Here is a 230,686-nt window from a genome sequence, read left to right as displayed (position 1 = left end):
GATACAGTTGATGAGGGGTTTTTAATTGGGGTTGAAGGGCGTGAATAAGAGAAGTTTTTCCACTCCCGTCAAGTCCTTCGAAAACGATTAATTTCATGATTGATTTCTCCTTTAATTTTCAATTTGGGTATAAAAAAAAGACCTTCAATTTGAAGGTCTAAAAGTATGAATTAATTATTTGATTTTGCTTAATTGTTTTAAATAAGTGGTTTTTTCTAATTCGTTTTTGGCTTTGGTTAAAAGAGTTAAGTATTTTTGACTATCTTGAATCATTTTGGTAATAAAATTATTGTCTAAGTAAATTCTGACTACATGATAATCATTATCATTAAAATAAACTAAAAAGTAGGCAAATGTTGCTTGGGAACAATAAAGTTGGCATTGTACTTGGGCCCAGTAGTATTGAGGGATATGTTCGAGTTGAGGATGAGTTAAAAACTGAGTCCAAGTGGATGATATTGCTTGGTTTTCGTTCACAAAAGGACATTTTATTTCTAAAACGATTTTGTTTTGTTCGTTGTAACCATCCAAAGAAGCAGAAAAAAGATTAACCTGATCGTCAGTAAAAATAGTATCTTCAAAAATTAGATTAGTCTTGTTAATAAAAAATTGACGTGCGATTGGCTCCATTTTTTGTCCATGAAGAGTATATTGATTGGAAGTAAAAGTCGTGCCAAAGAGTTTATCATGGACTAATTGTTCCATGGAACGAAAGGGATCTAATCCCGTAATGGAGGCGATTTCGGAGGCGTTGATGTATTTTTTGCGGTGTTGGTACCACGCTCTCGTCCTTTGGTTTAAATTACTAATTTGCATTTTTATTTTTCTTCTTTCTTGAATATTTTTTTAATTAATAATATCAAATATTTACCTAAATAATAAAATAAACGGAAAAGGTAATAAATAGTTTTAATGATAAAATCAATTAAATATAATAAATGAGGGATAAATAATAAAATAATTATTAATAAACCCAAGTTTAACCATTGATTTTGATAAATAAGAAAATAACTACTTATTTTATGAAGAATATTATTTAACTTTAGTTAACCAAGTATTAAATAGATTCAACATGATAATTTGAATTCTTCGTGGTTAAATATTGATAAAATTGCACCACTATTCCTTGTTTTAGTTGGCGAATACTTAGTTTGACAGTGCAAAGATAGAATTTAATGACATAATAAATGGTTATCAATGGAATAAGTGAAAATAAGGTAATGATTAAAAAGATGAGATTACTGGGTAAAGATTGAAAGAGTTTTTTTATTAACATAGTTTTTGTTTCCTTTCCAAGGTTTTACGTTGTTAAACAAAAAAAGACCCTGATGAGGGTCTTGGTTTGTGATTAAAAATTTAATCTAATTCTTGTGGTTTTGTAGGGGGCGATGTGGTATCTAAAAATTGATAATATCTTTTAGAGCATTCGTTACCATTGATATACCAATCATCAAAAATAAAACCAGTTATATATTTATAATAATGTTGATTGCCGTTTTCATCATAAATAATTCTACTACTACGGCCGAATTTAGCACGGACTTCATCGCCCGAATAATAAAAACCGTATTTGATGTAACATTGATTTAGCCAATTTATATAATTAGTTTGATATTGTTTAGCTAATTTAATTTTGAAAGAGCTATCGTTACAAAGAAGTAAATAAATATTATTATCAGTTTCAAAAAGATGGGAAACGATTTTAACTTTAAAAGGAATATTAAATTTTTTACTACCTATAGGAGCGGATACTTCAAAACCAATTTCAACTTCTTTTATTTCCTTATCGTATTCTCCTTCTTTAATTAAAGTAAGGGAAGTATAAAGATTATTTTCGCGTTTCCAATTACGAATGGCTTGATAAGGATCTAAAGAGTCATGTAATTCAATTACTACTTTTCTTTTTTGAATATTAAAGGCAAAAAGATAAATGTTTTTGGCTCCATTTGAAAGTTTTAATAAATCATTTAAATTATGTTTATTTGAATCAATAATTCTAATCCCATCATCAAAATAAATAGCTTCAATTTTTAAACTATTCAAAGTTTCGGTGGGTAATGGCAAAACCAAACCAGTATTAGTAGTAGCATTATAACAACCTAATTTAATGATTTTTGGTTTTTTAATAATGTTATTTTCAATTAAATATTGATTAATCGCTTCTTCTTGATTTTGGTCTGCAAACATGTTAATTATTATTAATTCTTTATTTACATTTTCTTCTTGCGGTTTTTGATTGACATCCCAAAAAACAAAAGCTTCTTCGATAGCAATTTCGTATTCTAAGAGGTCTTCTAAGGTGTATTTGTAACTTTCATCAGGATATCCTTTTTTAAAAGGGTTTATTCTTGGTTTGAAATAGACGCCTAAAAGTCCTTGAGGAGGATTTTTAAAATCGTTTATTAAAATCTTATTTTGATAACTATTAAATGATGGAGTAGAAAGTAAAATTTCAATATTACAGTTAAAATATGCTAAATAGGAATTAATATTTTTTTTATTTTCTATAGAATCAGTACTTTTAAAAATGTTAATATCATATCTTTTTGTTTTTGGTTGAAATGTTAACCATTCTTGTTGAAGAGTTTCACAATCAGCTAGTTTTATATTTGATTTAGTTTGACGATGAAAATAAGAATGAGCGGAGACGGAATGAGAAGATAAATGAAAAAGAATGATAATTAAAATAATTATGGAATTTTTAAATAAAGGGTATTTTAGTTAATTTTGGCATATATTGATTACCTCCTAAAAATGTGGTTTTTGAAATAGTTTCTAAGAGACAGTTATATTTAAAATTTTAATGAAACATATTATCTAGTTTTATTTGGTTACCTTACCAGTTATATATATTTGTTAAATAAAAAAAGACCTGAAGGGTCTTTATAAATAATAAAATTTTATATAAATTATTTTTGTTTCTTATTGGGTTTTTTTGAAGAAGAACCTTTTTCTTGAGTTTTGGTTTCTTTAGCTTTTTTTTCTAATATTTTTGTTATTTCTGGGTTTGATAACATTTGAATAATTTTATTTCTGTCTTCTTCTGAATAATTTTCAAGAGTATTATGTAATTCATAAAAATTTTTTACATCTTTTTTAGATTCTTCTTTTGATGAAATTATATCTTTTCCATGATTTTTTTTAGGTGCAGCCATTATTTGATGAACATTATTAGTAATTAAGAATAATCCTAAAAAAGTAAATAAACAAATACTTATTATTTTAAATTGATTTTGTAATTTAACCATTAATTAAATCTCCTTTAATTTTTTTATCCCTCGTCTGAGGTGATGTTGTAGAGGGATTTAAGGGAGGAGATGGTTTGTTTTTGATCATCTTTTTGAGATTTATCATAATCTCGTTGTAATGAATCTCTTAGTTTTATAGCGTTAGATAGCATATTTTCATACTTTTTTTGGGCGGCTTCTAATTTGCCGATTTGGGTTGAAACTTGTGCTATTTGTTCCATTATTTCATTTCGTTCGTCTTGTAATTTAGATATTTCCGCTTGTAATTTATCAATTTCAGGATTATTATAAATTGATATTCCTTGAGTTTGTAGTTGTGATTTTTTATTTTGTAATTGTGATTTTACTTGATTGATTTCTTGTACTTTGTCATCGTGTTTTTTTTGTAAATTAGTTTGTTGAGTTTTTAATGAAGGAAATTTATCTTTAATTTCTTTAATTTCGTGATTATAATTATCACATTTTTGTTGGTATTCATCGATGTTTTTTTGATCTTGTTTTATAAATCCTAAAATTTGTTCCCAAGATTTTCTAATTTTATCAATTTCTATTTTTTCTTCTTGGGAAAGATTATTTGGTAATAAAGATTTGTCATCAGTTTCTGAAAGAACATAAGCTTTAACTTGATCGAAATGAGATTGAGTTGTTTGAAATTTAAGTTTTGGAGGTTCGGTTTCGCGCTTGGATCTTGAAGGTGTTGATTGATTAAATTCATGTTTTAATGATGGTGATTTACCTAATTCTCGTTCTTTTTTAATATCATTAGTTCCTTGGTAAAAACAAATTAATAATAACAATCCAAGAAGTGAAATAATCGCGATAGTTACTAAACATTTTTTAAAAAAATTATTATTCATAAATTTCATTTCCTTTCCGATAATAGTGATTATTATCAAATATTGAAATATGAATATATCACTATTATACAACTTTATTTTTTAAATATCCAATAAAAAGGTTATTAGGTTAAATTTAATGATTATTTATTAGTAATTGGTTGAAAAAATTTAGCATATTTTTTTTCTTTTTGTTTTTCTTCGTAGCGTTTTTGAGCGCGAGCGTAACTAGGATTTTTTTGTTTTAGTTCTTCTTTTGTGTTTACAATTTCTTCGTTTTTGGTTTTGCAAAGTTCGCGGAGATCATTTTCTTTTAGTCTTAATTTTTGTACGTTTTCTCCTGAAACTTCTTTTAGTTTGTTTGTTAAATCTTCGGTTATGGTTTCGTATTCTTTGATTACAGATTCGTCTTGTTGTTTAAATTCAGTTAATTGGTTTTTCTCTGTTTGTATTTCTTTCTTTAAATTTACAGTTTTTTGACGAGTTTCATATTCTTCTTTTTTCTTTTTATAGTCTTTGTAATCGGCATCAAGTTTGTCTGTTTCGCGGTCAATACGAGAACAAATAGAGTCATAAGTTTCTTTTGACATCATTTTAGGTGTTCCATCTTTATTCACAAATATATCTTTGGCTAAATTAATTACTCGATGAGTTTCATGGACCACTAAACCCGCTTTGGCAATAGTTCCAGCGACTTTTTTAGTAACTCCGCCTGCTACTGCTTTTAAGAAACCGCGCCCACCAAAAGCATCCATATATAATTCGGCACCTTGGAAAAGGGCGTCTCGAAGGTTACCAAAACTAAATTCGTGTTTTTTATCCCAGTCATCAAGAGCGATTTTGGATGCGTCTGCGCCTTGTCGTAAAATTTCTAATTGTTTTCTTTCTATTTCGATAGTTGCTGTTTTGACATCGATTTCATCGATGTTTTTTTGAATTTCAGCTCTACGATCCTCCTCGTTTTTGATTTTAGTGAAAAGTTGTTGTTCGCCTGATGTTAATTCATTAAAATCGCGTTGTATTGACTCTTTTAGTTTGATAGCGTTAGATAGCATATTTTCATACTTTTTTTGGGCGGCTTCTAATTTGCCGATTTGGGTTAAAACTTGTGCTATTTGTTCCATTATTTCATTTCGTTCGTCTTGTAATTTAGAGATTTTAGCTTGTAATCTAATCTTATCATCAGGAGAAGCTAATTTTTCTTCTTCTTGTTTTTGTTTAATTTCTTTTTCTTTGGCTTCTTTGTCTTGTTCTAATTGTAAAAGTTTACCTTTTAGGATAGCGATATTACCTGTATTATCTTTTAATTGTTCTTTTAGTTCTTTAATTTTTCCTTCGTTTTTACCTAAGATTTCTTTTATTTTTTCTTTTTGTTCTTGGGTTATTTCTTTGGCTTTATATAATTCTTTTAATTCATCTTCACATTTTTTTAATTCACCTTCCCATTCGGATTTAAGGCCTTTGTAGTTATTAATGGTTTCATCGTATTTGTCAATTGCTTTATCAATTTCACCAATTAATTGACCGACATATTTAGATGATGGTGGTGTTTTGAAAAAAGATAAATAAATAAAACTAAAAAGAAATAAAATAATTAAAAAATAAACTAAATAGCCTTTCCAAGTAGTGCTGTAGTTGTTATGTGTGTTGTCGTATTTTCTTTTGAAGAAAAAGAAAATACTAAAAATAGAGATGGCCGTAATGGCCCAAGTATAATAGGCTCTAAAGTTAATAAAACCTTTAAATAAATCTAGTGGTGTTAACATTATTTAGTTTCTCCTTTCTTTTGATTTTCGATTTGATCTAATGTTTCGATGTTTTGGGAAACGATCATTTGATAAGCTTGTTTTAAATCTTCTTGATTGATTTCATTTCTTTTATTTTCACCAGTTCCTCTATTTTGAGCGAAGACGGTTACCGCTGTTTTTAAAATATTTTCTAAAGTACGATTAGCTTTTAAGAATTGTTGATGATGTGGTAATCTTTCTAAAGCTTCATTAATCACTTCAAATAAGTATTTTTTAGCTTCGTCGCTATAAGGGTTTTTTCTTCTTTTGATTAAGAATTCTAAAAATTGTTGACGTTCAGCTTTGTTACCAGGTTTTACTTCGATGTTGTAAGTGAATCTTGATTTGATGGCTTCATCGATTTGGTCCTCGTGGTTGGTCGCGCCGATAATGAAAATAGGTTTTTCAGGGTTGTTTTCAAATGATGTCATTTCAGTTTTGAATTGGTTAACCACATTGGCAATTTCAGACCCTGCTTCTAAGGTACCTAAATCTGTAAAAATAGTTTCGCATTCATCTAAAAAGATAATGGCGCCATTGTTTTTGTCTACTTCGCGTCTAGCTGCTTCAAATAAATCTTTAACCATTTGCGGAGCTAAGCCTTTATATTTTTGTGAAAATAAAGAGCTACTTACTTCAAAGAATGGGAGTTTGGTTTCTTTGGCTAAGGCTCTTGCTAAAGTTGTTTTTCCTGTTCCTGGAACTCCGTATAACAAGATACCTAATGGAGGTTCCACGTCACCAATACCTTGATAGTTTTCTTGATTTTTAAGATAATCAATAAAACCTTTGACTGCTTTTAATTCTTGTTTAAACCCAATTAATTTATCAAAAGTTGGAAATTTTTGGGGATTAGTAGGTTGGAATTGATTTTTATCTTCTTCAAAGTTTGATATTGCAGAGGATTGGTTTTCTAATAAAATTTGTGATTCTTGCTTATTTTGTTATTCTATTTTTTTGGTTACATCTACATTTTGCTTTTGAAGCGCTTTTATTCCTTGTTGATGTTCTATTATTTGTTTTTCGGTTTCGATTAAAGTTTGATGATGAATCCAAACATAAGTCCCTAAAAATAAGACCATAGATGTTATGATGATTATGATTAAATTAGTTGAATTTTTATTTGATTTGTTTTTGATAGTCATCTTAGTTCCTTTCTAACAAAAAAAGACCAATTAATAATTGGTCTTTTGATGTTTTATTATGCTAAATTAGTAATTTTATTTTTGATTGTTTGACTGCCACCACTGAAAGCTTTACCTTGAGAATCAACTAATTCGTAATCAAAAATTAAGTCTAATTCAGGTTTTTTTCCATCAATAGTTTTTTTAATAATTTCTTTTTGTTCGATACCGATTTGGATTGTTATAGTTCCATTTCCTTCTTTTAAAGCCATTAAAGGACGTTGAGATTCATCATATTCATTATTATTAACTTTCATTGATAAATTAAAAAAATTTGTCGGATTTTCAAAAGTTGTTTTAGTATCATATGAAGAAGTTATTTTTAAATATAAAGGATCCATTTCTACTCCATTTGTGTTAAGTACAGCTTTATGTTCCATTTCGATTAAATGTTGATATTTGCTTGGTTTGAAGTTTGGTATAGGAAGAGGTATAAGAATTTTATTCTCGTTATTTCCTTTAGTTCGTTCAACATTAAACAAAGGGAATTTATCTAACAATGAAATTTTTTCTTTTCTTTGTCGGGCGAAGTAATTTTGTAAAGCAGTAATTGAAACGATGGTAAAAAATAAACTAATAAAAACTACTAAAATGGTAAAAATTTTATTTTTTGTTTGTTTTTTTGTTTGTGATTTCATAATTATTTTCCTCCTGGGATTATTGATTTAATTAAGTTGATAAAATTATTGATTCCTGTAGTAAACCAAGGAATTTTATTTTCATAGTAAATAACCATAAAATAGAAAGTAATTGCCATAAAATATAAAATAAACATAGTTGTGTGAGTGATTTTTTTTAATAAATTGCATTTTTTTGTTGGGACAATAGTTATATTTTCTTGTTTAGGGTTAGTCATTGTTTTTATTTTTTGGTTGTGATTTGTTTCGTTAGTATTAGATTTTGGTTTTTTCTTAATGATTTTATTCATATTTTTTTCTCCTTTTGTTTGATATTTGTTTATTCTAATTTTAAATCTTTCACTTTATCTTTAATGGTTTTAGATAATTTGAAAGTTACTACCGTTTTTGCAGGTATTTCTAGTTTTTTTCCTGTTTTGGGGTTTTTACCTACATATGCTTTTCTTGCTTTTAATTTGAATTTACCAATTTGAGGGGATAAAATTACTTCTTCGTTGGATGTGATAGCTTCAATTAGAGCGTTCTCAAATGAGTTATAAAATTCTTCTGTTTTAGTTGCAGAAGTTTTGTTGGATAAAGCGATTTTTTTAATTAATTCTTTTTTAGTCATTTTTGGGTTTCTCCTTTTTTGATTTTTTTTGAAAATTATTGTTATTTAAATTAAAATAGAGTTTCGCTTAAAATTTAATGATGTGAAACGATGGTAAAAATTTTAATTCTACTCATAATTTTTAATAATGATTTCTTGATTGATGTTTTTATTGGTGAGATTATGGGTAGTTGTTGTTTTTATTTTTTTATAGTTTTTCTAAAATTTGAACCTTTTAATGTCTTGGTCTTGAATAACAGGTTTTTCAATTTCTTTAATAATCTCTTTTTCAATAATTTTATCTTTGAAAATAGTAATCGGTTCTTGGAAATTAGAATTTGAAGGTATATTTTCTATATTAGAATTAGCAGGTGTTTTTTCTATAAATTGAATATATACGAAAATGGCGATTATCATCCCCATCAATAAACAAATGATATTATCAAAATAATTAATTTTTGTTTTCATATCGATATATTATTTTTTTAATTATTCGACCTTTGTCATTAAATTCTTCAATACAATCAATAGTTTCGCCGTCGATACAATAAAATATTTCTTTAATCATTTGACCTTTGTCATTAAATTCGGAAATATAATGAATAGTTTTGCCATTGGGGTAATATGTTATTTCTTTAATTTTTTGACCTTTGTCATTGAATTCGGAAATATAATGAATAGTTTTACCGTCGGGTTTATAATCTATTTCTTTAATTCTTTGGCCTTTGTCATTATATTCGACAATAAAATCAATAGTTTTATCGTCGGCTTTATACATTATTTTTTTAGTCATTTTACCTTATTAACTCCTTTTTTTTTAAATAATAAAAAAATTTTTTTTCTTTTATCACCTATTACTTTTGAACTGGATGGTTTTTGTTAAATGTATAAATTATTAATATATCAAAAATCATAAATTTTTTAATTTTAATTTTAAATTGCATTAATTATTTTTTAGATTTTTTTGACTAAAAATAATTAAATGATTTAAAATAAAAGACCTGAGTTAACGCTCAGGTCTTTATTAAGTTTATTTGATTATTATTGAGTTTTATGAATTTATTGTTTTAAAAAGGTAAAGTTTCTTGAGGTTTATTGTCTAAAAAGATGACATTATGTACGATTACTTTTGTATTTGTTTTCTTTTGACCTTCGTTGTTGGTGTATTTTTGGACAGATAATGTCCCTTCTAGATAAATTTTAGATCCTTTATGTAAGTATTTTTTCATGTTGTCAGCTTGGGTTCTAAAAACCACACAAGGAATATATTGTACTTTGTCTTTGTTTTGGTTAACCGCTAATTGAAAATCTATTTTAGGGACTTGTTCATTGTTAACCTTAAGATATTGTTTGTCAAGATCATGAGTGATACGACCAATTAATTGAACTTTATTTAACATATTTTATTTTTCCTTCTTTTTGATATATTTTTTATTTATTTATAGATAAAATTTTTGAAAACAAATGTATTTAAGACTATCTGATTTGTTGATGTTGGAATCGTTTATTACTGTTGTTTCAAAAATTTTATGTTGGGCTTTGATACAAAAAAAGATTACTTTGAAAGTAATCTGGTTTTTATTTTTTTATTGTTTTGAATAACTAGTTTAAAGTCATTACGGACGAGAAAGGTTAACGTTTTTTTAATTTTTTGATAGCAATGTTTTTAATATTTTCTACTTGTCTTAAGGTTAAATTTAGTATTTGGGATATTTCGTGATTAGAATAACTAGGTTGATTTCCTAAAGGAATTCCAAAATTTAATCTAATGACGTTAAAATCCTTTTTACTTAATTTGGTTTTTAGCTTCTTTAAAAAAATTTCATGATGAATTTGTTTTAACCATAATTGATGAGGGTTAAGGATTTGATAATGCCATATATGTTTTTCTTCTTGAAAAGAAGGGTTATTGGTTTTATGAATCTTTTGAGGAACGGAAGGTGAATGACTTTTTCTTATTAATTCTCTGATTTCTGATTTGATAGTTGGTGTCGCATAAGCGATAAAGTCATAACCTAAATCTACATAATTATCTAAAGCCTTGATTAATCCTAAAACCCCTTCTTGGTATAAATCATCTTTTTGAAGTACGCATGGGTAATATTTAAATTTAGAAACTAGTTTTTTTACTAAGGGCAAATGTAAATCGATTAATTGATTACGCATTTCTAAATTCTTTTTACTTTTTAAAAAATCTTTAAATAATTTTTCTCTTAACATTTAATTCCTTTCTAAAAATATTTTTAGAAAAGATAGGAAATTATTTTTTAGTCTTTGAAAAGAAAAAAAGACTAACTTAATAGTTAGCCTTAAAGAATTTTTAAAAAATAAAAAGTGTCTAAAGTTTTGGAACAGTTCACTTTTTCTAGTTGTTTGTTTTCGGTTTTAGTTGCATCAAGTCCTTGTTTGATTTTGTTTAAATCATTATTATATTTTTCTTTTAGGTTTTTATTTTCTAATTTTAAAATATCAATTTCACTTCTAAAACCTTGTTCTTTGATTTCTAGTTGTTGCATTTCGCCTTTTAAAGTTTTAATATGAGTTTCTTTATTATTTAATTCCTGTTGTAAAATATCATCAGGCTGTTGGTTATTAATTAAATCATTTATTTCTTGTTGATATTTATTTAATTCTTGTTGCTTATTTGATAATTTTTGTGTAATTTCATTCAAATTTTTTCTTTTTTGGTGCAATACAGATTGATAATTATTGAGTTTATTTGGTGGAGGGGTGGTGCTTACATTTTGATTAAACTTAAATTGCCAACGGGTTCCAACTATCAATTGATTGATATAATTACTCCAATCGCTCCTGTTTTTATCGGTGAAGTATATTCTCTTTGAAGTAAAGCAAGGTCTTATATAATAAAAAGTGGCTCCATTAATTTCTATTGGTTGACTTTTTATTGTTCGTGGAGGGCCTATTTGTATTTGTTGATTATTTCTGTCTAGTTTTTCAGTTTGGGTTATTTCAACTGCAAAAGGGACAGGAGAATAGTATATTGTTTCATCTTTAATCCTATCTTCATTAATATCCTGATTAGCTTTGAGGTCGCAAGTTGTTTGCCATTCATCATAAGTTTGAGTTAGATTACTTAATTCTTGTTGTAAAGAGGTTTGTTGATTTGAAAGGTTAACTAATTCTTGGTTAATAGTGTTTATTTGTGTTTGTTTATTTAATAATTTTTGTTGTAATTGTTTTGCGTTTTCTTTATTTTTTTCAATTTGTTCTTTTAGTTTCAAGGTTTCGTTTTCAAGTTCAGAAACGGTTTTTTTGTAATTTGTAATTTGTCTTTGGATTTCTTCCAAAGTTTTTACATGTTGTTCTCTTAGGTTTTTGGTTTCTTCTTGTTTTTTAGTTAATTGTTCTTTTAAGTTTTTTTCGTTTTCTTGTAATTGTTTGATTTCTTCTTCTTTAATTAATAAATGAGCTTGATAATTTACTTGTTTTTGTTCGATGTTATTTTTTAAATTATTAATTTCTTCATTTAATTGCTTAACTTCGTTTGCTGATAAGTCTTTTTGTTCGCTTAATTTTTGTTCTTTTTCTTCTAATTGTTGTTGTTTTTTGGTAATTTCTGCTTTTAATTGTTCTACATCTTGAATATTAGAAGCCAATTGTTTTTCTAAAATTGATATTTTTTCTTTTGATGAAACTAATTCATTATCTTTTGTTATTATTAGATCTTTTTGATTTTTAAGATTATTTTTAATTAATGCAATTTCTTCTTGTAATTTGGTTTTATCTTCTTCTTTTAAGTCTTTGTTTTTAAGATTAGTTTCTTTAGATTTAATGTTGGCTTCTAAATTTATTATTTTATCTTCAAGGGATGCTTTTTCTAATTGTTGCGCTTGAAAATTGAGGTTTAAATATTCTTTTTCTTGTTGTAAAATCTTTTGTTTTTCTTTTTCTTGTTGTAATATTTCATCTACTTGTTGTTGAATGTTGGGATTTAATAAACTTTTGGTATTTGTTTTATTGGTAATTAGGTTTTGTTTATGAATTGGTTGTTTTAAAGTTGGCTGAGGAGTTAGGGTTTCATCATTTAATTCAGTTGATTTGTTGTTTTTTTTTTTTTTTGAAGAACTTGTAATAGTTCTTCTTTTTTATTTTTGGTTTGTTTTTCGATTTCTTCTGATGATTTACCTTGTTTTTGCAATTCGGTTGCATATTCTTTTAATTCTTGTTTTAGTTTTTCTTCTTGTTCTTTTTTAATAGCATCTAGATCATAAACTTCTACTAAGGGTTTTGGTGGGGAGTCTTCTTTAGGGGTTGTTTGATTATCCCCACCAATTATTCCTGTATAAATAGCTGTTGCAATTAATATTGAGATCCCTATAAAGGGTCCTATCACTGGAATACCAAAACAAGCTAGCCCTAAAATAAGGCCAATTGTGATAATAATACCACTAAATGTTGCAGAAGCAAATTTTGATGGCAATCCTAATAACCATTTTATAAAATCTGTACCATGTTTATTTATCCAATTAACAAAACCTTTAGTTTTTGCCCAAGCTGCTTGAGCAACTGGACCAATTTTAGCAGCCGCTTCAGGGAAAAAATTAGTAATAATAAACCATAAAGCAACTATTATTAAAATAAAAGGTAATATAACAATAATAGTATTTCTAATTGATTTGAGGATTCTTTTAAACCAATGTTCTTGTTTTTCTTGAATTTTGCTATTTTTTAATTTTGGGTTGGTTAGTTTTTTATTTATCTTTTTAATAAGATTCTTTTTTATTTTTGGTTTTGAAATAATAACCTTTTGGGAGGAAGTAATTTTTGGAGTTGGTTGGTTTATAGTTTTTTTGATGATAGTTTTTGAAGGTTTAGTTATTTTATTTTTTTTAACAACATTTTTTTGAAGTTTGGATTGTTTTTTTGGTTTTTTTGATTTAATTATTTTTTTAGCCATGTATTCTCTCTCTTTCTAATTTTTATTTATTTTCATCATTTTTAGTATTAAATTTCTTGGTATAAAGGGTAATGTATTGTTTGACTGGGTTGAAGTGAAGGTAGTAGGTTTTGTACTTAAAATCATCCTTAAAGTTTTCAATACTTTCAAACTCAGTACATTGAAATCCATCTATGAAAAAGTCTTTATCTTCTTCAATTAACCATTTTGGTCCTTCGTAGTTAAGTTCTATAGTGTGGTTGGTTGGGTCAGGGAGTAATAATACTTTGAATTGTGAATCTTCGCTTTTTCGTTTGTCGTGAAAGGTGCCAAAATAATCAGTTTGTCTGTTTTTATATTTCCATTTATTGAAAGGGTTTTTGTAAAAAGGTGGGATGTCAGTTGGTTCATATTCTTGGTGTTGTCCCTTGCCTAAACCATCTAAGCCATAGAAGGTGTATTTGATTTTTACTTGGGTGTTATCTTTGGGTGGTTTTAAGTATTTTAACAAACCTTTTTTCCATTCTACATATTGATTTTCACATTCTTTTCTTCTAGCTTCTTTAGTTGTTTCAGAAACTTTAATATTTTGGAAAGTGTTTATAGCTTCATCTAAATCAGAAGCTAACATAACTTCATGATTAGGGTTTTTACGTTTGTATTTTTTGGCTTTAATATAAGCACTATCAATTATTTTTTCTTTTAAGTTTCTAGTAGAATAGCTTTTGCCTTTGCATCTATTAGCAATTTCTTTCAAATGAAGATAAGTATGATAACTAATTTGATAATCAGCTACTAAAAATTGTAAAAAGCCTTCAATTTCATCATCTTTTAATAAATCAATTTTAATTTCTTTGCTAAATCTACTTCTTAAAGCACTATCAATTTTGTCTAAATGGTTAGTTGCTCCCATTAAGACAATTTTTTTATTACTTCTTTTAAAGCCATCTAATTTAGTTAATAAATTGTTAATAATATTAATACTTGTTTTGTTAGATTGGTTATCTTCGCGATTGGCAAGTCCGCTAATTTCATCAATAAAAATAATAGTTTTATCATGATTTTCTGCTTCTTGCCATATTTTTTCTAATTCTTCGTTGCCTTCACCAACGTAAGTCTTATCAAATCTTGATGGTTCTAATTCAATATAGTGTATTCCTAATTCATTGCATAAAGCTTTAATTAAAAAAACTTTTTCCAGTGCCAGGAGGACCATATAATAAATATCCTCTAGGAATTAATTTATCAAAATTAACCATAGAAGTGTTGTCGTCTTTAAAATATTCTATTAAATCTTCTAACTCTTCTTTTTCTTGTTTCATTCCATAGACATCAGAAAACATAACTTTCTTTTTTTCACCTTGATAAGAAGTGTTATTTTGTAAAGCTTTGATTTCTTCTTGCAGTTGTTTAATTTGTTTATCAAATTGGATTAATTGACCGTCTAAAAACAAATCATAACTTTTTAAATTTTGTATTTCTTCATCATTATCTTTGTTTTGAATCATTAAATCTTTAATGATGTTTTTATTAGCGTTATTTAAAACCATTGCTTCTTTCAAACTTTGAAGTTTTTCATTAATAAATAAATTTTTACTAGTTTTGGTGATTTGAGAAGTAATAGTTTGAATTCTTTCTTGGTTATTAGTTTTTGTAGTTAATAATTGTTTTTTTTGTTCGATTAAGTCTAAAGTTTTTTTATGAATAAATTCTTTTTTATCTTTATTTTCTTGGAGTTTTTGGGTTAAAGAGTTAATTTCTTCTTGTAATTTGGTTTTATCTTCTTCTTTTAAGTCTTTGTTTTTAAGATTAGTTTCTTTTGTTTCTTTTGTTGTTGTTAAGGTTTGGACTTCTATATTGCAATCACTTATTATATCTAAATTTAATTTAATTTGTTGGTCTAAATGTTGTATTTGTTGAAGGTTTTTTCTTTGTTCTTCGATTTGAACTTCATTAGTTTTTTTTAATTCTTCGAGATATTTTGATATTTCATCTAATTCTTGTTTTTTTTGAGGTGTTAACGAATTATTTTGCGGCAAATCGTTTTGTTTGGAAGTTTGGGAAAGAAAACCGTAAATCCATAAACCCAAAACTACCAAAATACAAACACCCAAAAAAGTTAAATAAATTTTTTTTAATTTCATATTTTTTCCTTTCTTTTTTTATTATTCATGTTTTGGTTTAACTTCTTTAGTTGGTTTTTGTTCTTTATCTTCTTTATTTGGTGGTGGAGTTTTTGAATCGTTAACTTTGTTATCATTGTTTTCGGTTCCTGTTGATGGTGGAGTTTGGTTGTTGACAATATTTTCACAAATAGGATTATTATTTTTTCTAATAAAGTAATAACTAACCCCTCCTATAATTAAAATTATCATTATTAAAAGTAAAAAGAGATTGAAAAAATATCTTTTAGTTCGAATATTTTTTTTGTTAATAACTTTTTTTTGGATTTTTCTCATTTTAAATTAAATTTCCTTTCTTTTGTTTTTTTCTTCTGTTTTTTCTAAATTATCTATAATTTAGTTAATTTTTTTATCTATTTTATTAAATTTTTCTTTTAATTTCTTGTTTTAATTCATCTACTTTCTTTTAAAGAATGAATTATTATTATTTAAAATTACGATTTAACAAAGATACCCAATTATGGATGCTGTTAAAATAAGCATTATTAAATTGATATAAAATAAATTTTTGTTATTCATTTCCATCCTCCTTTTCATTAATTGGATTGTTTTTTTCTTTTGATTCGTTATTTGGATTTGTAATAATTGAAAATAAACTTTTAGTTTTATTTTCTTTTTTTGACTCATTTTTTTTATTGATTTCTGGCGATGAAATTGAATTAAAAAATATTTTTTTAATGATAAACATTAAAGAAGTTGTAAATAGAGCGCCAACGATAAATCCAATAGAGAAATTTAGATCATTCATTTTCTTCCTCCTTTTCATTAATTGGATTGGGGTTTTTTGATTTAAGTTGTTTTTTTCTTCTTTTTTTCTCTTTCCAATTAGCAACTTTGACTTTTTGTACTTCTATTTGGGATTGGAGTTTTTCTTGGGTTTCGTTGATTTTATCTATTTTTTGTAATAATTTTTGCTCTAAATATTCTTGTCTGGCATTTTGGATTTCTAAGTTTTGTAGTTTTTTGTTGGGGAAAAAGATACCTAAAATCATATTTTTGATGAAAATTAAAGTGTTTGTAATTAATTTAAAAATAGGTTTGAACCCAGAAACAATAAGAATAGTGAAAAGCGTTGTTTGGATTCCATCCATTCTTCGTTCAAGTATTTCGGTAGTGGTAAATCCTTTGGTATAATTTAGAATAAAATTGATAATTGTTGCAAATATTGGAAATAACCACATATATTTTTTACCTTTCTGAATAATTTTTAATAACTTTTATTCGTTTGTTTTTAAATGCTTTCTTTTTGTTTGGTACAGTTTTGTTGGGGTAATATAAATTAACCCATTTTCCTTTGGGTTGATTATATTTGTTGGTTTTTTTCTTGGTTTGGGAATTGCGGGATTTGAAATAAGTTCCGCGGAATGCTTCTGTCATGCCGTCGCTCATGTTTTTATCCTCCTTTCTGTAGAAAATAATAATTTTTTATTGATATATGAGATATAATAATATTAAATTGTTTCTTTAGTGGGGTTTTATGGATATGAAATTGCGAATCTTTTTTTGTTCTTCTGTTTTAGATTGATGGGGTGGTTGTGATGATAAATATTTATGAATTATGGCAAGATTTAAAAAGTTCTTTTTTGTTGTTATTTATTTTTATTTCTTTTTTGGGGATTTATTATTTGTATTTTAAAATTTATACAAAACTAATTAATATAATTTTTAATAAAAAATTTATATTAGAAAAAGGTAAAAATTGTATAGAAAAATTAAAAAACATTCAAAAAATAATTAAAGAACTTAATAAACTAGAAAATAGAAATAACTTGGTTTCATTAATCAAAAACATTAATAATTCTTTTAAATTTTCAAAAGAAAAATATTTTGTTTCTTTTGCTGAAATCAGTAAAAAAATTCAAGAACTTTTATTTGGAAACAATTTACCTTATGTTGGATTGGAAAATAAATCTAAAAAAATAATAGCATTTCGTCCAAAAAATAACTTTTCAAAAACATTAAACGGGCATTTAACTTTTATTAAAAACCAAATTAATTATTTTTATTATTTTTATTTAAATAGAAAAGAATTTAAAAGAAAAATTTTACCACACATCAAATTTATTGAATATTCATTTTTTTATATTGAAATTTTAGAAAATGGTTATATTTCCAAAATAAATTTTCATCATCAAGAAATAAAAAAAATAGAATTAAGATTATTAAAAAAACAAAATAAAGTAAAATTTATTTTTTCTTTAATTGAAATTAAATTTAAAATCTTAAAAAAGCAATTATTTTTATTTTTGAAAAAATCTATTTTTAAAAAAATTGTTTCTTTTATTATAACTTGCGCTAGTTATATATATTTTTCTAAATACATTATTTTTCAACATATAGTTTTTTTTATAATTTAATTATTAATTGATTAGATTTACAAAGAATATTTTGTGAGTTTATTTTTTCATTTAAAAAAAACGTATGAAAAACAAAATTCCAATTATTAAATAGCAAATCAGGGAAAAATTCTGCAAAATCATTTACATTTAAAATTTTAAGAGGATACCAAAAATACATCAAATAAGTGTTTAATAAATGTTTTTTAATGATTTTGTTTTGAAAATCTAATATATTTTCATCTAAAAAATCTAAAATATCTGAATATTTTTCTTGTTGTAAAAAGTTTGTTTTTGTGTTTGAGAAAAATGGATTATTTTCTTTATTAATTGTTTTTAATTTAATTTCTATTAACAAATCTTCAAATAAAAGACCTTTATATTTGGTATTTATTTTTATTGGAGAAAAACTTTTTCGACAAAAAAATTTAGAACAAACTTTAGTTCGAGAATTATAAAATTTCATCAAAATAAAAGCCAATGAAGCGTGTATTTCCAAATGTGTAAGTGGTTTTTTTGTATTTTTTGTTAAATAATGAGCCATTTCTAAAATATTAAAATTATTTTTTGACATTTTATTCATTTACTTTCTTATTCTAATTTAACTTTTTTAACTTCATCTTTAATTGATTTTGACATTTTAAAACTAACAACTGTTTTAGCAGGGATTTTTAGTTTTTTTCTTGTTTTAGGGTTTCTTCCCATGTAAGCTTTTCGGGTTTTTAAAACAAATTTACCGATTTTAGGCGATAAAACTACTTCCTCGTTTGATGTGATAGCTTTCATGAGGGTATTTTCAAATGAATTGTAAAATTCTTCAGTTTTCACAACTGAAGTTTTTAGTTGCTTTGCAACTTCTTTGATTAATTCTTTTTTATTCATTTTTCTTTTTCTCCTTGTTATTTAATTTTTTATTATTTTTTATTTTGAGTTTTAATTGGCTGCGGTTTTTGAAATAAGTACCGCGGTAAATTTCAGTCATAGCATCGTTCATATTTTAATATTCTCCTTACGTTTTTTTTAATAATTTTTGATAATAACTTCTTGCAACCCTCTTTGTGGGGTTAAAGCATGATTGGTGGTGGTTTTGATTGTTTGAATGTTAAAATCCTCAAACAATTTAATTATTTTTGCTGAATTGTAATTAGTATACAACCATTTTACATTGCGATGATTTGCCTCTTTTAAATATTTATAAAGCCTTATATGATCTTCAAATGTAAAAGGGTGTTGGTAAAAAACTTTATCTTTAATACCTTCGCGGTAATAAGGGGGATCAATGAAAATAAAATCATTGCTTTGGGCTTGGGCGATGACACTTCCAAAATCACCATTTAACAATTTTAAATTTTTAACATTAGTTTTTATTCTTTGTAATTCTAACAAATCAATAATAGGTTTTTTAATTCGCGACTTAAATCCGTATGATAAATGAATGGTTCCATCAGGACGATAACGGAAAATGCCCCGAAAAGCATATTTTAATAAAGTATAAAAAAGAGCACTTTTGAAAACTCCAAAATTACTTTTGTTAAATCTATCTATGAAAAATTTAAATGTTTTTTTTGCGTCTTTTGATCTTTATTTATATATATTGTGTCTTCAAATTTACGCACACAATTACAAAACAATTCTGATTTGGCTAACATATTTTGCCAAAGTTCCATTAAATTATTTTCGTTATCATTCAAAATTGCGGTTGGGGGTGTAATAGTTTGGAATAAAGCCCCACCACCTAAAAAAGGCTCAAAATAATTGTTATAATTTGTTGGAATTTGACATAACAATTGCGGCGTCATTTTCTTTTTGGTTCCAATCCAATTAATTTGCATTTTGAAACTCCTTTAACCAAATGTATATTAAAAAAACAATATCAGAAACAAGACTAATTGTAATGTTTGCTTTAATTCCTAAATTAAAATCAAAAAACAGAGTCATTAAATTTGTTATTATAAATCCTAAATATGTTAAAGTCAATATTATTGAAATATTTTTCGATTTTAAAATCATTTTAATTATTCTCCTTTTTTGTTTATAATATTTTTTTAGTAATTAATGTTTGAATTATTTGTTCTAAATTTCCTTGTTGTGAGTTTGTTGCATTAATTAAAAAACTGTTGCAATTTTGATGTTTGCAATTGGGATTATTGCAATATTTATGTTGATTTAAATAATTTTGGCGAACATTTTCAAAATATTTTAAGGGTTTTTGTTCGATGAGGTCTAATTTATGATTAGGTTGTGTTTGTTTTCGTTGTAAGCTTTTTGGGGGGTCAATATCTAGATAGAAAGTTAATGCTGGTTTAATTAAGAAATGACTTATGGTTTTGGAAGTTATTTCATCATCATAATCAATATAATTGCTTTGATATGCTAAAGTAGAATCATACCAACGGTCAACTAAAACAATAAAACCGCTTAGTAAAGCGGGCATTATCAACTCATCTTGGGTCTGAATCATATTGGCGAAACTAAGAAAATATTTACTTTTAGGGCTTGTTTTTATTTGATATAAAAATAAATTTCTTATTTCCTTTCCAATAGAACTACTACCTAAACCTTGGTAAACTTTTACTTTATGACCTTCTTTTACTAAAGAATTTTTTAATTTATTTATTAAAGTGGTTTTCCCACAACCATCGATTCCTTCAAAAACAATTAATTTATTAACCATTTTGAATGTTTCCTTTCAAATTTTTAATTAAATTAATTTCTGAAAATGGAACGAATTGCCTTTGGGAGAAAGTTTCAAAGAAGGCATTGGCTTTTTGAGAAAAACAATCAACAACTTTGTTAATTCCTTGGACTTTACCATTTTGAATTTTATTGTTTAGTCTTTGGGTTTCAACAGCATCGTTTGTTAATAAATAATATTCAAAACGTGTGTCTAATTTTTTTAATTGTTGGGCTTCGATGATGGCTTGTTTGTAACGTTCTCGCAAAGATGTTTTAATCCCAAAAGCGATAATGCGTTTTGTTTTGGTAAATAATACTAAATCAAATTTGATATCGGGGATGAAGAATAAATAAGCTTGAGGATATTGTTGAGTGATTCCAAGATGTCGCAAATAAATTAAAATTAGGTATTCATTTATTTTCCCACGAAGTACTTTTTGCTTTTGGGAAGTTGATTTAGTAATTTGAAAATAATGATTCAAACTTTGATGATTTAATTTCATATATTGATTAAAAGGATATTTAAAATAATTATCAGGTTTGATTTGGGATAAAATTTTTTCTGAAATTAACATTATTTTTCCTCGATTCTTTGGATTTCTTTATCAAAATTAAAATTGCATTGGCCTAATTTACCTGAACGATTTTTAGCAACAATAAATTGGGTAAAATCTTCTACAACGTTTGTAAATGGATCTTTTTCATAATAACTTTCGCGATGTAAAAACATTACCATATCAGCATCTTGTTCGATTGAACCTGAATCTCTTAAATCTGAAAGATTAGGGGTTTTAGATTCTCGCATTAAAGTTGCGCGGTTCATTTGGCTTAACGCAATAATAGGAATTTGTAGTTCCATTGCTAATTTTTTCAATTCACGAGTAATAATCCCAATTGCTTGATTTAAATTAAGAAATTGATCTTCTCTTAAAAGGTGTAGATAATCAATGAAAACTATATCAAGTCCTTGGTGAAATTTTAATTGACGGCATTTTCTTTTAACTTCTTCTATTTTGGTATTTCTGTCATCATCAATTAAAATATTCAATTCAGTTAATTTTTCTTCTGTTTGCAATAATTGTAACTTTTCTTCACGAGTTAATTGTTGTTCCATTTTTTTGATACTAATCTGGGATTCACAACTGATTAAACGTTTAATTAGTTCTTCGGATGTCATTTCTAAACTAAATATCAAAATATTATGTTTTTTAGGGATATTTTGAAAAACTTTAGCAATATTGACAGCCAAATTTAACATAAAGGCAGTTTTACCCATTCCTGTTCTTGCAGCTAAAATATTTAATTGTCCTGGTTTAAAACCTCCAATTTAAATCATCTATATTATTAAATCCTGTTTCAACTCCAACTAAGTTATTTTTATTGTGGTTTTCCAAAATGTCTTTGATTACTTTAGAAACACAACTTTTTAAATCTTTAAACTTGGGAGTGAGTTTTTTCTTAATTTTGCAGTATTTGTTTCTATTAATTCTAAAATCTCTTGGGGAGCTATTTTGCTTCTTGCAATTTGGGATAATTTAGCAATAATACCGCCAATTTCTCTTTTTAAAGATGTTTCTTTAATTAAATCAATATAGGTTTCTATATGTTGAGTAGAAGGCATCAAATCAGATAATTCATTTAAATAATCAATTCCTCCTATTTGTTTTAATAATTTTTCGTTTTCTAAAATAGCACTTATAGAAGCATAATCAATTTCTTTATTATTTTGATGTAAGTTTTTCATGGCTTTAAAAATATTTTTATGATGAGGACTGTAAAAGTCAGTTTCTGTAATTTCATTAAAAACTAAAGAAATTATTTCGGGGTTTAAAAGGACAACCCCCAACAAAGCGCGTTCTGCTTCAATCATCTTTATAACTCCTTTTTTTAATTTGGGTATAAAAAATACCCCTTCAAAAAGGGGTTTAGTTTCTATATTGATTAAAAAGTTTTAATTTTTTCAATTGTTCCATCTGAGTTGTAATAGGTTTCTTTGATTGTTTCTTCTGTTATGGGATCATATTCAGTAATGCAGTCAATTGTTTTGCCATCTTTATTAAACCAGGTTGTTTTAATAAAATTCCATGTATCAGGGTCATGTTCGTGAATACCACAAATTTTTTTACCATCAGCATTATAATAAGTGGTTGTATTTTTTTGATAATTCATATTATTTATTTCCTTTTTATTATTTTTTTTAATTTATTAATTGCTTTAGTTTTGATAAATTTCACTTGTGTTGCAGATAAATTCAACATTTTACCTATGTCTTTGTTGGAATACTCAATTTGAGGGTATTGATTTTGGATTTTTAAAGGAATCCCAAAACTTAATCTAATAATCTCGAATTCTTGTTTATTTAAATTGGATTTGATTTTTTCAATAAACAATTCGTGATTAACTTGGTTTAACCAAATTTGATGAGGGTTTAGATTGTTGATATTAATAGATTGAGGTTGTGTTTCTTCAAAAGGAATATTACTTACTTGTTTTTCTTTTCGAAAAACCTCTCTGGAAGTTGAAGTAGTTTGTAGGCCTCTAATAAGTTCTGTGATTTCATTTTTAATCATTGTTTTGGCATAAGAGAGAAAATCATAACCTAAATCTTGGTAATTATTTAAAGCTTTGATTAAACCTAAAATTCCTTCTTGGTATAAATCCTCTTTTTGAAGTGCTTTAGGGAAATATTTAAATTGTTTAACTAATTTATTTACTAATGGTAAATGCATTTCGATTAATTGATCGCGAATTGCTAAATTTTTTTTATTTTTTAAAAAATCTTTAAATAATTTTTGTCTTAACATTTTATTCCTTCCTAAAAACATTTTTTTAGAAAAGATATGAAATAATTTTAGTCTTGAAAAGAAAAAAAAGATTAACTTAATAGTTAGTCTTAAAGAATTTTTAAAAAGCAAAAAGTGTCTAAACTTTTGGAACACCTCAGCTTCTCATACTTATAGATATCATTTAGCAACCGAAGAAAGACGTAAATTACAAGAAGTAGATATTGCAGTAAAAGCAAAAGAGTTGAATGATGTTATACATAATGAAAATAAAAAACTTAAAGAAGAAAACGAAAATTTAAAAAGTGTTCCTTATGAATTCATAAGAGATAATGGAGAAAAAGAATATTATAATTTATTTACTCACAAATTAGTTAAAAAAATTGATAAAGATAATACAATTTGGGAATATGATAAAAATAATGGTCTTTTGTTGAAAAAAACTGATAAAGATAATAATGTTGAAGAGTACGGTTCACACGGTAAATTAATCAAACGTAAAACTATTGATGGTTCTATTGAAGAATTTGATGATAATGAAGAAAAATTTAAAGAAATAGATAAAAACGGTAAAGTTAAAATTTTTTAAAACTAAACTTTATCAAAATATTTCGGATTTTAAGAAATTAAATTTTACTATTAGACAATTAAAAGATATAGGATTTAGTTTGCAAGAATTAAAAGATGCAGGATATACTTTGCACCAATTTATATCTGTTGGATATACTGAGAAAGAATTAAAAGATGCAGGATATACTGCGAAAGAAATTAATAAAATAACCAAACCAAACCAAGAAATTTATTATCGAAAAGATGGTAAAACTATAAAAGTGATTGAAAAACTCAACCCCGAAGGCAAAATAATCCAAAGAATATATTACAACCCAGATGGAACTGTTAAAGAAGTTATAAATCCTAAATCATGAATAAAAAAAGAAAATTAATATTAAAAGTATTCCAATACGAGCGTAGCGAACTAGGCGTCCAGCCGAGGAATATTACAATTAATCTATTACACCCTCCTATAAAGTCCCCTTTGGGGATTTAGGGGGTTTTTTTGTATCGAGAACGAACCAACCGCCTTTGTCGTGTTAGACGATAAAGGAGTAGGTTGGAGAGTCTATTAAAGGAGAATAAGATGTTATTTAATTTATCAAAAGAACAAAAAGAAATTATTAATTCAGATGCTTCTTGCATGTATATACATGGTGGAGCTGGTTCTGGCAAAACTACTATTTTAATTGAAAAATTAAGACAAAAAGAAAAAGAAAAATCTTTAATTTTGGTAGCTACTAATGCTACTAAAAATATTATTTATGATAAATTATTTTCATCATTAAAAGAAGATTATCCTTCTTATAATGATGATGAATTAGAAAAATATTTAAAAGATAATTATGAAATTAGAACATTTCATAGTTTTGCTTATTCTTGTTATTTAAAATATAATATTTTTAATGAAACAGCACAACAAAGAAAATTTATTGATGATGAAACTAAATTAAATATTTTAAAATTGATTTTAAAAGAAAATCAAGATTTAAAAATGTATTTTAAAGAACAAAGAAAATATTCATTTAGAAAGCTTTTGCAGGAATTAAATAATTTAATACGTTTAACTTTTCAAAAAGAAAACTTTTATTCATCTATTAAAATTGATGATAAAGTTTTAAAAAAATCTTTTGAATTGTTATTAAATTTGTATTATGAAAAATTAAATTATTATAATTTAATAACTTTTGATGGTTTATTAATTGAAACTAGTGATTTTATTGAATTTGTTGAAAGAAATAATGGTTTAATTTATAATCGTCCTGTTTTTATCGATGAATTTCAAGATTTAAATTATTTTTATTATTTTATTATAAAAGAACTTTTATTTAATAAACCAAATTTTTTATATTGTTTTGGTGATTATACTCAAAATATTTATAGTTCTTTTGGTTCTAGTGAACGTATTTTGGAACTTTTTGTAAAAGATTTTAAACCTGAAAAACATTTTTTAAATGTTAATTATCGTTCCAAAGGTATTAATATTGTTAAAGCAGCTAATGAATTAATTGATAATAAGGAATATTTACAATTATCTTTTAGTGAAAAAAAATATAGAGATTTTATAAATTTTTCTTTTTTTGATAATTTTTATCAACAAATTAATTATTTGTGTGAAAAAATTAAAAATTCTTTAATTTATTCTACAACTGTTCTTTGCCGTAGTAATGCTGAATTACAAAAAATTAAAGATGAGTTTACAAAAAACCAAATTCCTTTTACTATATCTGATAATAATAGTAAAGAAAATGAAATTATTTTGTCAACGATACATGGATATAAAGGATATGAAAATGAATACGTTTATTTAATTGGTTGGCAAAACCGAAATGAATTACAAGATAAAGTTCTAGAAAAGAAAATAATTTATACTGCAATAACTCGTGCTAAACATGATATTGAAATTTTAACTTTAAATGATTCTTCTATTTTTATAGATTATTTTTATTCTTTAATAAAAAAAGAATTAATTTCTGATGATTTTACAAAAGGATTAAACGATAAAATTTTTGATTTAGATTATTTAAAAATTTGTTTACCTAATTCAAAAGATATAGAAAATTATGATGAATTATCTACTACTATTAAAATTTATAATGAAAAAGTTAATCAATTAGAAAAACAACATAAATTTAATCAAATTACTGAATCTTATTATAAGAAATGTTATTTAAAATTATGTGTTTTATTTAAGGAAATTTCTAAAAATATTTATAAAGTAAATAAAAAAGATAATGGTTATGAAACTCGTTTAAAAGGGTTTAATTATTTTATGTTTGAACCTTTGGAACGAATTAAATGTTATAAAAAACATTTAAAAGAAAAAAAAGAAGAAAGGCATTTGTCATTAAGTGATGATGATTTGAAATTGGATTATTCTTTAAAAAAACAATTAAAAGAAAATAAATTGCAAGAAATTAAACCAAAATCAAAAATTTTAAGACATTACCGAGATTCTTCACAAAATGCTAAGGATAAACTTTTATATAATTTCAAAGATTCTAAAAGAATATCTTTTATTACTTTGACAGCTCCTTATGATGATTTACAAGGTAAAACTATAAAATATACTCATGAACCTGATATTATGGGTCAAGTAAGGAAACGTTTTATTCGCTTAGTGCGAAAAAATTATTTATCAAGTTTATTTCAACAATTCTCTAAAAAAGAGTTGGTTTATTCCAAAATGCAAGATTTTCGATATTTTTGGTCTTTGGAAACTACTAAATTAGGAGTTATTCATTACCATATTATTTTTAATGTTGATGTTTTAAATTCTTTTGGCATATATTCACGTTATTTATGTACGGATAAAGATTATGCTTTGGGTTTAAAAAACCGACCTATTAAAGGAAATAAGAGTATTTTTTATGATGATTATTTAATGCATAAAATAGATGAAAAAGGTAATATTAAAATACCTCAAAATTATTACGAGAAAAATAATGTTAAAGTGCCAAAAATTACTTTGCTTTGGGTTAATGCTTATGCGTCTGTTATGAATAAAAATAATATAAGACGTTATAAACATTTAAACCCAATTAGTCAAAACGTTCAAATTTTTAGACCATCAAAAAAAAGTCTTTTATTTGAAAAAATTGAAATTAGCAAATGTAAACCTTTTTATAAAGGTACTTTTGATAAAAAAATTTATGTCAATAAAATTGTTTCATATGTTAGTAAATATGTTTCTAAAAATGATAAACTAATTGAAACAAATTCTAATAAAGGAATTGATTTTTATAGTCGCCATTTATTTGGATTTTCTCGTACATGTTCTAATTGTTCGCAAAAATCTTTCTTGGCATTATTTCCTTATGATATAATTAAAGAAATACAATTAAGTCCATTTCCAATTGTTAATTTTAATTTTTCTAATATATTTGAATGGAATATTAAACAAAGAGTCAATGGAAAAAATATTAAAATTCCACATAATTTGACTTTGTTGTGTAAATCTTATATGAATTCACAACAATTTCAAAATTCTAATTATTTTAGTTTAAATTTATCTGGTATTCAACCAAAAAATCATTTTCTTAATAAGAATTTTAAAAAATATTTTAAATTACAAAAACTTAAATTAAAACTTAAAAAAGATTATGAAAAAAAAGATATTAAAATATTAAATAAAGTTGAATGTCAATTTTGGTATAGATATCTTGAAAATAACTATATTCAAAGTTTTCAACTTTCTCCTTAATTTGATTAAATTATTTTAAATTCAATATTTTTAATTAATTTTGCTGTCTAATTATTGGACGGCTTTTGTTGTTGGAAAAAAATAAATAAAATTATTTATAAATTTTAAAAAACTTAAAAAAAACTTAAAAAAACTTTAAATTATTAAAATTATTAATGTTATAATATAAGTAATAAGAAAAAGATTTTTTTAAAAGAAACAATATTTTGAAAAAACTCAGTAATCGCCTACAAAAAACCCTTGAAAAAGAAATAGATAAATTTCAACAAGAAACCCAAAGTAATTTTCAAAAAATTAATGAAAATATAGATAAATTAGAAAAAATGATAATAAATCAAAATAAATCCAATCAAGAAAGCGAGTAAAATCATATGGCGAAACAAACAAATAAAAACAATCAAAATCAATCCAAAAACAATAAATCTAATAAAATAATTATCAAAAGAAAAAAACTCCAACTCCTAAAATAATTATCGAAACTCAAACTAACAAAGAAAACTGGTTTCTTAAAATCATTAAAACTTTCTTTAACATCCTCATCTACTTCATACCATTATTATTAATTGGTGGGGCAATTTATTGGACTCTTTTTAAATTCTTCCCTGAAGTTTTCAATCAAATCAACGCTTTTACGAGCGACGCCGCGGCTAAAACTAAAGTGTTTTACGATAAAGCTACTCAACCAATTCGTCAAGTTATCGAATATATCTATAATAAAGTAACAGGCAATGATAAAAATCCTAATCATACTCCTTCACCGCAAAATAAATTAGGTTATTATCTAGCAACTACTTTAAGCGTCATCGGGATTTGTTTAGGATTTGGGAAAATCGGTAATTGGTTAAAAAGTGGAAAGAAAAAGACTATCAAAAAAGGAACTAAAACTATCATTCAAAAAAAAGCTACTTCAAAAATAGCGAATGTCGGCGGTAAAATCCTTAAAATCGGTAGTAAAGTTTTATTTTGGGTTTCTTTAGCTTCAACTGCTTATGAACTTTACCAATTTTATCACGAAGAAACTAAAACCCCCTAATCCACCACAACAATTAACCCATAAAATGGAAAATCCCCCAACACCAATCTTACAAACATCAACTATTCAACAACAACCAAACAATGAATTACCAACTATAGTTAATCCAATTCAAGAAGAAACAACAACAGAAGAAACAGAAGAAGAAGAAAGTAAAATTGGCAACCATAACAATCCCTGATCATGATTCAGTTGAATCAACAACTGAACCTACCTTATTACAACAAGAACAACTCCAACACAAACCACCACTTGGTGAGGAATTAAAAGAAACTAACCAAACAACGGAAACACAACAACTAACTCCTGAAGAAATCATCAAAGCCAAAAACTTATTAGAAATTCAACTTCAACAAGAAAAAATTAATAGTTTAACTTTAGAAACTCAAAAAGCTAATTTAGAACATGATTTAACTCAAAAACAAGAAGAATTAGAAAATAATCAAAAACTTTCTGAACAAGAAAAACAAGAACTTCAAAAAAAATCAATCAACAAACTGACAAAATCCGTTCTAAAGAAAACGAAATTTTTACCCAAGATCAAAAGATTAATCAATTAGAAACTGACCTTCACCAAGAAAAAACGATCAACACTGAAAAAGAAAAACAAATTAATGAATTAATCAATCAAATAAACGAACAAAACCAAATAACCGAACAACTCCAAAACCAACTTCAAGAACAAAAAGCCTTAATTGAAAAGAAAAACCAAGAATTAATAACTAATCAAGTTTTATCACAACAAGAAAAACAAGCACTCCAAAACGAAATTAACCAATTAACTACTAATTTTCAACAAAAAGAAAAAGAATATCAAGCAACTATCTACTAAAAAGACCAAGAAATCACCCACTTAAACCAAATCATCCACGAACAAGCCAATGAAATTAACCGTTTAAGCGAAGAATTAGAACAACAAATCGATAAATGGGTGCGACAAGGCCTTCACATCGAAGCACTCGAAGGAACTATTAAAGCTTTAGAAAATGTCTCTGGTAAATATCTCGAAGAAAACGCCGAACTCCGTCATGAAATCAATAAACTTAAAGAACAAATAAAAGACGAAAAAGCCCATGAAGCAACTAAAGAAGAATTAAAAGAAGCAAGTGATGAATTAACCCAAACAACAACCGAATACGAAAAAATTCAAAAAACCATATACAACCAAAAAACCTGGAAAGGTTCAATTCAACCTTTAAAAGCTTGTATTAAAGAAGATGTAAGACAAAGAATTAATAGTGCAAAAGAAAAAGTTAATAATGTAACTTCTTGGTTTAAAAAATGGTTTTAATTAAAATTAAAAAGTTAAATGTGTTAAAATATTGGTATGTTATAAATTACCCGAAAGGAACTAATCATGTTTAATATTAAAAAAATCATTAAATGGGTTTTTATCATTTTAGGAGTACTTCTTTTTTTATTGATTGGTTTTATTGTTTTAACCGAAATGGAAATCATTAAATTACCGAAAGAAGAAATCCCCATTTTAAAAGAAACCAAAATGGTAATTCATGAAGAATGGTATGACAATAATAACAAATGTACGATGATTAAAGCCAAATACACTTTTGATGGCCTTAATGGAGTCGGTTATTATCAACAACAACTCGCTAACAAAGATTTTATGAATTAGGAACCATAAAAGACCGCCTTGAAACCCAAAAAGAACCATCTAACCTCGCCAACTACATCAAAGATCGTCATCATTTCGACCGTTGGAATAAAGATGGTGATACTTATAACTACACTACTTTAAACGGATTTGATTATGCTTCTTTCGATAAAAAAAATGACAGTCATTTATATTCAAATATCAACTTCGAAAAACAACAACACAAAGGCCCAGGCAACAACTCTTTAATCCTTAAATACAAAGGTCTAAACACTTCTTAGACGATGACAAAGACTACTACCTTGGACGCGCTCGCGTCGATGATTCCAACTTCGAATTAACCCATTTCCACCTCCACTTCAGCCCTTTTCGTAAAACTTTATCTCTTTACCAAGACAAACACAATAATGATAAAGTCAAAGAAGCCGAAAATAATAAAAAAACCAGTGATGACTGGTGATTAAAATTTTAACAAATTCCAATATGTTAAAAATAAAGGAATAAAAATAAAAGGAGATTTAATTAATGATTAAATTAAAAAAACAATTTAAAATAATAAGTATTTGTTTATTTGTTTTCTTGGGATTTTTTTTAATTTTTAATACTAAATGTTTGCATGCTTTTCCTGGTATAGATTTAGACGCAAGAAAAAATCAACTTGAAGAAGAAAGAAATAATTTATTTTTAGAATTAAACAATATTTTTAATAATATGAGTTTAGATTCTCCAACACGTTTAAACATGATGGTTGCAATTTCAAACATAATAGAAACAACAAACAATCAACTCTCGACGATAAATCAACAAATTATCGAACGTGATCGATACAACCAACAAAGACGAAACTACCAAAATCAACCAAATAATCACAGAAGACCTTAAAATAATTAAATTTTTTAATCACAAACCAAGACCCCTCCAGGGTCTTTTTTTATTTAACAACACACCACACCTTGGAAAGGAAACCAAAAACCATGTTCATCAAAAAAATCTTTCAATCTTTACCTAGTAATCTCATCTTTTTCATCATCACTCTACTTTTATTTATTCCAATTATCATCATTTATTATGTCATTAAATTTTATCTTTTCACCGTCAAACTAAGTATTCACCAACCAAAACAAGGAATAGTGGTTCAATTTTACCAATATTTAACCACGAAGCGACTTAATCATCATGTGGAATTTAATTAATACTTGGTTAACTAAGTTAAATGATAACCTTAATACTATCAGTCATTATTTCTTTACTTATCAAAATCAATGGTTAAATTTAGGTTTATTAACAATTATTTTATTATTTCTTCCTCATCTTTTATATTTAATTGATTTTCTTTTTAAATGTCTTTATCATATAATTAAATTTATTTATTATTTAAAAAAATATCTTTTATTATTATTAAAGAACATATTTAAGAAAGAATGAATATTATGCGCATCAAAAACTTAAATCAACGAACCAAATTATGTTACCAACACCGAAAAAAATACATCAACGCTTCTGAAATCGTTTCCATTACTGGTTTAGACCCTTTTCGTTCCATGGAACAGTTATTTCATGATAAACTCTTTGGCACCACTTTTACCGCTAATCAATATACGCTTCATGGACAAAAAATGGAACCCATCGCTCGCCAGTTTTTCATACAAAAAACCAATTTAATTTTTGAAGACACCATTTTTACTGATGATCAAGTTAACCTTTTTTCCGCCTCTTTAGATGGCTACAATGAACAACATCGAGCTGTTTTAGAAATTAAATTTCCTTTTGTGAATGAAAACCAAGAAGTTTCATCCACTTGGACTAGTTTTTTTAACTCACCCTCAGTTAGAAAATATCCCCAAATACTACTGGGCCCAAGTTCAATGTCAACTTTATTGTAGTCAAGCTAATTTAGCTTATTTTTTAGTTTATTTTAACAACCAAAGTTATCATGTAGTGCGGATTTATCAAGATAAAACATTTATCACTAAAATGATTCAAGCTAGTCAAAAATACTTAGCACTTTTAACTAAAGCCAAAGACGAATTAGAAAAAACAACTTATTTAAAACAATTAAGTAAAATTAAATAATTAATACTTTGAGACCTTCAATTTGAAGGTCTTTTTTTATGCCCAAATATAAAAATCAAAGAAGAAAAGAAATGATGAAATTAATCGTTTTCGAAGGACTTGACGGGAGTGGGGTAACTTCTCTTATTCACGCCCTTCAACCCCAATTAAAAACCCCTCATCAACTGTATCAAGGCTTAGTGAGTAGTTCACTTGGGAAGGGAATTAGAAATTTATTTTTAAATTTTCAACAAGTAGATGAATCTCACTCGTTTTTATTTAAGTCTGGCTAATATGGCTCAAATCCAAGCGGAATTATTTAAAAATCATCAATTAATTATCTTAGACCGTTGGTTACCATTTACTTATGCTTATCAATTATTTCCTTTTTCCAAGGAAAAGAAACAACTTTTCCCTTTAAAAAAGATCTTTAAGTTGAATCATGAAACTATCTTAAAAAACCTGATTTATTAATTTATTTAGATATTGACCCTCTTATCGGAAGAACCAGAAAGAAAAAACAAAAAAACCATTAAAGAGATCTCATTGAAAGACAATCATTAACTTATTTTCAAACCGTTCGTCAAGGATACAATCATTATCTCACTCATTATACTAGTGGAGTTAATAAATTAATTTTAAATGGAAGTGATTCTATCAAATCCAATGTCAAAAAAAATTATTAAACAAATAGGAGCACTATCAAATGGCGATCATAATTAAGAAAAAATGTCAAAACGGCAATAACTACTTCTATTTTTTTAATGGAAAAATCAAAACCATTCATAAAGATGGTGCCATTACCTGGAAAACAAAAAGAATTTTTAAAACTAAAAAAACCAACAAAAGACCTTAATTTAAAGGTCTTTTTTTATTTAAAGAAAGGAATATCAAATGTTAAATAACCAAGATTTTATGAATATTCAACAATTTAATAATAATATCCAAACTGTGGAAATCTTAAAATGTTTTTTTAACAAAGACACCTTTAATCTTTCTATTAACGAATATATGAAAACCAATCACCAACAATTAAACCATTATTTTAACCAAAATAACATCAACTCTCAAAATCAAAAAGTAATCCGTGGTAAAATCAATGCATATCTTATTTTACTCTATTTTCAAAACCAAGGTATTATTCATTTATATCCTCAAGCTTATTTATTCTTCATCCCCGACATTAAATTTGATTTAGTGTTATTTACGAAAAATAAGCGGATTATCGCTTTTAATTTTAAAACATGTCTGCGTGATCGCTATAAACAAGCCATGGTAGAAGGACAACAATTAAAAAAACTCGATACTCGTTTTGAATTTTATTTATTAACTAACAACGAACCAGAAACTCAGAGATTAAATCATAAAATCAATCAAGGAAAAGTCCAAGGCATTAATCAAGTAATTAACTTATTTTCCAATTCAGCCAACAATTTCTTACAAAACTTAATTACCCGTCAATTCATCGCTTTTTCTAACATTAACATCATTAAAAAAGAAAAAAAGGAGTTAATATAAAATGTTAACCAACGAACAAAAAGCGTTAAAACAATTAATAAATTATATCGAACAAGGCCAATGGGAAAAGTTAAACCTTTATTGTCAAATCATCAACCCCAAAACCCTACTTGACCCCAACAACACAAAAATATTTAAAACCTTAAAATATTTAACTTTAAACCAGACAAATACTCATCCCTTTGATAAAATCAAATCTCAAACTGAGATCATTAAAGAATTACTCGCTTATCTTCGAACTCATTTCCCCCAAGATCATTTTACGAAAGAATCATTATCTTTTTTAAGTAATGATTTGAGTAAAGAAAATAACCTTGATTTTTTAGCTAACTTAAAACATACCTATACCCAAGAAAAACTGTTCCAACAACTCTTAAAAATTATTAGTCCTTCTTTTGAAAATAAAGATCCTTATTATAAACATCTATACTACCAAGAAATCTTTGATAAATTAAGAAAATTTATGGCTTTGATTCCGCATCAATCAGATAAAACCTTATTAACTTTAAATCAAATGTCCTCTTATCATCCTGAATTTTTTGAAACTGATAACCAAGCTAAACAAAAAATCCAAGAAGAATATTACCGTCTATCAGAAACTTTCCGAGGTTTAAATCAAGCCACAAAAGGCTTTAAAAAAGGTCAAATCATCACCATTGGTGGCTATACTGGTTTAGGAAAAACCACTTTTATCTACAATCTTCTTTTAGATATCACCAAAACCAAACACCAAGAAACTCATCATCACCCTCATCTCTTAGTTTTTCTTATGAAATGACCTTAGAAGAAAATTTAAGTCGTTTATTAGCCCATCAAACTCAAATTCCCTTAGATGTTATTTTAGCTAAAAATTGGGAAGACTCAAACATCACTCAACATACCTACATGGAAAGGATGAATAACGCTAAAAAATTCTTTCCCCAGCTTAACTTATCCTTTAGTTATGATCAAGGTAAAAAAATAGATTATATCATTGATTTAGTTTATCGCCTTCATTTAGAACAAAAAGTAGAAATCATCGTTATCGACCATCTTCAAATTACTAAAACGTCCAATCATTTAGAAAATGACCTTCTAGCCATTGATGAAATTATGACCAAACTCAAACAATTAGCCATGGAATTAAACATCGTTATTATCATTTTATCTCAATTTTCCAGAGATACATACAGTAATTTTCAAGGGAAATCCCCTGAAATCACCGCTTTAAAAGGAAGTGGTGGAATTGAAACTAACTCCGATATCGTCTTAATGATGTCAGAATTCCAACCTAAACTATCTAAAGACCAAGAAAAACCCTTAAATATCTATAATCAAAATTGTAATCAATTATATTTAGCATCAAAAAACAATGAATCTCAAAAAATCATTGAATTATCGATTAAAAAGAATCGAAGCGGCGGTACGAAAAAAACTTAGTTTATCACTTTGAAATGACCACGCAAACCTTCCAAGAAATCGGTTATGTTTTGCCTTATTCATTAGAAAGTTATTAAGGAGTTTATCAATGAATTATCAAGATAAAATCAAACACATCCAAACTCATTTCCCCATGTCAGTTTTATTAAAAAAATTAAATATTTTATCCCTAAATTTTAACATCAACCACCGTTTCCCTTGTCCCTTTCATCAAGAAAAAAACCTACTTGTTGTCATTTCACTTCTACTAACAAATTTCATTGTTGGAAGTGCGGAAAAAATTACGATCTGATTGATGTTTATATAACTATCCGTCAAATTAAATCTTTTTCTAAAGCGATTCAAAGAATAGAAGGATTTATGAATTCTTTCGAATTTAAAACCTTAATCCAACAAGAAAAAGAAACAACGAAAATAACTACGAACCCTTTTCCACAGCCACATCATTCAATGAAACCAAAACCACCAGTTGACGAACAGGAAATTAATATCAAAAAGAAACAATTATTTAAAAAAATCTCACCCTTATTCAACCAAATTCGCGATTATTATCATTATTTATTAATTTCCAACCGAAACAATGAAAGCCAACCAGGATTAACTTATTTAACTCAAAAAAGAAAACTCACTTTAGAAACCATCAAAGAATTTCAACTAGGTTATGCCCCCTTATCTGATAAACCTTTATCTTTTCGGTTAGTAAATTACTGTCAAAAGAAAAATATTAAGATCGATCAATTATTAGAATATGGTTTATCAAAGAAAAAACTAATCAACAAAGAAAAAAATATTATCATGATACTTTCCATGGTTCTATTATTATACCCATTGAAAATGGTTATCATCAAACTTTTCATTTTTATCAAAACCATTTTCGCGAAGTTTCTTACTTTCAACCCTAAATATCAAGCTTTAACTAATTTCAGTCAAACCCCCACCTTTCATTTCAGTTATCGGTTTTTTGAAGCGTTAACTTTTATCAAACAAACAAAAACCATCATTATTCATGAAGGTTTTTTTGATGTCATTAGTTGTTGGGAAAACAATATTAAAAACGTGGTTGGTCTCATTTGTGTCACTCAATTACTTTCTCAATCTCAACTAGAAATTCTCAAAAAAAGAAAAGATTAAAGTGATTATCGCCTTAGATAATGATGAAACAGGACGAAAACGCAGTGAAGTGGTTAGGATTACAACTTAAAGAAACAAACATTTTATACGAAATTAGACGCATTTTACCGCCTTATGATAAAACTTGTAAAGATGTCGATGATTTGCGTCAATACGGAAAAGAAGCATATCAAAAATGTTTTTTAGCTCCATACATTACTTATGAAGAGGCCAAAAAGAAAATCATCGTCGATTTAGCGATTCATTTCTTTGGCGAAGACAAAGTTGAAGTAATTAATTAAATTATTTTTTACACCAAAATATATAACATCTACACATATAAAAACATTAATACACTCTCATAAAAGTATATATAAACTTAAATTTAACTATTTAGGGTTTTTATTTTTATAACAAAAAACCAAATTAAGGAGAAAAGAAATGAAAAACGACACTAGCCAAGAAATTAGAATCGGAGGTTGGAACGTGAAAACCACCCCTAATGATTTAACTCAAATTAAAAACTTTTTAAAAATATTAAAAGAAGATTTCATCAATCTCACTATTATCTCTCATTCCAAAAAGAAAAATACTTACCAAGAAGCTAATTACCGTCCCGAAAACCAAACTCTCTTCGTCGATCCTCAAATCTTAGAAGAAATGAAACAAACCAAAATCACCTTAATTAATGATAATTTCTCTTCTAGTAATAGGTTAAACTATTACTTTCTGATTTAACCCCTCTTAAAATCCAAAATAACCCCCTTAAACATCTATTTAATATCTTCCAAATCAATTATAAAAATGAATTCAAAAATATCATCAAAGAATTAATTGGAAAAATTGATGTCAATAAATTAGAAACTTTACAATTATATCAATTAGACCCTCAAAAGCTAGATAAATATCATAAACCAATGAAAACTAACTATAAGAAGAGGTTAAACATCATCTATTATCGAAAAGAAGATTTAAAATATCTTCAATTCTTTTTGACAAAAGATAAACAAGGTTATCGGGTGAAAAAACTACATCCTATGTATAAATATTTAATAAAAAAAGAAAACTAACAACTTTATAACACTTTACTAACAGTTTTATAACACTTTACTAACAACTTTATAACAGTTTGACTTTGAAAATAATCTATATAAACATTAACTCATTTAAGGAGTGATATTTGATATTATCGCATTATCATTTTTCATATCATTATTATATCGATATCATAAAAACCTCTTTTGAGGTAATTTTATTTTTTTTAATTTATTTCAATCATTAAATCAACTTTAATTTTTAAATTAACTATTGATTATTATATATGAAACAAAAAGATGAACGCGCTGAAGCACTTATTTTGATCAAATAAAAAATCTTTTAGAGTTATAATAGTTGATATATTTAAAATAATTTATAAAGATAATTGGTGTTAAGATGCAAAAATTAAAACAAAAAATTAAATTATTACAAAAAATGATTGAAAAGATTAAAAAAACTGATAAAAAGATTGTTTTTCATTTAGTTAAGCAATTCAATCAAAATCTTAATTTAACCACCATTTTAAAAACAATTCAAATTAAAAGAAGTACTTATTATTATTGGTTGAAAGTTAAAACTATAAACTAAAAGAAAAAGAAGAAAAATACCTGTTACAACAAAAAAAGAATTAAAGCTTTATGTTTCCATTATCAATATTTTTACGGTCATCGAAAAATCACTGATTTATACCAAAAAACCTTTAATGAATTCATCACCAAGAAAAAAGTTTATCTCATCATGAAAAAAAATGACATTAGTTGTCGTTTAAGAATCAAAAAAAATTTTACTTATCGTAATTTAAAAAATAATCTCCAAATAATTCCTAATTTAATCAATCAAGATTTTATGGCCACCAAACCTCTTCAAAAACTCTTTACTGATATTACTTATTTTAAAACGAATCAAGGTTTTCTCTATTTTTCTTGTATCATCGTCTCTTTTAACAATCAAATAATTGCTTTACATGTTTCAAACCAACAAAATAAAGATTTAGTTTTAAAAACTATTAAAAAATTACCTTCATTAAAAGAACCTTGTATCATTCATTCTGATCAAGGAACCGTTTATCAATCACAAAAAAGTCCAACAAACACTAACTAAAAAAGGTTTTTTAATCAGTATGTCAAGAAAAGCCACCCCTCGTGATAACGCCGTTATTGAAAACTTTTTCGGCCAAATGAAAACGATCTTACAACATCAAAATCCTTTTTTATTTCAAAAATCTCCTAACAAAATGAAAAAATTAATCAATCAATTTCCTCAATTTTGGAATACTAAGTGGATTTTAAGCAAATTAAATCATTCAACTCCATCTCAATATTCTCAAAATCTAAGATAAATTTTTTAGTTGAATTAATATAAAATAATATAACCTTGAAAAAGGTTACTTTAGTGCGCTTTTTTTACCTAAAAATAGTAAAATTTAAAAAAAATATCATTTTCTTTCATTTTGTTGACGAGTTTTTAACTTTTTTTACCTAACTATATAGTGAAGGGTTAAAATATTAAAAAAATATCTTTTGAAACTAAAGAATTATCAAAAAAAGTTTAGACACTTTTTAATTCAACAAAATATTTCCTTAGTTTGAAAAGATAGGAAATTATCTATTAATTTTTAGTCTTAAAGAACAATTTTAAAAATTAAATTTGTTTAAAAAAAGGAAACAGCTCAAGTTAACCAATTAGAAAAACAACATAAATTTAATCAAATTACTGAATCTTATTATAAGAAATGTTATTTAAAATTATGTGTTTTATTTAAGGAAATTTCTAAAAATATTTATAAAGTACAAAAAAAAGATAATGGTTATGAGACTCGTTTAAAAGGGTTTAATTATTCTATGTTTGAACCTTTGGAACGAATTAAATGTTATAAAAAACATTTAAAAGAAAAAAAAGAAGAAAGGTATTTTTCATTAAGTGATGATAATTTGAAATTGGATTATTCTTTAAAAAAACAATTAAAAGAAAATAAATTGCAAGAAATTAAACCAAAATCAAAAATTTTAAGGCATTATCGAGATTCTTCACAAAATGCTAAGGATAAATTTTTATATAATTTCAAAGATTCTAAAAAAATATCTTTTATTACTTTGACAGCTCTTTATGATGATTTACAAGGTAAAACTATAAAATATACTCATGAACCTGATATTATGGGGCAAGTAAGGAAACGTTTTATTCGTTTAGTGAGAAAAAATTATTTATCAAATTTATTTCAACAATTCTCTCAAAAAGATTTGGTTTATTCCAAAATGCAAGATTTTCGTTATTTTGGGTCTTTGGAAACTACTAAATTAGGAGTTATTCATTATCATATTATTTTTAATATTGATGTTTTAAATTCTTTTGGTGGATATTCTCGTTATTTGTGTACTGATAAAGATTATGCTTTGGGTTTAAAAAACCGACCTATTAAAGGAAATAAGAGTATTTTTATGATGATTATTTAATGCATAAAATAGATGAAAAAGGTAATATTAAAATACCTCAAAATTATTATGAGAAAAAGAATGTTAAAGTTTCAAAAATTACTTTGCTTTGGGCTAATGCTTATGCATCTGTTATGAATAAAAATAATATAAAACATTATAAACATTTAAATCCAATTAGTCAAAACGTTCAAATTTTTAGACCGTCAAAAACAAATCTTTTATTTGAAAAAATTGAAATTAGTAAATGTAAAGTTTTTTATAAAGGTACTTTTGATAAAAAAGATTATGTTAATAAAGTTGTTTCATATGTTAGTAAATATGTTTCTAAAAATGATAAACAAATTGAATTAAATTCTAATAAAGGAATTGATTTTTATAGTCGTCATTTGTTTGGATTTTCTCGTACATGTTTTTTTTCTTGTCCTCAAGAATCTTTTTTGGCATTATTTCCTTATGATATAATTAAAGAAATAGAATTAAGTTCATTTCCAATGGTTAATTTTAATTTTTCTAATATATTTGAATGGAATATTAAACAAATAATTAATGGAAGAAATATTAAAATTCCACATAATTTAACTTTATTGTTTAAATCTTATATGACTCCAAACCAAGTTCAAAATTCTAATTATTTTAGTTTAAATTTATCTAGTATTCAACCAAAAAATTATTTTCTTAATAAGAATTTTAAAAAATATTTTAAATTACAAAAACTTAAATTAAAACTTAAAAAAGATTATGAAAAAAAAGATATTAAAATATTAAATAAAGTTGAATGTCAATATTGGTATAGATATCTTGAAAATAATTATATTCAAAGTTTTCAACTTTCTCCTTAATTTAATTTGATTAAATTATTTTAAATTCAATATTTTTAATTAATTTTGCTGTCTAATTATTAGACGGCTTTTGTTGTTGGAAAAAAATAAATAAAATTATTTATAAATTTTAAAAACTTAAAAAAATTTTAAATTATTGAAATTATTAATGCTATAATATAAGTAATAAGAAAAAGATTTTTTTTAAAAGAAACAATATTTTAAAAAAACTCAGCAATCGCCTACAAAAAACCCTTGAAAAAGGTTACTTTAGTGCGCTTTTTTACCTAAAAATAGTAAAATTTAAAAAAAATATTATTTTGTTGACGAGTTTTTCATTTTTTTTACCTAACTAGATAGTGAAGGGTTAAAATTTAAAAAAATATCTTTTGAAACTAAAGAATTATGAAAAAAAAGTTTAGACACTTTTTAAGTTTAATGAAATTATTTGTTAGTTTGAAAAGATATGAAATTATCTATTTAATTTTAAGTCTTAAAGAGTAATTTTGAAATAAAAAGTTGTATGAAAAAAGGAAACAGCTCAAACCCCTCAACAAATGGAGAAATTTGGCAAAGATATTGTTAAAACATTGCCACATTCTATAAAAACAGAAATAGTTAAAAAAAGAATTAAAGAATATATTAAGAAAAAGATTAATCAAAAAGTAGGAAATGCTTTTGCTAAAACAGCTTTGAAAAAAGTACTAAAAAAGCAGTAGGTAGTTTTTGGGGCAAAGTATTTTTTCCTGAGGTTTTTGAAGCAGCTGAGGCAGCAGAAAGAAAATACGAATCTTATACGTATATAAATAAAAAAATTATTTTTGATATAACAAATAATTATTATAAAAAACAATTGGATTTTCAGTTCATTTTCCTTCTGAAGATGTTATAGAAGTTTATGAATTATTTTTAGATAATAACAAAAGATCTTATAGGTTAGTCCAAAAAAGTGAAATTTCTAATTCTTCGCATGTTTTAATTAATATTTTACAACCTAAACACGGGTTCGGTCCTCAATATTTAAATCTTTATTGTGGTAAAAGAATAAACTAAAATTATAAGGAGGATTGATAAATATGAAGTTCTTAGAATTCATTTTTGATAATCCTGAGTATTTTAATAAATTGTTAAAAAAATCTCATAATCATAAAAATCCAAAAAAAAATAAATTAATGCAAAAACATGTTTCTAATAAAACTGATAAAATAGTTTCTTATAAGATGGTTTTTATAAAATTTTTTATCCTTAATTTATTTTGTTTACTATCAGGATTAATTATTTATCAGTTATTAAGCCACTATCACAGTGCATTATATTCTTTTTTTACAAACCAAAATAACAAATATAAAGGAATTTATTTTATTTTTAATTGGCTTTAAATTAATCATTATTTTGATATGTTGTTTTTATAAATTAAGTCTTTATTATTGGAATTGTTTTTTGCCGATAGCTCTTCATTTGATGGTTATATTAGTGGGTTTTTGTATGCTGCTTTATTTTGCTTTTACCACTTTTATGGGAAACAATATTTGGATTTCCCCCCTTTTATTCAACATTTAATTCCTTTAGTTCCTTTAATATCTTTGTTAATTACTATTTTGATTTTAGTTTTTATTACTGTTTTATATAAAATAAATAAAATTAAAGTTTATCCTGGATTCATTAAAGTTTTAAAAATATTTTTTCTTATTAGTTTTATTGGTGAAATTATTTGTTTTTCTTTATACTGCTATCATAATTATTTTTCTAACTTCTTTTTTCTTATTATCCTTATATTTTTATCCTTAATAACTTTTATCATAGGTATTTTAAGATGGGTTTATGTTTTGCATCAATTAGATAACTTTGCTAAAAATATAAAGTGCTTGCCAAAGAATGTGAATGGATTTTAGTGAATTTTTTATGGCTTTCTAGTATGGAAGTATTTTGTAGTATATTTGCACTTTTTATATATGTTATTACTTATTTAGGTAATATAAAAAATGATAAAAGATAAAAATTTAATTATTTATATTAAATTGGAAAGAGGTATTTAATATTATTATAATTATTTTTCGTTTATTTAAGGGTAAAAAATAAATTCATTAACTACAAATAAAACATAATTCATAATTATAACCTCAAACTATTTACTTAGTTTGAGGTTTTTATATCTTACAATAATTATTAAAAAAACAAACTTATGTTTTACAATCAATTAATAGTTTAAAGAAATGTTTGAAAGAAACCCAAAAACAAGAACAAAAGGGAAAAAGATTAATTGAAATTCAAATTTTTGAATGGTCTAGATTAGTTGGCAGCATTTCTTATTTGTTTGTTCTTTTTTTATTTTATTATGGTATAAATAAATAATTAGGTTAATTATATAAAATATTTAATATTGTGTTTTCTTTCCTTTTTTAATATCTAGTTTATTAATAGATTATAGAACTTTTAATATTTTTTTAATATGTTAGTTAATTTTGTTTATAATATAAAGAACAAAAAAACCTCACTGAACTCCAAACACTTATAATTAAATATTTTTTAGATATTTTGCTATTTTTATAATTAAAAAATGTTATAATACAAATGTAAAAATCCCTTTTATTTAAAGTGTTAAAAGTTGGTTTTTTATTGGTTGGTCTTTTGACTTTAAAGTATTTTTTTACGTTTTTCTTTTTGAGTTTTGCAATAATTGAATTTCAACCCATTTAAAAAAACATCCCATTTTTGATTTTTCAAATTATTTTTTCATATTTGTTATTTATTAAAATTGTTTTATAAAAATATTAAAATCTAAAATTTTAAAGAGTTTTGAATCCTTTTTTTGACTTTTGTTATTCCTTTATTTTGATACAATAACTAAAATAATTACAAAACTTATCTTTAATTTTTTATTAAAAAGGAGTTTTGAAATGATAGAAAATTATAATTTTACCTCTAAATCTTTGCAATTTGCCAAAGGTTTTAAAGCTTTTATTGCTCGTGGTAATGTCATTAATTTAGCTGTTGCAGTTGTAATGGGACAACTTTTTGCCAAAATTGTAAGTTCTTTGGTAGCAGATATTATTATGCCTCTTTTTTCTTTGTTGTTTAATTATACTGGGGCTTTAAAAGATTTGAAATTGGAAATTAAAGCTAATACTTATCTTGGTTATGGTAATTTTTTGCAAACTATTTTAGAGTTTTTGTTGCTTTCTTTTATTATTTATACTATTTTAACTTTAATGTCATGGAAAAATCCTTTGCAAAAGGATAAAGTCGATAAGAATATGTTACTTTTACAACAAAGTCTTGATAAAGAAATTGCTTTATTAGAAGAAATTAAAGATATTTTGAAATCAAATAAGTAATTGCAAGTTAGTATTAACAATAAATATTATTTAGTTGTTATTAAAACAATTATAAGGGACTATTTTTAATAGTCTTTTTTTATTACGTTTTATTATTTTAATTATATTTTCACCCTTTTTATCCTTATTTTTTACCATTATTACTTGAAAGAAATTGCAACAAAAAAATTAACCATATAAACAAAGGAATTGTGAGTTTAGACTAATGAAAATTATTTGGAAATATTTATTCAAATACAAAATGTTGCTGTTATTAAATTTAATTGCTGTTTTGTTTGTTTGTTGTAGTGAATTGGGAATTCCTTTTATAATTGGTAAATTTATTATTGATTATAATAAAAATCAAATTGATCCTTTCGCACTTTTAGGGCTTTTAGCTTTATGTGCTTGTTGTGGTTTTATAGGAAATCTAATTCTTAATTATTGTGCTTCCAAAGTATCATCCTTGCTTTTTCAAGATTTAAGCGTCGATATTTTTAAAAAAGTACAAACTTTTTCGCCCACTGAGATGAAACAATTAGGGATTTCTTCTATCCTTAACTATACTACTTTGGATGTTTTTCAAGTAATGAATTTCATTTCTGTTTTTTTCCGTACTGCTGTTGTGTCTCCTATTATGCTTGTAGTTAGTGTTGTTGCTATTTTTTATGTAGCTTCTTTTTTGCTTTTAGGAATCCTTTTTGTTGCTCCTTTTTTAGTTTTAACCTTATTTATTATTCTTAAAAAATCTTATATTTTATCAAAACAACAACAAAAAAAATTAGATGAATTAAATGTTATTACTCGCGAAAATTTAATTGGGATTAAATCTATTCGTGCTTTTCGCCAAAGTCAATATGAAACTTCTCGTTTTTCTAAAGTAAATCATAAATATAGTTTTTTTTCTATTAAATTATTTAATTTTATGGTTTCTATTGATCCTATCTTTTATTTGTTTTTAAATTGTTCTATTTTGATTAATGTTGGAGTAGGAGTATATTATTTAACTCAAAGTCATCCTGATTTTACTACGGGAAAACTTCTTTCATGTATTGATTATCAATTTCATGTTTTATTTGCTATTTTAGATTTTTTATTACTCTTTATGATGTTTCCTAAAACTTTGGTATCTGTTAGAAGAATTGAAAATGTTTTAAATATTACCCCTAAAATTAAAAATGTTTGTAAACCTTTAAAACCGCAAATGCCTTTTCAAATTTTGTCTTTTGAAAATGTCACTTTTACTTATCCTGATGCTACACAACCCATGTTAGAAAAGATTAATTTTAGTATGAAACAAGGACAAATTGTAGCTTTTGTAGGTGCTACTGGTTCAGGAAAATCAACTCTAATAGGGCTTATTCCTCGCCTTTATGATGTGTGCGAAGGTGCTATTAAAATTAATGATATTGATATTAAAGAATATGATCTTAATTATTTGCGTAATAAAATTAGTTTTATTTCTCAAAAAAATGTTTTATTTAAAGGAACTATTAGAAGTAATTTAGCTTTTGGCAAACAAAATCCTCAAGAAAATCAAATGACAGAAGCATTGCAACTTGCTCAAGCTTATCAAATTGTACAAAATAAAAATCATAAATTTAATGAAATAGTAAGTGAATTAGGTACTAATTTTTCAGGGGGGCAAAAACAAAGGCTTTCTATGGCAAGAGGATTTCTTAAAAAACCTGATATCTATATTTTTGATGATTCTTTTTCAGCTCTTGATTATAAAACTGAATATGAAATTAGAAAAGCTTTTTTTGAAATGAAAGATCAAGCCTTAGTGTTAATTGTTGCTCAAAGACTTACTTCTGTTATTAATGCTGATAAGATTATTGTTTTAGAAGAAGGAAAAATGAAAGCTATAGGAACTCATCAAGAATTAATGAAAAATTGTCTTCTTTATCAAGAAATTGCCAAATCCCAAAATTTAGAGGTTGTTGTATGAAAAGAATTTTGAGATATTTAAAACCTTTTAAAAAACAAATTAATTTAGGGCTTTTCTTAATTTTGGTATCTTCCCTTTTTAATGTTTTTTTGTTTTATTTTGAAGGTAGATTTATTACTGATAAAATTCAAAATTATTATAAAGATAAAAATTCCTTTTCTGTTCCTTTTTTTGGCAATGATATTATGTCTTATATTATCTTTATTTTATGTATTAATTTATTTTTATATTTTGTTGTTGTTATGTGTCGTGTCTTTTTTAATAAAATGTTAATTTCATCTATTCATCAAGGGATGAGAGATTTGCGTCAAGATGTGCAAAAAAAAATTCATCGTTTACCTATTAAATACTTTGATTCTAATACTTTAGGAAATATTATGAGTCGGATGACAAATGATATTGAAGTTATTTCTAATGCCTTGCAACAATCTTTTTCTATTATGTTAGCTGCTTTTTTAATGATTGTAATGATTGTTTGTTTTATGTTTGTTTTACATCTTTTTTTAGGTATTATTGTCTTTATGATGATTCCTTTTTCCTTTTATGCTATTTATAAAGTATTTACTAAATCACAGAAAATCTTTATTCAAAGGTTTGATTCATCAGGGAATCATCATGGTTTTTTACAAGAAAAATATACTGGATATAAAGAAATTATTTTATATAATCAACAAAATACAGTTATTGAAGAGTTTAGTTATCAAAGTAAGTATTTAGAAAAGTTAGTTTTTAAATCTAATTTTTTGTCTGGTTTAACTTCACCAATTGTATGTTTATTTACTCATTTTACTTTAATTGCAGTTAGTATGATGGGATTTTTTTTGATTGAAGGACATAATATACCTCTTTTTTTAACTAAATTAGGAGTAGGAGTTATTGGAATAGGACTTTTTAGATGTTTTTTACAATTTGTTTGGCGTTTAGGAAATCCCATTATTGAAATAGGTCATATGTCAGTTTTATTACAATCTGCTAATGCTGCTTCTAGAAGGGTATTTGCTTTTTTAAATGAAATTGAAGAAGCTCCTGAAGTGCTCAAACCTCAAGTTATTGCCAATCCTCAAGGAGAAGTTGTTTTTGAAAATGTTTCTTTTGGTTATAATAAAAGAGATATGTTATTAAGGAATATTAATTTTGTTGCCAAGCCAGGACAAACCATAGCTATTGTAGGTCCTACAGGTTCAGGTAAATCTACTTTAATTAATCTTTTAATGCGTTTTTATGATATTAATGCAGGGTCTATTAAAGTTGATGGAGTTGATATTCGCGAGTTAAAGAAAGATAATTTAAGAACTATTTTTGGAATGGTATTACAAGATACTTGGTTTTTTAAAGATACTATTTGGCAAAATATTAAATATGGTAAACAAGATGCAACTGATGAAGAAGTAATACAAGCAGCCAAACAAGCTCAAGTTAATTATTTTATTAATACTAAGCCTAATGGTTATCAGATGCAAATTAATGAAGAAGCAGATAACTTATCACAAGGAGAAAAACAATTAATTACTATTGCAAGGACTATTTTAAGTAATCCTAAAATATTAATTTTGGATGAGGCTACTTCTAATGTAGATACTAGAATTGAAATTTTGTTACAACAAGCCATTCAAAAGTTAATTCAAAATAAAACTGCTTTTGTTATTGCTCATAGATTGTCTACTATTGTTAATGCTGATAAGATATTAGTGCTTCATAGAGGGGCTATTATTGAACAAGGAACACATCAAGAATTATTAAATTATAAAGGATTTTATTATAAACTATATCAAAGTCAATTTCAAAAATAAGATATAATATTAATATTAATATTAAATATAAAGACCAACTATAAAAATAGTTGGTCTTTTCCTTATTTGTAAGTTATTATTTTATTATTTAAAGATTGTTTATTGGTGTTGTTGGTTTTAGGTGATATGTTATAATAAGAATAATCAATTGCGATAATGTATAAAAAAATTATGGGAGATTATATTTGTGTTGTAAACTGGATAATTATTTGATTGATTTATTTTCAAAACTATAAATTATTATAGAGTGAATATTTTGAGATCATAACCGAATTTAAAAAGGAGTAAAAAAAATGAAACAAATTAAATCTTCATATATAATATATACTTTTGTTATAATTATTTTTATTGCCATAATTACTTTGCTTTTTATTCGTGAATATAATAAAAGAAATCAAAAAACAGGTTATCATGATGCAAATTAAATTGCTGATTTTGATCCTTTAGCTAAAATGAGTGGACAAATTCATAAAAATGATAAGGGACAAATATATAAAATAACTTACCCTAAAGGCGGCTATGTTGAATATAATCCAGAAACCAAAAAAAGAAAAAAAGTTTTAGAAACATATGAGGATTCTCGTATTCCTTCTAATTATATTGAACAACTTTTACTTTTTAATGAAGATGGTAAAATATATAAGATGATTTCAGAAGGAACTATTGATGAAATAGAACCCATAACTAACAAAAAAATAATGATTAATAAAAGGATTTTGCGAAATCGAAAAATTATTTTGAATTGCACAAACAATCTCCTTAAGCAAGAAATAATACGTATAAACAACTCTGATTACCCTGGACTAAATCAAGCCCAAAAAATAACCAATGAAAAAAATCAAATTACACATATTATTTTTCTTGATGGAGCTATTGAGGAATTCAACCCCGAAAATATAAAATGCTTATCCAAACTGTTTACCCCAAAGAAGGTATAATAATTCTTAATAGTTTATTTACAATAAAAGCAGATAAAGAATATAATCCTTCCACAAATATACCTAATTGCCAAAAAAAATATTTCATTATTATCTTTTGAAGATACAAATTTTTCCTCAAACTCCCAAGATATCACAAAATATGTTGAATCAAAATTAAAGAAACAAGAAATAACAGAAACATTTTCAAATGGCAAACCTAATAAAATAATTACTACTTATTATTATAGCGGCAACGAATGTAAAAATGAATACGATGAAAATGAAAAATTAATTTCAACAACTATGAAATTTGACCCAGATAGAATAATAAAATATTTAGACAATGAAGTAGATCAAGTTAAAATAGAAATAATTTACAAACAAAGCGAAAAAAATGATAAACCTAAAGAAACATATCCATATGAAGGAAAATGCCACTATTGCACTCAAATCCTTAAACCTGATGACAAAATTTTATTAATTAAATGAAAAAATATTATATTAAATTTGTGATGTTTTTTAGTAACTTAAAACGCTCCAATAATTCGCCCCCAGTAAAGAATGCATATTTTATCCCCAAACTATTTACTTAGTTTGGGTTTTTTGCATTCCAACGAAAAACAAAATAAAAATTATTAAAAAATAAGTTCAATATTTTTAATTATTTATTGAATTGCAATTTATTAATTTTTTTGCGTAAAAAACGTCAAAAATAATGTCATTATTGAACTTTTTTATTATTTTATTAGTATTTTTGATAAATATAGGGTTATTATAGAGTTATTTTTAAGATTTAGAGTATTAAATTGTTATTAAATTAATAAAGTTTGAGCGTCAAAACCCCACCCTTATTTTTTTTTATTTTATAATAGATATGTTTGTTATAATATTTTATAACAAGAATCTTTAAAATTTATAGATTCCGACGTTAAAAAATATATTTATGCTTTTCAAATATTTACCTTTATTTTAGGTATTTTATTTATGGGGCGTGATTTTTTTATTAAAGCTATCTTTGTAACTGTTTTATTTATTTTAGGTGTTAAGTCGTTTGATAAAGTTTGTACCAAAGACCAATTAAAATGGATAGTTACTTTCATTAATAAACAACCTTACGCCTTGAAAGTGTTTTTAAAATACTTTTTTAGTTCCTTGTATTTGGAGTTTATGTCAAAGTATAGGAATTACTTTAATTATGAAAAATAATGCTACTATTGGTGGGAATAATTTTATTCAGCTTATTTTAAAAAATAAATTAAAAATTCCTTTTATCTCTACTTTATTGTTAACAGATGGATTGATTATTTTACTTTTTTTTATCTTGGAATTTTTTCAACCCGCAGTAATAAAACTTACACCAGAAAAAATTTATTTAAAATATCTTAATTCCATTATTACTTTTTTGATGATGATCTTTTTAATTTATAAATTGTAATCTAAAATGCCAATTCCACCAAGTAAGAACAACAAATCTAAGAAAACTAACAAACCTTATAAAGCTAAAATAAAAAAAGTAAAAACACGTAATTATAATAAGAATAAAAATTTTAGGTTTAATAATATAGAGTATCAAAATACAAACATTTTAATGAAACACACACATGTTAAATCCTAAAGATATTTTTATTAGCAAATGTGAGGTATACAGCCAATAAAAGCAATACATGTTTTTTCTTTGTGTGCCTTTTTAACATTTGCCCTTATAAGCTCATATTTGTTTGTATATATTTGTAATTTGTATTTTAATCCTTGCATTTCTCATGACAGACCTTTCTTTTTGGGTTTTGTTTTTGCCCTAGCTATTGCATCTTGGATAGCAGTAGTTAGTTTTTCTTTTGTTTTTGGTGCCCTAAGCACTCATTTATTTTTATTAATTAAACATAAAGGTAGTTATTGACCAAAAGTCTATAATTTAAATTTATATTTACATTCCAAAACCTAGAACCAAAACAAAAAGAATCCCCCCCCATATTTAATATTTTTTTTGCAATTCAACATTAATTATATTCTTTATAATTGTCATCTATATTTAAGTAATGAATCCAATCAATCAGCAATCAATTTTATCATTTTAAAGATTAAATAGTTATTTAATTAATATCATTATCAAATATTTTTATCCATAATCTATATTTTTATCATGCTAATCAAATTTAATAATTAATATATTAACTAAAATTAAAATATCAAATATCAAATACTAAATATAAAATACCAAATACTAAATAACTAAGGAGTAATAAAAAGGGATTAATGAAAGTAAAAAACCAAGCAATGCTGATTACTTATGCAGATTCATTAGGAAAAAATTTAGATGATTTAAAGCTTGTTTTAAAAGAAGATATTAAAGATGTTGTAGGAGGAATCCATTTATTGCCCTTTTTTTCCTTCAACAAGCGATAGGGGGTTTTCACCAACGCAATACGACAAAGTTGATCCTCTTTTTGGAGATTGGAAAGATATTAAAGAATTAAGCGATAGTGGTTATTATTTAATGTTTGATTTTATGATTAATCATCTTTCATCTAAGTCTTTGATGTATCAAGATTTTAAAAAGAATCATAATAATTCTCAGTATAAAGATTTTTTTCTACGTTGGGAAAAGTTTTGGCAACAAGTAGGACCTAATAGACCAACCAAACAAGATGTAGATTCTATTTATAAATGTAAAGATAAAGCTCCTATTCATTTAATTGAATTTGATGATGGCACTACCTACTGAACATCTTTGGAATACTTTTGGCACCGATCAAATTGATCTTAATGTTAAAGAGCCTATTGTGAAAGAATTTATTAGAACTACTTTAACTAATATGGTAAAACAAGGTGCAAGTATTATTCGTCTTGATGCTTTTGCTTATGCTTGTAAAAAAGCTGATACTAGTTGTTTTTTTGTAGAACCTGATATATGGCAATTACTTGATGAAGTAAGAGATGTATTAAAGCCTCTGGATGTAGAATTATTACCAGAAATTCATGAAAATCATAGTATTTAAAATAAGATTAGTGAGCATGGATACTTTATTTATGATTTTGTTCTTCCTCTTGTTGTTCTTTATACTCTTTATTCTAAAAATCCTCAACGTTTAGTGGAGTGGTTGAAAAAATCTCCAATGAAACAATTTACTACCTTAGATACTCATGATGGTATTGGAGTAATTGATGCTTATGATATTTTAACTGATAAAGAAATTAAGTATACTTCTGAACAATTATATAAACAAGCTGCTAATGTTAAAAAAGTATATTCTTCATCTCTTTATAATAATTTAGATATTTATCAAATTAATTTTACTTATTATTCTGCTTTAGGAAATGATGATGATGCTTATTTATTGAGTAGAGCTTTTCAAATCTTTGCTCCAGGAATACCTCAAGTTTATTATGTTTGTCTTTTTGCTGGTGAAAATGATATTAAATTATTAGAATCTTCTAAAGAAGGAAGAAATACTAATCGTCATTATTATTCTAGAAAAGAAATAAAAGAAGAAGTTAAACGTCCTGTAGTAGCTAATTTATTTAAGTTGTTTGCTTGGAGAAATTGGGCTGTTCCATTTTTTCATACAACTTTTTATTTTAAAATGACTCTTTAAGACTAAAAATTAATAGATAATTTCCTATCTTTTCAAACTAAGGAAATATTTTGTTGAATTAAAAAGTGTCTAAACTTTTTTTGATAATTCTTTAGTTTCAAAAGATATTTTTTAATATTTTAACCCTTCACTATATAGTTAGGTAAAAAAAGTTAAAAACTCGTCAACAAAATGAAAGAAAATGATATTTTTTTTAAATTTTACTATTTTTAGGTAAAAAAAGCGCACTAAAGTAACCTTTTTCAAGGTTATATTATTTTATATTAATTCAACTAAAAATTTATCTTAGATTTTGAGAATATTGAGATGGAGTTGAATGATTTAATTTGCTTGAAATCCACTTATTATTCCAAAATTGAGGAAATTAATTGATTAATTTTTTTCATTTTGTTAGGATATTTTTGAAATAAAAAAGGATTTTGATGTTGTAAGATCGTTTTCATTTGGCCGAAAAAGTTTTCAATGATGGCGTTATCACGAGGGGTGGCTTTTCTTGACATGCTGATTAAAAAACCTTTTTTTGTTAAAGTTTGTTGAATTTGGAGCGATTGATAAACTTTCCTTGATCGGAGTGAATGATACAAGGTTCTTTTAATTTTGGCAGTTTTTGATGGTTTTTGAAACTAAATCTTTATTTTGTTGATTTGAAGTGTGAGAAGCAATTATTTGATTGTTAAAAAAAGAATCGATAATACAAGAAAAATAGAGAAAACCTTGAATATTGTAGGCGATTAAAGAACCATTAAAAAAATACCAACTTTTAAGTTGGTTTCCTTATTGTTTCTAAATACTAAAAAATATTTTTCTTATTAAATAATAAAAAAGGAGATTAAAATGGCGAGAAATTACAGACGTTCTTATTTCAGTAAAACATCTTTTAGAAGAAATAAATTAACTTTAAGCAGATTTTTTACATATTGGATTTTACCTACATTAGGCATTGTTATTCCTTTGATTGTTTATTTTGCTTCAAAAGGTTATTTATCAATAGCTAAATAATAAAAAGGAGGATAAAAAATGACTTTCAGACAACTATTAACTTTAATTGCTCTTGGTTTTATTTTTATATTTGCAGCTTATAAATTTGGTTTTATTGTTTCTGATGCAACTAAAATTACATGGATTAAATAATGAGTGTTTTTTAAAAAACACTCATTAAGAGATAATATATGAATAAATTAATTTAAAATTAAGGAGTTAATTAAAATGGATAAAAAACAAAAAATAAAAAAAGAATTTTACGAACATTGTCAATGTTGCGGAACTAATTTGGGAATGAATATAAGTGATCTTGATTTTACTTTATTTGGTGTAATAATAAATTCAATGATTTTAATTAGTTTTGGATTTTTTGTATTATTTGGTTTTTTGAGTTTATTTTCATTTTTTCAAATTAATCATGAAATTTTTATAACTCTTACTTATATTTTTGCTATTGGTGGTGTTTCATTTTTTATAATATCTGACTGTATGCCTAAATTACTTTTTGAAAAAGTAGAATATGAAAAGGTTGAAAAAGAATAAAGGAAAATTAGATGAAAAAATATAATTTATTTGATAATTTTATTTGTTTATTGATGGGCACAATTATTGGTATTTTTTTATATATTAATTTTTTTTATCACAAAAAATAAAGAAAGCGCTAAACAATTACAACAAGAATTATTAAATAAACAAACACAAATAAACACTATTAATCAAGAATTAGTTAACCTTTCAAATCAACAAACCTCTTTACAACAAGAATTAAGTGACCTAACTCAAACTTATGATGAATGGGAAACAACTTGCGAAATCAAAGCTAATCAGGATATTAATGAAGATAGGATTAAAAATGAAGCAATATACTATTCTCCTGTCCCTTTTGCAGTTGAAATAACCCCAACTGTAAAACTAGACAGAAATAATCAACAAATACCAATAGGCGTTCCACGAACAATAAAAAGTCAACCAATAGAAATTAATGGAGCTACTTTTTATTATATAAAGCCTTACTTTGCTTCAAATAAAATATGCTTCATTGATAAAAACAGGAGCGATTTTAGTAATTATATTGATAAATTGGTAGGTGGAAATCGTTGGCGATTTAAGTTTAATCAAAGTGTAAACACCACCCCACCACCAAATAAACTCAATAATTATCAATTTGTATTGCAACAAATAACAAAAAATTTGAATGAAATTACACAAAAATTATCAAATAAGTAACAAGAATTAAATAAATATTAACAAAAAATAAATGATTTAATTAATAACTAACAGCCTGATGATATTTTACAACAGGAATTAAATAATAAAGAAACTCATATTAAAACTTTGAAAAGGTTGGAAAAGAATAAAGGAAAATTAGATGAAAAAATATAATCTATTTGATAATTTTATTTGTTTATTGATGGGCACAATTATTGGTATTTTTTTATATATTAATTTTTTTATCACAAATAATAAAAAATTAGAAACAATTCAAAAAGATAATAAACCAGTTGAAATAATAAAGGAAATTGAAAAGCCAATAGAAATTATTAAATATGTTAATTTAACTAATTCTCAAAAATTAGATTTAATAAATAAATTAAAAAATAATTTTATAAGTTATAATAACCAAAATTATTTATATAAAAAAGATATTGAAAATATTTTAAATAATTTTAAATAATTTTATAGAAAGGAATAATTGATGGATATACAACAAACAATTATTAATATTGTTGAATCTAAAATATTTATTTCTTTTACTTCTTTTATCTTTGGTATTTTTATTTATTGGCTTTATTTTTATATTAAAGAATGGAAAAGTAAATATGATTTTAGTGATGAATTACGAGATATAGTAAACCATTATCTTAAAAAAGGTAAAATTCGTATTAGTGAATATGGTGCCTTAGTTAGATTAATGGCACAAATGGGCAATTACTTAGGTATATATAGAAAACATGTTGAAACAATGATTAAAGAATTTGGAGAACATGGAGGACTTAATTTTTCCGAGGGTATTTTTGATGAAAAAAATAATAATCAAGAAAATAAAGAAAATAATAATTTAGATGAAATTTTAAAAGAGAATTTAAAATTAAAAAATCAATTAAATAATATAAAAAAACCTTTAATTGCGGAATCTATTGATGATACTGAAAATGATTTTTAGTTTTAATTTTTTAAAATATTTAATTTTCTTTGAATTTAAAGATTTTTTTTATTTATTATATAATATTTTTTATAGTATTTTTTTTACTAAATCATCTTTTTTATTTGGTTTTAATGTTGGTTGGAATAATAATTTTTTAATTATTTTTAATATGATAAAAACAGTAATTGTTTTTATATGGTAACAACTAACAACTTTAATTTATCCTTTAAAATTATTTAGTACTTTGTTTAATTTTTTAATGCAAATATTAAAAATTTTTATTGATGTTTTTGATAGTATTATAGGTTATATTAAAAGTTCTATAACAAGTCTTACCGGTCAAAAATTAATGGACCCTAGTGAAAGTATTTGGGAAAAATTAAAAGAAATAGCAAAGATAATTTTTTAATGTTACTGTTGCTGGTTCTGTTATTTATTTTTTAAAAGAAGTTAATAGTTTTCTTTTAAACTCTTTCATTAAAATAGGTGATTTGTTGTTTAAAATTGTTTTAAGAATATTAGATATTATTTCAATTGTTTTAAAATTATTTTTATTTTTGTTAAAAAAGGTTATAATAATATTGAGTTCCTTTTTATCATTTTTTATTAATTTCCTATATTTATGGGTATTTGAAAATGCTAAAAAAATTCTTTAATTATTTTTGATAATAGAAAAGAGGTTTAAAAATGTCAAGTTTTAGAATTGGCAATAAATATTATAAAATAATTCCTTTTTTAATTACTACTGGAATATTACTGTTTTTTGTGTTTTGGATAGCTTCTCATACTTATAAATATCATTTAGAAACCGAAGAAAGACGTAATTACAAGAAGTAGATATTAAAGCAAAAGCAATAGAATTAAATAATAATTTATATGAAGAATTTGAAAAAATAAAAGAAGAAAACGAACATTTAAAAAGTGTTCCTTATGAGTTTATAAGAGATAATGGAGAAAAAGAATATTATAATTTATTTACTCACAAATTAGTTAAAAAAATTGATAAAGATAATACAATTTGGGAATATGATAAAAATAATGGTCTTTTGTTGAAAAAAACTGATAAAGATAATAATGTTGAAGAGTACGGTTCACACGGTAAATTAATCAAAAAAACTTTATCAGATGGCGTTTGGATGGAATATAATCCTATTAATTCAAAATTAATCAAACGTAAAACTATTGATGGTTCTATTGAAGAATTTGATGATAATGAAGAAAAGTTTAAAAAAACATTTTATCTTCAAGATGGCAAAACAATAGATGAAATAGAAGAATATAATCTCGAAATAGGTAATAAAATTAAAAAAACATTTTATCTTGAAGATGGCAAAACAATAGATGAAATAGAAGAATATAATTCTCAAGGTAAATTAATTAAAAAAACTATTTATAAATTTGATGGCAAAACAATAGATAAAATAAAAGAATATAATCCCGAAATAGGTAATAAAATTAAAAAAAACTTATAATTCAGATGGAACTGTTAAAGAAGTAAGAAATCATTAATCATGAATAAAAAAAGAAAATTAATATTAAAAGTATTCCAAGACGAGCGTAGCGAACTAGGCGGACAGCCGAGGAATATTACAATTAATATATTACACGCTCCTATAAAGTCCCCTTTGGGGATTTAGGGGGTTTTTTGTATCGAGCGCCTTACCTGTGAACTATCAGGTAAGGAGTAGCGAGAACGAACCAACCGCCTTCGCCGTGAACTATCGGTGAAGGAGTAGGTTGGAGAGTCTATTAAAGGAGAATAAGGTGTTATTTAATTTATCAAAAGAACAAAAAGATATTATTAATTCAGATGCTTCTTGCATGTATATACATGGTGGTGCTGGTTCTGGCAAAACTACTATTTTAATTGAAAAATTAAGACAAAAAGAAAAAGAAAAACCTTTAATTTTGGTAGCTACTAATGCTACTAAAAATATTATTTATGATAAATTATTTTCATCATTAAAAAAAGATTATTCTTCTTATAATGGTGATGAATTAGAAAAATATTTAAAAGAAAACTATGAAATTAGAACATTTCATAGTTTTGCTTATTCTTGTTATTTAAAATATAATATTTTTAATGAAACAGCACAACAAAGAAAATTTATTGATGATGAAACTAAATTAAATATTTTAAAACTTATTTTAAAAGAAAATCAAGATTTAAAATTGTATTTTAAAGAACAAAAAAATATTCATTTAGAAAACTTTTACAGAAATTAAATAATTTAATACGTTTAACTTTTCAAAAAGAAAATTGTTATTCATCTATTAAAATTGATGATAAAGTCTTAAAAAAATCTTTTGAATTACTATTAAATTTATATTATGAAAAATTAAACGATAATAATTTAATAACTTTTGATGGTTTATTAATTGAAACTAGTGATTATATTGAATTTGTTGAAAGAAATAATGGTTTAATTTATAATCGTTCTGTTTTTATTGATGAATTTCAAGATTTAAATTATTTTTATTATTTTATTATAAAAGAACTTTTATTTAATAAACCAAATTTTTTATATTGTTTTGGTGATTATACTCAAAATATTTATAGTTCTTTTGGTTCTAGTGAACGTATTTTGGAACTTTTTGTAAAAGATTTTAAACCTGAAAAACATTTTTTAAATGTTAATTATCGTTCCAAAGGTATTAATATTGTTAAAGCAGCTAATGAATTAATTGATAATAAGGAATATTTACAATTATCTTTTAGTGAAAAAAAATATAGAGATTTTATAAATTTTTCTTTTTTTGATAATTTTTATCAACAAATTAATTATTTGTGTGAAAAAATTAAAAATTCTTTAATTTATTCTACAACTGTTCTTTGCCGTAGTAATGCTGAATTACAAAAAATTAAAGATGAGTTTACAAAAAACCAAATTCCTTTTACTATATCTGATAATAATAGTAAAGAAAATGAAATTATTTTGTCAACGATACATGGATATAAAGGATATGAAAATGAATACGTTTATTTAATTGGTTGGCAAAATCGAAATGAATCACAAGATAAAGTTTTAGAAAAAAAATTAATTTATACTGCAATAACTCGTGCTAAACGTGATATTGAAATTTTAACTTTAAATGATTCTTCTATTTTTATAGATTATTTTTATTCCTTAATAAAAAAAGAATTAATTTCTGATGATTTTATAAAAGGATTAAATGATAAAATTTTTGATTTAGATTATTTAAAAATTTGTTTACCTAATTCAAAAGATATAGAAAATTATGATGAATTATCTACTACTATTAAAATTTATAATGAAAAAGTTAACCAATTAGAAAAACAACATAAATTTAATCAAATTACTGAATCTTATTATAAGAAATGTTATTTAAAATTATGTGTTTTATTTAAGGAAATTTCTAAAAATATTTATAAAGTAAATAAAAAAGATAATGGTTATGAAACTCGTTTAAAAGGGTTTAATTATTTTATGTTTGAACCTTTGGAACGAATTAAATATTATAAAAAACATTTAAAAGAAAAAAAAGAAGAAAGGTATTTGTCATTAAGTGATGATGATTTGAAATTGGATTATTCTTTAAAAAAGCAATTAAAAGAAAATAAATTGCAAGAAATTAAACCAAAATCAAAAATTTTAAGGCATTATCGAGATTCTTCACAAAATGCTAAGGATAAACTTTTATATAATTTCAAAGATTCTAAAAAAATATCTTTTATTACTTTGACAGCTCCTTATGATGATTTACAAGGTAAAACTATAAAATATACTCATGAACCTGATATTATGGGGCAAGTAAGGAAACGTTTTATTCGTTTAGTGAGAAAAAGTTATTTATCAAATTTATTTCAACAATTCTCTCAAAACGATTTGGTTTATTCTAAAATGCAAGATTTTCGTTATTTTTGGTCTTTAGAAACTACTAAATTAGGAGTTATTCATTATCATATTATTTTTAATATTGATGTTTTAAATTCTTTTGGTGGATATTCTCGTTATTTGTGTACTGATAAAGATTATGCTTTGGGTTTAAAAAACCGACCTATTAAAGGGACATAAGAGTATTTTTTATGATGATTATTTAATGCATAAAATAGATGAAAAAGGTAATATTAAAATACCTCAAAATTATTACGAGAAAAATAATGTTAAAGTGCCAAAAATTACTTTGCTTTGGGCTAATGCTTATGCATCTGTTATGAATAAAAATAATATAAAACATTATAAACATTTAAATCCAATTAGTCAAAACGTGCAAATTTTTAGACCATCAAAAAAAATCTTTTATTTGAAAAAATTGAAATTAGTAAATGTAAAGCTTTTTATAAAGGTACTTTTGATAAAAAAAGATTATGTCAATAAAATTGTTTCATATGTTAGTAAATATGTTTCTAAAAATGATAAACTAATTGAAACAAATTCTAATAAAGGGATTGATTTTTATAGTCGTCATTTGTTTGGATTTTCTCGTACATGTTTTACTTGTCCGCAAAAATCTTTTTTGGCATTATTTCCTTATGATATAATTAAAGAAATAGAATTAAGTCCATTTCCAATTGTTAATTTTAACTTTTCTAATAATATATTTGATTGGAATATTAAACAAAGAGTTAATGGAAGAAATATTAAAATTCCACATAATTTAACTTTGTTGTGTAAATCTTATATGAATTCAGATCAATTTCAAAATTCTAATTATTTTAGTTTAAATTTATCTGGTATTCAACCAAAAAATCATTTTCTTAATAAGAATTTTAAAAAATATTTTAAGTTACAAAAACTTAAATTAAAACCTAAAAAAAGATTATGAAAAAAAAGATATTAAAATATTAAATAAAGTTGAATGTCAATATTTGTATAGATATCTTGAAAATAATTATATTCAAAGTTTTCACCTTTCTCCTTAATTTAAAATTTGATTAAATTATTTTAAATTCAATATTTTTAATTAATTTTGCTGTCTAATTATTAGACGGCTTTTGTTGTTGGAAAAAAATAAATAAAATTATTTATAAATTTTAAAAACTTAAAAAAATTTTAAATTATTGAAATTATTAATACTATAATATAAGTAATAAGAAAAAGATTTTTTTTAAAAGAAACAATATTTTAAAAAAACTCAATAATCGCCTACAAAAAACCCTTGAGGTTTATTGTCTAAAAAGATCACGTTTTGAAGAATAACTTTAGTGTTAGTTTTAGTTTGTCCTTCATTATTCGTGTATTTTTGGATGGATAAAGTTCCTTCAAGATAAATTTTTGAACCTTTATGTAAATATTTCTTCATGTTTTCGGCTTGTTTTCGAAAAGCGACACAAGGGATGAATTGGTTTATCTCTTTAAGGTTAACCGCTAATTGAAAATCGATTTTAGGGATTTGTTCGTTATTACTGTTAATATATTGTTTTTCTAAATCATGGCTTATACGGCCGATTAATTGAACTTTATTTAACATAATTTTATTTTTCCTTCTTTTTTTATTGTTTTATCATCATCGTTATCGTCGTTGTTTTCGTAGTCATCATCGTCATTTTCATAAACAATTCCAATGTTTTCATCTTTACAATATTCTAATAAATTATTAACTTCATCATTAAGTGATTCAAGCGCATTTTTACTAATGTCATCTTTAAGTTTGTAAAAATAATGTTGAATTGATGATAAAAAGTAATTAATTTCTTCTTTTTCATCATCAGTTAAATTTTTTGAATGTTCGATTTCATCTGAAACTTCTACATTCCAAACAATTTCATTTACAGCATCTAAAAATTCACGATAACTTAAATCTTTTGCTTCATCTAATAAATATGTTATTGGTGGCAAAAATTCTAATAATATTTTTTTGTTTGTTTTCATTTTTTATCTTCTTTACTTTTTTTAATTATTTATAAATAAATTTTCATTATTAATAAATAAAACTTTTTATGTTGAGTTTTGATACAAAAAAAGATTACTTTGAAAGTAATCTGGTTTTTTTATTGTTTCGAATAACTGTTTAACGTCATTACGGACAAGCGATGGGTTTTAACGTTTTTTAATTTTTTGATAGCGATGTTTTTAATATTTTCTATTTGTTTTAAAGATAAATTAAGTTTTTCAGCTATTTCGGTGTTGGTATAACATCTTTGATAATCTTCGTTGATATTCCCTAAAGTAACACCAAAACTTAAATGGATAATTTTGAATTCGGGTTCGCTTAATTTAGCTTTCATTTTTTTAAAAAATTTTCATGCTTAACTTGTTTTAACCATAATTGATGAGGATTTAGTTTATTTATTTGATATGGTTCACAAAAATCTTCTTGAAAAGAAAGATTATCCTTTTTATGATTTTTTTTGGGATTGAAGGAGAATGGCTTTTTCTTATTATTTCTCTTATTTCTGATTTGATGGTTGGAGTAGCATAAGCGATAAAGTCATAACCTAAATCTTGGTAATGATTGAGGGCTTTGATTAATCCTAAAAACCCTTCTTGGTATAAATCCTCTTTTTGAAGGACACGCCGATAATATTTAAATTGCTTAACTAATTTATTTACTAATGGCAAATGTAAATCGATTAATTGATTTCGTATTTCTAAATTCTTTTTGTTTTTTAAAAAATCTTTAAATAATTCTTCTCTTAACATTTAATCCCTTTCTAAAAACGTTTTTAGAAAAGATAAGAAATTATTTTTTTTAGTCTTAGAAAAGAAAAAAAGACTAACTTAATAGTTAGTCTTAAAGAATTTTTAAAAAGTAAAAAGTGTCTAAAGTTTTGGAACAGTTCAAATAAATCTAATGCCTTTGATCTAGATGGTGTTATGGAATGTAGTGCTTATGCATCTAAAATTAAAATATTGCGTAAAGATAAATTAGGTAATAATGTTCCTGTTTTAGATGCTGATTTGATGAATAAAAAATTTGTTATTGTTAAAAATGATAAACAAATATTTAGTAATTAATTATAATATATAAGTTAATATATAATAAGAAAAGATCTCTATTTTATAGAGGTCTTTATTGTTTTAAGGTTGATTGGGGTAGTTTGCTAGTTCTTGTTCTTTTTGTGCAAGGAGTTCTTTGTTGTCGGAAAGGGTGGATTGGATCAAATCTTTCATATCTTTTACAAAAAGTGCGGGTTTGTCGTCTTGATTGATGAGACTTAATGTTTTGAGGTCATCAGGGTCAAAATTTGGTACCTTCCATTAAATAACGTGATAAATGGGAAACTTTGGGAGCATAACTTAATTTAAAATGTTTTATTATGTCATTGTAAAAGCCTCTTTGTTCTAAATAATTGAGGACTTGTTTGTTGTGTTTTAATTGATGGGAATAAAAATATGCTGCTTCTTGCATGATGTTGTAGAATTTTTGGTATTGAAGGGTGCTTTGTTTGGGGAGTTGGTAGCTTCTTCTTTATTTTCTGTGTAAGTTCCTTTATTGGGGGTATAGTTAGGTTTGTAAGAGGTTGGGGTTGGTATTTGTTCTTCTTGGGGCTCTTTTCTGTTTTTAAATGCTACTGCAACAACTACACAAACAACTCCAGTAGAAATAAAAATAAGTAATAAAATAGTCCATAAAGTATAATTAGGTTGTTTTTTTATTTTTATACATTTGTGTCTCCTTTGGGTTTAATAGGGCACAAAAAAAACTCCCTTACCTTTATTTTATTCTTTTGAGTAAAAAACGTGAAAAATAATGTAATTATTGATTTTTTTGTTATTTTTTTTAATGTATTATAAAGTTTAAATATTTAAATAAATGTTAAAAAAGTAAAAAAATATTAATTATTTTATTAAATAAGGTATAAAATATAGACGGATGATTATTTTTTGGTAATAATTTCAAGATCAAATCACCCTTCAAATATATATAAAATACATAAAGAAATATAAAAGGAGATTTTCAGTTAAATGAACATCAAAGAAAAAGCATTAGAAATACATGAAAAAAATAAAGGTAAAGTAGGTATTGTAAGTAAAGTAAAAGTGCAAAACTTAGATGATTTAGCATTAGCTTATACTCCAGGAGTAGCAGAGCCTTGTTTAAAAATTAAGGAAAATCCTAGTGATGTTTATCGTTATACTATGAAAGGTAATATGGTAGGTGTTGTTACAAATGGGACTGCAGTTTTAGGATTGGGTAATATTGGTCCGAAAGCTTCTTTGCCAGTGATGGAGGGAAAAGCTATTTTGTTTAAGGAATTAGCAGGGATTGATTCTTTTCCTATTTGTATTGATTCTACTGATTCTCAAGAAATAGTAAATATTGTTTCTAAAATTTCAACTGTTTTTGGAGCAATTAATTTAGAAGATATTAAGTCGCCTCAATGTATTGAAGTTGAAGATGCTCTTGAAGCTAAACTTGATATTCCTGTTTTTCATGATGATCAACATGGTACTGCTATTGTAGTTGCTGCAGGAATTCTAAATGCTTTAAAAGTAGTTAAAAAATCTATGGAAGATGTTCAAGTAGTTATTAATGGAGCAGGTTCTGCAGGGATGGCAATTTCTAAAATGTTGTTGTTATTAAAAGTTAACAATATTGTTTTAGTTGATAAAACAGGAGCTTTATATAAAGGAGCAGCCAATCTTAATGAGCCGCAAAAAAAATTAGTTGAAGTAACTAATAAATATCAAGAAAAAGGAACTTTGAAAGAAGTACTTAAAGGAAAAGATATTTTTGTTGGTGTATCTGCTCCTGGTATTGTTACAGCTGAAATGGTATCTACTATGGCAAAAGATGCAATTGTTTTTGCTCTAGCTAATCCAGTACCAGAAATTATGCCAGATGAAGCTAAAAAAGGTGGGGCTAGAATTGTTGCTACTGGGAGATCTGATTTTCCTAATCAAGTAAATAATTGTCTTGCTTTTCCAGGTGTTTTCCGTGGGGCATTAGATGCTAAAGCAACTAAAATTACCGAAGAGATGAAAAAAGCTGCTATTTATGCTCTAAAAAACATCATTAAAGAACAAGATTTAAATGAAAATAATATTTTACCAACTTCCTTTAATAAAGAAGTAGTTAAACAAATTGCTTTGGCAGTTTGTAAAGTAGCTAAAGAAACTGGAGTAGTAAGAAAATGAGTATAGAACAGGAACAAAGTTCCCCAGATAATAAAGAAAAAAATAATAATAAAGATAATAAAGACTCTAAAAAAGTTAATAGTATTTTTGCTCCTCAAAAAACTATTTTAGGGTTTAGTGTACCTCTTTTTTGTTTGATGAGTTTAGTAGTTTTTGTGCAAGTTTTTGTTTTGGGATTTGTAAGTTTTCAAACTACTAAGAAATTTAATCCTGCATTTCATCCATTAATTACCCCTTTATTAATAGCTATGCTTTTAGCTGCTGTTTTACAAAAAATAGGTGCTAAAACTCCCCTCTTAAAAGATATTGGAGGTGGTTCTATTTTATGTATTTTAGTACCTTCTATTTTGTTTACTTATCCTTTTTTTAAAGATGATTCTATCTTTTTGCAAATGCAAAAGTTTATGCAAAATATTATGAAACATTTAAATGCTGAGTCTATAACAGTAAAAGAAACTCAATATACTTATAAAGCTATTGGTTTTGCTAGTTTTTTCGTTTCTGCTTTAATTATTGGTAGTTTTTTAAGTATGGATAAAAAGTTATTAAAAAGTTCTTTTAAAAAATTTATTCCTTTAATATTAGTATCTTTGCTTACTGGTGCTTTAGTTGTAGGAACTTTGGGGGCTTTATTAAATCCTATTGGAGGGTTAGAAAATGCCTCTCAAACTTCTAAAGGGGGCTTTTTAGATGCTGTCTTTTATATTTTTGCTCCTTTAGCAAGTGGTGGCATGTCATCTGGAGTTGCTCCTTTAAAAAATGCTTATGCTGGGCAGAATCTAGATTGGCAAGAACCTTTTATGTCTCATATAACTCCTGCTTTATTAGTAGGAGGAATCTTTAGTATTTTTACTTCTGGGTTTATTAAGAAATTTTTGAAAACTACTAAATATAGTGGTTATGGTAAATTGGAAGTTAAAGAAACTCCAAAAAATCCAGATAAAAATACTTCTAAATCAGTTCCTGAAAAATTAAGTTATCCTCAAATAACTACAGGTTTAATTGCTATTTTTACTTTATATTTATTGAGTGTTTTAATAAAAGAATCCTTAATTTTATTATTACCAAATATTAAAAAATACCTACCAGAATATATTGTTTTTTTAGTGTTTGTAGTTGTTTTGATGAAATTATTTAATGTAGTATCTGATTATTATAATAGTTGTATTAATCAAGCTTCTAAATTTGTTACTACTAATTTTACATCTGCTTTTTTAGTAATTTTAGGTTCTAGTATTCCAATGGAAGATATGTTAAAACAATTAAATGTTAAATTTGTCTTTACATGTATAATGTGTGTATTATCAGTTTCTTTAGTAGCAGGGTATTTAGGCAAAAAGTTAGGTTATTATCCAGTAGAATCATCAATTACTGCAGGGCTTTGTACCAATAGTATTGGAGGTGCTGGTAATGTTGTTATTTTATCAGCTTCTGATTTGATGGGATTAATGCCTTTTGCTCAAATAGCTACTCGTATTGGTGGAGCTTTAGTAGTAGTAGTAGCTTGTATTGCTTATCCTTTGTTATATTAATTATATTTTATATATATAAATATGAAAAATATTTATCATAAGTATTTATGATTATTTAATATTATTTTAGTATTAGTTGATTTGATTGAAATTATTGCAATGCAAAATAGCTAACATATTTATATCAAAATTATAAAACATTTTTAACTATTGCGGTGCCCTTCGATTTGTTTATGCTAATAGTTGGGTTCCGTGATATTTTTAAACACAAAAAACTATAAAAAACGTTTTGCTAATTTATTTGTATTATAAACATTTAAAAATTAAGTTAAATATGTTTTCTTTATACAAAATTTATTTATAAATGTAGAACAAATTTAATTTACTTTTTAAATGTAGATAAATGTAGAGTTTTTATAATGTATCTTTTAATTGTAATAATTACTCAAAATAATAACAATTATGTTATGTATATAAAAACACTTACTAAAAACATTTATCAATAATGTTATAATAATAGTATATAAGAGATTTTGAAAATCTTATTTTTGTCCTTAAACATTTACTATTTTTATTTTTTGATATTCAAAGAAATGATTTGTCTTTTTGAACCATATTTAATTAAACAAAAATATGAGTTTTTTTACAAAATTACTACAGGAGTAATGTATGTTTCCTTTGTTGGCTAATTTAATTACTGTTTTTAGGATTGTTTTAGTGTTTGTGCTTTTGCCTTTGATGTGTGTAAGTGAAAGTGATCCTGAATTTGCTAATGTTTTGACTTTTCAAATTATCTTTATAGTGGCTGCTATTACTGATTATTTGGATGGTTATATAGCTAAAAAATATCAACAACAAACTGTTTTTGGTAAGTTTTTTGATCCTATTGCCGATAAATTATTAGTTATTATCACACTTTTTTATATTTGTCAATGTCGTTTGTCTGCTACGCAAGGAACTTTTTTATTTGCAGATACTCAAATGCCTAAAAAATTTTTTACTGCTGTTATTATGATTATAGTGATTAGAGAATTTTTAGTAACAGGAATAAGATTGGTAGCTTCTAATAAAGAAGGAGTTGTTATTAGTGCATCTTTTTGGGGCAAAGCCAAAACCGTTTTTACATTCGTTGCTATCATTTGCCTTTTTTTTGGGTTGTATACTTCTTCTACTTTTGCTTGTGATGCAAATTTAAAAAAATGGTTTGGATATCTAAGTAATATAGGTGATATTTGCCTGCTTGTTTCAGTTGTTTTAACTATTGTTTCTGGTTTTGATTATTTTTTTAAAAATTATAAAATTATTCGTAAAAATTTTGCTCCTGAGTAATTCATTTTTTTGATCTTCACTGTACCCTATTTTTTTAAAATATTTATTGTCTAGTTTTTGGGGTTCAGCGAGATCTTTATTTTGTTACTGCTGTTTTTATTATATTTTAAAATCTGTCTTTTATATATGTTTCTAAATTTTTACATTTATCTTTAATAATTATTTTCATCTTGCTCTTTTATCTTTATTATTTTACTTACAATATTTAAAAATTATATTTCATCAAAACTAAAATAAAAAACCCAAGGAAAATTATTTATGCAAAATACACAAAACAAAAACGATTTAGAAGACACTATTAAGGATATTGAAAAAAAGTTTGGTAAAGGTAGCATTATGCAATTCAACTCCAAAACTCATAAAGGAATTGAATCTATTTCTACTGGTTCTTTGTCGTTGGATATTGCCTTAGAAATTGGTGGTTATGCTAAAGGAAGAATTATTGAAATTTATGGTCCTGAAAGTTCAGGCAAAACTACTTTAACTTTGCATACCATTTCAGAGGCTCAAAAAAAGGGAGGTAATGTTGCTTTTATTGATGTAGAACATGCCTTAGACCCAAGTTATGGAAAGGCTATTGGAGTAAATCTTGATAAACTTTTAATCTCACAACCTGATTCAGGTGAAAAAGCTTTAGATATTGCTTGTAGATTAATTGCAAGTGGCAAAATTAGTCTTTTTGGTAGTTGATTCTGTAGCAGCATTAGTTCCTGAGGCAGAATTAGTAGGCGATATGGGTAATATGGCTATGGGTTTGCAAGCACGAATGATGGGGCAAGCCATGCGTAAACAGTCAGGAATCACTAATAAAACTGATACAGTTGTTATCTATATTAATCAACTTAGAGAAAAAACAGAGATGGGTTTTGGTAATCTTGAAGTAACTCCAGGTGGTAAAGCCTTAAAATTTTTTGCTTCTTTGCGTTTAGACATTAGAAGAGCAGAAACCCTTAAACAAAGGGACCAAGTTGTAGGGATTCGTTCCAAAGTAAAAGTAGTTAAATCCAAACTTTCATCTCCTCTTAAAACTACTACTATTGATATTATTTTTGGTAAAGGTATTGCTAAAATGATAGAAGTAATTGATTTAGCAACTAACCTTAATTTGATTCAAAAAAGTGGTTCTTGGTATAGTTTTAAAGATGAAAAAATTGGTCAAGGAAAAGAAAGTGTTAAAAAATATTTAACTAATAATCCTAAAATTTATAATCATTTGGTTGCTGAAATTAAAAAAAAGATATAATATTAGCAATTAATCTAAATTATTAATTGAAATTAATTGATTTTTTATTTTTATTTTAAATTATGCAAATATAAGAAAAAGCTAGCTTGTTGAAGCTAGCTTTTTTGTTATTATTAAATTATTATTTTGTTAATTTATTAGTTTTTAATCTTTTTTGTTAAGAATTAAAGTTTTGTTTTGGAAACGAATATTAGTTTTGCTTTTCATTGGATTCCAAAAACGACTTGCTACTTCAAAAATAGTTTCGTGAGTTAAGTGTTTGATATTGCCAATATTTTTGCCATAAATTTGGAAATGGTCTTTTAATAATTTTAATAATATTGGAGGATTAATATTGTCTTTTTTGCCTAAATTAATAACTACTTCTATAAAGTTGCTATTTGCTCTTTGGTAAGAGTTATTGCCGTAAGAGTTGTTAGAACCATAAGAACCAAATCTAGATTCGCCACCAAAACGCGATCTGGTAAAAGAATTGTTAGTAGTCATTTTTGGAGGAAGGATGTCAGTGTAATTTCTTTCTTTTGGTAAAAAGTTTTTCAATAATCCTTGGATAATTTGTTCAGAAGAAAAAGTTTCTAATAACTTTTGTGCTAATGGATTTGGAGTAGCGTCTTCGTTGTTTTTTTCAATGATGTTTAATAGCTTTTTTTCTAAATTTTTGGCATTTTGTAATTTGATGCTTTGAACAGAAGGAATATCTAGTAAAGTAATTTTTTCTTTTAAGTAGTATTCTAATTTTTTAAGTTGGCTTACTTTTCTTGGGCTAATTAAACTGTAAGCTAAACCTTTTTTGCCAGCTCTTCCAGTTCTTCCGATACGGTGAACATAAACTTCGTCTTCGTGTGGTAAGTCATAGTTAATTACCATTTTGATGTCAGAAATGTCAAGTCCTCTTGCAGCTACATCAGTTGCAATTAAGATTTTGATTTTGCCTTTACGGAAATTATTCATTACATATTGTCTTTGATTTTGTTTTAAATCGCCGTGAACTGCATCAGCTAAAAAGCCTTTGTCTTGAAGGTAGGCTGTAATTTCGTCAACATCTTTTTTAGTGTTTGCAAATAAGATAGCTGAATAATCTTTTTTTAAGTCTAGTAAACGTACTAATAATTTAGCTTTGTCAACTTCTTTTACTAAAAAGTAATTTTGTTCGATTGCATTAACTGCAATGTTTTTAACAGGAACTTGTAGGATTTTAGTGTCTTTTTGGTATTTGCTTGCTATTTTTTTAATAAATGGAGGTAGAGTTGCTGAGAATAAAACAGTTTGTCTTTCTTCTGGAATCTTTTTTAAGATTGTTTCTAAGGCTTCTTGGAATCCCATTTTTAACATTTCATCTGCTTCGTCAAGAGTTAGAATTTTTAGTGCTGAGAGGTCGATTTTACCTCTTTCTAGATGGTCAATTGCACGTCCAGGAGTAGCAATAATTAAATGAGGTTTAGCTTCTAGGGCTCTAAATTGTTTGGTGTAAGATTCACCACCATAAACAACAGCGATTCTTATTTCTTGATAAAATCTTAGTAATTTTTTTAATTCTTCGTATACTTGGAGAGTTAATTCTCTAGTAGGGCATAAAATTAAACTTTGAGTTTTTTGGATTTTTGGTTCAATTTTTTCGATAATGGGAATACCAAAAGCAAAAGTTTTTCCTGTTCCTGTTTGAGCTTGTCCAATTACGTCGTGTCCTTTTATAATTTCTGGAATTACTAAGGCCTGAATTGGAGTAGCATCAATAAAATTGAGTTCTTTTAAAGCTTTTTTAGTTTGCTCTAAAATAGGTAATTGTTCGAATAAAGTATTCATAAATTCCTCATCTTTCTTTTTAATTTAAAAATTAAATTATACAGATATAAATATAAAATGTTTGCTAAGTGTACAAAAACACTAAACCCTTTTTATAAGATATTTTTAAACCCTTTATGATTTCAAGTTATTGTTTGGAGTTGTTAAATAATTAATAATCTTGAAAAAAAGGAATCATTTTAAAAACTATCAACTGTGTATTTGCTGTCATTTTTACTTTCAGTAAAAAAAGTTGTAAGACTTAATATTTTTAGTTAAGACCCTAATAAAAAGTATTTTGGTATTTTGCTTTTATAACAATTATGGTTGGAGTAATAATTTTATTTGTGAAATAAAGTTAAATAATTGTTCAAAAGTAAAAAGTTACACTAATTTATAATAGTTTTTTGATTTGTAACATTTAATAATTTTTTACTGCATCTTTAATATTATACTTTATTATACTTGTAAATTAATAAAAAAACAACTATGTTGGAATTAAAAGTGTCTTTTTTGTTGCTTTTATTATGTATTTGTTGAAATATTGGAGGTAATAAATAAAAATAAGACTCTCATTTATTGAGAGTCTTATTTAGTATATTTGATTATAAAAGTTTTATTTCTTCTTTAGTGATTGTTTCTTGTTCTAATAATAAATTAGTAATTTGATCTAATAAATCTTTATTTTGTGAAATAATTTCTTTTGCTTTAGTATAATATTTTGCAATAATTTTTTTGATTTCTAAATCTATTGCTGTTTTATCGGAAAACTCAGAATCCTGGCTCACTCCTAAACTACTCATACCATATTTAGTAACCATTAACCGAGCTATTTTTGTTACTTGTCTAAAATCATCATAAACCCCATTAGAAACTTCATTAAAAATTATTTCTTCAGCTACACGTCCGCCCAAATAAGATGTCATTTGAGCTAGCATTTTTTTATCAGAAGTAAAAAAAGTTTCTTTTTCTGGCATTATTAAATTATAGCCACCAGAAGAGCCTCGAGGAATAATAGTTATTTTTTGTACCTTTTGTGCGTATTTAATTTTTAATCCAATAACGGCATGTCCTGCTTCATGATAAGCTACCATTTTTCGTTCTTCTTCGTTGTATTTGATTGATTTTTTGGCAGGACCCATTAAAACACGGTCAATTGCTTCTTCTAATTCTTCTAAAGTAATTACATTTTTTTTATTTCTTACGGCCAAAATTGAAGCCCCATTTAGAACAGCTCTAAGTTGAGCTCCTGACATGCCTGGAATATTGTAGGCGATTAAAGAACCATTTAAAAAAATACCAACTTTTAAGTTGGTTTCCTTATTGTTTCTAAATACTAAAAAATATTTTTCTTATTAAATAATAAAAAAGGAGATTAAAATGGCGAGAAATTACAGACGTTCTTATTCCAGTAAAAAATCTTTTAGAAGAAATAAATTAACATTAGGCAGATTTTTTACATATTGGATTTTACCTACATTAGGCATTGTTATTCCTTTGATTGTTTATTTTGCTTCAAAAGGTTATTTATCAATAGCTAAATAATAAAAAGGAGGATAAAAAATGACTTTAAGACAAATATTAATTTTAATTGCTCTTGGTTGTATTTTTATATTTGCAACTTATAAACTTGGTTTTATTGTTCCTGATACAACTAAAATTACATGGATTAAATAATGAGTGTTTTTTTAAAAAACACTCATTAAGAGATAATATATGAATAAATTAAGTTAAAAAAGGATTTAATTAAAATGGATAAAAAACAAAAAATAAAAAAAGAATTTTACGAACATTGTCAATGTTGCGGAACTGATTTGGGAATGAATATAAGTGATCTTGATTTTACTTTATTTGGTGTAATAATGAATTCAATGATTTTAATTAGTTTTGGAATTTTTGTATTATTTGGTTTTTTGAGTTTATTTTCATTTTTCCAAATTAATCATGAAATTTTTACAACTCTTATTTATATTTTTACTATGGGTGGTGTTTCATTTTTTATAATATCTGATTGTATGCCTAAATTACTTTTTGAAAAAGTAGATTATGAAAAGGTTGAAAAAGAATAAAGGAAAATTAGATGAAAAAATATAATCTATTTGATAATTTTATTTGTTTATTGATTGGTGCAATTATTGGTATTTTTTTATATATTAATTTTTTTATCACAAATAATGAAGAAAGCGCTAAACAATTACAACAAGAATTATTAAATAAACAAACACAAATAAACACTATTAATCAAAAATTATTTAACCTTTCAAATCAACAAACCTCTTTACAACAAGAATTAAGTGACCTAATTCAAACTTATGATGAATGGGAAACAACTTGCGAAATCAAAGCTAATCAGGATATTAATGAAGATAGGATTAAAGATGAAGCAATATACTATTCTCCCTGTCCCTTTTGCAGTTGAAATAACCCCAACTGCAAAACTAGACAGAAATAATCAACAAACACCAATAGGCAATCCACGAACAATAGAAAGTCAACCAATAGAAATTAATGGAGCCACTTTTTATTATATAAGACCTTGTTTTGCTTCAGATAGAATATACTTCATCGATAAAAACAGGAGCGATTGGAATAATTATATCAAGAAATTGATATCTGAAAATCGTTGGCAATTTAAGTTTAATCAAAATGTAAGCACCACCTCACCACCAAATAAACTCAATAATTATCAATCTGTATTGCAACAAATAACAAACAATTTAAATGAAATTACACAAAAATTATCAAATAAGCAACAAGAATTAAATAAATATCAACAAGAAATAAATGATGTAGAAAAAAATTAAAAATGTAATAATTTTATAGAAAGGAATAATTGATGGATATACAACAAACAATTATTAATATTGTTGAATCTAAAATATTTATTTCTTTTACTTCTTCTATCTTTGGTATTTTTATTTATTGGCTTTATTTTTATATTAAAGAATGGAAAAGTAAATATGATTTTAGTGATGAATTGCATTGTGTAGTAAATAAATATATTAAAAATGGACGAATTACTGTTAGAGAGTTTGGAGCTTTAATTAGGATAATATCTCAAATGAGTAATTATTTGGGTATATATAGAAAACATGTTGAAACAATGATTAAAGAATTTGGAGAACATGGAGGACTTAATTTTTCTGAGGGTATTTTTGATGAAAAAGATAATAATCAAGAAAATAAAGAAAATAATAATTTAGATGAAATTTTAAAAGAGAATTTAAAATTAAAAAATCAATTAAATAATATAAAAAAACCTTTAATTGCTGAATCTATTGATGATACTGAAAATGATTTTTAGTTTTAATTTTTTAAAATATTTAATTTCTTTTGATTTTAAAGATTTTTTTTATTTATTATATAGTATTTTTTATAGTATTTTTTTTACTAAATCATCTTTTTTATTTGGTTTTAATGTTGGTTGGAATAATAATTTTTTAATTATTTTTAATATGATAAAAAAAGCAATTGTTTTTATATGGGAACAATTAACAACTTTAATTTATCCTTTAAAATTATTTAGTTCATTGTTTGATTTTTTAATGCAAATATTAAAAATTTTTATTGATGTTTTTGGTAGTATTATAGGTTATATTAAAAGTTCTATAACAAGTCTTACCGGTCAAAAATTAATGGACCCTAGTGAAAGTATGTGGGAAAAATTAAAAGAAATAGCAAAGATAATTTTTAATGTTACTGTTGCTGGTTCTGTTATTTATTTTTTAAAAGAAGTTAATAGTTTTCTTTTAAACTCTTTCATTAAAATAGGTGATTTGTTGTTTAAAATTGTTTTAAGAATATTAGATATTATTTCAATTGTTTTAAATTTATTTTTATTTTTGTTTAAAAAGGTTATAATAATATTGAGTTTCTTTTTAACATTTTTTATTAATTTCCTATATTTATGGGTATTTGAAAATGCCAAAAAAATTCTTTAATTATTTTTGATAATAGAAAAGAGGTTTAAAAATGTCAAGTTTTAGAATAGGCAATAAACATTATAAAATAATTCCTTTTTTAATTACTACTGGAACATTACTGTTTTTTGTGTTTTGGATAGGTGGGCTTGCTTATAAATATCATTTAGAAACCGAAGAAAGACGTAAATTACAAGAAGTAGATATTGCAGCAAAAGCAAAAGAGTTGAATGATGTTATACATAATGAAAATAAAAAACTTAAAGAAGAAAACGAACATTTAAAAAGTGCTCCTTATGAATTCATAAGAGATAATGGAGAAAAAGAATATTATAATTTATTTACTCACAAATTAGTTAAAAAAATTGATAAAAATAATACAATTTGGGAATATGATAAAAATAATGGTTTTTTGTTGAAAAAAACTGATAAAGATAATAATGTTGAAGATTATGATTCACAAGGTAAATTAATCAAAAAAATCTTATTAAATGGTGTTTGTATGGAATATAATCCTAATAATTCAAAATTAATCAAACGTAAAAATATTGATGGTTCTATTGAAGAATTTGATGATAATGAAGAAAAATTTAAAGAAATAGATAAAAACGGTAAAGTTAAAATTTTTAAAACTAAACTTTATCAAAATATTTCGGATTTTAAGAAATTAAATTTTACTATTAGACAATTAAAAGATATAGGATTTAGTTTGCAAGAATTAAAAGATGCAGGATATACTTTGGAACAATTTATATCTGCTGGATATACTGCGAAAGAATTAAGAGCTGCTGGATATACTGCGAAAGAATTAAGAGCTGCTGGATATACTGCGAAAGAATTAAGAGCTGCTGGATTTCGTTTGCAAGAATTAAGACTTTCTGGATTTAGCCATCAAGAATTATTAGATGCTGGATATTAAATTAAGTATAAAAGTATTCAAAGACGAGCAGAGCGAATTAGGCGGCCAGCCGAAAAACATTACAATTAATCTATTACACCCCTCCTATAAAGTCCCCTTTGGGGATTTAGGGGTTTTTTTGTATCGAGCGCCTTTGTCGTGTTAGACGATAAAGGAGTAGCGAGAACGAACCAACCGCCTTTGTCGTGTCAGACGATAAAGGAGTAGGTTGGAGAGTCTATTAAAGGAGGATAAGATGTTATTTAATTTATCAAAAGAACAAAAAGATATTATTAATTCAGATGCTTCTTGCATGTATATACATGGTGGAGCTGGTTCTGGCAAAACTACTATTTTAATTGAAAAATTAAGACAAAAAGAAAAAGAAAAACCTTTAATTTTGGTAGCTACTAATGCTACTAAAAACATTATTTATGATAAATTATTTTCATCATTAAAAGAAGATTATCCTTCTTATAATGATGATGAATTAGAAAAATATTTAAAAGATAATTATGAAATTAGAACATTTCATAGTTTTGCTTATTCTTGTTATTTAAAATATAATATTTTTAATGAAACAGCACAACAAAGAAAATTTATTGATGATGAAATTAAATTAAATATTTTAAAACTGATTTTAAAAGAAAATCAAGATTTAAAAATATATTTTAAAGAACAAAGAAAATATTCATTTAGAAAGCTTTTGCAGGAATTAAATAATTTAATACGTTTGACTTTTCAAAAAGAAAACTGTTATTCATCTATTAAAATTGATGATAAAGTTTTAAAAAAATCTTTTGAATTGTTATTAAATTTTTATTATGAAAAATTAAATTATTATAATTTAATAACTTTTGATGGTTTATTAATTGAAACTAGTGATTTTATTGAATTTGTTGAAAGAAATAATGGTTTAATTTATAATCGTCCTGTTTTTATTGATGAATTTCAAGATTTAAATTATTTTTATTATTTTATTATAAAAGAACTTTTATTTAATAAACCAAATTCTTTATATTGTTTTGGTGATTATACTCAAAATATTTATAGTTCTTTTGGTTCTAGTGAACGTATTTTGGAACTTTTTGTAAAAGATTTTAAACCTGAAAAACATTTTTTTTAAATGTTAATTATCGTTCCAAAGGTATTAATATTGTTAAAGCAGCTAATGAATTAATTGATAATAAGGAATATTTACAATTATCTTTTAGTGAAAAAAAAATATAGAGATTTTATAAATTTTTCTTTTTTTGATAATTTTTATCAACAAATTAATTATTTGTGTGAAAAAATTAAAAATTCTTTAATTTATTCTACAACTGTTCTTTGCCGTAGTAATGCTGAATTACAAAAAATTAAAGATGAGTTTACAAAAAACCAAATTCCTTTTACTATATCTGATAATAATAGTAAAGAAAATGAAATCATTTTGTCAACGATACATGGATATAAAGGATATGAAAATGAATACGTTTATTTAATTGTTTGGCAAAATCGAAATGAATCACAAGATAAAGTTTTAGAAAAAAAATTAATTTATACTGCAATAACTCGTGCTAAACGTGATATTGAAATTTTAACTTTAAATGATTCTTCTATTTTTATAGATTATTTTTATTCCTTAATAAAAAAAGAATTAATTTCTGATGATTTTATAAAAGGATTAAATGATAAAATTTTTGATTTAGATTATTTAAAAATTTGTTTACCTAATTCAAAAGATATAGAAAATTATGATGAATTATCTACTACTATTAAAATTTATAATGAAAAAGTTACCCAATTAGAAAAACAACATAAATTTAATCAAATTACTGAATCTTATTATAAGAAATGTTATTTAAAATTATGTGTTTTATTTAAGGAAATTTCTAAAAATATTTATAAAGTAAAAAAAAAGGATAATGGTTATGAAACTCGTTTAAAAGGGTTTAATTATTTTATGTTTGAACCTTTGGAACGAATTAAATATTATAAAAAACATTTAAAAGAAAAAAAAGAAGAAAGGTATTTGTCATTAAGTGATGATGATTTGAAATTGGATTATTCTTTAAAAAAACAATTAAAAGAAAATAAATTGCAAGAAATTAAACCAAAATCAAAAATTTTAAGGCATTATCGAGATTCTTCACAGAATGCTAAGGATAAACTTTTATATAATTTCAAAGATTCTAAAAAAATATCTTTTATTACTTTGACAGCTCCTTATGATGATTTACAAGGTAAAACTATAAAATATACTCATGAACCTGATATTATGGGGCAAGTAAGGAAACGTTTTATTCGTTTAGTGAGAAAAAGTTATTTATCAAATTTATTTCAACAATTCTCTCAAAACGATTTGGTTTATTCTAAAATGCAAGATTTTCGTTATTTTTGGTCTTTAGAAACTACTAAATTAGGAGTTATTCATTATCATATTATTTTTAATATTGATGTTTTAAATTCTTTTGGTGGATATTCTCGTTATTTGTGTACTGATAAAGAATTATGCTTTGGGTTTAAAAAACCGACCTATTAAAGGAAATAAGAGTATTTTTATGATGATTATTTAATGCATAAAATAGATGAAAAAGGTAATATTAAAATACCTCAAAATTATTACGAGAAAAATAATGTTAAAGTGCCAAAAATTACTTTGCTTTGGGCTAATGCTTATGCATCTGTTATGAATAAAAATAATATAAAACATTATAAACATTTAAATCCAATTAGTCAAAACGTGCAAATTTTTAGACCATCAAAAAAAAATCTTTTATTTGAAAAAATTGAAATTAGTAAATGTAAAGCTTTTTATAAAGGTACTTTTGATAAAAAAGATTATGTCAATAAAATTGTTTCATATGTTAGTAAATATGTTTCTAAAAATGATAAACTAATTGAAACAAATTCTAATAAAGGAATTGATTTTTATAGTCGTCATTTGTTTGGATTTTCTCGTACATGTTTTACTTGTCCGCAAAAATCTTTTTTGGCATTATTTCCTTATGATATAATTAAAGAAATAGAATTAAGTCCATTTCCAGTGGTTAATTTTAATTTTTCTAATATATTTGAATGGAATATTAAACAAAGAGTTAATGGAAAAAATATTAAAATTCCACATAATTTGACTTTGTTGTGTAAATCTTATATGAATTCACAACAATTTCAAAATTCTAATTATTTTAGTTTAAATTTATCTGGTATTCAACCAAAAAATCATTTTCTTAATAAGAATTTTAAAAAATATTTTAAGTTACAAAAACTTAAATTAAAACTTAAAAAAGATTATGAAAAAAAAGATATTAAAATATTAAATAAAGTTGAATGTCAATATTGGTATAGATATCTTGAAAATAATTATATTCAAAGTTTTCAAATTTCATCTTAATTTAATTTGATTAAATTATTTTAAATTCAATATTTTTAGTTAATTTTGCTGTCTAATTATTAGACGGCTTTTGTTGTTGGAAAAAAATAAATAAAATTATTTATAAATTTTAAAAAACTTAAAAAACTTTAAATTATTAAAATTATTAATGTTATAATATAAGTAATAAGAAAAAGATTTTTTTTAAAAGAAACAATATTTTTAAAAAATCAGTAATCGCCTACAAAAAACCCTTGAGTTTTTTTAGCAATAGAAGTAAAATCAATGTTAACATCAATTTTTTTATTTCTGGCATGAACTTGTAAAATTGCTTTTCTTGCTTTTACATCAAGAAGACCTACAATAAATTGTCTGTCAAATCTTCCTGGATGAAGTAAGGCAGAATCTAGCATATCAGCTCTATTAGTTGCAGCCACCACAATAATACCTTGTGATTTAGTAAACCCATCCATCTCAGTTAATAATTGGTTGAGAGTTTGATCTTTTTCTTGCTCTCCTCTAGAATCATTACTCCTTTTGCCTCCTAAAACATCTATTTCATCAATAAATAAAACACAAGGAGCATTATATTTAGCTTCTTTAAATAATTCTCTTACGCGAGAAGCCCCAACTCCTACATATCTTTCTACAAATTCAGAACCAGATACTGCATAAAATGGTACTCCTGCTTCTCCTGCAAGAGCTTTTGCAAGTAAGGTTTTGCCAGTACCAGGAGCACCCGATAATAATGCTCCTTTAGGAATACAAACTCCCATAACAGCATATTTTTGGGGGTTGTTTTAAAAAAACAATCAATTCTTTCATTTCTTCTTTTTCTTCTTCATTTCCTGCAACATCTTTAAAACTAAATAAAGATTTTGTGAAGAAGAAATTTTAGGCTTAGATTTTAATTTTCCAGAATTTCTACGTAGTCCATGAATAATATAAAATATAAAAATCATAGAATGTAGATATACTATAGGACCAAATAAAACCCTTAATAAATTAGTTTTTTGTAGTATTCAAAAGGGATTTTAATTTTGTTTTCTTCTAAAAAATCTTTCTTTTTGTTAAAAAAACGGTCATCTGTAATTAAATAATAAGTGTCATTTTGTTTTATAATTTCTATTTTATAAATAGGTTCTGAATGAATAAAATCATTTTCTTTTTTGATAAAATTAATTTTATTAATTTCATTGTTTTTTATTTTTTTTGTATTTTTATCTGTTATTTTTTCTAAAATAATTAAATTTGCTTTTGATAATGCATTGGATTGTGGATTTACAGAAAAGCTTATATTTGAATCTAAAGCAGTTTGAAGATTTTTTTTATCTTCTTGCGATATATCGCTATTTTCAATGATTTGCAATAAATTTTCTTTTTCAGAAAAATTAATTTGTTTTTTGGCTTTAAGTTTGGTTAATGCTTCTTGCACCATTTTATAGCTTTTTAAATTTTGTATTTCTTCATCAATGTATTCATATATAGTATTATGACTTATTTTAGTTCCTGAACTTTTAAAAACAACATCACTTAAAAAAACAGGAGCAATTGATAATAAAAGAAATATAAACCAAATGCTACAAAACATAATTACTATAAGTAATGTTTTTTTAGTATTAAATTTTTTCAAAATGTTCATATTATTATTTATCCTGGATTATGTTTTTTGATTTGGTCTATAGCATTTAAAAGTTTGAAATAAGATGGAAAAAAATTAGTTTCTAATTCATTAGAAGGGTTTTGATAATTTTTTATTTTTTTAAAATTCATTAACATATTTTCTAAAGTGTTTATAGATTCTTGTTCATTACAATTGTCTATATGGAATCCATTATTAAAAACCATTATATGTTTCTTTAAAAGTTGCAAATATATCTAAAATATTATTTGAAGGTAAAGCTTCAAGAACTATATAATAAGGATTAAAAATTGATTCTAAATTATTTAATTTTCCTTTGATTAAATTTATAAATTGCTCTTTGCTCATTGCATTTTGTGTTTGATTTGGGTTGATTGGCTCAGGAATTAATATAATTTCTTTTTTATTATTTTGTAAAAAACTATTTATTTTATCTAATAAAGGTTGGAATTTTAATTTTATTGTGTTTTTATGGAATGCGAATTTAGCTTCTCTTTTGATAGGCAAATTTGAGCAAACATCTTTGAATTCATTACAATCTTTAATTGCGTTAATACTTTTATAAAGGTTTGACAAGAAAACATTATAATGTAAACTTTGATTTGTTAACAATGAGTCAAATAATTCTTTAATGTTTTGTGCTCCTTTTTTAACTTCATCATTATTATCTTGTTCTTCTTCTATTATTTTTTGGGGTGGTGTATTGTTAATTCTAAATGTTTCAAATTAATTAAATAAATCATTAATTAATTTTATTTGTTCTTCTTTGTGGAACAAGTTTGCACAATCAATGTTATTGGTATAAATTGTTTCCCAAGTGGAAGGTATTTCAGCTTTTAAGTCTTCTGTAATTTGTTTATTTTTTATAAAATCCAGGATTAAAAAAAATGAGGATTTGATTTTAGGGTTTCTGTTATTTCAAAAGGATTTGATGCATCCGTTAAAGAAAGTGATAAACTTTCAAATAAATCTTTAAGTTTATTAATTAAATTAATTTCTACTTGATTTGGGTAATTTGATTCTTCGGATTGTATTCTTTGATTTGTGTTTTGTGTTTTTGCTTCTTTTATTTAGGGATCGTTTTCAGAAATAAAAATATTAATTTTAGAAATAATATTTTTTATTTTTTGATGTGGGTTGCTAAGTTCTTTATATTTTGTTGTTTGGGGTGTTTTTTTGGTTTTGGGTTTCATTTTTATTTAAGTCTTTATTTAAATGTTTGTATGTAAAATAAAAAGCAAAACCAGTTAATAAAGATAATATTAAAATAAATAATATAATTTTAATTTGTTGTTTAGAAAAATTCATATAGTATAAAATAACCTTTCATATTTTTTTTGATTCATAAATTTATTTTTTTAAAATATATTGAAATTTATTCTTATATGACATATTTATTTTCAGGGTCTACAATATTATTTGTTAAATTATAGATAATAAAAGTTCGGATATCATATTTTTTATCCTCTTTAGGGATATTTAATTTTTTCATAAAATTAATAAAATCATTTTGGTTGTATTTAAAATTTAAATAAGGAACTTTGTCTTCGTAGCATTTTAAACCTATATCAAAAATGGGCATATTATTATTTTGTGCCCTAGTAAGTCTATCTTTGGCTCCTGTTATAAATTCTTTTGTTCTTTCGGTTTACCATTGGTGCCCTTCTTGCTTTTGTTTTATTTTTTCTTGAGCTTTGATTGCATTTTCTTGGGATTGTAATGTTTTTTCTTGAGCTTGGGAAGTAAATTGAAGTTCATCTTTAAATGTTTCACAAATTAATCTTAACCAATCAAAATTAATTTCTAAATTTTTAGTTATAAAGCGTATATAAGGTGTTTTAGAAGATATATTGCTATTTTTCAATATTTTTTTATATCAATATTATTGATTGTGTTTATAAAAGAATATTTTTCATTATAGTAATTATCATTATTGTTACAATTTGTATTTAATAATTCATCAGTGGCATCTGGTTTGCTAGTTTGTATTAATGAATAGTCAGCTTTAGAAATTTGACAACCATATTTTTCTTTAGGTTTTGTATTTTCTTATTCTAAATTATATAAATTCTTCAGTCCAAATGATATAATATGATGGCAAAATTTTACTTAATGTTTCAAAATATTTTTTTCAAAGAAATTTATTTTCCCATTAATATCTTTTTGAGTGGGATTCATTCCTTCAAAAAACAATACTCTCTTATGATATTGTTTTATAAATCTGGATAAATTAAATAAGGGGCAACAGTTATTTTATTAATATTATATTTTTTTAATTGGGATGGATTTTGTTTCGGCATTTCGGAATTTATAATTTGTTCTTTTATATTTGGAGGTTTTTCAAAAAAAGAATTAAATGCAATTTCATTTTTATTTTCTAATTTTTGATTTTCTTCTTTGATTTTTATTTTGTGTTTTGCGTCCAAATATGTCCAAATAATTATTAAAATAGATAAAACAGTAATTATGGATATTGTAATAGTAATATTTTTTTTATTTAGGGTTTTCATTTTTTAGTTACCTTTCATTATAAATTTATCTCCTTACCTTTATTTTACTCTTTTTTTTGCGTAAAAATTGCTCAAAAACAGTTAAAAAAGTGAAAAAAAATATACTTTTTGCCATATTAAAGGAGGTGATTTCAATTATATAATAAAAAAAAGACTCTCATTTATTGAGAGTCTTATTGATTTGGATTAATTTTTAATATTGTATATTTCTTTTAAAGCATTTTGGTAAGGTTGGATGTCTATTTGACTAAATTTATTTTTAGTTTGTAAATTGTGAAATAAATTGTTATGCCTTGTAATTGCTAAAGTTTGATCATTTTCTAATTGTTTGTTTTGTTGAATTAATTGTTGTAATGTATCACCAATGCGATTCGTTTTATCTTCTATTTTTCGTTTTTCTTGTTTGTTTGCTGCTTCGTATTGTCTTTCTAAAACTTTTATATCTTTATTTATTTTTTTGCTGCTCAATGATATGTCATCCATTTTGCTATTTATTTTTAAAATATTTTCGTATGATTCTTTTTCGTCTTTAGACATGAAAGACATTTGTTGTTGTTGGTATTGTTTGCGTAGTTCTTTTTCTTTTGCTTTTATAGGTAGAATTTTTGGTAGTTCTTTAAGTTCATTATTGGTAATATATTTTAGTCTTTTGTTAAAATTTTCTTGTGAGACTTCTATTTTATTATTTATTTCAGTTTTATTGTTATTTTGTGATGAGGTTTTTAATAACATCGCATCAGAATTGAATAATTGAGGTGTTACAAAGAAATAAAAAGTTGTAATTCCAATTAAAATTAAAAAGATAGTTGTAATAAGGATATATTTTTTGTTGCGGGTCATTTAGTTTGCTTTCTATTTTAAAAAGTGTTATTGTGTTTATCTTTGGTTCTTAATTTTATTTTATCATTTTTTTATTATTTTAATAATTTATTATTTTAAAAGTTTTTTTATATTATAAAGTTTTTCGGGTTGTAAAAAGATGAGTTAATGTTTTAAAATATGGGGTTGTCAGTAATTAAATAAATGTCTGATAATTGTAAATTGAGTATAAAATTTAGTTCTTTGGTGTATATTTCTAACATTTTTTCTTGAAATTGTTGAGTATAATGGATTTTATCTATTGTGTGTTTTTGGTTTTTTTGGATATTTAAATAACTATTATAAATAGAGCCTAATCCTTGTTTTTCAAAAAGTGGAGTTGTAGGATGATTACTATATTTGCTTTTACAATCTTTCCAAGTTTTAGTTAATAAATCATGGAGTATTTCATTTTTTATTAAGTCATAATTGTTTCTTGTTGTCTTTATTAAAATATTAGAATTTATTTGAGGATGATATTTTAGTTCTTTTTCTTTGGATAGTTGTAAATTGAGTGTTTTTGGTTCTTCTTGGTTTATTTCTAATGTTATTTCTTGTTGTATATGTGGATATAGAATTAAACCTAATAACAATATACTTATAATTACTAAGAATAATAAAACTTTAATATTTATTTTCAAATTATTTATTTTCAAATTATTTATTTTCTTTTTTTCTTTTATATATTGAAGGGACAAGTGCTTTCCCCACATTTATATTATAACTATTATTATGTAAAAAGTCATTATATAAACAAAAAAGACTATCATTTAAGATAATCTTAATATTGTTTAAGTAATTTTTTGTTAGTTTGGGATGGGGGATTGTGTTTAAATTCATTGTTATACCTCCCTTCTTTTATATTTTAAGTATATTGGCTGGTTGGGGGGTGGGTTTTATGCCTAAAATATGTTGGGAGGATAAAATATTTTGGGTATGTTTTAGTTTTTGAGTAGTTCGTTTATTTTGGATAGTTTGTTTTGGTAGTCGGAAAGCGATTTTGGAGACGGTCTATTATTCTATTAAATTGTGTTTCAAACATTTCAACTTATTTAATTTGCCCATCTAATATACCAATTTCGCGTTCTAAACTTTCAATTTCAATTTTGGATTCGGCAAGTTGTAATTCAATTGCCATTTTTTGTTCAGGGTTTAGGTTTGTTTTGCTTTTTTGTGTTTGTTAGTTTGTTAGTTTGGTTTTATGTTTGTTTAAACGTGTTGTTTTTTTTCATCTCTTTGTTGTTGTGGTTTTATTTGGGTGATTTTTTTCTTTTTCAGTTTGATAATTTTTAATTGAATCTTGGGTGGTTTTAATACTTGCTTCAATAGTGGTTTAAAGTTAAGGACCATTTCTAAATCATAAAGTTCCCCTTCGTATTCTTATTTCTTTTCGTTTTTTGTTTGTGGGTTTGATGTGGGTGTAAATGTTTGAGAAGGTCAGTAAGGATTTTGGTTGTTTTGACTTCCTGTATAAATTCCTTCGTTATTACTGTAATCAGGTTTGTAAGATTGTGTGGGTTTGGGGGATGTTGGTGTGTCATCAGGTTTAGTGTTTTGATTAAATAAAACTAAAACTTACCCCATTTAAGGATGCTTTTTTTCTTTTTTATATTATTATTAATTATTTATAATCACATTAAAATTAATACAAAATACATAATTATTAATATAAAATTAATAAAAATATAACAAAATGAAAATATAGGGTTGACATTCAACAAAAAAAGTAATACAATATTATTGGCAATCGTTAATGTGAGTGCCAAGAGGTGATGAATATGCTTTCAGATAGAAAAAAATTAATCTTAAAGGCTGTAGTGGAAAACTATTCACAAAAAGGACAACCCGTAGGTTCTAAACTGCTTACCCATTTGCCTTATCTTAAATTTGCAAGTGCTACTATTCGTTATGATATGGTGCAATTAGAAAAAGAAGGTTTTTTACAAAAAAATCATACTTCTAGTGGTAGAGTGCCTTCTTTTAAGGGCTATACTTACTATCTAAACCATTTATTAACACGTGATCATGATGTTGCTTGTATGTTTGAAAGCATTGACAAAGTGATTCAAAAAAAGCGTTTTTGTAAAGGACAAGTAATTAAAGAAGCTCTTAATTTGTTAAATAATTTAACTAATTATACTGCTATGGCAATTGGTTCTGATATTTTTAATAATAGTAAAATTACTAAAATTGATTTTATTCCTTTAAATAGTACTCAAGCTGTTATTTTGATTATTACTGATAAAGGAAATGTACAACATCAAAATATTTCTTTGGATCAAACAAAAGAAATTAGCATTTATGACCTTAAAGATGTAGTGCAAGTAGTAAATGATTTGTTGACAGATAAGTTTTTATCAGAAGCAGCCAATATTATTCAAAGTGATTTTTTTAAACAAACTATTGCTAAATATATTTGTTTTCAAGAACAATTAATTGCTTTGTTTATGGAAGCTTTTAGTAGTTTTGCCTCAGAGAATCTTTATTTTTCGGGGGTTTCTAAAATGCTTGAAAAACCTGAATTAAGTAATCCTGAAATTATTAAAAAATTTATGGGTCTTTTAGAGTGTAAAGAATTATTAAAAATTATGTTAAATCAAGATAGTTTGTCTTTTAAATTTTCTGATGGCTTGCAACTTACCCCTTTAAAAGATTGTATGATTCTTTCTATTCCTTTTGATGTAAATCCTAATGAGAAAGGAAGAATTGCAGTTGTAGGACCTTCGTGGATGAAATATCCTAAAGTTATTCCTATTTTGGAATATTTGGCAGTTCATTTATCTAAATTAAACGATCAAGAATAACAAATAAAAAAATAAATAATACAATAAATAATTGTAAGATAAAATATAAGTAATAATTGCAATTACAACAAATAACAAATAACAAATAACAAATAACAAATAACAAATAACAAATAACAAATAATAATTAATAATTAATAATTAATAATTAATAATTAACAATTAATAATTAATAAGTAATAAGTAATAATAAAATAATTTATTAAAAAAATAACTAAACAGGCTGCCAAAATACTTGTAAGTAACTTAATAAAAACATAATTATATCAAGAAAAGAGGTTTCAAAATGTTTTTAGAAAAAGACCAAGATAACTTAGATAATTTAGAAACACAAGCAAAAGAATTGCATAAAGATTGTAAAGAATGCAAAAATTGTCAAAAAGAAGAAACTAAAACAACAAATAAAGACAACCAAAAGGAAGATGAAACTGTTAAAAATCAATCAAATCAATCAAATCAATCAAATCAATCAAATCAATCAAATCAATTAAATCAAACTAAACAAACAAATAACAAACAACAAAAACATCAATCAAAAGAAAACAGTCATCTGCAAATTACTAAATTACAAACTCAAATTAAAGAATTACAACAACAACTTACCCAACAAAAAAAAGCCTTTGATGAAGAGTTGTTAAAAAATCAAGCAGAATTGATTAACTTTAAGAAAAGAGCCCAAACTCAAAAAGCAAATGAATTAAAATATGCATCAAGTAATTTTATTACTAATTTATTAATGCCCTTGGAACAATTAGAAAAAGTCATTGATATGCCTACACAAAATGAATTTTTGCAAAAATATTTATTAGGATTTAAGTTGTTACAACAACAAATAAAAAAAGTGTTGCAAGATGAAGGAGTAGAAGAAATTGAGGCCCTTAATAAGCCTTTTGATCCTGCTTTGCACCACGCTTTAGAAACAGTGTGCGACCCTAAAAAACCTGATAAAACTAATTTAGCAGTTTTACAAAAAGGTTATTTATATAAAAAAAGAATTTTAAGACCAACATTGGTTAAAGTAAATGAATGGAGTGATAAAAATGACAAAAACGAATAAAGTTATAGGTATTGATTTAGGAACAACTAACTCTTGTGTTGCTGTAATGGAAGGTGGCGAGGCAAAAGTTATTCCTAATGCTGAAGGTGGAAGAACAACTCCGTCTGTAGTTTCTTTTAAAGGTGATGAAATTATGGTAGGAGAAATTGCCAAACGTCAAGTAATTACTAATCCTAATACTATTAGTTCTATCAAAAGACACATGGGAGAAGCTAATTATACTGTTAATGTGGGTGGTAAAAAATACACTCCGCAAGAAATTAGTGCAATGATTTTGGCAAATTTGAAAAAAACTGCTGAAGATTATTTAGGAGCTCAAGTAAGTGAGGCAGTAATTACTGTTCCTGCTTATTTTAATGACGCTCAAAGACAAGCTACCAAAGATGCAGGTAAAATTGCAGGCTTAAATGTTAAACGTATTATTAATGAACCAACTGCAGCTGCTCTTTCTTATGGCGTTGACAAAGGTGATAAAGAACAGACCATTTTAGTGTTTGACTTAGGAGGAGGAACTTTTGATGTTTCTATTCTAACTTTGGTTGATGGTACTTTTGAAGTGCTTTCTACTTCTGGAGACAATGCTTTGGGAGGCGATGATTTTGACTTACGTATAGTAGATTTCTTAGTGCAAGAATTCAAAAAAGAAAATAGTGTTGATCTTTCCAAAGATAAAATGGCAATGCAAAGATTAAAAGATGCTGCTGAAAAAGCTAAAAAAGAATTAAGTGGTGTTACTTCTTCACAAATTTCTTTGCCTTTTTTAACAATGAGCGAAGCAGGTCCACTTCATCTAGAATACAATATGACTCGTGCTAAATTCAATGAACTTACTAAAGATTTAATTGATCGTTGTTTGGCCCCTGTAAAACGTGCTTTAAGTGATGCCAAATTAGATATTGAAAAAATTGATCAAGTGCTTTTAGTGGGTGGTTCTACTCGTATTCCTGCAGTACAAGATTTAGTTAAAAATGAATTGAAAAAAACTCCTAATAAGAGTATTAATCCTGATGAAGTAGTTGCTATTGGAGCTGCTATTCAAGGAGGAATTCTATCAGGAGACGTTAAAGATATTTTACTGTTAGACGTAACTCCGCTTTCTTTAGGAATTGAGACTTTGGGTAATGTCTTTACTAAATTAATTGAAAGAAACACTACCATTCCAACTTCCAAAAAACAAGTCTTTTCAACTGCCGCAGACAATCAACCAGCAGTAGATATTCATGTTTTACAAGGAGAACGCCCTTTAGCAGCTGATAATAAAACTTTGGGGAGATTCCAATTAACAGATATTCCACCAGCACCGCGCGGAATTCCTCAAATTGAAGTTACTTTTGACCTTGATGCAAACGGAATTGTATCAGTTAAAGCCAAAGATTTAGGTACTAACAAAGAACAAAAAATTACTATTTCAGGAAGTGGTGCCCTTAAAGAAGAAGAAATTCAAAGAATGATTAGAGAAGCTGAAGAAAATGCTGAGGTAGATCGTGTGAAAAAAGAAAGTATTGATGCGCGTAATGAAGCAGAAAATATGATTTTCCACACTAAAAAATCTTTAGAAGATCTAAAAGCTGACGTTACACTAGAAGAAAAAGACAAAGTTGAGACTCAAATAAAAGAATTAGAAGAAGCTCTAAAAGGAGACGATACTGCTTTAATTAAAGAAAAAACTGCAAGTCTTACTAAAGAATCTCAAGGAATTGCAATGAAAGCTTACCAAAAAGCTCAAGAAAAACAAACACAAGAAAAAGGTACGCAAGAAAACACTACTGCTAAAAATGAAAAACCTCAAGACGAAGTAGTAGACGCTGATTTTGAAGAACAAAAATAATCAATAATAAAAACAAAACTAAACAAAAACAACCATAAAAACAACCAAAAAATATACAAATACAAAAACAACCACAAAAAACAAACTATAAAGAATAATGAAATCAAAGGAAAAGCCCCCTTAGTTTTATTATTAGGAGAAGTTAGTTACAATGACAAAAAAAGATTATTATCATATTTTGGGTCTAGATAAAGACGCAAGTCCTGAGGACATCAAAAAAGCTTATCGTAGTCTTGCTAAAAAATATCATCCTGATATTTCCAAAGAAGCTAACGCCGAGAGCAAATTTAAAGAAGTTCAAGAAGCTTATAGTGTTTTAGGAGATGCTTCTAAAAAAAGTAATTATGATCGTTTTGGTGATGCTTCTGATAACGGTTTTTCTGGCTTTGGTGGCGGTGGTTTTGATGGTTTTGATTCCTTTGGGGATTCTTTTTTTAGTTCCTTTGGAGATATTTTTGGTAATCAACAAACTAAAAAACCTTCTTATGATAAAAAAGTAGAAATGACTATAAGTTTTATGGATGCTGTTTTAGGAGCTAACAAAACTATTGAAATTACTGTAGAAGCTGATTGTAGAGTTTGTCATGGTAAAGGAGCAGTTTCCAATCAAGATGTTATTACTTGTAAAAGTTGTGGCGGGACTGGACAAATTATTACTGAGCAAAGAACTTTTTTAGGCAATATTCGTTCTCGTCAAGTTTGTCCTAATTGTAGTGGTAAAGGACAAGAAATTAAAAATAAATGTTATGCTTGTCACGGACAAAAACGTCAAAAAGTTAAGCAATCAGCTACCTTTAATATTCCTGCAGGGATTCAAGAAGGAATGTCTTTGCAAGTTCCTGGGAAAGGAAATTTTATTCCTTTAAGTAATAATCAAAAAGCAGGAGATCTATATATTACTTTTAAAGTGCGTCCTCATGAATCTTTTGTAAGACGTGAATATGATATTATTTTAGAAATCTTTATTACTTTTCCAGAAGCTGTTTTAGGAACTAATATTTTGATTCCTACTATTTATGGTGAAGTAGCTTTAAAAATTCCTGCAGGGATTCAATCAGGCAATAAATTAAGAATGAAAAATAAAGGAGTTGCCCATCTTAATTCTTCTTATCGTAAAGGTGATCAGTATGTTGTTGTTCATATTAAAACTCCTAACCAATTAAGTTTAGAAGAAAAAAGATTATATCAAAAATTATTAGATTTGCAATATCGTAGTTAATATAAGTAATAATATAAGTAAATAGATATTAATACAAAAATAATACAATATTAATAGTAAATAATAAAATAATAAGGAGACCAACTTAAAAGTTGGTTTTTTTGTTATGTAGCAATTTAATGTTTAAGTTTTTAGAGTTTTACATAGTTAATTTTAATTGTATTATGATGAATAATAAAATTAACTACTCATTAAATATTTGAGTTATAATAAAGGCATAAAGTCTTTTATTATATTTAAGTTAGAGGCTTTAGAACTTTAACAAATTTAATTTGATAATTCAATTTAATAAAGAGGTGAAATAACATGTTTTTATTAGATAATCTTAAAGAAAAAATTAAAGATAATAAAAAATTAAGTTCGGTTGCAGTTTATCGTAGAACAAACCATAAAAGAGTTATTCAAAAAACTTTATTATGGATTAGTTTAATGCTTTTATTTTTGGCACTTTCTTATGCAGTTTTATGGCATGAATTAGTTTTTGCCCAAATTTAGGTGAAATAAAAAAACAATTATTTTTAAATATTTGTATCTGCCTGCTATTATAAGTATTATTGCTTTTGTATTTGCTTGTTTTTCTTCAAGTATAGCAAGATTAACAGCTCCTGTTTGTCTTATTGCTTTGGGGATATTTTTAGGGATGTTTATGGGTTATTTATATGTTCGTTTGAATATATCACATACATTCGATTTGACTGATAAATTACTAATACATAAAAATTTATGCCTAACTATATTGCTTTCGTTTATTTTTATTTTGATGAGTAATTTTGCAATTACTATTTTACTTTATTATAAAAAGTTTAAAAAACAAAATAATCAACAATTAATTAATAAATTTGCTTTTGTAGTTTTTAATTTCTTTGTAATTACTATGTTTTATGTTGTTTTATTTTATGGGGTTGCTTTCCTTTGGTTGGCATCAGTTTCGCAATTAAGTCAACTTTCATCCTTATTTGACCCTTATTTTATGTTAGTGCTCCTATTTGTAAGTCTATTTATTTCATGGGCGTCTGTTTATATTGCAGGAGCTTTAGTTGTCTTTGATTATATTATCAAAAAACAAGTAGATAAAAAATATGAAGCATCTATGGCTTTTGCTTTATGTCTGTTAGTTTTTTGGCCTCTTATTAAAGTTTTATGGAACTTTTGTAAAAAGGAGGATTAATAATTAATATTATTTATAAATTTAGAACAGGAATTAATTTTTAATTTCTGTTTTTTTTATGAAGTATTTATTATTTATAATGTTGTAATTATTATTTATAATGTTTTAATTAGTCAATTTTGGAATTTGAAATAAAATTTGTTAATTGGGGTTATAATAAAATTCTTTTTATTGTTTGTTTTGGTTTTTTTAATTTATCCTTAAATATTTTATGATAACAAAATCCCCAAACCCTAAAAAACTCAATCAAAAAGCAAGTATTTTAGTTATAATAATTGGGTATAAGTTTTTTATTTTGATACCTTAATTACTTTCAAAAAGGAGAGTTTATAAATGTTTAAATGGTTGAAAAGTAAATTTTTTAAAAATAAAAATAATGATAAATATCAACTAGGTCTTAAAAAAACCAAAGCTAGTTTTCTAGATTTTCAAACTCTTTTGAAACAATCTAACAATATCGAAAAAACCCTATTACAAGCATTAGAAAGTTTGTTAATTCAAGCTGATTTTGGTACTAAAACCACTCTTTTTTTGATGCAAGCTATCAAAGATGAAATTAATCAATTTCAAATTAAAAATCCTCAAAAGCTTCCTTCTGTTGTTGTTTCTAAAATGTTTGATTTGTATCAAAATATGAAAGGTATGAAAGGCATATTAGAAATTCCGCAAGAACAAGAAAAAGAACAAGAAAAACAAAATCAAGATTCCAATCCAACAAATCCCAAAGACAGTTTTCAATCTCAAAATAACTTGCCTCAAATGTATTTGTTTACAGGAGTTAACGGAGTAGGAAAAACAACTACTATTGGAAAAATGGCTGAAGCACTGAAACAAGAAGGTAAAAAAGTATTATTAATTGCTGCTGATACTTTTCGTGCAGGTGCAGTAGAACAACTCCAAATTTGGGCAAAAAGAGTAGGTGTTGAAGTTTTTTGCAAGCCTTTGCCAGCTCATCCTGCAAGTGTTATTTTTGAAGGCATCCAACTTGCTAAAAGTCAAAATTATGATATTATTTTGTGTGATACTGCTGGAAGATTACAAAACAAAACTAATTTAATGCAAGAATTAGCCAAAATTAATCGTGTTATTTGCAAACATTTGCCCGCCTCCAATTTACAAACTTTTTTAGTTTTGGATGCTACTACAGGGCAAAATGCTATTAATCAAGTTGATTTGTTCAATCAAGCAACTCCACTTTCAGGAGCCATTTTAACCAAGCTTGACGGCACTTCCAAAGGAGGGATTGTTTTTGCAATTAAATATTTATACAATTTGACCACTAAATATATTGGTGTAGGCGAAAAATCCCAAGATTTAATTACTTTTGATGTTAAAAATTATCTTTTTAATTTATTTGAAGGTTTTTTTACTTCTGAAGATATTTTATAATTGCTAATTATAAAGAAAAAATAACAAATAACAAATAACGAAAAACAAACACAAAAAAACATAAAAATTTATTATATCAAAAATAACGAATTCAAAAATATTTAAAAAAACATTGCCCCAACAAAAAATTAAACCCCACAAAAACAAATTTCACAACATCAAAAAGGAGATAAAAATATGAGTATATTAGGTGAAGGCTTACAAAAAGTTATTAACAAAATTAGAGGAAAAAAAATCCTAGAACAACAAGACATTCAAAACATTATGCAAGATATTAAAGTTTCTTTGGTAGAAGCTGATGTTCATTTAAAAGTTATTGATAAGTTTAATGAAATTATTGAAAAAAAGACTTTGAAACAAGAAGTTTTAAAAGGACTGAATCCCAAAGAACATATTATTAAAATCGTAAACGAAACCCTAATTCAAATTTTGGGTTCTACTCGTGCAGATCTTACTTTTAAGCCTAATTGTAATTTGGATACTTTAATGTTAATTGGGTTGCAAGGAAGCGGTAAAACGACTACTGTAGGAAAATTAGCTCTTTGGTTGCGTAAAAAAAATAGTAAAAAAGTTTTGCTTGTAGCTTGTGATATTTATCGTCCAGGAGCAGTAGAACAATTAAAAGTTATTGGTAAACAAATCAATATTGATGTTTTTTCTAAACCTGACACTGCTGTTTTAGATATTGTAGATGCAGGATTAAAACATGCTTTGCAAGAAGGATATGATGCAGTAATTATTGATACTGCGGGGCGCCTTGATATTGATGAGACAATGATGCAAGAATTGCAACAAATTAAAGCCAAAGCCAATCCTTCAGAAATTTTGTTAGTTGTGGATTGTCTTTCAGGACAACAATCTGCTAATACTGCTCAGTCGTTTCATAATCAAGTAGGAGCAACTGGAGTTATTTTGACCAAAATGGATGCAGATACTAAAGGAGGAGCTGCTTTATCAGTAAGAGCAATGACAGTTCTGCCTTTAAAATTTGTTTCTTCTTCAGAGACAATTGACAGTTTAGAGCCCTTTAATCCTGATAGAATGGCATCTCGTCTTTTAGGAATGGGAGATATTTTAACTTTAATTGAGACAGTTACCGATAAAATTGATCCTCATCAAAGTAAACAAATGATGGAAAAATTATTTGATGATAGTTATAATTATTATGATTTTCAAAAACAATTAAAAACATTAAAAAAAATGGGTTCTTTCAGCAAATTGTTAAGTTTTATTCCTGGATTAGTTGGTAAGATGAAACAACTTTCTGCCAGTTTAGGTGATGATGGATTTAATAAATTTGAAGTTTTAATTCAAAGTATGACTAAACAAGAAAAGAAAAATCCTCAATTAATTGCTTTGAGCAGTAGACGTAGACAAAGAATTGCCAAAGGTTCTGGTAATCAATTAAGTGATGTTAACAAGCTAATTACCCTTTTAGAACAACAAAAAAAATTAGCTAAGCAAATGCAACATTTTGATGATCAAGATCTTGATAAATTACAAAATGATCCGATGGCTTTTTTTCGTGATATGGATAATAAATAATTAAAATTATAAAATCTTTTTATTAAGTATTTTTGTACCCTTTAATATTTTTATAAAATCAACTTTAATTTATCATTAATTAAAACAAAATGAATAATTATTTGTGTGTTATATTAAATAATAAATAAATTACATTTTTTATTAAAAATTGCTGCATTTTTATAAAATCCAAAAGGAATACAAATATGAACCTATTAACTATAAAAGTAAAGAAAACTTTTTTAAAATTTTTATTGGCACTTTATTATTTATTTTAACAACCACTTTAACAATTTATTTTTCATATAACTTATATCATGAATACAAACAACAAAAATTTAAAGAATATCAAAAACAAATGGAACAATATGATGCCAATAAACCTCCTACTAAATTTAGCGCATATCCTTTAGTGTCCCAACGTTGTAAAGAAACAAATGATGATATATTAAACAATATAAGTTTTGCAAACATAATTGGCATGGAAACTGAAAAAGAAACTTGTAGTCGCATTTTAGCAATTGTATCTCATCCTGAATGGTTCCAAAACGCAGGAAAAATCAATAAACCCAAAAGACTCATACTACACGGAGTCCCAGGAACAGGTAAAACATTATTAGCAAGAGCATTTATGTCACAAGCAAGACAAACCTCCCCTTCCACTGATGCAGGCTGTTTTGAATTTACCCCCTACGACTTTATCACCAAAACCCGCGAATAAGGAATCGAAATTATAAGAGCGATGTTTGATTTCATTAGAGCTGAATGGCATCTAAACAAAAATAATGGTATGGGAGTAATTTTCATCGATGAATGCGACCAAGTATGGGAAAAATGGAACTTATCAACCAAGAAGACCAAAAAATGAAAGACATCTTAAACGCCTTCAAAGCCGAAATTACTTCATTAAGAAACCACTGCCCCCACAACCCTGATGCTTTTATTTTCGTAATTGTAGCCACTAATCACTTAGATCAAATAGACGATGCCATCAAATCACGCCTCAACTACCACATAGAAGTTAAACCCTTAGATACAAATGGTAGAAAAAAATTCTTAGAATTCTTAATTGAAAAAAAACACCAATCACCTCAACTGCAAAAGAATATTTATTAACAACAATTAATGATGCATTGGAAAAATTAACTGATAAATCCAAAACAGGACAACGCACTATGGAATATCTTTTAGATGATGCAATTATCAATGCTCACTACGAAACCCAAGGGCAAAGTGACATTAGAATTGAAGACTTAAAAAAATCTTTTAAAGTTATTTATGGATTTGTTTTGCCTTAAAGACTTCATTAAAAAACTCATTATAATTAAAATTATAAAATCTTTTTATAAACGCAATAAAATAAAAACCCAAACAAAACCTTGTATTCTAAGAAAGTTTTTCCAAACTTTCTTTTTTTAATATTATATTAATTATTTTCTTATAAATAACACAATCATTATTAACTTATAATCCAATTTTGGCTATTAGCTAAACGATAAAATAAATAGGAGAAACAATGAAACATTTAGTTTTAGTTGATGGTAATTCGCTTTTATTTCGAGCATATCACGCAACTGCAAGCAAATATAAACCCCTTTTGCAAAATAAAAAAGGGATCTACACTAATGCTCTTTTGTCTTTTATTAGAATGTTTGAAAAAATTTTAGAAGAAACGAAAGGCTATATTTTAGTAGCTTTTGATACTCATAAACCTACCAAAAGACACCAATTATACGATGCTTACAAACAAGGAAGACCAGAAACACCTTCTGCATTGATTAGTCAAATTCCTTTGATTAAACAATATTTAGACCTAATCGGCGTTAAATATCATGTCCAAGACGAATACGAAGCCGATGATATTATAGGCACTTTAGCTAAAGAAGCAAGCAATCAAAATAAGACAGTATCTATTTATTCAAGTGATCGGGATTTATTGCAATTAGTAGATGAAAAAATTACTGTTTGTTTGCTTAAAAAAGGATTGCGTGAAATTAAATGCTATACACCTCCTACTTTGTTTGAAGAATACGGTCTTAAAGAATATCAAATGATTGATTATAAAAGTTTAATTGGTGATCCTTCTGATAACATTAAAGGAGTATTGGGAATAGGACCTAAAACTGCTCAAAAGTTATTACAAGAATACGATTCCCTAGATAATTTGATGCAAAATTTAGACAACATTAAACCTATTTTAAAAACCAAAATCCAAAATTCCCAAGCTGATTTAGAACTTAGCAAAATAATTACCGCAATTGACCTTAAAGTTCCCTTGCCCTTTGATTGTATGCAAACAGAAATACAAATACGTTTGGCGCAAAACCTTAAAAATTTTTATGAAGAAATGGATTTTAGACGCTTAGCTATTACCAAATATGCAAGAATTGAAAAAGAACCAAATACCACAAATACAAATGCAAATTATAATAATAAGGAAGCATCCCCCAAATCCAAAGAAGTGCAAGAAGTAGAAAAAGATAGCAATTTAGAAAATGATAATAATTTAAACCAAACAAATCAAAACAGACCTATCAACAACAACACCACTAACAATAATGACAATAACGCTCCAAAAGTTCAAGAACAAGGCGCCAACCCACCTCAAAACAATTTTCATTTTCAAATTATCAAAGACCAAAACTCTCTAAATGCTTTTTTGGCTCAAATCCAACCACACCAAATTTGGGCTTGTTTTTTTGAGTTAGAAAAAGAAAATGACTCAAATACTTTTTTGCAAGGAATTGGTTTTTCCAATGAAAATAAACATTTTTTTATAGATGCTAATTTGGCTTTTGATAATAATAACTTTTGCAATTATCTAAAAGATGCTAATTTTTATAAAATTGTTTTTCACAATCAAGCAACACAACTTTTTTTAAAAACAAAACATCAAGAACTCAACGGAGTTATCTTTGATTTAGTTTGTGCTTCTTATCTTTTATTTCCTTTGAAAAATCTTGAATTTAGTAATATTATAGCCAAAATAGATATTTTGAATAACACAAATTATGTAAGCCAATTATCTCAAAACATTTTTATTTTAGAGCAAAAAGTAGCTTTTAAAGCTTTTTTATTACACGCCATCAAAAATAGCTTTTTGCATCATTTAAAAGCTCAAAACCAATTATTTTTGTTTCAAGAAATAGAACTTCCCTTATCAAATATTTTAGCCCAATTAGAATATGAAACTAATTTAGTACAACAAAAACAAATAATAGAAGCACAGCCAATAGAAAAAAATACGGATGAAAAAATAGAGACACAACAAGAAAAAATACCAAAAACAAATCAAGGGCAAGAACAAGAACAAGCACAAGCACAAGAAACTCACATCAACCAATTAAAATCATTCAAAGATGTTTTTGGGTATCAAAATAGTTGTTTTTTAAATATAATAAACAATAAAAAATCTTATAATTATTTAATTAATGATAATTTTTTTTGCTTTTCGTTAAAAATTTTAGCTACTTTAGGAAATATTCAAAAAATTAAAAATTACTTTAAAATTGAAAACAATCATCTTTTAAATTATGAACAAACCTTACAATTTTTTGTAAATGCGCCCAAATCAGAAATCAAAAAGGACTCTCAAAAACTTTCTGAAACAACGAATTTTGATGTGGATGCGTGGATAAAAGCAATTATCCCTGAATTAAATATTTCTTCGAATTGTGCCCAAGATTTTATCCATCAATATTTAAGTTTGGATGATGAAATTATAAATTATTATCAAAGTTTATTACAACAAATCAAAGAAAAAAAATATGCATTAACTTTATTGAAAAGAAAAGTTTTTTTTGGTAATCAAAAATTAACTCCGAATTTTGATTTAGAAACATTATATGTTTTTTTACAAGAAAATATTTTAGATATGAAAAAAATTGTCATATTGCAATTATTGCGCCATTTAGAACGAAACAATGAAACTGCTAAAATTACTTATTTTGCTTTAAATGATTATTTGCAACAAAACATAGATTTAATTTCTAAACATTTGAATTATTTTTTTATTTTAGATAATGGTAATATTTAATTGGACAAATCTTATTATTTATAATTTATTTATAATTTATTTATAATTTATTTATAATTTATTTATAAAATAGAAATGTTAAATATCCAAATCAATAAAAAAGCAAAATAAAAAAGCAAAATAAAAAAGCAAAATAAAAAAGCAAAATAAAAAAGCAAAATAAAAAAGCAAAATAAAAAAGCAAAATAAAAAACATAAGAACAATTGCAATCCAAAAACAAAGATAAAAAAGGAGCAAATGCATGCCAGAATTACCTGAAGTCCAAATTATTGTAGATTTTTTACAAACACAGTTAATAGGAAAAAAAATTGTTGCAACTAAGGTATTTTATGAGCCTGCTGTTAAAAATACCAAAGAATTTCAAAAAATTGAACAAACTACCATTTTGGATATTCAAAGAAAAGGTAAATTTTTATTATTTTTTTTAACTCAAGAATTAGTTTTAATAGGGCATTTGAGAATGGAAGGAAAATTATTTATCAAACCTTGCGATGAGCCTAAACACAAATACGAACATTTTGCAATTATTTTGGAGGATAAAAGTTCTTTAAGATATTATGATTTTAGGAAATTTGGTAGATTTGAAGTTAAGAATCAGAACATTTTTTTAACCCAAACTACCTTGCATCAACTAGCCTTAGATCCTTTTGAAATCAATCCAGTTGTTTTGTATCAAAAAATATTAAAGACCAAAAGCGCTTTGAAAAAAGTTTTATTAAATCAAAAAATAATTTCTGGATTAGGCAATATTTATGTTAATGAAGTTTTGTTTTTAGTAAAATTGCATCCTGAAACTAAAGCTTGCGAACTGTCTTTGGAACAAGTGCAAGAAATTGTAACAATTTCCCAAAAAGTACTTACCAAAGCCATTAAACTGGGCGGAACTACTGTAAGTACTTTTGAATCTCAGCCAGGCATTATAGGCTATTTTCAAAACAAATTACAAGTGCATGGCAAAGTTAATAAGCCTTGTATTAACTGTCAAACTAAAATTATCAAAATCAAAGTTGGCGGCAGAGGCACTTATCTTTGTCCTGTTTGTCAAAATCATAATCCTAATAAAGAATTATAATTGATTTATTTTCAACTATAAAATAGATCAATATTTTTAAAAAAGAGGTTTTTATGCTTAGTCATCTAAATTTATTTCAAATCAAAAATTCAGTTTTTTTGTCGCTTGAAGACCATCAAAGCCTAAGTTTGCTTTATCAACCACTAATAGGCACTCATGCGCTTGGTATTTATCATATTTTAGCAACTCTAAAACCTAATATTTTTTATCAACATCAATTTTTATTTGATTTGAGTGCGGTTTCAAAAAATGATTTTTTAGAAGCACAAGAAAAATTAGAAGCTCTTAATTTACTCCAAACTTTTTGCAATTCCGAAACCCAAGAAAGAATTTATTGGCTTAATTTGCCGTGCAGATCTCAAGAGTTTTTTAAAGACCCTCTTTTTAGTAATTTTTTATTAAGTGAAGTGGGGGAGGCTACTTTTTTGAGTTTGCAAAATCATTTTAGTAAAGAAGCTTCCACTAAAAAAAATAATTGGGACGCTTTTCAAGACATTAGTAAAAAATTTGATGATTTGTTTCAAGTGCAAAAAATGGATTTACCAACTGATTTTACTTGTCCCAATAACCAAACAAATTCTTCTCCAAGACAGTTTTTAAATAACGCTTTTGATTATAAATTATTTTTGCAAAAATTGCCCCAACGTTTCAAAAAACCATCTTTAACTTGCAATCAAACAAGTGATTTTATTCAAAAATTAAGCTTAGTTTATAATTTAGATGAAGCTACACTTTCGGAAATATATCAAAAAACTTTTCCAAAGCCCAGCGAAATCGAACTATCCAAATTAAGCCTAGGTGTAAAAAGATATTATCAGATACATACTCAAAATCAAAATTTGGTTTTTGCGAAAAAAACGCAAGATAATGAACAAGATACGATTGCTTTGCTCAAACGTAAAGATTCTACTCAAAGAATTATTATAAATCATTGTCCTAAAAATATGCAAGCCACTGCGGCTGATACTGTTTTTCAATTTATGGAAAGAAACAATTTAGAACCGGGGCTAGTCAATGTGCTTTTAACTTATATTTTGGAACGAAAAGGCTTTGTGCCCTCAGTGGTTTATTTGGAAAAAATCTTAAAATCTTGGGAGCAAAAAGGGATTTTTGATACTGAAACAGCATATGATTTTTATATGGAACAAGAAAAAAACCAATCCCAAACCAAGTTTAGATCTAATTTAAAAAAACCACAAATTTCTCCTAAATGGTTAGAAGATTTTAAAAAGAAAAAACAGTCATAATTTTTTGGATGATTTATTATTACAAGGAATCAATTCAATTTGATAACATTTTACAAAAGCAAAAGAGGTGAAAAATTAATTTATGGAATTTTCAGATATAAAAATAAAAATTAGGAAAATGATTGCACAGTGCGAAGAAACCAAAAATTTAGATATCTCTGATGATGAACTGCCAGTTATTTATCATTTTTTGCTCACCAAAGATCAAGAAAATGAATATGGGAATCGCCAAGAAATAAAAACTAATCCTTTAAGAGTTGTTTGGGTTCCTACTGTTAAATCTCAAGCTCTTTATTTTAAGGAACATTGGCAATCGCAAAATGCATTGTTTGATAGTAGCATTAATTTTGATGCTCATTTAGTGAGGCAATTTGTAGTGGATAATGATTCTAAGCAAAAAGCATTAAAAGAGATGAAACAAATTATTAAACATTTTGAAAAATCTACCAAAGGTTTTTATTTGTCGGGTTCTTTTAATACTGGAAAAACTATTTTTTTGAAAAAAATAGCTTATGAATTAATTCAAAAACAAATTTCTGTTATTTTTCTTTTTATGCCTGATATAACTAGAAAATTTAGAAATTTTTTGTATAATAATACTTTAGAAACAAGGTTGCAACAATTAAAAAATGTTAAGTGTTTGATTTTGGATGACCTAGGTTCAGAAAATATGACACCTTGGTTTCGTGATGAAATTTTGCTTCCTTTGTTGTATGATAGAGCTGAAAAAAAGTTGCCCCTTTTTATTAGTAGTAATTTGCCCTTTAATGAACTGCACAATTATTTATTGCATTTGCATGGAGCTGAAAATGCTAATAGTGAAGTTAAGGTATACAAAATTATTGAAAAAATTCGTACCCTTACTCACTTTTATGATTTTTCCGAAAAACAAGATTCCTAATAAGACAGTTTTAACTTGGTCAAGGATTAAAAATATTCTTTTTGGGAAAAACGTAATAACACAAGCAAATAATTTATAATTTATTTTGGTGGAGATGATGGGAGTCGAACCCATGTACAAAATCACTTTAATTTATATATTCTACATATTTAGTTTATTTTGTAAGTTCGCAATTTATGAAAAAACAAACAAAATCCATAAATTACTAGTCTTTTTGATATTTGCTAAAAGAGCAAAGACAAACCCAATTAGCAAAACTTACCTTATTGCCTTCCTTAAATCGTAAGTTAATTTAAGTGCGGGTTTTGCTTATTTATTTAAGCAAAAGCTAATTGTGAAGAAAAACTGTTTGCAAAATTCATTTGATAAACTGGAGTTTGTCCAGCAAAATCTTGTGTATTTGTTACAGTTTGTTTGTTATTTCCGGTTATTATAACCTCGACGTTTTTACTTGCGTAACCAAGATATGCTATATAAATTTCGTTGACCTTGGCAAATCCAAAACATCCCCATATTTTTATTTTAACTCAAAAAACCTTTTTTAAATCAAGTTATTTTTAGATTTGTTATTTGTGTTTTTGGAATGGATCATATTTTTGATTAATTTATTCTTTGTGCCCATTCAAAAATTATAACCAATAAATTTAAAATTTTGTAAAAGCGCCAAAGATAAAATTATCTAAATTTAAACTAAACTAAAATCAAAATTACACAAGCAAACAAAAAGCTCAATATATATAACAAAAAAGGGATTTGCATCCCTTCCTTTGTTCGATTATTAATGAAATTATTCGTTAACTACAACAACATCTACAGCTTGAGCTCCGAGGTCGCCTTCTTTAACAGTGAATTCAACCTTGTCGTTTTCATTAAGTGTTTTTCTTCCAAAGACTTCAGTTTGAATAGAACTGTAATGTACGAAAATATCTTTCCCATCAGCTGAAACGATAAATCCGTAGCCTTTGTCTTTAGAAAACCATCTACATGTTCCCTGTTGTTTTTTGTCTTGCATTATTAATAATACTCCTTCTTTTAAATTATTTCGGTTTCATAACCTATTATCTATTATAACTCATTTATTTTTAGAGTCAAACATTTTTACACACTTTTTTTTATTTTTTTTACTTTTTTGACGTTTTTTGGTAAAATTTTCATTTTTTTCGTTAAAAATTTGCATTTTGATATTTTTTTTGATATAATAAAATATGTTAAGCCCTTATAGTTTAACGGCAGAACGTAGCAATGGTAATGCTGAAATACAAGTTCAATTCTTGTTAAGGGCACCAAAACAAAAATTAAGATGATGTGGGCGTCGTATAGTGGTTATTATACGTGCTTGCCAAGCATGAGACGGGGGTTCGATTCCCCTCGCCCGCTCCATACATTATATAATTTAGATGTATTATATTTTTTTATTAAAAAACTTTATTATTTAGCTTTTTTTGCCCTAATAACAGCGTTTAATTGTTAAATTAATATAATGTATTATAGATATCATAAAAGCAATCTTTAATTAAAGCTTGCTATTATTCCAAAAAGAAGGAAATTGATTGATAATTTTTTGGATTTTAGCTTGGGGTTTTTGGAATAAAAAAGGATGTTGGTTGGATAAAATACTTTTCATCTGGCCAAAAAGATTTTCAATGACAGCGTTATCACGTGGGGTTGCTTTACGAGACATGCTAATTAAAAACCCTTTTTTTAGTTAAAATTTTTTGTACTTTTATAGATTGATAAACTTTACCTTGGTCAGAATGAATAATACAAGGGTTTTTAAAGGAGGAATTTTTTTGATTGTATTTAAAATTAATTCTTTATCTTGTCGGTTTGAAGTGTGGAAGGCAATAATTTGATTATTAAAAGCATCAATAATACACGAAAAATAAATAAATCCTTGGGGAGTGGGGAAATAAGTAACATCGGTAAATAGTTTTTGCATGGGTTGGTAGGTAGTAAAGTCTTGATTAATTAAATTTGGGATTACTTTGAGGTTAGATTTTAAATTTTTATAATAATATTTATTTTTTTTAGGCCTTAACTTACAACAAATATTATTTTCTTTCATGATAAGATAAACTTTTTTCTTAGTAATAAATTCGTTAAAAATTTCTTGGTATAAATCAGTAATTTTACGATGACCGTAAAAATATTCATGTTGCAAACATAAAGTTTGAATACGTTGTTGTTGCAAAAAATATTTTGTTTCTTTTAATTTTAACTTTTTTTCAATTTTTAGCCAATAATAATAAGTAATGCGATTAATACGAATTGTTTTTAAAAATAGTAGTTAAATTGAAGTCTTTGACAAATTGTTTAACCAGTTTAAAAACTATTTTTTTATTAATGGTTTGAATGTGAGAAATCATATTTTGTAATAATCTTATTTTTTTTTAATTTTTGCATTATTAACACCAATTATCTTAATATTTTTTATTAATTCCAAAAATAATTATAACTAAAAAATAATAAAAAACTGAATTTTAAAATATATTTATTAAATTACTATATAATATGATTAGTATTCAAAGACGAGCGTAGCGAACTAGGCGTCCAGCCGAAGTATATTAAATTAACCCTTAACCCTCCTCCTATAAAGTCCCCTTTGGGGATTTAGGGGGTGGTTTTTTTATACTCAAAATTCATTAGTTTTTAGGTGGGGGTATTTGCCCGTTAAATTGTTAAATTTGACGGGCACATTTTTAGATAATAAACATTATAAATTATGATATATTATAATAAATTTATATATGCTAATTAAATATAAAAACCTATCAAGAGTTTTTATATTTAATTAGTATCATTAATATTATTTTATTTAATATTAAATAAAATAATATTAATGATATATGTTTCTAATAAGATTAAACCCGAATTAAGTATTAATTATTATAACCCAATTCAAAACAGCCTTGGAGGGCTTTTTGAATTGGTGTTTAGGTTTACCCACGGGTTTACATTAACTCAACATGCAAGTTATTTAGATCCTTATAATTATAATGGAACTGAATCTTATCCTTTTTATTTATCGAAAAAAGAAATTACAGCTTATCATGAAGCAGGTCATACAGTAATGGCCTTACTTTTTCCTCAATATTTTGAAATGTATAAGGTAACAATTAAACCTTCTGCAGAAGGTTTAGGTTATTCAGAGTTTTATTATAAAAAATATGATTGGGAATTAGCTACTTTATTTTTTTTAGGGGGAACAGCTGCAGAACGTTTTTTATCAGATCATGGAAAAATGCCTTATCATTTAGTAGCGATAGGTTCTAAAGGGGATTTTAATAAAGTAGATCGCCTTTTGGAACAAAATTATAAAATAGATGAATTTCATATTTATTATAAATATACAAAAGATCTTATTGATAAATATTTTGATTTATTGTAAATGATAGCCCAAGAGTTATTAATAAAAGAAACTTTATATTTAGATGATTTAAATCAAATTGTAAATAAATATTTGTTAAAAAAATAAATAGATATATAATATATTATAGATATCATAAAAGCAAGCTTTAATTAAAACTTGCTTTTTGTTTTATTGTGGGAATAATTTCAGTATAAAATATAAATATAATAAAATATCTTTGCAATTGTTTTTTATTAAAATTATGTATAATATAGGCAAGTTATGTAATTTTAGATAACAATAATAAAATGATATTAAATATTTTAAATACATAAGAAAGTTGATTTTAAAATGAAACAAATAAACAAACATTTTATCTATATTACTGTAATTATTGTATCTTTTATTATTGTTTTTATATTTCTTAATAACATGAAATCTAATAAGAAAACCCCCTTAATAAAAAGGGGGTTTTTAATATAATATTATAATATAATGATTTTAATTAAAATAAATAAATTAATGGTGCGGATAGTGAGATTTGAACTCACACAAGATATTTCTTACATGCCCCTCAAGCATGCACGTCTACCGTTCCGTCATATCCGCTTAAAAATGATCTTATAGATCACTTTTGTTATTCTAATGAAACAATGTAAGGAATGTTGTTATTTTGGCTTTCTAAGGTTTCTAATTCAATGTGGTCGTAATTAGTTTCTAAGAAAGTTTCTAGTTTTTCTAATTCTTTTTCATCAGTACATGAAGGATTATAAAAAACAGTTAAAAAGGTTTGATGAGGTTTAATCATTTTTTGGAGTAATGTTTTTAATGCTTGATATTTATCTTTATTAGTAGCTATTATTTTTTCTTCCCAAACAGATAAATATTCTTTTTCTAAAAGAGTTTGATTGGATATGTTTTTAGCATCTTTTTTATCAGCATAGATAATTTTTCCTGTTTGGATGTTTTTGATAGTTTCTTCCATGATAGTTTTGTTTTGTACTAAATCCAATGATTTATCAAAAGCTAAAAGAGCACTGTATCCTTGAGCGATGTTTTTAGTTTGTAAAAGGACAATTTCTTGATTGGTTCCTTGTAATTGTTTTAGTTGGGTTGTAAGCTTTTCTAAAAGAGATGTGTCATTAGGTAGGATAATGATGTTTTGGGAAGTATTTGTTTGGAGAAGTTTTTCAAAAGTAGTAGGGTTAAAAGTAGATTGTTTTATAATGTGATTTACTTTAAGGTCAGCAAAGACTTTTTGGCTTTTGGTATCATTTACAAATGCAATAAAAAAATATTTTTGATCTTTATTTGAGTTAGGTAAGTTTGAAGGTGACTTTGGGTCTGGGGTAGGTTCTTGTTGTAGGGTAAATGTGTCGTGTTTTTGATCTAAAATTGATTGATGTTGTTCTTTCATGTTGTCAATTTTGCTTACCTTTAATGTGCCATAAGTTAAGAGTTTTTCTAAAACTTGTCCTGGTTTGTTGGTATGGATATGTATTTTTAGAATTTCTTGGTCTTTAACTAAAACTAAAGAATCTCCTATTTGTAATAAAGCTTGTTTAAGTTGTTTCATATCAAGGTTTTTTTCTTGGGATGTTTTGATTTGAAAAATGTATTCAGTGCAATAAGTATATTTAATATTAACTTGTCCCAACGTTTGTATTTTATCAGGATTTGTGTGTGTTTGGGTATTTTGGTTTACTTGAAGTAGTTTTTGGTCTTGTAAAAATAATAACATTCCTTTAAGGATTTCAACAAAGCCAGCCCCTCCACTATCAACTACTCCTGCTTGTTTTAAGACTTCTAATAATTCAGTTGTTTGGGAAAGAGTTTTTTGGGCGTTTTGTAAGAAATTGGATAAAACATCTTCAATAGTACTAAATTGGGATTTAGCTTTGAGAGTTTGTTTAACAGCTTCACGAAAAACAGTTAAAATAGTGCCTTCTTGAGGTTCTATAATAGCTTGGTAAGCTTTTTGGTAACCTCCTTCAAGTGAATGTATAAAATCATTAATATTGATAGTTTCTTTATTGAGTTTTTGGTAAGTTTGTGCCATTCCTGCAAAAAATTGGGATAAAATAACTCCTGAATTGCCTTTGGCACCCATTAATAATGCTTTTGATAAAACTTGGGATACTTCTACTATGGAACGAGTTTCTAAATTGCTCATTTCTTTAACGCCTGACATCATAGTAATTTTCATATTAGTTCCTGTATCTCTATCTGGTACGGGAAAAACATTTAAATTATCAATGGTTTGGTAGTTGTTTTGTAAATTGATAGCTCCGTTAGTAATCATGTTTTTAAATAATTGTCCGTCAATAAATTGAATAACTTTATCTTTGTTCATCTTGGTTGCCTTTCTTCGAAAAAATTTCTTTAATATAATTAGATAATAATAAGGAATGGAATATTTTTTTCGTATTGGTATGATTAGGAAAGATTTTTTATTTAAGGTAAATAAAAACCTATTTTAATTATAACATATTTTAATTTTTCTCTTATAAAACAAAGAAGTTAAGGGAGCCAAAATTTAGTTTTTATGACTTATAAGTAAAATTATGAGATTATTGATAGAATTATTTAGTTTGTTATTTGTTTTATTTAAATTTGTTTTATTTTTTTTGAAAGAGATATAATAGAGATAATCAAATAATTATTAATTGTTAAAAAAGTTTTGTTTGTGATAATCAATTCATTAAAATAAAAACTAATTCATTTATAAAGTTTTAGGCAAGTTATAAAAATAGTGATTTATAAATTTGATATAACAATATAATTGTTTGATTTATTGACAACCAACTAACTTTTAAAAATAACAAAATAAAACGAAAGTGAGAAATTATCTTATGGATAATCAAGAAAAAGATCTCAATTTAAATTTTTTGAATAAATCATTTAAAATCGAAACTGCGCTATTACTTTAATTGCTTTTTCTTTAGTTGCAATAGTTTTAATTTTAGCTTTTAGACCTCAATTTCAACCACAACCAACAACAACTCCACCTACCATAACAACAAACTCCATCTTTATCTGAAAAATCACCTTCAACTCCCAAATGGAGTGTTATAGATGCATTCCATGCGTCAGTTCAATTTGAATTAAACAATTTTAATCCTAACAAAAAATATATGGATGATTTATTTGGAATGAAAGAAGAAAAATTGGCAGCTCAAAAAGTACTAGATTTTGTTACAAATGCCAAAATGTTTGAAGGCAAAGGTAAAATAGATCCTCCCAAAGGAATTTTATTATATGGAGTTCCTGGCACTGGAAAAACTTTTTTGCTAATTGTTTTATGAAAGATACTCATTTTTAACTTGTTGCTAAATGTACTGGTGCTGATTTTGCTCAAAAATATGTAGGAGAAAGTGTAAAGGCAGTACATTCTTTATTTGATAGTGCAAGAAAAATTGCTGATGAACGCGGTGGTGCTATCATTTTTGTTGATGAATGTGAAGAGGTTTTTGTTGATCTTACACAAATACGTGAGCATCATAAAGGACAAAGTGAAGCTGTTACGGCTTTCAAAGAAGAATTAACTAGCAAAAAAATAACCCAACTAAGCCCATATTTTTAATTGCAGCTACAAATTATTTAGATAAAATGGATGATGCCATTAAATCAAGATTTACTTACAAAATTGGAGTTAAACCCTCAAATATTGTAGGCGATTAAAGACCCATTAAAAAAAATGCCAACTTTTAAGTTGGTTTCCTTATTGTTTCTAAATACTAAAAAATATTTTTCTTATTAAATAATAAAAAAGGAGATTAAAATGGCGAGCAATTACAGACGTTCTTATTTCAGTAAAAAATCTTTTAGAAGAAATAAATTAACTTTAGGCAGTTTTTTTACATATTGTATTTTACCTACATTAGGCATTGTTATTCCTTTGATTGTTTATTTTGCTTCAAAAGGTTATTTATCAATAGCTAAATAATAAAAAGGAGGATAAAAAATGACTTTAAGACAAATATTAATTTTAATTGCTCTTGGTTGTATTTTTATATTTGCAGCTTATAAACTTGGTTTATTGTTCCTGATGCAACTAAAATTACATGGATTAAATAATGAGTGTTTTTTTAAAAAAACACTCATTAAGAGATAATATATGAATAAATTAATTTAAAATTAAGGATTTTTTTAAAATGGATAAAAAACAAAAAATAAAAAAAGAATTTTACGAACATTGTCAATGTTGCGGAACTGATTTGGGAATAAATATAAATGATGTTTATTTGAATTTATTTGGTGTAATAATGGCTTTAATGATTTTAATTAGTTTTGGAATTTTTGTATTATTTGGTTTTTTGAGTTTATTTTCATTTTTTCAAATTAATCATGAAATTTTTACAACTCTCATTTATATTTTTGTTATTGGTAATTTTTCATTTTGTTTAATAGCTCACTTTATGCCTAAATTACTTTTTGAAAAATTAGATTATGAAAAGGTTGAAAAAGAATAAAGGAAAATTAGATGAAAAAATATAATCTATTTGATAATTTTATTTGTTTATTGATGGGCGCAATTATTGGTATTTTTTTATATATTAATTTTTTTATCAAAAATAATAAAGAATTAGAAACAATTCAAAAAGATAATAAAATAGTTGAAATAATAAAGAAATTAAAAAGGGAATAATTTTATAGAAAGGAATAATTGATGGATATACAACAAACAATTATTAATATTGTTGAATCTAAAGTATTTATTTCTTTTACTTCTTTTATCTTTGGTATTTTTATTTATTGGATTTATTTTTATATTAAAGAATTGAAAAGTAAATATAATTTTAGTGATGAATTGCATTTTGTAGTAAATAAATATATTAAAAATGGACAAATTACTGTTAGAGAGTTTGGAGCTTTAATTAGGATAATATCTCAAATGAGTAATTATTTGGGTATATATAAAGAACATGTTCATAGAATGATTAAAGAATTTGGAGAAAATGGTGGTCTTATTTTTTCTGAAGGACTTTTTGATGAAATAAAAAAAGATGATGATAATGAAAAAAAGAAACAAATACTAATGATTTAGATAAATTATTAAAAGAAAATTTGGAATTAAAAAAGGAATTAATCAATCAAAAAAGAAATTTGATTGTAGAATCTATTGATAATGATGAAGATGATTTTTAGTTTTAATTTTTTAAAATATTTAATTTCCTTTGATTTTAAATATTTTTTTTATTTATTATATAGTATTTTTTATAGTATTTTTTTTACTAAATCATCTTTTTTGTTTGGTTTTACTGTTGGTTGGGATAATAATTTTTTAATTTTTTTAATATTATAAAGACAGTAATTGTTTTTATATGGGAAAAATTAATATTTTTAATTTATCCTTTGAAATTATTTAGTTCTTTTTTTAATTTTTTAATGCAAATATTAAAAATTTTTATTGATGTTTTTGGTAGTATTATAGGTTATATAAAAAGTTCTATCTCTTTTCTTACCGGTCAAAAATTAATGGACCCTAGTGAAAGTATGTGGGAAAAATTAAAAGAAATAGCAAAGATGATTTTTACTTTTACTGTTGGTGGCGTTGTTATCTATTTTTTTAAAGAAATTCAAAGTTTTCTTTTAAATTCTTTTATTAAAATAGGTGATTTGTTATTTAAAATTGTTTTAAGGATATTAGATATTATTTTAATTGTTTTAAAATTCTTTTTATTTTTGTTTAAAAAGGTTATAATAATATTGAGTTTCGTTTTATTATTTTTTATTAATTTCCTATATTTATGGGTATTTGAAAATGCTAAAAAAATTCTTTAATTATTTTTGATAATAAAAAAGAGGTTTAAAAATGTCAAGTTTTAGAATAGTCAATAAACATTATAAAATAATTCCTTTTTTAATTACTATTGGAACATTACTGTTTTTTGTGTTTTGGATAGGTGGGCTTGCTTATAAATATCATTTAGAAACCGAAGAAAGAAGAATATTATTAAAAACTGATATTGAACAAAAAGCAAGGGAATTAAATGAACAATTACATCAAGAAAATCAAAAACTAAAAGAAACAGTTAAAGCTTTAGTAGAAGAAGAAATAGTTTATCGTCCAGATGGTAAAACTATTTTCTCTATTAATGAATACACCCCCGAAGGCAAAATAATCAAATTAACTTATTATCTAGAAGATGGTAAAACATTCAACTACATCATCGAGTTCGACCCCCAAACATGGAAGAGAAACAAGTGTACCTTCTACAATTCTGACGGTACAATCATCTCCATCATCGAGTTCGACCCCCAAGCAGGGAATGAAATCAAGTGTACCGAATACAATTCTGACGGTACAATTAAAGAAGTAAGAAATCTTTAATGATGAATAAGAAAAGAAAATTAATATTTAAAAGTATTCAAAGACGAGCAGAGCGAACTAGGCGGCCAGCCGAAGTACATCTAAATTAATCTATTACACACTCTCCTATAAAGTCCCCTTTGGGGATTTAGGGGTTTTTAATATTATAAAGGAGAATAAGATGTTATTTAATTTATCAAAAGAACAAAAAGATATTATTAATTCAGATGCTTCTTGCATGTATATACATGGGTGGAGCTGGTTCTGGCAAAACTACCATTTTAATTGAAAAATTAAAAGATTTAGGAAAAGAAAAACCTTTAATTTTGGTAGCTACTAATGCTACTAAAAATGTTATTTATGATAAATTATTTTCATCATTAAAAGAAGATTATCATTCTTATAATGATGATGAATTAGAAAAATATTTAAAAGAAAACTATGAAATTAGAACATTTCATAGTTTTGCTTATTCTTGTTATTTAAAATATAATATTTTTAATGAAACAGCACAACAAAGAAAATTTATTGATGATGAAACTAAATTAAATATTTTAAAAGAAAATCAAGATTTAAAATTGTATTTTAAAGAACAAAGAAAATATTCATTTAGAAAGCTTTTACAGGAATTAAATAATTTAATACGTTTAACTTTTCAAAAAGAAAATTGTTATTCATCTATTAAAATTGATGATAAAGTCTTAAAAAAATCTTTTGAATTACTATTAAATTTATATTATGAAAAATTAAGCGATAATAATTTAATAACTTTTGATGGTTTATTAATTAAAACTAGTGATTATATTGAATTTGTTGAAAGAAATAATGGTTTAATTTATAATCGTCCTGTTTTTATTGATGAATTTCAAGATTTAAATTATTTTTATTATTTTATTATAAGAAAACTTTTATTTAATAAACCAAATTCTTTATATTTTTTTGGTGATTATACTCAAAATATTTATAGTTCTTTTGGTTCTAGTGAACGTATTTTGGAACTTTTTGTAAAAGATTTTAAACCTGAAAAACATTTTTTAAATGTTAATTATCGTTCCAAAGGTATTAATATTGTTAAAGCAGCTAATGAATTAATTGATAATAAGGAATATTTACAATTATCTTTTAGTGAAAAAAAATATAGAGATTTTATAAATTTTTCTTTTTTTGATAATTTTTATCAACAAATTAATTATTTGTGTGAAAAAATTAAAAAATCTTTAATTTATTCTACAGCTGTTCTTTGCCGTAGTAATGGTTAATTACAAAAACTTAAAGATGAGTTTTACAAAAACCAAATTCCTTTTTACTACATCTTATAATAATAGTAAAGAAAATGAAATTGTTTTGTCAACTATACATGGATATAAAGGATATGAAAAAGAATCCGTTTATTTAATTGGTTGGCAAAATCGAAAGGAATCACAAGATGAAGTTTTAGAAAAAAAATAATTTATACTGCAATAACACCTGCTAAACGTGATATTGAAATTTTAACTTTGAATGATTCTTCTATTTTTATAGATTATTTTTATTCCTTAATAAAAAAAGAATTAATTTCTGATGATTTTACAAAAGGATTAAATGATAAAATTTTTGATTTAGATTATTTAAAAATTTGTTTACCTAATTCAAAAGATATAGAAAATTATGATGAATTATCTACTACTATTAAAATTTATAATGAAAAAGTTAACCAATTAGAAAAACAACATAAATTTAATCAAATTACTGAATCTTATTATAGGAAATGTTATTTAAAATTATGTGTTTTATTTAAGGAAATTTCTAAAAATATTTATAAAGTAAATAAAAAGATAATGGTTATGAAACTCGTTTAAAAGGGTTTAATTATTTTATGTTTGAACCTTTGGAACGAATTAAATGTTATAAAAAACATTTAAAAGAAAAAAAAGAAGAAAGGTATTTGTCATTAAGTGATGATGATTTGGAATTTGATTATTCTTTAAAAAAACAATTAAAAGAAAATAAATTGCAATAAATTAAACCAAAATCAAAAATTTTAAGGCATTATCGAGATTCTTCACAAAATGCTAAGGATAAACTTTTATATAATTTTAAAGATTCTAAAAGAATATCTTTTATTACTTTGACAGCTCTTTGTGATGATTTACAAGGTAAAACTATAAAATATACTCATGAACCTCATATTATGGGGCAAGTAAGGGAACGTTTTATTCGTTTAGTGAGAAAAAATTATTTATCAAGTTTATTTCAACAATTCTCTAAAAAAGAGTTGGTTTATTCTAAAATGCAAGATTTTCGATATTTTTGGTCTTTGGAAACTACTAAATTAGGAGTTATTCATTACCATATTATTTTTAATATTGATGTTTTAAATTCTTTTGGCGTATACTCACGTTATTTGTGTACTGATAAAGATTATGCTTTTTTGTGTTTGAAAAACCGACCTATTAAAGGGAATAAGAGTATTTTTTATGATGATTATTTAATGCATAAAATAGATGAAAAAGGTAATATTAAAATACCTCAAAATTATTACGAGAAAAATAATGTTAAAGTGCCAAAAATTACTTTGCTTTGGGCTAATGCTTATGCATATGTTATGAATAAAAATAATATAAAATATTATAAACATTTAAATCCCATTAGTCAAAATATACAAATTTTTAGACCATCAAAAAAAATCTTTTATTTGAAAAAATTGAAATTAGTAAATGTAAAGCTTTTTATAAAGGTACTTTTGATAAAAAAGATTATGTCAATAAAATTGTTTCATATGTTAGTAAATATTTTTCTAAAAATGATAAACTAATTGAAACAAATTCTAATAAAGGAATTGATTTTTATAGTCGTCATTTGTTTGGATTTTCTCGTACATGTTTACTTGTCCGCAAAAATCTTTTTTGGCATTATTTCCTTATGATATAATTAAAGAAATAGAATTAAGTCCATTTCCAATTGTTAATTTTAACTTTTCTAATATATTTGATTGGAATATTAAACAAAGAGTTAATGGAAGAAATATTAAAATTCCACATAATTTAACTTTGTTGTGTAAATCTTATATGAATTCAGATCAATTTCAAAATTCTAATTATTTTAGTTTAAATTTATCTGGTATTCAACCAAAAAATCATTTTCTTAATAAGAATTTTAAAAAATATTTTAAGTTACAAAAACTTAAATTAAAACTTAAAAAAGATTATGAAAAAAAAGATATAGATATTAAAATATTGAAAAAAATTGAATGTCAATATTGGTATAGATATCTTGAAAATAATTATATTCAAAGTTTAATTTGATTTTCAATATTTTTAATTAATTTTGCTGTCCTAATTATTGGACGGCTTTTTTTGTTGTAAAAAAAACAAATAAAATTATCAAATAAAATATAAAAACTTTAAAAACTTTAAAAACTTTAAAAACTTTAAAAACTTTAAATTATTGAAATTAGTAATGTTATAATATAGGTAATAAGAAAAAGATTTTTTTTAAAAGAAACAATATTTTGAAAAAAACTCAGTAATCGCCTACAAAAAACCCTTGAAAAAGAACCACGCAAAGACTTTATGAAATTCTTAGTTAAAAATATCTGTAAAAACCCAATTTCTGATGATGCACTAAATTATCTCACCCAAAATTTTAATGATGCAATTGAAAATGACATTATGAAGCGTTCTAATCGTACCATCGAAACACTTGTTAATGATGCTTGTATTAATATGTGTAGAAACAAACACACACAAATTGAAGTTCAAGGCTTAAAATAAGTTTGTTTATCAGTTTTAGGTTTTATCCCACAATAAAATAATATATATAATAATTTATAAAGCATTACAACAAAGAAATATTAATAAAAATTAAGTATATTTTTATCTATTTTGCGATATAATAATTTTACATAGTATTTAATACTATTACAATTATAAAAAACAAAATAAGAGATAATTGTATAATTAAAATAAATAATAGCAATTTTTTCAAGTTGGAATTATTTATAATTGCCATATTAGAAAAGAGTTTTTTTACAAAGTGAATAATTTAGAACAACCCAAGCATTTTTTGTTGGCTAAGGTGTGCTTGTTGTTATTGGCATTATGGATTTTTATTGTATTATTAGGAAATATAATTACAGTTTGGGCAAATAATCCATTAAAAGAAAATTTAGCTACTGGAGTTATAGAAAAAAGAAAATATTTAGAAGAAAGCACGCAAGATAATAAATTAGTTGATTGGCAAAATCCTGATACTTATGATGCAATTTATGATACCAACGGAAATCAAATAGCACAAAGACATTACAAATTAGAAAGTACGCAAGATAATAAAGTAGTTGATTGGACGCATTATAATGTTTGGGATGCTACTTATGATAAAAATGGTAGACAAACATCTAAAAGATATTTTTTAGCTCAAAGCGCCGAAAATAATAAATTAGTTGATTGGCAAAATCCTGATACTTGGGATGCTACTTATGATAAAAATGGTAGACAAACATCTAAAAGATATTTTTTAGCTCAAAGCACCGAAAATAATAAATTAGTTAATTGCAAACATCATGATACTTGGGATAAAACCTATGATAAAAATGGTAATCAATTATTAGAAAGGCATTATTTGCAAGGAAGTACTGAAAAAGATAAATTAGTGGATTTTAAAAATGATGATACTTGGGATGCTACTTATGATGCAAACCAAAAGCAAACTTCTAAAAGACATTATTTAGAAACAAGTACCGAAAATAATAAAGTAGTTGATTGGCAACATTATGATACTTGGGATGCTACTTATGATAAAAATGGTAGACAAACATCCCAAATACATTATTTAGAAACAAGTACCGAAAATAATAAAGTAGTTGATTGGCAACATCGTTATACTTGGGGCAAAAGTAGTAATGTAGAACCAACATTGCCTCTTACAAATGTTTTAGTGGATAAAAATACTCAAAAAAATAAAGTTTATTTGCCCCACACCAATAATAAAGTAGCTTATGTGGGTGATTTACAATCTCAAACTTATGACACACACATTTACAATATAAAAATATTTGCCTATATATTATTTATTTTGTTGTTGGCTGTTTTTATTATTGCAATTTATCTTTATATAAAAAAAATTGAAAAAAATAATTAATTGAATACCAAATTAGTTTTAATTGTTTCATTTATAAAGGAAAAACCAACTTAAAAGTTGGTTTTTTGAATATTAATTGATTAATATTTGGGGTTAGAACAAATTATATTAAAGTTTTTATTTTTTGGGGCAATTGGTCTAAACGTAATTTATTTTTGAATTTATGATGGAAATATATGATAAAAATAGCTAAAAAAATGAAAAAACTTAAGATAAATAGCCAATAATCTTTTTGGCTGGGAAAAGCAATAATGTCGTTCCAATAAGTATTGATGGTTTTTTGGGTGGTTTGGTCGTATTTGTAAACTTCATCGTTAACTTTGAATTCTATTTGGGGAATTCCTGGAGAAGTTTCTAATCCAACATAAGGAGAATTATATTTAGTAAAAGCTAAATTGTTTTTGTAATTTTCTTTTTGTCTTAAAAAATTGATGAACTTATAAGCTAGGGTTTTTTTGCTTCCTTTAGGCATTACCAAAGCATCAACCCAAACGTTGGTTCCTTCTGTAGGTGAAAAATAATCTAGATTATTATTTTGTTCTTTTAAAAAATTAGCATCTCCTGAATAAGCAATAACTATATCATAGTATTCGTTATTTTTATTTTTCATGCGGTCCATTAATTGGTCGTTTATAAAAGTTAAGTTAGGTTTTTGTTCTTTTAGTTCTAAGAGCCATTTTTTGGCTTCATTTAATTCATCTGGGGAAGGGTTTGCAATTTTTCCTTCAGTAGCTTTTAGACCTACCATTAAACCGTCGCGAGCGTTATTGCATAAAGCTACTTTTAAATTGGTGTCTTTTAAATATTTAAAACCTTTATTTTGATCTTTGAGTTCATTAATTTGATCTTGAGTTATTTTGTTTTTATTATAAAGAATAACTACTTTGCCCCAAAAATAAGGAACGGCGTAATTGTTAAATTCAGAAGGGAGTTTGTCTTGGAGGTCTTTGTTTAATTCATAATAATGTTTATCATCTTTTATTAATTCACCATCATCTATTGTTTCTAACATTTTGCTTTGTCTTAATTGATCAATTGCATATTCACTTAAAATAGCTAGATCATATTGGTTTTTACTTTTAATTTTGGTAACTGCAAGTTCGTTAGAAGAAAAAAGAACTTGTTTAACTTTGATGTGAGTTTCTTTTTCAAACTTTTCAATAATGCTAGGTTCTAAGTATTCGCCCCAATTAAATAATGTTAATGTTTGTTCTTCTTGGTGTTGGGGAAGTATATTTTTGTTTTTAAGATTAAGAATAATAAGAATAACAAAAGTTGTTGTTAAAATGAAAAGCAATGTTGTTGCTACAGTTTTAATTGTCTTTTTCATTTGGTATTAAATTCGTTTTCATTGGTGTTTGTCTTTGTGCTTGTTTTTGTGTTAGTGGTTGTGGTTTTGTTTGTAGTTATTGTTGTAGCTCCATTTGTACTTTCATTTTCATTGTTATTTGCCTCTGCTTCTATTTTGGCATTTTTCCTTTGGTTTTGTTTTTGGTTGTTGTATTTGATGAAATTAAGGATAATTTTAGAACTAGCAATAATAATTAAAATAGTAGATAAAGCATTTACAGTTGGGTTAATAGTTCCTTTGAGGCTGTAGATATAAGCAGAAATATTTTGGCATTCAGAACCACCTACAAAATAAGAAATCATAAAGTCATCAAAAGAAAGACTAAAAGCAAGAGTGGCTCCTAAAAGCATAGCTCCTTTAAGTTGAGGTAGTATTACTTTGGTTAAAGCTTTGAGTGGGGTTGCTCCTAAATCATAGGCTGCTTCTAAAGAATGAGGGTCAAGATTTATTACTTTAGGATAGACAGTAATAACTACAAAAGGAGTGCAAAAAGATATGTGGGCTAAAAGCATTTTCCAAAAACCAGATTCCAAACCCATAAAACCAAAGACAACAAATAATGCTAAAGCAGTAATAATTTCAGGAATAACAATAGAAAAATTACTTACATTAAGAACAATGTTGCGCCATTTTTTGTTAAGACTTTGAGCAAGACTAATGGCTGCAAAAGTACCTAAAAAAGTAGAAATTAAAGTAGTTAGGCAAGCAATGTATAAAGTTATTTTGATAGCAGTTTTAACTGTTTGGTCAGTCCAAAGTTTAGAATACCATTGAAAACTAAAACCTTGCCAATTAACTAAAGATGCAATTCTGCCTTCGCTTTTGTTAAAAGAAAAAATAATTAAAGATAAAATAGGAATATAAATAAAGCTTAACACTAAAATGATATATAAGGTGTTAGTAATGGTTTTTTTGGGTTTTTTTGGGATTTTGTTAGAAGCAGTTTGGGGGGATTTTGCCCCAGATAATTTAATTGACATCTTTGCTTTCTCCTAAACTTAATTTTTTAAACATTTGAAAAATCAAAAACATTGTTAAAGAAAGATGAATAGCAATTGCACAAGCTTGTTTGATTTCGCCACTTAATAAAGCTTTGTTTTCGATTAATTCAGCAATAGTAATTTGGGTAGTTGCTCCGAGATAACGTGGAGCTACAATATTAGTTGCTGTTTGTAAAAAGACAAGACAAATGCCTGCAAGTACTCCTGAAAGTGATAAGGGCCAAATAATTTTTTGCAATATTTGCCATTCGTTTGCTCCTAGATCTTTGGATGCTTGAATAAGTTGGGGATTTATTTTGATAATTGCAGTGTAGATAGGCAAAAACATAAATGGTAAAAATAAATAAATAAGCCCTACAATCATAGCAAAATTAGTTTCTAAAAGATTGATATTAAAAGTTTTTTGTAATAAATGAAATATTTGGACTAATGCTTGGATTTTGATAATCATATTAATCCACATAGTGCCATTGATGAGAATAACAAGAAAGTTTTGCCATTTCATTTTGAGGCGAGAAATCATATAGGCTAGAGGATAGACAATGATAAAGACACAAAAAGTAACAATAATAGAAATTGCAATTGATCTAGCAAGGACGTATAAAAATGATTGATTGGATAAAAATTCTTGATGGTGTTGTAAAGTAAAACGGGTTGAAAAAAATGCGTTTTGTTGGTTAGTATCTTGAAAAGAATCAAATAAAATAAAACCCATAGGTAAAATAATTAATCCTAATAAAATAATATAATAAGGCGAAATTAATAGTCTGTATAGTTTTTGATTGTCCTTGCAAGTATAGGTTTTTTTCATTACCAAATCTCCATTACATGAATATCTTCAGGATTAAAAGTAATATCTACTTGTTTGTTTAATTCAACATGGTCAGTAGTATGAATAGTGTAGGTTCTTTGGGCAGTTTTAACATCAATTTCCCAGTGAACGCCTTTAAAAATAATTGATTGTACTATACCTGTAATTAAGCCTTTTCCTTGGGAGACAATATCAATGTCTTCGGGACGAATAACAATATCTACATTTTCTTCTTTGCGAAAACCCTTATCTACACAATTAAAAGTTTGATTGTCAAAATGAACTAAAAAATCATCTTTCATCACTCCTTTAATTAAGTTGGATTCTCCTACAAATTGAGCTACAAAACGATTAGCAGGTTCGTTGTAAATATCTTCAGGACTTCCTATTTGTTGAATTTCGCCATGATTCATGACAACTACTTTATCGCTCATAGTAAATGCTTCTTCTTGGTCGTGAGTGACAAATAAAAAAGTAATTCCTGAGTTTTTTTGGATTTCTTTAAGTTCGTATTGCATTTCTTGTTTTAATTTTAAATCTAGATTAGATAAAGGCTCATCAAGTAATAAAACTTGGGGTTTGTTAATTAAAGCTCTTGCAATTGCTACTCGTTGTTGTTGTCCGCCTGATAATTGTTCAATGGTTCTTTTTTCAAGTCCTTGTAAACCCATAATTTTAAGGTATTTTAATACTTCTTTTTGGATTTGTTCTTCTTGCTCTTTCTTGTTTATTTTTTTGCATTTAAGAGCAGTTTGTTTTGCTTCAAAATCTTTGGTTAAAGTTTCAATTTGATTGTTAAAGTTATGTTTAATTTGGGTAGTTTTTTCTTGTGTTAAATCTTTGGTTAATTCTTGATGAAAAGTTTTTGATAAATTGGCTTTGTTAGTTTGATAATGAGTTTTATTAAGAGCTAAATTAGCTTTAATCTTGGAGTTAAAATCTTTTAAACGTAAGCCAAAAGCTACATTTTCAAAGACATTTAAATGAGGGAATAAAGCGTATTTTTGAAAAACAGTATTAATTGGCCTTTTGTGAGCAGCTACATTTAAAATGCTTTTTTCTTGAAATAAAACCTCTCCGCTACTAGGGTTTTCAAAACCGCCTAAAATACGTAAAATAGTAGTTTTTCCACAACCTGAAGGACCTAATAAAGTGACAAATTCATTTTGTTTAATTTCTAAATTTATGCCTCTTAAAATTAATTGATTGTCAAATACTTTGGTTAAATCTTTTAAAATAATTAATGTTTTCATGGTTTGATACCTATCTTTTTTGGAGAAATAAAGTTTATAATTTATAAGTTTAAGTTGTAAATTGTTGTTTAATTAGCAATTATCAAATTTAAAAAAATAGTCGATAAACTAAATGTAATAAGTTAGTCAATAAAATAATTATAAAGCAAAATAATCAATTTATAACAAAATAAAAAAGGAGTAATTAAAATTACAACAATAAACAATCAAAAAGGACCAAAATCTCTTAATATTTCAAATTTATTTATTGCTAATTTTAGCTTATCATAAAATTAATAAATTGCAATCATAAAAAGTGCTTTTTTGCTGATATTGTTATAATATCTATAAATTTTGTTAAAATAAATGTGTTAAGAAAATTATAGTAAAATGATTTTTTGCAAATATTGATTCAAATAATTAAAAATTGTTGGATAAATGCTTATAAAGATTCTTATTATGTTTATTTTTTGGTATTTGTCAATTTGTTTATTTTCATTAAAATTTTATGTTGGAATTTTTTTATCATTTCAAATTAATTTACTAAAAAAATGCACTAAAAAAATAAACCCAATTAAACTAACTAATTAATATATAAAAATATAAAGGAAGGTATATTATGAAATGGGAACCGCAAAGATTTGAATATCCTGAACCAGATAATCAACCGCAAAATCCGCCAAATTATCCAATTCCGCCCAAAAAACCTCAAAATTATTTTGCAATTGCTACTAATGTAAGTACTATTATTGTAAATATTATGGTGATTTTCTTTCTGTTTGTTTTAATTAAAGGATCTGAAAATTTTTCTAAGACTATGGGAAAAGACACCCAAGAAGATACTATTTGGGCACAAGAAAAAGAATACAGACCCAAAGGCAATCTTAATATTGATAGCTTTTTTGGATATGATGAAGCCAAAGATGAGTTAAGAGAATATATTTCAGCAGTAAATGATGATGCAAATGAAATGAACCCTTTGCCTCGTAAAGATTTACCAAGAGGAGTTTTATTGTACGGTCCTCCAGGAACAGGAAAAACTTATTTAGCTAAATGTTTAGTGGGTTCTGTTAAAGGTAAAGCTCCTTTTTTTGTTACTACTGGCTCTGATTTTGTCGAAAAATATATAGGAGTTGGAGCAGCTCGTGTAAGAGGATTGTTTAAAGTAGCTCAAGAAACTGCCAAACAACGTGGACAGAGTTATTATTTTATTTTTATTGATGAAATTGATGCTATTGGAGCTGAAAGAAGCAAAGAAAAAAGCGCTCAAGAACATTCAGGTACTCTTAATGCTTTGTTAACTCAACTTGATGGAGTAGATTCAGATGAAAAAACTCCGCAAGCTATTGTTATTGGAGCAACTAATCGTAAAGATTTTTTAGATGATGCCTTAATTAGAGAAGGGCGTTTAGGGAAGCACATTTATTTAGGCACTCCAGATTTAAAAACAACCCAAGCCTTACTTATAGCTTTTATGAAACGCGAAAACATTGAAAAAACAAATTATCCTTCAGATGATGAATTAAAACAAGTGGCAAAAACTTTGCACGGATCTAAATTTACTCCTGCAGATATTAATTCTTTAGTGAAAGAAGCTAAAAAGATAGCCTCCAAAGATACTAATTCCCCAAACAAAATTAAACCTTTGCATATCTATGATGCTATGGATTTAATTTTAATGGGTCCTGAATTAAAACAAAGTATTTCTAAAGCAGATAAAAAAAGAGTTATTAATCATGAATTAGGACATGCCATAGTAGCTCATGCTCTAGGGTTTGATGTGCATCGTGTAACTGCTAAACCAAGAGGGCAAGCAGGAGGATATACTATCTTTTTTTCTGCTAGTAATGAAGGCGAACAAGCCGATCAACTTTTAACTAAACAAGATTTATTAAAACAAATGATTACTGCTTTGGCAAGACGTGCAGCTGAAGAAGTATTTGAAACTAGTGTTAGTGTTGGTTGTTGTTATGATTTGAAAAAGATGCGTACTATTGCTACTAAAATGGTAAAAGAGTTTGGAATGTCATTAGGTTCGGAAAGTATGGATTTTAGTTTGGATAATGATGCTCAAGCTAAAGAAATTAATGCAATTATTCAAGCTAGTTATAATGCAGCTAAAGAAATTATTGAAAAATATAAAGAAGATCCAAATGATAAAGATAACAAAACTCCTAATTTACAATGGAAACATTTAAGTGAAAAACTTGCTACACAAAATTTAGGAAAAGATGCTTTTGTTGCTGAAGAAAGTAAATATTTTTATACAACAACAATTTCAATTGATGAAGTTCAAGAAACACAATCAAATAAGAAAAAAGAATACAAAATAAAATTAGAAGATAAAAAATTTACTCAAAGACCTGAAGAAACTTCAACTCCACAACCAACTTCCCCTAGTGATAATAATCAATAATTACATTACAAAAAACAAATCTTTTATATACTTTTTTACAATTTAATACCCTAATAAACCCGTCTTAATTGATGGGTTTTTTATTTTGTTTACTTTATATTTTTTATTTTTTTATATCCCTTAAAACTGCATAATTAATTAATATTTGCAAAAAGACAAAAATTATTGTATAATATCTAGTAATAAATACTTTGATGATTTGTAGAAATAACAATAATCATTTATTTTAAAAACAATTTCAAAAATATTTATCTTTTTTGATACATTTATCATAATTATGACAATAAAACCGCCAAACAATCGCTTATATGATATTAAAAAGCTTTAGGGAGCAATAAATTGCGTAAAAACATTAAATTCAAAATCTTTTTATCAATGATTAATTATCGATTATACGGTCTTATAAATTAATTATTAGATAATTATATAAATTCATTTGTTTAGTAAGTAATTATTTATAATTATGATACTTTTTTAATAAAGCCCAAAAGCCATTTATCAATTGGCTATTTTTATAACATTTATTTATAATATCAATTTATTTTATTTAATTTTTTTATTTTAATGTTGATTTTCATTATTTGCATTTTTTTACTTATTTTGGGAAAGCTAAATATTTATTCATTTATTATTTCATTTCACAATCTTTTTTATATTTACAACTGTTTTATTTTTAATTTATTAGATTTTTAATTATTTTTTATATTTTTTCCTAACTTACTTTTTTGTTTATTTTTCCAATTTTTCATTTTGCCTATTTTAGTTTTATTTTAAAAACTATTTAACAAAACCATTTATTTGTTGTCGTTGTTATGCTATTTTTTTTATCTATAAATAAATACCAACCCAAAAACACAAGAAAAAAAGAAAGCCAACATAGCAATATAGCAAAAAGAAAATTATTAATAGTTATTTAAAATGATTGTATATTTAAAAATATAAAGATATTTTCAAAACATAAAAAAACATATAAAACCGTATAAAAGGAGATAATTAACTTGACTTATGATTAGCGATATTAGTTATATTTGTTTTTAATAAGGTAAAATCTTTTTTGTCGAAAGTAAGGCAATATTTAATTAAAAATAAGGTATTTTGGTATTTTAATTATTTTTTGGTAGCTGTTTGTATTTTTTTTGTTATTGTGGTTGCATATTAAAGTTTTTGCTAAGAAACATTCCAATCCTAATGCTCTTAAAGGAGGTATTTTTGTAGGAATGGGTCCTGTTTGTGTGCAATCTGATGAAGGATGCTTCGGGTTCAGATAGTCATCTTACTTTAGAAGATGAACATTTAACTGGATTTGAAGTTTTGTTATTGAAAGAAATTGCCAAACAACAAGGTAAAGAATTAGAATTAACAATTAATACTTTTGCAGGATTATTAGGCGATATTGAAACAGGTAAAGCCGATATAACTGCTTCATGTCTTGCTATTACTGAGGATAGAAAAGCCAAAGTGGATTTTAGTATTGCATATAATGTTCCTATGAATGGATTTGTAGTAAGAAGGGACAATAAAGATTTTGAATCTAATCTTTTTGCACACAATGCAAGAGTCAAAGATAAAGATTTATTTGCTCACTTAGACAATTTATATGAAAATGCCAAAAAGGAAGGCAAAGAAAAATCATTTACTTTTATAGCTGTTACTGCTAGTGCTACTGATACAGTTTTTAGGTAAAGGTTATATTAAAAAATTATTAAACAATAGAGATATTATCAAAAAAGAAACTTCTTCAGATGATATTGGACCTAATTTAGAATTTATTAGAAATAATAAAGCAGATATTTTTGTAGTTGATGATGTAATAGCATATTATAATACTGAAGGAGACAAAGATTTAAAGTATTTTATTCTTGATTCAACTGATCCTCAATTGCAATCAGGTCCTAATGGTGTAGGAGTTGTTGTTAAAAAAGGTGATACCAAAAGACAAAAAGAAGTTAATGATGCTTTGAGGAAAATATTTAATTTAGAATATGTAAAAGACAAAGATGGAAAAGATACAGATGTTATTTAAGATCTTAAATATATTCTTACAAGATTGCATGAATTAAAGAAAGAGAAAAGAACAAAGGACCAAGAAATTAGATACAAAGATTCAAAAGGCAAAAATACAAGAAAACCAGAAGAAGAAAAAGAATTTAGTACTTTATTTAAAGTTTTAGATAAATTTATTCTTGTAAATCTACAAAAAATTTATGAAGCCCAAGAAAGATTTGATGCATTAAAAGAGATTAAATTAGAATTTGATACTTTGGAAAAATGTTTAGACGGCAAAAGACAAGAAATAAAAGAAGAACACGACCAATTAAAAAATAAAAAGGCATATAATTCTAAAACTCAAAAAAACAATCAAAACTTAAACCAAAGAACCCAAGAAGAAGAACAAAAATTTAGAGTTTTAAAAAAAATGTGCCTTTGCTTTTGAAGATGATACAGAAAAAGAAAAAATCATAGCCGCACACATTTCATTAAAAAATCAATTTGAAGAAATAAAATTAGAATTTGATACTTTGGAACAATGTTTAGACAAAGACCAAACCAAATTACAAAATGTTAAAGATAGATACACAAAATTACAAGAAAAAAACACAAGAACCCAAGAAGAAGAAAAAGAATTTAATAATTTAGAAACAACTACAAGAAGTAGCAAAGAACAAGACAATACAAAAGAAACAAGCGAAATAATTCGTTTAGAAAAAAACTTAATAGCATTAGAGACAAATTAAAAGAATTTGAAGATAGAGTTTATAATGCCACTTATAAAATGAGAAATATTAAAAATTTAGGTTTGTGGCAAAAAATGTGTTATAATTTCCCATCTTATAAAAAAGGGTTATATAATACCTTATTAATTAGTATTGATTGCTTATTAATAGGTTTTTTATTAACTTTATTTTTAGTAGGCACAAAGACTAAAGTAACAAATACAAGAACTAATAACACTTTTGTAAAAGCGTGTTATAAAATGATTTCTAAATGTGTTGATACTTATATTTGGTTATTAAAAGGAGTGCCAATTGCAGCTCAAGCAATGTTAGTATGGTTTTCTACTAGTTTGTGGTGGCCTAGTAAAGGCCTTATGCTTGATTTATTTCCTGATGGATTTCCCCAAATTAACCAAATACATGCTGCATTATTTGTAATTACTCTTAATGCTGGTGCAAGTCTTACTATGATTTTAATGCAAAATATTAAATTTGTTGATAAAGGACAAATTGAGGCTGCTTTTTCTTTGGGAATGACTCAAAGACAAACTTTTTACAATATTATTTTTCCGCAAGCATTAAAAAAATCAGTTCCTTTTGTCATAACTCAATTTATTACCAATATTAAAGATTGTACCTTTTTGCTTTTATTGGGCTTGTTGAAATGGGCTGGATTGCTAACCGAAATATGGGAATTACTGCTGATGTCATAACTCCTTTTGTCCTTCTTTCCATAATTTATTTGGTTTTAATTCAGTGTAATAATACTTTGGCTAAATATTTAGAAAAAAAATTAAACCCTTCTTTTAGACCTGCGATTAGTGTTTAAATTTTTAAATGATGATAAAATAATTATAAATTAAATATAATATTTAATAATATTAAAATTACAAGTTGCAAAACAACTATTCTTATCATTACAAAATTGAGATTTTTGTCAATTTTCAAAAAATAGACTCGCTTTTTATTGGGTCTTCATTATTTGAGTCAAAATTGTAACAAATAAACAAATAGTAATTACGCACTTTATTGAGGTTTTTACTACATAAATAATTTCTTTTGTCAACTTTAAGGCAAAAATGCGTTTTTAAAAATTATTTTTTTAGTATAATATAGGTATATTAGATAATATTTAGTATTTTGATTGGGTGTTTAAATTTTTAAATCAAAAATAATGATTCAAATCAAAAGCAATAATTCAGCTTATTTTAAAAACCAAATTAATACTAACAATAATATTAAAATTAACTTGTAAAAAAGTTATAATCTAGATTTTAATATCAATTCTAAATCTAAAACTGAATATTTGCAAAAAATTTATTTTTTACAACCCGCCTCAAAATCAATTTCTTTGGCAAAAAAATATAAGCCAAGTTTAAAAATTATAAATAATTCAAAAAACTGTTTTACCCCAAAGTCAATTATTTTTTCAATTATTTATGATTTTGAAAATTATTAAAAATATTTATCAATAAAAAATTGCTTTTGGAGATTTTCATATCCAATAAAAAATGCAATATTTGAAAAAACCAAAGAAAACTGAAAAAATATTTTTTGTTAATGATTTAAAATTATTATCAAATTGCCCAAAACCATCAATAATCCACCTAATATTTTTTATTATATTTCTTTTCTTTTTCCTTTCTGGATAATATTTTTAATTATTCAAAATTTGATTTTGACTCTTATAAAATACTTTTAACCTAATAAATAACATTTTTGCTACAATAAGATACAAGCAAGTTTCCTAAAAGTTTTCGCGCATTTGTTGCAAGTCTTTTATTGCATTTAATTTATTGAATTGCAATTGCTGTTTGATTTTTATTTTGGGCATTTTGCAATTAAGTCTTTTATTGATAAATTAAATAAATGCGGCATTATCGTATCCCAATCCCGCTTTTGCAAAAACATCTAAATTGACAAAACGAAAAAATATTTACTAAATAATTCAACAATGCCAACAACAACCAAGAACCAAACCTAAATATATTTTTCAATGCTCAATTCCGGATTTGCAATCCCAATTCAATCCCAATTTTTATTTTTTTAATTTTCAAAACATTTCAAGAAATTATTTTCATCTTTAATTATGAATAATTTCCAAATTACAAACTGGAGGTTCCAAGTGAATGACATTAAATTTTTTGCTTTAGGAGGGCTGGGCGAAAGTGGAAAAAATTTTTACGTCTTGCAAATTAACGAATCTTATTTTTTACTTGATGCTGGACTAAAATATCCCAATACCGCTCTTTATGGCATCGATTCTATGATTGCTGATTATTACAAATTACAAGATATCAAAGACAAGATTAAAGGCGTTTTTTTATCATCAGCTTTTGAAACCAATTTGGGTGCCTTGCCTTACTTGATGAAAGATTTTGATATCCCTGTTTATGCTTCTTATTTTACGATGCAAGTTCTAAAAGCACATTTTCAAAGTCATAAAATTAATTACCGCAATTTTAATCTACAAATCGTTAAAAGCGATGAAAGACTTATTTTTGATGATGTGGCAGTGGCTTTTTTTGCTACATCGCAATTGATTCCTGAAACATTGGGAATGGTTTTTCAAACTAAACGAGGTAGCATCGTTTACTCTGGCGACCTTAAATTATTGCATTCTAAAAATAAATTTTTTCAAACTAATTTTACAAGATTAGCTCAATTAGCACAACCCAAAGTACTTGCCTTTTTGCCTTCTTGTCGTGGGGCTTTTAGCACATCTGCGCATAATAATGATGCATCGAGTTTTGAGCACAAATTGAATAACTATTTTAGCAATCATTTGCTTAAATTCGAAGGTATTATTGTTATTCCTTCTTTGATGCCTGATTTGTTAAAAATTCAATCCATAGTGGATTTGGCATGTAGACTTAATTTTAAAATAACTTTTTTAGGTAGAAAAAGTGAAAAAATTATTGATATTGCTTTGAAAAAAGGTTTTTTAAAAGTGCCTTCCTTCAATTTAGTGGAATTAAAAACACTAGAAGACTCCAAAAAACATCCAAAATTAGTTGTCTTTGTGCTAGGTAAACATTTTGAATCTTTGTTTCATTTGCAAAAAATGTGTCAAAAAACAGACACTTTAATTCATTTAACGCCCCAAGATTTAGTGTTGTTAATGTCCAAAGAAATGGCAGGAATTGCCAAAATGCAATCTCAAACCCTAGATCTTTTGTCACGCCACAATATTCAAGCCCATGTTTTGGTAAAAGACCTAGACGCTTGTTCCAATGATTATGAAAAAACCCTCAAATTGATGCTTAATTTTGTAAAACCTCAATACATTATTCCTGTTATGGGTGAATATCGTCATCAATATCAAGTGCAAAAAATTGCCCAAAGTTTAGGATTCAAACTCAACCAAACTTTCTTGTTAGAAAATGGCAGCATTTGGCATTGTGACCCACAAAAAGATGCCTTTGTCGAATCTAATACTGGCGTTCTTACAGAAATTTTAATTGATGGTACTCCCGTTATTGGTGGGCAAGATTTTATTATGAAAGACCGTGAACTTTTAGCAGCGGATGGAGTTGTAATTGTTGTTGCCAATGTTAATGCTAAACACAAAAAAATAGTAGGTGCTCCACAATTAGTAAGTAAAGGCTTTTTGGCAGATTCTGAAACTAGTCATATTTTTCCTAAGTTAAAAGCTATTTTTGATGAAAAAAGTGAAATTTTTTTGAAAAAAAAGTATCTTAAATGGAATGATTTCAAAAAAAATATTAGAGAATCATTAGTTAAATTTTTATTCAAAGAAACTAAAAAAAGACCTATTGTTATTCCTATTTTCATTAGTGTTAAAAGTGAATAAAACGAATAATAAATACAAATAAATACGATACAAAATAATAAGAAAGTTGTCAAAAAACAATAATTCAATATAAAAAAGTTAATTTATTGTTGTTTTGCCTTCCTTTTGTGTTTTGCTCTTTTGTTTTTCCAATTTGACCAATCTGACAATTTATTTTTGTATTTTTCATTTTTGCACTACTTCACCCCAAATAAACCCTAATTACAACCAACTAACATCTATTTTTAATACTAATTTCTTTTGATATTTTAATTATATTTCAAATATTTTTCATTACCAAAAAAAACCTTTATATGACAAATAATTGGCATCCCTAAAGCAAATTAAAGGAGAATGATGTGAAAATAAAAGTTGCAACCACTTCTACTAGTTGTCTCGATTATTACTCGCATTCTTGTGATATTGACATTTTTAGAATCAAAATTTTAATCGACGATCAAGAATATATTGATGGTAAAACCATGAAATACGATCAATTTTATCAAATGTTTAAAAACAACCCTGATTTTATGCCTAAAACTTCGCAAGTATCGATTGGCGAAATGGTAGTTTATTTTGAAAAGTTAGCTTTACAAGGTTATCAAAAAGTTTTTGTAACTACGCTATCTTCTGCTTTAAGCGGCACTTATAATGCTATTATTCAAGCAGGAAAAATGGTATCAGATAAAATTGAGGTACACTGTTATGACACTAAAACTGTCTGTTTTTGTGAAGGTTTTTTTGCCCTAGAAGCTTATCGTTTATTTGCAGAAGGCAAATCCCTAGAACAAGTTGTTAAGCATTTAGATTTCATTAAAGAAAATAATACCATTTTTTTTATGACCAAAAAGCTTACACAATTAATTAAAAATGGACGTTTAGTGGGAGTAAAAAGTTTTTTGGGGCGCCTTTTGAGAATAAATCCCATTTTGCAAGTTCAACAAGATGGCAAAATTGCCTTAATTAAAAAGACTTTAAGTTCCCACAAAGCACTTTTAGCCATAACTTCTAAAATCAAAGAATATACTCAAAATCATGATTATCAAATCCATTTAATTTTTACAGGGCACCCTGAATTAAAAAACGAGTTTCAACAAGTTTTAGAAACCCAATTAGGCTTAAAAAATTTAGTACAAATCCCTTTAACTCCTGTTGTTGGGTGTCATGTAGGAGACAGCGCTATTGGAGTAGGAATTATTAGAAACCCTAAATTTCAAAAATAGTACCATTTTCCATTATTATAGTTTTTGCAAAATTGAAAAATAGTATAAATATTAATTCTTGCTCCTTAATTCTTGCAAAATGTATTTTTTGGGTTCCTGTACGACTGTATTTCTACACCAAAATATGGCAATAATACATATTTTGCAAATATTTGTCATAAAACAATTTTATTATTTGACTTTTTGGCTAAATGTTGGTATAATAATTATTGGTTAAATTTAAAAAAACTTTTGAATAACTTATTTTATTTTGATGCCACTTTAAGAGATTATTTTTATTTGTGCTTTATGATTTATTCCAAGGTATAAATAAAAAATATTAGGCCCGTTGGAGAAACGGTTAACTCACATGCCTTTCACGCATGCATTCACGGGTTCAAATCCCGTACGGGTCACCAATTTGATAAAAAAGCACCCATAGCTCAATTGGATAGAGCATCTGACTACGGATCAGAAGGCTAGGGGTTCAAATCCTCTTGGGTGTGCCATTAAAACATCATAAATGCAATTAACGGGAAGTAGCTTAGCTTGGTATAGCGCCTGGTTTGGGACCAGGAGGTCGCGGGTTCAAATCCTGCCTTCCCGACCATTCCTTAATTAACTATCTATGCGGGCGTCGTATAATGGCCATTACCTTAGCCTTCCAAGCTAAAGACGTGGGTTCGATTCCCATCGCCCGCTCCATTTATTATTCCCCATAATAAATATAAAATAAAACTATAAACTAAAAAGTTAAACCGCTTATTGATGAGATAAGCGGTTTAACTTTTATTATATATTAACACAACAAAAAAAGCTGCAACAAATTGTTACAACTTTTCTTTCAAACTATTAAATTATTTTTTTAGTCTTAAAAAAATCATACATGCGGTCTTCATCAATATGAGGGCTTACAAAATTAGCAATATTTTTTAAATCTTCTATTTTGGTATTTCCCATAGTAATTGCCACATCAGCTAATTTAAGCATTTCAAAGTCGTTGGGACCGTCTCCCATACAAATTAATTGATGATCGGGATAAAGAGCCTTAATTTGCTTAATTCCGTATGATTTGTCTATTTTTTGATACATTATATCAACAAAACCACTATCCCAAAAGTAAGCTTTTAATTGGGGCATATCTTTTAAAAATTGTTGTATCTTTTCTTTATCGTTTTCTTTTTCATGTAATAATACCATTTGATAAACTTTTTGTTGCTCAAAAAAAGCATCATTTAGAACTAGTTTTTGTTCCCCTTTAAAACTGCTAATATTGTTGAGTGTTTGGTCGTTTTGTAAATCTATGGCAAAAATTTGGTCCAAGGTAAAAAGAGTTAAAGCAACTCCATTTGTAGCAGCTGCTTTTTTTACTTGCATAACATCTTTTTGGTCAAAACAAACCTCATTAAGGACTTTTTCTTCTTGCGTCTTTTGTGCTTGCATTGTAAGAGCGCCGTTGCACAAAACTAAATATTTAAATAAAGGTCTTAATTCTTTTAAAACTCCTAATCTAGCATAACTTCTGCCTGTAGCAATTCCTAAAACTACATTAGGACCTTGTGAAAGCTCTTTGATTAACGCTTTTGTCTGAGGCAAAATAGCTTTATTTTTATTACTTCTTAAAGTGCCGTCAATATCAAAAAAAATTAGTTTTTTCATAAACTTTATTACCTATTTTCTTTATGAATATAATTTATAATGTCTTTTTTGCTAAAAATATCAATTTTATACAATAATTAATTACAATTATTGCTTATATTATACTATAATATAGGTAGTAATAATCGTTAAAATAGGAAACCTTAACAGTTTTTTATTGATTTTAATGAGATTTAAAGGAGAATAATTTTTATGAATAATTTAGACCCAAAGATTAATAACTATAATTCCGATGTTTCTTTCTTTGCTTTGGGAGGGCTTGGCGAAGTTGGGAAAAACATGTATGTTTTTGAAATTCACAAGCAAATTTTTATTGTAGATTCAGGGATTTTGTTTTCAGATGATTTTTTGTTAGGAGTCAATTACGTCATTCCCGATTATGATTATTTATTGAAAAACGAATCGCGTATTGTAGGGCTTTTTGTTACTCACGGACATGAAGATCATATTGGAGGCATTCCTTATTTGCTTAAAAAAGTGCGTATTCCTAAAATTTTTGTCTCAGGGATTGCATATTATTTGTTAGAACATAAATTAGCAGAGCATAAAGAAATTGGCGCCCTGCCCAAAATAGAAAAATACAGCCATGATACCAAATACGAATTTGGCCATCAAGTAAATGTGTCTTTCATCAGACTTAACCACTCTATTCCTGACACTTTTGGGATCGTTTTTAACACCAAATACGGCAATATTTTTTATACTGGGGATTTTAAAATTGATTATACTCCAGTAGGTCCAGAAGCGCAATATGATAAATTAATCAAAATTAAACAAGAAGGCGTTTTGTGCCTGCTTTCTGATTCTACTAATGCCGAGCAATCTGGGTTGGTCCAATCCGAAAGTACTATTGGGGCTTCCATTAATGAACTTTTTGTAAATATTGCAGACCGCATCATTATTGTTACTTTTGCTTCTAATTTTTACCGCATCAAACAAATTGTAGAAGCTGCTATTCAGACTAAAAGAAAAGTTGCAGTGTTTGGGCGCAGTATGGAAAAAGCTTTGGAAATTGGCAAAAAACATGGCTATCTTAACATTCCTGAAGGCACCCTTGTCACAAGTAATAACATTCACAAATATCGCGATATTATCTTGCTTTGCACCGGCTCACAAGGAGAGCCCTTAGCAGCTTTAAGCAGAATTGCTAACAACACTCACAGACAAATTAAGTTAAGTCCCAAAGATACTATCATTTTTTCTTCTTCTCCCATTCCTGGCAACCAAGAAAACATTAATAAAATTTTTGATTTACTTTTCAAAAAAAATGTCAACGTCATCACTCACGGACCTTTAATTAACACTCACGTATCAGGACACGGTAACCCAAATGACCTGAAATTGATGCTTTCGCTTACCAAGCCTAAATATTTTATTCCAGTTCACGGCGAACATCGCATGTTAATTGCACACAAAAATTTAGCTCTAGAATGTGGTATTCCAGAAAGTAATATTTTTATTTTGGAAAACGGACAAATGGTAAACTTAGCTCCTGAAAAAGCTGCCATTACCCAAAAAATGAATGTAGGCAACGTCTTTATCGATGCTTCTGGAATAGACGATGTGGGCAATGCCATCCTAAAAGAACGTCGTAGTCTGAGTGAAAAAGGCTTATTTTCTGTTGTTATGAGTATTGATTTAAAAAGAAAAAAAGTCCTTAATTTACCAACAATTGTTTCTCGTGGCTTTATTTATATGAAAGATAATCAAGAAATGATTAAACAAATTTCTTATGATATTAAAAATAGTATTGAAACTGCTATTAAACAAGATGAAGTGCAAAAAGAGACTTTAAACAAAATTATCGTTGATTATCTTGCCTCTAAAATATACGGAATTACTTTGAGAAATCCAATTATTATTCCTATTATTTTGACAGTTTAAAAGCAGTTTATAGCATTTTTTCATTATTTTTTTATTTCCATTATTTTAAAAAACCATTTTCAAAACCATTTGATTTTTTACAATGATATCTTTTTTTGCAAATAGTGCACCAAATTCATTTTATTATTTATCGAATTATTTTTTATTCCAAATTTATTTCGATTTTTATATTAACATCGTTTTTAATATTAAAATTTTTTATTGAACCACAATAAATAACTTTTTTAAAAAATAAAACGGTCTTTTTTTTAAATATTTTGGGATCATTTTAATAACTTTTTACCCTTTTTATTCTTTTTTCTTTTCTTGCATTGATTTTCTTTTTCTTGCCTTGCTTTTCCTTTTGTTTTTCCTTTTAGGATATGCATATGTTGCATTAAAAAACATTTTGCCTTTGGATTAAAAATATTTTTCAAAATTAAACCATTATTTAACTAAAAATAAAAAACCTTCTACATTTTATAACTCAAATTAATTATAATTTAAAATTTTTAATAGCACTATTACATTTTAAAAATAAAATATAATATTTTTAATATATGAATATCGCATTTTTGCACGCCAAAATTCATTCATTAATTTATTTTATCAAAGGAGAATTACATAAATAATTATGGTAATTGTTTATACGAGTTTTAGTTGTGTTTCTTGTAAAAAAGTTAAAAAATGGTTAAAAGCTCATGGGGTAAGATACGAAGAGCGTAATTTGTTAAATTATAAAATGCAACCACAAGATCTGGATTTAATTTTAAAAAATTGTGATTATGGGTTTGATGATATTATTTCGCGACGTTCCAAAATTTTTAAAGAAAAACAAATAGATTTGGAAACTATCAACACCGATAACATCAAAAAAATTATTATTGAAAATCCTGAAATTTTAAAAAGACCTATCATTATTAAAGATCAAAAAATTTAAATTGGGTATAATGAAGAAGAAATTCGTATTTTTATTCCCAAAAAAACTGCGTTATTACTTGATGGAAAATAATGTTAATTTTTATAAAGATAAAGAAAATAATCAATATGAAACAGTATTGCAAAACTTTTTTAAAAACCATAAATAATGAAGAGCAATATTTTTGTTGCAAAAAGTCTCTTATCATTTGCAAAGTGTCTTTTATCATAAACAAACTCAAGTTAAAAAACAATATTTGCCCTTCCCATTTATAAATTGGCTATTTATAAAAGATGTAATTAAAAAAATAAACTAAGTTGCAAGTTGCAAGACTTTCAAAAAGCAATTTTAATCAAAAATAATTTTCAATTCAAAGTTAGAATGTTTTTCAAATATTCTAATTTTTTTTATATAAATTGCAAATATTAGCTTGTTATTTTATCTTTTTTCAGTTTATTGTGATATATAATAAAAGAAGTGATGACAAATTTTGGTCTTTTTTTGCAAAACCAAAGACAACAAAAACTGCCAAAATGCAAGAAATATTAAGGAGGTATTAAGTGATGTCAAATTATAGTTTCAAATTGAACAACAATCAAGTAGCAACAATTAAAAAATTCTACTACAAACAATTAAAATTATCGCCTAATAAAACGGTTGCTTTTGTTATAGATGAATCTTTGGCTAAAATAACAGTTTATAATAACGGAACTTTGTTAGTGCAAGGAAAAAATACCTTATCTATCGTTGCTTTTATTAAAAAAATATTGCAAATGAAAACAGTTAGCGATAATAGCGAAATAAAAGAAGTTAGCCATTCATTAGTCAAACAAGTCCCAACGTTAAAAACTAAAAGCAATGCAGGGACAAATTCATTTTTGCCACTTTATAACAAAAAAACTTATTATCTTCCATCCATTGGTTCTGATGAAGTAGGTACAGGAGATGTTTTTGGTCCTGTTATTGTTTGTTGTGTTTACTTGACTGCTAAAAATATTGTTTTTTTGCAAAAATTAGGAACTATTGCCGAATCCAAAAAAATCTCAGATGAAAAAATAATGCAGCTAGCTCCTTTAATTATGAAAGAAGTTATTTATTCTTTTAAAATAATGATGCCTTTAGAATACAATCAAACAATCAAACAATGTAATCTCAACAAAATTAAAGCTTTAATGCATAACGAAGCAATTAAGCAAACCGTTTTAAAAGCTTCTCCAAATGTTCCTGTCATTTTGGATCAGTTTTGTTTTCCTAAAAATTATTTTAATTATTTGCAAGACCAAAAAGCCCAAAATGAGATTTATACAAAGATTATTTTTGAAACTAAGGCTGATAGTTCTTATTTTAGTGTTGTTGTGGCTTCTGTTATTGCTAGATATCTTTTTTTAACACAAATAGCAAAACTTTCTAAGCAAATTAATTCCAAATTGCAATTAGGAGCAGGCAAATTGGTAGATTTGCAAATTGATTTGATAGTAAAACAACACGGATTAGAGATTTTGCCTCAAATTGCTAAGTGTAATTTTAAAAATATTGTGCGCAAAATGGAATAAATTTATAATATTGGTGCTTAATTGCAAGTTTATTTATCCAAAAACACATTTTAAGGAGTTTTTATGTCAACTATTTTTACTAAAATTATCAAAAAACAAGTTCCTGGTTATCTACTTTATGAGGATAATTTAGTAGTTGCTTTTTTAGATATTACCCAAGCGACCAAAGGACACACTTTGGTGGTGCCTAAACAAGAATATCGTGATATTTTGATGATGCCCGAAGATGTTTTTGCCCACTTGTTTAAAGTAGTACATCAAATAAGCAAAGTATTAATGGATGTTTTTCAAGCTCAGGGAATCAATTTATTAAATAATAATGGCAAAGTAGCAGGGCAGACTGTTTTTCATTATCATGTGCATTTGATTCCTCGTTTTGATGAAAAAGAAATTAATTTGGTTTTTAAAAATAATGCTTCTTTGATGTTTCCTCAAGATTATGAAAAAGTTCAAAAAGCTATTTTAGCGCATTTGAATAAATAAAAAATATATTGTTAAGGAAACATAAAATAAATATATTGCTGTCTTGCTTTTTTTGATGATAAAACCTTTACAAAATATTTATATGGGTTTTTATGGGTCTTTTCTAACTGTTTCATTTATTTAGGCAACTTAATATTTTAATATAACATTTAAGACCAGCTTAATCGTTGGTCTTTTTTGTTTATAAAATGGCACAATTATTAACTTATAATAAAAAACCAAACTATTAAAATAGTTTGGTTTAATCATAGATATGTAATTGGAAGCAAAAATTAGCTTTTGCGAGTTACTTTTAAGAAATGATAAAAAAATTTGTCAAATAAATGATATTCTTCTAAAATTTGAAAATCGTTTTTTAATAGCCATTCTTGAAGATAATCTTGATTGCTTTGTGATCCTAATATAAAATGTTTGCTTTTATTAGGACTTTTTTCAAGTATTTTAGTAATAGCATAAGTTCCCATACCACAAATTAGGGCAAGATCAAAATCTTGGCAAATGTTTTGGAATCCGTCACTTAAACAAAAAGTAACTGGATAGTAAGCAAGGTTTTTTTGGGCTTGAAATAAAGGTTTTAATCTTATATCTGCTGCAATTGCTTGTTTGATATAGCCTTGTTGAAAAGCCTTTTTGAGTACTAAACCATGATCTGTTCCGATGTCTACAACAGTGTCATAATTTTTAGTAAGAGACGCAATAAAAGGGATTCGTTTCATTTTATTTGTGGTTGTGGTACAAACTTTTTAATTTGCTTTGTTTAGCTGGAGTTCTGAGTCGTCTTAGAGCTTTGGATTCAATTTGGCGGATTCTTTCTCTAGTAACTCCAAATAAAGTGCCTACTTCTTCTAAAGTATGGGTTTTGCCATCTAAAAGACCATAGCGCATTTTTAATACTTTTTCCTCGCGGTCAGTTAAGGTATTTTCTAGGACTTCATCTAAAAGCTTTTGAGTTACTTCTTTCATCATGTATTCGTGGGGGGATAAAATGTTGGGATCTGAGATAAAATCCCCCAAAGAAGTTTCGTCTTCTTCGTTTTCTCTTGCGGGAGCTTCCAAAGAGATGGGTTTTTTTTCAATATATTGGATGCTGCGAATTTTTTCAGCAGAAATATTCATTTTGTCGGCTAACTCTTCAACTGTAGGTTTTTTCTTAAGTTTTTGAGTTAATTTGCGAGTGCAAAGTGCCATTTTATTAATAGTTTCTACGATGTGGACAGGAATTCGGATAGTTCTTGCTTGATCGGCAATCGCTCTTGTGATGGCTTGTCTAATCCACCAAGTGGCATAGGTAGAAAATTTAAATCCTTTTTGATAATCGAATTTATCTACTGCACGCATTAAGCCCATGTTGCCTTCTTGGATTAAATCAAGAAACAAAATGCCTCTTCCAATATATCGTTTGGCAATGGAAACTACTAATCTATAATTGGATTCTACCAAAATATCTTTGGCGCGCCTTGCTTGTTCGATTTGGTCATGTGCTTCTTGGAGTTGTTCTTCGGATAATTCAATTTCTTTGGTTTTGTGCTTGGCAAGCTTTTGTTTGGCTTGTTTTCCTAAAAAAACTAAAATGGATTTTTTTTGTTCTTCTGCTAGCGAAAGCAAAGGGATTTGACCAATTTCTTTTAAATACATGCGAACTGAGTCATCCATTTTAATATCAGAATGGTTTTTAGAAATTTCTTCTTTATAAATTTTTTCATCTTCGTCTTCTTCTAATTCTATGAGTTTTTCATCTGATATTAAGTCCTCTTCAGAAATGTCAAAATCTTGGATGTCTTCTTCTGAGTCTTGTGTGTTGTCTTCATCTTTGTTGTCATCTGTGTTTTCTAAGTTTTCGTTTGTTAATTCGGAATCAAGGTCAGTAAAATCATCATTGGTGGTGTTTGTTTGGGGGTGCGTATCATTTTGATTGGGGTTTTCATTTAGGGATGGAGCTGCTTGTGTTTCGCAAGAAATAATTTGAATCCCTTTTTCTTTTAGGTTTTGTGCTATTTGTTGATATGGTATTTTTATGTTTTTATTTTGCAAAAAAGACATAATTAATTGAGATGTTAGTTTTTGTTCTCTTCCAGCTTGCTCATTTAAAGTTTTGATTATGTTATCGAATTCCATTTATTAACTCCCTTTTTTCTTTTTTTAATTAAAATTTGGCTATGAACTTGTTTTGATTTTGGTTTTTTGGATGATTTGTTTTTTAACAAAATATATCATTTACTAATTCGCTTAATTGTTGTTGTAATTGTCTTCTTTCTTTTTTGAGCTTGTCTTTCTTTTTTTGTAATTTGTTTTTTTCAGTGTTATCTATTGGAAGTAATTTATCATTTAACTCATTTATTTTTTGTTGTTTTTGTTCTATTTTGTCGCGGATTTCTAATTCTTTTATATAATTGTTAAATATTTTGCCTTCTTTATCTTGTAAAAGAGGGCGCTTTTCCATTTTAAAAAAATGATGTTTTTCGATAGATGTCAATAAATCATCAATATTTTCTTTAAATGCGGTGTTTTTGATTTCTTCCCAAGGAATACAAGTTTGTTTAGGATTTTTCTTGTAATAATTTTTAATATAGTTTAGCAGACAACTGCATTGCAAGTCATCAAAACCGGGGGTTTTTTTGATGGTGGCAAATGTTTTGGGGTTTTGGGTTTTGAAAAAAGCAGCATTTAAAAGCAATTCTATGATGATTTCTATTTTAATGTCAAATTTGGTTACATTTAATTGTTGTTTGGTTTGAGCAATGTAAGGAGGTTTTGGGGCTTTGTTAATGGAGACTTGAGAATTAAGGTTAACTGTTAGTTGATATGTTTTTTGTAAGTATTCTTGATAAAGCATTTTGATTTCAAAGCTTGAGGATTGGAATAGTTCTTGTAATTCTTTTTTGGTTTGGGCTTGGTTGTAAGAATCCATTTGTTGGCAAATCAAATCCACTTTCAAAGCTAAAAAATCCTTTAAATTATCAGTTAGAAGGTGTTGGTATTTTTCGGGTCCTTCAGTTTTGATGTATTCATCGGGGTCTAGATTATTGGGAAAATCTACTATTTGGACTTTGAAGTGGTTTTTTTGGAGAAAGGTTCCAATTTCTAAAGTAGCGGTTTTTCCTGCTTTGTCGCCGTCATAGGCAATAATTATTTTGTTGGTGAGTTTTTTTAATAGTTTGGCATGATCCAAAGTAAGGTTGGTTCCCATGGTAGCAACTACGTTTTTGAATTGGGCTTTGAAAGATGCCATAACATCAAAAAAACCTTCATGCAAAATGACTTTTTGTTTTTTTCTGATTTCAGCTTGGGTTTCGTAGTATTGATACAAAGTTTCGCCTTTTTTGAAAATTATTGTTTCGGGACTGTTGAGATATTTAGGCATTTGAGCATCTAGACTGCGGCTGGAAAAAGCAACAATTTGGCCTGATTTGTTAGTAATGGGAAAAATGAGTCGGTTTTTGAAAAAATCATAAAAGTTGCCGGTTTTGTCGTCTTGATTGATGAGACTTAATTTTTTGAGGTCATCAGGGTCAAATTTGGCACCTTCCATTAAATAACGTGATAAATGGGAAGCTTTGGGAGCATAACCTAATTTAAAATGTTTTATTATGTCATTGTCAAAGCCTCTTTTTTCTAAATAATTGAGGACTTGTTTGTTGTGTTTTAATTGATGGGAATAAAAATCTGCTGCTTCTTGCATGATGTTGTAGAATTTTTGGTATTGATGGGTGCTTTGTTGGGGTAGGGAAGTAGCAATGCCCAATCGGGTTGCCAGTTCAAAAATGGCTTGATTTAAAGGGATGTTTTTGATGCTTTTGTAAAAAAAAACAGGATTGCCGCCTTTTTTACAAGACATACAAACTCCTATATTTCTTTCAGGAGACACAAAAAAAGAAGGCGTTTTTTCATCGTGAAAAGGGCACAACCCCATGTAATTTTTGCCTGATTTTTTTAATTGTACAAATTCTTGAACTAAATCAAGGATAGGCATTTTTTCATTGATTTGATAAATTAATTGTTTGTTATCTTGCATTTTGATCCGTTATTTTAAAATAATTTTTTCTTGGATGTATTGTTTGGCTTCTGCTAGTAAAAAGGTTTGTTGTTGGGCGGTGTCACGCTTTCTTAAAGTCACTGTGTTGTGGGTAAGGGTTTGGTCGTCTACAGTGAGACAAAAAGGAGTACCAATCATATCTTGTCTGCGGTATCTTTTGCCAATACTTTGGGTCTCATCGTAACAAACATCAAAATGTTTGGCTAAATACTGGTGGATTTTTTGGGCTTTGGCGCTGTGTGTTTTTTTGATTAATGGCAAAACAGCTACTTTGTAAGGTGCTAAAAAAGGGTGAAAAGTAAGGATTTGCCTTGTTTCGTTGGAGGTGCTTTCTTCGTGGTAATTGTTAATTAGAAAAGCAAAAAATAGTCTTTCTATTCCTAAAGAAGGTTCGATAACGTAGGGTAAAATTTTTTGTTTGGTAGTTTCGTCAAAATAAGTAAGATCTTTTTTGGAGTGTTGTTGGTGGGTTTTCAAGTCGAAGTTTGTTCTGGAAGCAATCCCCCAAAGTTCATCAAAACCCCAAGGAAATTTGAATAAAATATCGCAAGTTTGTTGTGAATAATGGCTGAGGTTTTCTTTTTTGTGGTCTTTAAATGTTAAATTTTGCGGGTTCATCCCCAAAGTAATTAAAAAATCATACATTAAGTTTTTCCAGTGGTTAAACCAATGGGCTTCGGTGCCTGGTTGGCAAAAAAATTCTAGTTCCATTTGTTCAAATTCACAAGTACGGAAAATAAAGTTGCCAGGTGTCACTTCGTTGCGGAATACTTTTCCAATTTGGCAGACTCCAAAGGGAAGTTTTTTTCTGGTAGTTTTTAAAATGTTTTTAAATTGGATAAAAATTCCTTGTGCTGTTTCAGGTCTTAAATATAGAGGTTTGGAGTTTTCCAAAATGACTCCTTGATGGGTTTTAAAAAGCATGTTAAAAGGTCTGATGGGTGTCCAGTTGGAAGTTCCTAAGACTTGGTTTTTGACTAAATAGTCATACATTTGTTCGTAGGACCAACCGCTAATATCTAACTGTGGATTGTGGCTTTCGATGAGTTTATCAGCACGAAATCTCTTGTTGGTGTCTTGATTTTCGGTAAGGGGATCCGAAAAAGAATCCAGATGACCTGAGGCTTTCCATACGGTAGAATTAAGTAAAATGGATCCATCTAACAAAACATTATTGGGTTGTTCTTGGACAAATTTTTGCAACCAAGCTTTTTTAATGTTGTTTTTTAATAAACTGCCTAAAGGACCATAATCCCAACTATTGGCAAGTCCTCCATAAATTTCACTGCCTGCAAATACAAATCCTGTTTGTTTGGCTAATGAAATAACTTTGTCTAAATGTTGCATCCCAAAGCTCCTTTTTGTTGTTGGTGTTGATGTTTTGATTTCTGCGTTTTTTTTTTTTTTGATTTTGTTTTTTTGAGTTTTTTCAATTATAATTATTTAATATCCAAAGCGACTTAATAAATCTTTTTGGTTGCGCCAATTAGGATACACCTTGACCCATAAATTAATGTGAGTTTTGATTTGCAAATGGCAATTGAGGTCTTGGCGAACATGTGTTCCTATTTGTTTGAGTTTGGAGCCTGCCTTGCCAATTAAGATTTGTTTTTGAGAGCTTCTTTCTACCAAAATCAAGCCCCAAATTTCTAATAAATGGTCTTTTTGTTCCATTTTTTCAATTATTACAGCTGAGGCGTGAGGGATTTCTTCGTGGACATAATAAAGGACTTTTTCGCGGATTATTTCTGCTATCCAAAGTTCTTTTTTTTGATCAGTAATCATGTCTTGCGGATAGTAAGCGACCCCTGGTTTGATATTTTGATAGATATTTTCTTTTAAAAAAGTGGTGTTTTTGGCTTTGATAGCAGAAAGTGGGATTACTGTTTGAAAAGAAAAATGGTTTAAATAGCTTAAAATAATAGCATTAATTTGGCTTTTGCTCTTTAGACGGTCAATTTTGTTGATGACTAAAAAAACTGGTTTTTTGGTTTGGAAAATCATTTTTAACAAAGTTTCTTCTTTGGGATGATAAAAGGAATCTGTTAAAAAGAGAATTAAATCAACGTCTTTGATGCTTTGAAAAGCGATGTTGTTCATTTTTTGGTTCAATAAATGTTTATATTGGTTAATTCCTGGGGTGTCTACAAAAATATATTGGGCGTTAGGTTCGTGGCAAATGCCAATAATTTTGTGACGTGTTGTTTGGGGTTTGGCGCTTGTGATGGCAACTTTTTGTTGGGTTAATGCGTTTAGAAGAGTTGATTTGCCGACGTTTGGGCGTCCCAAAATAGCAATAAAACCAGATTTAAAATCCATGTAAGTCCTCAATTTCTTAGTTATTTTTTTGTTTTTCTTTTTCCTTGTTGGTGTTTGTGCGGGTGTTTTTATTTTGGTTTGTTTCTTTTTGTTTGGTTTTTATGGGATTTGGGGCTGCTGCTGTTGTTTTATGTTGTTTTGTCTAAATTTAGACCTACGTTTTGTAAAATTTTTTCTTGTAAAGCAAGCATTATTTGAAACTCTTCTTCGGTGCGGTGTTGATAACCCTTAAGATGCAAAAAACCATGCACTGCTAAAAAAGCAATTTCGCGTTCTAAACTGTGTTTGGCTGTTTGTGCTTGGACTTGGGCTTTGGAAAAAGAAATAAAAACATCGCCTAAAGAATTGTCTTCTAAGCCTGCAAAAAAAGTTAAATCATTAGGAAAAGACAAAACATCTGTGGGATAATTTTTTTGGCGATAAAAGGAATTAAGTTCTTGAATTTTTTCGTTGGTAACAAAAATGAGATGCATTAATTTTTTTTCTTTGATGGGTAAAAACATTTTAATTAATAAAGATTTAAAAGGTGTGATGCAAAAAGAAGTTTGATTGTGGATTTTAATGATCATTTAGCATTTCCTATTTGGGGTTTGGGTGGTGGTTGTAGTTTTGGTTGCAATTGAGTTGTTTTTTTGGTAATTTTTAATAATGAGATTATTTTTTGATGATTTGAGCGAACATTTGAACGAATAAAATAAAAAGACATTTGCAAAAAAAACTTAAGCAAATATAAGAAAATATAAAATAAAAAAAAGCAACTTATTTCAAGTAGCTTTTAATTGATTAAAACATTAACGCTTTTTACTACGCATATTTTTTTGGCGATTTTTCTTTTGTACGCTTGGTTTAATATAATGTTCTTTGCGACGCGCTTCTGCTAGGACACCAGATTTAGAAACTTCTCTTTTAAAACGACGTAGCGTTTCTTCGATAGTTTCTCCTTTACGAAAAACAGTTTTTGGCATGAATATCTCCTTTCCGTAATCTCAAATTAAAAATTAGCAATACTACTTATATTGTATCTCTTTTTTTGTTGTTTGTCAATAAGAAAAAGCGAAAAAATAATTAAATATTTTTGTAAGTGGTTTTGTCTTTTGTTTATGGTCGTTTTTTATGGTGAAATTTGTCATAAATACGGTTAAATGAAATGCAATAGTAATAATGTATTTTTATTTTTATATAAATGAGTAATTTTAAATTTGAAGTTGTTTTTGTAATTGTTTAGTTTTTAAGTATAATTGAAAAAAATGACTGCACTGTTCAAGCATGTTTGTGATAAAATTCGGGTCTTCTTTGACTTCGATATTTTTGTTGGTTTGGTCGTTTTGATAGACTAAAAAGTAAGCTTTAATTGATTGAGAACAATAAATTTGGGCTTGGAGTTGGGCATAATAGATAGTAGGGATTTTTCCTTCATTTAAAAAGGATTGCCAAGTATAAGAGGCAAAAGAAATGGGGCATTTGATTTCTAAGAGGCTTTGGGACTGGGCGTCCCACCCATCCAAAGAAGCAGACATGAAATCTTTGACAAAGACTTTGGGTTCGAATTGCATTTTTTGTGTTTGGTTGAAAAAATTTCTTGCTTGGGGTTCCAAAATTCGTCCGCGTTTCATTGCTTCGTTGTCTTCGATTGGAGTGCCAAAAACTTTTCTTTTTAATAATTGCTCTTTGGTTTCAAATGGATTTAAGCCCATGATAGCTGCTACTTCGGAAGCATTAATGTATTTTTTGCGATGATTGTGCCAAGCTAAGGTATTTTGTTCTAATTGCATATGGCATCAACTATTGTTGGCACCAAAAGGAAAGTCCAAAAAAAGCCATGGTTAAAACAGTAAGAAAGCAGTTTAAGAAGAATTGTTCGCCTTTGATTTTGCGTCCTTGTTTTTGTTCGGAAAAAGAATTTCCCAAAGAAAAGCTGTCGTTGCTATCTGCTAAAAATAAAGTACTTAAAACGATAAAAGTACAAATAGTTACAAAAAAAACGGTATAATTCATAAAAATCTCCTTTGATTTTGGTAATTTGATTTTGTTTTTTTTTGTTTTTAAATTTCTAATCGATTTAATAAAATAATGATTGATGATTCGTTTTTTGATAAATGTTTAAAATTTAATTACTCTTTTATTTTAGCAAGAAAAGCAGTTGTATTTTCAAATATTTTTATATTTTGGGAATTTATAAAGCGTACTTGGATTAAATCTTGCATGATGGCTTCCACTACGCCCAAGCCGAGAGTTTTGTGTTTGACTTTGTCTCCTTTTTGAAAAAAGCCATTTTCATTAGTGCAAGATACTTGGTTTGATTGGTTTGGTTGAAATAAATGTGGGGAAAAATAATTTGGTCTTGGGGTTTCTTTTGAAAAAAAGCCCATTTCTTGTAAAAAGCGTGAAGGTTGACTGTCTATTTGTTTGCCATATGAAACTCTTTGATAAGCCCCAGTTAAAAATAACTTTTCTTCGGCTCTTGTAATTGCTACATAAGCTAGACGTCTTGATTCTTCTAAATCGCTTTTTTCTTTTTGGTTGCAATCAAAAAAAATATCTTCAAAAGCAGCTATAAAAACCACTCTAAATTCTAAACCTTTGACTTTGTGAATAGTAGAAAGTTTAACGCGATCGTTTTTGCTTGGGGTTTTGGGGTCTTGTTCGGTTTGTTCGTTAATTTCGCTATACAAAGATATTTGATCTAAAAGTTGGGTTACTTTTTCAAAAATGTTTCCTTCCAAATTTTTTTCTGCTTGCATAAAAACTGATTTTAATTCTTCGATGTAATGTAAAGCAGGCTCAGAATCTTTTATTGATTGCATTTTGTAAGTTTCATCGTTTTTGTGACAATACTTAATTTTTTCATCAATATGAGTAATTATATCACTAAGACAGTCAAAAGAATCATTAATTAGTTCTTGGCGTAAAGCTGTAATTAATTTTTGAAATGCGTTTAGTTTAGCTTTGGTATTTGGTTGAATTGGAGTTTGGTCTAGGTAGTTAAGGGCGTCAAAAAGAGCTAAGTTTTTTTCTTGGGCAATTTGTTCTAGATGTGCAAGTGAAGTTGTTCCAATTCCTCTTTTAGGGGTGTTAATGATGCGTTTGAAATCAAAATCTTGTGAGGGATTTGTAATAACATTGAGATAAGCTAAAAAATCTTTGACTACTTTGCTTTGGTAAAAGGAAATACCTCCAAAAACTTGATAAGGAATGCTGTTTGCTAAGAATTTTTCTTCCAAAGGGCGTCCCAAAATGTTATTACGATATAAAATAGTAAAATCTTGATAGCTGCAAATACCTTGTAAAACAAGGTTTTGGATGGTTTTTGTGATGTAGTCTGTCTCTTCTTTATAATCTGAAAAAAACTTGTAAATAACAGGTTCGCCTCTGCTTTTAGTGCTTTTGAGATTTTTTTTAAAAGGATGGTCTTCGTTGTGTTTAATCAAAAGGTTGGCTTTGTCTAGGATGTTTTTAGAAGAACGGTAATTTTGTTCCAAAAAAGCTACTTGAGGACTAAATTTATTTAAGAACAATTGGCTGTTTTCAAATCTGGCTCCTCGAAAAGAATAAATGTTTTGGTCAGGGTCTCCTACTACAAAAATATTTTGGTGGTTTTGGGCTAAAAGAGTCAAAATTTGGTATTGAAAAAAATCAGTATCTTGGAATTCATCAACTAATACATATTGGAATTTTTGTTGATAAAAAGCCCTTACATCGGCATTTTCTTGGAGCAGTTGGTGCGTATATAAAATAAGGTCATCAAAATCAACTAAATTATTGTTTTGCAAAAAAATTTGATATTTAGCTTTGATTGGCATTTCGAATTCGTATCTGTTTTCACGTTGAAAATTGTGTTCTTTTTGGGTTGCGTGTTGCAAAGTGTCTTTGTTTTGTGGTTCGTGTTTTCTTTTGATAGCAGAAATGTTTTTTCTTAATTCGCTAATTTTTATTCTTTTGGGGTCGATATTCATTTCTTTTAAAATGTCTTTGATGATTTTTGTGCAGTCGTTGTCATCTAAAATTTTAAAATTGGTGCGATATGAAAATGGTAAAAAGGGGATAAATTTTCTCAAAATTTGGTTTCCCAAAGAGTGAAAAGTGCAAATAGTAATGCCTTTGTTTTTTTTTTGACCAATCATTTTGGCAAGTTTTTCTTGCATTTGTTTGGCAGCTTTGTTGGTGAAAGTAAGGGCTAAAATTTGGTTGCTTGGTAAGTTTTTTTGTTCGATTAAATAAGCAATTTTAGCAGTTAAAGTGGTGGTTTTACCAGTGCCTGCTCCTGCTGCTAGATAAAAAGATTTAGCATTGCTTGTGACTGCTGCAAGTTGGGGTTTATTTAATTTTTCTAAAAAATTGGTTTTATTGGAAAACATTTTTATACCTTTTATTTCGTTGTTTATCCTTTTTGTTTTGTGGTTTTTTTCTGGGAGTGTTTTTTGTTTGGGTGATTTGATGGGATTTATTAGTTTTTATTTTTTTAGTAGAACAAATTTATTTTTGAGGATTTGATTTTAAGCTTACTACTTCATTGAAATTAAGTTCTTGCGTTTTTCCATTTGTGTCTTTTGTGATTTTGTCTGCTGCAAAATAACCTTGTCTTAGAAATTGCAAATGGTTTTTGCAACAACAGCTTTTTTGTAAACTTGATTCTACAAAACCTTTTTTGATATGCCAGGATTTATCGTTGAAATTGCCATTTGTGCAAAGTAGTGGAGCAAAAAAATTAAAAGTGGCTTTGCAAGCAGTCTTTGCTTCTACAAAATGAATAGTTCCGTTTGGTTTTCTATCTTTAAAGCCGCTGCCGCTTTTGGTTTGGGGGTCGTATGTTGCAAGAATTTCTGTTATTTCTCCTTTGTTGTTTTTGACAACATCGTAAGCTTTAACAAAATAAGCATGAAATAATCTTACTTCTTCGCCCAAAGTTAATCTTTTATAATTTTTATCTGGTTTTTGGAGTGCAAAATCGTCTTTTTCAATGTAGAGATGTCGGGAAAAATAAATTTCTCTTTCTTGGGTTTGTTCTTTTCCTTTTGTTTGTTCTTGATTTTGTTCTGGGGTTTTTCCTTGGGTTTGAGATGTGTTGCAACATTTACAAGTATGAAAATTATTAGTCCAAGGAGCTTTGAGAGTTTCTATTTGGTTTTCAGGAAAGTTAGTAATAGTAAGTTTGAGGGGGTTTATAACTGCCATGCAAGGCAAGGATTTTCCTTTAAGGTCATCTCTTACAAAAGATTCTAACATTTCTTGTTTAACTTGTGAATTTACTTTGGATAAGCCTGTTTCAAGGACAAAATTTTTGATAGCTTCAGGAGTGTAGCCTTTTTTGCGGATGCCTGATAAAGTTGGCATTCTAGGGTCATCCCAACCTGTTACTAAGTTTTTTCCTACCAAATTATTAAGATGTCTTTTGCTCATCAAAGTTTGGGTAAGATTAAGTCTTCCAAATTCAATTTGGCGTGGAGTATGTTTGGCTTTTGTTTCTTTGATTATCCAATCATATAAAGGTCTGTGGTCTTCGAATTCCAAAGAACACAAAGAATGTGTGATGTTTTCAAAGGAATCTTCCAATGGATGAGCGTAATCATAGGTAGGGAAAATATGCCAATGTTTTTGTTTTAAAGTAAAAGCAGAAAGAATACGGTACAAAATAGGGTCTCTCAAATTAAGGTTAGGGCTTTGCATATCAATTTTGGCACGCAAAACTTTGCTACCTTCTACAAATTTTCCTTTTTTCATTTGTTCAAATAGCAAGATATTTTCTTCAATACTACGATTGCGATAAGGAGAATTGGTACCTTTTTGGGTTAAATTACCGCGACTTTGGGCAATTTGTTCATCGGTTTGGTCATCAACATAGGCTTTTCCTTGTTTGATTAAAAAAAGTGCCATTTGATACATTTGAGGGAAATAATCTGAGGCAAAAGTGATTTTGTAAGGAGTGTATCCCAGCCATTTGATGTCATTGAGGATGGCATTAACATAAATTTGTTTTTCTTTGGAAGGGTTGGTGTCATCATAACGTAAAAGGGTTTTGCCTTCAAAAAAATGTGCTAATTCAAAATTAATAATGATGGCTCTGGCGTGTCCTAAATGTAAAAAACCATTGGGTTCGGGCGGGAAACGTGTAATGATTTGGCTGCATTTTCCGCTTTGGAGGTCTTTTTGAATGATGGTTTTGATGAAATTTGATTGTTTTTGCATTTTATAAGTCCTTTTTCTTTTTATTTGGTTTATTTGGGGTTTGGGCTTTTTGGGTGGTTTTGTTTGTGAAAAAAATTTGTTTGGGAATCTTAGTTTTGGTCTCCAATTTTTATTAGTTAATTTATGTATTTTATTTATGATTAGAAATATAATTTAGGATTTTGAAAAAATAGACTTCTAAATATCGCTGTCAATATCATATCCTTCATATATTTTAATCAAAACACTCTATTATATTATACTAGCATTTTGAAAATATTTTTCATTTTAACAGTTGGAAGTTGGTGAAAGTGGGTTAGGGTTTATATTAAATTTAGATTTGCATTAAGCATATATCAATTTACAAAAAAAAGACATTCATTTAATGAATGTCTTTTGTATTTTAAAAAAATGGAGAATAAAAGCAAGAAAAAGCAAGGAATAAATTATATAATTATAATAAATAATAATATTCTTGTTTTTCTTTTTGAAGTTGGCGTATTTCTATGGAAATATTTTCAATATCATTTAATAATTTAGATAAATTATTGAAAAAAACATTTATTTGTTTTTGTTCTTTTAAAGCGGGTAATTTAAAAGTTAGTTGATAAAAAACATTTTTATCAATTTCGGATATTACCCCTTGTTTTCCAATAACCTTTAATTTTTTATGAACTTGAGAATTTTTTAAAAAATTCAATATAAAATTAGCATCAAACCCCTCTTTAACTTCAAAAACTGAATAAATATTAGAAATCAATACGGGTTTATTATAAATATTATAAGCAATTGATTTATTTTTTAAGAAATCTCTGTTGTTCATAACAATATTGTTGGGATATGCTATTCTATAATTTTTAATGTTTTTTTTAAATTGTTTGTTATTATCTCTTAAAATCAAACCTTTTTTACAATCTAGACTACAAATATCATAAGGTAAGTTATCTTTATTTGTTTTTGTTATTTCTTGTATTATATCTTTAATTGCTATTTCTTTTCTTTCTTTAGAATTTTCGAAAAATAATTCAATCTCTTTTTCTATTTGTTGTATTTTTTGAGATAAATTATTTTTTTTAGTTTCTAATGATTCTATTTCTCTTTTGAAAATCGCAATATTTTTTATATTTACCTCTTTGTTTTCTTGTAAATGATTTGAACAATATAAGTTTGTGGTTAAAACATAATTATTTTTTCTAATTTGCTCTATATTTGCTCTATATTTGCTCTATATTTGCTATTGACATTTTGTCATTTTTTTTTATTTTGTGACACCATTTCCATTATATCTTTAATTTTTTTTGCCTAATTGTCTTAGAGAAATACCACTTTTAATTCTTTCATGCATTTCTGATTCATCAATAAAACGCATTTGATGTTTTTGATTTTCTACACATTTTTGTATAATTAAAATATAAGTAATGGTTGTTTCAGATACATAAGGGAAAATATTTAGGGGTAAATGTATAATTGTATCAATATATTGATTTTCTACTAAAAATTTTCTAAATTCTATTACTCCGGGTGCAGAAGCACATAAAACTCCAGATGGTAAAATAACACCTAAAGTGCCATCTTCTTCTAAGAGATGTAACATATGCATTAGAAAAGCTAGTTCTCCTCTTTTTTTAGGAATTGATTTGCCTTTTAAATAAAATCTGTCGCAATTTTCTTTATTTTTTTTCTTTATTATTGGTATACCATGGAGTGCCAAAAGGAGGATTAGCGATGATAATGTTGTATTTTTGTTCTAAATGGCTTTGATGTGGGAATAATAAAGTATCCCCATTTTCAATCTTTAAATTATAATAAGGTATATCATTTTTGTATTTTTGACCGCTAAAATCTTTATTATTATTTATATGATTTATAATTTTTAAAAGTAAAGATCTGCTACCACAACAAGGATCATATATTTTTGTAATATTTTTATTTTTTGTTTTATGACAAATGATTTGTGATAAAAGTTCAGAAACAGAGGGTGGTGTAAAAAATTCTCCAGATTTTTGTTTTTTAGTAATGTTATCGCTAACAAATGTTTCAATTAAATACATATAAATTTCACCCATTGCATCTTCACAAAATTCATTACCTGAAAAATATATTGTCGATGCCTGTAATAAGGGTTTTTAATTTTGTATTTTTTTCTTCCTCGTTGCCTAATTTGGATTTTTCGGTTAAATCAAAATTTTCAAATAATCCTTTAAAACAATGTGACTCAATAGATTTTAAAGCTTTATCTATTGCAACAAAACTAAAATTATCTTGATTAATAGAATTATTTAAATTAGCCCATAAATACTGAGGTTCAATGTGAAATCCACAAAAACCTTTTATATTGTTTTTAAATCTTGATTGTTCATTCGAATCCCATTTATCCCATGCTTGTTTATATTTCTCCAAGGATCCCAATATTGTAGTTTTACAAATATCTTTTTCAAATTTTATAGATAAATAACGGAAACTTAAAAGAGGTAAAATATAATCTTTAAAAATAGTTGTATCCACAGAATTTCTTAAAGTGTTATTAATCAAATTCCATAATTTTTGTTTACAAATTTGAACATTTTGATTTTTGTCATTTTTCATATTATAATTTTCCTTAATTTTGTCATTTTTGGATATCGTTATAATTATTGCACCAATCTTTAATGAAATTATAAATTTCATCTCTTAATTTAAATGTATAAAGATAAGACAAAACTTCGCTCTTTTTCCCTTTATTTTTTATCCATATATTCTTTTATTTGGTTTTCATTTTTGCTGATATGTTCTCTTAGAATAAAATCTTTAAAACCCAGATCATTTTTTTATAATCAAAATAAGCATTAATTAATTTTTCCAAATCTTTACTATTTTCAAAACAAAATTCTTTGCTTTTTAAATCTATTTCTCTTTTGCTTTTTTGTTCTTTAATTAAATCTTTAACAAAATTCTTCCACAAATTAGATAAAATATTTCTTATAGCCCCCCCTTGTTGAGCATTTTATGTTATTGTAGAAAAAATTTTATCATCTTCAATTTTATTTAAAAAAAATTCTTGCTGTTCTTTAGTCTGAGGTGTTCCAAAAGTTTAGACACTTTTTTGTTTTTTAAAAATTCTTTAAGGCTAACTATTAAGTTAGTCTTTTTTTCTTTTCAAGACTAAAATAATTTCATATCTTTTCTAAAAACGTTTTTAGGAAGGAATAAAATGTTAAGAGAAGAATTATTTAAAGATTTTTTAAAAAATAAAAAGAATTTAGCAATTCGCGATCAATTAATCGAAATGCATTTACCATTAGTAAAAAAAATAGTTAAAAAATTTAAATATTTCCCTAAAGCACTTCAAAGAGAGGATTTATACCAAGAAGGGGTTTTAGGATTAATCAAAGCTTTAAATAATTACCAAGATTTAGGTTATGATTTTATTGTCTATGCTACCCCGACAATTAAAGGTGAAATCACAGAACTTATTAGAGGCCTACAAACTACTTCAACTTCCAGAGAGGTTTTTCGAAAAGAAAAACAAGTAAGTAATATTCCTTTTGAAGAAACACAACCTCAAACTATTAATATCAACATTCTAAACCCCCATCAAATTTGGTTAAAGCAAGTTAATCATGAATTGTTTATTCAAAAAATTAAATCCATTTTAAATACCCAAGAATTCGAGATTATTAGATTAAATTTTGGGATTCCTTTAAAAAACCAAAACCAATACCCTCAAATTGAGTATTCCAACAAAGACATAGGTAAAATGTTGAATTTATCTTCAAGGCAAGTAGAAATTACCAAAACCAAAGCAATTAATAAATTAAAAAAATAATAAAAAGGAAATAAATAATATGAATTATCAAAAAAATACAACCACTTATTATAATGCTGATGGTAAAAAAATTTGTGGTATTCACGAACATGACCCTGATACATGGAATTTTATTAAAACAACATGGTTTAATAAAGATGGCAAAACAATTGACTGCATTACTGAATATGATCCCATAACAGAAGAAACAATCAAGGAGACCTATTACAATTCTGACGGAACAATTGAAAAAATTAAAACTTTTTAATCAATATAGAAACTAAACCCCTTTTTAAGGGGTATTTTTTATACCCAAATTAAAAAAAGGAGTTAGAAAGATGATTGAAGCCGAACGCGCTTTGTTGGGGGTTGTCCTTTTAAACCCCGAAACAATTTCTTTAGTTTTTAATGAAATTACAGAAACTGACTTTTACAGTCCTCATCATAAAAATATTTTTAAAGCCATGAAAATATTACATCAAAATAATAAAGAAATTGATTATGCTTCTATAAGTGCTATTTTAGAAAATGAAAAATTATTAAAACAAATAGGAGGAATTAATTATTTAAATGAATTATCTGATTTGATGCCTTCTCCACATCACTTAGAAACATACATTGATTTAATTAAAGAAACATCTTTAAAAAGAGAAATTGGCGGTATTGTTGCTAAATTATCCCAAATTGCAAGAAGCAAAATAACTCCCCAAGAGATTTTAGAATTAATAGAAACAAATACTGCAAAATTAAGAAAAAAACTCACTCCCAAGTTTAAAGATTTAAAAAGTTGTGTTTCTAAAGTAATCAAAGACATTTTGGAAAACCACAATAAAAATAATTTAGTTGGAGTTAAAACAGGATTTAATAATATAGATGATTTAATTGGAGGTTTTAAACCAGGACAATTAAATATTTTAGCCGCAAGAACTGGAATGGGTAAAACTGCCTTTATGTTAAATTTGGCTGTCAATATTGCTAAAGTTTTTCAAAATATCCCTAAAAAACATAATATTTTGATATTTAGTTTAGAAATGACATCTGAAGAACTAATTAAACGTTTAATCAGTTGTGAATCTCAGATTAGTATCAAAAAAATGGAACAGCAACAATTAACTCGCGAAGAAAAGTTGCAATTATTGCAAACAGAAGAAAAATTAACTGAATTGAATATTTTAATTGATGATGACAGAAATACCAAAATAGAAGAAGTTAAAAGAAAATGCCGTCAATTAAAATTTCACCAAGGACTTGATATAGTTTTCATTGATTATCTACACCTTTTAAGAGATGACCAATTTCTGAATTTAAATCAAGCAATTGGGATTATTACTCGTGAATTGAAAAAATTAGCAATGGAATTACAAATTCCTATTATTGCGTTAAGCCAAATGAACCGCGCAACTTTAATGAGAGAATCTAAAACCCCTAATCTTTCAGATTTAAGAGATTCAGGTTCAATCGAACAAGATGCCGATATGGTTATGTTTTTGCATCGCGAAAGTTATTATGAAAAAGATCAATTTACAAATGTTGTAGAAGATTTTACCCAATTTATTGTTGCTAAAAATAGGGCAGGTAAATTAGGCCAATGTTACTTTAATTTTGATAAAGAAATCCAAAGAATTGAGGAAAAATAATGTTAATTTCAGATAAAATTTTATCCCAACTCAAACCTGATAATTACTTTAAATATCCTTTTAATCAATATATGCAATTTAATCATCAAAGTTTGAATCATTATTTTCAAATTACCAAATCAACTTCCCAAAAGCAAAAAGTACTGCGTGGTAAAATCAATGAATATCTAATTTTAATTTATTTTCGGCATTATGGAATCACCAAACAATATCCTCAAACATATTTATTTTTTATTCCTGATATCAAATTTGATTTAGTATTGTTTACCCAAAACAAACGAATTGTTGCTTTTAATTTTAAAACTTGTCTCCGTGAACGTTATAAACAAGCCATCATTGAAGCCCAACAATTAAAAAAATTAGACACACGTTTTGAATATTACTTATTAACTAATAATGCTATCGAATCCCAAAGGCTCAACAATAAAATTAAAAACGGCAAAGTCCAAGGAATTGATAAAGTAATTGATTGTTTTTCTCAAAAAGCTAATATCTTTGTAAATACCTTATTCCAAAGACAATTTATTTCTTTTAAAGATATTAATTTAATCAAAAATACGAAAGGAAATATTAAGAATGGTTAATAAATTAATTGTTTTTGAAGGAATCGATGGTTGTGGGAAAACCACTTTAATAAATAAATTAAAAAAATCTTTAATTAATAAAGGACATAAAGTCAAAGTTTTTCAAGGTTTAGGAAGTAGTTCTATTGGAAAGGAAATAAGAAATTTATTTTTATATCAAATAAAAACAAGCCCTAAAAGTAAATATTTTCTTAGTTTCGCCAATATGATTCAGACCCAAGATGAGTTGATAATGCCCGCTTTACTAAGTGGTTTTATTGTTATAGTTGACCGTTGGTATGATTCTACTTTAGCATATCAAAGCAATGCTAATTATATTGATTATGAAGATGAAATAACTTCCAAAATCATAAGTCGTTTCTTAATTAAACCAGCATTAACTTTCTATCTAGATATTGACCCCAAAACAGCTTACAACGAAAACAAACACAACCTAATCATAAATTAGACATCATCGAACAAAAACCCTTAAAATATTTTGAAAATGTTCGCCAAAATTATTTAAATCAACATAAATATTGCAATAATCCCAATTGCAAACATCAAAATTGCAACAGTTTTTTAATTAATGCAACAAACTCACAACAAGGAAATTTAGAACAAATAATTCAAACATTAATTACTAAAAAAATATTATAAACAAATAAGGAGAATAATTAAAATGATTTTAAAATCGAAAAATATTTCAATAATATTGACTTTAACATATTTAGGATTTATAATAACAAATTTAATGACTCTGTTTTTTGATTTTAATTTAGGAATTAAAGCAAACATTACAATTAGTCTTGTTTCTGATATTGTTTTTTTAATATACATTTGGTTAAAGGAGTTTCAAAATGCAAATTAATTGGATTGGAACCAAAAAGAAAATGATGCCGCAATTGTTATGTCAAATTCCAACAAATTATAATAATTATTTTGAGCCTTTTTTAGGTGGTGGGGCTTTATTCCAAACTATTACACCCCCAACCGCAATTTTGAATGATAACGACAATAATTTAATGGAACTTTGGCAAAATATGTTAGCCAAACCAGAATTGTTTTGTAATTGTGTGCGTAAATTTGAAGACACAATATATACAAATAAAGATCAAAAGACGCAAAAAAAAACATTTAAACTTTTCGTAGATAGATTTAACAAAAGTAATTTTGGAGTTTTCAAAAGTGCTCTTTTTTATACTTTATTAAAATATGCTTTTCGGGGCATTTTCCGTTATCGTCCTGATGGAACCATTCATTTATCATACGGATTTAAGTCGCGAATTAAAAAACCTATTATTGATTTTTTAGAATTACAAAGAATAAAAACTAATGTTAAAAATTTAAAATTGTTAAATGGTGATTTTGGAAGTGTCATCACCCAAGCCCAAAGCAATGATTTTATTTTCATTGATCCCCCTTATTACCGCGAAGGTATTAAAGATAAAGATTTTTACCAACACCCTTTTACATTTGAAGATCATATAAGGCTTTATAAATATTTAAAAGAGGCAAATCATCGCAATGTAAAATGGTTGTATACTAATTACAATTCAGCAAAAATAATTAAATTGTTTGAGGATTTTAACATTCAAACAATTAAAACCACTACCAGTCATGCTTTAACCTCACAAAGAGGGTTGCAAGAAGTTATTATCAAAAATTATTAAAAAAAATCGTAAGGAGAATATTAAAATGTGAGCGATGCTATGACTGAAATTTACCGCGGTACTTATTTCAAAAACCGCAGCCAATTAAAACTCAAAATAAAAAATAATAAAAAATTAAATAACAAGGAGAAAAAGAAAAATGAATAAAAAAGAATTAATCAAAGAAGTTGCAAAGCAACTAAAAACTTCAGTTGTGAAAACTGAAGAATTTTACAATTCATTTGAAAATGCCCTCATGAAAGCTATCACATCAAATGAAGAAGTGGTTTTATCCTCTAAAATTGGCAAATTCATCTTAAAAACTAGAAAAGCCCACACAACCCCCGAAACTAAATTCATCATCAATAAACAAACAGGCAAAAAAACAGGAAAAAGAACTGGTAAAAACTTAAAAATACCCGCAAAAACGGTTGTTAGTTTTAAAATGTCAAAATCACTTAAAGATAAAGTCAAAACCCTTAAATTAAAATAAAAAGGAGATAAAAACATGAGTGATGGAATGACAGAAGCATGCAATGAAATTTATTTTAAATCCCAAAACAAACTAAACAAAAAAATAATCAACAAATACCGACATCCAAAAGGAAAATGGGTTAATTTATATTATCCCAACAAAATTGTACCAAACAAAAAGAAAACATTTAAAAACAAACGAATCAAAGTTATTAAAAATTATTCAGAAAGGTAAAAAAATATGTGGTTATTTCCAATATTTGCAACAATTATCAATTTTATTCTAAATTATACCAAAGGATTTAGCACTACCGAAATACTTGAACGAAGAATGGATGGAATCCAAACAACGCTTTTCACTATTCTTATTGTTTCTGGGTTCAAACCTATTTTTAAATTAATTACAAACACTTTAATTTTCATCAAAAATATGATTTTAGGTATCTTTTTCCCCAACAAAAAACTACAAAATTTAGAAATTAAAAGTGCCAGACAAGAATACCTAGAACAACAATTATTACAAAAAATAGATAAAATCAATGCAAATCAAGAAAAACTCCAATCCCAAATAGAAGTACAAAAAGTCAAAGTTGCTAATTGGAAAGAGAAAAAAAGAAGAAAAAAACAACTTAAATCAAAAAACACCAATCCAATTAATGAAAAGGAGGAAGAAAATGAATGATCTAAATTTCTCTATTGGATTTATCGTTGGCGCTCTATTTACAACTTCTTTAATGTTTATCATTAAAAAAATATTTTTTAATTCAATTTCATCGCCAGAAATCAATAAAAAAAATGAGCCAAAAAAAGAAAATAAAACTAAAAGTTTATTTTCAATTATTACAAATCCAAATAACGAATCAAAAGAAAAAAACAATCCAATTAATGAAAAGGAGGATGGAAATGAATAACAAAAATTTATTTTATATCAATTTAATAATACTTATTTTAACAGCATCCATAATTGGGTATCTTTTTCATAAACACTATCCTCATTTATATTATTACAAAAACCCATAAAAGCAAAAGAAAGGAAATTTAATTTAAAATGAGAAAAATCCAAAAAAAAGTTATTAACAAAAAAAATATTCGAACTAAAAGATATTTTTTCAATCTCTTTTTACTTTTAATAATGATAATTTTAATTATAGGAGGAGTTAGTTATTACTTTATTAGAAAAAATAATAATCCTATTTGTGAAAATATTGTCAACAACCAAACCCCACCATTAACAGGAACCGAAAACAATGATAACAAAGTTAACGATTCAAAAACTCCACCACCAAATAAAGAAGATAAAGAAGAAGAAGAAACATATAATTCTATTATAAAACAAATAGAAGCTGAAGAAGATAAATTAGATGCAGAAGACTTCAAAGAATTCCAAGAAGAAATAATCAAACATGAAGAAGAAATAATCAAACAACAAAAAGAAATCGCAGAATTCAAAGCAGCAATTACCAAAAAACTAGAACAAAAGTTAAAACTAAAAGAACAAGAACCAACTAAAGAAGTTAAACCAAAACATGAATAATAAAAAAAGAAAGGAAAAAATATGAAATTAAAAAAAATTTATTTAACTTTTTTGGGTGTTTGTATTTTAGCGGTTTTGGGTTTATGGATTTACGGTTTTCTTTCCCAAACTTCCAAACAAAACGATTTGCCGCAAAATAATTCGTTAACACCTCAAAAAAAACAAGAATTAGATGAAATATCAAAATATCTCGAAGAATTAAAAAAAACTAATGAAGCACAAATCAAAGAACAAAGAAAAAACCTTCAACAAATACAACATTTAGACCAACAAATTAAATTAAATTTAGATATAATAAGTGATTGCAATATAGAAGTCCAAACCTTAACAACAACAAAAGAAACAAAAGAAACTAATCTTAAAAACAAAGACTTAAAAGAAGAAGATAAAACCAAATTACAAGAAGAAATTAACTCTTTAACCCAAAAACTCCAAGAAAATAAAGATAAAAAAGAATCTATTAATAAAAAAACTTTAGACTTAATCGAACAAAAAAAACAATTATTAACTACAAAAAATAACAACCAAGAAAAAATTAAAACTATTACTTCTCAAATCACCAAAACTAGTAAAAATTTATTTATTAATGAAAAACTTCAGATTTTGGAAGAAGCAATGGTTTTGAATAGCGCTAATAAAAACATCATTAAAGATTTAATGATTCAAAACAAAGATAATGTTGAAGAATTCCAAAATTTAAAAAGTTATGATTTGTTTTTAGACGGTCAATTAATCCAATTTGATAAACAAATCAAACAACTGCAAGAAGAAATCAAAGCTTTACAAAATAACACTTCTTATCAAGGTGAAAAAAAGAAAGTTATGTTTTCTGATGTTTATGGAATGAAACAAGAAAAAGAAGAGTTAGAAGATTTAATAGAATATTTTAAAGACGACAATACTTCTATGGTTAATTTTGACAAATTAATTCCTAGAGGATATTTATTATATGGTCCTCCTGGCACTGGAAAAAGTTTTTTAATTAAAGCTTTATGCAATGAATTAGGAATACACTATATTGAATTAGAACCATCAAGATTTGATAAGACTTACGTTGGTGAAGGCAACGAAGAATTAGAAAAAATATGGCAAGAAGCAGAAAATCATGATAAAACTATTATATTTATTGATGAAATTAGTGGACTTGCCAATCGCGCAGATAACCAATCTAACAAAACAAGTATTAATATTATTAATAATTTATTAACTAAATTAGATGGCTTTAAAAGAAGTAATAAAAAAATTGTCTTAATGGGAGCAACTAACCATTTAGACAAAATTGATAGTGCTTTAAGAAGTAGATTTAGCAAAGAAATTAAAATTGATTTATTAAAAGATGATGAAATTGAAGGCTTTTTACAATTTTTAGTAGCTGATTATCAAATTAGTTATCATACTTATCTTCATTTGAAAGAAATTGCTAATAGATGCAAAGGCAAAAGCTATTCTACTAGAAACTTAAAAGAAAAAATAATTGATAGTGCTTATATTAAAGCCAAAAAATACAAACGTAAAAATCCTAATCATGAAGTTATGTTAGCTTCTGATTTAGATGAAGCTATAAACACTTTTCAAAATATTAAAGTTTCTGAAACAACTAAAGAAGCTAGAAGAAAAGAATGTGAAGATCAATATGTAGAATGGAAAAAAGGTTTGTTAAAATACTTAAAACCACCCAAAAGTAACATTCAAATTAATATAAAATACACCTTCTATGGGTTAGATGGTTTAGGCAAGGGACAACACCAAGAATATGAACCAACTGACATCCCACCTTTTTACAAAAATCCTTTCAATAAATGGAAATATAAAAACTCCCAAATTGATCATTTTGGCGCTTTTTGGAACGAACATAAACGCGGAGATTCACAATTCAAGGTATCATTAAGACCATCCCCAACCAACCACACTATAGAACTTAACTACGAAGGACCAAAATGGTTACTTGAAGAAGATAAAGATTTTTACATAGATGAATTTGAATGTCGTGAATTTGAAAGTATTGAAAACTTTAAGGATGGTTTTAAGTACAAAAACTACTATCTTCACTTCAATCCAGTCAAACAATACATTACCCTTTATACCAAGAAATTTAATACTAAAAATGATGAAAATAAATAAAAATTAGAAAGAGAGAGAATAACATGGCTAAAAAAATAATTAAATCAAAAAAACCAAAAAAACAATCAAAACTTCAAAAAAATGTTGTTAAAAAAAATAAAATAACTAAACCTTCAAAAACTATCATCAAAAAAATTATCAACCAACCAACTCCAAAAATTACTTCCCCCCAAAAGGTTATTATTACAAAACCAAAAAAAACAGTTAAAAAAACAACCACCAAACCAACTATAATTAAAAAAACTTCAACAAGAATTACTAAAACAACCCCAAAAACTACAAAACCAATTCCCAAAACCACCCCACCACAACCTACAAAAATAATTGTAGAAACTCAACAAAAACATGATAATTGGTTTAAAAGAATCCTCAAATCAATTAGAAATACTATTTTTGTTATATTACCACTTATTTTAATAATAGTTGCTTTATGGTTTATTATTGCTAATTTCTTCCCTGAAGCGGCTGCTAAAATAGACCCAGTTATTAAAGGCGCTTGGGAAAATGCTAAAAATTTAGCTAATTGGCTAAATGAAAAAGGAACAAATTTTTTAAAATGGTTAGGATGCTTACCAAAAGTTGCTAGTTTGATATTTAGTGGTATTATTATCACAATTGGCCTTATTTTAGGGCTAGCTTGTTTTGGTATTCCAGTGATAGGACCCTTTATAGGGAGCACAATATTAATTGCAACAGCTATTTATACAGGAATAATTGTTGGGGATAATCAAACAACCCCTAAAGAAGACTCCCCGCCAAAACCCTTAGTAGAAGTTTATGATCTAGATGCTATTAAAAAAGAAGAAGAAGCGAAACTAAAACAAGAATTAAAAGAATACGCAACCGAATTGCAAAAACAAGGTAAATCATCAGAAGAAAATGAAAAACAAACCAACAATAAAAAAGAAGAACTATTACAAGATCTTCAAAAAAAAAAAAAAATAAATCAACCGAATTAAATGATGAAACCCTAACTCCTCAGCCAACTTTAAAACAACCAATTCATAAACAAAACCTAATTACCAATAAAACAAATACCAAAAGTTTATTAAATCCCAACATTCAACAACAAGTAGATGAAATATTACAACAAGAAAAAGAAAAACAAAAGATTTTACAACAAGAAAAAGAATATTTAAACCTCAATTTTCAAGCGCAACAATTAGAAAAAGCATCCCTTGAAGATAAAATAATAAATTTAGAAGCCAACATTAAATCTAAAGAAACAACATTACAAGAAACTAAAGATTTATCTGATGAAGAAAAAGCTAAATTACAAGAAGAAATTGCATCAATTAAAAATAATCTTAAAAATCAAAAAGATCTAATAATAAAAAAAGATAATGAATTAGTTGCATCAAAAGAAAAAATATCAATTTTAGAAAAACAATTGGCTTCTAATATTCAAGATGTAGAACAATTAAAAGCAGAAATTACCAAAAAACAACAACAATTAGAAGAAAAAGAACAAAAATTAAGCGAACAAAAAGACTTATCAGCAAACGAAGTTAAGCAATTAAATGAAGAAATTAATAATTTAAAAAATAACATCGAACAAAAACAAGTAAATTATCAAGCTCATTTATTAATTAAAGAAGAAGAAATCAAACAATTACAAGAAAACGAAAAAAACTTAAAAGAACAATTAACTAAAAAACAAGAAGAAATCAAAAACCTAAGAGAACAACATGTGAAAACTTTGGAAGAAATCCAAAGACAAATTACAAATTACAAAAAAACCGTTTCTGAACTTGAAAACGAAACCTTGAAACTAAAAGAACAAATTGAAAAAAATAAAGAAAACGCTAAACAATTACAACAAGAATTATTAAATAAACAAACAAAAATAAACACTATTAATCAAGAATTAGTTAACCTTTCAAATCAACAAACCTCTTTACAACAAGAATTAAGCAACCTAACTCAAACTTATGATGAATGGCAAACAACTTGCGAAATCAAAGCTAATCAGGATATTAATGAAGATAGGATTAAAGATGAAGCAATATACTATTCCCCTGTCCCTTTTGAAGTTGAATTAACCGAAAGAGATAAACAACAAGAACAAATAGGCCCTCCACGAACAATAAAAAGTCAACCAATAGAAATTAATGGAGCCACTTTTTATTATATAAGACCTTGCTTTACTTCAAAGAGAATATACTTCACCGATAAAAACAGGAACGATTGGGATAATTATAGAAATAAATTGGTAGCTGGAACCCGTTGGCGATTTAAGTTTAATCAAAATGTAAGTACCACCCCACCACCAAATAAACTCAATAATTATAAATTGTTATTGCTCCAAAAAAAGAAAAATTTGAATGAAATTGAGGAAAAATTAGAACATAAGAAATACGAATTAAATATTTATCAACAAGAAATAAATGATTTAATTAATAACCAACAGCCTGATGATACTTTGCAACAGGAATTAAATAATAAAGAAACTCATATTAAAACTTTAAAAGGCGAAATGCAACAACTAGAAATCAAAGAACAAGGTTTTAGAAGTGAAATTGATACTTTAAAATTAGAAAATAAAAACCTAAAAGAAAAATATACTAATGATTTAAATAAAATCAAACAAAAACTTGATGCAACTAAAACCGAAAACAAACAACTAGAAAAAGAAATGCAAGAGATACAAGATGAATTAGTTAAAAACGGCAACGCTGATAAAACATTAGTTAAACAACTAAACGAAAAACAATCTAAAATCAAAGAGCTAAATGGTAAAATTAATAACTTAGAAACCAATGAGGAACAATTACAAACAATCATCAAACAAAAAGATGAAGAAATAAATAAACTACAACAAACTATCCAACTTCAAGCCCAAGAAATTCAAAGATTAACAATTGAATTGGAACGTCAAATAGATCTTTTCGCCGAACGAGGTAAAAAGATTTTACAATTAGAAGGAACAATTAAAGCCTTAGAAGATGCCAATAGTGGCTTAAGTGGAACTAATAAAGAATTACAACACCAAATTGATAAGTTAAAAAACGAATTAGAAACCGAAAAATTAGCACATAAAGATACCAAAATAACATTGGGAAACCAAATAACTGACTTAAATTCCCAAGTATCTGATTTAAAAGGAAATAAAAAACAATTAGACGATTCCTCAGAAACTTGGGGAACAACTGTAGATAGCACAATAACAGCAGCAAACATCGGAGGAGCTACATACTCAGGAGCTAAATCAGGAGCTATAATTGGAAGTGCACTTTTACCTGGTTTCGGAACGGCTGCAGGTGGTTTTATTGGAGGCATAATTGGTGGCGGAACTGCTATAGCTACTAAGTGGGACACAGTTAAAAGGTGGTGGCCTTGGTAAATGTTAACAATAAAGCTATCTAATTTAGTATTTGTGATAAAATAAGTTTGTTAGTTTTTGTATTATTTAGTAATTAGTAAAAAATTAAAAAAAAGGAAATTAATTATGTATATTATAGGAATAATAGTTATTTTGAGTTTAATTGGGGGGGCATTTGTGGTGGCTCCTTTATGGATATATTTTATCTCAAAAAATGTCAATAATAAATTAAATAACTTAGAAAATATAAAAAAACAAATTGAAATTAATCAAGAAAAATTAAATCAAAAAATAACTGAATTATCAAATAATAAAGTTTTATCACCACAAGATAAAACTTTATTACAAATTGAAATAAATTCAATCCAAACTGAATTAAACCAACAACAAACAGATTTATCTCAAATTCAGTTTTCACTCGGCAAATTAAAAATAAAAAACTTTAAAAAAACAAATCCTAAAAAAATTATAATTATATATTATGGCATTATGCTAAGTATATTTACTATTTTTGGTGGTTTTATATTTTTAGACAATAAATACGACATAACAAACTCCAAACCTAAAATTTATCCCATCCCTGATAAAACAACTGAAGTAAAAGAAGAATATTTTTACGGTCATCAAATTCATGAACGATACCCAATTGACAAAAAATACCTCATACCTTCAAATGAAAAACCATATTTAGGTTCTGATGGGAAAACATGGTATTTATATAAAAATTCAGCTGAAACTCTTAAAGGTACACCAATGATTAATATAAAATACGTCTTCTATGGCTTAAATGGTTTAGGCAAGGGACAACACCCAGAATATGAACCAACTGACATCCCACCTTTTTACAAAAATCCTTTCAATAAATGGAAATATAAAAACTCCCAAATTGATCATTTTGGCGCTTTTTGGAACGAACATAAACGCGGAGATTCACAATTCAAGGTATCATTAAGACCATCCCCAACCAAACACACTATAGAACTTAACTACGAAGGACCAAAATGGTTACTTGAAGAAGATAAAGATTTTTACATAGATGAATTTGAATGTCGTGAATTTGAAAGTATTGAAAACTTTAAGGATGGTTTTAAGTACAAAAACTACTATCTTCACTTCAATCCAGTCAAACAATACATTACCCTTTATACCAAGAAATTTAATACTAAAAATGATGAAAATAAATAAAAATTAAGACCAACTATAAAGTTGGTCTTTTTCATTAATTTGAATGAAATGTGATATCTTCTTAAATAAACAATCTAAATTTTAATTTTAAAATACCACCCCTAAATCAGGAATGCTCTTAAACGCATTATTTTGCCTCTCTCGCTGCGTTTAAATCAATCCTAGGGTTATTATAACCCTAGGATTGATTTAGACCCCCTTTAAATTCAATTTAGCCTCTAAGTGACCTTCAAAAACCCTTGTAAATACGTACTTTTATTTTTTACAATTTTGGCATAAATTAAAACGGATCATTTTTTAAAACTAATTTAGACCCCCCTCAAATGAGGGGTCATTTTTTTATTTTTAAGGGAGATTTTTTTGATCGTTTTTTGACAACTTTTTTTCATTTTTTCGGCCTAACTATATAGTGTAGGGATAAAATATTTAAAAAAATATATTAAAATATATAATATAAAGAATAAGAAAGGAAATAAATATGAAAACATCAAACATTCCCAACAAAAACCAAATTAACGTTTTTGATGTTGCTCTTTACATTGTTAAAAATAATCCTCATCCAACTACTAAAATGAAACTAAATAAAATGATTTATTACGCTCACGCAAAATATTTAGTACAAACAAAAAAACCTCTTGTAAAAGAACAAATCCAAGCTTGGATTTATGGTCCTGTTTTTCCTGAATTGTGCGCACAAGTGAAAGAATTTACTTATAAACCGTTAAATCCCGATTCTTTATCAATGGGAGATGAAACTAAAATAAATGCCACTCAAAAACAAATCCTTGATGATATTATTTCATTATACGGCAATAAAGAAGCCAGTTTTTTAACTCAACAAACTCACGAAGAAGACCCATGGAAAAACATATATTATATCAATTCCGATTGGTCTAAAAACATTATTAAAAACAAAGATATTTTAGAATATTTTTCTAAAAATACTAAACACATTTGTTAATATGGAACAAACAGTTAATATTTTTTTTCGTTATCGATTCGATCAAAATTTAACAGATATTTCAAGTTTTAAAACAATAAAAGGTTTTAAACAATTTTTAGAAAAAGTTATCTCTCCTTTAAATAAATATATTGAGTATACATGGTATCAAATCAAAAAAACACATAATAAAGGTCCTAGATATCATGTAGTCCAACCTAGCACCCTTTCTCGAAAAGGGTTTGCTCGTGTTGTTAATCTTTCTGAAGATGAACTTATTTTCCAAATATCTCTTAATTTGCAAGAACGTGTTTATGGTATAACTGTTGGTGAATATTTTGTTATTATCGCCTATGATCCAAACCATAAAGGAAATACAAAGAAAAAATAATTAACCAACCCAAACTCGATCAAATGATAAATAATATTAAAAAAATAGAAAAGCAATTAAGAAACATAAAAAAATATGTTAAAATATATAATATAAAGAGGGTTCAAATACTTTAGAACAAACAACTCATTTAATCACTATCGTTAGCATCCACAAGAAGAAGTTTCAAACATCTTAATGAAGGTGATTATAATGGAAAAAATAATTACAAAAAAGATACCCCCTAAATCAGGAATGCTCTTAAACGCCCCCTGATTTTGGATTTCTCCCTTTTGGGACCCTCAGATAACCCAGTAAAAGCCTCACTTTCAATTTGAGCATTTTGAGGTTAATTTAAAACGGATCGTTTTTTTAAAACTAATTTAGACCCCCCCTCATTTGAGGGGGTATTTTTTTATTTTTTTTCACTTTTTTTTATTTTTTATCTCTTATGTCATCATTTCGCTAATGTTTATGGTCGGGCTTTTGTCATTTAACCTTATTAGAAACATATATCATTAATATTATTTTATTTAATATTAAATAAAATAATATTAATGATACTAATTAAATATAAAAACCCTTAATAGGTTTTTATATTTAATTAGTATATATAAATTTATTATAATATATCACAATTTATAATGTTTAGATAAAGTATATTGTCTAACCAGGTGCCCGTCAAATTTTTAAATTTGACGGACATATTAAAAACCCCTAAATCCCCAGAGGGGACTTTATAGGAGGAGGGTAAGAGTTAATTTGGTTGTACTTCGGCTGGACGCCTAGTTCGCTACGCTCGTCTTTGAATACTAATCATATTATATAATAATTTAATTAATACAATATTTACAAATAAATATTATAAAATTTAAAATATAGAAGGATGCTAAATATGATATAATTGATATATATATTATAACTTATTATTATACAAATAAAAAAATAAAGGAGTTGAGATTATGAAAAACAAAAACCAAATCAATGTTTTTGATGTGGCAAATTATATTATTGAAAACAATCCACATAAAACCACTCATATGAAATTACACAAAATGATTTATTATGCTTATGCTAAATATTTAGTAAAATGTGGTTCACTTGATAGTTTTAAAGATTCTTTTAGAGCTTGGGTGTATGGTCCAGTTTTACCTGAATTATATAAAGAATTTAAAGAATTTACTTATTTACCTATTAATAAGCTATCCCCAAAAGGAAACATTAAAAAAATAAATACTTCGGTTGATTGGAAAAATGTTATTGATAGTATTATTGAATTGTATGGTAGTGCAACTGGCAATGAATTATCAGATTTAACTCATCAAGAATTACCATGGCAGCTGGGTTATAATAGCGGTGGTAGTTGGGATGAAAATGTTATTTCAGATGAAATTATTTATAAATATTTTAAAAACAATTTAAATAGGATTCAAAAATAAAATGGTTGATAGGTTTGGCGGCAAAAAATTTATTTATTCTTTTGATAAAGAATTGACTATATTATCTTATTTTAAGAAAATGAAAATTAAAAACTTATTTGAAGAGGTTTTATTTCCTCTAAATTATCACATTTCACACAAGAATTTTTCTGATGTTTTTAATAATAAAAATTATTTTCATAAAGTGAAAAGTGAAAATTTAAAAAATCATTTTAGTGATATTTTATCTAAAGCAAACGATAATGATGTTTATCAATTAGGACTCGGTAAACAAAAGCGTCTACTTGGAATTATTATCAATTATGTTTTTCATATTATTGGATTAGACTCAGAACATATAATTTAAACAATTTCTATTTTTATATTTTTCAACATATAAATTAACTCCTTTCTCTTGGTGCTTTGACACTTTCCAAAAGAATTATTCAACATCTTAATGAAGGTGATTATAATTGAAAAAATAATTACAAAAAAGATACCCCCTAAATCCCAAATGCCTCTTAAACGCATTATTTTGCCCCTCTCGCTTTGATTTAAATACAATTAGGGTAATAACCCTAGTCTTAATTTATACCCCCTTTAAATTCAATTTGTTGATAAAGTAGTCCTCAAAACCCTAGGAAAACACTTACTTTTAATTTTTACAATTTTGACATAAATTAAAACGAATCATTTTTTAACCTAATTTAGACCCCCTCATTTGAGGGGGTATTTTTTTATTTTTGAGGAAGATTTTTTTGATCGTTTTTTGACAACTTTTTTTCATTTTTTTGTCTCTTCCAGGAAAAATCGCTAGTGTTTATGGTGGCGATATTGCCTTTAACCCTGTTATTATATAGCATAACCGACCTAAAATTAAAAACTCCGCATTATTGTGTAAAAAAATTTAACCCATGTCGTTTTATAGGAGAGTTTTTCGTTTTTTCGGCCTATATATATAATGGTATGTTTCTAATAAGGTTAAACCCGTAGGAAAACCTAACACCAATTCAAAAAGCCCTCCAAGGCTGTTTTGAATTGGGTTGTGATAAATAATACTTAATTCGGGTTTAACCTTATTAGAAACATATATCATTAATATTATTTTATTTAATATTAAATAAAATAATATTAATGATACTAATTAAATATAAAAACCTATTAAGGGTTTTTATATTTAATTAGTATATATAAATTTATTATAATATATCACAATTTATAATGTTTAGATAAAGTATATTGTCTAACCATGTGCCCGTCAAATTTAATAATTTGACGGCCAAATTAAAAAACCCCTAAATCCCCAAAGGGGACTTTATAGGAGGGTGTAATAGATTAATTGTAATATTCCTCGGCTGGCCGCCTAGTTCGCTACGCTCGTCTTTGAATACTAATCATATTATATAATAATTTAATAAATATATTTTAAAATTAATTTTTAATGCATTTTTGAGTTATAATTGTTTTTGTAATTAAAAAAAATATTAAGATAATTGGTGTTAATGATGCAAAAATTAAAGAAGAAAATAAAATTATTACAAAATATGATTTTCCATATTCAAACCATTAATAAAAAAATTGTTTTTAAACTGGTTAAACAATTTGTCAAAGATCTCAATTTAACTACCATTTTAAAAACAATTCAAATTAAAAGAAGTACTTATTATTATTGGTTAAAAATTAAAGAAAAAATTAAATTAAAACAAGAAAAATATCTTTTGCAACAACAACGTATTCAAACTTTATGTTTGCAACATGAATATTTTTACGGTCATCGCAAAATTACTGATTTATACCAAGAAATTTTTAACGAATTTATTACTAAGAAAAAAGTTTATCTTATTATGAAAGAAAATAATATTTGTTGTAAGTTAAGACCTAAGAAAAATAAATATTATTATCATAAAAATTTAAAATCTAACCTCAAAGTAGTCCCAAATTTAATTAATCAAAACTTTAATACCTCCCAGCCCATGAAAAAACTATTTACCGATATTACTTATTTTCCCACTCCCCAAGGATTTATTTATTTTTCGTGTATCATCGACTCTTTTAACAATCAAATAATTGCTTCTCACACTTCAAATCAACAAAATAAAGAATTAATTTTAAATACAATCAAAAAAATTCCCACTTTAAAAACCCCTTGTATCATTCATTCTGATCAAGGAACCGTTTATCAATCACAAAAAGTCCAACAAACACTAACTAAAAAAGGTTTTTTAATCAGTATGTCAAGAAAAGCCAACCCTCGTGATAACGCCGTTATTGAAAACTTTTTCGGCCAGATGAAAAGTATTTTATTCAACCAACATCCCTTTTTATTCCAAAAAACCTCAACTAAAATCAAAAAAATTATCAATCAATTCCCTTCTTTTTGGAATAATAAATGGATTTTAACTAAATTAAACAATTTATCTCCTTTGAAATACTTTCAAACTTTTAGATAAATATTTAATTACAGATATTATAAACTTATAACCTTTGAAAAAAGGTTGTTTTGTCATGCATTTTTTCTACCCAAAACAATAAATTCCGCATTATTGTGTAAAAAAATGAAACCCATGTCGTTTTATAGGTGAGTTTTTCGTTTTTTCGGCCTATATATATAATGTAGGGATAAAATATTTAAAAAAATATCTTTTGAAACTAGCAAATTATGAAAAAACATTAGACACTTTTTAAGTGTAATGAAATTACTTTGTTAGTTTGAAAAGATATGGAATTATGCCTTTAATATTGGTTCTTAAAGGGTTTTTTTAAAACCAAAAGTTGTATGAAAAAATGGAACAGCCCAGTCACATCATTATTATTTTCGTCCAAAATATTTTTTATTTCTTTATTAAAATTTTTGTTTTGTTGTGATGAAGTGCTTTTATGTATTTTTTGTTCAGTTTTTTCAAATGATGATATTAATTTGTTTATATAAACTAAATTAATAAATGCGTTACCAACGTGTTTTATTTCATCTTTTGGATTCGACGTGTTTTGTGGTGCTCCTGATTTAATTTTATCTCTTTTGTTTTTATAATCTAAGAACTCTTCCTTGTCTATTTCCTTTTTAAAATATTTTTCTTCAAACTCTGTTTTTATCCTAATAATATTTCTTATTTTAGAATATTTATCAAAAATATCTATGATTTTTTTCTTTTTCTGTATAACCCATAATATTTTTTTCAATATATTTTACATTAGGAACTAATTTTCTTATTTGTTTTAAGTAATCTTTATATTCTAGTTTTAATTCTTCATAACTTTTTTTCTTTTTGATTGTGTGTTCTGGATCCAATAAACCCATTGCTTCATTAAATAATAAAGCTTGGTCGTTTTCCTTTTTCTTAGTTTGAAAACAATAAATATTACCGTATTTTTTGCTTTTATCATGTTTTCTAATTGTTCTAGAAAATGCTTGGATTAAATTATGGTATTTCAACTCTTTGTCTAAGTATAAGGTATTTAATAGAGGAGAATCAAAACCAGTTAAAAACATGTTGACTACCAAAAGTAAATCTATTTTTTTGATTTTTATTATCAGTTTTCATTTTTTCTAATATTTGTTCATGATATCTTTTTTCATTAACAAAAGGTGTTTTATCATCTACAAATTGATTTTTTGTTTTTTTTGCTAAAATTTTTATAAAAATCACTTTTTATTGATTTAAAAGCCTCCCTTTTATCGTCATTTTTTTCATTTTCAGAGTTAAAATGTTCAGAACAAATAGCTGCTATTTTTAAATCATGTTCATTTTCCTTGTTTTTAAATATGTTATAATATTCTATTAAATCATCAATATTAGAAACAGCAAATAAGGCATTATATTTTTTATTTTGTGTTAAATCATGATAAGAATTTAGAATCTTTTTTACTACTTCTTCTTTACAAGTTGAATTATTTTTTGCTTTTCTATAATATTCCACATTATAATTAATAACAAATTTATCTTTTGGAACATTGGAAAAACGATATTCATGTATACATTTATTAAAAAGTTCTTTTGTTGTTTTAGCATTTTTACTAAGTTTATTTTTTTCGCAAATAGGCGTCCCTGTAAACCCCAAAAAATAAGATCCATAAAAATATTTAATCATATTTTCATGCATTTCTCCTTGTTGCGATCTATGGCATTCATCTATGATAAAAAACATTTTTTCATTTTTATATTTTTTTAAAAAATCTTCATTTTTATATTTGTTTATTAATGAATGTATTTTTTTTAAAGTCGTTACAATTATTTTTCCACTAGCATTGTTTTTATTTTGCATTATTTCTTTAAGATTTTCTACCTTTAATATTTCTTGAGTTGAATCTTTTTCAAAACTATTAAATTCTTGAAGAGTTTGTAAATCTAGTTCTATGCGGCCAACTATAAAAAAACAATAATATTTTTTTGAGTTTCATTAATGGATATAAATTTTTTCAAATAACGACAAAGTAAAAAAGCAGTTAAAGTTTTACCTGAACCTCTGGTATGCCAAATATGACTATTTTTTTTAATGTTATTTGTAACATTTAAAGGGTTTTCTTGGGTTATTTCTTTTTTTTGTGAATTCAACAATTTTTTTTATAGCGTGAAATTGATGAGGTTTAGCAACCATTAATTTTTGATTTTTTTCATGATGAACCAAAAAGAAAAATAGAAACAATGCTAAATGGCAACGTTGTAAAAATTCTGGAATAAATTCCATGATTTCATTTCTTTTATTATTGTTTTCATCACTCCATTCAAAACGGAATTTATTTAATTCCTTGCTTTTTCCTGCGTCTTGATTTGAAAAATATTGAGTATCGGTTCCATTTGAAATTATAAAAAGTTCTATACATTTCAATAAACCTTGTTGTTTTAATTTAGGGGAATAGTCTTCTACTTGTTTAAAAGCTTTGTCAAGCCCTTTATCCAAACTTCTTTTTTTTAATTCTATTAATACCATCGGTATGCCATTAATTAATATTACTATATCATGCTCAGCTGATTTTGACTCGTTTTTATATGAATTTTGAGCAGGGAACGTTTTGTGCTACTTGAAAAATATTTTTACACCAATTTTCTTTATTAAAAAAATTAAAATAAAAATAGTCTTTTTTGTCTTTTTTTGGAATTTTTATTTCTTTTCTTAAATATTTATAAATTTCGATAACATCCATTTTTTCATTGGTAAGCAATTCACTATTAATTGTAGAAAACCAGTATTCATTCAGCTCCTCCTTCCCCTTCTCTTGAAAAGAACATACCTACTGTTATATTCTATAAATTGTCTTTTAAAATTATCCTCTAATTTTTCTTGTGTTTTGATGCTAACTTCTGCATAACCCATTTTTTTAATTTGTTAATAATGCTTTTTCTTAATATCACCTCTTCCTTTTTATTTTTTTATTTTTTATTATTTAAACACATATTTGTTAATTCTCCACTCTCATTAACTATTTTAGAAAATATTTAAAATGAAAAAAAATAATTAGATAATTTGTCTTTTGTATATTAGGTCGTTGATTTATATTTAATATTTAAACGTCGCTTGATAAACGTTATTAACTATATTTTATCAAAAAAACAACAATATAATTCGTTATTTTAACCACTTTTTATGTCTTTTTGGCTTTTATTTTTTCTTTATGGGTGGGAATTAATTTTATTTTAAAACGATTATAAATTATTATTTTGATATTTTTTGGGTTATAATAAAGTCATAAGCAATTTAGTTTATTTTAGATTATTATTTATTATGTTAATTATTTTATTTATAGACAAATAGCTTTTATAATTTTAATCAGTTATCGAGTATATTGTTTTTAGCAAAACCAAAGAAATAGAAAAAATATATACTCAAAATGGTGAAAAATATTTTGTTCAAAACAATGGCGATATAGAAAATAAAAATGGCGACAAAGTATTTTTCAGAAAATGCGAGACAATAGAAAAAATAAACCGCAAAAATGGGCAAATAGAATTTTATAAAAAGAATGGCAAAATGAATAAAAAAGAATTGAAAGATGGAACTCTTATTTATTATGACGCAAAGGGAAAAAATACAAAAATAATAAATGTAAAGTTAATTCAATCTAATCGTATTCTAACCATAGAATAGATCAATATTTTTAATTACAATAAACAAATAATTCATTTGCAAATTTGCAAAATAAACTTCTATTTTCATCTAATAATATGTTATAATATTTAGGAGATTTTTTTGTATATAAAAAATTATTTATGTTCTAATTTATCTAGATATATTGTTGTGGTTTGGGCATAATTTAATCAAAGGAGTTTTTAGTGTCTTATTTAGTTTTATACAGAAAATACAGACCACAAACTTTTGCAGATGTTGTCGGTCAAGAAATTATTATCCAAACTTTAAAAAATGCCATCAGATACCAAAAAATTAATCATTGTTATCTTTTTAGCGGCAACAAAGGTACTGGAAAAACTACTTTAGCCAAAATTTTTGCCAAAGCCATTAATTGCTTGTTGCCCAATCAAGGAGATGTGTGTTGTTCTTGTCATTATTGCCAAAACTTTACCAAAGCAAACACAGACATCACAGAAATTGATGGCGCTTCTTATAATGGGGTTGACGAAATCAGAGAATTACAGGATAAAGCCCAATACAAAGCTCACACAGGCAAATACAAAGTCTATATTATTGACGAAGTTCACGTCCTTACGCCAAACGCTTTTAACGCTTTGTTAAAAATTTTAGAAGAACCGCCCGAACATGTAGTTTTCATCTTGATTACTACCGAAATTTATAAAATCCCTGACACCATTTTTTCGCGCGCCCAAAGTTTTGCCTTTGAAAATTTGAACCTCAAAAACATCACTGCACAATTAACCAAAATTGCTGCTTTGGAAAATATGTTTATCACTGAAGATGCCATCAAAAGCATTGCTTGCCATTCGGAAGGTGGAATGCGAAACGCCCTTAGTTTGTTAGATCAGGTAAGCGCTTATCAAAATAATTTGATTACTTCAGAAGATGTTGCAAATATTAAAGGTACGGTGTCTGCCAGAATTATCAAAAAATTGTTCCAAAATCTACTAAAAAAAGAAGCGATCAAAGCATTGCAACTTTTGCACAAAGCAATTGATTCAGGCAAAAACATCGACCTTTTAATTTTAGATTTAATTGATGCTATCAAAGATTATTTAATTTGGAATGCCAAAAATAAAAAAGATTCCAAAACATCGCCACTTTACCAAGACCAAAAAATATTATTGCTTGAAGAAACAAACCACATTGATCATTTTTTAAGAATCTTAATTAAATTACAACAAGACCTCAAAAAAAGCGATCAAAAAAAATCTTTGGTAGAAATTGCCTTTTTGCAAATATGCTCTCTACATTCTTTTCAATTTCAAGCCAATTTACAAGAAAACCAACAATTTGTAACAAATAAAACAAATATTTACAATAATGAGAAAGCATCACTTGCATTAGATGAAACAAATGCCAAAGAAAATTATGAACCAACAAAGCTTACCCAAAACAATACAGAAAAAATCAAACCAACTAAACTTGCGTCAATAGCAAACGAAAAACCACCAAAAACAGAATATCTGCATCCAGTCCAAGATTTACAGTCTCAAAATAATTTTTCACAAAAAAAACCTAACAATTCTACTACCTCCGAATTGACTCAACAAAATAACTTGCCTTCCCAAAACTCACAAGAAACCAAATCCCCAACAAAAAAAAACCCTTATTTTTCCAATTCTTCTCTTTGTGATTTGATATCATTTGCAATTAATATTTTATCTAATCAAGACGAGCCAACCAAAAACACAATAACAAATTTTTGGACAAATTTACAAAATCGCTATTCTACTCACAGTTATTATAAAAATGTAGCCGAAATTTTGGATAGAGGAAAAATAGTTGCTTTGAGTCAATCCCAACAAATGATTTTAGTTTATGAAGATGAAGATGCCTTTGAACTTGTTTTACAAAAAAACATCAAACAAAAAGCTTTAGAAATTTTGAATAACGACACTTTTGCAATTACAGACTACATTGCTTTTTTAAAACAAGATTGGCAAGCCTTAGAAACTTTTTACAACAAAAACCATCCTCATCCAAACCAGGCATCAATTGCAAAATTCACAGCTACTTGCAATTTTGATCTTGACTTATATCAAAACAAAGCGACCCAACCAACCAAGCCTGCTATTATCCAACTAGCTTATGATTTTTTTGGTAAAGATATAGTAGAAATAATTAACTAGGAGCAAAAAATTATGAAAACACAATCTAATATGTTTGAAAAATTAAAAAAAATGCAAGAAGCAATTGAAAACGCCCAACAACAATTAGAATTACAAGAATTTATTGGCAAAGCAGGGGATGTAGAAATTGTTTTACAAGGCACCAAACAAGTCGTAGATGTTATTATTTCTCAAATTCACAGCAAAGCAATTCTCCAAGAAAGCGTTTTGTTGGCTTTTAATGTTGCTTTAAAAAAGTTAGAAAGAAAATCCAAAGAACTCATGCAAAAAGCATCTGGATATTTGATAGAATTCTAAAATTTTTACCCCCCCATATTTTGCATTTCTTTATTTTATTTAGCCCTTTTCCTTTCCTTTCTTTTCTTTTCTTTTTATTTTATCACTTATCATTATTTCCCAAATCCCAAACATTATTACATTAAAAGGAGGTATTTTATGAAAAAAACCAAAACTCTAAAATCACTTTTGGAAACTGCTTATGACATTATGAAAAAACATCACAATCCTGTTCCAGTCTATGATTTATTAAAACAAACATTGCAAAAACACCAAATCCCAAATAACAACCCCAATGTAGCTAATCAGCTTTATTTAGACATCGCTTTGAGCGGAAAATTTGTTTTTTGCGAAGACAATCAATTAATTATTAAAGAAAATAATAAACTTTTTTGGGATAAAGATTTTTTTGAAAAAACTCAAATTTCAAACGACGAACCTCTAGACGAAGATACCGATTTACAAGAATTAGATTTTGAGGATTTCCTTTCTGACAAAGACACTGCCCAAACTGACCCTCTTCAGAAGAACAAAACAAAGACGATGACAAAATTGAAGATGATATTGTTTTAGAAGAGAAAGATGATTATGAAGATCCATTAGAAGAAGAATACGAACATCTTTATGAAAAATAATTACTACTTTACAATTTGCATTTACAAACAACCAATCAATAATTATCAAGTTTTTTAAGTTCATTAATATCCTTTATTCTTGATGTATAAGGGATTTTTCCTTTTTTATTCCCCCCAACTCTAAACAACCAAAAATGGTTTAAGAAAAAACATTAGTAAAACGAGGTTAAATAATATGTTTTTAGGTTTTTACAATTATACAACTTATTTAACTTACCTAAATTTAATGAGTGGTTTTTGTGGCATTGGCTTTGGTGCTTGCGGCAAATACACTTCTGCTTTAATCTGCCTATTAATATCAGGCGTTTGTGATATGTTTGATGGTGTGGTAAGCCGAACCAAAAAAAATCGCAGTCATACAGAAAAAAGCTATGGCATTCAAATTGATTCTTTAGCCGATATAATAAGCTTTGGCGTCCTTCCTATTTTTATTAACTATTCTTTGAGTTTCAAAGGTGAAACTTCAACCCTAAAAGAAGAATTTTGGCTATTTGCACTTGTTTGGCTAGTTTGGGGCTTTTATCTTTTGGCAGCCTTAATTAGACTTGCTTATTATAATGTTTTAGCTGAAACCCAAAAATACGACTCTCAAAGCCCTTCTTATTTTACAGGTTTGCCCGTAACTGCAGCTGCTATTTTATTTCCTTTTTTATTTTTAGCTAAGTTTATTTGCAAAACTTGGGATTTCAAAAGTTTAGGTTTTATCGAACAAAGACCTACTTTTTTTTGGTTTCATTTTGCCTGCATGTTACTTTTAACTTTTTTATTTCTTTGTAAAAAAATCCATTTCCCCAAACCAAAAGCCAAAACTACAATAACAATTATTTTATTATTAGCACTAAATTTTATCCTATTTATGTTGCTTAAAATCTTATTAAAATATTTGTTACCAATGGCAATTACAAAGTGAGCGATTTACAATATGAAAATAGTTAATTTAGAAGGAAAAATTATTTGTCAAGACCCAACAAGTCGCCTGCAAAAATTTTTATACACAAACTTAGAAAAAAACTTTTGGAAAAGATGCCTTCTCAAAATTTTGATCACTAAACCTATTTCTTGGTTAGTTAATCTGTATTTTTATTCTCCTTGGTCACGCCAATACGCTTTGAAAATCATCGAACAACACCAAATTGATTTAAGCTTATTTGAAAAACAAAAATTTAGTTCTTATAATGATTTTTTTACAAGAAAATACAAAGAACTTGCTATTTCTCAAGACAACTTTGCTTTTATCAGTCCTTGTGAATCCAAATTAAGCATTTATCCTATCACCAAAAAAGCACTCTATTGCATCAAAGAAACCAATTACAGTTTAGTTGATTTGTTGCAAAATCCCACATTAGCTCAAGAATACGAGGAAGGCTATTTGCTTATTTTCCGCTTAGAACCCCATGATTATCACCGTTATCTTTTTGTAGACGAAGGTTTTTTTCAAATGTTTCCTTGCAAAATCAAAGGAAAATTACATACAGTAAATCCCATTGCCTTTGAAAGTTTTGATGTGTTTAAAACAAACACTCGCGAATATAGTATCTTACAAACCAAAAATTTTGGTAAAATAGTTCAAATAGAAGTAGGAGCCACATTGGTAGGAAAAATCCAAAATCATCCTTTACACACGTTTTCAAAAGGTCAAGAAAAAGGCTATTTTGATACAGGAGGTTCAACTATTATTATCTTAGTTAAAAAAAATATAGTTTCATTTGATCCTCGTATTTTAGAACACACCCAAAAAAGATATGAAACCCAAATCCCTATTTTAACTGTTATTGGTAAAAAAATAACTCCTACAAAGCCCCATCTAATCACTTATAAATCCTTCTCTGAACCCATTACACCCCAACCAAAATCAAATCAAAACTCCAATTGCACCACACAAGCCAATCATAAAGAAAGAGAAGTACAAAAACTTGAATAATAAAGATTTAAAAACCAAATTTATTTTTATTACTGGAGGAGTCGTTTCAAGCCTAGGAAAAGGCATCACTGCTGCTTCTATTGGACAAATTTTAAAAAATAGAGGTCTTAAAGTAAGTATTCAAAAACTAGATCCTTATATTAATATTGATCCTGGAACAATGAGCCCTTATCAACACGGTGAGGTCTTTGTCACTGATGATGGCGCTGAAACTGATCTTGATTTGGGTCATTATGAAAGATTTTTAGATGAAAACATGAGCAAAAAGTCAAATGTCACTGCAGGGCAAATTTATCAAAGTGTGATCAATAAAGAACGCGAAGGCAAATACTTAGGTAAAACCGTTCAAGTTATTCCACACATCACTGAAGAAATCAAACAAAAACTAATTGATGCTGCTCTTTTTCACAAATCAGATGTTGTTATTGTAGAAATTGGAGGCACCGTAGGAGACATTGAATCATCGCCTTTTTTAGAAGCCATCAGACAAGTGCGCTTTGATTTTGGTTATCACAATGTTTTGTATCTTCATACCACTTTAGTTCCTTATTTAAAAAAAGCTCAAGAAATCAAAACAAAACCTACCCAACACAGCGTTAAAGAATTACGTGCTTTAGGAATACAACCTCAAATTTTGGTCTTACGTAGTGAAGTTCCTATCAACCAAGAAACCAAAAATAAAATCGCTGCTTTATGTGACATCAATCCACAAGCTATTTTTGAAGCCTTAGATGTTGATATTTTATATCAAATGATTCTTAACTTTCATCATCAAGGAATCGATGATTTTATTTTGCAACATTTAAAACTTACTAATTTTTCAAACGCCGATTTGCAAGCCTGGCAACAACTAATTACACGCATCCAAAATTTAGAAAAAAAAGTAGTCATTGCTCTAGTGGGTAAATACATTGTTTTACATGATGCTTATTTATCAATCATAGAAGCTCTTAACCATGCTTCTTATCAATATAATTGTAAACTGGAAATTAAATGGATAGATGCTGAAAAAGTAACGCCAGACAATGTTTCTTCTTTGCTTGAAGACTATGATGGTATTTTAGTTCCTTATGGTTTTGGCAATCGCGCTATTGAAGGCAAAATTTTAGCCATTAATTATGCAAGAACTAACAATATTCCTTTCTTTGGGATTTGTCTAGGTATGCAGTTAGCAGTTATTGAATATGCCCGCAATGTGCTACATTTACAAGGCGCCAATTCTTTGGAAGTTGACGAAAAGACGCCGCATCCTGTAATTACTAAAAAAATAGTTTACAGCAATTTAGGAGGGACCCTGCGATTAGGTTCTTATCCTTGCCATCTTAAAGCGAACACCAAAAGTAAAGCTATTTATAATCAAGAAATAATTTATGAAAGACATCGTCATCGTTTTGAGATGAATCCTCATTATGTTGCTTTATTTGAAAAAAATAATGATTTTGTTGTTTCTGGAATAAATCAAGAACAAAAGCTTTGTGAAATTGTTGAGTTAAGAAGCCATCCTTGGTTTATTGCAGTACAATTTCATCCTGAGTTTTTGTCAAGACCATTAAAACCACATCCTTTATTTAAAGGGTTTGTTGAAGCGTCTTTATTAAATCAAAAAAATAAATAATTTATAAATGAAAAAAACTACCTTTTTAAGGTAGTTTTTTTCATATGTATAATAAAAAACACCCTTAATAAGGGTGTTTTTTATTTGGTTAAATTATTAACTTTTTCTTGGAGGTTTTTGGCATTATCGTTTTTAAATAATTTTTTTATATTTGAAAAAATTGTATCATCTGCTTTATTATCGTTTTTTTTAAATAATCTATAAGCAACGTCTTTTGCTTCAACAATTTTTTCGTATAGGTCTTTTACTACTTCGTATTCATTGCTAGTTAATTCTTTATAATATTCAATTACGTTTTTATTTACTGCTTCTAAATTAGTTTTAATGCTGGCAAGTTTGGAATTAACATTGCCTTTATTTTCTTCTTTTGTTAACTTTTCAACTGAATTATACAAATTTTGAGCTGCTTGTTTTGCCCAAACTTTTTTAGGAGAAAGCCAGTTAACAGGATTAAAAGAAATATAAAAACCTAACCCTACATAAAGAGTAACAGTAATAAAAATAATGCCAGTAATCATTTTTCCTCGTTTAGTTTCTAAAAATTTCATCTTTTTAATTCCTTTTTACTAGTTATTTTTCATAAATAAAATAATTAAAATACTAAAAAAATAATTACATAAGTAATTATAACACATAAAAAGAGTAAGCTTGACTTTTTGTTTGCCCAAACTGAGTGTTATTTTATTTTTTTAAAAAGTTTTGCTAAGGCTTTGTCTGCTTTTTCATCGGGTATAACTGTCAAAAATTTCTTTTTGCCAAGCAAAGTGTTGATGTAAAAAATAGAGGTTTTTTTAACACAAAGAGCTTCTTCAATTGTGTTTTTAATTTCTTCATGGCTAAATTCTTGGTCTTGATACCAATTTCTAACTAAGTCTAATTCGTTAGATGTAAGAGTTTGTCCTTTGTTGTGTTCTAAATATTCAATAGTTTGTTGGATTAAGGTAAGTTGGTTTTGGCGTTTGGATTCGCGAATTTGGTCTTGATAGATTTTTTCTAGCTTGGCAAAAGTGGGGTGTAGTGAAAAAACTTCAATAATTTTATGGTTTTTAGTTTCTTGGGAAAGGTCAAAAAAATCCTTTGACATTAATTGTTCTAAAATATGTTCTACTTCTTTTTTAGTGATTCCTGCTTTTTTGGCTAAGGTGTTGGACGAAAAGACGCGTTTTTTGGAAAAATCTAGTAAGAATAGCAAAATAGTTAGTTCAGGGTAGGTTAATCCTAATTTTTGGTATTCTTGAATTAACATTTTTTCTACTTGTAAAAAACCATCTTCGTAAAGTTTTTGAAACATAACCATATTATTATTGAAGCTCCTTTTCTTTGCCGCCTTTGTCGTTGAGTAGGTCTTTGGGCTTGGCAACTTTGGATAATGCTTGTTGGGCTGCTTTTTGCTCAGCGGCTTTTTTAGTGCTGCCTTCACCTGTTCCTAAAAGATTTTTTTCTAAATAAACTTCTGCTACAAATTTTTTAGAATGAGCAGGTCCTTGCTCTTGGACTATTTTATATTGGATAGCTTTTTTTTCTGACTGAACTATTTCTTGTAATTGAGTTTTAAAATCAATAATATAGATAGTTTTGGCTAAGTGAGGTAAGACAATATTATGAAAAACTTTTTTGGCTGTCAAATATCCTAAATCAAGATAAATAGCACCAAATAAGGCTTCAAAAGTATCTGCCATAATACTTTTAGCATTAAAATCTTTGTTTTTTTCGCCTTTGCCTAAAAGAAGATAATTTTGCAATTCAATGTTTTGAGCGTAGATGGTAAGTGACCTTTCACACACCGCTTGAGCTCTTTTTTTAGTCATAATGCCTTCGTCTTCTTTGGATTGGGAATAAAGATAGTCAGCCATAAGTAAGCCTACGATGGCATCTCCTAAAAATTCAAGTCTTTCGTTGTCTTCTTGGGGTGGGTTTTGTTCGTTAGAATAAGAGCTGTGGGTAAGAGCTTGTTTGTAAAGGGCAAGGTTTTGGGGAGTGATATTGAGGGTTTGAAAAAGAGTTTGGATGTTTTTCATAGGGATTGGCTTTCTTTGGTGGTTTCAGAATTTTTGGGCGTTTCAGAGGTTTTGGGAGCTGTGTTTGTTGTTGATGCTTGTTTACTTTGGGTTTCTTTGTTTTTTGCACTTTCTAAGGAATGAGCAATTTTTTGATTTACTTGGGCTTTAATTAGTTTTTGAGCTTGTAAAATAGCTTGGCAAAAAGCGTAAGCTTGGGAAGAGCCGTGAGCTTTAATGACAATTTTGTTAAGTCCTAAAAGCATAGCTCCTCCAATTTGGCGTGGGTCTAGTTGGTTTTTTAATTGTTGTAGTGGTTTTTGAAATAAAGTTTTAGTGGCCATTTTTTTGATAAGATTTTTAGTAAGGATAGTTTTTAAGTGGTTCATTAAATTAAGCATTGTGCCTTCATAAGTTTTTAAGGCGATGTTGGCAGTAAATCCATCACTTAATAAAATGTCTGCTGAAGTAGTAAGAAGGTTTTGAGGTTCTTCGTTACCGCCAAAATTAAGATTGGAGTCTTGGGATAAAAGTTGGTAAGTTTCAAGTTCCAAAGCTCTTCCTTTGTTAGGCTCTGTTCCGATGTTAAGTAGTTTTATTTGGGGATTTGGAATTTCTAAAATTTCTTTGGCAATAATGGTGGCATAATTTGCAAAAGTGTGCAAATGCTGGGGTTTTAGTTCGGTGTTAGCGCCTGCATCTAACAAAATTCTTGTGCGATTATCAAAGGAATTAAACATAGGGGCAATGGCAATTCTTTGCATTAAAGGCATTTTTTTAAGAATAAGATGACTTGCTAAGACCAAAATTTGGGTAGCGCCTGCCGAAACTACTCCTTGAACCTCATCTTGTTTGGCTGCTTCAAGCGCTAAAAATAAAGAAGCGTTGGGAGTGGCTTTTAATTGGTCTCTTATATTTTTGTCGGCTGATCTTAAAAAATAAGGGGTGTGTTTGATAGTAATTTGGTTGTTGCCAAAAAAAGGAGTTTTTTCAATAAGTGGAGTTATTAATTTTTGATTGCCATATAAAACGACGTGAAGTTCTTTATTTTTATTTAAGGCAAGCAAGGTTCCTTTGACAATTTCTAATGGGGCAAAATCGCCTCCCATGGCATCTATTGCTATTTTAATCATAAAAAAGCTCCTTTCTGTTGTGCATTGTTTTTGTAATTTGATTTTGTTTTTGTTTTTTAGATTAAATCTATTTGTTCTAAATAAAACGTTTGAGGGTTTTTAAGTTTGGGGTTCATTAAAAAGTATTTTATTTTTACCAAATCGTAATATAGAGGCAAAAAATAAAAATAGGGCTAAATCATAATTTGATTGTTTCTTTTGTGAAGTGTTGAAAAATTATAATCCATCATAATAAATTACTTTGATAATAATTATCTTCTAGCCTTTTTGAGTTAAAATTTCAAAGCATTTGCAATTAAAAGAAATTTCAGAAAAAGCATTATCAAAATAATTTTCAAGTTGCAATTAATAAGTCTTGGCAAAAATGTGGCAAAAATAAAAAAAATAAAGAGGCAAATAATGATATCAAAAGATTGGTTGACAAATAATTATAGAAACAAAAAGATAATTTAGAACAAATTAATGATAAATTTATTACAAATATTTTTTTATCAAAATAAAATTTATAATAATTTGCTATAATAGTAAATGAAATGTTAAATAAAAAAAACTACATTAAACAGTTCAATATTATTTTATCATATTAGGAGATAATTTCATTATTTTAAGTTTTTAAATAATGAATTAAACTTGAAAAGTAACGATTTTATCAACAAAAAATTGTAAAAGGAAGTGTTAGAAAATGGAATGCATGCAACAAGCAATCGTTAAAAATTTTTATTTAGAAGTAAAAGTTAGATATTTAAAACAAAATGGTAGTTCAAAAAGACAATGGTTTGCTACTAATGTTTGTGTAGGAACTGATAATTGTAAACAAAAATATGATGAAGTTCTTATGAATTTTACTCATATTGACGCTGATAATCCTGAGTTTTTTTTGCAACCCGGACAAGTTATTAAAGTGTTAGAAGGAAAAGTTAAGCAAAGTAAATGTGGTACTGTTTCTGAAGTTTGGTTAGATGTAGATAGTTTTCGCCAAACTGATGAAGAAGAAAAAAGCAAAATCAACTTCGTATAAGCGGAGTTGATTTTTTTATTATATAAGGGATGTTTTTGGGTGTGATTTTGAATTATTCTATATTTCAAATATTTTTTTGATATGCCAAAAAGATTAAAAAGAATTTTTATTTAAAAACAACTTAGCTACATTATTGCTTGTTTGAGTAGCAACACATTGCAAAGAAATATTTCTTAATTGAGCAATTTTTTGGGCAATTAATTTGATATGATAAGGCTCATTGGTTTCATTTTGAAACGGATAAGGAGTTAAATAAGGACAATCAGTTTCTAATAAAATTTTATCTAGGGGAATAGTTTTTGCAATTTCGTGGGCAACTTGGGCATGAGGATAAGTAACAACTCCTCCAATTCCAATGTAAAAACCTAGTTCCAAAGCTTTTTTGGCTTCTTCTAAACTAAAAACTAAACAATGAAAAACTCCTCTAACTTGATTGCGATAAGGTAGTAAAAGTTGATAAATTTCTTCAAAAGATTTGCGTGCATGAATAATAATAGGTAAGTTATATTGGATAGCAATTTTAACTTGGGCTTGAAAAAACTTTTTTTGGACAGCTAAATTATCTTGTCTGTGATGAAGATCAAGGCCAATTTCTCCTATAGCAACTGTTTGCGGATGATTGAGGTATTTGATGATGCTTTCGGGAGTTTCTTGGGAAAAATCAGAACAAGGATGAATCCCAAAAGCTACCATTACTTCTTTATATTTATTAGCGATTTCATATGCTTTTTGGTTAGTGTTTTCATCCATGCCTATAACAATCATTTTTTTGACGTCATTATTCCAAGCTTTTTGAAAAACATCATCTAATTTATTTTTATATGTTTTAAGATTGAGATGAGCGTGAGTGTCTATTAACATTTTAATGTATTCCTTTTTTTGATTTTAAGGGGTTGGAAAATGGTTATTTTGTTGTTATTTATAAGTTTTAAAAAATGGTAAATATAAAAAGATTAAAGAAGTGATTTTAGATTTGTCAATTTCATAGGGTAAATTATTTTGCAAGGTTAAAAGTAATAATAATTTATAATTAGATATATAAGAAAGCAAAAAAAAATTTATTTAATAAATGTTGGGCTTTTAATCTTTATTTTTCTTATTCTTTTTTTGGTTTTCATAATAAAAAATACTAATAGCAAATAAATTATGTTTTTTGAGATTTTTGATAAAATCTTATTCAAAATAAGCAAAACCTAACCATTTAAAAAATTTAACATATAAAAACCATAAAACACTATATGAATATAAAGTAAAATAGATATAAAAACAAATAAAATAAGTTAAAGAAATATAAAATAAGTTAAAGAAATATAAAATCAAAATTTTGCCAATGTTTCTTTTTTTAATTCCACACTAAAAAATAGTGCTAAAATCATTAGTATAACAGCTAAAACAAAAAAAGCAACAAACTATTTTAGTTTTTTCTCTTTAGAATTAAAACCTATATTGCCATCATACATACATGCTTTAAAATCTGGCCTAATAGATTCACCAAAATCAATATTTTGAAGTGTTTCCCCTTGTTAGGGTCTTTATTAAACAAATTCTTTACCTTGGGATCATTTAAATCCAATATAAAAAGGAATGCCAGAAAGAGTCAAAAATGGCAACAAATAAATAAAAGGTAAACTTAATGCCCAATATTTATCTGGGATTGTAAATATTTTGGCTTTTTCGAGAAAACCTATGGTAAAATCTGCAAATAATAAGATAAAAAATAAAACTTTTCTAATGGTATATTTAGTAATCATTTATCATCTCCTTTTATTCAAAAATATTTGAGGATTTAATATTTAATGTTGTGCTTTATCTTTATTTTTATTTTGCTTTTTTATTTCGCTTCGTTTTCTTTTTCTTTTTTGGGTTTTCATAATTGTATCACCCATTTAAGGAAAAAGAACCTATTAAAGGTTCTTTTTTGTTAAAAGATCAAATAATAATTATGCATGAATTGGTTTGTCAACGGCTCCTAAAAGAGCTTCAAAAGTAAGTTCTGATAAGGTAGGATGAGGATGAATTGCTTGAGATAGTTCGTAAGCAGTTCCTTCAAGTTCCATTCCTACAGCCATTTCACTAATTAATTCAGTAGCATTGTAAGCATAAATATGCATTCCTAAAATTTCTAAATGTTTTTTGCAAACAATTAATTTAGCAAAACCTTCTTTTTCGCCATCAGCTAAAGATTTGCCAACAGCTCCCAGAGATATTTTAGAAACTTTATAATCCATTTGTTTTTCTTTGGCTTCTTGTTCGGTCATGCCAATAGAAGCAATTTCAGGAAAACCATAAATACAAGCAGGAACACGGTCATAATTAATGGGATGTGCTTTTTGTTCTAAAGCGTGAGTCACAGCTACAATACCTTCATGACTTGCCACGTGAGCTAACATGTGTTTGCCGTTTACATCACCAATAGCATATACTCCAGGAATTGAAGTTTGACAAAAATTATCAGTTTGGACGCTATTGCGGTTGAGGGCTAAATTTAATTTTTCTAAGCCTGCAAGATTGGCTTTGGTGCCTACAGCCATTAAAATAACATCCGAAGTAATTGTTTTGGCATTGCCTTTTTGAGTGTAGGTAGTTTGATTGTCATTAATTTTAGTTACTTCTACTTGAGTCAAAATTTGGATACCGTCTGCTTGAAGTTTTTTAGTGTATGCAACAACAACGTCCCTATCCATACCATTTAGAATAGTGTCTTGTCTTTCTAAAATAGTCACTTCGCTACTAAAAGAATTAAAAATAGTTGCAAATTCTACTCCAATAACACCGCCTCCTACAATAGTAACTTTGGAAGGATAGCTTTCTAGTTGTAGTAATTCTTTACTAGTTTTAAGAATGCCTTTTTGATAACCTTCTTGGGCACCTGGAATAGGTGGAACAAAAGCGGTACTGCCTGTTGCAATAATTAATTTTTGGGTGTGCAATAATTTAGTGTCTACTTGGACTTCACAAGGAGAAAGAACACTTGCAAAACCATGGTAAAAATCAATTTTATTTTTTTTCAGGAGAAAAGATATACCTGTAGTAAGTTGAGCAACAATTTTATTTTTGCGTGATAAAATGGAGGACCAATCAAAAGAAACGCCGTTTTGTACTTTAATTCCAAAATCAGCACAACGTTTGATATCTTTATACATTTTGGCACTTTTTAAATAAGCTTTGGTAGGGATACAGCCATAATTAAGACAAATACCACCTAATTTATGTTTTTCTACTAAAGCAACTTTAGCACCCATTTGAGCAGCTTTAATGGCAGCAACGTATCCACCAGGGCCTCCACCAATCACTAAAACATCATAATTTTTCATAATTTGCCCTTGGTCTTTCTGTTAGGATAAAAGCAATAAAGTAGGAGTATTTAGCAATTCTTTAACGCGTTTTAAAAATCTACCGCCATCAGCACCATCAATAATACGGTGGTCAATTGCTAAGGAAAGAGGAAGCATGTCTGCAATTACAATTTGACTGTTTTCAACTACAGGTTTTTTGGTGATTTTTCCTACTCCTAAAATAGCTAATTCAGGGTAATTGATAACTGGAGTGCCGTAAGTAATATCGATAGAACCAAAATTAGTGATAGTAAAAGTTCCGTTTTGAAGCTGATTTAATTCTACTTTTCTTTCGGTAGTGGCTTTGGCTACTTGTTGTAATTGTTGTGCCATTTCTAAAAGGGTTAATTTGTTAGCATCTTTGATGTTAGGAACGATTAGACCGTCTTTGGTATCAACTGCTACTCCTAAATTAATGAATTTTTTGTAAGTCACTTCTTCTTTAACGTCATCATAACTAGCGTTAAATACTGGGAATTCTTGTAAGGCAATCGCTACTGCTTTCATGATAAAAGCCATAAAAGTTAATTTGATTCCTTGCGATTGTGCTTGATCTTTGGCTTGTTTGCGTAGTGTTACTAAAGCAGTAATGTTTACTTCGTCCATTAGAGTAGTTTCTGGGATTTTGCCTTTGGAAAGAACCATTTTTTGGGCGATGGCTTTTCTGAGGCGAGAAATTTTTACTACTTCTGTTTCTTGGCTAGATGTGGCAAAAGTTGGGGTGGGGGTTGGTTGTTCTTGGACAAAAGGGGTTGTTGGTTGTGGTGTTTGTGTTTGTGGTTGAGTTTGTAAAGGGTTAGTTGCGTTTTGTACATCTACTTTTAAGATTTTTCCATTTACACCTGTTCCTTTAATGGTTGAAAGGTCAAGTCCTAGTTCTTTGGCTAGACTTTTTACTAATGGAGTAGCAAGTACTTTTTGAGGTGGTAAAGAGGTTTTTGCGGATGTTTGTGCTTGTTGGGTGTCGTTTTTTTCTGTAGCAGCAGTTTCATTAGGGTTTTGAGAAGAAAACTTTTTAACATCTGCATCAGTGTCACCTGGTTCTTGGATTAAAACGATAGTATCTCCTACGCAAATAATTTCACCTTCATTAAGGTCTCTTTTTAAGATTTTTCCTGCTACAGGAGAAGTTAGTTCAACGTCTAATTTGTCAGTTTCAACTTTAACTAAAACATCACCTTCTTTTACTTGGTCGCCCACTTTAAAAAACCATCTTGTAATTGTACCTTCATGAATGCCTTCGCCGACATCAGCAAATTTAAATTCAAACATATTTTTATCTCCTTGATTATAATGCAGTTTAGTTTGGTTGGGGTTTGTTGTTTGGTTTTTAAGTTTTTAATTTTTATTTTGGTATGTGTTTTGGTTGGTGGTTATGGTTGTGATTGTGGTTTTTAGTTTTATTTAGAGATTTTAAGTTTTTAATTTGATTTGGAAGTAGTTTTAATGTGTTGTTTTTCGGGACAAAAGAAAAGGGTTGGTTTGCCTTTATATTTTTATATCCTTATATCTTTTTGTTATCTTATTCGCAAACCACTTTTTTAATAGCATCAGCTATTTTTTCAGGGCTTAAAAACTGATAATGTTCTGCTTTGGCTAAAGGCATTGTGATATCATTTCCAGTAACTCTGGCAGGAGCTGCATCTAGGTATAAGAAAGCTTGTTCGTTAACTAAAGCCATTAATTCTCCTGCAGGTCCGTAAGTTTTACATGCTTCATGAACTACTAAAAAGCGTCCAGTTTTTTTAACAGATGTAATTACAGTTTCTCTGTCAATAGGATTAATAGTTCTTAAATCAATTAGTTCTACGGAAACATTAGGATCAAGTTGTTTAAGGGCTAATAGTGTTTCTGGTACCATTGCTCCCCAAGCTACAACTGTAATGTCTGTGCCTTCTTGAACGACTTTGGCTTTACCGATTTGGACTTCGTAATCTGTTTCGGGCACTTCTTGACGTAAACCACGATAAATTCTTTTAGGTTCCATGTAGACTACTGGATCAGGGTCGTTAATAGCAGCCATTAATAAACCTTTAGCGTCGTAAGGATTAGATGGAATAACTACTTTAAGACCAGGAACAGAGCCTAAAATTACTTCTAATGATTCGGAGTGATGTTCTAAGGATTTTACCCCTCCACCAACTGGGACTCTTACTACCATAGGTACTGTGTAATTACCACGACTACGGTTGCGCAAACGGGCTGCGTGGGCAAATAGGTCTTCTAGTCCTACAAAAATAAAACCATCAAATTGGATTTCTGCAACTGGTCGCATGCCGTTAATGGCAAGTCCGATAGCACTTCCGATAATAGAAGATTCAGCAATAGGGGCATTAAAAACGCGAGTTTCTCCGTGTTTGTCTTGTAGGCCTTTAGTTACGCGGAAAACGCCGCCTAATTTTCCTACATCTTGTCCAAAAAGAACTACTCGAGGATCTTTTGCTAACTTGCTATCTAAAGTTTGATTAATTGCATCTAGTAATGTCATTGAAGCCATTATTATTTACCTTCCTTTGTTTTGAAAAAAGCTTTGCATTCTTCGTATTGTTCTTCTAATTGAGGAGTCATTTTTTCATAAGTGTATGCAAAAATATCTTTAATATCGATGTTGTTGCCTGTTTGTTCTACTTTTTGGTGCGCTAAAACAACTTCTTCTTGGGCTTCTTTTTCAAATTGTTCTACTTGTTTTTGAGTTAGATAACCTTTATTCATCAAGTATTTTTGAAAACGTACAATTGGGTCTTTTTTGCGCCACTCTAATTCTTCTTCTTTGCTACGGTAAACAGAAGCATTATCATTAGTGGAGTGTGCTTCTAGACGATAAGAAACATTTTCAATTAAAGTAGGTCCGTTTCCTTTGCGCGCTTCGTTAAAGGCTTCTTGGGCTGCTACATAAACAGCTAAAATGTCGTTGCCGTCTACTTGCATGCCAGGAATTCCACAAGCATAACATTTTTGAGCTAAAGTTTTAGCTTTGGATACTTTGTTACGAGGATTAGAAATAGAATACTGGTTATTTTGAATAAATACTACTAATGGTACTCCAAAAACAGCAGCATAGTTAAGACCTGCATTAAACTCTTCGTGTGCAGTTCCTCCGTCTCCAATAGTTGCAATAGTTACTTCTTTTTTATTTTGCATTTTGCTTGCTAAGGCAAGACCTGCTCCTAAATTAACACTAGAGCCAATAATAATGTTAGCTGGTAAAATACGCAACTTAGGGTCTAGTTGAGAACCTTTTTCATTGCCATACCAGTAAAGATAAAATTGTTCTAAAGAAACTCCACGGTAAAGAAAAATTCCTGCATCACGATAATAAGGTGATACCCAATCTTGGGGTTCTAAGGCAGCAGCGACACCTACTTGAGATGCTTCTTGCCCTGAGTTAAGTAAATAGTTTCCCATACGTCCCTGGCGTTGATATTTTAAGGCTGCTAAATCAGCTTGTCTACCTAAAACCATTGTTTTATACATTTTTAATAAAACATCTTTAGATAATTTTGGTTCTAATTCAGGTTGAACAAGGTTGCCATTTTCGTCAAGTATTTGGAATTGTTTGCCTTTTAGGGGGTCGTACACATTCGTTAACATTGTAATACTCCTTATTTTATTTATATTAGTTTGTTTTTGATTAAATGTATTATATCTTTATTTTGTTACTAAATATAATTAATTTAGTGTTATTTGATAATATACATCTACACTTAAATTGTACTTGAAATTAAGACAAATGATGAAACAAAATAATGAAAATTGCAAGTTTAAGAGATAAAAAAAATACCATATATTATAATATATGGTATTTCAATTAATATTTATTTATTGTTGATAATGTCAACTGGTTTTTTGTTAGACCATTTATAAATAATGAAAGATATAAATAGTAGAGTCATTAAAAAGACATAACTAAATGATAATAAATTAAATAAAAGGACTCTTACAAAAGGATTGAAAGCTAAATATGGTGATGTAAACCATAATAAAATGCCTTTATTTTTCGAATTTACTAAAGAATTAAAGAAAACCATAATCTCATTTTCACTTTCAAAATTGGGCAACGGTTTCATATCGAAAGATGAAAATAATATAGATGCATCTTTAAACCAAAGTAAAATACTTAATAATAATACAAAAGTTAAAACCATTTGAAATAAAGCAAAAAAGAATGCTTCAACTAAAAAGATTTTACCAACATTAACACCATTAGAACCCAAAGCTCTTAGAATACCCATTTTTTTATTTTGAAGTTTGGCACTCATAGAAAAATAAAGCATAATCATAGCACCTGGAATAGATAAAATCCAAACCCAGAACATAGGGCTACTTATAATTTGAATAGTTTTAACAGCTATTTGCGCAACACCAACAAACAAATATAATTCTCCATATCCTTTATATCCTTCAAATAATTCATACATTTGATATATTTTATCACAGATTCCGAACCATTTATAACTCAAAAATGTAAAAGCAAAAAACATAAAAATAAAAGTTGCAATAGCAGTTACTAAAACAGCCAATGCCAAGAAAAACTTTTTGTTTTTAAAACTCTTTAAAGCAGCCTTAGCAACAAACGAAAAAGGCAAACAACTAGGAAAAGATACAAAATCAGTATCTTGTTGTAATACTTTAGTCTCATCAGTTTTATCAAAGTTTTCTAAAGCAGGATTTTTAGTTAAGTTAGTTAAGTTTGCAATCATTTCAGTTGTAAGAACTTGACCTTCTTTAAATACTTGTTTTTTGTCTTTGCTTTTTTTAGTAGTGTCTTTTTTTCTTGTCATATCTGATATGACTTTACCATCTTTACATTCTAAAATACGATCAGCATATTTATAAGCATTTTCGCTATCATGAGATACAATAACTACTAATTTTTCTTTACTTAAATTTTGAAGTAAATCAAAAACTTGGGTGCCTGTTTCTGAATCTAGATTTCCTGTAGGCTCATCAGCAAAGACCATTTTAGGATTTTTCACCAAAGCACGAACAATAGCAACACGTTGTTTTTGTCCTCCTGAAAGTTCATTAACTCTTCTATTTAGGAATGAAACATCCAATCCTACTTGATTCATTAAATCATTAATTAAGGCAACATCTGTTTTTTTATTTTGTAATTGTAATGTTAAGACAATATTTTCAAATACATTCATATCTTCTATTAAGTTGAATTCTTGGAAAATAAAACCAATCATTCCATTACGATAATTATCTAAATATTTTTGATTAAAAGTTGTAATAGGAACTTTGCATACTTCAACTACGCCGCCGTTTGCAACATCAATGCCTGTTAAAACATTTAATAAAGTAGATTTACCAGAACCTGATTTACCTAAGATAAAAACCATACCTTTATCAGGTAATTTTAAAGAAACGTCTTGTAAGGCCATCGTCATATTACCGCGTTTAGTAACGTAATTTTTGCTTAAATGGTTGACATTAAACATTTTTAAAGACTCCTTTAGTTGTTTTGTTGTTTTATTGATTAAAAAAAATTATAATTATACAAATGTAAAAAGGCAAAAAGATAAAAAGGGTAAAAAACTAATTTAACTACCCTATTATTTTACTTATTTTACCACAATTATTATATTTGCATATACACTTAAAAAGCAATATTTTTTTATCTATTTTTATCTAATTTCAATATGAAAGTGTTTAATCAAATTAGAAGTAATTTTTTCCATACAATGTTCTACATCTTGTTTTTCTAAGTTTTTATCTAAGTTATTGAAAAAAATTCTAAGGGCAAGAGAATGTTTTTCTTTGGTTGTAGGTATTTGATAAACATCAAATAATTCACATTTGATTAAATCAAAAGGGGTAGTTTGTTTAATGGTTTGTTCGATTTGATAAAAGGAATATTTGGTATCTACTAAAAAGGCTAAATCACGAATAACAGTAGGAAATTTAGGAATTGGTTGGAAGGTAAACGTTTTTGTAGTGTTAAGAATTTCATCCATTAAAAAAAGTTCACAAAGAAAACTTTCTTTTAAGTGGTATTTGGTATTAAGTTGGGGATGTGTTTTTCCGATAACTCCTATTATTTGATTGTTAAATAACAAATTGGCTTGCATTCCTGGATGAAAATTACTATGTTGTTGTGTTTTTTGATAAGTAAGGGTAATGCCTAGAAAAGCACTAATTTTTTCAAGGATGCCTTTGGTAACAAAAAAAGAACTTGAAACATCTTGTTTGTGCCACAAGGAATTTAAGAAATGACCACTCAAAGCAAAAGCAAGACTTAATGTTTCTTGGTTGGGAAAATAAGTTTTTCCAATTTCAAAAAAAGCATTATCAAAAGTTTGTCGTTTGTGCTGATAGCTTAAAACTTCTACTAAACTACTTAGCAAACTTTGTCTTAAAATCATTTTGTCTTGTGACAAAGGATTCATTATTTTGATAAAGGGTTTTTGAGGAGTAAAAGCTTCAAACATCTCAGAGCTAATTAAACTGTAAGTAATAGTTTCATAAAATCCTAAATTAACTAAGAGTTTACGCAATTCTCTAATATTTTTTTGTTTTAAGGTTAATTTTCCTTGAGTAGGGATTTGAATTGTTTGGGGAGGTAATTTATGGCAACCATAAAGTCTAGTTAAATCAGAAATGACATCTTCTTTAATTTTGACATCATAACGACGTAAAGGAGCTTGGAGGTTTAATTGTTCGTTTTTGTTCTGTGGTCCTAAATGTTTGGATGTATGTATCTGATAATCTAGGTTTAATAACCAATTTTTGATTTGAGTAGGGCACAAAGAAACGCCAATTTTTCTTGTAACAAAATCAAGATTCAAAGAAATAGTAGGATTGGTACGGTTTTTTTGTTTTGTAATTATAGGTTGGTAAGTAATTTTGGCATCTGCTAAAGTGACTAAAAGTTGGCATGCTTTTTGAAAAGCTAAAGGAATAAGGCTTTGGTCAATGCCTCTTTCAAAACGTAGGGAACTTTCAGTTTTGGTTTTGAGTTTTTGACAAGTTTGGGCAATAGTTTGGGGCGAAAAATAAGCAGCTTCAAGAATAATTTTAGTAGTTGTAGGTTTAATGCTACTTTCTAAAAGTCCTACAATACCAGCTAGAGCAATGGCTTTTTTGCCATCTGTAATAACTAAATCATTTTCATCTAAAACAAAATCATTTTGGTTAAGAGTTGTAATATTTTCTTGTGGTAAGGCTTTTCTAACTTTGATTTGTTTGATGTTTTCAGAATCAAAAGCGTGTAGGGGAATACCGTATTCGATTAAAATTAAATTAGTGATGTCAACAACATTGTTGATTGGGTTTATGCCTGATTGTAAGAGGGTGTTTCGCAACCATAAAGGAGAAGGTTTGATTTTGATGTTTTCCAGGATGCAAGCGTTGTATTCATAACAACTGTCGTTTTCAATTTGGACTTTTAAAGGAGATTGAGGCAAGTTTGCAAAAAAATCGGGGTTTAATTGGGGGAGCGTTTTTCGGGTTGTTTGGTCTTCGTTGTTTTTTGTTTTGTAGTTGGTTGCTTTTGTTTCTTGATTGTTATTGGAACTTTGAGAAGACAAAACTGCTTTGAGATCTTTGGCAAAACCTAGGTGAGATAAAAGGTCGCCACGATTTGGTGTAAGCCCTAATTCTAAGATAAAACAATCAAGTCCTAAAGGAATTAAAGCATTACTTCCCAAAGCAATTTGGTCGTTGGGGTCATCAAAAAGATAAATTCCTTCTTGTTCTTGGGGAGTTAAAAATTTGGTACTAATTCCCAATTCTTCCAAAGCACAAAGCATTCCTTCTGAAAAAACTCCATAAATTTTTTTGTTTTTAAGGGTGGCGTTGATGCCTTCCAAAAAAGAACCTTCTGAAGCTACAATAACTTTTTTGCCATTTTGTAAATTAGAAGCTCCACAAACAATTTTGACTACTTTTGTGCCAGTGTTAACTTCTACTAAATTTAATTTTTGGGAACCTTGCATTTTTTGAAAGTTAAGAATTTGCCCCACCACTAAATTAGTGTTTTTGGATAGGGGGGAAAAATTTTGCACTTCGGTAATATAATTGTTAGTTAAGGCAGAAATATTTTGGGAAAGGGGTTGCGAAAAATGGTTTTTTAAAATATTTTCAATAATTTTCATTGTTGGCAGTGTTCCTTGCAAATTGTTTTAAAAAGCGAATATCATTAGTATAAAAATGTCTAATATTGTCAATTTGATATTTAATCATAGCAATTCTTTCAATGCCTATTCCAAAGGCAAAACCTTGATATTTTTCAGGGTCATAATTAGCGTTTTTAAGAACTTGGGGATGCACTAAACCAGCTCCTAAAATTTCTAAATATTCTTTGGTGCCATCTTTTTTGGTAATTACTAAATCAACTTCAATGCTAGGTTCGGTAAAGGGAAAATAAGACGTTCTTAAATGAATTTCTTGGGAAGTGCCAAATAATTCTTTGGTAATGAGTAAAAGAGTTTCTTTGAGATGGGAAAAATTAATGTTTTTGTCAATGACAAGTCCTTCGAGTTGCATAAATTGATGGCTATGAGTGGCGTCATCATCGTCTTTGCGGTAAACTTTTCCAGGAGAAATAATTTTGAGGGGTCCTACTTGGCGAGCTTTCATTTCTTTGACTTGGACGTTGGAAGTGTGGGTGCGCAAAAGTTTTTGGGGGTCGATATAAAAAGAGTCTTGCATTGCTCTTGCGGGGTGGCCTTTGCCCATGTTGAGCATTTCAAAATTATAAAAATCAGTTTCAATTTCGTTGCCTTCTTTAATTTCATAGCCTAAAGATAAAAATAAATCTTCAATTTGTCCAATGATTTGATTAAGGGGGTGGGTGCTTCCTTGGAAAAATTTCAATCCTGGTAAAGTAGGATCAATTTCTTCTTGGAGCAATTTGGCGTTTAGTTGGTTTCTTTGTAAAATTTCTTTTTCTTTTTGTAAAGTGAAAATAATTTCTTGTTTTAAAACGTTAATTAATTTGCCTGCAACTACTTTTTGGGCATGAGGAAGGCTTTTTAGCTCTTGGGTAAGTTCAAACAAGATGCCCTTTTTGCCTAAAAATTCTTTGTCTAAGGTCATTAATTGGTCTAAATTGTGTTTGTTTTTTTGTAAACTGGTGTGAAATTGTGCGGTTAGATTTTTGATTTTGGTTTGCATAAAAATGATAACACTTTCTTTATTTTGGAAATGAAAAATATTGGGGTTGGGGTTAAAATTAAAAACTACATTTGAATTATCGAAATAATGTTTCCTTTAGTAAGTAACGATAGCCACATTCCTAAGGTAGCTCCTAATAAAACTCCTAAAGAAACGCCAAAAGATCCTTTTTTTAATCCTAAAACAGTACCTCCTAAAAACATTCCTGCTACCATTGCTGTTAAATGTAGTTGGGTGGTTTTTTGATAAATATCTGTTTGAGTAGGGTTACTTAAATAAATTGCTAATACAACAATGACAATAGAGTTAAAAATAATGCAATTGCTTAATAGTTTGCTACTTAAAAAAGGTTTTTTGGGTGTGTTGGTTTGGGGCAAATTGTTTTTTTTAATTAAGACTTTTCTTGGTTTTTGGTTCATATAAATATCCTTTCTGGGATAAAGTTGTAAAAATTTGGAGTTGCAAAATGGGTGTTAGAAATGTTTGCAAAAAATATAATTTGTGATTTGTGATTTTGGATTAGTTTTTTTATTTTATTGTTTGTTTTTATTATTTGGTTCGCGCAAAACAATTAAAAGCAAAAAATAAAGTTAAGTTAAGTTAGGGATTGTTGAATAAAATTTATTTGTCCTTATAAGCTTCATTATGCACTCCTAATGCAGCGCGTCCCGAAGGGTCGTTTATTTGTTTAAAAGCTTTGTCCCATTCGATAGCTTTTGCAGTACAACAAGCAATTGAAGGACCACCAGGAACAAGACTTATTGCACTTGGCAAAGGAAATAAGGTTTCAAAAATTTCGCGATACATGTAGCCTTCTTTGTTTGTAGGAGTATTGTAAGGGAAACGAACATAAGCATTTTTTAATTGTGTATCTGTGATTTTGGTTTGGACAAGTTGTTTTAAAGTATCAATCCAACTGTAGCCTACTCCATCAGAAAATTGTTCTTTTTGGCGCCATACAATCTTTTTGGGTAAATAAGATTCAAATGTTTGTCGTAGAATATGTTTTTCTATTTTGCCATTTGTGCCACACATTTTATCTTTGGGATTAAGTCTCATAGTAACATCTAAAAAGTTTTTGTCTAAGAAAGACACTCGCGCCTCTACTCCCCAAGCACTCATTGCTTTGTTTGCTCGTGCACAATCATATAAATGTAATGAAGCTAATTTACGGACTGTTTCTTTTTGTGGAATTCTTGAGCATTAGGGGTTTTATGAAAATATAGATAACCTCCAAAAATCTCATCAGCGCCTTCACCAGAAAGAACCATTTTGATGCCCATAGCTTTAATTTTGCGAGCCATTAAATAAATAGGAATTGATGCACGAATAGTTGTAATATCATACGTTTCAATGTGATAAATAACATCTTTTAAAGCATCTATGACTTCTTGAATAGTAAAATTAATTTCATGATGGACTGTTCCTAAATGACTGGCTACTTCTTTGGCAGCTTTGAGATCAGGAGCGCCTTTAAGACCTACAGCAAAAGAATGAAGTGAAGGGAACCAAGCCTCTTTTTTACTTGATTCTTCTATGCGGTGTTTGGCAAATTTTTTAGTGATTCCAGAAATAATAGAAGAGTCAAGACCACCAGATAAAAGTACGCCATAAGGAACATCAGACATTAAATGTTTTTTTACTGATGCTTCAAGAAAATTGCGTAATTGGGTTGTGTTGGTTTTGTTGTTGTAAACATTTTGATAATCCATCCAATTTCGTTTATAATATTTCACCATTTTGCCAGATTCACTAGATAAATAATTTCCTGGAGGAAAAATAGAAAGGGTTTGGCAAATGGGAATTAAGGCTTTCATTTCAGAAGCTATATAAAAATTTTGGTTAAGGTCATATCCCATATAAAGTGGAATTATTCCCATATGATCACGTCCTATAAGATAGGTGTTTTTTGTAAGATCATATAAAATAAATGCAAACATTCCTTGTAATTCATCTAAAAAATTAACACCTTTTTCTTGATATAGTGCTAGAATAACTTCACAATCTGATTCTGTTTGAAATTCGTATTTATCTTTGTATTGTTGGCGTAAATCTAGGTGGTTATAAATTTCTCCATTTACTGCAAGTACTAAGGTTTTGGTTTTATTATAAAGTGGTTGAGCTCCAGCATTAACATCTACAATTGATAGTCTTTCGTGTGCTAAAATGGTTTTTTGAGAGGCAAAAATTCCTGACCAATCAGGTCCTCGATGACGCATCAAACTGGAAAGTTTAAGAGCTTGGTCACGCAACATTTGTGGATCGGTTTTAATATTTAGTATTCCAAAAATTGAACACATTTTATTCTCCTTTTAAACGCATTGAAAACACATTTTATTTTTTCTTCGATAAACAACTTCATAACAAATTATAATCTTTAAAAAAATCATATAAAGCGTTTTTTCGATGTGAGGAGCAGTTAAATTGGCAACTTTGTGAAGAGTTTCATAATGAGTATTTGCCATGACGATTCCTATATCTGCAAATTGAAGCATTTCAAAATCGCTGCAACCATCTCCCATGCAAATTAATTGGCAGTCTTTGTTGTCTTTCATAATTGCTTGGATAACATAAGCTTTATTAACTTGTTTGGCACTTAAACTTACAACACCATTTTTCCAATAATAAACGTGGATTTGTTCAAAATCTTTTAAAAAATCAACAACAAGGGAGGTATTGGGATGAAATAAATTAATTTTATAAATAGGTTTTTCTAAATGAAGATTGCTTTTGATGGGATTTTTTTGCAACATTACATTATCAAACAAACTTTTAGAATCAGGATCTGTTGTTTGGGTTATGCCCTTTTCTTCTAAACTGACATTGATAACTATGATTCCTTTTTTTTTGGGCTTGGCAATTTAGTTTAATTACAAGTTCTTTGGGGATGCAAGTTTGTTGGACGATATTTGTGGCTTTCCAAGTAATAGCTCCATTTAGAACAACAAAATACTTAAATAAAGAAGTAAGTTCTTTTAAAACGCTTAAACCTTTGTAGCTTCTTACTGTAGCAATTCCTAAAATATTATTGGGGTTTTGCGCTAGGGTTTGTAAAAGTTTTGTGGTTTGTGAAGGAATTTCTTTGGTTTTGCCGTTGTATAAAGTTTGGTCAATATCAAAAAAGAATAGTTTTTTCATATTTGTTCCTTTATTCCTTGATATATTATAATCAAAAGATAACTAATTAATGCAAAAATGATGAAAAAAATAAATGACATAAAATATTATACAAATCAAATATTTTTATTTTGTCATAAATAAACTTTTAAACTTTGGTATAAATAAAAGCATTTCCAAAAATCACTTTTTTGATAATAAATTTTTTGGGCTGATATGCATTTGTTTTTTGATATTCAAAAGGATTGTCAAAAAAGATTTTAGCTAAACGATGAAAAATAATTTCTGCTCCCTTTTTTGCCAACTTCAGGATGTAAAGGGTTTTTGGAATAATCACAAATTTTTAAATGCAAAAGAAAAATGTTCTAATAAATTACAATACACCAAATTAATGCCTTTTTGGTATTCAAAAGGGTGGTGTTTGACGTATTTGGGATTTGATAATCCTCTTGCTTGATATTCTTTTATGTGGTGTATTTCTAAGCCTTCAGCTGTTTTTTTGATATTTGTGTTAGTTTGAGTAAAACTTGCATCCATAAAATAAGAGCCACTTACTAAACCGTATTTTGTTTTAAAAAAAGTTACTGATTGATCGTATGTTAAAAGCATCATAATTTCAATATCAGTTATTTTTTTTGTCTTGTTGTAATTTATCAAAAATGGTGTGAATGTCTTGTAAATGTTTTAATATATTGTTGCATTTACGATTGGAGTTCCAAAGAAATTTCATCAAAAAGAAATTATTTATTTTTTTAATTCACAATAAATGGCATGATAAAAATAAAATGTTTGCATCCATAAACTGATTTTTTCTGATAAAAAGACAATATTTTTTTTGATGTTGACTTTTTGTTTAAAATGTATTGCGCAAAAAATGATTACTAATATTGTTACAATTAATAATTTATCCATTTTTATCCTCTTTTATTTATTTTTATTGATTGTGTAATTGTTTAAAAAACAGATTTAATCAAATTAAAAACAAAAAAATGAAAAGCAAAGCAAAGCAAAAAAATATGAAAAAGGCAAAAGGAGCAAAATATAGAAATATAATAATTTTAAATAATTTAATAATGTTTTTGTATTTACAATAATTTTGAATAATAAAATAATATTTAAGATTTATTTTTTTGATTAATTAATAAATTATGAAGTCCAAAGCCTAATGTTTTTTTTTGTTTAATGACAAGTTCTTTTAAAGTTAATTCGGGGTGTATTTTAGGTTCGTAATCCGAATATGGATAATATTTAACTTCTTTTAAATCTTTGTTTTGTTCTAAAGTATTGCGGTTTAGCCCCATTTTATCAAGGGTGCCTGCAAAAATTAAATTAGTTAATAAAGGTTCGGTGAGGAAAGGAAACAATTGTTGTTTAAAGGTTTTAAAAGAATAATAAAGGGGCATTTTGGCAGTTTTAGTTAATTTTTGGTGTTCTTTAATTAATTTTTTTTGTTCTTTCATTAATTCTTGGCAAAAAGCAACATTTATTCCTTTAATAATAGTTAGAGGCAAAAATAATTTATTGTCTTTGAAATAATATTTATCTTGGCTACTAAATATATGGGGTGCTTCTATAATGATACCTTTTTGGATAACTTCTTTGAGCAAAATTTCTGTCTGGGTTGCATCTCCAATAGCATCATTTAATAAAGTAATTACAAAAGCAATAAAATGATTAGCTTTCAAATAAGCCATACGATAACTAATTAAAGAATAAGCGACACTGTGACTTTTGTTAAAACCGTAATTGGCAAATTTTAAAATATAATCATAAAGTTTGTTAGCTATTGTAAGGTTGCGTCCTTGTTCTTTGCTTTGGGCAATGAAGTTGTTTTTTTCTTGCAATAATAAATCTTTTTCCTTTTTGCTAATAGCTCTTCTAAAAAGGTCTGCTTGGGCAAGACTGTATTTGGCAAAGACAGCTACAATTTGCATAATTTGTTCTTGATAAAGAATAATGCCATAAGTGGGTTGGAGGATAAAATCAATTAAGGGGCTAAAAAAAGTGGTAGTTTTTTGATGGCGGTTTTTTAAAAACATATTAAAAGAATCGATGGGTCCTGGTCTATTTAAGGCAAGTAAGGCAATTAGGTCTTCGAACTTTTGGGGCATCATTTTTTGTAAAAAGATTTTGGCGTTATAAGATTCTAATTGAAAAATCCCTATTGTTTTTCCTTGTTGCAACAGCTCGAAAGTTTTTGTGTCGTTTAAAGGGATTTTAAAAAGACCAAAATGGGGATTAGTTTTTTGAATGACTAAAACCATTTTATTCATCAAAGTAAGACTTCTTAATCCTAAAAAATCTATTTTGAGAAGTCCGATTGATTCAAGGAAAGAAGCTTCCCATTGGGTTTGTTGTAAGTTATTATGAGTGCCTTTTTGTAAGGGAATAATTTGATCAAGGGGCATTTGGCTTAAAATAATTCCTGCTGGATGGGTTCCTGTAAACCGTGGTATTCCTTCGATATAAGATGCCATTGTAAGTAAGTTTTTCATTTGCAAATCCAAAGTTTCTTTTTGATAAGTGTTTTTTTTATCCAAATATGCCAAAACGCGTTTAGTTTGGAATTCCTTTACTGTGGGCATAAATTTAACTAATTCATTGATAATGGCTTTTTGGCTTACAAATCTACCAAAAGTAATAATACTTGCTACGTGTTTGGTGCCGTACTTTTGACAAACATATTGAATAATTAAATCTCTTGTATTGTCTGGAAAATCAAGGTCAATATCTGGCATAGTTTTTCTTTGAGGATTTAAAAAACGCTCAAAAATAAGGTCATATTTTAAAGGGTCAATCTCTGTAATTTGTAAACAAAAACACACCAAAGAACCCGAAGAAGAGCCTCTACCAGGACCTACTAAAATACCTTGTTTTTTGGCGTATCTTACAACATCACCTACAATTAAAAAATAATTGTCATATTCCATATCAGCTATAATTTGTAATTCTTGATCTAGCCTTTGTTGGTATTTGGTATATTTAGAGTTTTTAAAATCGATGTATTGGCGCAAACCTTCATAAGAAATTTGTTTTAAGTGCTCTTTGGCAGTTATTTTTTGGGGTTGTAAAAAATCAACAAAGGAAGGCAACAACATTTTTTGTGGTAAATAATTTTGATATTTAATAGAAAAGATTAATTTTTTTAAATAAGCAAACATTGCTTTATGTGTTTGGGCGTTGTAGGCGCTATCAAAATTATCTTTGGTTAAAAAAGATAAATCAGTTTGGTCGTCGTTTTTTTTATTTTCCATTTGTGAAAGTATTTGATAGGTTGGTTGGGCTTGGAAAGTATCATAGCAAGTTTTGTTAATTGGTACATAAGGAATTTGGAAGTGGTTTGCAAAATCAATGATATTTTCAGAAAGTAATTCCAAAAAGGAGTTTTGATAAGAAATACCTAATACAAGTTCGTCAAATATTTTTTGTAATTGAGTAGCTATTTGAAAAAATTTATCTTTTTGGTCGCGAAAAAACATATCATCAAAAAAGGGATTTTCTCCAGGAATCAAAGCAAACAAATCTTTACCTAAATGAGCAATTTGATTTAAGGTAATTTGGGGTGTTTCTTCATTTTTAATAATAGTTGAAATTTGAATTAAATTTTTGATTCCTTGGTCGTTTTTGGCATAAATTAAAAGTGTTGCTAGTTGATTGTTGTGCAAAAAATTTATTTTTAGTCCTAAAATAGGTTTGATTTGATAGTTATGGCATAATTTTAAAAAAGTTGGCATGCCATATAAATTATCATCGCTCAAAGCAACAAAATCATAATCATTTTCTTTGGCTTTTTGTACCAAAGTTTCTAAAGAATTAAGACTTTGTAATAAGCTATAAAAACTTTGCAAATAAAAAACGCCTCTCATAATTGCACTTCCTTGCTGGCTGAAAAATAAAAGTATTGTTGTTTTGGATGTTTGTTTGTTTGGATGTTTGTTTGGATTTTCTAATTTTATTTATTTTTTGTGATTTACAAAAACTTTATTCGTCTTCCCAATTTTGGCTTTGCCAATTTTGCAAATTTGGCGAACCATCCCAGTTTTTCTGTCTAGTTCTTGATGACGACGAATTTATTATTGCATCTCTTTGTTTTGGTTCTGCTTGCGAACTATCTTTTAACCAAAAAAAGGTATAAATTTTTAATACCTAATCGAGAATTTTTTAAATCTTCGATGCTATGAGTGTTATTGCCATAGCCGTATTTGGATAAATCAATGTCTTTTTGATAGACATATATTAATTTCTTTGGGGCATTTTTAAGGAAAAAAGGTTTTTTTAAATTTTGCAAAGAACACAAATAATAACAAAAAGAAGGGTAGTTAATGCAAACAGGAAAAGAATCGGGGAATTTTTCTTTGATATAATTTTGGACTTGTTCGGCTGAATCTAGATAAATATCGTGAACTTTGGGTTTTGGGAATGTTGCATTATGATTTGATTTTGGTATTTTGGCAAAAGTAAAGTTAGTTAAAAAATAAACTCCACAAATTAAAATTAAGGAAAAAAATGTAAAAATTGCTCCTAAAATAATTATAATTGTCTTTTGTTTAATTTTTTTGCTCCCTTCGGTTGTTTTTGCAACACAAAATATTTAATTATCATTAACCCATTTTATATAAAATATTTTTTACCCTTTTTTATTTTCGGATTTTTGGGCTTTGGTGATTTGGAGATTTTTTCTTTTGGGAATAATTTATTTTTGGCTTGTTGGTTTTGCTTGCTTTATTTGTTATCGTTATTTGTTAGGACTTTATTTGATGTTTTGTTTTGACTAAATTTATTTTGATTTTTACAATGTGGAAATAAAATAACATCACGAATATTTGCAGTATCGGTTAAAAGCATAACCAAACGATCAAGTCCCATTCCAAGACCACCAGTTGGAGGCATGCCATAATTAAGGGCGTTTAGGAAATCATAGTCCATGTCATTGGCTTCGTCGTTGCCTAATTGTTTTTGTTGTAATTGATTTAAAAAACGTTTTTCTTGTTCGATAGGGTCGTTAAGTTCGCTAAAAGCATTGGCAAATTCCTTACCTAAAATAAAAAGTTCAAAACGGTCAGTAAAGCGAGGATCAGCTTCGTTTTGTTTTGCCAAAGGACTTATTTCCAGTGGATGTCCGTAGACAAAAGTAGGCTGAATGAGAGTGTTTTCTACGTATTTTCCAAAAAAAGCCTCAATGATATGTCCTTGACTAAAATGGTGCATAACTTCAATTTGGTGTTTTTTTGCCAAAGAAAGGCATTGTTCCAAGGTAAAATTATCTGTAAAATCAATTCCTGTTTTTTCCTTGATTGATGTAACCATACTTACTTTTGCAAAATGGGAAAAATCAATTTCTTGGTTTTGGTAAGTAAATTGCAACTTGCCAAAAAATTTTTGGGCCAATTCTTGCAAGCATTGCTTTGTTAAGTCCATAATATCTTGCATATCAGCATAAGCCAAGTAAGCCTCAATAGTGCTAAATTCGGGATTATGTGTGGCATCAATTCCTTCATTTCTGAAAAGACGTCCGATTTCATAGACTTTATTCATTCCACCAACAATTAATTTTTTAAGGGGTAATTCGGTAGCAATTCTCAAGTAAAAATCACAATTAAGAGCGTTGTGATGAGTGATAAAAGGTTTGGCAGAAGCGCCTCCCAAAGTTGGTTGTAAAATAGGAGTTTCTACTTCTAAAAAGCCCTGATTATCAAAAAAATTTCTAATGTATTTCATAATCAAACTGCGAGTTAAAAATACTTGTCTTGTTTTTTCGTTTACGATTAGATCAATATAGCGATTTTTTCTCATCTCTTCGCGGTTTTGCAAGCCATGAAATTTGTCAGGTAAAGGTTTTAGGGCTTTGGTAAGATGAATAAATTCCAAGGCTTTAATGGTTAATTCTTGCGTTTTGGTTTTAAATAAAAAACCTTTGATGCCTATGATATCTCCTAAATCACAATTTTGATAAATCTGAAAAGCATCTTTGCCCACTAAATCCAGTTTTATATATGCTTGCATTCGGAAATTAAAATCTTGTAAATGCAAAAAACCTGCTTTGCCTTGTCCTCTTTTTAAAACGATTCTGCCAGCTACACAAACATTGATTTGTGACTGTTCGAGAGCTAGACTATCTGCTTTTTGGTATTGCAAAAGAATTTGTTCGATGGAATGAGAAGGGACAAATTTTTTTCCAAAAGGATCGATTTTTATTTTTTTTAATTCATTCATTTTTTGATGTCTAATAATTTCTTGTTCGCTTAATTTTGTTGCCATTTATATGCTCCTTGCATCATTTAATTTTTTTAAACATTTAACCTTTATTATACCAAAAAAACTTCGGTTTTGGTGATGTTTTTGGAGGGGTTGGGGATTTTTTTGTGGGGAAATGCAATTTTTTTTTATTTTGTGGTTTGAAAAAGCAAAAAAAGTTAATTAGTTTGGATAAAATAAAAAAAGACACTCATAAAGAATGCCTTTGGGTTGGTAATTGAATTTTACAAAATTAAAATTGCTTTTTGTTTTTGATTGATGAATTAAAATTTGAAATCAAAATAGTTTTAAAAGAGATGATTTGCAAAAAAAGATAATTTTTAAAAGGATGTTTTTAACAAAATAAGTAAATATTAAAAATTATTTATATCGTGGTTTTGGTGGTGTTTTTTTATTAGTTCCAACCAAATAACCGATAAGAAATCAAAGAATACCGCCTAATAAAAAAGTAACTATTAAAGGCAATACAATGCTTTTGCTATTCATTCCGCAACTATATACCCATTTTTAAAAAAGGACAATAAAGAAAACTGCTAAAGCTACTAAAAATACAATTAATCCTGTCATCATTCCTGATGAAGCATCAAACATTCCTTCGTTATACATTTTAAACCTCCATTTGTTTTTTTTAAGATAAAATATTTTACTAAAAAAACAACAGCAAAAAGTGCTTTTTGTGAAAAAATTGATTTTTTTTGAACTTTTTTTATGCAAAAATGGAACAAAATGAATAAATTTAAATAGTTATATGATAAATTTGTAAAGTGATATATAAGTTTATTAAGATTATGAAAATATTTATAATGAGATTCCAAATTTAGTTTATGTTATTCCTTAATTTGGATATTTTGTCAAAATGTGTTAAAATAGGATTAGTGCAAATTGTTGTAAATCGCATTTTAATTATTTTGCCATAAGTCACAAAGCAATCAAGTCCTTAATTTTCCTTGTGTTTTTGCTTTATGTTTCTTTTGTTTCTTTTGACCTTGGCATGTCGTAAAACTGTTTTATTTGTAAAAGTTTTAGTATAGTAAGTTTTATTATAGTAAAAAAAACAAAGGAAAAGAACAAAATATGAAAAACATGAAAACTAAAAAAAATAAAAATAATAATAACAGCATAATGGAGCACATCCAAAATAATTACAAACAAAACATAATCAAAATATCAATATAGAAGATATTAAAGATGAAAATATTACCTTTATTAAAATAGATAAAATCTTAAAAGATGGTTTTTTTTGATATTAAATATGAAATGGAATTTGCTAAAAGTGATTATGAAAAAATTACAATTGCAGATGAAATGAAAATAGAAACTACATCATCTTAAAATATTAAGTTGTCTAAATAAATGAAACAGTTTAAAAAATTATGTTATAATTTACTATATAATAAATTTTTATTATATGTTTCGATTACTAAATAAAATTTTATATAAAATCAAAAAGAGGTAGCGGTGTAAAAGAGTATTATGTGAAGAAGGCATTCTGTGAAGCATAAGAAAGGTAACCATCGCCGAATAATAATTATGGCAATAATTTATTATGAGATTATAGAAAATATCTATAATATTCTTGCTGTTTTAACAGTAAAGGCGCTTTAATCAAGTCTCTCTCAAACCTTCTTTTAAGAAGGTTTTTTGTTTTATAGGAAGGAAAATCATTTGCTAACGTTATCTTTTTCAAGAATTAAGAATTATTTTAAAGCTAAATATCTTTTTTTAACAATTTTAACTATTATTTTATCTTTTTTATTATATGATGATTTTTATCCTCAAAATACTAAAAACAAAGATGAAAATACTTTAGTTGTAGGAATGGAATGCAATTATAAACCTTATAATTATCTTTCTAATAATAAAGATAAAAAAGACTTGCATCCTTTAACAATAAATGGTAAAGAAAGTGATATTTTAGTTGCTGGATATGATGTTTTAGTAGCTAAAGAATTAATTGATTATTTAAATGCAAAGTATGATAAAAAAATTAAATTAGTAATTAAAAAAATAGATTTTGATAGTTTAATTCCTGCTTGTCAAAATGGAGATATTGATTTAATTATTGCAGGGATGAGTAAAACAAAAGAAAGACAAGACCAAATTGATTTTACTGATAATTCTTATTATGATGAAGATCAATTTTATGTTATTGTTATAAATAAAAATAATCCTAATAAGGGTGAATTTATAGTTAATGACAAAATTCAATTACCTGGAAAAATGTTATATCAACGAGGAACTTTTTACGAACAAATAGCAAAAACATTAAAAGGAAATGAAGTAGAAGGAATTGACAATTTTGATGTTCAAGCTCAAAAAGTTCAAACAGATTCCAAATATTTTTATTTAGCTGATGCAACTGTTGCCCAAAAACATTTACAAACTCATAATAATTTAGATAAAATAGAAATGAAAAAAGAAATAATTTTAGATAATAAAATAAAACAAGCTCAAATCATCGAAAAAGATAAAGAAACAGCTTTATATAAAGAAATAAAACAAGCCGCTGGAATACTTGCTATTGGATTTCAAAAACAAAAAGACATTAACAAAGAATTTATTAACAACAAACAAATTACCAAAGAAGACATTGAAGATTTTTTAACAAAAGAACTTACCTCAGATAAAAGAAAAGAATTCATGTATAAACAAACCTCAGAAAAAGATACATTAAATATATGGTCTATTTTTAAAAATAACTTTTCTCTTTATAAAAGAGGGATTTTAACAACTCTTAAATTTGGGATTTATGGCACTTTTGGAGGATTTGTCTTATCTTTATTGTTAGTTCTTTTCCAAGTGTTAAATATTACCAAAAAGAAAAGTCATTTTTTAATTTATTATTTGCATCAAATAGGATGTAGAATTATTAATTTTTATATATGGATTATTAAAAGCACTCCTATGTTAGTGCAAGCTTTTGTGAGTTATTTTTTCTTAAAAGAGTTTGCTTTTTTCCAAAATGCTACTTGGTATACTCCAATGTTTGCTGCTTATATGGTAATTATTTTAAATACTATGGGCTATATTTCAGAAATTATTACTAAAAATATTTCCTTTTTGGATAAAGGACAAATTGAGGCTTCCTTGTCTTTGGGAATGACACATACTCAAACAATGCGCTATATTGTTTTGCCCCAAGCTATTAAAAGATCACAAACTCCTATTTTAAATGAGTTTATTATTAATTTAAAAGATTGTGTTGTTTTTAGTATGTTAGGTGGAATTATTGATATTGCTTGTGCTTCTAATGCTTTGTATAGTAGTGTTGCAAGTCCTAAACCTTATTATATTTCTTCTATTATTTATTTGATTATTGTAGGAACTGTTATTTTCTTTTTGAAAAAAATGGAAAAAGTAAGACAAGTTTAAACTATATAATATAAGATATTTAGTTATAATTTATTTGTTATTATTAAAAGGCTAACTTTCAAAAAGTTAGCCTTCATTATTGATTGAAATTTAAGATATGATAAATGATTATTTAAATAATTGTTTTTGATATAATTTCATAAATTTATTAATAATTGTTTTGTTTAATAAATATCTAATGATAACAGCCCAAACAACAGATATTATTATTAAAGATAAATAATAAAAAAATCAGATATATTTGTAAACCATTTTATATTTTTAGGTATAAATACAAAAAGCCAAAGTAAAATGATATAAAATATAGAATTATAGCTTCTCCAATTATTTCCAATTTATCAAAATTGAATAATAAAGTCTTTTTTTAAAATTTGATTAATATCTTTTGGCAAAACACCTATTATTTGTATTTTTTTTATTTCTTCTTTTTTTAAAGGATAATAGCGTTTATGTTCAAACATTTCTACAACTACATATATCCTAAAAGACAATAAACCTATAACAAAATAGCAAGCCACAAACAAACATTTAAAAAGTAATTCTTGCCTTAACATAAGTAATCCAAATAAAAACAATGTAATAAATAGAAAAAAATACAGAAATAAAATGTGTTCCATATCCTCTTATATAATTATATATTGTGCCTTCTAATAAAGGTTCATCATAAACATTAAATATTTCCCAAGATAAGTTATTTATTGATGTATTATGATTTTATTCTTTTTGTATTGATAGTTAGTTGCTATTTGCTATTTGTTTATTTACCTAATAATAAATTGTTAAAAGAAAAAATATTATTAGAAGAACAATTAGAATCAAAACAAAATATAAAAAATGATTCATTAAATGCAAAATAATAAAACATCTTTTATAATTACAACCTCAAACTATTTACTTAGTTTGGGGTTTTTATATCCAAATAACTAACTATAAATAAAAAAACATCTTCCAAATTAACTAAAATTAAAAGAAAATCACTAAAATACTTGACTATTTCATCTTTTTTTTATAAAATATTAGTGATGGTAAAACAGATGTAGCTAAAATAATTAAACTAATCCCTTGCCTTTTAGAGGCTTTTCTAAGTAATTCTTTGCTGTTTAAGAAAGAAAAGAAAGCAGGCGATTATTAATTATTTGGTTACACAAACTTACCTTAAAAAAGGAGAGTTTACAAATGTCACGTTATACAGGTTCACTTTGGAAAGTTTCAAGACGCCTTAATTATTCGGTTTCAGAAACTGGAAAAGAATTACGCAAAAGAGCTTATGGTCCAGGACAACACGGTCAAAAAAAAGTTAAATTAAGTGATTATGGGCTTCAATTGCAAGAAAAACAAAAATTACGTTTTACTTACGGCGTATCAGAAAAGCAATTTCGCAAAACTTTTGATAATGCAAGCAAAATAAAAGGGATTCATGGTGAAATGTTTTTAGTACTATTAGAATCTCGTCTTGATAATGTAGTTTATCGTTTAGGATTTGCCAAAACAAGAGCTCAAGCAAGACAATTAGCTAATCACGGTCATATTTTAGTAGATGGAAAAAAAGTAGATATTGCTTCTTATCGTTTAAAACCAGGGCAAACAGTTACTTTAAGAGAAAAATCTAAAAATCTAAATATTGTCCAAGAAGCTGTAAATAGTAAGTTTGTTCGCGCAGATTATGTTTCTTTAGATAAAGAATTAGTGGGTAAATATGTAAGATACCCTCAAAGAAACGAATTTTTACCAGATATTAACGAACAATTAATAGTTGAATATTATAATAGATAACTTAAACGCCCTTTAATAGGGTGTTTTTTTGTGTATTTGGAATATATAAAATAGTAGTTAATTAGTTGTCATTGTATAATAAAAAACAACCAAAAATAATTTATTTATTAATAATCCATAATTAAGATAACTAATTATATAAAATAATAATTATAAAACAAATATAATAGTATATATAAACTAACACCCCCCAAAAAAACTACCAAAAAAACTTATTGTCTATAATAAACATAGCTTTTTATATTATAATATTTTTGTAAACTAATATCATTTATTTAACATTTTACCCTAATTATCAATTATTAAAGTTTCAGTTTTTAATTGTTTTTGATTAACTTTTAACTTTTAAAAATCTCAAAAAAGGAATTGATTAATATGAAAAAAGTAAATTTAAAACGCCAAGAAACAATTGATTTTTTAAAAACTATGAGTCAAAAATCCCAAGAACAAACTCTACAAACCCTTAATTCTTCTTTGCAAGGATTAGATCAAAATCAAGTAATGTTGCATCAAAGTTTGTATGGTAAAAATATTTTATCCCAAGAAATCAAAACCATTTTTACTAAACAATTACTCCAAATTGCAATTACTCCTTTTAATATTGTTTTATTAATTTTAACTCTTATTTCTTTGGTTAATGATGTTCTTACTCCCAGTCCAGAAAATAGAAGTTATGCTACTATTATAACTACTATTTTAATGTTTTTGGGTTCTGTCATTGTCCAATTTAGTCAAGAAAGTAAACATTTAAAAATTACTTCTCAATTAAAAACTTTGGTACAAAATACAACTGCAGTTAAACGAAATAATTCTAAATTGGAAATCGCTTTAGAAGAAGTAGTAAGAGGAGATATTGTTATTCTTTCGGCAGGAGATATTATTCCAGCTGATATTAAATTATTAGAAACTAAAGATTTTTTTGTAAAAACTACTACTTTTACTGGTGAATCAGAACCAGTAGAAAAAATGGCGTGTGCTTTTTTACAAAGTGAAACTATTTTAGACGATCCTAAATTAGTTTTAGCAGGTTCAACTGTTATTTCTGGTTATGCTACAGGTATTGTTTTAGTCACAGGAAAAGATACTTATTTAGGTAATATCAGCCAGGAAATTACTAAAAAAAAATCCCTTTCACACTTAGATCAAAGCATTAATACCATTGCTAAATTACTTATGATATGTATTTGTTTAATGGCGCCTTTAGTATTTTTATTCAACTTTAAAAAACCTCAAAATACTTTATTACAATCATTTCTTTTTGCTCTTACTATTGCCTTTGGACTTACTCCTAAAATGCTTCCCTTAATTGTTGCTACTTCTTTTTCTAAAGGAATTGTTGCTTTATCCAAGCGCAAAGTAATTGTTAAAAACCTAAATGCTATTTCTAGTTTTGGAGCAATGAATATTTTATTTACTGACAAAACAGGAACCCTTACCGAAGACCAAATCTTTTTGGAAAATTTCTTAGACCTTAATGGCAACGAAGATGTCCGTGTTTTGCGTCATGCCTATCTGAATAGTTTTTTTCAAACAGGGCTTAAAAGTTTAATTGATAAAGCCATTATTACCAAAACAAATAATGCCCAAACTCTACATCCTTCTTTACAAGGAATCACCGAGCAATTTACCAAAATTGATGAAATTCCTTTTGATTTTAAAAGAAGAAAAATGAGTGTAGTAATACAAGATGTTTCTCAAAAACAACAAATGATTACTAAAGGAGCAATTGAAGAAATACTTGCTATTTGTGATCATGTAGAACTTGAAGGCAAAGTTGTTCCTTTAAGTGAACAAAGCAAACAAATAGTCCTGCAACAAACCATAACTTATAATCAAAAAGGTTATCGCGTAGTTGGAGTAGCCCAAAAACTTATCTCAAATCCCAAACAACAACCCTGTTTTACTCCTGGACAAATTGAAGAAAAATCAATGGTTCTAATCGGATTTCTTACTTTTTTAGACCCTATTAAAGAAAGTTCAACCCAAACTATTGCCTCTTTGCAACAAAAAGGTATTGTTGTTAAAATCCTTACAGGAGACAACGATATTCTTACCAAAGCTATTGCCCAAAAATTAAATATTCAAACAACTTATTGTCTTCAAGGAAGTATCATCGATAATTTAAGTGATGATGCTCTTTACGAAGCTTCTCAAAAAACTAATCTTTTTACTAAATTATCCCCCGAACAAAAAGCCAGAATTGTATCTGTTTTTAAACAAAAAGGCAATATCGTTGCTTTTATGGGTGACGGAATTAACGATGCTTCTTCTATGAAACAAGCTAATTTAGGTATTTGTGTTGATAGTGGTGCTGAAATTACTAAAGAAATTGCAGATATTATTTTGTTAGAAAAACAACTTATCGTTTTAGAACAAGGAGTTGTAGAAGGAAGAAAAACCTATACTAACGCCCTTAAATACATTAAATTTACTCTATCTTCTAATTTTGCCAATTCCCTCAGTATTTTGCTTGCTAGTTTATGTCTTAATTTTCAACCTATGATAGTTTTACAAGTTTTATTTTTAGACCTTATCTATGATTTGATTTGTTTTTCTATTCCTTTTGATAATGTTGATGATATTTATTTACAAAAACCACGCAAATGGGATTTTGCAAGTATTAAAAGTTTTATGTTATGGTTTGGTTTTTTTTCTTTCTTATTGGATGTGGCTTTTTTAATTGGAATGAAATTTATTTTAAAAAACTTATCCCAAAGTCCACAATTATTTCAAACTAGTTGGTTTATTTTTTCAATGTGGTCACAAACATTAACCCTTTTCTTACTGCGAACTGACAAAATTATTGCTAAAAACAATCAAAAAAACCTTCCTTCTTTTCTTATTATGGCATGTTGTTGTTTAGGTTTGGTAATTACTACTTTCCTTCCTTTAATGCCTATTGTAAGTCAAGCCCTTAATTTAGATAAATCAATTTTTGAAAAACCTACAATTTTTTCCTTTTTGTTATTTTTAGTAGTTATTTATTCATTAGTTATGATATGGGCTAAAAAAATCTTTATTCAAAAACACAAACAATTATTATAAATTGTATTAACTAATTTCGTTATTTTATCCTTTTATTATTTTATTATTTCAAAATTTATTATTTCAAAATTTATTATTTCAAAATAAAATGGTTTGCTTTGGTTTTTGCTTGCTAAAAATTAATTATAAATTGATTGTTTTGCTTTCTAATATCGCCCTTTTTTTCGCCTCCCAAATTTTTCAATTTATCAATCATAATCATTTTTGAAAGGAATTTATATGTTTGGCACTTCTCCTTTATGGACAGTTTTTTTGTTTTTGTGTATCTTTATTGTTTTTCATTTTTTCTTACGCAAATATCAAGTTTTAAATATGGTATTTTTATTTTTGCTGTTATTTTCCCTTGTTTATTGTTTGAAAAGCTACCATGATACTTTTGTTGAACCTTTTTTTAAAAGATATCTTAGTTTAGATATTTCTAAAAACATTTATGATTGTTTATTAAATTTTATTCTAACTAGTATCATCATCATCAAAGTTCCTTATTTAAGAGTTACTTTTAATAATTGGTCTAAGCATTGGAACATCAAACGACAAAACTTTTTTATGGGTGGAGATAATACCCAAAAAGAAATTATTAAAGCTACTTTAGAACTTGCTTCTCGTAAAATAGGAGCCTTAATTACGATTGAAAAAAATAATACTTTGGAACAATACGCCCAAAAAGCTATCTTAATTGATGGTAATGTTTCTAAAGAATTGTTATTAAACATCTTTGCTCTCAACACGCCTTTACACGATGGAGCAGTTATTATTAGAGGAGATAAAATTTTGTGCGCTAGTGCCTATTTTACCTTGTCTTCATCAGCTGATTCCTTAGACAAAAAAACTGGTTCGCGTCACCGTGCAGCTTTAGGAATTAGCGAAACTACAGATAGTATGACAATTGTGGTCTCTGAGGAAACAGGAAATATTTCTATTGCTTTAGAAGGGATGATGTTTCAAACTAACGAACAAGAAAAACTTAAAGAATATTTAGCTATTTTTATGAATTAATTAAAATAAAAATTCTTCAAAATACAAAATAAATAAAATACAACCCCATTTTATAAAATAAAAAAATCCCAACTAACCTCAACCCCCAAACCAAATATACCAATCAAAGACGAAAAGGAAACAAATAAATGAATAAACGAAAATTAGGCATTGTAGTTGATTCTACTTGCGGAAATACTTATGGCAAAAACTTTTTTGAAGATATTTCAGTAGTGCCTTTAACATTAATTGTTGGAGAAACTAGCTATATGGATGGTGCCATTGACAATACCACTTTACTAAATTTTATTGAAAACAAACAAAAAGTAACTACCAGCCAACCCAATCCAGAGCTTTTTATTAAAGCTTTCAAGGAACAATTTGACTTAGGATATAAACACGTTATTTGTTTAACTTTATCCAGTAAACTAAGTGGTACTCATAATAGTGCTCTTTTAGCTAAAAAAATGCTTAACAATCCTAATATTACTGTTATTGATACTCAAAATATTGGTCCTGGAGTTTATTTTTTCTTACAAAGAATCAATGATTGGCTTACTCAAAACCCTGATGTTTGCCCTCAAACAATCACTGATAAAATCAATGAAGAAAAACTAAAAGGCTTTTTGTTATGCACTGTTAATAATTTAAAAATATTAGCTTATAATGGACGTATCTCCAAATTTAGATTTTTAATTGGCAATCTTTTGAAAATACATCCTATTTTAAAATTTCAAAAAGGAGTGTTATCAATTGAAAAAAAAGTAAGAAACTTAAAAAACTGTTTTAATTATTGTCTTAAAAAAATATTAGAACACAAAACTGCAAATAATAAACTTGATATTCAAGTTATTTATGTAGATGATGACAAAGATGCCAAAGAACTTTTAGCACAAATCACAAAATTAGCTAACCCCCAAATTAAAGCTACTCTTTATGGTGCTATTTCTCCTGTAGTAGCAGCTCATATTGGCTATAAAGGATTTGGATTTTATCTTAACGAAATTACAGATTAACTTATAATGGGATGCATTATTTTTTTAATCCCTGATTTTGTTTAAAGTTTTAGAACAGTCAAAACTTTTTATCCCAAAAACTTTTAAAACCCACCTTTAAAAAACACTTAAACAATCTTTTTGATTATCTTTTTGGCTATTTTAAGATAGAATAAAATTGTAGCTATATTTTAGTTACATTATATTTTTATATCCTTGATTTTAGAAAGAACCAAATAAGTGTCTATATTTTACCAAAGAAAAAAACTTTTTTTTAAAATACTTTTGGTTTTAGTATTAATTTTTTTTATTACAACCATCGCTTATGCTATAGAAGATTGGCATAAATTAAAAAAGGATAGTAATTTTGGATTAAAAATTGCTGCTCCTGCAGAATTGTCAGTTTCCAAACCCGCAGATCTTCACGACACCAATAAAAAATTTTTAGTTCCTACAGAACATAGTTTTTTAATGACAACAGAACAAACAGATAGAGTTATTTTTGAACAAGAAGCTACTCTAAAAACTCAAAATGACAAATTAACTTTTATAAACGGCAAAAATACCAAACTAGATATTAATTATTTTTTTGAAAACCTTGATTTAAACGAACAATTAAAAGATTTTTTTAATGTTCAGATTTTATGGAAATACAAAGAACAACCTCAACAAAGTTTTGTTTCTTATGACAATAAAAATAAACCAGTTATTATTGATCAAAACGGTAATTTAAAAAAAATTATTGTTCAATTTACCATTTATGCTTCTAAAGTTTTTCCTTCTGAATTCCAAACTAAAGAAAAAAAATTACAGATAAAATATAACATACAAAAACCATAATATTGTTTTGCTATTTTTATTATTTGTGATTTGCAAGTAACAACTATTTTTAATTTTAAGCTCCTTTAAAATTTTAAATTATATAAATTGCTTATTTATTTCAATACTTAATTTTCAAATAAGCGAAGACCGTATCAGCACGGTCTTTTCTTTTTTTCTTTGACATTTATTTTAGAAAAAGATTAATTTGTTATAAAAATATCTATTTTAATAACCCCCCTAGCCTTATTATTTTTTTCTAAAATCAATTGATGAAAAAACATTTTTTGTGTCTTTTGGCAACCCTCTTTAATAATAAACATCTTTGGGCAAAATAACTTTATTCCAATTCTTAAAATTATAAAACATAGATATAAAGGTAACCAATTTTATGATGGGACTTAACAATCAAACAATTAATTTCTATTCCAAACACCCTAAAATATGGAAACTGGCTCACAACCGCCAAATTGAAATTTCTCATAAAGCCTTAATTATGGCAATTATTAATGTTACTCCTGATTCTTTTTCAGATGGGACCCAACATTTTACTACTCAAAAAGCAGTTAATCATGCTCTTCTTTGTCTCAAAGAAGGTACTGATATCATTGATATTGGAGGCGAATCCACTCGTCCAGGAGCAATCCCAATTACTCCTTTAGAAGAACAAAAACGCATTTTGCCTGTTATTAAAGAATTATCGCGTCATCCTAAAGCCATTATTTCTGTTGATACTTATCATTTTCAAACCGCTAAATTAGCCATTAAAGCAGGAGCTCATATTATCAATGATGTTTGTGGTTTGCAACAAAATCCTCAAATGGCACAAACAATTGCCTCATTAAATGCAGGTGTTTGTATTATGCATACAGGCAGAAATCGCAAAAAACTTTCTAATGCCTTGCAAGACCAATTTTATTTTTTAAATCATTCCTTAGAAATTGCCAAACAAGCCCAAATTGCAACAGAGGCAATAGTAATTGACCCTGGGTTTGGTTTTGAAAAAAACATTGATGAAAACTTTGATATTATAAAAGAATTTGAGCAATTAACTAAAATGGAACTACCCATATTGGTAGGTCTTTCGCGTAAAAGATTTCTTAAAGCAATAATTCCAACTGAAAGCCTTTTGCAAGTAGAATCATTAGATGCCATTACTGCTAATGCTAATTTTTTGTTAAGAACTAAAGGAGCTTCGATTTTTCGAGTGCATAATGTCAAAATGAATAAAAATAGTTTGCTTTTAGCAGATACTTTAATGAAAAAAATATAAATATTGTTATCCTAAATATATTTTAAAATTATCCCTTTTAAAATAATGAAAAACATTAATTTTTGCAACATAAAAAACGCAAATAAAACACATTTTAAAAAAAAAGAATTTATGACTTGTCAAACTTATCAAATATTTTTCTAAAAACAAATATTTTGCAAACATTTTTCTATTTTTTATAACTATACCCAAGTAAAGAACGTATAAAACAATGAAACTTAATAACAATGTAGCAGCCATAGGACTTGGTAGTAATCTGGGAGCTAAAAAGAATAATTTACAAACTGCTTTAAAAATGATTAATTTCCATCCTCAATGCGAAGTTTTGAAAGTTTCTCCTTTGTATGAAACTCTTCCTTGGGGAAAAACAGACCAACCTTTATTTTTAAACGCTGCTGCTCTTATCAAAACTTTCCTACCTCCCTTACTTTTTTTAGATTTTTTATTATCTGTAGAAATGAAACTCAAAAGAAAACGACTGGGATTATGGGGACCGCGTACTATTGATTTAGATATTTTGTTTTTGGGTAATCATACTTGCAAAACTCCTAAATTAACTATTCCTCATCCCTATATGTTAGAAAGAATTTTTGTCCTTGCTCCCTTAGCAGATATTTTGCCTAACCAAATAATACAAACCAAAACTATTTTAGAATGGAAAAACCAATTAGATCAAAATGCAGTTAAAATAATTGAAAATAATCAATGGTATCAACCTTCTTTTTAAAAAACCTAACTGTTTCATTTTTAGATAACTTAATTATTTTAAACTATATTTATTAATGTAAAAATAAAATTGTAAAAAGGAAATTATATGAATATTTTATCAATCGAAACTAGTTGTGATGAAACGAGTTGTGCAGTTACTCAAAATGGTAAAAAAGTACTTTCTAATGTAGTTTTTTCCCAAATTAAAGATCATCAAATTTTTGGTGGAGTAGTCCCTGAAATAGCTTCTAGAAAACATATTCAATTTATGACTTTGGTATTACAACAAGCCCTTAAAGAATCGAACCTTACCCCCCAAGAAATTGATTTAGTAGCAGTTACCCAAGGACCTGGTTTGGCAGGTTCGTTGCTAGTTGGTATTAACGCTGCTAATGTTTTTGCCTACACTTATCAAAAGCCTCTTTTGGGAGTAAATCATTTATTAGGGCATATCTATTCTGCTCAAATTGAACATGAAATTAATTTTCCTGCCTTAGTACTTTTAGTTTCTGGAGGACACACCGATCTTTTTTATCTTACGGACCACCTCCAAATCAAACCTCTTGGCACTACTCTTGATGATGCGGTAGGAGAAGTTTATGATAAAATTGCTAAAAACCTCAATCTGCCTTATCCTGGAGGACCTTTGATTGATCAATTAGCCCAACAAGGAAAAGACACTTATCATTTGGTGCGCCCTTATTTAAAAAAAGATAATCTGAATTTTAGTTTTTCAGGACTCAAAAGCACTTTGGTAAATTTAGTGATGAAACAAAACCTAAAAGATATCAACATTCCTGATTTGTGCGCTTCTTTTCAAGCTAGTGTTATTGATGTTTTATATGAAAAAACTAAAAGAGCTTTAAACCAATATCGCACTAAACAATTAATTGTTACTGGTGGAGTTGCTTCTAATTCTGGTTTAAGACAAAAGTTTATGACATCTTTTGCTAACTTGGAAGTTATTTTTCCTAGTTTGCAATATTGTACTGATCAAGCTGCTATGATAGGTATTGCAGCGTATTATCAGAACCAAATTACTAAAGCTTCTAAAAAATATGATCTTACAGCAAATCCTAATTTGTTTTTTTGATTTTTGATAATACCCCCTTTTTTTATATAATATATAACAAAAAAAGAGTCCCAAAATGACTCTTTTATTTTTTATTTGGTTGTTGTTCTTTTTGGTTTACTTTTTGCTTTGGATTTTGTTGGAATTTGATTTTTTTCATCTAAAGCATAAACTTCTTTTTGGTTGAGGGTGTCTTTTTCTAATAAAGCTTTGGTTATTTTTTCAACTAATGTTTTATTAGTTATTAAAAGTTCTTTGGATGTTTTATAACATTCATCAACTATTTTTTTTAACTTCTTGGTCTACTTGATAACGAGTTTGTTCTGAACAATGTTCAAAATTAATATATCCTAAAGGACTCATTCCAGAATAAGCAACCATCCCAAAAGCAATGCGAGTAACTGATTTTAGATCTGAATAAACTCCATTTGTTCTAGATTTACAAAAAAATTCTTCGGCTGCTGCTCCCCCTAGAATATTGTAGGCGATTAAAGAACCATTTAAAAAAATACCAACTTTTAAGTTGGTTTCCTTATTTTTTCTAAATACTAAAAAATATTTTTCTTATTAAATAATAAAAAAGGAGATTAAAATGGCGAGAAATTACAGACGTTCTTATTCCAGTAAAAAATCTTTTAGAAGAAATAAATTAACATTAGGCAGTTTTTTTACATATTGGATTTTACCTACATTAGGCATTGTTATTCCTTTGATTGTTTATTTTGCTTCAAAAGGTTATTTATCAATAGCTAAATAATAAAAAGGAGAATAAAAAATGACTTTTAGACAAATATTAACTTTAATTGCTCTTGGTTGTATTTTTATATTTGCAGCTTATAAACTTGGTTTTATTGTTCCTGATGCAACTAAAATTACATGGATTAAATAAATGAGTGTTTTTTTAAAAAACACTCATTAAGGATAATATATGAATATATTAATAAATTAATTTAAAATTAAGGAGTTAATTAAAATGGATAAAAAACAAAAAATAAAAAAAGAATTTTACGAACATTGTCAATGTTGCGGAACTAATTTGGGAATGAATATAAGTGATCTTGATTTTACTTTATTTGGTGTAATAATAAATTCAATGATTTTAATTAGTTTTGGAATTTTTTTATTATTTGGTTTTTTGAGTTTATTTTCATTTTTTCAAATTAATCATGAAATTTTTATAACTCTTACTTATATTTTTGCTATTGGTGGTGTTTCATTTTTTATAATATCTGACTGTATGCCTAAATTACTTTTTCAAAAAGTAGAATATGAAAAGGTTGAAAAGAATAAAGGAAAATTAGATGAAAAAATATAATTTATTTGATAATTTTATTTGTTTATTGATGGGTTCAATTATTGGTATATTTTTATATATTAATTTTTTTATCAAAAATAATAAAGAAAACGCTAAACAATTACAACCAGAATTATTAAATAAACAAACACAAATAAACATTATTAATCAAGAATTAGTTAACCTTTCAAATCAACAAACTTCTTTACAACAAGAATTAAGTGACCTAACTCAAACTTATGATGAATGGCAAACAATTTGCGAAATCAAAGCTAATCAGGATATTAATGAAGATAGGATTAAAAATGAAGCAATATACTATTCTCCTGTCCCTTTTGCAGTTAAAATAACCCCAACTGTAAAACTAGACAAAAATAATCAACAAATACCAATAGGCGCTCCACGAACAATAAAAAGTCAACCAATAGAAATTAATGGAGCTACTTTTTATTATATAAAGCCTTACTTTGCTTCAAATAAAATATGCTTCATTGATAAAAACAGTAGCGATTTTAGTAATTATATTGATAAATTGGTAGGTGGGAATCGTTGGCGATTTAAGTTTAATCAAAGTGTAAACACCACCCCACCACCAAATAAACTCAATAATTATCAATTTGTATTGCAACAAAAAACAAATAATTTGAATGAAATTACACAAAAATTATCAAATAAGCAACAAGAATTAAATAAATATTAGCAAGAAATAAATGATTAATTAATAAACAACCGCCTGATGATATTTTACAACAGGAATTAAATAATAAAGAAACTCATTTTAAAACTTTGAAAAGGTTGAAAAAGAATAAAGGAAAATTAGATGAAAAAATATAATTTATTTGATAATTTTATTTGTTTATTGATGGGTTCAATTATTGGTATATTTTTATATATTAATTTTTTTATCAAAAATAATAAAGAAAAAGAATTAGAAACAATTCAAAAAGATAATAAACCAGTTGAAATAATAAAGGAAATTGAAAAGCCAATAGAAATTATTAAATATGTTAATTTAACTGATTCTCAAAAATTAGATTTAATAAATAAATTAAAAAATAAATTTATAAATTATAATAACCAAAATTATTTATATAAAAAAGATATTGAAAATATTTTAAATAATTTTATAGAAAGGAATAATTGATGAATATACAACAAACAATTATTAATATTGTTGAATCTAAAATATTTATTTCTTTTACTTCTTTTATCTTTGGCATTTTTATTTATTGGCTTTATTTTTATATTAAAGAATGGAAAAGTAAATATGATTTTAGTGATGAATTACGAGATGTAGTAAACCATTATCTTAAAAAAGGTAAAATTCGTATTGGTGAAATATGGTGCCTTAGTTAGATTAATGGCACAAATGGGAAATTACTTAGGTATATATAGAAAACATGTTGAAACAATGATTAAAGAATTTGGAGAACATGGAGGACTTAATTTTTCTGAGGGTATTTTTGATGAAAAAAATAATAATCAAGAAAATAAAGAAAATAATAATTTAGATGAAATTTTAAAAGAGAATTTAAAATTAAAAAATCAATTAAATAATATAAAAAATCCTTTAATTGCTGAATCTATTGATGATACTGAAAATGATTTTTAGTTTTGATTTTTTTAAATATTTAATTTTCTTTGATTTTAAAGATTTTTTTTATTTATTATATAGTATTTTTTATAGTATTTTTTTTACTAAATCATCTTTTTTATTTGATTTTAATGTTGGTTGGAATAATAATTTTTTAATTATTTTTAATATGATAAAAACAGTAATTGTTTTTATATGGGAAAAATTAATATTTTTAATTTATCCTTTAAAATTATTTAGTTCTTTGTTTAATTTTTTAATGCAAATATTAAAAATTTTTATTGATGTTTTTGATATTATTATAGGTTATATAAAAAGTTCTATAACAAGTCTTACTGGTCAAAAATTAATGGACCCTAGTGAAAGTATGTGGGAAAAATTAAAAGAAATAGCAAAGATAATTTTTAATGTTACTGTTGCTGGTTCTGTTATTTATTTTTTAAAAGAAGTTAATAGTTTTCTTTTAAACTCTTTCATTAAAATAGGTGATTTGTTGTTTAAAATTGTTTTAAGAATATTAGATATTATTTCAATTGTTTTAAAATTCTTTTTATTTTTGTTTAAAAAGGTTATAATAATATTGAGTTTCGTTTTATCATTTTTTATTAATTTCCTATATTTATGGGTATTTAAAAATACTAAAAAAAATCTTTAATTATTTTTGATAATAGAAAAGAGGTTTAAAAATGTCAAGTTTTAGAATAGGCAATAAACATTATAAAATAATTCCTTTTTTAATTACTACTGGAATATTACTGTTTTTTTGTGTTTTGGATAGCTTCTCATACTTATAAATATCATTTAGCAACTGAAGAAAGACGTAAATTACAAGAAGTAGATATTGAAGCAAAAGCAATAGAATTAAATAATAATTTATATGAAGAATTTAAAAAAATAAAAGAAGAAAACGAACATTTAAAAAGTGTTCCTTATGAGTTTATAAGAGATAATGGAGAAAAAGAATATTATAATTTATTTACTCACAAATTAGTTAAAAAAATTGATAAAGATAATACAATTTGGGAATATAATAAAAATAATGGTCTTTTGTTGAAAAAAACTTATAAAAATAATAATGTTGAAAATTATAATTCTCAAGGTAAATTAATTAAAAAAACTATTTATAAATTGGATGGCAAAACAATAGATGAAATAGAAGATTATAATTCTCAAGGTAAAATAGTCCAAAAAAAACATTTTACACCCCCGAAGGTGATATAATCAAACAAATATTCTTTAACTCAGACGGAACTCTTAAAGAAGTTATAGATTTTTAATCATGAATAAAAAAAGATAAATTATATTAATTCGGTTCCGCGGAACGTCAATTTAAAACATTCTATTAGATTTAAAAGATATTTTAAACGCATTATTTTTTTGCCTCTCTCGCTTTGATTTAATTACAATTAGGGTAATTACCCTATGATTGATTTAGAATCTTTTATTTTAAGTATAAAAGTATTCAAAGACGAGCGTAGCGAACTAGGCGGCCAGCCGAAGTACAACCAAATTAATCTATTACCCCCCCCCTATAAAGTCCCCTTTGGGGATTTAGGGGTTTTTTTGTATCGAGCGCCTTTGTCGTGTTAGACGATAAAGGAGTAGCGAGAACGAACCAACCGCCTTTGTCGTGTTAGACGATAAAGGAGTAGGTTGGAGAGTACATTAAAGGAGAATAAGATGTTATTTAATTTATCAAAAGAACAAAAAGATATTATTAATTCAGATGCTTCTTGCATGTATATACATGGTGGTGCTGGTTCTGGCAAAACTACTATTTTAATTGAAAAATTAAGACAAAAAGAAAAAGAAAAACCTTTAATTTTGGTAGCTACTAATGCTACTAAAAACATTATTTTTGATAAATTATTTTCATCATTAAAAGAAGATTATCCTTCTTATAATGATGATGAATTAGAAAAATATTTAAAAGATAATTATGAAATTAGAACATTTCATAGTTTTGCTTATTCTTGTTATTTAAAATATAATATTTTTAATGAAACAGCACAACAAAGAAAATTTATTGATGATGAAACTAAATTAAATATTTTAAAACTGATTTTAAAAGAAAATCAAGATTTAAAAATGTATTTTAAAGAACAAAGAAAATATTCATTTAGAAAGCTTTTGCAGGAATTAAATAATTTAATACGTTTAACTTTTCAAAAAGAAAACTGTTATTCATCTATTAAAATTGATGATAAAGTTTTAAAAAAATCTTTTGAATTGTTATTAAATTTGTATTATGAAAAATTAAATTATTATAATTTAATAACTTTTGATGGTTTATTAATTGAAACTAGTGATTTTATTGAATTTGTTGAAAGAAATAATGGTTTAATTTATAATCGTCCTGTTTTATTGATGAATTTCAAGATTTAAATTATTTTTATTATTTTATTATAAAAGAACTTTTATTTAATAAACCAAATTCTTTATATTGTTTTGGTGATTATACTCAAAATATTTATAGTTCTTTTGGTTCTAGTGAACGTATTTTGGAACTTTTTGTAAAAGATTTTAAACCTGAAAAACATTTTTTAAATGTTAATTATCGTTCCAAAGGTATTAATATTGTTAAAGCAGCTAATGAATTAATTGATAATAAGGAATATTTACAATTATCTTTTAGTGAAAAAAAATATAGAGATTTTATAAATTTTTCTTTTTTTGATAATTTTTATCAACAAATTAATTATTTGTGTGAAAAAATTAAAAATTCTTTAATTTATTCTACAACTGTTCTTTGCCGTAGTAATGCTGAATTACAAAAAATTAAAGATGAGTTTACAAAAAACCAAATTCCTTTTACTATATCTGATAATAATAATAGTAAAGAAAATGAAATCATTTTGTCAACGATACATGGATATAAAGGATATGAAAATGAATACGTTTATTTAATTGTTTGGCAAAATCGAAATGAATCACAAGATAAAGTTTTAGAAAAAAAATTAATTTATACTGCAATAACTCGTGCTAAACGTGATATTGAAATTTTAACTTTAAATGATTCTTCTATTTTTATAGATTATTTTTATTCCTTAATAAAAAAAGAATTAATTTCTGATAATTTTATAAAAGGATTAAATGATAAAATTTTTGATTTAGATTATTTAAAAATTTGTTTACCTAATTTAAAAGATATAGAAATTTATGATGAATTATCTACTACTATTAAAATTTATAATGAAAAAGTTACCGAATTAGAAAAACAACATAAATTTAATCAAATTAATGAATCTTATTATAAGAAATGTTATTTAAAATTATGTGTTTTATTTAAGGAAATTTCTAAAAATATTTATAAAGTAAAAAAAAAGGATAATGGTTATGAAACTCGTTTAAAAGGGTTTAATTATTTTATGTTTGAACCTTTTGAACGAATTAAATATTATAAAAAACATTTAAAAGAAAAAAAAGAAGAAAGGTATTTGTCATTAAGTGATGATGATTTGAAATTGGATTATTCTTTAAAAAAACAATTAAAAGAAAATAAATTGCAAGAAATTAAACCAAAATCAAAAATTTTAAGGCATTATCGAGATTCTTCACAAAATGCTAAGGATAAACTGTTATATAATTTTAAAGATTCTAAAAGAATATCTTTTATTACTTTGACAGCTCCTTATGATGATTTACAAGGTAAAACTATAAAATATACTCATGAACCTGATATTATGGGGCAAGTAAGGAAACGTTTTATTCGTTTAGTGAGAAAAAGTTATTTATCAAATTTATTTCAACAATTCTCTCAAAACGATTTGGTTTATTCTAAAATGCAAGATTTTCGATATTTTTGGTCTTTAGAAACTACTAAATTAGGAGTTATTCATTATCATATTATTTTTAATATTGATGTTTTAAATTCTTTTGGTGGATATTCTCGTTATTTGTGTACTGATAAAGATTATGCTTTGGGTTTAAAAAACCGACCTATTAAAGGAAATAAGAGTATTTTTTATGATGATTATTTAATGCATAAAATAGATGAAAAAGGTAATATTAAAATACCTCAAAATTATTACGAGAAAAATAATGTTAAAGTGCCAAAAATTACTTTGCTTTGGGCTAATGCTTATGCATCTGTTATGAATAAAAATAATATAAAACATTATAAACATTTAAATCCAATTAGTCAAAACGTGCAAATTTTTAGACCATCAAAAAAAATCTTTTATTTGAAAAAATTGAAATTAGTAAATGTAAAGCTTTTTATAAAGGTACTTTTGATAAAAAAGATTATGTCAATAAAATTGTTTCATATGTTAGTAAATATGTTTCTAAAAATGATAAACTAATTGAAACAAATTCTAATAAAGGAATTGATTTTTATAGTCGTCATTTGTTTGGATTTTCTCGTACATGTTTTACTTGTCCGCAAAAATCTTTTTTTGCATTATTTCCTTATGATATAATTAAAGAAATAGAATTAAGTCCATTTCCAGTGGTTAATTTTAATTTTTCTAATATATTTGAATGGAATATTAAACAAAGAGTTAATGGAAAAAATATTAAAATTCAACATAATTTGACTTTGTTGTGTAAATCTTATATGAATTCACAACAATTTCAAAATTCTAATTATTTTAGTTTAAATTTATCTGGTATTCAACCAAAAAATCATTTTCTTAATAAGAATTTTAAAAAATATTTTAAGTTACAAAAACTTAAATTAAAACTTAAAAAAGATTATGAAAAAAAAGATATTAAAATATTAAATAAAGTTGAATGTCAATATTGGTATAGATATCTTGAAAATAATTATATTCAAAGTTTTCAAATTTCATCTTAATTTAATTTGATTAAATTATTTTAAATTCAATATTTTTAGTTAATTTTGCTGTCTAATTATTAGACGGCTTTTGTTGTTGGAAAAAAATAAATAAAATTATTTATAAATTTTAAAAAACTTAAAAAAACTTTAAATTATTAAAATTATTAATGCTATAATATAAGTAATAAGAAAAAGATTTTTTTTTAAAAGAAACAATATTTTTAAAAAACTCAGTAATCGCCTACAAAAAACCCTTGAGAGCAAACTATAACATATTTTAATTTATCTTCGGTTTGACTAAAATATTCTTTATCAGAAGTGTGCCACACATAACCTAGAGCTCCTCCTCTTGGAGTAATTATAATGGTTCTTACTTTGGATTCTGAATGAGGGTGTTTCATTACAATAACGGCATGCCCTGCTTCGTGATAAGCTGTCATGATTTTTTCTTTTTCTTCAGTTTTGCGTGATTTTTTTGGCAGGACCTATACTCACTTTGTCAATGGATTCTTATAAATCTTTCATATTAATTTCTAATTGTTTATTTTTAGTAGCTAAGATGGTAGCTTCATTTACAATAGCTGCAAGTTCTGCGCACTTATATTGTTGCGATGTAATTCTAATGACAAATTGCTTTGATAAATACAAGGGTGTTTTTCAATGCAAGAATTAGCACCTAATAAAATTGTATGAACTTCATCATTATTATATAATTTAAAAAATAAATCTCTTATTTCTTCTATACTAAAATCAGATATTTTTTTTTTGATATAATTTATAAAACATAATATAACACTCTTTTCTTTAATTTAATCTTCATCTAAATTTATGTTTAAATCTTTTTTAATAAAATCTTTGGCTTCTCGTTCACTTAAAGCTTTTAATTGAAATTTATTTAATAAAGTATTTGGTTTTTTATAAGGTTTATTATATTCCATTTTTACTGGATTCCAAACTTTAAAAGTAATATATTTAGAATCTAAATTAATGTGTAATTTACAACGACGTTTTAATTGAATAATGCTTTCATCTTTTTTAAAAATATCTTCAAAGAAATCATCAATGCTTTTAACAGTAGTAATAATAATTAATTTACATTCTAAAACTTTATTTTTATAACGACTCTTAACTGATGATGCAGTATTATTATCTAACATTTTTAATAAATCTGATAAACCTAAACAATTAGAACGTAGGTCATCTAAAATAATACATTCTTCACCACGATAATCATCTAAAATATCATTACTACCAGATGAAATATAAGTTTGATAATTTTTGTCTTTGGCTATTTTTTTGGCAAGAGTAGTTTTACCTGAACCACTTTTACCAGTGATAAAAACACATTCCATGTCTCTTTCAATTCCTTTCAAAGTATTAGATCTATACTTAAATGCTTTTTCTATTGCAGCAGAATAGATATTATTTTCTATAATATTAATTTCTTTTGTAATATTATATTCTTTAATATCTCCTGATGCAATTCTAGATAAAATTTCTTTTAAGCGAGCATCCATTTTATATTTTCTGTTAAAAATATCTTGTTGAGACTCACTTTTCCAATCAAAATTACTAACTACTTCTTTTTCATCATATTGATGTTTGTCAGACCT

General features: G+C 26.5%; 236 protein-coding genes, 7 tRNA genes, 1 other RNA gene, 22 pseudogenes and 1 riboswitch (2 of these 267 running past the window's edge). Of the genes and pseudogenes, 161 read left to right on the top strand and 105 right to left on the bottom strand.

Annotated features, from left to right (window positions below; all coding sequences use genetic code 11):
• From tmk (HGD80_RS02755) to HGD80_RS02650, 21 genes and pseudogenes are all read right to left on the bottom strand, one after another.
• Window positions 1–97 carry the 5' end (the start) of a dTMP kinase gene (gene tmk / locus HGD80_RS02755; RefSeq protein ID WP_219474331.1) on the bottom strand. The gene continues 542 nt to the left of window position 1, outside the view, so only the first 97 of its 639 coding nucleotides appear in the window; the start codon lies at window positions 95–97; its stop codon lies off the left edge, out of view.
• Between the two features lie 77 nt (window positions 98–174).
• On the bottom strand, window positions 175–816 hold the full coding sequence (locus tag HGD80_RS02750; RefSeq protein ID WP_121463828.1) for a YqaJ viral recombinase family protein: 642 nt from the start codon (window positions 814–816) through the stop codon (window positions 175–177).
• Between the two features lie 540 nt (window positions 817–1,356).
• Window positions 1,357–2,187, bottom strand: a complete 831-nt coding sequence (locus HGD80_RS05605; protein WP_318839862.1) for a hypothetical protein — start codon at window positions 2,185–2,187, stop codon at window positions 1,357–1,359.
• 722 nt (window positions 2,188–2,909) lie between these two features.
• Complete coding sequence (locus HGD80_RS02740; protein ID WP_121463825.1) at window positions 2,910–3,248, bottom strand: SVM family protein; 339 nt, start codon at window positions 3,246–3,248, stop codon at window positions 2,910–2,912.
• 23 nt (window positions 3,249–3,271) lie between these two features.
• Window positions 3,272–4,105, bottom strand: coding sequence for a hypothetical protein (locus tag HGD80_RS02735; protein ID WP_121463824.1), 834 nt, complete (start codon window positions 4,103–4,105; stop codon window positions 3,272–3,274).
• 122 nt (window positions 4,106–4,227) lie between these two features.
• Window positions 4,228–5,850 (bottom strand): DNA double-strand break repair protein Rad50, encoded by a 1,623-nt coding sequence (locus HGD80_RS02730; RefSeq protein WP_219474329.1) that lies wholly within the window; start codon window positions 5,848–5,850, stop codon window positions 4,228–4,230.
• Window positions 5,850–7,016: pseudogene (locus tag HGD80_RS02725) on the bottom strand (AAA family ATPase). The gene HGD80_RS02730 and the pseudogene HGD80_RS02725 overlap by 1 nt, the downstream one beginning before the upstream one ends.
• Before the next feature lie 56 nt (window positions 7,017–7,072).
• Window positions 7,073–7,693, bottom strand: coding sequence for a hypothetical protein (locus HGD80_RS02720; RefSeq protein ID WP_219474326.1), 621 nt, complete (start codon window positions 7,691–7,693; stop codon window positions 7,073–7,075).
• A gap of 2 nt (window positions 7,694–7,695) precedes the next feature.
• Window positions 7,696–7,983: a hypothetical protein gene (locus tag HGD80_RS02715; RefSeq protein ID WP_121463925.1), complete on the bottom strand. Its 288-nt coding sequence runs from the start codon at window positions 7,981–7,983 to the stop codon at window positions 7,696–7,698.
• 29 nt (window positions 7,984–8,012) lie between these two features.
• Window positions 8,013–8,303 carry an HU family DNA-binding protein gene (locus HGD80_RS02710; protein ID WP_121463924.1) on the bottom strand — a complete coding sequence of 97 codons (291 nt, stop codon included), beginning with the start codon at window positions 8,301–8,303 and terminating at the stop codon, window positions 8,013–8,015.
• A 198-nt stretch (window positions 8,304–8,501) separates the two neighbouring features.
• Entirely contained in the window at window positions 8,502–8,750 is a 249-nt protein-coding gene (locus HGD80_RS02700) for a hypothetical protein (protein WP_201736622.1), read from the bottom strand.
• Window positions 8,734–9,060, bottom strand: a complete 327-nt coding sequence (locus tag HGD80_RS02695) for a DUF2963 domain-containing protein (RefSeq protein ID WP_219474323.1) — start codon at window positions 9,058–9,060, stop codon at window positions 8,734–8,736. The genes HGD80_RS02700 and HGD80_RS02695 overlap by 17 nt, the downstream gene beginning before the upstream one ends.
• A gap of 289 nt (window positions 9,061–9,349) precedes the next feature.
• On the bottom strand, window positions 9,350–9,682 hold the full coding sequence (locus HGD80_RS02690; protein ID WP_121463817.1) for a single-stranded DNA-binding protein: 333 nt from the start codon (window positions 9,680–9,682) through the stop codon (window positions 9,350–9,352).
• A gap of 232 nt (window positions 9,683–9,914) precedes the next feature.
• Entirely contained in the window at window positions 9,915–10,502 is a 588-nt protein-coding gene (locus HGD80_RS02685) for a sigma-70 family RNA polymerase sigma factor (protein WP_219474320.1), read from the bottom strand.
• A gap of 140 nt (window positions 10,503–10,642) precedes the next feature.
• Window positions 10,643–12,268 (bottom strand): annotated as a pseudogene (locus tag HGD80_RS02680) (hypothetical protein); the annotation flags it as partial.
• Window positions 12,269–12,327: 59 nt separating this feature from the next.
• A complete protein-coding gene (locus tag HGD80_RS02675; RefSeq protein WP_219474316.1) occupies window positions 12,328–13,200 on the bottom strand; it encodes a hypothetical protein in 873 nt (290 codons plus the stop codon).
• 22 nt (window positions 13,201–13,222) lie between these two features.
• Window positions 13,223–15,323, bottom strand: a pseudogene (locus tag HGD80_RS05715) (AAA family ATPase).
• Between the two features lie 21 nt (window positions 15,324–15,344).
• Window positions 15,345–15,638: a hypothetical protein gene (locus HGD80_RS02665; protein WP_219474314.1), complete on the bottom strand. Its 294-nt coding sequence runs from the start codon at window positions 15,636–15,638 to the stop codon at window positions 15,345–15,347.
• A gap of 235 nt (window positions 15,639–15,873) precedes the next feature.
• Complete coding sequence (locus tag HGD80_RS02660; protein ID WP_219474312.1) at window positions 15,874–16,110, bottom strand: hypothetical protein; 237 nt, start codon at window positions 16,108–16,110, stop codon at window positions 15,874–15,876.
• The gene (locus tag HGD80_RS02655; protein ID WP_219474309.1) at window positions 16,103–16,543 is read right to left on the bottom strand and encodes a hypothetical protein; all 441 of its coding nucleotides are present in this window, start codon (window positions 16,541–16,543) and stop codon (window positions 16,103–16,105) included. Before HGD80_RS02655 ends, HGD80_RS02660 begins: the two co-directional genes overlap by 8 nt.
• Window positions 16,544–16,550: 7 nt before the next feature.
• Window positions 16,551–16,751 (bottom strand): hypothetical protein, encoded by a 201-nt coding sequence (locus HGD80_RS02650; RefSeq protein ID WP_219474307.1) that lies wholly within the window; start codon window positions 16,749–16,751, stop codon window positions 16,551–16,553.
• Window positions 16,752–16,900: 149 nt separating this feature from the next.
• Here HGD80_RS02650 and HGD80_RS02645 point away from each other — a divergent pair, with 149 nt between their 5' ends.
• Window positions 16,901–17,719, top strand: coding sequence for a hypothetical protein (locus HGD80_RS02645; protein WP_219474305.1), 819 nt, complete (start codon window positions 16,901–16,903; stop codon window positions 17,717–17,719).
• On the opposite strand, the gene HGD80_RS02640 is transcribed toward HGD80_RS02645, so the two are convergent.
• The 10 genes from HGD80_RS02640 to HGD80_RS02605 form a co-directional block, all read right to left on the bottom strand.
• The gene (locus tag HGD80_RS02640) at window positions 17,709–18,281 is read right to left on the bottom strand and encodes a hypothetical protein (RefSeq protein WP_219474302.1); all 573 of its coding nucleotides are present in this window, start codon (window positions 18,279–18,281) and stop codon (window positions 17,709–17,711) included. The two genes, HGD80_RS02645 and HGD80_RS02640, sit on opposite strands and share 11 nt — an antisense overlap.
• An 8-nt stretch (window positions 18,282–18,289) precedes the next feature.
• Entirely contained in the window at window positions 18,290–18,580 is a 291-nt protein-coding gene (locus HGD80_RS02635; RefSeq protein ID WP_219474300.1) for an HU family DNA-binding protein, read from the bottom strand.
• Window positions 18,581–18,718: 138 nt separating this feature from the next.
• Window positions 18,719–19,243 carry a DNA adenine methylase gene (locus HGD80_RS05440; protein WP_318839886.1) on the bottom strand — a complete coding sequence of 175 codons (525 nt, stop codon included), beginning with the start codon at window positions 19,241–19,243 and terminating at the stop codon, window positions 18,719–18,721.
• Complete coding sequence (locus HGD80_RS05435; protein ID WP_264081071.1) at window positions 19,240–19,530, bottom strand: DNA adenine methylase; 291 nt, start codon at window positions 19,528–19,530, stop codon at window positions 19,240–19,242. The genes HGD80_RS05440 and HGD80_RS05435 overlap by 4 nt, the downstream gene beginning before the upstream one ends.
• 200 nt (window positions 19,531–19,730) lie before the next feature.
• The gene (gene tmk / locus HGD80_RS02625) at window positions 19,731–20,372 is read right to left on the bottom strand and encodes a dTMP kinase (RefSeq protein ID WP_219474298.1); all 642 of its coding nucleotides are present in this window, start codon (window positions 20,370–20,372) and stop codon (window positions 19,731–19,733) included.
• Window positions 20,365–20,949, bottom strand: coding sequence for a hypothetical protein (locus tag HGD80_RS02620; RefSeq protein WP_219474295.1), 585 nt, complete (start codon window positions 20,947–20,949; stop codon window positions 20,365–20,367). Before HGD80_RS02620 ends, tmk (HGD80_RS02625) begins: the two co-directional genes overlap by 8 nt.
• Entirely contained in the window at window positions 20,949–21,650 is a 702-nt protein-coding gene (locus tag HGD80_RS04970; protein WP_264081070.1) for a DnaB-like helicase C-terminal domain-containing protein, read from the bottom strand. Before HGD80_RS04970 ends, HGD80_RS02620 begins: the two co-directional genes overlap by 1 nt.
• Window positions 21,651–21,800: 150 nt before the next feature.
• Entirely contained in the window at window positions 21,801–22,244 is a 444-nt protein-coding gene (locus HGD80_RS04965) for a DnaB-like helicase N-terminal domain-containing protein (RefSeq protein ID WP_225904287.1), read from the bottom strand.
• Window positions 22,245–22,315: 71 nt separating this feature from the next.
• Window positions 22,316–22,543 (bottom strand): DUF2963 domain-containing protein, encoded by a 228-nt coding sequence (locus HGD80_RS02610; RefSeq protein ID WP_219474294.1) that lies wholly within the window; start codon window positions 22,541–22,543, stop codon window positions 22,316–22,318.
• A 5-nt stretch (window positions 22,544–22,548) separates the two neighbouring features.
• A complete protein-coding gene (locus HGD80_RS02605) occupies window positions 22,549–23,178 on the bottom strand; it encodes a sigma-70 family RNA polymerase sigma factor (RefSeq protein ID WP_219474291.1) in 630 nt (209 codons plus the stop codon).
• A 223-nt stretch (window positions 23,179–23,401) separates the two neighbouring features.
• Here HGD80_RS02605 and HGD80_RS04960 point away from each other — a divergent pair, with 223 nt between their 5' ends.
• From HGD80_RS04960 to gtfA, 31 genes and pseudogenes are all read left to right on the top strand, one after another.
• On the top strand, window positions 23,402–23,746 hold the full coding sequence (locus HGD80_RS04960; RefSeq protein ID WP_225904286.1) for a DUF2963 domain-containing protein: 345 nt from the start codon (window positions 23,402–23,404) through the stop codon (window positions 23,744–23,746).
• Between the two features lie 79 nt (window positions 23,747–23,825).
• Complete coding sequence (locus tag HGD80_RS04955) at window positions 23,826–24,083, top strand: DUF2963 domain-containing protein (RefSeq protein WP_225904285.1); 258 nt, start codon at window positions 23,826–23,828, stop codon at window positions 24,081–24,083.
• Window positions 24,084–24,295: 212 nt separating this feature from the next.
• Window positions 24,296–27,412 carry a UvrD-helicase domain-containing protein gene (locus HGD80_RS02595; protein WP_219474290.1) on the top strand — a complete coding sequence of 1,039 codons (3,117 nt, stop codon included), beginning with the start codon at window positions 24,296–24,298 and terminating at the stop codon, window positions 27,410–27,412.
• Between the two features lie 206 nt (window positions 27,413–27,618).
• On the top strand, window positions 27,619–27,777 hold the full coding sequence (locus HGD80_RS02590) for a hypothetical protein (RefSeq protein WP_219475649.1): 159 nt from the start codon (window positions 27,619–27,621) through the stop codon (window positions 27,775–27,777).
• Window positions 27,778–27,783: 6 nt separating this feature from the next.
• Window positions 27,784–28,626, top strand: a pseudogene (locus HGD80_RS02585) (hypothetical protein).
• On the top strand, window positions 28,604–29,005 hold the full coding sequence (locus HGD80_RS02580) for a hypothetical protein (protein WP_225904284.1): 402 nt from the start codon (window positions 28,604–28,606) through the stop codon (window positions 29,003–29,005). Before HGD80_RS02585 ends, HGD80_RS02580 begins: the two are co-directional and overlap by 23 nt.
• A 371-nt stretch (window positions 29,006–29,376) precedes the next feature.
• Window positions 29,377–29,736: a chromosome partitioning protein ParA gene (locus HGD80_RS02575; protein ID WP_219474287.1), complete on the top strand. Its 360-nt coding sequence runs from the start codon at window positions 29,377–29,379 to the stop codon at window positions 29,734–29,736.
• A gap of 66 nt (window positions 29,737–29,802) precedes the next feature.
• Window positions 29,803–30,517 (top strand): annotated as a pseudogene (locus HGD80_RS04950) (effector).
• 65 nt (window positions 30,518–30,582) lie between these two features.
• On the top strand, window positions 30,583–30,939 hold the full coding sequence (locus HGD80_RS02565) for an SVM family protein (RefSeq protein WP_219474283.1): 357 nt from the start codon (window positions 30,583–30,585) through the stop codon (window positions 30,937–30,939).
• Window positions 30,940–31,233: 294 nt separating this feature from the next.
• On the top strand, window positions 31,234–31,482 hold the full coding sequence (locus HGD80_RS02560) for a hypothetical protein (protein ID WP_219474280.1): 249 nt from the start codon (window positions 31,234–31,236) through the stop codon (window positions 31,480–31,482).
• A pseudogene (locus HGD80_RS02555) lies at window positions 31,479–32,130 on the top strand (YqaJ viral recombinase family protein). The gene HGD80_RS02560 and the pseudogene HGD80_RS02555 overlap by 4 nt, the downstream one beginning before the upstream one ends.
• Before the next feature lie 38 nt (window positions 32,131–32,168).
• The gene (locus tag HGD80_RS04945) at window positions 32,169–32,402 is read left to right on the top strand and encodes a hypothetical protein (RefSeq protein WP_225904283.1); all 234 of its coding nucleotides are present in this window, start codon (window positions 32,169–32,171) and stop codon (window positions 32,400–32,402) included.
• A gap of 1 nt (window position 32,403) precedes the next feature.
• Complete coding sequence (locus HGD80_RS04940; RefSeq protein WP_225904282.1) at window positions 32,404–32,583, top strand: hypothetical protein; 180 nt, start codon at window positions 32,404–32,406, stop codon at window positions 32,581–32,583.
• Window positions 32,584–32,815: 232 nt separating this feature from the next.
• A complete protein-coding gene (locus HGD80_RS02545) occupies window positions 32,816–32,965 on the top strand; it encodes a hypothetical protein (RefSeq protein WP_219474278.1) in 150 nt (49 codons plus the stop codon).
• A gap of 38 nt (window positions 32,966–33,003) precedes the next feature.
• A complete protein-coding gene (locus HGD80_RS02540) occupies window positions 33,004–33,627 on the top strand; it encodes a hypothetical protein (RefSeq protein WP_219474276.1) in 624 nt (207 codons plus the stop codon).
• Window position 33,628: 1 nt separating this feature from the next.
• Window positions 33,629–35,123 (top strand): annotated as a pseudogene (locus HGD80_RS04935) (replicative DNA helicase).
• An 11-nt stretch (window positions 35,124–35,134) separates the two neighbouring features.
• A pseudogene (locus HGD80_RS02525) lies at window positions 35,135–36,458 on the top strand (toprim domain-containing protein).
• 139 nt (window positions 36,459–36,597) lie between these two features.
• A pseudogene (locus tag HGD80_RS02520) lies at window positions 36,598–37,226 on the top strand (phase variable surface lipoprotein).
• A 364-nt stretch (window positions 37,227–37,590) separates the two neighbouring features.
• Window positions 37,591–38,533: pseudogene (locus HGD80_RS02515) on the top strand (IS3 family transposase).
• 502 nt (window positions 38,534–39,035) lie between these two features.
• The gene (locus HGD80_RS02510; protein ID WP_219474272.1) at window positions 39,036–39,647 is read left to right on the top strand and encodes a hypothetical protein; all 612 of its coding nucleotides are present in this window, start codon (window positions 39,036–39,038) and stop codon (window positions 39,645–39,647) included.
• Window positions 39,647–40,468: a hypothetical protein gene (locus tag HGD80_RS04930; RefSeq protein ID WP_225904281.1), complete on the top strand. Its 822-nt coding sequence runs from the start codon at window positions 39,647–39,649 to the stop codon at window positions 40,466–40,468. The genes HGD80_RS02510 and HGD80_RS04930 overlap by 1 nt, the downstream gene beginning before the upstream one ends.
• Before the next feature lie 536 nt (window positions 40,469–41,004).
• Entirely contained in the window at window positions 41,005–41,166 is a 162-nt protein-coding gene (locus HGD80_RS02500; RefSeq protein WP_219474269.1) for a hypothetical protein, read from the top strand.
• Between the two features lie 2,178 nt (window positions 41,167–43,344).
• Window positions 43,345–43,782 (top strand): large conductance mechanosensitive channel protein MscL, encoded by a 438-nt coding sequence (gene mscL, locus HGD80_RS02495; protein ID WP_219474268.1) that lies wholly within the window; start codon window positions 43,345–43,347, stop codon window positions 43,780–43,782.
• Window positions 43,783–43,987: 205 nt separating this feature from the next.
• Entirely contained in the window at window positions 43,988–45,712 is a 1,725-nt protein-coding gene (locus tag HGD80_RS02490; protein ID WP_219474265.1) for an ABC transporter ATP-binding protein, read from the top strand.
• The gene (locus HGD80_RS02485; RefSeq protein WP_225904280.1) at window positions 45,709–47,502 is read left to right on the top strand and encodes an ABC transporter ATP-binding protein; all 1,794 of its coding nucleotides are present in this window, start codon (window positions 45,709–45,711) and stop codon (window positions 47,500–47,502) included. Before HGD80_RS02490 ends, HGD80_RS02485 begins: the two co-directional genes overlap by 4 nt.
• A gap of 293 nt (window positions 47,503–47,795) precedes the next feature.
• Entirely contained in the window at window positions 47,796–47,927 is a 132-nt protein-coding gene (locus tag HGD80_RS05430) for a hypothetical protein (protein WP_264081069.1), read from the top strand.
• A 27-nt stretch (window positions 47,928–47,954) separates the two neighbouring features.
• Window positions 47,955–48,440 carry a hypothetical protein gene (locus HGD80_RS02480; RefSeq protein WP_219474261.1) on the top strand — a complete coding sequence of 162 codons (486 nt, stop codon included), beginning with the start codon at window positions 47,955–47,957 and terminating at the stop codon, window positions 48,438–48,440.
• A gap of 285 nt (window positions 48,441–48,725) precedes the next feature.
• Window positions 48,726–48,911, top strand: coding sequence for a hypothetical protein (locus tag HGD80_RS02475; protein ID WP_219474259.1), 186 nt, complete (start codon window positions 48,726–48,728; stop codon window positions 48,909–48,911).
• Between the two features lie 706 nt (window positions 48,912–49,617).
• Entirely contained in the window at window positions 49,618–49,857 is a 240-nt protein-coding gene (locus HGD80_RS02470; protein WP_219474258.1) for a hypothetical protein, read from the top strand.
• Between the two features lie 300 nt (window positions 49,858–50,157).
• Entirely contained in the window at window positions 50,158–50,319 is a 162-nt protein-coding gene (locus HGD80_RS02465; RefSeq protein ID WP_219474256.1) for a hypothetical protein, read from the top strand.
• 356 nt (window positions 50,320–50,675) lie between these two features.
• Window positions 50,676–51,964, top strand: a pseudogene (gene gtfA / locus HGD80_RS05710) (sucrose phosphorylase); the annotation flags it as partial.
• A gap of 331 nt (window positions 51,965–52,295) precedes the next feature.
• Here the strand turns inward: gtfA and HGD80_RS04910 are convergent.
• Window positions 52,296–52,732, bottom strand: a pseudogene (locus HGD80_RS04910) (transposase); the annotation flags it as partial.
• A 117-nt stretch (window positions 52,733–52,849) separates the two neighbouring features.
• Here HGD80_RS04910 and HGD80_RS02445 point away from each other — a divergent pair.
• The 12 genes and pseudogenes from HGD80_RS02445 (at window position 52,850) to HGD80_RS04885 (ending at window position 59,930) form a co-directional block, all read left to right on the top strand.
• Window positions 52,850–53,014 (top strand): hypothetical protein, encoded by a 165-nt coding sequence (locus tag HGD80_RS02445; RefSeq protein ID WP_219474253.1) that lies wholly within the window; start codon window positions 52,850–52,852, stop codon window positions 53,012–53,014.
• Between the two features lie 207 nt (window positions 53,015–53,221).
• A complete protein-coding gene (locus HGD80_RS02440) occupies window positions 53,222–53,539 on the top strand; it encodes a hypothetical protein (RefSeq protein ID WP_219474251.1) in 318 nt (105 codons plus the stop codon).
• A gap of 66 nt (window positions 53,540–53,605) precedes the next feature.
• Entirely contained in the window at window positions 53,606–54,223 is a 618-nt protein-coding gene (locus HGD80_RS02435; protein ID WP_219474249.1) for a hypothetical protein, read from the top strand.
• Window positions 54,224–54,365: 142 nt separating this feature from the next.
• Window positions 54,366–54,671, top strand: coding sequence for a hypothetical protein (locus HGD80_RS02430; RefSeq protein WP_219475648.1), 306 nt, complete (start codon window positions 54,366–54,368; stop codon window positions 54,669–54,671).
• 21 nt (window positions 54,672–54,692) lie between these two features.
• Window positions 54,693–55,160: a hypothetical protein gene (locus HGD80_RS02425; RefSeq protein WP_225904277.1), complete on the top strand. Its 468-nt coding sequence runs from the start codon at window positions 54,693–54,695 to the stop codon at window positions 55,158–55,160.
• A gap of 241 nt (window positions 55,161–55,401) precedes the next feature.
• A complete protein-coding gene (locus HGD80_RS04905) occupies window positions 55,402–55,551 on the top strand; it encodes a hypothetical protein (RefSeq protein WP_225904276.1) in 150 nt (49 codons plus the stop codon).
• Window positions 55,552–55,829: 278 nt separating this feature from the next.
• Window positions 55,830–55,979, top strand: coding sequence for a hypothetical protein (locus HGD80_RS04900; RefSeq protein WP_225904275.1), 150 nt, complete (start codon window positions 55,830–55,832; stop codon window positions 55,977–55,979).
• A gap of 212 nt (window positions 55,980–56,191) precedes the next feature.
• Complete coding sequence (locus tag HGD80_RS04895; protein ID WP_225904274.1) at window positions 56,192–56,614, top strand: DUF2963 domain-containing protein; 423 nt, start codon at window positions 56,192–56,194, stop codon at window positions 56,612–56,614.
• A 292-nt stretch (window positions 56,615–56,906) separates the two neighbouring features.
• Window positions 56,907–57,368: a UvrD-helicase domain-containing protein gene (locus HGD80_RS02410; protein WP_219474246.1), complete on the top strand. Its 462-nt coding sequence runs from the start codon at window positions 56,907–56,909 to the stop codon at window positions 57,366–57,368.
• An 8-nt stretch (window positions 57,369–57,376) separates the two neighbouring features.
• Window positions 57,377–57,694: pseudogene (locus HGD80_RS05425) on the top strand (UvrD-helicase domain-containing protein); the annotation flags it as partial.
• 33 nt (window positions 57,695–57,727) lie between these two features.
• Window positions 57,728–59,179, top strand: coding sequence for a 3'-5' exonuclease (locus tag HGD80_RS04890; RefSeq protein ID WP_264081068.1), 1,452 nt, complete (start codon window positions 57,728–57,730; stop codon window positions 59,177–59,179).
• A gap of 25 nt (window positions 59,180–59,204) precedes the next feature.
• Window positions 59,205–59,930, top strand: a complete 726-nt coding sequence (locus HGD80_RS04885; RefSeq protein ID WP_225904273.1) for a hypothetical protein — start codon at window positions 59,205–59,207, stop codon at window positions 59,928–59,930.
• Between the two features lie 309 nt (window positions 59,931–60,239).
• On the opposite strand, the gene HGD80_RS02395 is transcribed toward HGD80_RS04885, so the two are convergent.
• From HGD80_RS02395 to HGD80_RS02385, 3 genes and pseudogenes are all read right to left on the bottom strand, one after another.
• Window positions 60,240–60,575, bottom strand: coding sequence for a single-stranded DNA-binding protein (locus HGD80_RS02395; RefSeq protein WP_219474243.1), 336 nt, complete (start codon window positions 60,573–60,575; stop codon window positions 60,240–60,242).
• Window positions 60,569–60,976, bottom strand: a complete 408-nt coding sequence (locus HGD80_RS02390) for a hypothetical protein (RefSeq protein WP_219474241.1) — start codon at window positions 60,974–60,976, stop codon at window positions 60,569–60,571. The genes HGD80_RS02395 and HGD80_RS02390 overlap by 7 nt, the downstream gene beginning before the upstream one ends.
• Window positions 60,977–61,095: 119 nt before the next feature.
• Window positions 61,096–61,747: pseudogene (locus HGD80_RS02385) on the bottom strand (sigma-70 family RNA polymerase sigma factor).
• 174 nt (window positions 61,748–61,921) lie between these two features.
• Between HGD80_RS02385 and HGD80_RS02380 the strand changes: the two are divergent.
• Window positions 61,922–62,062 (top strand): hypothetical protein, encoded by a 141-nt coding sequence (locus HGD80_RS02380; protein WP_219474239.1) that lies wholly within the window; start codon window positions 61,922–61,924, stop codon window positions 62,060–62,062.
• A 223-nt stretch (window positions 62,063–62,285) separates the two neighbouring features.
• Here the strand turns inward: HGD80_RS02380 and HGD80_RS02375 are convergent, their stop codons facing one another.
• Window positions 62,286–62,456 (bottom strand): hypothetical protein, encoded by a 171-nt coding sequence (locus HGD80_RS02375; RefSeq protein WP_225904272.1) that lies wholly within the window; start codon window positions 62,454–62,456, stop codon window positions 62,286–62,288.
• A 557-nt stretch (window positions 62,457–63,013) separates the two neighbouring features.
• Between HGD80_RS02375 and HGD80_RS02370 the strand changes: the two genes are divergently transcribed.
• From HGD80_RS02370 to recA, 4 genes and pseudogenes are all read left to right on the top strand, one after another.
• Complete coding sequence (locus HGD80_RS02370; RefSeq protein ID WP_219474236.1) at window positions 63,014–64,186, top strand: NAD(P)-dependent malic enzyme; 1,173 nt, start codon at window positions 63,014–63,016, stop codon at window positions 64,184–64,186.
• Entirely contained in the window at window positions 64,183–65,718 is a 1,536-nt protein-coding gene (locus tag HGD80_RS02365; RefSeq protein ID WP_219474234.1) for a 2-hydroxycarboxylate transporter family protein, read from the top strand. The genes HGD80_RS02370 and HGD80_RS02365 overlap by 4 nt, the downstream gene beginning before the upstream one ends.
• 609 nt (window positions 65,719–66,327) lie before the next feature.
• A complete protein-coding gene (gene pgsA / locus HGD80_RS02360; protein WP_219474232.1) occupies window positions 66,328–66,987 on the top strand; it encodes a CDP-diacylglycerol--glycerol-3-phosphate 3-phosphatidyltransferase in 660 nt (219 codons plus the stop codon).
• Window positions 66,988–67,245: 258 nt separating this feature from the next.
• A pseudogene (gene recA, locus HGD80_RS05705) lies at window positions 67,246–68,230 on the top strand (recombinase RecA).
• Between the two features lie 144 nt (window positions 68,231–68,374).
• Here recA and HGD80_RS02350 read toward each other — a convergent pair.
• Both HGD80_RS02350 and HGD80_RS02345 read right to left on the bottom strand, forming a co-directional pair.
• Complete coding sequence (locus HGD80_RS02350) at window positions 68,375–70,033, bottom strand: DEAD/DEAH box helicase (RefSeq protein WP_219474229.1); 1,659 nt, start codon at window positions 70,031–70,033, stop codon at window positions 68,375–68,377.
• 584 nt (window positions 70,034–70,617) lie between these two features.
• Window positions 70,618–71,268, bottom strand: coding sequence for a hypothetical protein (locus HGD80_RS02345; RefSeq protein ID WP_225904271.1), 651 nt, complete (start codon window positions 71,266–71,268; stop codon window positions 70,618–70,620).
• A 124-nt stretch (window positions 71,269–71,392) separates the two neighbouring features.
• On the opposite strand from HGD80_RS02345, the gene HGD80_RS02340 reads away from it, so the two are divergent.
• The 10 genes from HGD80_RS02340 (at window position 71,393) to HGD80_RS04875 (ending at window position 78,206) form a co-directional block, all read left to right on the top strand.
• On the top strand, window positions 71,393–71,557 hold the full coding sequence (locus HGD80_RS02340; protein WP_219474227.1) for a hypothetical protein: 165 nt from the start codon (window positions 71,393–71,395) through the stop codon (window positions 71,555–71,557).
• A gap of 206 nt (window positions 71,558–71,763) precedes the next feature.
• Entirely contained in the window at window positions 71,764–72,081 is a 318-nt protein-coding gene (locus HGD80_RS02335; protein WP_219474225.1) for a hypothetical protein, read from the top strand.
• An 11-nt stretch (window positions 72,082–72,092) separates the two neighbouring features.
• Complete coding sequence (locus tag HGD80_RS02330; RefSeq protein WP_219475645.1) at window positions 72,093–72,431, top strand: hypothetical protein; 339 nt, start codon at window positions 72,093–72,095, stop codon at window positions 72,429–72,431.
• Window positions 72,391–72,816: a hypothetical protein gene (locus HGD80_RS02325; RefSeq protein WP_219474223.1), complete on the top strand. Its 426-nt coding sequence runs from the start codon at window positions 72,391–72,393 to the stop codon at window positions 72,814–72,816. The genes HGD80_RS02330 and HGD80_RS02325 overlap by 41 nt, the downstream gene beginning before the upstream one ends.
• Window positions 72,817–72,848: 32 nt before the next feature.
• A complete protein-coding gene (locus HGD80_RS02320) occupies window positions 72,849–73,316 on the top strand; it encodes a hypothetical protein (protein WP_225904434.1) in 468 nt (155 codons plus the stop codon).
• A complete protein-coding gene (locus HGD80_RS02315; RefSeq protein WP_225904433.1) occupies window positions 73,294–73,953 on the top strand; it encodes a hypothetical protein in 660 nt (219 codons plus the stop codon). The genes HGD80_RS02320 and HGD80_RS02315 overlap by 23 nt, the downstream gene beginning before the upstream one ends.
• Before the next feature lie 31 nt (window positions 73,954–73,984).
• Complete coding sequence (locus HGD80_RS02310) at window positions 73,985–74,851, top strand: DUF2963 domain-containing protein (protein ID WP_219475553.1); 867 nt, start codon at window positions 73,985–73,987, stop codon at window positions 74,849–74,851.
• A gap of 235 nt (window positions 74,852–75,086) precedes the next feature.
• Window positions 75,087–75,956 (top strand): UvrD-helicase domain-containing protein, encoded by an 870-nt coding sequence (locus HGD80_RS02305; protein WP_219475551.1) that lies wholly within the window; start codon window positions 75,087–75,089, stop codon window positions 75,954–75,956.
• Window positions 75,957–76,043: 87 nt separating this feature from the next.
• Complete coding sequence (locus tag HGD80_RS04880) at window positions 76,044–77,354, top strand: 3'-5' exonuclease (protein ID WP_225904432.1); 1,311 nt, start codon at window positions 76,044–76,046, stop codon at window positions 77,352–77,354.
• 33 nt (window positions 77,355–77,387) lie between these two features.
• Complete coding sequence (locus HGD80_RS04875) at window positions 77,388–78,206, top strand: hypothetical protein (protein ID WP_225904431.1); 819 nt, start codon at window positions 77,388–77,390, stop codon at window positions 78,204–78,206.
• A gap of 227 nt (window positions 78,207–78,433) precedes the next feature.
• Here HGD80_RS04875 and HGD80_RS02295 read toward each other — a convergent pair.
• From HGD80_RS02295 to HGD80_RS02250, 10 genes and pseudogenes are all read right to left on the bottom strand, one after another.
• A pseudogene (locus HGD80_RS02295) lies at window positions 78,434–79,064 on the bottom strand (AAA family ATPase); the annotation flags it as partial.
• A gap of 118 nt (window positions 79,065–79,182) precedes the next feature.
• On the bottom strand, window positions 79,183–79,776 hold the full coding sequence (locus tag HGD80_RS02290; RefSeq protein ID WP_219475548.1) for a hypothetical protein: 594 nt from the start codon (window positions 79,774–79,776) through the stop codon (window positions 79,183–79,185).
• A 59-nt stretch (window positions 79,777–79,835) separates the two neighbouring features.
• Window positions 79,836–80,033 carry a hypothetical protein gene (locus tag HGD80_RS02285; RefSeq protein WP_219475546.1) on the bottom strand — a complete coding sequence of 66 codons (198 nt, stop codon included), beginning with the start codon at window positions 80,031–80,033 and terminating at the stop codon, window positions 79,836–79,838.
• Window positions 80,023–80,439 carry a hypothetical protein gene (locus tag HGD80_RS02280; protein ID WP_219475544.1) on the bottom strand — a complete coding sequence of 139 codons (417 nt, stop codon included), beginning with the start codon at window positions 80,437–80,439 and terminating at the stop codon, window positions 80,023–80,025. The genes HGD80_RS02285 and HGD80_RS02280 overlap by 11 nt, the downstream gene beginning before the upstream one ends.
• Before the next feature lie 537 nt (window positions 80,440–80,976).
• Window positions 80,977–81,135 carry a hypothetical protein gene (locus HGD80_RS02275; RefSeq protein ID WP_219475542.1) on the bottom strand — a complete coding sequence of 53 codons (159 nt, stop codon included), beginning with the start codon at window positions 81,133–81,135 and terminating at the stop codon, window positions 80,977–80,979.
• A gap of 73 nt (window positions 81,136–81,208) precedes the next feature.
• The gene (locus HGD80_RS02270) at window positions 81,209–81,409 is read right to left on the bottom strand and encodes a hypothetical protein (RefSeq protein WP_219475540.1); all 201 of its coding nucleotides are present in this window, start codon (window positions 81,407–81,409) and stop codon (window positions 81,209–81,211) included.
• Window positions 81,410–81,475: 66 nt separating this feature from the next.
• A complete protein-coding gene (locus HGD80_RS02265; protein ID WP_219475538.1) occupies window positions 81,476–81,691 on the bottom strand; it encodes a hypothetical protein in 216 nt (71 codons plus the stop codon).
• 349 nt (window positions 81,692–82,040) lie between these two features.
• The gene (locus HGD80_RS02260) at window positions 82,041–82,337 is read right to left on the bottom strand and encodes a hypothetical protein (RefSeq protein WP_219475535.1); all 297 of its coding nucleotides are present in this window, start codon (window positions 82,335–82,337) and stop codon (window positions 82,041–82,043) included.
• A 186-nt stretch (window positions 82,338–82,523) separates the two neighbouring features.
• Window positions 82,524–83,177, bottom strand: coding sequence for a hypothetical protein (locus HGD80_RS02255; RefSeq protein ID WP_219475533.1), 654 nt, complete (start codon window positions 83,175–83,177; stop codon window positions 82,524–82,526).
• Between the two features lie 152 nt (window positions 83,178–83,329).
• Entirely contained in the window at window positions 83,330–83,836 is a 507-nt protein-coding gene (locus HGD80_RS02250) for a hypothetical protein (protein ID WP_219475531.1), read from the bottom strand.
• Window positions 83,837–84,964: 1,128 nt separating this feature from the next.
• Here HGD80_RS02250 and hrcA point away from each other — a divergent pair.
• From hrcA to HGD80_RS02175, 16 genes are all read left to right on the top strand, one after another.
• A complete protein-coding gene (gene hrcA, locus HGD80_RS02245) occupies window positions 84,965–85,999 on the top strand; it encodes a heat-inducible transcriptional repressor HrcA (protein ID WP_219475529.1) in 1,035 nt (344 codons plus the stop codon).
• A gap of 286 nt (window positions 86,000–86,285) precedes the next feature.
• The gene (locus HGD80_RS02240; RefSeq protein WP_219475527.1) at window positions 86,286–87,056 is read left to right on the top strand and encodes a nucleotide exchange factor GrpE; all 771 of its coding nucleotides are present in this window, start codon (window positions 86,286–86,288) and stop codon (window positions 87,054–87,056) included.
• The gene (gene dnaK, locus HGD80_RS02235; RefSeq protein WP_219475524.1) at window positions 87,040–88,884 is read left to right on the top strand and encodes a molecular chaperone DnaK; all 1,845 of its coding nucleotides are present in this window, start codon (window positions 87,040–87,042) and stop codon (window positions 88,882–88,884) included. Before HGD80_RS02240 ends, dnaK begins: the two co-directional genes overlap by 17 nt.
• A 151-nt stretch (window positions 88,885–89,035) precedes the next feature.
• The gene (gene dnaJ, locus HGD80_RS02230) at window positions 89,036–90,103 is read left to right on the top strand and encodes a molecular chaperone DnaJ (RefSeq protein WP_219475521.1); all 1,068 of its coding nucleotides are present in this window, start codon (window positions 89,036–89,038) and stop codon (window positions 90,101–90,103) included.
• 306 nt (window positions 90,104–90,409) lie between these two features.
• Window positions 90,410–90,598, top strand: coding sequence for a hypothetical protein (locus tag HGD80_RS02225; protein WP_219475519.1), 189 nt, complete (start codon window positions 90,410–90,412; stop codon window positions 90,596–90,598).
• Window positions 90,599–90,629: 31 nt separating this feature from the next.
• Complete coding sequence (locus tag HGD80_RS02220; RefSeq protein WP_219475517.1) at window positions 90,630–91,271, top strand: hypothetical protein; 642 nt, start codon at window positions 90,630–90,632, stop codon at window positions 91,269–91,271.
• A gap of 333 nt (window positions 91,272–91,604) precedes the next feature.
• Window positions 91,605–92,660: a signal recognition particle-docking protein FtsY gene (ftsY, locus tag HGD80_RS02215; RefSeq protein ID WP_219475515.1), complete on the top strand. Its 1,056-nt coding sequence runs from the start codon at window positions 91,605–91,607 to the stop codon at window positions 92,658–92,660.
• 177 nt (window positions 92,661–92,837) lie between these two features.
• Window positions 92,838–94,205, top strand: coding sequence for a signal recognition particle protein (ffh, locus tag HGD80_RS02210; RefSeq protein WP_219475513.1), 1,368 nt, complete (start codon window positions 92,838–92,840; stop codon window positions 94,203–94,205).
• Between the two features lie 148 nt (window positions 94,206–94,353).
• Entirely contained in the window at window positions 94,354–94,905 is a 552-nt protein-coding gene (locus HGD80_RS02205; RefSeq protein WP_219475510.1) for an AAA family ATPase, read from the top strand.
• 21 nt (window positions 94,906–94,926) lie between these two features.
• Window positions 94,927–95,052: a hypothetical protein gene (locus HGD80_RS05410; protein WP_264081101.1), complete on the top strand. Its 126-nt coding sequence runs from the start codon at window positions 94,927–94,929 to the stop codon at window positions 95,050–95,052.
• A complete protein-coding gene (locus tag HGD80_RS02200; protein ID WP_219475507.1) occupies window positions 95,019–95,300 on the top strand; it encodes an AAA family ATPase in 282 nt (93 codons plus the stop codon). Before HGD80_RS05410 ends, HGD80_RS02200 begins: the two co-directional genes overlap by 34 nt.
• Before the next feature lie 17 nt (window positions 95,301–95,317).
• Entirely contained in the window at window positions 95,318–95,482 is a 165-nt protein-coding gene (locus HGD80_RS02195) for a hypothetical protein (protein WP_219475505.1), read from the top strand.
• Between the two features lie 218 nt (window positions 95,483–95,700).
• On the top strand, window positions 95,701–98,220 hold the full coding sequence (locus HGD80_RS04870) for a 5'-3' exonuclease H3TH domain-containing protein (protein WP_225904430.1): 2,520 nt from the start codon (window positions 95,701–95,703) through the stop codon (window positions 98,218–98,220).
• A gap of 242 nt (window positions 98,221–98,462) precedes the next feature.
• The gene (gene mutM / locus HGD80_RS02185) at window positions 98,463–99,293 is read left to right on the top strand and encodes a DNA-formamidopyrimidine glycosylase (RefSeq protein ID WP_219475502.1); all 831 of its coding nucleotides are present in this window, start codon (window positions 98,463–98,465) and stop codon (window positions 99,291–99,293) included.
• A 53-nt stretch (window positions 99,294–99,346) separates the two neighbouring features.
• The gene (locus tag HGD80_RS02180) at window positions 99,347–100,540 is read left to right on the top strand and encodes a DnaD domain protein (RefSeq protein ID WP_219475500.1); all 1,194 of its coding nucleotides are present in this window, start codon (window positions 99,347–99,349) and stop codon (window positions 100,538–100,540) included.
• An 82-nt stretch (window positions 100,541–100,622) separates the two neighbouring features.
• Window positions 100,623–101,441: an ATP-binding protein gene (locus HGD80_RS02175; RefSeq protein ID WP_219475497.1), complete on the top strand. Its 819-nt coding sequence runs from the start codon at window positions 100,623–100,625 to the stop codon at window positions 101,439–101,441.
• An 86-nt stretch (window positions 101,442–101,527) separates the two neighbouring features.
• Here HGD80_RS02175 and ssrA read toward each other — a convergent pair.
• Window positions 101,528–101,952: a transfer-messenger RNA gene (gene ssrA, locus HGD80_RS02170) on the bottom strand.
• A 276-nt stretch (window positions 101,953–102,228) separates the two neighbouring features.
• Entirely contained in the window at window positions 102,229–102,453 is a 225-nt protein-coding gene (locus HGD80_RS02165) for a cold-shock protein (protein ID WP_069028065.1), read from the bottom strand.
• A 200-nt stretch (window positions 102,454–102,653) separates the two neighbouring features.
• On the opposite strand from HGD80_RS02165, the gene HGD80_RS02160 reads away from it, so the two are divergent.
• Window positions 102,654–102,727 (top strand) — tRNA-Thr (locus tag HGD80_RS02160).
• Between the two features lie 19 nt (window positions 102,728–102,746).
• Window positions 102,747–102,821: transfer RNA gene (locus HGD80_RS02155), tRNA-Gly, on the top strand.
• Window positions 102,822–102,954: 133 nt separating this feature from the next.
• Here HGD80_RS02155 and HGD80_RS02150 read toward each other — a convergent pair.
• A pseudogene (locus HGD80_RS02150) lies at window positions 102,955–103,844 on the bottom strand (IS3 family transposase).
• A 436-nt stretch (window positions 103,845–104,280) separates the two neighbouring features.
• On the opposite strand from HGD80_RS02150, the gene HGD80_RS02145 reads away from it, so the two are divergent.
• Entirely contained in the window at window positions 104,281–104,829 is a 549-nt protein-coding gene (locus HGD80_RS02145; RefSeq protein ID WP_219475495.1) for a hypothetical protein, read from the top strand.
• A 484-nt stretch (window positions 104,830–105,313) separates the two neighbouring features.
• Here HGD80_RS02145 and HGD80_RS02140 read toward each other — a convergent pair.
• Both HGD80_RS02140 and HGD80_RS02135 read right to left on the bottom strand, forming a co-directional pair.
• Window positions 105,314–105,399, bottom strand: a tRNA-Leu gene (locus HGD80_RS02140).
• 28 nt (window positions 105,400–105,427) lie between these two features.
• On the bottom strand, window positions 105,428–107,143 hold the full coding sequence (locus tag HGD80_RS02135; RefSeq protein WP_219475493.1) for a DAK2 domain-containing protein: 1,716 nt from the start codon (window positions 107,141–107,143) through the stop codon (window positions 105,428–105,430).
• 781 nt (window positions 107,144–107,924) lie between these two features.
• Between HGD80_RS02135 and HGD80_RS02130 the strand changes: the two genes are divergently transcribed.
• The 17 genes and pseudogenes from HGD80_RS02130 to HGD80_RS02075 all read left to right on the top strand — a co-directional run bounded on the left by HGD80_RS02130 (window position 107,925) and on the right by HGD80_RS02075 (window position 116,221).
• A complete protein-coding gene (locus HGD80_RS02130) occupies window positions 107,925–108,095 on the top strand; it encodes a hypothetical protein (RefSeq protein WP_219475490.1) in 171 nt (56 codons plus the stop codon).
• Window positions 108,096–108,184: 89 nt separating this feature from the next.
• Window positions 108,185–108,373: pseudogene (locus HGD80_RS05700) on the top strand (ATP-dependent Zn protease); the annotation flags it as partial.
• 198 nt (window positions 108,374–108,571) lie between these two features.
• A complete protein-coding gene (locus HGD80_RS02120) occupies window positions 108,572–108,736 on the top strand; it encodes a hypothetical protein (protein ID WP_219475488.1) in 165 nt (54 codons plus the stop codon).
• Window positions 108,737–108,754: 18 nt separating this feature from the next.
• Window positions 108,755–108,904 carry a hypothetical protein gene (locus tag HGD80_RS02115; protein ID WP_219475486.1) on the top strand — a complete coding sequence of 50 codons (150 nt, stop codon included), beginning with the start codon at window positions 108,755–108,757 and terminating at the stop codon, window positions 108,902–108,904.
• 40 nt (window positions 108,905–108,944) lie between these two features.
• Window positions 108,945–109,262, top strand: a complete 318-nt coding sequence (locus HGD80_RS02110; protein ID WP_219475484.1) for a hypothetical protein — start codon at window positions 108,945–108,947, stop codon at window positions 109,260–109,262.
• 11 nt (window positions 109,263–109,273) lie between these two features.
• Window positions 109,274–109,438, top strand: a complete 165-nt coding sequence (locus HGD80_RS02105) for a hypothetical protein (RefSeq protein WP_219475482.1) — start codon at window positions 109,274–109,276, stop codon at window positions 109,436–109,438.
• Between the two features lie 21 nt (window positions 109,439–109,459).
• Complete coding sequence (locus HGD80_RS02100; RefSeq protein ID WP_225904429.1) at window positions 109,460–109,837, top strand: hypothetical protein; 378 nt, start codon at window positions 109,460–109,462, stop codon at window positions 109,835–109,837.
• A gap of 341 nt (window positions 109,838–110,178) precedes the next feature.
• Window positions 110,179–110,574, top strand: a complete 396-nt coding sequence (locus tag HGD80_RS04865; RefSeq protein ID WP_225904428.1) for a hypothetical protein — start codon at window positions 110,179–110,181, stop codon at window positions 110,572–110,574.
• 31 nt (window positions 110,575–110,605) lie between these two features.
• Complete coding sequence (locus HGD80_RS02090) at window positions 110,606–111,124, top strand: DUF2963 domain-containing protein (protein WP_219475479.1); 519 nt, start codon at window positions 110,606–110,608, stop codon at window positions 111,122–111,124.
• 227 nt (window positions 111,125–111,351) lie between these two features.
• The gene (locus HGD80_RS04860; protein WP_264081100.1) at window positions 111,352–112,362 is read left to right on the top strand and encodes a UvrD-helicase domain-containing protein; all 1,011 of its coding nucleotides are present in this window, start codon (window positions 111,352–111,354) and stop codon (window positions 112,360–112,362) included.
• A gap of 16 nt (window positions 112,363–112,378) precedes the next feature.
• Window positions 112,379–112,552 carry a hypothetical protein gene (locus HGD80_RS04855; protein ID WP_225904426.1) on the top strand — a complete coding sequence of 58 codons (174 nt, stop codon included), beginning with the start codon at window positions 112,379–112,381 and terminating at the stop codon, window positions 112,550–112,552.
• A gap of 47 nt (window positions 112,553–112,599) precedes the next feature.
• Window positions 112,600–112,941, top strand: coding sequence for a hypothetical protein (locus HGD80_RS04850; protein WP_225904425.1), 342 nt, complete (start codon window positions 112,600–112,602; stop codon window positions 112,939–112,941).
• Window positions 112,942–112,958: 17 nt separating this feature from the next.
• On the top strand, window positions 112,959–113,102 hold the full coding sequence (locus HGD80_RS04845) for a hypothetical protein (RefSeq protein ID WP_225904424.1): 144 nt from the start codon (window positions 112,959–112,961) through the stop codon (window positions 113,100–113,102).
• Window positions 113,103–113,210: 108 nt separating this feature from the next.
• On the top strand, window positions 113,211–113,897 hold the full coding sequence (locus HGD80_RS04840; RefSeq protein ID WP_225904423.1) for a hypothetical protein: 687 nt from the start codon (window positions 113,211–113,213) through the stop codon (window positions 113,895–113,897).
• Between the two features lie 64 nt (window positions 113,898–113,961).
• Window positions 113,962–114,387 carry a hypothetical protein gene (locus tag HGD80_RS04835; protein ID WP_225904422.1) on the top strand — a complete coding sequence of 142 codons (426 nt, stop codon included), beginning with the start codon at window positions 113,962–113,964 and terminating at the stop codon, window positions 114,385–114,387.
• A 267-nt stretch (window positions 114,388–114,654) separates the two neighbouring features.
• The gene (locus tag HGD80_RS02080) at window positions 114,655–114,855 is read left to right on the top strand and encodes a hypothetical protein (RefSeq protein WP_219475478.1); all 201 of its coding nucleotides are present in this window, start codon (window positions 114,655–114,657) and stop codon (window positions 114,853–114,855) included.
• A gap of 313 nt (window positions 114,856–115,168) precedes the next feature.
• On the top strand, window positions 115,169–116,221 hold the full coding sequence (locus HGD80_RS02075; RefSeq protein WP_219475476.1) for a hypothetical protein: 1,053 nt from the start codon (window positions 115,169–115,171) through the stop codon (window positions 116,219–116,221).
• Between the two features lie 103 nt (window positions 116,222–116,324).
• Here the strand turns inward: HGD80_RS02075 and HGD80_RS02070 are convergent, their stop codons facing one another.
• The 4 genes from HGD80_RS02070 to HGD80_RS02055 are packed head-to-tail and all read right to left on the bottom strand — an operon-like array spanning window position 116,325 to window position 120,637.
• The gene (locus HGD80_RS02070; protein ID WP_219475474.1) at window positions 116,325–117,551 is read right to left on the bottom strand and encodes an ABC transporter substrate-binding protein; all 1,227 of its coding nucleotides are present in this window, start codon (window positions 117,549–117,551) and stop codon (window positions 116,325–116,327) included.
• Window positions 117,548–118,552: an ABC transporter permease gene (locus tag HGD80_RS02065; RefSeq protein WP_219475473.1), complete on the bottom strand. Its 1,005-nt coding sequence runs from the start codon at window positions 118,550–118,552 to the stop codon at window positions 117,548–117,550. The genes HGD80_RS02070 and HGD80_RS02065 overlap by 4 nt, the downstream gene beginning before the upstream one ends.
• A complete protein-coding gene (locus HGD80_RS02060) occupies window positions 118,542–119,390 on the bottom strand; it encodes an ABC transporter permease (RefSeq protein ID WP_219475471.1) in 849 nt (282 codons plus the stop codon). Before HGD80_RS02060 ends, HGD80_RS02065 begins: the two co-directional genes overlap by 11 nt.
• On the bottom strand, window positions 119,384–120,637 hold the full coding sequence (locus tag HGD80_RS02055; protein WP_219475469.1) for an ABC transporter ATP-binding protein: 1,254 nt from the start codon (window positions 120,635–120,637) through the stop codon (window positions 119,384–119,386). Before HGD80_RS02055 ends, HGD80_RS02060 begins: the two co-directional genes overlap by 7 nt.
• Window positions 120,638–121,235: 598 nt before the next feature.
• On the opposite strand from HGD80_RS02055, the gene HGD80_RS02050 reads away from it, so the two are divergent.
• The 13 genes from HGD80_RS02050 to HGD80_RS01995 all read left to right on the top strand — a co-directional run bounded on the left by HGD80_RS02050 (window position 121,236) and on the right by HGD80_RS01995 (window position 131,446).
• Entirely contained in the window at window positions 121,236–123,032 is a 1,797-nt protein-coding gene (locus HGD80_RS02050) for an AAA family ATPase (RefSeq protein WP_219475467.1), read from the top strand.
• A gap of 1,136 nt (window positions 123,033–124,168) precedes the next feature.
• Window positions 124,169–124,300, top strand: coding sequence for a hypothetical protein (locus tag HGD80_RS05405; RefSeq protein ID WP_264081099.1), 132 nt, complete (start codon window positions 124,169–124,171; stop codon window positions 124,298–124,300).
• Window positions 124,275–124,715: a substrate-binding periplasmic protein gene (locus HGD80_RS05400; RefSeq protein WP_219475466.1), complete on the top strand. Its 441-nt coding sequence runs from the start codon at window positions 124,275–124,277 to the stop codon at window positions 124,713–124,715. Before HGD80_RS05405 ends, HGD80_RS05400 begins: the two co-directional genes overlap by 26 nt.
• Window positions 124,690–125,055 carry a transporter substrate-binding domain-containing protein gene (locus tag HGD80_RS05395; protein ID WP_219475464.1) on the top strand — a complete coding sequence of 122 codons (366 nt, stop codon included), beginning with the start codon at window positions 124,690–124,692 and terminating at the stop codon, window positions 125,053–125,055. The genes HGD80_RS05400 and HGD80_RS05395 overlap by 26 nt, the downstream gene beginning before the upstream one ends.
• Window positions 125,056–125,079: 24 nt before the next feature.
• A complete protein-coding gene (locus tag HGD80_RS02035; RefSeq protein ID WP_219475462.1) occupies window positions 125,080–125,466 on the top strand; it encodes a hypothetical protein in 387 nt (128 codons plus the stop codon).
• Window positions 125,467–125,551: 85 nt separating this feature from the next.
• Window positions 125,552–125,767, top strand: a complete 216-nt coding sequence (locus HGD80_RS02030; RefSeq protein WP_219475459.1) for a hypothetical protein — start codon at window positions 125,552–125,554, stop codon at window positions 125,765–125,767.
• A 38-nt stretch (window positions 125,768–125,805) separates the two neighbouring features.
• Window positions 125,806–126,459, top strand: a complete 654-nt coding sequence (locus HGD80_RS02025; protein ID WP_219475457.1) for an ABC transporter permease subunit — start codon at window positions 125,806–125,808, stop codon at window positions 126,457–126,459.
• 1,376 nt (window positions 126,460–127,835) lie between these two features.
• On the top strand, window positions 127,836–129,560 hold the full coding sequence (locus tag HGD80_RS02020; RefSeq protein WP_219475454.1) for a ribonuclease J: 1,725 nt from the start codon (window positions 127,836–127,838) through the stop codon (window positions 129,558–129,560).
• A gap of 338 nt (window positions 129,561–129,898) precedes the next feature.
• Window positions 129,899–130,762 carry a DegV family protein gene (locus tag HGD80_RS02015; RefSeq protein WP_219475452.1) on the top strand — a complete coding sequence of 288 codons (864 nt, stop codon included), beginning with the start codon at window positions 129,899–129,901 and terminating at the stop codon, window positions 130,760–130,762.
• Window positions 130,763–131,084: 322 nt separating this feature from the next.
• Window positions 131,085–131,160 (top strand) — tRNA-Glu (locus HGD80_RS02010).
• A gap of 13 nt (window positions 131,161–131,173) precedes the next feature.
• Window positions 131,174–131,250 (top strand) — tRNA-Arg (locus HGD80_RS02005).
• 24 nt (window positions 131,251–131,274) lie between these two features.
• Window positions 131,275–131,351: transfer RNA gene (locus tag HGD80_RS02000), tRNA-Pro, on the top strand.
• 20 nt (window positions 131,352–131,371) lie between these two features.
• Window positions 131,372–131,446, top strand: a tRNA-Gly gene (locus tag HGD80_RS01995).
• Between the two features lie 147 nt (window positions 131,447–131,593).
• Here HGD80_RS01995 and HGD80_RS01990 read toward each other — a convergent pair.
• Entirely contained in the window at window positions 131,594–132,400 is an 807-nt protein-coding gene (locus tag HGD80_RS01990; protein ID WP_219475449.1) for an HAD-IIB family hydrolase, read from the bottom strand.
• 192 nt (window positions 132,401–132,592) lie between these two features.
• Here HGD80_RS01990 and HGD80_RS01985 point away from each other — a divergent pair, with 192 nt between their 5' ends.
• The 5 genes from HGD80_RS01985 to HGD80_RS01970 all read left to right on the top strand — a co-directional run bounded on the left by HGD80_RS01985 (window position 132,593) and on the right by HGD80_RS01970 (window position 137,218).
• On the top strand, window positions 132,593–134,284 hold the full coding sequence (locus HGD80_RS01985) for a ribonuclease J (RefSeq protein ID WP_219475446.1): 1,692 nt from the start codon (window positions 132,593–132,595) through the stop codon (window positions 134,282–134,284).
• A gap of 613 nt (window positions 134,285–134,897) precedes the next feature.
• On the top strand, window positions 134,898–135,203 hold the full coding sequence (locus tag HGD80_RS01980) for a Spx/MgsR family RNA polymerase-binding regulatory protein (RefSeq protein WP_225904421.1): 306 nt from the start codon (window positions 134,898–134,900) through the stop codon (window positions 135,201–135,203).
• A 10-nt stretch (window positions 135,204–135,213) separates the two neighbouring features.
• Window positions 135,214–135,351, top strand: coding sequence for a hypothetical protein (locus HGD80_RS04825; RefSeq protein ID WP_225904420.1), 138 nt, complete (start codon window positions 135,214–135,216; stop codon window positions 135,349–135,351).
• A 394-nt stretch (window positions 135,352–135,745) separates the two neighbouring features.
• The gene (gene rnhC / locus HGD80_RS01975) at window positions 135,746–136,735 is read left to right on the top strand and encodes a ribonuclease HIII (protein ID WP_225904419.1); all 990 of its coding nucleotides are present in this window, start codon (window positions 135,746–135,748) and stop codon (window positions 136,733–136,735) included.
• A gap of 63 nt (window positions 136,736–136,798) precedes the next feature.
• Window positions 136,799–137,218 carry an HIT family protein gene (locus HGD80_RS01970; protein ID WP_034171969.1) on the top strand — a complete coding sequence of 140 codons (420 nt, stop codon included), beginning with the start codon at window positions 136,799–136,801 and terminating at the stop codon, window positions 137,216–137,218.
• Window positions 137,219–137,490: 272 nt separating this feature from the next.
• Here HGD80_RS01970 and HGD80_RS01965 read toward each other — a convergent pair whose 3' ends face one another.
• The 16 genes from HGD80_RS01965 to HGD80_RS01890 form a co-directional block, all read right to left on the bottom strand.
• A complete protein-coding gene (locus tag HGD80_RS01965) occupies window positions 137,491–137,934 on the bottom strand; it encodes a class I SAM-dependent methyltransferase (RefSeq protein ID WP_219475441.1) in 444 nt (147 codons plus the stop codon).
• Between the two features lies 1 nt (window position 137,935).
• Window positions 137,936–139,333, bottom strand: coding sequence for an RNA polymerase sigma factor RpoD (rpoD, locus tag HGD80_RS01960; protein ID WP_219475438.1), 1,398 nt, complete (start codon window positions 139,331–139,333; stop codon window positions 137,936–137,938).
• Window positions 139,334–139,415: 82 nt separating this feature from the next.
• On the bottom strand, window positions 139,416–141,230 hold the full coding sequence (dnaG, locus tag HGD80_RS01955) for a DNA primase (RefSeq protein WP_219475436.1): 1,815 nt from the start codon (window positions 141,228–141,230) through the stop codon (window positions 139,416–139,418).
• 9 nt (window positions 141,231–141,239) lie between these two features.
• Window positions 141,240–142,598 carry a glycine--tRNA ligase gene (locus tag HGD80_RS01950; protein WP_219475433.1) on the bottom strand — a complete coding sequence of 453 codons (1,359 nt, stop codon included), beginning with the start codon at window positions 142,596–142,598 and terminating at the stop codon, window positions 141,240–141,242.
• A 96-nt stretch (window positions 142,599–142,694) separates the two neighbouring features.
• On the bottom strand, window positions 142,695–143,570 hold the full coding sequence (era, locus tag HGD80_RS01945) for a GTPase Era (RefSeq protein ID WP_225904418.1): 876 nt from the start codon (window positions 143,568–143,570) through the stop codon (window positions 142,695–142,697).
• A 128-nt stretch (window positions 143,571–143,698) separates the two neighbouring features.
• Window positions 143,699–144,139 carry an rRNA maturation RNase YbeY gene (gene ybeY / locus HGD80_RS01940; protein WP_011160973.1) on the bottom strand — a complete coding sequence of 147 codons (441 nt, stop codon included), beginning with the start codon at window positions 144,137–144,139 and terminating at the stop codon, window positions 143,699–143,701.
• A gap of 222 nt (window positions 144,140–144,361) precedes the next feature.
• A complete protein-coding gene (gene rpsU / locus HGD80_RS01935; RefSeq protein ID WP_011160972.1) occupies window positions 144,362–144,535 on the bottom strand; it encodes a 30S ribosomal protein S21 in 174 nt (57 codons plus the stop codon).
• Between the two features lie 228 nt (window positions 144,536–144,763).
• Window positions 144,764–145,342, bottom strand: a complete 579-nt coding sequence (locus HGD80_RS01930; protein ID WP_219475428.1) for a YqaJ viral recombinase family protein — start codon at window positions 145,340–145,342, stop codon at window positions 144,764–144,766.
• Window positions 145,343–145,352: 10 nt separating this feature from the next.
• Entirely contained in the window at window positions 145,353–145,565 is a 213-nt protein-coding gene (locus HGD80_RS01925; RefSeq protein ID WP_042068387.1) for a hypothetical protein, read from the bottom strand.
• Between the two features lie 116 nt (window positions 145,566–145,681).
• Complete coding sequence (locus HGD80_RS01920; RefSeq protein WP_219475425.1) at window positions 145,682–147,925, bottom strand: ATP-dependent helicase; 2,244 nt, start codon at window positions 147,923–147,925, stop codon at window positions 145,682–145,684.
• Between the two features lie 118 nt (window positions 147,926–148,043).
• Complete coding sequence (gene glnS / locus HGD80_RS01915) at window positions 148,044–149,753, bottom strand: glutamine--tRNA ligase (protein WP_219475422.1); 1,710 nt, start codon at window positions 149,751–149,753, stop codon at window positions 148,044–148,046.
• A 433-nt stretch (window positions 149,754–150,186) separates the two neighbouring features.
• The gene (locus HGD80_RS01910; protein ID WP_219475419.1) at window positions 150,187–150,633 is read right to left on the bottom strand and encodes a restriction endonuclease subunit S; all 447 of its coding nucleotides are present in this window, start codon (window positions 150,631–150,633) and stop codon (window positions 150,187–150,189) included.
• Window positions 150,634–151,020: 387 nt separating this feature from the next.
• Complete coding sequence (locus HGD80_RS05390) at window positions 151,021–151,443, bottom strand: HsdM family class I SAM-dependent methyltransferase (protein WP_219475417.1); 423 nt, start codon at window positions 151,441–151,443, stop codon at window positions 151,021–151,023.
• Window positions 151,403–151,798 carry an N-6 DNA methylase gene (locus HGD80_RS05385; protein WP_219475415.1) on the bottom strand — a complete coding sequence of 132 codons (396 nt, stop codon included), beginning with the start codon at window positions 151,796–151,798 and terminating at the stop codon, window positions 151,403–151,405. The genes HGD80_RS05390 and HGD80_RS05385 overlap by 41 nt, the downstream gene beginning before the upstream one ends.
• A gap of 19 nt (window positions 151,799–151,817) precedes the next feature.
• The gene (locus HGD80_RS01895; RefSeq protein ID WP_219475412.1) at window positions 151,818–152,318 is read right to left on the bottom strand and encodes a type I restriction-modification system subunit M N-terminal domain-containing protein; all 501 of its coding nucleotides are present in this window, start codon (window positions 152,316–152,318) and stop codon (window positions 151,818–151,820) included.
• Between the two features lie 187 nt (window positions 152,319–152,505).
• Entirely contained in the window at window positions 152,506–152,673 is a 168-nt protein-coding gene (locus HGD80_RS01890; protein ID WP_219475409.1) for a hypothetical protein, read from the bottom strand.
• A 249-nt stretch (window positions 152,674–152,922) separates the two neighbouring features.
• Between HGD80_RS01890 and HGD80_RS01885 the strand changes: the two genes are divergently transcribed.
• The 20 genes and pseudogenes from HGD80_RS01885 to HGD80_RS01790 all read left to right on the top strand — a co-directional run bounded on the left by HGD80_RS01885 (window position 152,923) and on the right by HGD80_RS01790 (window position 171,182).
• The gene (locus HGD80_RS01885; protein WP_219475407.1) at window positions 152,923–153,537 is read left to right on the top strand and encodes a sigma-70 family RNA polymerase sigma factor; all 615 of its coding nucleotides are present in this window, start codon (window positions 152,923–152,925) and stop codon (window positions 153,535–153,537) included.
• A 19-nt stretch (window positions 153,538–153,556) separates the two neighbouring features.
• Complete coding sequence (locus HGD80_RS01880) at window positions 153,557–153,784, top strand: DUF2963 domain-containing protein (protein ID WP_219474294.1); 228 nt, start codon at window positions 153,557–153,559, stop codon at window positions 153,782–153,784.
• A gap of 70 nt (window positions 153,785–153,854) precedes the next feature.
• The gene (gene dnaB, locus HGD80_RS01875; RefSeq protein WP_219475185.1) at window positions 153,855–155,153 is read left to right on the top strand and encodes a replicative DNA helicase; all 1,299 of its coding nucleotides are present in this window, start codon (window positions 153,855–153,857) and stop codon (window positions 155,151–155,153) included.
• On the top strand, window positions 155,153–155,737 hold the full coding sequence (locus HGD80_RS01870) for a hypothetical protein (protein ID WP_225904394.1): 585 nt from the start codon (window positions 155,153–155,155) through the stop codon (window positions 155,735–155,737). The genes dnaB and HGD80_RS01870 overlap by 1 nt, the downstream gene beginning before the upstream one ends.
• A pseudogene (gene tmk / locus HGD80_RS01865) lies at window positions 155,730–156,376 on the top strand (dTMP kinase). The gene HGD80_RS01870 and the pseudogene tmk (HGD80_RS01865) overlap by 8 nt, the downstream one beginning before the upstream one ends.
• A 200-nt stretch (window positions 156,377–156,576) precedes the next feature.
• On the top strand, window positions 156,577–157,389 hold the full coding sequence (locus tag HGD80_RS01860) for a DNA adenine methylase (RefSeq protein ID WP_219475161.1): 813 nt from the start codon (window positions 156,577–156,579) through the stop codon (window positions 157,387–157,389).
• A 139-nt stretch (window positions 157,390–157,528) separates the two neighbouring features.
• Window positions 157,529–157,861: an HU family DNA-binding protein gene (locus HGD80_RS01855; RefSeq protein ID WP_219475164.1), complete on the top strand. Its 333-nt coding sequence runs from the start codon at window positions 157,529–157,531 to the stop codon at window positions 157,859–157,861.
• A gap of 15 nt (window positions 157,862–157,876) precedes the next feature.
• Window positions 157,877–158,077 carry a hypothetical protein gene (locus tag HGD80_RS01850; RefSeq protein ID WP_219475256.1) on the top strand — a complete coding sequence of 67 codons (201 nt, stop codon included), beginning with the start codon at window positions 157,877–157,879 and terminating at the stop codon, window positions 158,075–158,077.
• 6 nt (window positions 158,078–158,083) lie between these two features.
• Complete coding sequence (locus tag HGD80_RS01845) at window positions 158,084–158,524, top strand: hypothetical protein (RefSeq protein WP_219475188.1); 441 nt, start codon at window positions 158,084–158,086, stop codon at window positions 158,522–158,524.
• Complete coding sequence (locus HGD80_RS01840; RefSeq protein ID WP_219475190.1) at window positions 158,517–158,753, top strand: hypothetical protein; 237 nt, start codon at window positions 158,517–158,519, stop codon at window positions 158,751–158,753. The genes HGD80_RS01845 and HGD80_RS01840 overlap by 8 nt, the downstream gene beginning before the upstream one ends.
• A 137-nt stretch (window positions 158,754–158,890) precedes the next feature.
• Window positions 158,891–159,376 (top strand): MCP four helix bundle domain-containing protein, encoded by a 486-nt coding sequence (locus HGD80_RS01835; RefSeq protein ID WP_219475404.1) that lies wholly within the window; start codon window positions 158,891–158,893, stop codon window positions 159,374–159,376.
• A 21-nt stretch (window positions 159,377–159,397) separates the two neighbouring features.
• Window positions 159,398–161,497 (top strand): AAA family ATPase, encoded by a 2,100-nt coding sequence (locus HGD80_RS01830; RefSeq protein ID WP_219475402.1) that lies wholly within the window; start codon window positions 159,398–159,400, stop codon window positions 161,495–161,497.
• A gap of 23 nt (window positions 161,498–161,520) precedes the next feature.
• Window positions 161,521–162,456, top strand: a complete 936-nt coding sequence (locus tag HGD80_RS01825; protein WP_219475401.1) for a trichohyalin-plectin-homology domain domain-containing protein — start codon at window positions 161,521–161,523, stop codon at window positions 162,454–162,456.
• Window positions 162,457–162,875: 419 nt separating this feature from the next.
• A pseudogene (locus HGD80_RS01820) lies at window positions 162,876–164,840 on the top strand (hypothetical protein); the annotation flags it as partial.
• Between the two features lie 105 nt (window positions 164,841–164,945).
• Window positions 164,946–166,004 carry a hypothetical protein gene (locus HGD80_RS01815; RefSeq protein ID WP_219475399.1) on the top strand — a complete coding sequence of 353 codons (1,059 nt, stop codon included), beginning with the start codon at window positions 164,946–164,948 and terminating at the stop codon, window positions 166,002–166,004.
• A gap of 478 nt (window positions 166,005–166,482) precedes the next feature.
• Window positions 166,483–166,965, top strand: coding sequence for a Panacea domain-containing protein (locus HGD80_RS01810; RefSeq protein ID WP_219475245.1), 483 nt, complete (start codon window positions 166,483–166,485; stop codon window positions 166,963–166,965).
• Window position 166,966: 1 nt separating this feature from the next.
• Complete coding sequence (locus HGD80_RS04815; protein ID WP_225904400.1) at window positions 166,967–167,335, top strand: hypothetical protein; 369 nt, start codon at window positions 166,967–166,969, stop codon at window positions 167,333–167,335.
• Between the two features lie 941 nt (window positions 167,336–168,276).
• Entirely contained in the window at window positions 168,277–168,753 is a 477-nt protein-coding gene (locus HGD80_RS01800) for a Panacea domain-containing protein (protein WP_219475203.1), read from the top strand.
• A 1-nt stretch (window position 168,754) separates the two neighbouring features.
• Window positions 168,755–169,099: a hypothetical protein gene (locus HGD80_RS01795; protein WP_219475397.1), complete on the top strand. Its 345-nt coding sequence runs from the start codon at window positions 168,755–168,757 to the stop codon at window positions 169,097–169,099.
• A gap of 1,138 nt (window positions 169,100–170,237) precedes the next feature.
• Complete coding sequence (locus tag HGD80_RS01790) at window positions 170,238–171,182, top strand: IS3 family transposase (RefSeq protein WP_219475606.1); 945 nt, start codon at window positions 170,238–170,240, stop codon at window positions 171,180–171,182.
• Between the two features lie 283 nt (window positions 171,183–171,465).
• On the opposite strand, the gene HGD80_RS01785 is transcribed toward HGD80_RS01790, so the two are convergent.
• The 5 genes from HGD80_RS01785 to HGD80_RS01765 form a co-directional block, all read right to left on the bottom strand.
• The gene (locus HGD80_RS01785; protein ID WP_219475396.1) at window positions 171,466–171,912 is read right to left on the bottom strand and encodes a type I restriction endonuclease subunit R, EcoR124 family; all 447 of its coding nucleotides are present in this window, start codon (window positions 171,910–171,912) and stop codon (window positions 171,466–171,468) included.
• Complete coding sequence (locus HGD80_RS01780) at window positions 171,857–172,234, bottom strand: type I restriction enzyme subunit R domain-containing protein (RefSeq protein WP_219475394.1); 378 nt, start codon at window positions 172,232–172,234, stop codon at window positions 171,857–171,859. The genes HGD80_RS01785 and HGD80_RS01780 overlap by 56 nt, the downstream gene beginning before the upstream one ends.
• Window positions 172,235–172,326: 92 nt before the next feature.
• Window positions 172,327–173,088 carry a DEAD/DEAH box helicase family protein gene (locus HGD80_RS01775; protein WP_264081108.1) on the bottom strand — a complete coding sequence of 254 codons (762 nt, stop codon included), beginning with the start codon at window positions 173,086–173,088 and terminating at the stop codon, window positions 172,327–172,329.
• Between the two features lie 8 nt (window positions 173,089–173,096).
• A complete protein-coding gene (locus tag HGD80_RS05695; RefSeq protein ID WP_219475392.1) occupies window positions 173,097–173,285 on the bottom strand; it encodes a DEAD/DEAH box helicase family protein in 189 nt (62 codons plus the stop codon).
• Window positions 173,230–173,676: a type I restriction endonuclease gene (locus HGD80_RS01765; protein ID WP_323802005.1), complete on the bottom strand. Its 447-nt coding sequence runs from the start codon at window positions 173,674–173,676 to the stop codon at window positions 173,230–173,232. Before HGD80_RS01765 ends, HGD80_RS05695 begins: the two co-directional genes overlap by 56 nt.
• Window positions 173,677–175,001: 1,325 nt before the next feature.
• On the opposite strand from HGD80_RS01765, the gene dnaX reads away from it, so the two are divergent.
• The 6 genes from dnaX (at window position 175,002) to HGD80_RS01735 (ending at window position 181,398) form a co-directional block, all read left to right on the top strand.
• On the top strand, window positions 175,002–176,951 hold the full coding sequence (gene dnaX, locus HGD80_RS01760; protein WP_219475391.1) for a DNA polymerase III subunit gamma/tau: 1,950 nt from the start codon (window positions 175,002–175,004) through the stop codon (window positions 176,949–176,951).
• A gap of 12 nt (window positions 176,952–176,963) precedes the next feature.
• Entirely contained in the window at window positions 176,964–177,248 is a 285-nt protein-coding gene (locus HGD80_RS01755; protein ID WP_219475389.1) for a YbaB/EbfC family nucleoid-associated protein, read from the top strand.
• A gap of 138 nt (window positions 177,249–177,386) precedes the next feature.
• A complete protein-coding gene (gene rpoE, locus HGD80_RS01750; protein WP_225904416.1) occupies window positions 177,387–177,800 on the top strand; it encodes a DNA-directed RNA polymerase subunit delta in 414 nt (137 codons plus the stop codon).
• Window positions 177,801–178,037: 237 nt separating this feature from the next.
• Complete coding sequence (locus HGD80_RS01745; protein ID WP_219475387.1) at window positions 178,038–178,772, top strand: CDP-alcohol phosphatidyltransferase family protein; 735 nt, start codon at window positions 178,038–178,040, stop codon at window positions 178,770–178,772.
• Window positions 178,773–178,784: 12 nt separating this feature from the next.
• Window positions 178,785–179,783: a phosphatidylserine decarboxylase gene (locus tag HGD80_RS01740; protein ID WP_219475386.1), complete on the top strand. Its 999-nt coding sequence runs from the start codon at window positions 178,785–178,787 to the stop codon at window positions 179,781–179,783.
• On the top strand, window positions 179,776–181,398 hold the full coding sequence (locus HGD80_RS01735; RefSeq protein ID WP_219475384.1) for a CTP synthase: 1,623 nt from the start codon (window positions 179,776–179,778) through the stop codon (window positions 181,396–181,398). Before HGD80_RS01740 ends, HGD80_RS01735 begins: the two co-directional genes overlap by 8 nt.
• Before the next feature lie 80 nt (window positions 181,399–181,478).
• On the opposite strand, the gene HGD80_RS01730 is transcribed toward HGD80_RS01735, so the two are convergent.
• The 4 genes from HGD80_RS01730 to plsX all read right to left on the bottom strand — a co-directional run bounded on the left by HGD80_RS01730 (window position 181,479) and on the right by plsX (window position 184,528).
• Window positions 181,479–181,946 (bottom strand): hypothetical protein, encoded by a 468-nt coding sequence (locus tag HGD80_RS01730; protein ID WP_219475381.1) that lies wholly within the window; start codon window positions 181,944–181,946, stop codon window positions 181,479–181,481.
• A 128-nt stretch (window positions 181,947–182,074) separates the two neighbouring features.
• Window positions 182,075–182,695: a DnaD domain protein gene (locus tag HGD80_RS01725; protein ID WP_219475376.1), complete on the bottom strand. Its 621-nt coding sequence runs from the start codon at window positions 182,693–182,695 to the stop codon at window positions 182,075–182,077.
• Between the two features lie 4 nt (window positions 182,696–182,699).
• Window positions 182,700–183,416 (bottom strand): ribonuclease III, encoded by a 717-nt coding sequence (gene rnc, locus HGD80_RS01720; protein WP_219475372.1) that lies wholly within the window; start codon window positions 183,414–183,416, stop codon window positions 182,700–182,702.
• On the bottom strand, window positions 183,413–184,528 hold the full coding sequence (gene plsX / locus HGD80_RS01715; protein ID WP_219475369.1) for a phosphate acyltransferase PlsX: 1,116 nt from the start codon (window positions 184,526–184,528) through the stop codon (window positions 183,413–183,415). Before plsX ends, rnc begins: the two co-directional genes overlap by 4 nt.
• Before the next feature lie 691 nt (window positions 184,529–185,219).
• Here plsX and HGD80_RS01710 point away from each other — a divergent pair.
• Window positions 185,220–185,546, top strand: coding sequence for a hypothetical protein (locus tag HGD80_RS01710; protein WP_041624979.1), 327 nt, complete (start codon window positions 185,220–185,222; stop codon window positions 185,544–185,546).
• A gap of 93 nt (window positions 185,547–185,639) precedes the next feature.
• Here HGD80_RS01710 and HGD80_RS01705 read toward each other — a convergent pair whose 3' ends face one another.
• The 17 genes and pseudogenes from HGD80_RS01705 to lysS form a co-directional block, all read right to left on the bottom strand.
• Window positions 185,640–186,407, bottom strand: a complete 768-nt coding sequence (locus HGD80_RS01705) for a TatD family hydrolase (RefSeq protein ID WP_219475367.1) — start codon at window positions 186,405–186,407, stop codon at window positions 185,640–185,642.
• Window positions 186,408–187,105: 698 nt separating this feature from the next.
• Window positions 187,106–187,297: a hypothetical protein gene (locus HGD80_RS01700; protein WP_219475365.1), complete on the bottom strand. Its 192-nt coding sequence runs from the start codon at window positions 187,295–187,297 to the stop codon at window positions 187,106–187,108.
• 189 nt (window positions 187,298–187,486) lie between these two features.
• A complete protein-coding gene (gene lpdA, locus HGD80_RS01695) occupies window positions 187,487–188,860 on the bottom strand; it encodes a dihydrolipoyl dehydrogenase (protein ID WP_219475363.1) in 1,374 nt (457 codons plus the stop codon).
• 21 nt (window positions 188,861–188,881) lie between these two features.
• Window positions 188,882–190,153: a dihydrolipoamide acetyltransferase family protein gene (locus HGD80_RS01690; protein ID WP_219475360.1), complete on the bottom strand. Its 1,272-nt coding sequence runs from the start codon at window positions 190,151–190,153 to the stop codon at window positions 188,882–188,884.
• A gap of 250 nt (window positions 190,154–190,403) precedes the next feature.
• Entirely contained in the window at window positions 190,404–191,378 is a 975-nt protein-coding gene (locus HGD80_RS01685) for an alpha-ketoacid dehydrogenase subunit beta (protein ID WP_219475358.1), read from the bottom strand.
• Between the two features lie 2 nt (window positions 191,379–191,380).
• Entirely contained in the window at window positions 191,381–192,472 is a 1,092-nt protein-coding gene (pdhA, locus tag HGD80_RS01680; RefSeq protein ID WP_219475356.1) for a pyruvate dehydrogenase (acetyl-transferring) E1 component subunit alpha, read from the bottom strand.
• Window positions 192,473–192,696: 224 nt separating this feature from the next.
• Complete coding sequence (locus tag HGD80_RS01675; RefSeq protein WP_219475354.1) at window positions 192,697–194,325, bottom strand: ABC transporter ATP-binding protein; 1,629 nt, start codon at window positions 194,323–194,325, stop codon at window positions 192,697–192,699.
• Window positions 194,326–194,511: 186 nt separating this feature from the next.
• On the bottom strand, window positions 194,512–196,980 hold the full coding sequence (gene pheT, locus HGD80_RS01670; protein ID WP_219475351.1) for a phenylalanine--tRNA ligase subunit beta: 2,469 nt from the start codon (window positions 196,978–196,980) through the stop codon (window positions 194,512–194,514).
• Window positions 196,967–198,001, bottom strand: coding sequence for a phenylalanine--tRNA ligase subunit alpha (pheS, locus tag HGD80_RS01665; protein ID WP_219475348.1), 1,035 nt, complete (start codon window positions 197,999–198,001; stop codon window positions 196,967–196,969). The genes pheT and pheS overlap by 14 nt, the downstream gene beginning before the upstream one ends.
• A gap of 65 nt (window positions 198,002–198,066) precedes the next feature.
• Window positions 198,067–198,420: a hypothetical protein gene (locus tag HGD80_RS01660; RefSeq protein WP_219475345.1), complete on the bottom strand. Its 354-nt coding sequence runs from the start codon at window positions 198,418–198,420 to the stop codon at window positions 198,067–198,069.
• Between the two features lie 202 nt (window positions 198,421–198,622).
• Window positions 198,623–200,301 (bottom strand): annotated as a pseudogene (asnB, locus tag HGD80_RS01655) (asparagine synthase B).
• Between the two features lie 12 nt (window positions 200,302–200,313).
• A complete protein-coding gene (locus tag HGD80_RS05380) occupies window positions 200,314–200,769 on the bottom strand; it encodes an HAD family hydrolase (protein ID WP_219475343.1) in 456 nt (151 codons plus the stop codon).
• 10 nt (window positions 200,770–200,779) lie between these two features.
• Entirely contained in the window at window positions 200,780–201,139 is a 360-nt protein-coding gene (locus HGD80_RS05375) for an HAD family hydrolase (RefSeq protein ID WP_219475340.1), read from the bottom strand.
• A gap of 127 nt (window positions 201,140–201,266) precedes the next feature.
• On the bottom strand, window positions 201,267–201,422 hold the full coding sequence (locus tag HGD80_RS01640; RefSeq protein WP_219475337.1) for a hypothetical protein: 156 nt from the start codon (window positions 201,420–201,422) through the stop codon (window positions 201,267–201,269).
• A 29-nt stretch (window positions 201,423–201,451) separates the two neighbouring features.
• Entirely contained in the window at window positions 201,452–201,730 is a 279-nt protein-coding gene (locus HGD80_RS01635) for a hypothetical protein (RefSeq protein ID WP_219475335.1), read from the bottom strand.
• Window positions 201,731–202,233: 503 nt separating this feature from the next.
• Window positions 202,234–204,984: a DNA polymerase III subunit alpha gene (gene dnaE / locus HGD80_RS01630; RefSeq protein WP_219475333.1), complete on the bottom strand. Its 2,751-nt coding sequence runs from the start codon at window positions 204,982–204,984 to the stop codon at window positions 202,234–202,236.
• 856 nt (window positions 204,985–205,840) lie between these two features.
• Entirely contained in the window at window positions 205,841–207,376 is a 1,536-nt protein-coding gene (gene lysS, locus HGD80_RS01625; protein WP_219475330.1) for a lysine--tRNA ligase, read from the bottom strand.
• 1,436 nt (window positions 207,377–208,812) lie between these two features.
• Window positions 208,813–208,983: riboswitch (Lysine riboswitch) on the top strand.
• A 55-nt stretch (window positions 208,984–209,038) separates the two neighbouring features.
• Between lysS and HGD80_RS01620 the strand changes: the two genes are divergently transcribed.
• Window positions 209,039–210,745: an ABC transporter permease subunit gene (locus tag HGD80_RS01620; protein ID WP_225904413.1), complete on the top strand. Its 1,707-nt coding sequence runs from the start codon at window positions 209,039–209,041 to the stop codon at window positions 210,743–210,745.
• Window positions 210,746–211,083: 338 nt separating this feature from the next.
• Here the strand turns inward: HGD80_RS01620 and HGD80_RS01615 are convergent, their stop codons facing one another.
• A complete protein-coding gene (locus HGD80_RS01615; protein WP_219475325.1) occupies window positions 211,084–211,299 on the bottom strand; it encodes a hypothetical protein in 216 nt (71 codons plus the stop codon).
• Window positions 211,300–211,921: 622 nt separating this feature from the next.
• On the opposite strand from HGD80_RS01615, the gene rpsD reads away from it, so the two are divergent.
• From rpsD to tsaD, 8 genes are all read left to right on the top strand, one after another.
• Window positions 211,922–212,518, top strand: a complete 597-nt coding sequence (rpsD, locus tag HGD80_RS01610; RefSeq protein WP_219475323.1) for a 30S ribosomal protein S4 — start codon at window positions 211,922–211,924, stop codon at window positions 212,516–212,518.
• Between the two features lie 375 nt (window positions 212,519–212,893).
• Window positions 212,894–215,563, top strand: a complete 2,670-nt coding sequence (gene mgtA / locus HGD80_RS01605; RefSeq protein WP_225904412.1) for a magnesium-translocating P-type ATPase — start codon at window positions 212,894–212,896, stop codon at window positions 215,561–215,563.
• A 204-nt stretch (window positions 215,564–215,767) separates the two neighbouring features.
• Entirely contained in the window at window positions 215,768–216,559 is a 792-nt protein-coding gene (locus HGD80_RS01600) for a diadenylate cyclase (RefSeq protein ID WP_219475319.1), read from the top strand.
• 128 nt (window positions 216,560–216,687) lie between these two features.
• Complete coding sequence (locus tag HGD80_RS01595) at window positions 216,688–217,554, top strand: DegV family protein (RefSeq protein ID WP_219475318.1); 867 nt, start codon at window positions 216,688–216,690, stop codon at window positions 217,552–217,554.
• Between the two features lie 219 nt (window positions 217,555–217,773).
• Window positions 217,774–218,373 carry a hypothetical protein gene (locus tag HGD80_RS01590; RefSeq protein WP_219475316.1) on the top strand — a complete coding sequence of 200 codons (600 nt, stop codon included), beginning with the start codon at window positions 217,774–217,776 and terminating at the stop codon, window positions 218,371–218,373.
• 370 nt (window positions 218,374–218,743) lie between these two features.
• Complete coding sequence (folP, locus tag HGD80_RS01585; RefSeq protein ID WP_219475314.1) at window positions 218,744–219,625, top strand: dihydropteroate synthase; 882 nt, start codon at window positions 218,744–218,746, stop codon at window positions 219,623–219,625.
• Window positions 219,626–219,836: 211 nt separating this feature from the next.
• Entirely contained in the window at window positions 219,837–220,352 is a 516-nt protein-coding gene (gene folK, locus HGD80_RS01580) for a 2-amino-4-hydroxy-6-hydroxymethyldihydropteridine diphosphokinase (RefSeq protein WP_219475310.1), read from the top strand.
• Window positions 220,353–220,439: 87 nt separating this feature from the next.
• Window positions 220,440–221,426 carry a tRNA (adenosine(37)-N6)-threonylcarbamoyltransferase complex transferase subunit TsaD gene (tsaD, locus tag HGD80_RS01575; protein ID WP_219475304.1) on the top strand — a complete coding sequence of 329 codons (987 nt, stop codon included), beginning with the start codon at window positions 220,440–220,442 and terminating at the stop codon, window positions 221,424–221,426.
• 255 nt (window positions 221,427–221,681) lie between these two features.
• Here tsaD and HGD80_RS04800 read toward each other — a convergent pair whose 3' ends face one another.
• Window positions 221,682–221,882: a hypothetical protein gene (locus HGD80_RS04800; RefSeq protein ID WP_225904441.1), complete on the bottom strand. Its 201-nt coding sequence runs from the start codon at window positions 221,880–221,882 to the stop codon at window positions 221,682–221,684.
• A 115-nt stretch (window positions 221,883–221,997) separates the two neighbouring features.
• On the opposite strand from HGD80_RS04800, the gene HGD80_RS01565 reads away from it, so the two are divergent.
• From HGD80_RS01565 to HGD80_RS04785, 12 genes and pseudogenes are all read left to right on the top strand, one after another.
• On the top strand, window positions 221,998–222,162 hold the full coding sequence (locus HGD80_RS01565; protein ID WP_219475303.1) for a hypothetical protein: 165 nt from the start codon (window positions 221,998–222,000) through the stop codon (window positions 222,160–222,162).
• Window positions 222,163–222,378: 216 nt separating this feature from the next.
• Window positions 222,379–222,720, top strand: a complete 342-nt coding sequence (locus HGD80_RS01560; RefSeq protein WP_219475301.1) for a hypothetical protein — start codon at window positions 222,379–222,381, stop codon at window positions 222,718–222,720.
• Window positions 222,707–223,399, top strand: a complete 693-nt coding sequence (locus tag HGD80_RS01555) for a hypothetical protein (protein ID WP_219475661.1) — start codon at window positions 222,707–222,709, stop codon at window positions 223,397–223,399. Before HGD80_RS01560 ends, HGD80_RS01555 begins: the two co-directional genes overlap by 14 nt.
• 120 nt (window positions 223,400–223,519) lie before the next feature.
• Entirely contained in the window at window positions 223,520–223,843 is a 324-nt protein-coding gene (locus HGD80_RS01550; protein WP_219475658.1) for a hypothetical protein, read from the top strand.
• Complete coding sequence (locus HGD80_RS04795; protein WP_225904410.1) at window positions 223,843–224,055, top strand: hypothetical protein; 213 nt, start codon at window positions 223,843–223,845, stop codon at window positions 224,053–224,055. The genes HGD80_RS01550 and HGD80_RS04795 overlap by 1 nt, the downstream gene beginning before the upstream one ends.
• A complete protein-coding gene (locus tag HGD80_RS04790) occupies window positions 224,033–224,311 on the top strand; it encodes a hypothetical protein (RefSeq protein WP_225904409.1) in 279 nt (92 codons plus the stop codon). The genes HGD80_RS04795 and HGD80_RS04790 overlap by 23 nt, the downstream gene beginning before the upstream one ends.
• On the top strand, window positions 224,289–224,948 hold the full coding sequence (locus HGD80_RS01540) for a hypothetical protein (RefSeq protein ID WP_225904408.1): 660 nt from the start codon (window positions 224,289–224,291) through the stop codon (window positions 224,946–224,948). Before HGD80_RS04790 ends, HGD80_RS01540 begins: the two co-directional genes overlap by 23 nt.
• Before the next feature lie 110 nt (window positions 224,949–225,058).
• The gene (locus tag HGD80_RS01535) at window positions 225,059–225,514 is read left to right on the top strand and encodes a DUF2963 domain-containing protein (RefSeq protein ID WP_225904407.1); all 456 of its coding nucleotides are present in this window, start codon (window positions 225,059–225,061) and stop codon (window positions 225,512–225,514) included.
• Between the two features lie 459 nt (window positions 225,515–225,973).
• Window positions 225,974–226,678, top strand: coding sequence for a UvrD-helicase domain-containing protein (locus HGD80_RS01530; protein ID WP_219475297.1), 705 nt, complete (start codon window positions 225,974–225,976; stop codon window positions 226,676–226,678).
• A pseudogene (locus HGD80_RS05680) lies at window positions 226,657–226,761 on the top strand (UvrD-helicase domain-containing protein); the annotation flags it as partial. The gene HGD80_RS01530 and the pseudogene HGD80_RS05680, both read left to right, overlap by 22 nt.
• A 33-nt stretch (window positions 226,762–226,794) precedes the next feature.
• Entirely contained in the window at window positions 226,795–228,597 is a 1,803-nt protein-coding gene (locus HGD80_RS01525) for a 3'-5' exonuclease (RefSeq protein ID WP_225904406.1), read from the top strand.
• Window positions 228,598–228,641: 44 nt separating this feature from the next.
• Window positions 228,642–229,091: a hypothetical protein gene (locus HGD80_RS04785; protein WP_225904405.1), complete on the top strand. Its 450-nt coding sequence runs from the start codon at window positions 228,642–228,644 to the stop codon at window positions 229,089–229,091.
• A gap of 212 nt (window positions 229,092–229,303) precedes the next feature.
• Here HGD80_RS04785 and HGD80_RS01520 read toward each other — a convergent pair whose 3' ends face one another.
• The 3 genes from HGD80_RS01520 to HGD80_RS01515 form a co-directional block, all read right to left on the bottom strand.
• A complete protein-coding gene (locus HGD80_RS01520) occupies window positions 229,304–229,513 on the bottom strand; it encodes a hypothetical protein (protein WP_264081098.1) in 210 nt (69 codons plus the stop codon).
• Between the two features lie 70 nt (window positions 229,514–229,583).
• Complete coding sequence (locus HGD80_RS04780; RefSeq protein WP_225904404.1) at window positions 229,584–229,721, bottom strand: hypothetical protein; 138 nt, start codon at window positions 229,719–229,721, stop codon at window positions 229,584–229,586.
• A 161-nt stretch (window positions 229,722–229,882) separates the two neighbouring features.
• On the bottom strand, window positions 229,883–230,686 hold the 3' portion of the coding sequence (locus HGD80_RS01515; RefSeq protein WP_219475296.1) for a Rep family protein. 327 nt of this gene lie beyond the right edge of the window; the window shows 804 of its 1,131 coding nt (coding positions 328–1,131); its start codon lies off the right edge, out of view; its stop codon occupies window positions 229,883–229,885.

It is taken from the genome of Paulownia witches'-broom phytoplasma (assembly GCF_019396865.1).
Lineage (GTDB): Bacteria > Bacillota_I > Bacilli_A > Acholeplasmatales > Acholeplasmataceae > Phytoplasma > Phytoplasma asteris.
Note: the sequence above shows the minus strand (reverse complement) of the source record. Positions and strands in the feature narration are given on the sequence as shown.

What these genes read in the sequence shown, in the direction of transcription:
- HGD80_RS02750 (WP_121463828.1), bottom strand. Translation starts at nt 816, where the DNA reads ATGCAAATTAGTAATTTAAACCAAAGGACGAGAGCGTGGTACCAACAC.
- HGD80_RS05605 (WP_318839862.1), bottom strand. Translation starts at nt 2,187, where the DNA reads ATGTTTGCAGACCAAAATCAAGAAGAAGCGATTAATCAATATTTAATT.
- HGD80_RS02740 (WP_121463825.1), bottom strand. Translation starts at nt 3,248, where the DNA reads ATGGTTAAATTACAAAATCAATTTAAAATAATAAGTATTTGTTTATTT.
- HGD80_RS02735 (WP_121463824.1), bottom strand. Translation starts at nt 4,105, where the DNA reads ATGAATAATAATTTTTTTAAAAAATGTTTAGTAACTATCGCGATTATT.
- HGD80_RS02730 (WP_219474329.1), bottom strand. Translation starts at nt 5,850, where the DNA reads ATGTTAACACCACTAGATTTATTTAAAGGTTTTATTAACTTTAGAGCC.
- HGD80_RS02720 (WP_219474326.1), bottom strand. Translation starts at nt 7,693, where the DNA reads ATGAAATCACAAACAAAAAAACAAACAAAAAATAAAATTTTTACCATT.
- HGD80_RS02715 (WP_121463925.1), bottom strand. Translation starts at nt 7,983, where the DNA reads ATGAATAAAATCATTAAGAAAAAACCAAAATCTAATACTAACGAAACA.
- HGD80_RS02710 (WP_121463924.1), bottom strand. Translation starts at nt 8,303, where the DNA reads ATGACTAAAAAAGAATTAATTAAAAAAATCGCTTTATCCAACAAAACT.
- HGD80_RS02700 (WP_201736622.1), bottom strand. Translation starts at nt 8,750, where the DNA reads ATGAAAACAAAAATTAATTATTTTGATAATATCATTTGTTTATTGATG.
- HGD80_RS02695 (WP_219474323.1), bottom strand. Translation starts at nt 9,060, where the DNA reads ATGTATAAAGCCGACGATAAAACTATTGATTTTATTGTCGAATATAAT.
- HGD80_RS02690 (WP_121463817.1), bottom strand. Translation starts at nt 9,682, where the DNA reads ATGTTAAATAAAGTTCAATTAATTGGTCGTATCACTCATGATCTTGAC.
- HGD80_RS02685 (WP_219474320.1), bottom strand. Translation starts at nt 10,502, where the DNA reads ATGTTAAGAGAAAAATTATTTAAAGATTTTTTAAAAAGTAAAAAGAAT.
- HGD80_RS02675 (WP_219474316.1), bottom strand. Translation starts at nt 13,200, where the DNA reads ATGGCTAAAAAAATAATTAAATCAAAAAAACCAAAAAAACAATCCAAA.
- HGD80_RS02665 (WP_219474314.1), bottom strand. Translation starts at nt 15,638, where the DNA reads ATGAGAAAAATCCAAAAAAAAGTTATTAACAAAAAAAATATTCGAACT.
- HGD80_RS02660 (WP_219474312.1), bottom strand. Translation starts at nt 16,110, where the DNA reads ATGAATGATCTAAATTTCTCTATTGGATTTATCGTTGGCGCTCTATTT.
- HGD80_RS02655 (WP_219474309.1), bottom strand. Translation starts at nt 16,543, where the DNA reads ATGTGGTTATTTCCAATATTTGCAACAATTATCAATTTTATTCTAAAT.
- HGD80_RS02650 (WP_219474307.1), bottom strand. Translation starts at nt 16,751, where the DNA reads ATGAGCGACGGCATGACAGAAGCATTCCGCGGAACTTATTTCAAATCC.
- HGD80_RS02645 (WP_219474305.1), top strand. Translation starts at nt 16,901, where the DNA reads ATGATAAATATTTATGAATTATGGCAAGATTTAAAAAGTTCTTTTTTG.
- HGD80_RS02640 (WP_219474302.1), bottom strand. Translation starts at nt 18,281, where the DNA reads ATGAATAAAATGTCAAAAAATAATTTTAATATTTTAGAAATGGCTCAT.
- HGD80_RS02635 (WP_219474300.1), bottom strand. Translation starts at nt 18,580, where the DNA reads ATGAATAAAAAAGAATTAATCAAAGAAGTTGCAAAGCAACTAAAAACT.
- HGD80_RS05435 (WP_264081071.1), bottom strand. Translation starts at nt 19,530, where the DNA reads ATGCAAATTAATTGGATTGGAACCAAAAAGAAAATGACGCCGCAATTG.
- tmk (WP_219474298.1), bottom strand. Translation starts at nt 20,372, where the DNA reads ATGGTTAATAAATTAATTGTTTTTGAAGGAATCGATGGTTGTGGGAAA.
- HGD80_RS02620 (WP_219474295.1), bottom strand. Translation starts at nt 20,949, where the DNA reads ATGTTAATTTCAGAAAAAATTTTATCCCAAATCAAACCTGATAATTAT.
- HGD80_RS04970 (WP_264081070.1), bottom strand. Translation starts at nt 21,650, where the DNA reads ATGGGTAAAACTGCCTTTATGTTAAATTTGGCTGTCAATATTGCTAAA.
- HGD80_RS04965 (WP_225904287.1), bottom strand. Translation starts at nt 22,244, where the DNA reads ATGATTGAAGCAGAACGCGCTTTGTTGGGGGTTGTCCTTTTAAACCCC.
- HGD80_RS02610 (WP_219474294.1), bottom strand. Translation starts at nt 22,543, where the DNA reads ATGAATTATCAAAAAAATACAACCACTTATTATAATGCTGATGGTAAA.
- HGD80_RS02605 (WP_219474291.1), bottom strand. Translation starts at nt 23,178, where the DNA reads ATGTTAAGACAAAAATTATTTAAAGATTTTTTAAAAAATAAAAAAAAT.
- HGD80_RS02595 (WP_219474290.1), top strand. Translation starts at nt 24,296, where the DNA reads ATGTTATTTAATTTATCAAAAGAACAAAAAGAAATTATTAATTCAGAT.
- HGD80_RS02565 (WP_219474283.1), top strand. Translation starts at nt 30,583, where the DNA reads ATGATTAAATTAAAAAAACAATTTAAAATAATAAGTATTTGTTTATTT.
- HGD80_RS02560 (WP_219474280.1), top strand. Translation starts at nt 31,234, where the DNA reads ATGTGGAATTTAATTAATACTTGGTTAACTAAGTTAAATGATAACCTT.
- HGD80_RS04945 (WP_225904283.1), top strand. Translation starts at nt 32,169, where the DNA reads ATGCCCAAATATAAAAATCAAAGAAGAAAAGAAATGATGAAATTAATC.
- HGD80_RS04940 (WP_225904282.1), top strand. Translation starts at nt 32,404, where the DNA reads ATGGCTCAAATCCAAGCGGAATTATTTAAAAATCATCAATTAATTATC.
- HGD80_RS02545 (WP_219474278.1), top strand. Translation starts at nt 32,816, where the DNA reads ATGGCGATCATAATTAAGAAAAAATGTCAAAACGGCAATAACTACTTC.
- HGD80_RS02540 (WP_219474276.1), top strand. Translation starts at nt 33,004, where the DNA reads ATGTTAAATAACCAAGATTTTATGAATATTCAACAATTTAATAATAAT.
- HGD80_RS02510 (WP_219474272.1), top strand. Translation starts at nt 39,036, where the DNA reads ATGTTTGAACCTTTGGAACGAATTAAATGTTATAAAAAACATTTAAAA.
- HGD80_RS04930 (WP_225904281.1), top strand. Translation starts at nt 39,647, where the DNA reads ATGCATAAAATAGATGAAAAAGGTAATATTAAAATACCTCAAAATTAT.
- HGD80_RS02500 (WP_219474269.1), top strand. Translation starts at nt 41,005, where the DNA reads ATGGAGAAATTTGGCAAAGATATTGTTAAAACATTGCCACATTCTATA.
- mscL (WP_219474268.1), top strand. Translation starts at nt 43,345, where the DNA reads ATGATAGAAAATTATAATTTTACCTCTAAATCTTTGCAATTTGCCAAA.
- HGD80_RS02490 (WP_219474265.1), top strand. Translation starts at nt 43,988, where the DNA reads ATGAAAATTATTTGGAAATATTTATTCAAATACAAAATGTTGCTGTTA.
- HGD80_RS02485 (WP_225904280.1), top strand. Translation starts at nt 45,709, where the DNA reads ATGAAAAGAATTTTGAGATATTTAAAACCTTTTAAAAAACAAATTAAT.
- HGD80_RS05430 (WP_264081069.1), top strand. Translation starts at nt 47,796, where the DNA reads ATGAAACAAATTAAATCTTCATATATAATATATACTTTTGTTATAATT.
- HGD80_RS02480 (WP_219474261.1), top strand. Translation starts at nt 47,955, where the DNA reads ATGAGTGGACAAATTCATAAAAATGATAAGGGACAAATATATAAAATA.
- HGD80_RS02475 (WP_219474259.1), top strand. Translation starts at nt 48,726, where the DNA reads ATGAAATTTGACCCAGATAGAATAATAAAATATTTAGACAATGAAGTA.
- HGD80_RS02470 (WP_219474258.1), top strand. Translation starts at nt 49,618, where the DNA reads ATGAAAAATAATGCTACTATTGGTGGGAATAATTTTATTCAGCTTATT.
- HGD80_RS02445 (WP_219474253.1), top strand. Translation starts at nt 52,850, where the DNA reads ATGGCGAGAAATTACAGACGTTCTTATTTCAGTAAAACATCTTTTAGA.
- HGD80_RS02440 (WP_219474251.1), top strand. Translation starts at nt 53,222, where the DNA reads ATGGATAAAAAACAAAAAATAAAAAAAGAATTTTACGAACATTGTCAA.
- HGD80_RS02430 (WP_219475648.1), top strand. Translation starts at nt 54,366, where the DNA reads ATGAAAAAATATAATCTATTTGATAATTTTATTTGTTTATTGATGGGC.
- HGD80_RS02425 (WP_225904277.1), top strand. Translation starts at nt 54,693, where the DNA reads ATGGATATACAACAAACAATTATTAATATTGTTGAATCTAAAATATTT.
- HGD80_RS04905 (WP_225904276.1), top strand. Translation starts at nt 55,402, where the DNA reads ATGCAAATATTAAAAATTTTTATTGATGTTTTTGATAGTATTATAGGT.
- HGD80_RS04900 (WP_225904275.1), top strand. Translation starts at nt 55,830, where the DNA reads ATGTCAAGTTTTAGAATTGGCAATAAATATTATAAAATAATTCCTTTT.
- HGD80_RS04885 (WP_225904273.1), top strand. Translation starts at nt 59,205, where the DNA reads ATGCATAAAATAGATGAAAAAGGTAATATTAAAATACCTCAAAATTAT.
- HGD80_RS02395 (WP_219474243.1), bottom strand. Translation starts at nt 60,575, where the DNA reads ATGTTAAATAAAGTTCAATTAATCGGCCGTATAAGCCATGATTTAGAA.
- HGD80_RS02390 (WP_219474241.1), bottom strand. Translation starts at nt 60,976, where the DNA reads ATGAAAACAAACAAAAAAATATTATTAGAATTTTTGCCACCAATAACA.
- HGD80_RS02380 (WP_219474239.1), top strand. Translation starts at nt 61,922, where the DNA reads ATGGAATGTAGTGCTTATGCATCTAAAATTAAAATATTGCGTAAAGAT.
- HGD80_RS02375 (WP_225904272.1), bottom strand. Translation starts at nt 62,456, where the DNA reads ATGCAAGAAGCAGCATATTTTTATTCCCATCAATTAAAACACAACAAA.
- HGD80_RS02370 (WP_219474236.1), top strand. Translation starts at nt 63,014, where the DNA reads ATGAACATCAAAGAAAAAGCATTAGAAATACATGAAAAAAATAAAGGT.
- HGD80_RS02365 (WP_219474234.1), top strand. Translation starts at nt 64,183, where the DNA reads ATGAGTATAGAACAGGAACAAAGTTCCCCAGATAATAAAGAAAAAAAT.
- pgsA (WP_219474232.1), top strand. Translation starts at nt 66,328, where the DNA reads ATGTTTCCTTTGTTGGCTAATTTAATTACTGTTTTTAGGATTGTTTTA.
- HGD80_RS02350 (WP_219474229.1), bottom strand. Translation starts at nt 70,033, where the DNA reads ATGAATACTTTATTCGAACAATTACCTATTTTAGAGCAAACTAAAAAA.
- HGD80_RS02345 (WP_225904271.1), bottom strand. Translation starts at nt 71,268, where the DNA reads ATGTCAGGAGCTCAACTTAGAGCTGTTCTAAATGGGGCTTCAATTTTG.
- HGD80_RS02340 (WP_219474227.1), top strand. Translation starts at nt 71,393, where the DNA reads ATGGCGAGAAATTACAGACGTTCTTATTCCAGTAAAAAATCTTTTAGA.
- HGD80_RS02335 (WP_219474225.1), top strand. Translation starts at nt 71,764, where the DNA reads ATGGATAAAAAACAAAAAATAAAAAAAGAATTTTACGAACATTGTCAA.
- HGD80_RS02330 (WP_219475645.1), top strand. Translation starts at nt 72,093, where the DNA reads ATGAAAAAATATAATCTATTTGATAATTTTATTTGTTTATTGATTGGT.
- HGD80_RS02325 (WP_219474223.1), top strand. Translation starts at nt 72,391, where the DNA reads ATGAAGCAATATACTATTCTCCCTGTCCCTTTTGCAGTTGAAATAACC.
- HGD80_RS02320 (WP_225904434.1), top strand. Translation starts at nt 72,849, where the DNA reads ATGGATATACAACAAACAATTATTAATATTGTTGAATCTAAAATATTT.
- HGD80_RS02315 (WP_225904433.1), top strand. Translation starts at nt 73,294, where the DNA reads ATGATACTGAAAATGATTTTTAGTTTTAATTTTTTAAAATATTTAATT.
- HGD80_RS02310 (WP_219475553.1), top strand. Translation starts at nt 73,985, where the DNA reads ATGTCAAGTTTTAGAATAGGCAATAAACATTATAAAATAATTCCTTTT.
- HGD80_RS02305 (WP_219475551.1), top strand. Translation starts at nt 75,087, where the DNA reads ATGTTATTTAATTTATCAAAAGAACAAAAAGATATTATTAATTCAGAT.
- HGD80_RS04875 (WP_225904431.1), top strand. Translation starts at nt 77,388, where the DNA reads ATGCATAAAATAGATGAAAAAGGTAATATTAAAATACCTCAAAATTAT.
- HGD80_RS02290 (WP_219475548.1), bottom strand. Translation starts at nt 79,776, where the DNA reads ATGTTTTGTAGCATTTGGTTTATATTTCTTTTATTATCAATTGCTCCT.
- HGD80_RS02285 (WP_219475546.1), bottom strand. Translation starts at nt 80,033, where the DNA reads ATGGTTTTTAATAATGGATTCCATATAGACAATTGTAATGAACAAGAA.
- HGD80_RS02275 (WP_219475542.1), bottom strand. Translation starts at nt 81,135, where the DNA reads ATGAATTTTTCTAAACAACAAATTAAAATTATATTATTTATTTTAATA.
- HGD80_RS02270 (WP_219475540.1), bottom strand. Translation starts at nt 81,409, where the DNA reads ATGCCCATTTTTGATATAGGTTTAAAATGCTACGAAGACAAAGTTCCT.
- HGD80_RS02260 (WP_219475535.1), bottom strand. Translation starts at nt 82,337, where the DNA reads ATGAAAACCCTAAATAAAAAAAATATTACTATTACAATATCCATAATT.
- HGD80_RS02255 (WP_219475533.1), bottom strand. Translation starts at nt 83,177, where the DNA reads ATGACCCGCAACAAAAAATATATCCTTATTACAACTATCTTTTTAATT.
- HGD80_RS02240 (WP_219475527.1), top strand. Translation starts at nt 86,286, where the DNA reads ATGTTTTTAGAAAAAGACCAAGATAACTTAGATAATTTAGAAACACAA.
- dnaK (WP_219475524.1), top strand. Translation starts at nt 87,040, where the DNA reads ATGACAAAAACGAATAAAGTTATAGGTATTGATTTAGGAACAACTAAC.
- dnaJ (WP_219475521.1), top strand. Translation starts at nt 89,036, where the DNA reads ATGACAAAAAAAGATTATTATCATATTTTGGGTCTAGATAAAGACGCA.
- HGD80_RS02225 (WP_219475519.1), top strand. Translation starts at nt 90,410, where the DNA reads ATGTTTTTATTAGATAATCTTAAAGAAAAAATTAAAGATAATAAAAAA.
- ftsY (WP_219475515.1), top strand. Translation starts at nt 91,605, where the DNA reads ATGTTTAAATGGTTGAAAAGTAAATTTTTTAAAAATAAAAATAATGAT.
- ffh (WP_219475513.1), top strand. Translation starts at nt 92,838, where the DNA reads ATGAGTATATTAGGTGAAGGCTTACAAAAAGTTATTAACAAAATTAGA.
- HGD80_RS05410 (WP_264081101.1), top strand. Translation starts at nt 94,927, where the DNA reads ATGTTTGATTTCATTAGAGCTGAATGGCATCTAAACAAAAATAATGGT.
- HGD80_RS02200 (WP_219475507.1), top strand. Translation starts at nt 95,019, where the DNA reads ATGGAACTTATCAACCAAGAAGACCAAAAAATGAAAGACATCTTAAAC.
- HGD80_RS04870 (WP_225904430.1), top strand. Translation starts at nt 95,701, where the DNA reads ATGAAACATTTAGTTTTAGTTGATGGTAATTCGCTTTTATTTCGAGCA.
- mutM (WP_219475502.1), top strand. Translation starts at nt 98,463, where the DNA reads ATGCCAGAATTACCTGAAGTCCAAATTATTGTAGATTTTTTACAAACA.
- HGD80_RS02180 (WP_219475500.1), top strand. Translation starts at nt 99,347, where the DNA reads ATGCTTAGTCATCTAAATTTATTTCAAATCAAAAATTCAGTTTTTTTG.
- HGD80_RS02175 (WP_219475497.1), top strand. Translation starts at nt 100,623, where the DNA reads ATGGAATTTTCAGATATAAAAATAAAAATTAGGAAAATGATTGCACAG.
- HGD80_RS02165 (WP_069028065.1), bottom strand. Translation starts at nt 102,453, where the DNA reads ATGCAAGACAAAAAACAACAGGGAACATGTAGATGGTTTTCTAAAGAC.
- HGD80_RS02145 (WP_219475495.1), top strand. Translation starts at nt 104,281, where the DNA reads ATGATATATGTTTCTAATAAGATTAAACCCGAATTAAGTATTAATTAT.
- HGD80_RS02135 (WP_219475493.1), bottom strand. Translation starts at nt 107,143, where the DNA reads ATGAACAAAGATAAAGTTATTCAATTTATTGACGGACAATTATTTAAA.
- HGD80_RS02130 (WP_219475490.1), top strand. Translation starts at nt 107,925, where the DNA reads ATGGATGATTTATTTGGAATGAAAGAAGAAAAATTGGCAGCTCAAAAA.
- HGD80_RS02120 (WP_219475488.1), top strand. Translation starts at nt 108,572, where the DNA reads ATGGCGAGCAATTACAGACGTTCTTATTTCAGTAAAAAATCTTTTAGA.
- HGD80_RS02115 (WP_219475486.1), top strand. Translation starts at nt 108,755, where the DNA reads ATGACTTTAAGACAAATATTAATTTTAATTGCTCTTGGTTGTATTTTT.
- HGD80_RS02110 (WP_219475484.1), top strand. Translation starts at nt 108,945, where the DNA reads ATGGATAAAAAACAAAAAATAAAAAAAGAATTTTACGAACATTGTCAA.
- HGD80_RS02105 (WP_219475482.1), top strand. Translation starts at nt 109,274, where the DNA reads ATGAAAAAATATAATCTATTTGATAATTTTATTTGTTTATTGATGGGC.
- HGD80_RS02100 (WP_225904429.1), top strand. Translation starts at nt 109,460, where the DNA reads ATGGATATACAACAAACAATTATTAATATTGTTGAATCTAAAGTATTT.
- HGD80_RS04865 (WP_225904428.1), top strand. Translation starts at nt 110,179, where the DNA reads ATGCAAATATTAAAAATTTTTATTGATGTTTTTGGTAGTATTATAGGT.
- HGD80_RS02090 (WP_219475479.1), top strand. Translation starts at nt 110,606, where the DNA reads ATGTCAAGTTTTAGAATAGTCAATAAACATTATAAAATAATTCCTTTT.
- HGD80_RS04860 (WP_264081100.1), top strand. Translation starts at nt 111,352, where the DNA reads ATGGGTGGAGCTGGTTCTGGCAAAACTACCATTTTAATTGAAAAATTA.
- HGD80_RS04855 (WP_225904426.1), top strand. Translation starts at nt 112,379, where the DNA reads ATGAGTTTTACAAAAACCAAATTCCTTTTTACTACATCTTATAATAAT.
- HGD80_RS04845 (WP_225904424.1), top strand. Translation starts at nt 112,959, where the DNA reads ATGTTTGAACCTTTGGAACGAATTAAATGTTATAAAAAACATTTAAAA.
- HGD80_RS04835 (WP_225904422.1), top strand. Translation starts at nt 113,962, where the DNA reads ATGTTTACTTGTCCGCAAAAATCTTTTTTGGCATTATTTCCTTATGAT.
- HGD80_RS02080 (WP_219475478.1), top strand. Translation starts at nt 114,655, where the DNA reads ATGAAATTCTTAGTTAAAAATATCTGTAAAAACCCAATTTCTGATGAT.
- HGD80_RS02070 (WP_219475474.1), bottom strand. Translation starts at nt 117,551, where the DNA reads ATGAAAAAGACAATTAAAACTGTAGCAACAACATTGCTTTTCATTTTA.
- HGD80_RS02065 (WP_219475473.1), bottom strand. Translation starts at nt 118,552, where the DNA reads ATGTCAATTAAATTATCTGGGGCAAAATCCCCCCAAACTGCTTCTAAC.
- HGD80_RS02055 (WP_219475469.1), bottom strand. Translation starts at nt 120,637, where the DNA reads ATGAAAACATTAATTATTTTAAAAGATTTAACCAAAGTATTTGACAAT.
- HGD80_RS02050 (WP_219475467.1), top strand. Translation starts at nt 121,236, where the DNA reads ATGAAATGGGAACCGCAAAGATTTGAATATCCTGAACCAGATAATCAA.
- HGD80_RS05400 (WP_219475466.1), top strand. Translation starts at nt 124,275, where the DNA reads ATGAAGGATGCTTCGGGTTCAGATAGTCATCTTACTTTAGAAGATGAA.
- HGD80_RS02025 (WP_219475457.1), top strand. Translation starts at nt 125,806, where the DNA reads ATGAGAAATATTAAAAATTTAGGTTTGTGGCAAAAAATGTGTTATAAT.
- HGD80_RS02020 (WP_219475454.1), top strand. Translation starts at nt 127,836, where the DNA reads ATGAATAATTTCCAAATTACAAACTGGAGGTTCCAAGTGAATGACATT.
- HGD80_RS01990 (WP_219475449.1), bottom strand. Translation starts at nt 132,400, where the DNA reads ATGAAAAAACTAATTTTTTTTGATATTGACGGCACTTTAAGAAGTAAT.
- HGD80_RS01985 (WP_219475446.1), top strand. Translation starts at nt 132,593, where the DNA reads ATGAATAATTTAGACCCAAAGATTAATAACTATAATTCCGATGTTTCT.
- HGD80_RS01980 (WP_225904421.1), top strand. Translation starts at nt 134,898, where the DNA reads ATGGTAATTGTTTATACGAGTTTTAGTTGTGTTTCTTGTAAAAAAGTT.
- HGD80_RS04825 (WP_225904420.1), top strand. Translation starts at nt 135,214, where the DNA reads ATGAAGAAGAAATTCGTATTTTTATTCCCAAAAAAACTGCGTTATTAC.
- rnhC (WP_225904419.1), top strand. Translation starts at nt 135,746, where the DNA reads ATGTCAAATTATAGTTTCAAATTGAACAACAATCAAGTAGCAACAATT.
- HGD80_RS01970 (WP_034171969.1), top strand. Translation starts at nt 136,799, where the DNA reads ATGTCAACTATTTTTACTAAAATTATCAAAAAACAAGTTCCTGGTTAT.
- HGD80_RS01965 (WP_219475441.1), bottom strand. Translation starts at nt 137,934, where the DNA reads ATGAAACGAATCCCTTTTATTGCGTCTCTTACTAAAAATTATGACACT.
- rpoD (WP_219475438.1), bottom strand. Translation starts at nt 139,333, where the DNA reads ATGGAATTCGATAACATAATCAAAACTTTAAATGAGCAAGCTGGAAGA.
- dnaG (WP_219475436.1), bottom strand. Translation starts at nt 141,230, where the DNA reads ATGCAAGATAACAAACAATTAATTTATCAAATCAATGAAAAAATGCCT.
- HGD80_RS01950 (WP_219475433.1), bottom strand. Translation starts at nt 142,598, where the DNA reads ATGCAACATTTAGACAAAGTTATTTCATTAGCCAAACAAACAGGATTT.
- era (WP_225904418.1), bottom strand. Translation starts at nt 143,570, where the DNA reads ATGGATTTTAAATCTGGTTTTATTGCTATTTTGGGACGCCCAAACGTC.
- ybeY (WP_011160973.1), bottom strand. Translation starts at nt 144,139, where the DNA reads ATGATCATTAAAATCCACAATCAAACTTCTTTTTGCATCACACCTTTT.
- rpsU (WP_011160972.1), bottom strand. Translation starts at nt 144,535, where the DNA reads ATGCCAAAAACTGTTTTTCGTAAAGGAGAAACTATCGAAGAAACGCTA.
- HGD80_RS01930 (WP_219475428.1), bottom strand. Translation starts at nt 145,342, where the DNA reads ATGCAATTAGAACAAAATACCTTAGCTTGGCACAATCATCGCAAAAAA.
- HGD80_RS01925 (WP_042068387.1), bottom strand. Translation starts at nt 145,565, where the DNA reads ATGAATTATACCGTTTTTTTTGTAACTATTTGTACTTTTATCGTTTTA.
- HGD80_RS01920 (WP_219475425.1), bottom strand. Translation starts at nt 147,925, where the DNA reads ATGTTTTCCAATAAAACCAATTTTTTAGAAAAATTAAATAAACCCCAA.
- glnS (WP_219475422.1), bottom strand. Translation starts at nt 149,753, where the DNA reads ATGCAAAAACAATCAAATTTCATCAAAACCATCATTCAAAAAGACCTC.
- HGD80_RS05385 (WP_219475415.1), bottom strand. Translation starts at nt 151,798, where the DNA reads ATGGGTGAAATTTATATGTATTTAATTGAAACATTTGTTAGCGATAAC.
- HGD80_RS01895 (WP_219475412.1), bottom strand. Translation starts at nt 152,318, where the DNA reads ATGAAAAATGACAAAAATCAAAATGTTCAAATTTGTAAACAAAAATTA.
- HGD80_RS01885 (WP_219475407.1), top strand. Translation starts at nt 152,923, where the DNA reads ATGTTAAGAGAAGAATTATTTAAAGATTTTTTAAAAAATAAAAAGAAT.
- HGD80_RS01880 (WP_219474294.1), top strand. Translation starts at nt 153,557, where the DNA reads ATGAATTATCAAAAAAATACAACCACTTATTATAATGCTGATGGTAAA.
- dnaB (WP_219475185.1), top strand. Translation starts at nt 153,855, where the DNA reads ATGATTGAAGCCGAACGCGCTTTGTTGGGGGTTGTCCTTTTAAACCCC.
- HGD80_RS01870 (WP_225904394.1), top strand. Translation starts at nt 155,153, where the DNA reads ATGTTAATTTCAGATAAAATTTTATCCCAACTCAAACCTGATAATTAC.
- HGD80_RS01860 (WP_219475161.1), top strand. Translation starts at nt 156,577, where the DNA reads ATGCAAATTAATTGGATTGGAACCAAAAAGAAAATGATGCCGCAATTG.
- HGD80_RS01855 (WP_219475164.1), top strand. Translation starts at nt 157,529, where the DNA reads ATGAATAAAAAAGAATTAATCAAAGAAGTTGCAAAGCAACTAAAAACT.
- HGD80_RS01850 (WP_219475256.1), top strand. Translation starts at nt 157,877, where the DNA reads ATGAGTGATGGAATGACAGAAGCATGCAATGAAATTTATTTTAAATCC.
- HGD80_RS01845 (WP_219475188.1), top strand. Translation starts at nt 158,084, where the DNA reads ATGTGGTTATTTCCAATATTTGCAACAATTATCAATTTTATTCTAAAT.
- HGD80_RS01840 (WP_219475190.1), top strand. Translation starts at nt 158,517, where the DNA reads ATGAATGATCTAAATTTCTCTATTGGATTTATCGTTGGCGCTCTATTT.
- HGD80_RS01835 (WP_219475404.1), top strand. Translation starts at nt 158,891, where the DNA reads ATGAGAAAAATCCAAAAAAAAGTTATTAACAAAAAAAATATTCGAACT.
- HGD80_RS01830 (WP_219475402.1), top strand. Translation starts at nt 159,398, where the DNA reads ATGAAATTAAAAAAAATTTATTTAACTTTTTTGGGTGTTTGTATTTTA.
- HGD80_RS01825 (WP_219475401.1), top strand. Translation starts at nt 161,521, where the DNA reads ATGGCTAAAAAAATAATTAAATCAAAAAAACCAAAAAAACAATCAAAA.
- HGD80_RS01815 (WP_219475399.1), top strand. Translation starts at nt 164,946, where the DNA reads ATGTATATTATAGGAATAATAGTTATTTTGAGTTTAATTGGGGGGGCA.
- HGD80_RS01810 (WP_219475245.1), top strand. Translation starts at nt 166,483, where the DNA reads ATGAAAACATCAAACATTCCCAACAAAAACCAAATTAACGTTTTTGAT.
- HGD80_RS04815 (WP_225904400.1), top strand. Translation starts at nt 166,967, where the DNA reads ATGGAACAAACAGTTAATATTTTTTTTCGTTATCGATTCGATCAAAAT.
- HGD80_RS01800 (WP_219475203.1), top strand. Translation starts at nt 168,277, where the DNA reads ATGAAAAACAAAAACCAAATCAATGTTTTTGATGTGGCAAATTATATT.
- HGD80_RS01795 (WP_219475397.1), top strand. Translation starts at nt 168,755, where the DNA reads ATGGTTGATAGGTTTGGCGGCAAAAAATTTATTTATTCTTTTGATAAA.
- HGD80_RS01790 (WP_219475606.1), top strand. Translation starts at nt 170,238, where the DNA reads ATGCAAAAATTAAAGAAGAAAATAAAATTATTACAAAATATGATTTTC.
- HGD80_RS01755 (WP_219475389.1), top strand. Translation starts at nt 176,964, where the DNA reads ATGAAAACACAATCTAATATGTTTGAAAAATTAAAAAAAATGCAAGAA.
- rpoE (WP_225904416.1), top strand. Translation starts at nt 177,387, where the DNA reads ATGAAAAAAACCAAAACTCTAAAATCACTTTTGGAAACTGCTTATGAC.
- HGD80_RS01745 (WP_219475387.1), top strand. Translation starts at nt 178,038, where the DNA reads ATGTTTTTAGGTTTTTACAATTATACAACTTATTTAACTTACCTAAAT.
- HGD80_RS01740 (WP_219475386.1), top strand. Translation starts at nt 178,785, where the DNA reads ATGAAAATAGTTAATTTAGAAGGAAAAATTATTTGTCAAGACCCAACA.
- HGD80_RS01730 (WP_219475381.1), bottom strand. Translation starts at nt 181,946, where the DNA reads ATGAAATTTTTAGAAACTAAACGAGGAAAAATGATTACTGGCATTATT.
- HGD80_RS01725 (WP_219475376.1), bottom strand. Translation starts at nt 182,695, where the DNA reads ATGGTTATGTTTCAAAAACTTTACGAAGATGGTTTTTTACAAGTAGAA.
- rnc (WP_219475372.1), bottom strand. Translation starts at nt 183,416, where the DNA reads ATGAAAAACATCCAAACTCTTTTTCAAACCCTCAATATCACTCCCCAA.
- plsX (WP_219475369.1), bottom strand. Translation starts at nt 184,528, where the DNA reads ATGATTAAAATAGCAATAGATGCCATGGGAGGCGATTTTGCCCCATTA.
- HGD80_RS01710 (WP_041624979.1), top strand. Translation starts at nt 185,220, where the DNA reads ATGCAACAAGCAATCGTTAAAAATTTTTATTTAGAAGTAAAAGTTAGA.
- HGD80_RS01705 (WP_219475367.1), bottom strand. Translation starts at nt 186,407, where the DNA reads ATGTTAATAGACACTCACGCTCATCTCAATCTTAAAACATATAAAAAT.
- HGD80_RS01700 (WP_219475365.1), bottom strand. Translation starts at nt 187,297, where the DNA reads ATGATTACTAAATATACCATTAGAAAAGTTTTATTTTTTATCTTATTA.
- lpdA (WP_219475363.1), bottom strand. Translation starts at nt 188,860, where the DNA reads ATGAAAAATTATGATGTTTTAGTGATTGGTGGAGGCCCTGGTGGATAC.
- HGD80_RS01690 (WP_219475360.1), bottom strand. Translation starts at nt 190,153, where the DNA reads ATGTTTGAATTTAAATTTGCTGATGTCGGCGAAGGCATTCATGAAGGT.
- HGD80_RS01685 (WP_219475358.1), bottom strand. Translation starts at nt 191,378, where the DNA reads ATGGCTTCAATGACATTACTAGATGCAATTAATCAAACTTTAGATAGC.
- pdhA (WP_219475356.1), bottom strand. Translation starts at nt 192,472, where the DNA reads ATGTTAACGAATGTGTACGACCCCCTAAAAGGCAAACAATTCCAAATA.
- HGD80_RS01675 (WP_219475354.1), bottom strand. Translation starts at nt 194,325, where the DNA reads ATGTTTAATGTCAACCATTTAAGCAAAAATTACGTTACTAAACGCGGT.
- pheT (WP_219475351.1), bottom strand. Translation starts at nt 196,980, where the DNA reads ATGAAAATTATTGAAAATATTTTAAAAAACCATTTTTCGCAACCCCTT.
- pheS (WP_219475348.1), bottom strand. Translation starts at nt 198,001, where the DNA reads ATGCAAACCAAAATCAAAAATCTAACCGCACAATTTCACACCAGTTTA.
- HGD80_RS01660 (WP_219475345.1), bottom strand. Translation starts at nt 198,420, where the DNA reads ATGAACCAAAAACCAAGAAAAGTCTTAATTAAAAAAAACAATTTGCCC.
- HGD80_RS05375 (WP_219475340.1), bottom strand. Translation starts at nt 201,139, where the DNA reads ATGAAAAAACTATTCTTTTTTGATATTGACCAAACTTTATACAACGGC.
- HGD80_RS01635 (WP_219475335.1), bottom strand. Translation starts at nt 201,730, where the DNA reads ATGATGCTTTTAACATACGATCAATCAGTAACTTTTTTTAAAACAAAA.
- dnaE (WP_219475333.1), bottom strand. Translation starts at nt 204,984, where the DNA reads ATGAGAGGCGTTTTTTATTTGCAAAGTTTTTATAGCTTATTACAAAGT.
- lysS (WP_219475330.1), bottom strand. Translation starts at nt 207,376, where the DNA reads ATGGCAACAAAATTAAGCGAACAAGAAATTATTAGACATCAAAAAATG.
- HGD80_RS01615 (WP_219475325.1), bottom strand. Translation starts at nt 211,299, where the DNA reads ATGTTAAGGCAAGAATTACTTTTTAAATGTTTGTTTGTGGCTTGCTAT.
- rpsD (WP_219475323.1), top strand. Translation starts at nt 211,922, where the DNA reads ATGTCACGTTATACAGGTTCACTTTGGAAAGTTTCAAGACGCCTTAAT.
- mgtA (WP_225904412.1), top strand. Translation starts at nt 212,894, where the DNA reads ATGAAAAAAGTAAATTTAAAACGCCAAGAAACAATTGATTTTTTAAAA.
- HGD80_RS01595 (WP_219475318.1), top strand. Translation starts at nt 216,688, where the DNA reads ATGAATAAACGAAAATTAGGCATTGTAGTTGATTCTACTTGCGGAAAT.
- folP (WP_219475314.1), top strand. Translation starts at nt 218,744, where the DNA reads ATGATGGGACTTAACAATCAAACAATTAATTTCTATTCCAAACACCCT.
- folK (WP_219475310.1), top strand. Translation starts at nt 219,837, where the DNA reads ATGAAACTTAATAACAATGTAGCAGCCATAGGACTTGGTAGTAATCTG.
- tsaD (WP_219475304.1), top strand. Translation starts at nt 220,440, where the DNA reads ATGAATATTTTATCAATCGAAACTAGTTGTGATGAAACGAGTTGTGCA.
- HGD80_RS01565 (WP_219475303.1), top strand. Translation starts at nt 221,998, where the DNA reads ATGGCGAGAAATTACAGACGTTCTTATTCCAGTAAAAAATCTTTTAGA.
- HGD80_RS01560 (WP_219475301.1), top strand. Translation starts at nt 222,379, where the DNA reads ATGGATAAAAAACAAAAAATAAAAAAAGAATTTTACGAACATTGTCAA.
- HGD80_RS01555 (WP_219475661.1), top strand. Translation starts at nt 222,707, where the DNA reads ATGAAAAAATATAATTTATTTGATAATTTTATTTGTTTATTGATGGGT.
- HGD80_RS01550 (WP_219475658.1), top strand. Translation starts at nt 223,520, where the DNA reads ATGAAAAAATATAATTTATTTGATAATTTTATTTGTTTATTGATGGGT.
- HGD80_RS04795 (WP_225904410.1), top strand. Translation starts at nt 223,843, where the DNA reads ATGAATATACAACAAACAATTATTAATATTGTTGAATCTAAAATATTT.
- HGD80_RS01540 (WP_225904408.1), top strand. Translation starts at nt 224,289, where the DNA reads ATGATACTGAAAATGATTTTTAGTTTTGATTTTTTTAAATATTTAATT.
- HGD80_RS01530 (WP_219475297.1), top strand. Translation starts at nt 225,974, where the DNA reads ATGTTATTTAATTTATCAAAAGAACAAAAAGATATTATTAATTCAGAT.
- HGD80_RS01520 (WP_264081098.1), bottom strand. Translation starts at nt 229,513, where the DNA reads ATGACAGCTTATCACGAAGCAGGGCATGCCGTTATTGTAATGAAACAC.